Source organism: Limnohabitans sp. 2KL-3 (genome assembly GCF_001269405.1).
Lineage (GTDB): Bacteria > Pseudomonadota > Gammaproteobacteria > Burkholderiales > Burkholderiaceae_C > Limnohabitans_A.
Genome location: NZ_CXON01000002.1, coordinates 225,578 through 451,687 on the forward strand (window position 1 = coordinate 225,578; position 226,110 = coordinate 451,687).

The 226,110-nt window shown below is 58.3% G+C and carries 216 protein-coding genes, 4 tRNA genes, 1 other RNA gene, 3 pseudogenes and 1 CRISPR repeat array (2 of these 225 only partly in view); of the genes and pseudogenes, 85 read left to right on the forward strand and 139 right to left on the reverse strand.

What is annotated here, in order from left to right; all coding sequences use genetic code 11:
* On the reverse strand, positions 1-843 hold the 5' portion of the coding sequence (locus AMM41_RS03415) for a glutamate carboxypeptidase (protein ID WP_089953028.1). It extends 483 nt beyond the left edge of the window; the window shows 843 of its 1,326 coding nt (coding positions 1-843); it begins with the start codon at positions 841-843; its stop codon lies beyond the left edge, outside the window.
* Between the two features lie 171 nt (positions 844-1,014).
* On the opposite strand from AMM41_RS03415, the gene AMM41_RS03420 reads away from it, so the two are divergent.
* Positions 1,015-1,980: a Gfo/Idh/MocA family protein gene (locus AMM41_RS03420; RefSeq protein ID WP_089953031.1), complete on the forward strand. Its 966-nt coding sequence runs from the start codon at positions 1,015-1,017 to the stop codon at positions 1,978-1,980.
* Positions 1,981-2,054: 74 nt separating this feature from the next.
* On the opposite strand, the gene AMM41_RS03425 is transcribed toward AMM41_RS03420, so the two are convergent.
* Positions 2,055-3,020 (reverse strand): Bug family tripartite tricarboxylate transporter substrate binding protein, encoded by a 966-nt coding sequence (locus tag AMM41_RS03425; RefSeq protein ID WP_089953033.1) that lies wholly within the window; start codon positions 3,018-3,020, stop codon positions 2,055-2,057.
* 3 nt (positions 3,021-3,023) lie between these two features.
* On the reverse strand, positions 3,024-4,034 hold the full coding sequence (locus AMM41_RS03430) for a quinone oxidoreductase family protein (RefSeq protein WP_194944592.1): 1,011 nt from the start codon (positions 4,032-4,034) through the stop codon (positions 3,024-3,026).
* A 246-nt stretch (positions 4,035-4,280) separates the two neighbouring features.
* Between AMM41_RS03430 and AMM41_RS03435 the strand changes: the two genes are divergently transcribed.
* Both AMM41_RS03435 and AMM41_RS03440 read left to right on the forward strand, forming a co-directional pair.
* Positions 4,281-4,739: a (2Fe-2S)-binding protein gene (locus AMM41_RS03435; RefSeq protein ID WP_089953037.1), complete on the forward strand. Its 459-nt coding sequence runs from the start codon at positions 4,281-4,283 to the stop codon at positions 4,737-4,739.
* A gap of 10 nt (positions 4,740-4,749) precedes the next feature.
* Positions 4,750-6,978 carry a xanthine dehydrogenase family protein molybdopterin-binding subunit gene (locus AMM41_RS03440; protein WP_089953039.1) on the forward strand — a complete coding sequence of 743 codons (2,229 nt, stop codon included), beginning with the start codon at positions 4,750-4,752 and terminating at the stop codon, positions 6,976-6,978.
* A gap of 89 nt (positions 6,979-7,067) precedes the next feature.
* On the opposite strand, the gene AMM41_RS03445 is transcribed toward AMM41_RS03440, so the two are convergent.
* Positions 7,068-7,904, reverse strand: a complete 837-nt coding sequence (locus AMM41_RS03445; RefSeq protein ID WP_089953041.1) for an IclR family transcriptional regulator — start codon at positions 7,902-7,904, stop codon at positions 7,068-7,070.
* 325 nt (positions 7,905-8,229) lie between these two features.
* Between AMM41_RS03445 and AMM41_RS03450 the strand changes: the two genes are divergently transcribed.
* The gene (locus tag AMM41_RS03450) at positions 8,230-9,162 is read left to right on the forward strand and encodes a Bug family tripartite tricarboxylate transporter substrate binding protein (protein WP_228769094.1); all 933 of its coding nucleotides are present in this window, start codon (positions 8,230-8,232) and stop codon (positions 9,160-9,162) included.
* Between the two features lie 66 nt (positions 9,163-9,228).
* Positions 9,229-9,597, forward strand: a complete 369-nt coding sequence (locus AMM41_RS03455) for a hypothetical protein (RefSeq protein WP_089953043.1) — start codon at positions 9,229-9,231, stop codon at positions 9,595-9,597.
* Between the two features lie 23 nt (positions 9,598-9,620).
* On the opposite strand, the gene hemW is transcribed toward AMM41_RS03455, so the two are convergent.
* Genes hemW through rph form a run of 3 tightly spaced genes read right to left on the reverse strand, consistent with a single transcriptional unit; the run spans position 9,621 to position 12,236 of the window.
* Positions 9,621-10,823, reverse strand: a complete 1,203-nt coding sequence (hemW, locus tag AMM41_RS03460) for a radical SAM family heme chaperone HemW (RefSeq protein WP_089953648.1) — start codon at positions 10,821-10,823, stop codon at positions 9,621-9,623.
* Positions 10,824-10,849: 26 nt separating this feature from the next.
* Positions 10,850-11,464, reverse strand: a complete 615-nt coding sequence (gene rdgB, locus AMM41_RS03465) for an RdgB/HAM1 family non-canonical purine NTP pyrophosphatase (protein WP_089953045.1) — start codon at positions 11,462-11,464, stop codon at positions 10,850-10,852.
* A gap of 13 nt (positions 11,465-11,477) precedes the next feature.
* Positions 11,478-12,236, reverse strand: coding sequence for a ribonuclease PH (rph, locus tag AMM41_RS03470; protein WP_089953651.1), 759 nt, complete (start codon positions 12,234-12,236; stop codon positions 11,478-11,480).
* 176 nt (positions 12,237-12,412) lie between these two features.
* Between rph and AMM41_RS03475 the strand changes: the two genes are divergently transcribed.
* The 4 genes from AMM41_RS03475 to AMM41_RS03490 all read left to right on the forward strand — a co-directional run bounded on the left by AMM41_RS03475 (position 12,413) and on the right by AMM41_RS03490 (position 16,583).
* A complete protein-coding gene (locus AMM41_RS03475; RefSeq protein ID WP_089953047.1) occupies positions 12,413-13,315 on the forward strand; it encodes a YicC/YloC family endoribonuclease in 903 nt (300 codons plus the stop codon).
* Between the two features lie 11 nt (positions 13,316-13,326).
* Positions 13,327-13,947: a guanylate kinase gene (gene gmk / locus AMM41_RS03480; protein ID WP_089953049.1), complete on the forward strand. Its 621-nt coding sequence runs from the start codon at positions 13,327-13,329 to the stop codon at positions 13,945-13,947.
* A gap of 31 nt (positions 13,948-13,978) precedes the next feature.
* Positions 13,979-14,179 (forward strand): DNA-directed RNA polymerase subunit omega, encoded by a 201-nt coding sequence (rpoZ, locus tag AMM41_RS03485; protein ID WP_062402588.1) that lies wholly within the window; start codon positions 13,979-13,981, stop codon positions 14,177-14,179.
* 130 nt (positions 14,180-14,309) lie between these two features.
* A complete protein-coding gene (locus AMM41_RS03490) occupies positions 14,310-16,583 on the forward strand; it encodes a RelA/SpoT family protein (protein ID WP_089953655.1) in 2,274 nt (757 codons plus the stop codon).
* On the opposite strand, the gene greB is transcribed toward AMM41_RS03490, so the two are convergent.
* The 7 genes from greB to AMM41_RS03525 all read right to left on the reverse strand — a co-directional run bounded on the left by greB (position 16,570) and on the right by AMM41_RS03525 (position 22,584).
* Positions 16,570-17,148: a transcription elongation factor GreB gene (greB, locus tag AMM41_RS03495; protein ID WP_089953051.1), complete on the reverse strand. Its 579-nt coding sequence runs from the start codon at positions 17,146-17,148 to the stop codon at positions 16,570-16,572. The two genes, AMM41_RS03490 and greB, sit on opposite strands and share 14 nt — an antisense overlap.
* Before the next feature lie 116 nt (positions 17,149-17,264).
* A tRNA-Arg gene (locus AMM41_RS03500) sits at positions 17,265-17,341 on the reverse strand.
* A gap of 55 nt (positions 17,342-17,396) precedes the next feature.
* Positions 17,397-18,914 (reverse strand): ABC transporter substrate-binding protein, encoded by a 1,518-nt coding sequence (locus AMM41_RS03505; RefSeq protein WP_194944593.1) that lies wholly within the window; start codon positions 18,912-18,914, stop codon positions 17,397-17,399.
* Entirely contained in the window at positions 18,911-19,780 is an 870-nt protein-coding gene (locus AMM41_RS03510; RefSeq protein WP_089953053.1) for an ATP-binding cassette domain-containing protein, read from the reverse strand. Before AMM41_RS03510 ends, AMM41_RS03505 begins: the two co-directional genes overlap by 4 nt.
* Positions 19,777-20,781, reverse strand: a complete 1,005-nt coding sequence (locus AMM41_RS03515; protein ID WP_228769078.1) for an ABC transporter ATP-binding protein — start codon at positions 20,779-20,781, stop codon at positions 19,777-19,779. The genes AMM41_RS03510 and AMM41_RS03515 overlap by 4 nt, the downstream gene beginning before the upstream one ends.
* Before the next feature lie 2 nt (positions 20,782-20,783).
* On the reverse strand, positions 20,784-21,629 hold the full coding sequence (locus AMM41_RS03520) for an ABC transporter permease (RefSeq protein WP_089953055.1): 846 nt from the start codon (positions 21,627-21,629) through the stop codon (positions 20,784-20,786).
* Positions 21,619-22,584: an ABC transporter permease gene (locus tag AMM41_RS03525; protein WP_089953057.1), complete on the reverse strand. Its 966-nt coding sequence runs from the start codon at positions 22,582-22,584 to the stop codon at positions 21,619-21,621. Before AMM41_RS03525 ends, AMM41_RS03520 begins: the two co-directional genes overlap by 11 nt.
* 44 nt (positions 22,585-22,628) lie before the next feature.
* Between AMM41_RS03525 and AMM41_RS03530 the strand changes: the two genes are divergently transcribed.
* Positions 22,629-23,666, forward strand: coding sequence for a P1 family peptidase (locus AMM41_RS03530; protein WP_089953059.1), 1,038 nt, complete (start codon positions 22,629-22,631; stop codon positions 23,664-23,666).
* A 54-nt stretch (positions 23,667-23,720) separates the two neighbouring features.
* Here the strand turns inward: AMM41_RS03530 and AMM41_RS03535 are convergent, their stop codons facing one another.
* Positions 23,721-24,695, reverse strand: a complete 975-nt coding sequence (locus AMM41_RS03535; RefSeq protein ID WP_368664958.1) for a Bug family tripartite tricarboxylate transporter substrate binding protein — start codon at positions 24,693-24,695, stop codon at positions 23,721-23,723.
* 131 nt (positions 24,696-24,826) lie between these two features.
* On the opposite strand from AMM41_RS03535, the gene AMM41_RS03540 reads away from it, so the two are divergent.
* Positions 24,827-25,810, forward strand: coding sequence for an amidohydrolase family protein (locus tag AMM41_RS03540; RefSeq protein ID WP_089953061.1), 984 nt, complete (start codon positions 24,827-24,829; stop codon positions 25,808-25,810).
* A gap of 67 nt (positions 25,811-25,877) precedes the next feature.
* On the opposite strand, the gene AMM41_RS03545 is transcribed toward AMM41_RS03540, so the two are convergent.
* On the reverse strand, positions 25,878-26,978 hold the full coding sequence (locus AMM41_RS03545; RefSeq protein WP_089953063.1) for a TauD/TfdA family dioxygenase: 1,101 nt from the start codon (positions 26,976-26,978) through the stop codon (positions 25,878-25,880).
* Between the two features lie 114 nt (positions 26,979-27,092).
* Here AMM41_RS03545 and AMM41_RS03550 point away from each other — a divergent pair, with 114 nt between their 5' ends.
* A complete protein-coding gene (locus tag AMM41_RS03550; protein WP_089953065.1) occupies positions 27,093-27,980 on the forward strand; it encodes a LysR family transcriptional regulator in 888 nt (295 codons plus the stop codon).
* A 19-nt stretch (positions 27,981-27,999) separates the two neighbouring features.
* On the forward strand, positions 28,000-28,923 hold the full coding sequence (locus tag AMM41_RS03555) for a LysR family transcriptional regulator (protein ID WP_089953068.1): 924 nt from the start codon (positions 28,000-28,002) through the stop codon (positions 28,921-28,923).
* Here AMM41_RS03555 and ilvE read toward each other — a convergent pair.
* The 7 genes from ilvE to AMM41_RS03590 form a co-directional block, all read right to left on the reverse strand.
* Positions 28,910-29,821 carry a branched-chain-amino-acid transaminase gene (gene ilvE / locus AMM41_RS03560; RefSeq protein WP_158273188.1) on the reverse strand — a complete coding sequence of 304 codons (912 nt, stop codon included), beginning with the start codon at positions 29,819-29,821 and terminating at the stop codon, positions 28,910-28,912. The genes AMM41_RS03555 and ilvE overlap by 14 nt on opposite strands.
* Before the next feature lie 5 nt (positions 29,822-29,826).
* A complete protein-coding gene (locus AMM41_RS03565; protein ID WP_158273187.1) occupies positions 29,827-30,801 on the reverse strand; it encodes a Bug family tripartite tricarboxylate transporter substrate binding protein in 975 nt (324 codons plus the stop codon).
* 12 nt (positions 30,802-30,813) lie between these two features.
* Positions 30,814-31,419, reverse strand: coding sequence for an RraA family protein (locus AMM41_RS03570; protein WP_158273186.1), 606 nt, complete (start codon positions 31,417-31,419; stop codon positions 30,814-30,816).
* A 73-nt stretch (positions 31,420-31,492) separates the two neighbouring features.
* A complete protein-coding gene (locus AMM41_RS03575; RefSeq protein WP_089953077.1) occupies positions 31,493-33,115 on the reverse strand; it encodes a thiamine pyrophosphate-binding protein in 1,623 nt (540 codons plus the stop codon).
* Positions 33,116-33,126: 11 nt separating this feature from the next.
* The gene (locus tag AMM41_RS03580; protein ID WP_089953079.1) at positions 33,127-34,605 is read right to left on the reverse strand and encodes an aldehyde dehydrogenase; all 1,479 of its coding nucleotides are present in this window, start codon (positions 34,603-34,605) and stop codon (positions 33,127-33,129) included.
* Positions 34,606-34,615: 10 nt separating this feature from the next.
* A complete protein-coding gene (locus AMM41_RS03585; RefSeq protein WP_089953081.1) occupies positions 34,616-36,742 on the reverse strand; it encodes a hydantoinase/oxoprolinase family protein in 2,127 nt (708 codons plus the stop codon).
* Positions 36,739-38,418: a hydantoinase B/oxoprolinase family protein gene (locus tag AMM41_RS03590; protein WP_089953083.1), complete on the reverse strand. Its 1,680-nt coding sequence runs from the start codon at positions 38,416-38,418 to the stop codon at positions 36,739-36,741. The genes AMM41_RS03585 and AMM41_RS03590 overlap by 4 nt, the downstream gene beginning before the upstream one ends.
* 202 nt (positions 38,419-38,620) lie before the next feature.
* Here AMM41_RS03590 and AMM41_RS03595 point away from each other — a divergent pair, with 202 nt between their 5' ends.
* Entirely contained in the window at positions 38,621-39,580 is a 960-nt protein-coding gene (locus AMM41_RS03595) for a tripartite tricarboxylate transporter substrate binding protein (protein ID WP_108376898.1), read from the forward strand.
* Between the two features lie 158 nt (positions 39,581-39,738).
* On the opposite strand, the gene AMM41_RS03600 is transcribed toward AMM41_RS03595, so the two are convergent.
* The 5 genes from AMM41_RS03600 to hrcA form a co-directional block, all read right to left on the reverse strand.
* On the reverse strand, positions 39,739-40,263 hold the full coding sequence (locus tag AMM41_RS03600; protein WP_089953085.1) for a hypothetical protein: 525 nt from the start codon (positions 40,261-40,263) through the stop codon (positions 39,739-39,741).
* Positions 40,264-40,870: 607 nt separating this feature from the next.
* Positions 40,871-41,395, reverse strand: coding sequence for a hypothetical protein (locus AMM41_RS03610; protein WP_089953089.1), 525 nt, complete (start codon positions 41,393-41,395; stop codon positions 40,871-40,873).
* A gap of 379 nt (positions 41,396-41,774) precedes the next feature.
* Positions 41,775-42,191: a hypothetical protein gene (locus AMM41_RS21740; RefSeq protein ID WP_194944595.1), complete on the reverse strand. Its 417-nt coding sequence runs from the start codon at positions 42,189-42,191 to the stop codon at positions 41,775-41,777.
* Positions 42,192-42,303: 112 nt separating this feature from the next.
* Positions 42,304-42,380: transfer RNA gene (locus AMM41_RS03620), tRNA-Ile, on the reverse strand.
* A gap of 35 nt (positions 42,381-42,415) precedes the next feature.
* Complete coding sequence (hrcA, locus tag AMM41_RS03625) at positions 42,416-43,420, reverse strand: heat-inducible transcriptional repressor HrcA (protein ID WP_089953093.1); 1,005 nt, start codon at positions 43,418-43,420, stop codon at positions 42,416-42,418.
* 28 nt (positions 43,421-43,448) lie between these two features.
* On the opposite strand from hrcA, the gene AMM41_RS03630 reads away from it, so the two are divergent.
* Genes AMM41_RS03630 through rapZ form a run of 3 tightly spaced genes read left to right on the forward strand, consistent with a single transcriptional unit; the run spans position 43,449 to position 46,897 of the window.
* Positions 43,449-44,342 carry an NAD kinase gene (locus tag AMM41_RS03630; RefSeq protein WP_089953095.1) on the forward strand — a complete coding sequence of 298 codons (894 nt, stop codon included), beginning with the start codon at positions 43,449-43,451 and terminating at the stop codon, positions 44,340-44,342.
* Positions 44,343-44,345: 3 nt separating this feature from the next.
* The gene (gene recN, locus AMM41_RS03635) at positions 44,346-46,037 is read left to right on the forward strand and encodes a DNA repair protein RecN (protein WP_089953097.1); all 1,692 of its coding nucleotides are present in this window, start codon (positions 44,346-44,348) and stop codon (positions 46,035-46,037) included.
* Positions 46,034-46,897, forward strand: coding sequence for an RNase adapter RapZ (gene rapZ, locus AMM41_RS03640; RefSeq protein WP_089953099.1), 864 nt, complete (start codon positions 46,034-46,036; stop codon positions 46,895-46,897). Before recN ends, rapZ begins: the two co-directional genes overlap by 4 nt.
* 91 nt (positions 46,898-46,988) lie before the next feature.
* Here rapZ and mutY read toward each other — a convergent pair whose 3' ends face one another.
* Together mutY and mutM are read right to left on the reverse strand one after the other, a co-directional pair.
* Positions 46,989-48,029: an A/G-specific adenine glycosylase gene (mutY, locus tag AMM41_RS03645; protein WP_089953101.1), complete on the reverse strand. Its 1,041-nt coding sequence runs from the start codon at positions 48,027-48,029 to the stop codon at positions 46,989-46,991.
* Positions 48,014-48,829: a bifunctional DNA-formamidopyrimidine glycosylase/DNA-(apurinic or apyrimidinic site) lyase gene (mutM, locus tag AMM41_RS03650; RefSeq protein ID WP_089953103.1), complete on the reverse strand. Its 816-nt coding sequence runs from the start codon at positions 48,827-48,829 to the stop codon at positions 48,014-48,016. Before mutM ends, mutY begins: the two co-directional genes overlap by 16 nt.
* Before the next feature lie 70 nt (positions 48,830-48,899).
* On the opposite strand from mutM, the gene AMM41_RS03655 reads away from it, so the two are divergent.
* The 7 genes from AMM41_RS03655 (at position 48,900) to pth (ending at position 54,702) form a co-directional block, all read left to right on the forward strand.
* On the forward strand, positions 48,900-50,642 hold the full coding sequence (locus tag AMM41_RS03655) for a tetratricopeptide repeat protein (protein WP_194944596.1): 1,743 nt from the start codon (positions 48,900-48,902) through the stop codon (positions 50,640-50,642).
* On the forward strand, positions 50,639-51,193 hold the full coding sequence (locus AMM41_RS03660; RefSeq protein ID WP_228769079.1) for an outer membrane lipoprotein LolB: 555 nt from the start codon (positions 50,639-50,641) through the stop codon (positions 51,191-51,193). The genes AMM41_RS03655 and AMM41_RS03660 overlap by 4 nt, the downstream gene beginning before the upstream one ends.
* Positions 51,194-51,242: 49 nt before the next feature.
* On the forward strand, positions 51,243-52,088 hold the full coding sequence (gene ispE / locus AMM41_RS03665) for a 4-(cytidine 5'-diphospho)-2-C-methyl-D-erythritol kinase (RefSeq protein WP_089953108.1): 846 nt from the start codon (positions 51,243-51,245) through the stop codon (positions 52,086-52,088).
* 34 nt (positions 52,089-52,122) lie between these two features.
* Positions 52,123-52,199: transfer RNA gene (locus AMM41_RS03670), tRNA-Gln, on the forward strand.
* A 41-nt stretch (positions 52,200-52,240) separates the two neighbouring features.
* Entirely contained in the window at positions 52,241-53,218 is a 978-nt protein-coding gene (locus AMM41_RS03675; protein ID WP_194944597.1) for a ribose-phosphate pyrophosphokinase, read from the forward strand.
* A gap of 99 nt (positions 53,219-53,317) precedes the next feature.
* Positions 53,318-53,947: a 50S ribosomal protein L25/general stress protein Ctc gene (locus AMM41_RS03680; protein WP_089953111.1), complete on the forward strand. Its 630-nt coding sequence runs from the start codon at positions 53,318-53,320 to the stop codon at positions 53,945-53,947.
* Between the two features lie 119 nt (positions 53,948-54,066).
* On the forward strand, positions 54,067-54,702 hold the full coding sequence (gene pth, locus AMM41_RS03685; protein ID WP_089953113.1) for an aminoacyl-tRNA hydrolase: 636 nt from the start codon (positions 54,067-54,069) through the stop codon (positions 54,700-54,702).
* 15 nt (positions 54,703-54,717) lie between these two features.
* Here pth and AMM41_RS03690 read toward each other — a convergent pair whose 3' ends face one another.
* Positions 54,718-54,966 carry a YfhL family 4Fe-4S dicluster ferredoxin gene (locus AMM41_RS03690; protein WP_089953115.1) on the reverse strand — a complete coding sequence of 83 codons (249 nt, stop codon included), beginning with the start codon at positions 54,964-54,966 and terminating at the stop codon, positions 54,718-54,720.
* Between the two features lie 151 nt (positions 54,967-55,117).
* Between AMM41_RS03690 and AMM41_RS03695 the strand changes: the two genes are divergently transcribed.
* The 3 genes from AMM41_RS03695 to AMM41_RS03705 all read left to right on the forward strand — a co-directional run bounded on the left by AMM41_RS03695 (position 55,118) and on the right by AMM41_RS03705 (position 57,569).
* Entirely contained in the window at positions 55,118-55,972 is an 855-nt protein-coding gene (locus AMM41_RS03695) for a 3',5'-nucleoside bisphosphate phosphatase (protein WP_089953117.1), read from the forward strand.
* Complete coding sequence (locus AMM41_RS03700) at positions 55,969-56,868, forward strand: DMT family transporter (RefSeq protein WP_089953119.1); 900 nt, start codon at positions 55,969-55,971, stop codon at positions 56,866-56,868. Before AMM41_RS03695 ends, AMM41_RS03700 begins: the two co-directional genes overlap by 4 nt.
* Before the next feature lie 77 nt (positions 56,869-56,945).
* Positions 56,946-57,569, forward strand: a complete 624-nt coding sequence (locus AMM41_RS03705; RefSeq protein WP_089953122.1) for an L-threonylcarbamoyladenylate synthase — start codon at positions 56,946-56,948, stop codon at positions 57,567-57,569.
* 131 nt (positions 57,570-57,700) lie between these two features.
* On the opposite strand, the gene AMM41_RS03710 is transcribed toward AMM41_RS03705, so the two are convergent.
* The 3 genes from AMM41_RS03710 to AMM41_RS03720 all read right to left on the reverse strand — a co-directional run bounded on the left by AMM41_RS03710 (position 57,701) and on the right by AMM41_RS03720 (position 60,185).
* Positions 57,701-58,291, reverse strand: a complete 591-nt coding sequence (locus AMM41_RS03710; RefSeq protein ID WP_089953124.1) for a DUF3501 family protein — start codon at positions 58,289-58,291, stop codon at positions 57,701-57,703.
* Between the two features lie 11 nt (positions 58,292-58,302).
* Complete coding sequence (locus tag AMM41_RS03715) at positions 58,303-59,652, reverse strand: (Fe-S)-binding protein (RefSeq protein ID WP_089953126.1); 1,350 nt, start codon at positions 59,650-59,652, stop codon at positions 58,303-58,305.
* A 110-nt stretch (positions 59,653-59,762) separates the two neighbouring features.
* A complete protein-coding gene (locus AMM41_RS03720; RefSeq protein WP_089953128.1) occupies positions 59,763-60,185 on the reverse strand; it encodes a rubrerythrin family protein in 423 nt (140 codons plus the stop codon).
* Positions 60,186-60,520: 335 nt separating this feature from the next.
* On the opposite strand from AMM41_RS03720, the gene AMM41_RS03725 reads away from it, so the two are divergent.
* On the forward strand, positions 60,521-63,571 hold the full coding sequence (locus tag AMM41_RS03725) for a valine--tRNA ligase (protein WP_089953131.1): 3,051 nt from the start codon (positions 60,521-60,523) through the stop codon (positions 63,569-63,571).
* A 25-nt stretch (positions 63,572-63,596) separates the two neighbouring features.
* Entirely contained in the window at positions 63,597-64,475 is an 879-nt protein-coding gene (galU, locus tag AMM41_RS03730) for a UTP--glucose-1-phosphate uridylyltransferase GalU (protein ID WP_089953133.1), read from the forward strand.
* Between the two features lie 6 nt (positions 64,476-64,481).
* Here galU and AMM41_RS03735 read toward each other — a convergent pair whose 3' ends face one another.
* From AMM41_RS03735 to cysM, 3 genes are read right to left on the reverse strand one after another with little or no spacing between them, the layout of a single operon-like run.
* The gene (locus AMM41_RS03735) at positions 64,482-64,709 is read right to left on the reverse strand and encodes a sulfurtransferase TusA family protein (protein WP_194944608.1); all 228 of its coding nucleotides are present in this window, start codon (positions 64,707-64,709) and stop codon (positions 64,482-64,484) included.
* Positions 64,709-65,266: an NUDIX domain-containing protein gene (locus AMM41_RS03740; protein WP_089953137.1), complete on the reverse strand. Its 558-nt coding sequence runs from the start codon at positions 65,264-65,266 to the stop codon at positions 64,709-64,711. The genes AMM41_RS03735 and AMM41_RS03740 overlap by 1 nt, the downstream gene beginning before the upstream one ends.
* 28 nt (positions 65,267-65,294) lie before the next feature.
* Positions 65,295-66,197 (reverse strand): cysteine synthase CysM, encoded by a 903-nt coding sequence (gene cysM / locus AMM41_RS03745; protein ID WP_089953673.1) that lies wholly within the window; start codon positions 66,195-66,197, stop codon positions 65,295-65,297.
* A gap of 147 nt (positions 66,198-66,344) precedes the next feature.
* On the opposite strand from cysM, the gene AMM41_RS03750 reads away from it, so the two are divergent.
* Positions 66,345-66,429: transfer RNA gene (locus AMM41_RS03750), tRNA-Leu, on the forward strand.
* A 228-nt stretch (positions 66,430-66,657) separates the two neighbouring features.
* Here AMM41_RS03750 and AMM41_RS03755 read toward each other — a convergent pair.
* From AMM41_RS03755 to AMM41_RS03780, 6 genes are all read right to left on the reverse strand, one after another.
* On the reverse strand, positions 66,658-67,536 hold the full coding sequence (locus AMM41_RS03755; protein ID WP_089953139.1) for an alpha/beta fold hydrolase: 879 nt from the start codon (positions 67,534-67,536) through the stop codon (positions 66,658-66,660).
* Between the two features lie 167 nt (positions 67,537-67,703).
* Positions 67,704-68,468 (reverse strand): SDR family NAD(P)-dependent oxidoreductase, encoded by a 765-nt coding sequence (locus tag AMM41_RS03760; RefSeq protein WP_089953676.1) that lies wholly within the window; start codon positions 68,466-68,468, stop codon positions 67,704-67,706.
* A gap of 16 nt (positions 68,469-68,484) precedes the next feature.
* Positions 68,485-69,900, reverse strand: a complete 1,416-nt coding sequence (locus AMM41_RS03765) for a four-carbon acid sugar kinase family protein (protein WP_089953141.1) — start codon at positions 69,898-69,900, stop codon at positions 68,485-68,487.
* Positions 69,897-71,171 carry a ribulose-bisphosphate carboxylase large subunit family protein gene (locus AMM41_RS03770; protein ID WP_089953144.1) on the reverse strand — a complete coding sequence of 425 codons (1,275 nt, stop codon included), beginning with the start codon at positions 71,169-71,171 and terminating at the stop codon, positions 69,897-69,899. Before AMM41_RS03770 ends, AMM41_RS03765 begins: the two co-directional genes overlap by 4 nt.
* Before the next feature lie 178 nt (positions 71,172-71,349).
* Positions 71,350-71,751, reverse strand: a complete 402-nt coding sequence (locus AMM41_RS03775) for an RNA-binding S4 domain-containing protein (RefSeq protein ID WP_089953146.1) — start codon at positions 71,749-71,751, stop codon at positions 71,350-71,352.
* Positions 71,748-72,710, reverse strand: coding sequence for an SDR family oxidoreductase (locus AMM41_RS03780; protein ID WP_089953148.1), 963 nt, complete (start codon positions 72,708-72,710; stop codon positions 71,748-71,750). The genes AMM41_RS03775 and AMM41_RS03780 overlap by 4 nt, the downstream gene beginning before the upstream one ends.
* Before the next feature lie 47 nt (positions 72,711-72,757).
* On the opposite strand from AMM41_RS03780, the gene AMM41_RS03785 reads away from it, so the two are divergent.
* Entirely contained in the window at positions 72,758-73,798 is a 1,041-nt protein-coding gene (locus AMM41_RS03785) for a CDP-6-deoxy-delta-3,4-glucoseen reductase (RefSeq protein WP_089953150.1), read from the forward strand.
* A gap of 134 nt (positions 73,799-73,932) precedes the next feature.
* Here the strand turns inward: AMM41_RS03785 and AMM41_RS03790 are convergent, their stop codons facing one another.
* On the reverse strand, positions 73,933-75,411 hold the full coding sequence (locus AMM41_RS03790; RefSeq protein ID WP_228769080.1) for an IS5 family transposase: 1,479 nt from the start codon (positions 75,409-75,411) through the stop codon (positions 73,933-73,935).
* A 129-nt stretch (positions 75,412-75,540) separates the two neighbouring features.
* Here AMM41_RS03790 and AMM41_RS03795 point away from each other — a divergent pair, with 129 nt between their 5' ends.
* Entirely contained in the window at positions 75,541-76,503 is a 963-nt protein-coding gene (locus AMM41_RS03795) for a Bug family tripartite tricarboxylate transporter substrate binding protein (RefSeq protein WP_089953152.1), read from the forward strand.
* 64 nt (positions 76,504-76,567) lie between these two features.
* Here the strand turns inward: AMM41_RS03795 and AMM41_RS03800 are convergent, their stop codons facing one another.
* The 7 genes from AMM41_RS03800 to AMM41_RS03830 form a co-directional block, all read right to left on the reverse strand.
* Positions 76,568-77,284, reverse strand: a complete 717-nt coding sequence (locus AMM41_RS03800; RefSeq protein WP_089953155.1) for an ABC transporter ATP-binding protein — start codon at positions 77,282-77,284, stop codon at positions 76,568-76,570.
* Between the two features lies 1 nt (position 77,285).
* Positions 77,286-78,071 (reverse strand): ABC transporter ATP-binding protein, encoded by a 786-nt coding sequence (locus tag AMM41_RS03805; protein ID WP_228769081.1) that lies wholly within the window; start codon positions 78,069-78,071, stop codon positions 77,286-77,288.
* Between the two features lie 11 nt (positions 78,072-78,082).
* Positions 78,083-79,159: a branched-chain amino acid ABC transporter permease gene (locus AMM41_RS03810; RefSeq protein ID WP_089953159.1), complete on the reverse strand. Its 1,077-nt coding sequence runs from the start codon at positions 79,157-79,159 to the stop codon at positions 78,083-78,085.
* Between the two features lie 11 nt (positions 79,160-79,170).
* Positions 79,171-80,100, reverse strand: coding sequence for a branched-chain amino acid ABC transporter permease (locus AMM41_RS03815; protein ID WP_089953161.1), 930 nt, complete (start codon positions 80,098-80,100; stop codon positions 79,171-79,173).
* A 187-nt stretch (positions 80,101-80,287) separates the two neighbouring features.
* The gene (locus AMM41_RS03820) at positions 80,288-81,586 is read right to left on the reverse strand and encodes a replication-associated recombination protein A (protein ID WP_089953163.1); all 1,299 of its coding nucleotides are present in this window, start codon (positions 81,584-81,586) and stop codon (positions 80,288-80,290) included.
* 16 nt (positions 81,587-81,602) lie between these two features.
* On the reverse strand, positions 81,603-82,223 hold the full coding sequence (locus AMM41_RS03825) for an outer membrane lipoprotein periplasmic chaperone LolA (RefSeq protein ID WP_228769095.1): 621 nt from the start codon (positions 82,221-82,223) through the stop codon (positions 81,603-81,605).
* Positions 82,224-82,294: 71 nt separating this feature from the next.
* Positions 82,295-84,715 (reverse strand): DNA translocase FtsK, encoded by a 2,421-nt coding sequence (locus tag AMM41_RS03830; RefSeq protein WP_089953167.1) that lies wholly within the window; start codon positions 84,713-84,715, stop codon positions 82,295-82,297.
* A 162-nt stretch (positions 84,716-84,877) separates the two neighbouring features.
* Here AMM41_RS03830 and trxB point away from each other — a divergent pair, with 162 nt between their 5' ends.
* The 3 genes from trxB to rpmG all read left to right on the forward strand — a co-directional run bounded on the left by trxB (position 84,878) and on the right by rpmG (position 86,448).
* The gene (gene trxB / locus AMM41_RS03835; RefSeq protein WP_089953169.1) at positions 84,878-85,837 is read left to right on the forward strand and encodes a thioredoxin-disulfide reductase; all 960 of its coding nucleotides are present in this window, start codon (positions 84,878-84,880) and stop codon (positions 85,835-85,837) included.
* Between the two features lie 180 nt (positions 85,838-86,017).
* Positions 86,018-86,251: a 50S ribosomal protein L28 gene (gene rpmB, locus AMM41_RS03840; protein WP_026039317.1), complete on the forward strand. Its 234-nt coding sequence runs from the start codon at positions 86,018-86,020 to the stop codon at positions 86,249-86,251.
* A 26-nt stretch (positions 86,252-86,277) separates the two neighbouring features.
* Positions 86,278-86,448 (forward strand): 50S ribosomal protein L33, encoded by a 171-nt coding sequence (rpmG, locus tag AMM41_RS03845; protein ID WP_089953172.1) that lies wholly within the window; start codon positions 86,278-86,280, stop codon positions 86,446-86,448.
* Positions 86,449-86,753: 305 nt separating this feature from the next.
* Here rpmG and AMM41_RS03850 read toward each other — a convergent pair whose 3' ends face one another.
* Positions 86,754-87,965: a DesA family fatty acid desaturase gene (locus tag AMM41_RS03850; protein ID WP_089953174.1), complete on the reverse strand. Its 1,212-nt coding sequence runs from the start codon at positions 87,963-87,965 to the stop codon at positions 86,754-86,756.
* Positions 87,966-88,082: 117 nt separating this feature from the next.
* The gene (locus AMM41_RS03855; protein ID WP_089953176.1) at positions 88,083-89,381 is read right to left on the reverse strand and encodes an RsmB/NOP family class I SAM-dependent RNA methyltransferase; all 1,299 of its coding nucleotides are present in this window, start codon (positions 89,379-89,381) and stop codon (positions 88,083-88,085) included.
* A gap of 54 nt (positions 89,382-89,435) precedes the next feature.
* Here AMM41_RS03855 and AMM41_RS03860 point away from each other — a divergent pair, with 54 nt between their 5' ends.
* Together AMM41_RS03860 and AMM41_RS03865 are read left to right on the forward strand one after the other, a co-directional pair.
* Positions 89,436-89,672 (forward strand): DUF1653 domain-containing protein, encoded by a 237-nt coding sequence (locus tag AMM41_RS03860; protein ID WP_089953178.1) that lies wholly within the window; start codon positions 89,436-89,438, stop codon positions 89,670-89,672.
* A gap of 70 nt (positions 89,673-89,742) precedes the next feature.
* The gene (locus AMM41_RS03865) at positions 89,743-91,365 is read left to right on the forward strand and encodes a long-chain-fatty-acid--CoA ligase (RefSeq protein WP_089953678.1); all 1,623 of its coding nucleotides are present in this window, start codon (positions 89,743-89,745) and stop codon (positions 91,363-91,365) included.
* 660 nt (positions 91,366-92,025) lie between these two features.
* Here the strand turns inward: AMM41_RS03865 and AMM41_RS03870 are convergent.
* Together AMM41_RS03870 and AMM41_RS03875 are read right to left on the reverse strand one after the other, a co-directional pair.
* Entirely contained in the window at positions 92,026-93,156 is a 1,131-nt protein-coding gene (locus AMM41_RS03870) for an IS110 family RNA-guided transposase (protein WP_089953180.1), read from the reverse strand.
* Between the two features lie 243 nt (positions 93,157-93,399).
* Entirely contained in the window at positions 93,400-94,017 is a 618-nt protein-coding gene (locus AMM41_RS03875; protein WP_089953182.1) for a glutathione S-transferase family protein, read from the reverse strand.
* A gap of 222 nt (positions 94,018-94,239) precedes the next feature.
* Here AMM41_RS03875 and AMM41_RS03880 point away from each other — a divergent pair, with 222 nt between their 5' ends.
* Together AMM41_RS03880 and AMM41_RS03885 are read left to right on the forward strand one after the other, a co-directional pair.
* Complete coding sequence (locus tag AMM41_RS03880; protein WP_089953183.1) at positions 94,240-95,418, forward strand: acyl-CoA dehydrogenase family protein; 1,179 nt, start codon at positions 94,240-94,242, stop codon at positions 95,416-95,418.
* A gap of 238 nt (positions 95,419-95,656) precedes the next feature.
* Positions 95,657-96,706: a serine hydrolase domain-containing protein gene (locus AMM41_RS03885; protein WP_089953185.1), complete on the forward strand. Its 1,050-nt coding sequence runs from the start codon at positions 95,657-95,659 to the stop codon at positions 96,704-96,706.
* A gap of 14 nt (positions 96,707-96,720) precedes the next feature.
* Here the strand turns inward: AMM41_RS03885 and AMM41_RS03890 are convergent, their stop codons facing one another.
* From AMM41_RS03890 to AMM41_RS03960, 16 genes and pseudogenes are all read right to left on the reverse strand, one after another.
* On the reverse strand, positions 96,721-97,134 hold the full coding sequence (locus tag AMM41_RS03890) for a VOC family protein (RefSeq protein ID WP_089953187.1): 414 nt from the start codon (positions 97,132-97,134) through the stop codon (positions 96,721-96,723).
* Positions 97,135-97,252: 118 nt separating this feature from the next.
* Positions 97,253-101,012: direct repeats of the CRISPR family, unit length 28 nt; unit sequence TTTCTGAGCTGCCTATGCGGCAGTGAAC.
* Positions 101,013-101,141: 129 nt separating this feature from the next.
* The gene (gene cas6f, locus AMM41_RS03895; RefSeq protein WP_089953189.1) at positions 101,142-101,759 is read right to left on the reverse strand and encodes a type I-F CRISPR-associated endoribonuclease Cas6/Csy4; all 618 of its coding nucleotides are present in this window, start codon (positions 101,757-101,759) and stop codon (positions 101,142-101,144) included.
* Between the two features lie 5 nt (positions 101,760-101,764).
* Positions 101,765-102,835 carry a type I-F CRISPR-associated protein Csy3 gene (gene csy3 / locus AMM41_RS03900; protein ID WP_089953191.1) on the reverse strand — a complete coding sequence of 357 codons (1,071 nt, stop codon included), beginning with the start codon at positions 102,833-102,835 and terminating at the stop codon, positions 101,765-101,767.
* Between the two features lie 31 nt (positions 102,836-102,866).
* Complete coding sequence (csy2, locus tag AMM41_RS03905) at positions 102,867-103,925, reverse strand: type I-F CRISPR-associated protein Csy2 (protein WP_089953194.1); 1,059 nt, start codon at positions 103,923-103,925, stop codon at positions 102,867-102,869.
* Positions 103,922-105,259 (reverse strand): type I-F CRISPR-associated protein Csy1, encoded by a 1,338-nt coding sequence (gene csy1, locus AMM41_RS03910; RefSeq protein WP_089953196.1) that lies wholly within the window; start codon positions 105,257-105,259, stop codon positions 103,922-103,924. The genes csy2 and csy1 overlap by 4 nt, the downstream gene beginning before the upstream one ends.
* 479 nt (positions 105,260-105,738) lie before the next feature.
* A complete protein-coding gene (locus AMM41_RS03915) occupies positions 105,739-106,233 on the reverse strand; it encodes a PIN domain-containing protein (protein ID WP_089953198.1) in 495 nt (164 codons plus the stop codon).
* Positions 106,214-107,287 carry a helix-turn-helix domain-containing protein gene (locus tag AMM41_RS03920; protein WP_089953200.1) on the reverse strand — a complete coding sequence of 358 codons (1,074 nt, stop codon included), beginning with the start codon at positions 107,285-107,287 and terminating at the stop codon, positions 106,214-106,216. The genes AMM41_RS03915 and AMM41_RS03920 overlap by 20 nt, the downstream gene beginning before the upstream one ends.
* Positions 107,288-107,385: 98 nt before the next feature.
* A complete protein-coding gene (gene cas3f / locus AMM41_RS03925) occupies positions 107,386-110,631 on the reverse strand; it encodes a type I-F CRISPR-associated helicase Cas3f (RefSeq protein WP_194944598.1) in 3,246 nt (1,081 codons plus the stop codon).
* Complete coding sequence (locus AMM41_RS21745; RefSeq protein ID WP_194944610.1) at positions 110,537-110,836, reverse strand: HD domain-containing protein; 300 nt, start codon at positions 110,834-110,836, stop codon at positions 110,537-110,539. The genes cas3f and AMM41_RS21745 overlap by 95 nt, the downstream gene beginning before the upstream one ends.
* Positions 110,837-111,078: 242 nt before the next feature.
* A pseudogene (locus AMM41_RS03930) lies at positions 111,079-111,454 on the reverse strand (orotidine 5'-phosphate decarboxylase); the annotation flags it as partial.
* A gap of 22 nt (positions 111,455-111,476) precedes the next feature.
* Entirely contained in the window at positions 111,477-111,689 is a 213-nt protein-coding gene (locus tag AMM41_RS03935) for a hypothetical protein (RefSeq protein ID WP_089953206.1), read from the reverse strand.
* Positions 111,686-112,384, reverse strand: a complete 699-nt coding sequence (locus tag AMM41_RS03940; protein ID WP_089953208.1) for an Abi family protein — start codon at positions 112,382-112,384, stop codon at positions 111,686-111,688. The genes AMM41_RS03935 and AMM41_RS03940 overlap by 4 nt, the downstream gene beginning before the upstream one ends.
* Positions 112,385-112,522: 138 nt before the next feature.
* Positions 112,523-112,873: pseudogene (locus tag AMM41_RS03945) on the reverse strand (type I restriction-modification system subunit M N-terminal domain-containing protein); the annotation flags it as partial.
* 352 nt (positions 112,874-113,225) lie between these two features.
* On the reverse strand, positions 113,226-113,990 hold the full coding sequence (locus tag AMM41_RS03950; protein WP_194944599.1) for an enoyl-CoA hydratase/isomerase family protein: 765 nt from the start codon (positions 113,988-113,990) through the stop codon (positions 113,226-113,228).
* Positions 113,991-114,004: 14 nt separating this feature from the next.
* Positions 114,005-114,847, reverse strand: coding sequence for an orotidine-5'-phosphate decarboxylase (pyrF, locus tag AMM41_RS03955; RefSeq protein WP_194944600.1), 843 nt, complete (start codon positions 114,845-114,847; stop codon positions 114,005-114,007).
* 36 nt (positions 114,848-114,883) lie between these two features.
* A complete protein-coding gene (locus AMM41_RS03960; RefSeq protein WP_089953213.1) occupies positions 114,884-115,549 on the reverse strand; it encodes a GntR family transcriptional regulator in 666 nt (221 codons plus the stop codon).
* A 117-nt stretch (positions 115,550-115,666) separates the two neighbouring features.
* Here AMM41_RS03960 and AMM41_RS03965 point away from each other — a divergent pair, with 117 nt between their 5' ends.
* From AMM41_RS03965 to AMM41_RS04005, 9 genes and pseudogenes are all read left to right on the forward strand, one after another.
* Entirely contained in the window at positions 115,667-116,863 is a 1,197-nt protein-coding gene (locus tag AMM41_RS03965; protein ID WP_089953215.1) for a CaiB/BaiF CoA transferase family protein, read from the forward strand.
* Positions 116,860-117,636 (forward strand): enoyl-CoA hydratase, encoded by a 777-nt coding sequence (locus AMM41_RS03970; RefSeq protein ID WP_089953217.1) that lies wholly within the window; start codon positions 116,860-116,862, stop codon positions 117,634-117,636. Before AMM41_RS03965 ends, AMM41_RS03970 begins: the two co-directional genes overlap by 4 nt.
* A 34-nt stretch (positions 117,637-117,670) precedes the next feature.
* A complete protein-coding gene (locus AMM41_RS03975) occupies positions 117,671-118,648 on the forward strand; it encodes an ABC transporter substrate-binding protein (protein WP_089953682.1) in 978 nt (325 codons plus the stop codon).
* Positions 118,649-118,687: 39 nt separating this feature from the next.
* Positions 118,688-119,470, forward strand: a pseudogene (locus AMM41_RS03980) (ABC transporter permease); the annotation flags it as partial.
* 7 nt (positions 119,471-119,477) lie between these two features.
* Positions 119,478-120,227 carry an ABC transporter ATP-binding protein gene (locus tag AMM41_RS03985; RefSeq protein WP_089953221.1) on the forward strand — a complete coding sequence of 250 codons (750 nt, stop codon included), beginning with the start codon at positions 119,478-119,480 and terminating at the stop codon, positions 120,225-120,227.
* 1 nt (position 120,228) lies between these two features.
* The gene (locus AMM41_RS03990; protein WP_089953223.1) at positions 120,229-121,113 is read left to right on the forward strand and encodes a polysaccharide deacetylase family protein; all 885 of its coding nucleotides are present in this window, start codon (positions 120,229-120,231) and stop codon (positions 121,111-121,113) included.
* Between the two features lie 83 nt (positions 121,114-121,196).
* Complete coding sequence (locus tag AMM41_RS03995; protein ID WP_089953685.1) at positions 121,197-121,973, forward strand: short-chain dehydrogenase/reductase; 777 nt, start codon at positions 121,197-121,199, stop codon at positions 121,971-121,973.
* 34 nt (positions 121,974-122,007) lie between these two features.
* Positions 122,008-122,808: an enoyl-CoA hydratase/isomerase family protein gene (locus AMM41_RS04000; protein ID WP_228769083.1), complete on the forward strand. Its 801-nt coding sequence runs from the start codon at positions 122,008-122,010 to the stop codon at positions 122,806-122,808.
* Complete coding sequence (locus AMM41_RS04005; protein ID WP_089953227.1) at positions 122,808-124,187, forward strand: MmgE/PrpD family protein; 1,380 nt, start codon at positions 122,808-122,810, stop codon at positions 124,185-124,187. Before AMM41_RS04000 ends, AMM41_RS04005 begins: the two co-directional genes overlap by 1 nt.
* A 127-nt stretch (positions 124,188-124,314) precedes the next feature.
* Here AMM41_RS04005 and AMM41_RS04010 read toward each other — a convergent pair whose 3' ends face one another.
* The 23 genes from AMM41_RS04010 to dapF form a co-directional block, all read right to left on the reverse strand.
* Positions 124,315-125,634 carry an amidase gene (locus AMM41_RS04010; RefSeq protein ID WP_089953229.1) on the reverse strand — a complete coding sequence of 440 codons (1,320 nt, stop codon included), beginning with the start codon at positions 125,632-125,634 and terminating at the stop codon, positions 124,315-124,317.
* Positions 125,635-125,646: 12 nt separating this feature from the next.
* Positions 125,647-126,531 carry a DMT family transporter gene (locus tag AMM41_RS04015; RefSeq protein ID WP_089953688.1) on the reverse strand — a complete coding sequence of 295 codons (885 nt, stop codon included), beginning with the start codon at positions 126,529-126,531 and terminating at the stop codon, positions 125,647-125,649.
* A gap of 332 nt (positions 126,532-126,863) precedes the next feature.
* The gene (gene lpxC / locus AMM41_RS04025) at positions 126,864-127,787 is read right to left on the reverse strand and encodes a UDP-3-O-acyl-N-acetylglucosamine deacetylase (RefSeq protein ID WP_089953233.1); all 924 of its coding nucleotides are present in this window, start codon (positions 127,785-127,787) and stop codon (positions 126,864-126,866) included.
* Positions 127,788-127,976: 189 nt separating this feature from the next.
* Entirely contained in the window at positions 127,977-129,194 is a 1,218-nt protein-coding gene (gene ftsZ / locus AMM41_RS04030; RefSeq protein ID WP_089953235.1) for a cell division protein FtsZ, read from the reverse strand.
* A 130-nt stretch (positions 129,195-129,324) separates the two neighbouring features.
* A complete protein-coding gene (gene ftsA / locus AMM41_RS04035; RefSeq protein ID WP_089953237.1) occupies positions 129,325-130,554 on the reverse strand; it encodes a cell division protein FtsA in 1,230 nt (409 codons plus the stop codon).
* A 39-nt stretch (positions 130,555-130,593) separates the two neighbouring features.
* Positions 130,594-131,385: a cell division protein FtsQ/DivIB gene (locus tag AMM41_RS04040; protein ID WP_089953239.1), complete on the reverse strand. Its 792-nt coding sequence runs from the start codon at positions 131,383-131,385 to the stop codon at positions 130,594-130,596.
* The gene (locus tag AMM41_RS04045; protein WP_089953241.1) at positions 131,382-132,374 is read right to left on the reverse strand and encodes a D-alanine--D-alanine ligase; all 993 of its coding nucleotides are present in this window, start codon (positions 132,372-132,374) and stop codon (positions 131,382-131,384) included. Before AMM41_RS04045 ends, AMM41_RS04040 begins: the two co-directional genes overlap by 4 nt.
* Positions 132,371-133,801 (reverse strand): UDP-N-acetylmuramate--L-alanine ligase, encoded by a 1,431-nt coding sequence (murC, locus tag AMM41_RS04050; RefSeq protein ID WP_089953243.1) that lies wholly within the window; start codon positions 133,799-133,801, stop codon positions 132,371-132,373. Before murC ends, AMM41_RS04045 begins: the two co-directional genes overlap by 4 nt.
* Positions 133,798-134,868: an undecaprenyldiphospho-muramoylpentapeptide beta-N-acetylglucosaminyltransferase gene (gene murG, locus AMM41_RS04055; RefSeq protein WP_089953245.1), complete on the reverse strand. Its 1,071-nt coding sequence runs from the start codon at positions 134,866-134,868 to the stop codon at positions 133,798-133,800. Before murG ends, murC begins: the two co-directional genes overlap by 4 nt.
* Positions 134,865-136,160 carry a putative lipid II flippase FtsW gene (ftsW, locus tag AMM41_RS04060; RefSeq protein WP_228769084.1) on the reverse strand — a complete coding sequence of 432 codons (1,296 nt, stop codon included), beginning with the start codon at positions 136,158-136,160 and terminating at the stop codon, positions 134,865-134,867. Before ftsW ends, murG begins: the two co-directional genes overlap by 4 nt.
* The gene (gene murD, locus AMM41_RS04065) at positions 136,157-138,010 is read right to left on the reverse strand and encodes a UDP-N-acetylmuramoyl-L-alanine--D-glutamate ligase (protein ID WP_089953247.1); all 1,854 of its coding nucleotides are present in this window, start codon (positions 138,008-138,010) and stop codon (positions 136,157-136,159) included. The genes ftsW and murD overlap by 4 nt, the downstream gene beginning before the upstream one ends.
* A 3-nt stretch (positions 138,011-138,013) precedes the next feature.
* Positions 138,014-139,192: a phospho-N-acetylmuramoyl-pentapeptide-transferase gene (gene mraY, locus AMM41_RS04070; protein WP_089953694.1), complete on the reverse strand. Its 1,179-nt coding sequence runs from the start codon at positions 139,190-139,192 to the stop codon at positions 138,014-138,016.
* Positions 139,182-140,642: a UDP-N-acetylmuramoyl-tripeptide--D-alanyl-D-alanine ligase gene (gene murF / locus AMM41_RS04075; protein WP_228769085.1), complete on the reverse strand. Its 1,461-nt coding sequence runs from the start codon at positions 140,640-140,642 to the stop codon at positions 139,182-139,184. Before murF ends, mraY begins: the two co-directional genes overlap by 11 nt.
* Positions 140,643-140,659: 17 nt before the next feature.
* Positions 140,660-142,201 (reverse strand): UDP-N-acetylmuramoyl-L-alanyl-D-glutamate--2,6-diaminopimelate ligase, encoded by a 1,542-nt coding sequence (locus AMM41_RS04080; RefSeq protein WP_089953700.1) that lies wholly within the window; start codon positions 142,199-142,201, stop codon positions 140,660-140,662.
* Positions 142,201-143,943: a peptidoglycan D,D-transpeptidase FtsI family protein gene (locus AMM41_RS04085; RefSeq protein ID WP_089953249.1), complete on the reverse strand. Its 1,743-nt coding sequence runs from the start codon at positions 143,941-143,943 to the stop codon at positions 142,201-142,203. The genes AMM41_RS04080 and AMM41_RS04085 overlap by 1 nt, the downstream gene beginning before the upstream one ends.
* Entirely contained in the window at positions 143,940-144,242 is a 303-nt protein-coding gene (gene ftsL, locus AMM41_RS04090; RefSeq protein ID WP_089953252.1) for a cell division protein FtsL, read from the reverse strand. The genes AMM41_RS04085 and ftsL overlap by 4 nt, the downstream gene beginning before the upstream one ends.
* Positions 144,239-145,168 carry a 16S rRNA (cytosine(1402)-N(4))-methyltransferase RsmH gene (rsmH, locus tag AMM41_RS04095; RefSeq protein WP_089953254.1) on the reverse strand — a complete coding sequence of 310 codons (930 nt, stop codon included), beginning with the start codon at positions 145,166-145,168 and terminating at the stop codon, positions 144,239-144,241. The genes ftsL and rsmH overlap by 4 nt, the downstream gene beginning before the upstream one ends.
* 5 nt (positions 145,169-145,173) lie before the next feature.
* Positions 145,174-145,602, reverse strand: coding sequence for a division/cell wall cluster transcriptional repressor MraZ (mraZ, locus tag AMM41_RS04100; RefSeq protein ID WP_089953256.1), 429 nt, complete (start codon positions 145,600-145,602; stop codon positions 145,174-145,176).
* 345 nt (positions 145,603-145,947) lie between these two features.
* Positions 145,948-146,694 carry an RNA polymerase-binding protein DksA gene (gene dksA / locus AMM41_RS04105; RefSeq protein WP_228769097.1) on the reverse strand — a complete coding sequence of 249 codons (747 nt, stop codon included), beginning with the start codon at positions 146,692-146,694 and terminating at the stop codon, positions 145,948-145,950.
* 527 nt (positions 146,695-147,221) lie between these two features.
* On the reverse strand, positions 147,222-148,268 hold the full coding sequence (locus AMM41_RS04115; protein ID WP_089953262.1) for a CobW family GTP-binding protein: 1,047 nt from the start codon (positions 148,266-148,268) through the stop codon (positions 147,222-147,224).
* 140 nt (positions 148,269-148,408) lie between these two features.
* Complete coding sequence (locus tag AMM41_RS04120) at positions 148,409-149,365, reverse strand: tyrosine-type recombinase/integrase (protein ID WP_089953263.1); 957 nt, start codon at positions 149,363-149,365, stop codon at positions 148,409-148,411.
* Between the two features lie 132 nt (positions 149,366-149,497).
* Positions 149,498-150,184: a DUF484 family protein gene (locus tag AMM41_RS04125; RefSeq protein ID WP_089953265.1), complete on the reverse strand. Its 687-nt coding sequence runs from the start codon at positions 150,182-150,184 to the stop codon at positions 149,498-149,500.
* A gap of 16 nt (positions 150,185-150,200) precedes the next feature.
* Complete coding sequence (gene dapF, locus AMM41_RS04130; protein WP_089953267.1) at positions 150,201-151,070, reverse strand: diaminopimelate epimerase; 870 nt, start codon at positions 151,068-151,070, stop codon at positions 150,201-150,203.
* Positions 151,071-151,119: 49 nt separating this feature from the next.
* Here dapF and AMM41_RS04135 point away from each other — a divergent pair, with 49 nt between their 5' ends.
* From AMM41_RS04135 to AMM41_RS04145, 3 genes are all read left to right on the forward strand, one after another.
* Entirely contained in the window at positions 151,120-152,766 is a 1,647-nt protein-coding gene (locus AMM41_RS04135; protein ID WP_089953270.1) for an MBL fold metallo-hydrolase, read from the forward strand.
* A 28-nt stretch (positions 152,767-152,794) separates the two neighbouring features.
* Positions 152,795-153,490, forward strand: coding sequence for a S4 domain-containing protein (locus AMM41_RS04140; RefSeq protein WP_089953272.1), 696 nt, complete (start codon positions 152,795-152,797; stop codon positions 153,488-153,490).
* A gap of 167 nt (positions 153,491-153,657) precedes the next feature.
* Positions 153,658-154,179 carry an Rrf2 family transcriptional regulator gene (locus AMM41_RS04145; protein WP_089953274.1) on the forward strand — a complete coding sequence of 174 codons (522 nt, stop codon included), beginning with the start codon at positions 153,658-153,660 and terminating at the stop codon, positions 154,177-154,179.
* 61 nt (positions 154,180-154,240) lie between these two features.
* On the opposite strand, the gene rnpB is transcribed toward AMM41_RS04145, so the two are convergent.
* Positions 154,241-154,585, reverse strand: an RNA gene (gene rnpB, locus AMM41_RS04150) — RNase P RNA component class A.
* Between the two features lie 116 nt (positions 154,586-154,701).
* Here rnpB and cysK point away from each other — a divergent pair.
* Positions 154,702-155,619: a cysteine synthase A gene (gene cysK, locus AMM41_RS04155; protein ID WP_089953702.1), complete on the forward strand. Its 918-nt coding sequence runs from the start codon at positions 154,702-154,704 to the stop codon at positions 155,617-155,619.
* A gap of 19 nt (positions 155,620-155,638) precedes the next feature.
* Here the strand turns inward: cysK and eutC are convergent, their stop codons facing one another.
* From eutC to eat, 3 genes are read right to left on the reverse strand one after another with little or no spacing between them, the layout of a single operon-like run.
* Positions 155,639-156,460: an ethanolamine ammonia-lyase subunit EutC gene (gene eutC / locus AMM41_RS04160; RefSeq protein ID WP_089953276.1), complete on the reverse strand. Its 822-nt coding sequence runs from the start codon at positions 156,458-156,460 to the stop codon at positions 155,639-155,641.
* 8 nt (positions 156,461-156,468) lie between these two features.
* Positions 156,469-157,869 carry an ethanolamine ammonia-lyase subunit EutB gene (locus AMM41_RS04165; RefSeq protein ID WP_089953278.1) on the reverse strand — a complete coding sequence of 467 codons (1,401 nt, stop codon included), beginning with the start codon at positions 157,867-157,869 and terminating at the stop codon, positions 156,469-156,471.
* Positions 157,870-157,911: 42 nt separating this feature from the next.
* Positions 157,912-159,309, reverse strand: coding sequence for an ethanolamine permease (gene eat / locus AMM41_RS04170; protein WP_089953280.1), 1,398 nt, complete (start codon positions 159,307-159,309; stop codon positions 157,912-157,914).
* 333 nt (positions 159,310-159,642) lie between these two features.
* On the opposite strand from eat, the gene AMM41_RS04175 reads away from it, so the two are divergent.
* Complete coding sequence (locus tag AMM41_RS04175; RefSeq protein ID WP_089953282.1) at positions 159,643-161,448, forward strand: NAD(P)/FAD-dependent oxidoreductase; 1,806 nt, start codon at positions 159,643-159,645, stop codon at positions 161,446-161,448.
* A 61-nt stretch (positions 161,449-161,509) separates the two neighbouring features.
* On the opposite strand, the gene AMM41_RS04180 is transcribed toward AMM41_RS04175, so the two are convergent.
* Positions 161,510-162,154 carry a LuxR C-terminal-related transcriptional regulator gene (locus AMM41_RS04180; protein WP_089953284.1) on the reverse strand — a complete coding sequence of 215 codons (645 nt, stop codon included), beginning with the start codon at positions 162,152-162,154 and terminating at the stop codon, positions 161,510-161,512.
* Positions 162,155-162,289: 135 nt separating this feature from the next.
* Positions 162,290-162,925, reverse strand: a complete 636-nt coding sequence (locus AMM41_RS04185; RefSeq protein ID WP_089953285.1) for a response regulator transcription factor — start codon at positions 162,923-162,925, stop codon at positions 162,290-162,292.
* A 294-nt stretch (positions 162,926-163,219) separates the two neighbouring features.
* Between AMM41_RS04185 and AMM41_RS04190 the strand changes: the two genes are divergently transcribed.
* Positions 163,220-163,399: a hypothetical protein gene (locus AMM41_RS04190; protein WP_089953287.1), complete on the forward strand. Its 180-nt coding sequence runs from the start codon at positions 163,220-163,222 to the stop codon at positions 163,397-163,399.
* 38 nt (positions 163,400-163,437) lie between these two features.
* Entirely contained in the window at positions 163,438-163,734 is a 297-nt protein-coding gene (locus AMM41_RS04195; protein ID WP_089953290.1) for a VF530 family protein, read from the forward strand.
* Between the two features lie 17 nt (positions 163,735-163,751).
* Here the strand turns inward: AMM41_RS04195 and AMM41_RS04200 are convergent, their stop codons facing one another.
* Together AMM41_RS04200 and AMM41_RS04205 are read right to left on the reverse strand one after the other, a co-directional pair.
* Entirely contained in the window at positions 163,752-164,234 is a 483-nt protein-coding gene (locus tag AMM41_RS04200) for an SET domain-containing protein (protein WP_089953292.1), read from the reverse strand.
* The gene (locus AMM41_RS04205; RefSeq protein ID WP_089953705.1) at positions 164,231-164,932 is read right to left on the reverse strand and encodes a glutamine amidotransferase-related protein; all 702 of its coding nucleotides are present in this window, start codon (positions 164,930-164,932) and stop codon (positions 164,231-164,233) included. The genes AMM41_RS04200 and AMM41_RS04205 overlap by 4 nt, the downstream gene beginning before the upstream one ends.
* Positions 164,933-165,110: 178 nt before the next feature.
* On the opposite strand from AMM41_RS04205, the gene AMM41_RS04210 reads away from it, so the two are divergent.
* The gene (locus AMM41_RS04210; protein WP_089953293.1) at positions 165,111-166,616 is read left to right on the forward strand and encodes an amidase; all 1,506 of its coding nucleotides are present in this window, start codon (positions 165,111-165,113) and stop codon (positions 166,614-166,616) included.
* Here the strand turns inward: AMM41_RS04210 and glmS are convergent.
* Entirely contained in the window at positions 166,582-168,444 is a 1,863-nt protein-coding gene (gene glmS / locus AMM41_RS04215) for a glutamine--fructose-6-phosphate transaminase (isomerizing) (protein WP_089953295.1), read from the reverse strand. The genes AMM41_RS04210 and glmS overlap by 35 nt on opposite strands.
* A gap of 147 nt (positions 168,445-168,591) precedes the next feature.
* Here glmS and AMM41_RS04220 point away from each other — a divergent pair, with 147 nt between their 5' ends.
* Positions 168,592-169,086: an Lrp/AsnC family transcriptional regulator gene (locus tag AMM41_RS04220; protein WP_089953297.1), complete on the forward strand. Its 495-nt coding sequence runs from the start codon at positions 168,592-168,594 to the stop codon at positions 169,084-169,086.
* Between the two features lie 170 nt (positions 169,087-169,256).
* Here AMM41_RS04220 and AMM41_RS04225 read toward each other — a convergent pair whose 3' ends face one another.
* Positions 169,257-169,676 (reverse strand): putative toxin-antitoxin system toxin component, PIN family, encoded by a 420-nt coding sequence (locus tag AMM41_RS04225; protein ID WP_089953299.1) that lies wholly within the window; start codon positions 169,674-169,676, stop codon positions 169,257-169,259.
* Positions 169,663-169,914: a type II toxin-antitoxin system Phd/YefM family antitoxin gene (locus AMM41_RS04230; protein ID WP_089953301.1), complete on the reverse strand. Its 252-nt coding sequence runs from the start codon at positions 169,912-169,914 to the stop codon at positions 169,663-169,665. The genes AMM41_RS04225 and AMM41_RS04230 overlap by 14 nt, the downstream gene beginning before the upstream one ends.
* 145 nt (positions 169,915-170,059) lie before the next feature.
* Between AMM41_RS04230 and AMM41_RS04235 the strand changes: the two genes are divergently transcribed.
* Positions 170,060-170,872: an SDR family oxidoreductase gene (locus AMM41_RS04235; RefSeq protein WP_089953303.1), complete on the forward strand. Its 813-nt coding sequence runs from the start codon at positions 170,060-170,062 to the stop codon at positions 170,870-170,872.
* Positions 170,873-170,894: 22 nt separating this feature from the next.
* On the opposite strand, the gene glmU is transcribed toward AMM41_RS04235, so the two are convergent.
* Positions 170,895-172,304 carry a bifunctional UDP-N-acetylglucosamine diphosphorylase/glucosamine-1-phosphate N-acetyltransferase GlmU gene (gene glmU / locus AMM41_RS04240; protein WP_089953306.1) on the reverse strand — a complete coding sequence of 470 codons (1,410 nt, stop codon included), beginning with the start codon at positions 172,302-172,304 and terminating at the stop codon, positions 170,895-170,897.
* Positions 172,305-172,486: 182 nt separating this feature from the next.
* Here glmU and AMM41_RS04245 point away from each other — a divergent pair, with 182 nt between their 5' ends.
* Complete coding sequence (locus AMM41_RS04245) at positions 172,487-173,338, forward strand: DUF6279 family lipoprotein (RefSeq protein WP_089953707.1); 852 nt, start codon at positions 172,487-172,489, stop codon at positions 173,336-173,338.
* A gap of 192 nt (positions 173,339-173,530) precedes the next feature.
* On the opposite strand, the gene AMM41_RS04250 is transcribed toward AMM41_RS04245, so the two are convergent.
* From AMM41_RS04250 to AMM41_RS04260, 3 genes are all read right to left on the reverse strand, one after another.
* On the reverse strand, positions 173,531-174,532 hold the full coding sequence (locus tag AMM41_RS04250) for an MBL fold metallo-hydrolase (RefSeq protein ID WP_089953308.1): 1,002 nt from the start codon (positions 174,530-174,532) through the stop codon (positions 173,531-173,533).
* Positions 174,533-174,841: 309 nt separating this feature from the next.
* Positions 174,842-175,477 carry a TetR/AcrR family transcriptional regulator gene (locus tag AMM41_RS04255; protein ID WP_089953310.1) on the reverse strand — a complete coding sequence of 212 codons (636 nt, stop codon included), beginning with the start codon at positions 175,475-175,477 and terminating at the stop codon, positions 174,842-174,844.
* A gap of 11 nt (positions 175,478-175,488) precedes the next feature.
* On the reverse strand, positions 175,489-176,073 hold the full coding sequence (locus tag AMM41_RS04260; protein ID WP_089953312.1) for a 5-formyltetrahydrofolate cyclo-ligase: 585 nt from the start codon (positions 176,071-176,073) through the stop codon (positions 175,489-175,491).
* Between the two features lie 9 nt (positions 176,074-176,082).
* Here AMM41_RS04260 and AMM41_RS04265 point away from each other — a divergent pair, with 9 nt between their 5' ends.
* Both AMM41_RS04265 and AMM41_RS22355 read left to right on the forward strand, forming a co-directional pair.
* Complete coding sequence (locus AMM41_RS04265; protein ID WP_089953314.1) at positions 176,083-178,074, forward strand: lytic transglycosylase domain-containing protein; 1,992 nt, start codon at positions 176,083-176,085, stop codon at positions 178,072-178,074.
* 23 nt (positions 178,075-178,097) lie between these two features.
* Positions 178,098-178,229 carry a hypothetical protein gene (locus AMM41_RS22355; protein WP_255350432.1) on the forward strand — a complete coding sequence of 44 codons (132 nt, stop codon included), beginning with the start codon at positions 178,098-178,100 and terminating at the stop codon, positions 178,227-178,229.
* A 172-nt stretch (positions 178,230-178,401) separates the two neighbouring features.
* On the opposite strand, the gene AMM41_RS04270 is transcribed toward AMM41_RS22355, so the two are convergent.
* Together AMM41_RS04270 and AMM41_RS04275 are read right to left on the reverse strand one after the other, a co-directional pair.
* Positions 178,402-178,704 (reverse strand): polyhydroxyalkanoic acid system family protein, encoded by a 303-nt coding sequence (locus AMM41_RS04270; RefSeq protein WP_089953316.1) that lies wholly within the window; start codon positions 178,702-178,704, stop codon positions 178,402-178,404.
* A gap of 27 nt (positions 178,705-178,731) precedes the next feature.
* Positions 178,732-180,816 carry a molybdopterin-containing oxidoreductase family protein gene (locus AMM41_RS04275; RefSeq protein ID WP_089953318.1) on the reverse strand — a complete coding sequence of 695 codons (2,085 nt, stop codon included), beginning with the start codon at positions 180,814-180,816 and terminating at the stop codon, positions 178,732-178,734.
* A gap of 476 nt (positions 180,817-181,292) precedes the next feature.
* On the opposite strand from AMM41_RS04275, the gene AMM41_RS04280 reads away from it, so the two are divergent.
* The 5 genes from AMM41_RS04280 (at position 181,293) to AMM41_RS04300 (ending at position 186,669) form a co-directional block, all read left to right on the forward strand.
* Positions 181,293-182,504: a M20 aminoacylase family protein gene (locus AMM41_RS04280; protein WP_089953320.1), complete on the forward strand. Its 1,212-nt coding sequence runs from the start codon at positions 181,293-181,295 to the stop codon at positions 182,502-182,504.
* Positions 182,505-182,517: 13 nt separating this feature from the next.
* Positions 182,518-183,603, forward strand: a complete 1,086-nt coding sequence (locus tag AMM41_RS04285; protein ID WP_089953322.1) for a M14 family metallopeptidase — start codon at positions 182,518-182,520, stop codon at positions 183,601-183,603.
* Positions 183,600-184,559, forward strand: coding sequence for a complex I NDUFA9 subunit family protein (locus AMM41_RS04290; protein WP_089953324.1), 960 nt, complete (start codon positions 183,600-183,602; stop codon positions 184,557-184,559). The genes AMM41_RS04285 and AMM41_RS04290 overlap by 4 nt, the downstream gene beginning before the upstream one ends.
* Positions 184,560-184,720: 161 nt before the next feature.
* Positions 184,721-185,404 (forward strand): glutathione S-transferase family protein, encoded by a 684-nt coding sequence (locus AMM41_RS04295; RefSeq protein WP_089953326.1) that lies wholly within the window; start codon positions 184,721-184,723, stop codon positions 185,402-185,404.
* Between the two features lie 14 nt (positions 185,405-185,418).
* The gene (locus AMM41_RS04300) at positions 185,419-186,669 is read left to right on the forward strand and encodes a multifunctional CCA addition/repair protein (RefSeq protein ID WP_089953328.1); all 1,251 of its coding nucleotides are present in this window, start codon (positions 185,419-185,421) and stop codon (positions 186,667-186,669) included.
* A gap of 93 nt (positions 186,670-186,762) precedes the next feature.
* On the opposite strand, the gene trxC is transcribed toward AMM41_RS04300, so the two are convergent.
* The 5 genes from trxC to AMM41_RS04325 form a co-directional block, all read right to left on the reverse strand.
* Positions 186,763-187,209, reverse strand: coding sequence for a thioredoxin TrxC (gene trxC / locus AMM41_RS04305; protein WP_089953331.1), 447 nt, complete (start codon positions 187,207-187,209; stop codon positions 186,763-186,765).
* 95 nt (positions 187,210-187,304) lie between these two features.
* Positions 187,305-187,565, reverse strand: a complete 261-nt coding sequence (infA, locus tag AMM41_RS04310) for a translation initiation factor IF-1 (RefSeq protein WP_019426546.1) — start codon at positions 187,563-187,565, stop codon at positions 187,305-187,307.
* Between the two features lie 14 nt (positions 187,566-187,579).
* The gene (locus AMM41_RS04315; protein ID WP_228769086.1) at positions 187,580-187,795 is read right to left on the reverse strand and encodes a hypothetical protein; all 216 of its coding nucleotides are present in this window, start codon (positions 187,793-187,795) and stop codon (positions 187,580-187,582) included.
* 381 nt (positions 187,796-188,176) lie between these two features.
* Complete coding sequence (locus AMM41_RS04320; RefSeq protein ID WP_089953335.1) at positions 188,177-188,371, reverse strand: DUF2905 domain-containing protein; 195 nt, start codon at positions 188,369-188,371, stop codon at positions 188,177-188,179.
* Between the two features lie 19 nt (positions 188,372-188,390).
* Positions 188,391-189,416, reverse strand: coding sequence for a class I SAM-dependent methyltransferase (locus tag AMM41_RS04325; RefSeq protein ID WP_089953709.1), 1,026 nt, complete (start codon positions 189,414-189,416; stop codon positions 188,391-188,393).
* A 185-nt stretch (positions 189,417-189,601) separates the two neighbouring features.
* On the opposite strand from AMM41_RS04325, the gene AMM41_RS04330 reads away from it, so the two are divergent.
* From AMM41_RS04330 to AMM41_RS04355, 6 genes are read left to right on the forward strand one after another with little or no spacing between them, the layout of a single operon-like run.
* The gene (locus AMM41_RS04330) at positions 189,602-190,387 is read left to right on the forward strand and encodes an SDR family oxidoreductase (RefSeq protein WP_089953338.1); all 786 of its coding nucleotides are present in this window, start codon (positions 189,602-189,604) and stop codon (positions 190,385-190,387) included.
* A complete protein-coding gene (locus AMM41_RS04335) occupies positions 190,384-190,779 on the forward strand; it encodes a dihydroneopterin aldolase (protein WP_089953340.1) in 396 nt (131 codons plus the stop codon). The genes AMM41_RS04330 and AMM41_RS04335 overlap by 4 nt, the downstream gene beginning before the upstream one ends.
* Complete coding sequence (locus AMM41_RS04340; RefSeq protein ID WP_089953342.1) at positions 190,776-191,147, forward strand: dihydroneopterin aldolase; 372 nt, start codon at positions 190,776-190,778, stop codon at positions 191,145-191,147. Before AMM41_RS04335 ends, AMM41_RS04340 begins: the two co-directional genes overlap by 4 nt.
* A 5-nt stretch (positions 191,148-191,152) precedes the next feature.
* A complete protein-coding gene (ttcA, locus tag AMM41_RS04345; RefSeq protein ID WP_089953344.1) occupies positions 191,153-192,091 on the forward strand; it encodes a tRNA 2-thiocytidine(32) synthetase TtcA in 939 nt (312 codons plus the stop codon).
* 17 nt (positions 192,092-192,108) lie between these two features.
* The gene (locus AMM41_RS04350; protein WP_089953347.1) at positions 192,109-192,741 is read left to right on the forward strand and encodes a DUF4136 domain-containing protein; all 633 of its coding nucleotides are present in this window, start codon (positions 192,109-192,111) and stop codon (positions 192,739-192,741) included.
* A gap of 12 nt (positions 192,742-192,753) precedes the next feature.
* Entirely contained in the window at positions 192,754-193,398 is a 645-nt protein-coding gene (locus AMM41_RS04355; RefSeq protein WP_089953350.1) for a histidine phosphatase family protein, read from the forward strand.
* 9 nt (positions 193,399-193,407) lie between these two features.
* On the opposite strand, the gene ruvB is transcribed toward AMM41_RS04355, so the two are convergent.
* Genes ruvB through ruvA form a run of 4 tightly spaced genes read right to left on the reverse strand, consistent with a single transcriptional unit; the run spans position 193,408 to position 195,709 of the window.
* Complete coding sequence (gene ruvB / locus AMM41_RS04360) at positions 193,408-194,454, reverse strand: Holliday junction branch migration DNA helicase RuvB (RefSeq protein ID WP_089953353.1); 1,047 nt, start codon at positions 194,452-194,454, stop codon at positions 193,408-193,410.
* Positions 194,451-194,816: a type II toxin-antitoxin system PemK/MazF family toxin gene (locus AMM41_RS04365; protein ID WP_089953356.1), complete on the reverse strand. Its 366-nt coding sequence runs from the start codon at positions 194,814-194,816 to the stop codon at positions 194,451-194,453. Before AMM41_RS04365 ends, ruvB begins: the two co-directional genes overlap by 4 nt.
* Positions 194,813-195,085, reverse strand: coding sequence for an AbrB/MazE/SpoVT family DNA-binding domain-containing protein (locus AMM41_RS04370; RefSeq protein WP_089953359.1), 273 nt, complete (start codon positions 195,083-195,085; stop codon positions 194,813-194,815). Before AMM41_RS04370 ends, AMM41_RS04365 begins: the two co-directional genes overlap by 4 nt.
* A 48-nt stretch (positions 195,086-195,133) precedes the next feature.
* On the reverse strand, positions 195,134-195,709 hold the full coding sequence (gene ruvA / locus AMM41_RS04375) for a Holliday junction branch migration protein RuvA (RefSeq protein WP_089953363.1): 576 nt from the start codon (positions 195,707-195,709) through the stop codon (positions 195,134-195,136).
* A 93-nt stretch (positions 195,710-195,802) separates the two neighbouring features.
* On the opposite strand from ruvA, the gene AMM41_RS04380 reads away from it, so the two are divergent.
* Together AMM41_RS04380 and ybeY are read left to right on the forward strand one after the other, a co-directional pair.
* Entirely contained in the window at positions 195,803-196,783 is a 981-nt protein-coding gene (locus tag AMM41_RS04380) for a PhoH family protein (RefSeq protein WP_089953712.1), read from the forward strand.
* A 21-nt stretch (positions 196,784-196,804) separates the two neighbouring features.
* Positions 196,805-197,260, forward strand: coding sequence for an rRNA maturation RNase YbeY (ybeY, locus tag AMM41_RS04385; RefSeq protein ID WP_089953366.1), 456 nt, complete (start codon positions 196,805-196,807; stop codon positions 197,258-197,260).
* A gap of 577 nt (positions 197,261-197,837) precedes the next feature.
* Here ybeY and dbpA read toward each other — a convergent pair.
* The 4 genes from dbpA to tyrS all read right to left on the reverse strand — a co-directional run bounded on the left by dbpA (position 197,838) and on the right by tyrS (position 202,063).
* Positions 197,838-199,247, reverse strand: coding sequence for an ATP-dependent RNA helicase DbpA (dbpA, locus tag AMM41_RS04390; RefSeq protein ID WP_089953369.1), 1,410 nt, complete (start codon positions 199,245-199,247; stop codon positions 197,838-197,840).
* Between the two features lie 167 nt (positions 199,248-199,414).
* Positions 199,415-199,858: a D-aminoacyl-tRNA deacylase gene (gene dtd / locus AMM41_RS04395; RefSeq protein ID WP_089953372.1), complete on the reverse strand. Its 444-nt coding sequence runs from the start codon at positions 199,856-199,858 to the stop codon at positions 199,415-199,417.
* Positions 199,855-200,781 carry a cation diffusion facilitator family transporter gene (locus AMM41_RS04400; protein WP_089953375.1) on the reverse strand — a complete coding sequence of 309 codons (927 nt, stop codon included), beginning with the start codon at positions 200,779-200,781 and terminating at the stop codon, positions 199,855-199,857. The genes dtd and AMM41_RS04400 overlap by 4 nt, the downstream gene beginning before the upstream one ends.
* A 49-nt stretch (positions 200,782-200,830) precedes the next feature.
* A complete protein-coding gene (gene tyrS / locus AMM41_RS04405; protein WP_089953378.1) occupies positions 200,831-202,063 on the reverse strand; it encodes a tyrosine--tRNA ligase in 1,233 nt (410 codons plus the stop codon).
* Positions 202,064-202,288: 225 nt separating this feature from the next.
* Here tyrS and AMM41_RS04410 point away from each other — a divergent pair, with 225 nt between their 5' ends.
* The gene (locus AMM41_RS04410) at positions 202,289-203,671 is read left to right on the forward strand and encodes a peptidoglycan DD-metalloendopeptidase family protein (protein WP_368664960.1); all 1,383 of its coding nucleotides are present in this window, start codon (positions 202,289-202,291) and stop codon (positions 203,669-203,671) included.
* Between the two features lie 75 nt (positions 203,672-203,746).
* Positions 203,747-204,883: an anhydro-N-acetylmuramic acid kinase gene (locus tag AMM41_RS04415; RefSeq protein WP_089953380.1), complete on the forward strand. Its 1,137-nt coding sequence runs from the start codon at positions 203,747-203,749 to the stop codon at positions 204,881-204,883.
* A gap of 33 nt (positions 204,884-204,916) precedes the next feature.
* On the opposite strand, the gene erpA is transcribed toward AMM41_RS04415, so the two are convergent.
* The 3 genes from erpA to rplM all read right to left on the reverse strand — a co-directional run bounded on the left by erpA (position 204,917) and on the right by rplM (position 206,286).
* On the reverse strand, positions 204,917-205,282 hold the full coding sequence (gene erpA / locus AMM41_RS04420) for an iron-sulfur cluster insertion protein ErpA (protein WP_062402414.1): 366 nt from the start codon (positions 205,280-205,282) through the stop codon (positions 204,917-204,919).
* A gap of 168 nt (positions 205,283-205,450) precedes the next feature.
* On the reverse strand, positions 205,451-205,843 hold the full coding sequence (gene rpsI, locus AMM41_RS04425) for a 30S ribosomal protein S9 (protein WP_053172304.1): 393 nt from the start codon (positions 205,841-205,843) through the stop codon (positions 205,451-205,453).
* Positions 205,844-205,854: 11 nt separating this feature from the next.
* Complete coding sequence (rplM, locus tag AMM41_RS04430) at positions 205,855-206,286, reverse strand: 50S ribosomal protein L13 (protein ID WP_089953382.1); 432 nt, start codon at positions 206,284-206,286, stop codon at positions 205,855-205,857.
* A gap of 197 nt (positions 206,287-206,483) precedes the next feature.
* Between rplM and AMM41_RS04435 the strand changes: the two genes are divergently transcribed.
* The 6 genes from AMM41_RS04435 (at position 206,484) to AMM41_RS04460 (ending at position 211,394) form a co-directional block, all read left to right on the forward strand.
* A complete protein-coding gene (locus AMM41_RS04435; RefSeq protein ID WP_089953385.1) occupies positions 206,484-207,371 on the forward strand; it encodes a 23S rRNA (adenine(2030)-N(6))-methyltransferase RlmJ in 888 nt (295 codons plus the stop codon).
* A gap of 158 nt (positions 207,372-207,529) precedes the next feature.
* Positions 207,530-208,561 carry a 1,2-phenylacetyl-CoA epoxidase subunit PaaA gene (paaA, locus tag AMM41_RS04440; RefSeq protein ID WP_089953388.1) on the forward strand — a complete coding sequence of 344 codons (1,032 nt, stop codon included), beginning with the start codon at positions 207,530-207,532 and terminating at the stop codon, positions 208,559-208,561.
* Entirely contained in the window at positions 208,558-208,854 is a 297-nt protein-coding gene (paaB, locus tag AMM41_RS04445) for a 1,2-phenylacetyl-CoA epoxidase subunit PaaB (RefSeq protein ID WP_089953390.1), read from the forward strand. Before paaA ends, paaB begins: the two co-directional genes overlap by 4 nt.
* 52 nt (positions 208,855-208,906) lie before the next feature.
* Complete coding sequence (gene paaC, locus AMM41_RS04450) at positions 208,907-209,719, forward strand: 1,2-phenylacetyl-CoA epoxidase subunit PaaC (protein ID WP_089953393.1); 813 nt, start codon at positions 208,907-208,909, stop codon at positions 209,717-209,719.
* A 10-nt stretch (positions 209,720-209,729) separates the two neighbouring features.
* Positions 209,730-210,266 (forward strand): 1,2-phenylacetyl-CoA epoxidase subunit PaaD, encoded by a 537-nt coding sequence (paaD, locus tag AMM41_RS04455; RefSeq protein WP_089953396.1) that lies wholly within the window; start codon positions 209,730-209,732, stop codon positions 210,264-210,266.
* 24 nt (positions 210,267-210,290) lie between these two features.
* Complete coding sequence (locus tag AMM41_RS04460; RefSeq protein WP_089953398.1) at positions 210,291-211,394, forward strand: 2Fe-2S iron-sulfur cluster-binding protein; 1,104 nt, start codon at positions 210,291-210,293, stop codon at positions 211,392-211,394.
* A gap of 190 nt (positions 211,395-211,584) precedes the next feature.
* On the opposite strand, the gene AMM41_RS04465 is transcribed toward AMM41_RS04460, so the two are convergent.
* Positions 211,585-213,429 (reverse strand): ABCB family ABC transporter ATP-binding protein/permease, encoded by a 1,845-nt coding sequence (locus AMM41_RS04465; protein ID WP_089953401.1) that lies wholly within the window; start codon positions 213,427-213,429, stop codon positions 211,585-211,587.
* A 40-nt stretch (positions 213,430-213,469) separates the two neighbouring features.
* On the opposite strand from AMM41_RS04465, the gene AMM41_RS04470 reads away from it, so the two are divergent.
* Complete coding sequence (locus tag AMM41_RS04470; RefSeq protein WP_089953404.1) at positions 213,470-213,880, forward strand: acyl-CoA thioesterase; 411 nt, start codon at positions 213,470-213,472, stop codon at positions 213,878-213,880.
* Positions 213,881-213,893: 13 nt separating this feature from the next.
* Here the strand turns inward: AMM41_RS04470 and AMM41_RS04475 are convergent, their stop codons facing one another.
* The 10 genes from AMM41_RS04475 to pilM form a co-directional block, all read right to left on the reverse strand.
* Entirely contained in the window at positions 213,894-214,376 is a 483-nt protein-coding gene (locus AMM41_RS04475; RefSeq protein WP_089953407.1) for a thioesterase family protein, read from the reverse strand.
* 190 nt (positions 214,377-214,566) lie between these two features.
* Positions 214,567-215,331 carry an enoyl-CoA hydratase gene (locus AMM41_RS04480; protein WP_089953410.1) on the reverse strand — a complete coding sequence of 255 codons (765 nt, stop codon included), beginning with the start codon at positions 215,329-215,331 and terminating at the stop codon, positions 214,567-214,569.
* Between the two features lie 36 nt (positions 215,332-215,367).
* Entirely contained in the window at positions 215,368-215,811 is a 444-nt protein-coding gene (locus AMM41_RS04485; RefSeq protein WP_089953412.1) for a DUF2147 domain-containing protein, read from the reverse strand.
* A gap of 26 nt (positions 215,812-215,837) precedes the next feature.
* A complete protein-coding gene (locus tag AMM41_RS04490; protein ID WP_089953415.1) occupies positions 215,838-217,649 on the reverse strand; it encodes an acyl-CoA dehydrogenase C-terminal domain-containing protein in 1,812 nt (603 codons plus the stop codon).
* Between the two features lie 44 nt (positions 217,650-217,693).
* Positions 217,694-218,392: a TetR/AcrR family transcriptional regulator gene (locus AMM41_RS04495; RefSeq protein ID WP_089953418.1), complete on the reverse strand. Its 699-nt coding sequence runs from the start codon at positions 218,390-218,392 to the stop codon at positions 217,694-217,696.
* Positions 218,393-218,541: 149 nt separating this feature from the next.
* Positions 218,542-219,084: a shikimate kinase gene (locus AMM41_RS04500; protein ID WP_089953421.1), complete on the reverse strand. Its 543-nt coding sequence runs from the start codon at positions 219,082-219,084 to the stop codon at positions 218,542-218,544.
* Positions 219,085-219,211: 127 nt separating this feature from the next.
* Entirely contained in the window at positions 219,212-220,630 is a 1,419-nt protein-coding gene (locus AMM41_RS04505; RefSeq protein ID WP_228769087.1) for a type IV pilus secretin PilQ, read from the reverse strand.
* Positions 220,627-221,658, reverse strand: coding sequence for a hypothetical protein (locus AMM41_RS04510; protein ID WP_228769088.1), 1,032 nt, complete (start codon positions 221,656-221,658; stop codon positions 220,627-220,629). Before AMM41_RS04510 ends, AMM41_RS04505 begins: the two co-directional genes overlap by 4 nt.
* Positions 221,655-222,293: a hypothetical protein gene (locus tag AMM41_RS04515; RefSeq protein ID WP_089953427.1), complete on the reverse strand. Its 639-nt coding sequence runs from the start codon at positions 222,291-222,293 to the stop codon at positions 221,655-221,657. Before AMM41_RS04515 ends, AMM41_RS04510 begins: the two co-directional genes overlap by 4 nt.
* A complete protein-coding gene (gene pilM, locus AMM41_RS04520) occupies positions 222,293-223,036 on the reverse strand; it encodes a pilus assembly protein PilM (protein ID WP_089953429.1) in 744 nt (247 codons plus the stop codon). The genes AMM41_RS04515 and pilM overlap by 1 nt, the downstream gene beginning before the upstream one ends.
* Before the next feature lie 323 nt (positions 223,037-223,359).
* Between pilM and AMM41_RS04525 the strand changes: the two genes are divergently transcribed.
* On the forward strand, positions 223,360-225,612 hold the full coding sequence (locus AMM41_RS04525; RefSeq protein ID WP_228769099.1) for a penicillin-binding protein 1A: 2,253 nt from the start codon (positions 223,360-223,362) through the stop codon (positions 225,610-225,612).
* A 72-nt stretch (positions 225,613-225,684) separates the two neighbouring features.
* Here AMM41_RS04525 and cyaY read toward each other — a convergent pair whose 3' ends face one another.
* Positions 225,685-226,014 (reverse strand): iron donor protein CyaY, encoded by a 330-nt coding sequence (cyaY, locus tag AMM41_RS04530; protein WP_089953434.1) that lies wholly within the window; start codon positions 226,012-226,014, stop codon positions 225,685-225,687.
* Positions 226,015-226,053: 39 nt separating this feature from the next.
* Here cyaY and AMM41_RS04535 point away from each other — a divergent pair, with 39 nt between their 5' ends.
* Positions 226,054-226,110, forward strand: the 5' end (the start) of a protein-coding gene (locus AMM41_RS04535; protein ID WP_228769089.1) for an LPS translocon maturation chaperone LptM. It continues 168 nt past the right edge of the window; 57 of the gene's 225 nt are visible here — the first part of the coding sequence; it begins with the start codon at positions 226,054-226,056; the stop codon falls past the right edge of the window.

Sequence of the window (226,110 nt, forward strand, 5' to 3'; positions counted from 1 at the left end):
TCCCTTGGACGGGTCACCAAAGTTGCGGGTCTTGAGCATCTGGTGCGCCAATTCGTAGACTGCGTTGCGCCCGCCTTCGGGGTTGGCGCCAGCATGAGAGGCTTTGCCGGTGACTTTCATCTCCACAATGGCAATGCTGCTGGTGGCCAGTCGAACCATGTCTTTGTCCACGCCACCGCCTTCAAAGGACATCACCGCATCGTATTCCTCGCCCAACCGGACCAGCAAGGCGCTGGAGCCTGCCGAGCCCACTTCTTCGTCGCCGTTGATGGCCACAGCGAGTTCTGCGTAATCGTCAAAACCCAAATCCTGCAGCATTTGCACAGTGTGCAAAATCAAGGCCACGCCCCCTTTGTCGTCTGAAATCGCCAAGCCATAAGCCCGGTTGCCATCGATGCGAAAGGGCTGTTTAGCCACCATGCCCTTCAAATAAACCGTGTCCATGTGGGCGATCAACAGCACTTTCTTTTGGCCCTTGCCTTTTTTGGTGCCCATCACCACCGAACCGAGCTTGGCGCCTTTGAGTTGGGGGTGAAAGTCTGGGGCCTGCGTGGGAATGGTTTTGACCTCCATGCCCAGTTGCTGCAAGCGTTGCCCAATCAACTGGCTGATTTTTTCAAGGCCTTCCAGATCCCGGCTCCCCGACTCGATGGAAACCAAAGTTTTGAGGGTGTCCAGCAAGGCGGGTGTTTGAGATTGGGCCATCGTTTGAACACGGGCCTTGGCAGGATCGCTTGGGGACTGAGCCCAAGCTGGTGTGAATGCTGCTGCGCAGCAGCTGGCAGCCAACAGCAGCCGGGTCGCTTGACGGTTGGAACAACGAACCCAATTCGAAAGCAACATGACGTTTTCCTCAGTGATGAATGGATGGGGTCATTTAACGACTTTGACTGAAGCCAGTCAGCAGCATTCGCGACAGCACAAGCACGCGTGGGGCTGCTCAGCAGGGGGCATTGCAAAGGCGACACGCGTGTGCGGCAGCCTTGCTAAGCTTGCAACCCACAGGAGAAAAACATGACACACAAAATGGCCATCATCGGACTGGGCATCATGGGCCGGCGCATGCTGGAAAACACTTTGCTGCATCCCGCCTTTGAGGTGTGCGGGGTTTGGGACCCCTCGCCTGCATCTGTGGCCAAAACGCGGGAGATGGCACCTGAGGTGCCCGTTGCAGCCCATGCGCAAGCCGCCATGGCCGGGGCCGATGTGGTGTACCTGGCCTGCCCGCCAGGCCCGCGCAAAACCTACGCCTTGCAAGCCGCTGCGGCTGGGCAAGGCGTGTTCATGGAAAAACCCCTGGGCACTGACAACGCGCAAAGCCGTGATTTGGTCACTCAACTGCGCCAAGCGCGTTTGCCCGGCGTGGTCAACTTCACCCAGGCGGCGTCGCGGGGTTTCGAAGAACTGCAACGTGCCATGGACGCTGGAGAAACGGGTGAACTGCTGGGCATTGACATCGTGGTGAACTACCCGGCCTGGCCCCGTGCTTGGCAAAAAGACGCCGACTGGCTGCGCCTGCGCGAGGAAGGTGGTTACACCCGCGAAGTGACCTCACATTTCTTGTTTTTGGCCGGGCGCTTTTTGGGCCCACTGACTTTGCAGCAGGCTTTGCCGCGTTACCCGCAAGACCCCACCTTGTGCGAGTTGGACATGCTGGCACGCTTGACCACGGCCGATGGCAAGCCCGTCACGGTCATGGCCACCACGGGTGGCCAGCAACCCGACCGTCAAGAAGTCACGGTGCGCGGCAGCCGCATGAACCACCAATTCAGGGAGTTTTACCAACTGTGGCGCTCAAACGGCGGCCCCTGGGAGGAGGCCTTGGACTGGCGCACCGAAGACCCGCGCACCAGCGCTTTGCAGCGTCAGTTGAGTGAGGTGGATTTGTGGCTGCGCGGCCAGCCGCACAAACTGGCCACGGCCGAAGAAGCCTTGGCAGTCCAGGAGTTGGTGGAAGCCATGCTGGCAGGTAAGTCCTGATTTCCACTTCCAAGGTGCACCTGACCTGACCCGCCGCTGTGCCGCTGTCGCGGCCTGCGAACAGCTCAGGGCCCTCAGTCGGCTTTGATGTTGGCGCTTCTGACGGTTTTGCCCCACAACTCAAAATCGGATTTGATCCGTTCTGTGGTTTGCTGGGGCGTCATGGGCATAGGGTCGTAGCCTTCGCGTTTGATGGCGGCGATCACTTCCGGGTCTTTCAAGACGCTGGCCATGGCAGGGACCCATTTGTCCATCACTTCCTTGGGCAGACCGGCCGGCCCAACAATGCCAAACCAAATGCTGGCATCAAAGCCTGGAAATCCGGCTTCGGCCATGGTGGGCACATCGGGGAACATGGAACTGCGTTTGCTGGAGGAATCGGCCAAGGCCCGCAGTTTGCCGGCCTGAATGTGAGAAGCTGCTGAGCCCAACGAAGAAAACAACACCGGCACATGCCCCCCGAGCAATTCGGTGATGGCAGGGCTTCCGCCTTTGTAGGGAATGTGGCCAATGTCCAGCTTGGCGGCGGCCTTGAATTGCTCACCCGCCAGATGCCCCACACCGCCCACCCCTGAGGTGCCATAACTCCAGTTTTTGGGGTCTTTTTTGGCCAATTCCACCAAGGACTTCATGTCCGTTGCTTTGGATGTGGGCAGGACCACCACCACCACACCCCCACCCCCCACCATCGAGATGGGCGTAAAGCTGCTCAAGGGGTCGTAGCCGAGTTTGCGCATGTGCGGCAAGATCGTCATGGGGCCTGAGTCTGTGATGTGAAAGGTATAGCCATCGGCAGGCGCTTTGGCGGTTATTTCTGCGGCCAACGCTGCCCCGGCACCTGGCTTGTAATCCATCACAAAAGGCTGTTTGAACATGCGTGACAACCGATCGGTGATGGGGCGCACCAATTTGTCAGCCGCACCACCTGGCGCATAGCCCACCACCATGCGAATGGGCTTGTCCGGGTACTCTGCGCTGGCTGGCGAGACCAGTGCGGCCAAGCCAAAGGTGGCGGTCAAAAGGGTTTTGATCATGTGCATGGTTTACTCCTGTGGGTTCATGAGGGCGTCTGGAATCAGAACGATGGCCCCTTGCGTGGTTCGGCTCTCCAGCAACCGGTGTGCCTCACTGGCCTGACTCAGGGGCAGCAAGGTGTCAATGTCCAAGCGAATCGTGGGGTCGCCCAAGATGCCGAAGGCCTCCACGCTCATGGCGAGCATGTCAGCGCGGTTGGCGATGTACGTGCGCAAAGTGGGGCGGCATACCCACAGCGATTGGCTGTGCAGGTCTTGCAAGGCAAAACCCTCAACTTGCCCGGACGCGGTGCCAAAGTTGACCACCAGCCCCTTGGGCTCCAAGCACTTCAGGGAGCCGTCAAAAGTGTCTTTTCCGACCGAGTCAAACACCACGCTCACGCCCTGTCCCTGCGTGATGCGTTTGACCTCGGAGACAAAGTCCTCGCTGCGGTAATTGATGGCGAAATCTGCCCCCAGCGCCAAGGCGGTCTGGACCTTGGTTTCGCTGCCTGCAGTGGCCAACACCACCAAGCCCAAGCGTTTGGCCCACTGGACCAAAATTTGCCCCACCCCACCGGCAGCGGCATGCACCAGCACGCGGGTGCCGGGCTCGAGTTGGCGCATTTGCTTGAGCAGGTACTGACAAGTGAGGGCCCGCACCAAACCGGCCGCCACACGCACATCGTCCACATCGGGCGGCACAGGGATCAGCCGCTCGGCCGACACCGCCACATGGGTGCTGTAGCTGCCCACGCCTGCGTTGGTGTAGGTGACCTTTTGTCCCAAATGCAGCTCATGGACCTGCGATCCCAACGCCACGATTTCGCCCACGGCATTGATGCCAGGCACAAAGGGAGGCTGCGGGTTGTGTGAATGGGCCTGCCCCGCCCGCAAGTAAATATCGACAAAGTTCACGCCAATGGCCGTGTGAACCAAAACCACCTGATGCGGTGCTGGCACAGGAACCTCGATCGAACGACTTTGCAGAACTTCAGGCCCACCGATGGCGGTGACCTGTATTTCAAACGGAGATGCCATCTTGCTTTCCAGAAAAGAAGCCATTGCACACGGGCTGGACAAGCCCCACGGCCCATGCACAACAGACGCTGCAGTATCTTCAGACCCGCCCACAAAACTGTCGCCTAGCGGACTTTCTTCGGGATATCACGAAGGCACAAGGATGGACCAATCCTCATAATGAATTGGATCGCAGCGACCTTGGTGCGTTCAATGCGAGGCAGGGCATGTCCGGTTGCGTGCCTTTCAAAACAATGGAGACAAAACATGGCTCAAATGAATTTGAAGGTCAATGGCAAAGGCCGCTCGGTCGACGCCGATCAGGACATCCCTCTGCTTTACGCCCTGCGCGATCAATTGGGACTCAATGGCCCCAAATTTGGTTGTGGCAAGGGTCAATGCGGGGCGTGCACGGTCTTGGTCAACGGGCAAGCCACCCGCTCTTGCATCACACCCGCTGCCAGTGTGCAGGGCAAAGCCGTGATCACCTTGGAAGGCTTGGGCAGCACAGCCAAACCCGGCAAATTGCAACAAGCGTTCATCGACACCCAAGCCGTGCAATGTGGCTATTGCATCAACGGCATGATCATGACGGCCACCGCCTTGCTGGCCAAAAACAAAAATCCGAGCGACCAACAAATCCAAGAAGCCCTGGCCGGCAACCTTTGCCGCTGCGGCACCCATCAACGCATTGTGGCCGCCGTCAAACGCGCCATCACCGCCTGAGGAGAGCACGATGAGCAACTTCAATCGACGTCAATTTTTGGGTGCTGCTGGCGCTGGGGTCTTGGCCGTAGGCTTTTCTTTGACGGGTACAGCCCAAGCGGCCAATGGTCTGGCCCCGACCAAGAGCGTGGCCACAGATGCACTGGACTCGTGGCTGACCATTGACAAAAACAACCGCATTACCCTTTACGTGGGCAAAGTGGATTTGGGCACGGGCACCAAAACGGCACTCAGCCAAATTGCCGCAGACGAGCTGGATGTGGGCTTTGGCCGCATTGACATGGTCATGGGCGACACGGGCACCACACCTGACCAATGGCTCACGGGCGCAGCCATCACCATTTCACAAGGCGGCAGCGAGTTGCGCATTGCTGCGGCCAACGCAAGACAAGCCTTGCTTCAACGCGCAGCCAAAAATTGGGGTGTGCCAGTAACTGAATTGATCGTCAACGATGGGGTGATCGCACACGAGGCCAGTCGCAAAACCGCCACTTACGGGAGCCTCATTGGGTCAGGATTTGAAATCAAGATCGACCCCAAGATTGCCGTTAAAAAACACACCGACTACAAACTCGTGGGTCAGTCGGTGCCGCGCGTGGACATTCCAGCCAAAGTCACTGGCGAGCACCTCTATGTGCACGACCTGCGGCTTCCGGGCATGCTGCATGCCCGGGTCATTCGACCCACCCAAATCGGGGCATCACTGCAAGGGGTCGATGATTCACAGGCCAAAAAGATCAAGGGTTTTGTGCAAACCGTGCGTCAAGGCAACTTTTTGGCGGTTGTGGCCAAAACCGAGTGGGCAGCGATCAAGGCCTCAGATGCCTTGAAGGCCCAATGGAGTTCCGGTGCAGACTTGCCTGCCAAAGCCACTATTTTTGAAGCCTGGCGCAAAATGCCTGTGGCCAAGGAAGAGGCCACACAAAAAGTGGGCGACGTGTCCCAAGTCTTGGGCAGCGCAGCCCGCAGCGTCAAAGCCACCTACAACTTTGCGGTACAAACGCATGCCTCCATCGGGCCATCGTGTGCGGTGGCCGATTTCAAAAATGGACAACTGGTGTGCTGGTCGGCCTCTCAGGCCACACACTCCATGCAGCATGAGTTGTCGGTCATCACGGGCTTGCCCAAAACCGCCATCCGGTTGGTGTATCTGGACGGTTCAGGCTGCTATGGCCGCAATGGCCATGAAGATGCAACCGCGGACGCGGCCCTGATTGCCATGAAACTTGGCAAACCTGTGCGCGTGCAGTGGACGCGTCAGGATGAAACGGCCTTGGCACCCAAAAGCCCACCACGTTCGATGGATCTGGAAGCCAGTCTGGATGCGCAGGGCAAGATCACCGGTTGGAAAGGCGATTTTTTCATCGCCTTGAATCACATTGCCGCATTCAAACCACTGGATTTTCCATTGCTGGCCGCCAGCGACACAGGCATTCCTCGCCCCGGTAACTGGGTGGGGTTCTTGTTCCAGAATGCCGGAGCGCCTTATGTGGTGCCTAACATCTTGGTCACCACCAAGCACGTTGCCCAGACTTTTTTGCGTTCTTCGCATTTGCGCAGTCCTGGCCGTATCGAGAACAGTTTTGCCAACGAATCCTTCATGGACGAATTGGCCGCAGCAGCGGGTGCCGATGCCGCCGAGTTCCGTCTGGCCCACCTGAACGATGCACGCGCCAGCGCTGTCATTCAAGCGGCGCTCAAGGCGTCCAATTGGACAAAGCGACCCTCAGCCAGCCAAGTGACTGCAGGCAACATCGCACGCGGTCGGGGCATTTCATATGTGCGCTACAACAATGCCATCACTTATGTGGCCACGGTCGCAGAGGTGGAGGTCAATCGAAGCACAGGCCAAATCCAGGTCACCAAGGTTTTTGTGGCCCACGATTGTGGGCAAATCATCAACCCCGATGGTGTACTGAACCAGGTAGAAGGTGGTGTCATCCAAACCATCAGCCGAACCCTCATGGAGGAAGTGCAATGGCATGGCAGCACCATTGACAGTGTGGATTGGGCCAGCTACCCCATATTGCGATTCCCCGAAACCCCAACGGTTCAAACGGTGTTGATCAATCAACCAGGTCTGCCCGCCTGGGGTGCGGGCGAACAGACCCCCACCACGGTCCCCGCTGCCATCGCCAATGCGGTGTTTGACGCGACCGGGGTGCGCTTGCGCACCATTCCCTTCACGCCAGAATCCGTTTTGACGGCCCTGAAAGGGGCGGGAGCCAAAACCGCATAAAAGGCATCACCACCGTCAAGCGCCATGTTCGACAGGCCCGGGTCAATGACATTGTCCGGGCCTGTGGCTTGGCGTTGGGGTGAGGGTCTTCAATCGCCGATTTTTTCTGCCCATGCCGCCTTGACGTCGTGCACCAGATGGCTCAGCAGTGCTGCGTACGCATCCATCTGACGGATCTCCGAGTCAGGCGATTCGATGTGATAGCTGATGTGGATGGCGTAAGTTCTGCCGCTGGGTGACTGAATGGGCGAAGCGACCGAGCCCATGCCCGGCTGCCATTGGGTGTAACAAAAGCCGCTCAGCTCGAATTGCTGGAGGGCTTGCTGCAGCTGCTCTTGCGTTTTTGGCCAATCCTTGCCCTGCGCAGATTGCATTTTTTCAAGCAAGCATTGGCGTTGCAAGGCAGGCATGCCCGCCAGATAGGCGCGACCCAAGGAGGTGACGGCGATCGGAATCCGACTGCCGGCCGCTTGGTGCCTGAAAACGCCTTGTCGACTGAATCGAACGGTTTCCACATAGACCATCTCCAGCTGGTCTGCCGTGGCCAGGCTCACATTGACTTTCCGGCTCTGAGCCAACTCGCGCATCAAAGGAAGCGCCACGTCCAGTTCAGGCTCTGTGGACCTGAACGACAAAGCCAGACTCAAACTGGCCACACTCAAACGGTAGGCGTTTTGCTGACGATCAAACTCGAGAAACCCACTGTCCACCAAGGAGCGGCAGAGCCGACTCACTGTGGGCCGCACCAGCCCCGTTCGCTCGGCAATGTCAGCATTGGTCAGTGAATCCACACCATGCCGGAAGGTGCGCAAAATTCTCAGCCCCCGCTCCAGAGATTGGCTGCCCGGCGTTGTTCTCACAAACACCCCGGTCTGGCGTGTTTGTCGACGGCTCGAAGAAGGACCGGCGGTCTGTTTGCTGCTCATAATTTCGAATAGCGAAATTATTGTATTGTGCGGTGTTGTTTTCACAGAGATACTGATTTTGGAATTAATTTTGAAAAATAATCAGTTGGGAAATTGAACGCAGTGCGCCGAGCAGGTCATGCTTTTATTGATGCGACTGTTCGTTCGCTGACTTTGGCGCGAAGAACGGGACAATTTGCGACAACATTGGAGTTGTTTGTTTTATCTGGCTTCAAGCCAGCCAAGCGACCCGCCTAGCCCCTGTTCAACCACACTGACCCCGTTTTCAACCATGCACACCATGCCACGCCACTTGATCCTTTCCACCTGCTGCGCCATTGCGGCCATGCTGACGCCCTTGACTCAGGCCACCGCGCAGGAGTTCCCACCTAAAAAGACCATCAGCATGGTCGTGGGTTTTGTGCCGGGCGGCGCAGCCGACACAGGCGCTCGGATCATTGCCAAAAAACTGGGTGAAAACCTGGGCGTCGCCGTCACCGTGGAAAACAAAGCCGGTGCAGGCGGCAACATCGCCCACCAGTACACCGCCACCGGCCCATCCGATGGCAGTGTGCTCTTGTTGGGTTCTGTGGGTCCGCTGACCATTGCACCCCACATGATGAAGCTCCCCTACGATCCGGTGAAAGATTTGGCCCCGCTGACCATGGCCGTGAACTTTCCCAACGTGTTGGTGGTGCACCCCGGCACGGGCATCAAGACGTTTGCCGAATTCATTGCGGCCGCCAAAAAGAACCCCGGCAAACTCGATTTTGCGTCCACCGGCCCAGGCTCCGCATCTCATTTGGCGGGCGAATTGCTCAACGACATGGCCAAACTCGACACCTTGCATGTCCCCTACAAAGGCGGCGCAGCTGCACTGCAGGACTTGCTGGGTGGCCGTGTGGCAGCCTGGTATGCCACCATGGCCACAGCAGCACCTCACATCGAGGCGGGCAAGATCATTCCCCTGGCCAGCACAGGCACACAACGCCTGGGTGCATTACCGCACATCCCCACGATTGCGGAATCGGGCTATCCAGGATTCAATGCCACCAACTGGTACGCCTTCGTGGCCTCATCCAAAGTGCCCAAACCGGTTTTAGATCGATGGAACACCGAATTGGTCAAAGTATTGACAGCATCAGACGTGGTAGAACAACTCAACAAACATGGTTTAACCCCCATGCCAGGCTCGCGCGATGAGCTGGCGCGTTACATGGTCAGTGAAACAGCCACCTGGGGTCGCATCATCCGAGAAAGAAAAATCACGTCACCTTGAACACCATGGATGCCATGTTGTCAAAAGCAACGTGGCATATGATTAATTCGTTAAAATCGAAAAATTATGGAAAAAACCAATAGCCCGTTCGCTGCAGCTTATTTGCGCTTCCTGAAGCTCACCAAAGCCATTCAGGTGCTTCCTGTCGGATTGGAGATGGACGCCAACGAAGAGGCTTTGTTACAAGCGGTGGTGCTGAGGTGGTACGAAAAAAACCCCATGACCGTGCGCGAGGCCATTGCCTTGGAAGATTTGGGCTCTCCGGCCACTCTGCACAAACGCATCACCCGCCTGCGCGACAAAGAAATGCTCATGGCACAAAGCCAAGAGGGTGACCGACGCGCCAAGTTCCTGATTCCGTCTGAGCGCACGCTGGAATACTTCAACACATTGGGCCAGTCCATGCAGCAGGCCCACCAAACACTTTCCCTGTGAATGCACAAGGAAATCTTCAGGTTTCAGACACTTTCAGCCAAAAACAGCGCCTGTAAGTCACTTAAGAAGTCAAACCCCCTGTCTGTCGGCCAGACCCGGTGCAGGTCTCTGCCAATCAAGCCTTTTTGCTCGGCCTCCAGCAACCCTTTTTGAAGGCTGTTGAGCGCCAAACCCGTGCGGTCCACATAATCGGCCAGCGCAAACCCACCCCGTAAACGCAGCGCATTGAGCATGAATTCAAAAGGCAGTTCTTGGCGAGGCACTTCCTTGCTTTGTGTCACAGGCTCGCCCTTCATGGCTTGGAGCATGTACAAAGCGGGCTCGCGGTAACGCACTTGGCGCAACACACGGTGCGCAAAACTGAGCTTGCTGTGCGCTCCCGCGCCAATGCCCAAATAATCACCAAATTGCCAATAGTTGAGGTTGTGTGAGCACCTGTGTCCAGGCTTGGCGTAAGCCGACACCTCGTAACGCTCCAGACCCGCCTGTGCCGTCAACTCAGTGATCCGGTCCATCATCTCGTAGGCCTGATCGTCTTCGGGCAAGGAAGGCGGAAACTTGGCAAACACGGTGTTGGGCTCGATCGTCAGGTGATAAATCGAGATGTGCGGTGGCACAAAGGCCAAGGCGGTTTGGATGTCTTGTGTCAGGCCTTGCAGGGTTTGGCCTGGCAAGGCGTACATCAAGTCCAAGTTGAAGGTGTCAAACACCTGAGCGGCTTCCGTCACGGCGGCCAAGGCTTGGTCGCGGTCATGCACCCGACCCAGCGCTTTCAAATGCGCATTGTCAAAACTCTGCACGCCAATGGACAAACGGGTGATACCCGCTTGGCGGAAGGCCTTAAAGCGGTCTTTCTCAAAAGTGCCGGGGTTGGCCTCCATGGTGATTTCGGCGTCAGGTGCCAAGCGCACGCGGGCGCGGATGCCGCCCACCAAACGGTCTATCGCTTCAGGTGAAAACAGGCTGGGTGTGCCACCACCCAAAAACACGGTCTGGATGCTGCGGCCCCAGATCAAGGGCAAGCTGGCCTCGAGATCGGCGAACAGTGCATCGATGTAGGCGTCTTGCGTGGATGGTGCATCGGCTCCAGCACGCAACTCGTGCGAGTTGAAATCGCAGTAAGGACACTTTTTGATGCACCAAGGCAGGTGAACATACAGCGACAAGGGCGGCAGGCTGCTGAGCTGCAACACGCCTGGGCGCATGGCGTGCACCGGGTCCAACATGGGGTTCATGGAAGGCTCAAAAAGGGTTATGCAGCCGGGGCATCCATCCAGCGCTCACGCATCAGTGCCAGCATGGCTTGTGCGGCGCGACCTCGGTGGCTGTGGGCGTTTTTGACTTCGGCGGGCAGCTCGGCAAAGGTCTTGCCAAACTCGGGCAAAAACATGACCGGATCAAAGCCAAAACCGTTGCTGCCTCGCCGCTCGGGCGTGATCTGCACCACCACCCGCCCCACCGCGATCAGGGGTTCGGGGTCGTCTGCGCTGCGCAAGGCCACCAAGGTGCTCACCATGGCCGCACGGCGTTGGCTGATGCCCTGCATTTGTTCCAGCAAAGCGCTCACGTTGGTGTCGTCGCCCTTGGGGTAACCAAAGCGGGTGGCGTAGTAGGCCGTGTCCACGCCAGGCTGTCCGCCAAAGGCATCCACACACAGGCCTGCGTCGTCCGCCAAAGCAGGCAGACCACTGAGTTGTGCGGCGTGCCGGGCTTTGGCCAAGGCGTTTTCAACGAATGTCTTGAAGGGCTCTGCGGCTTCAGGGATGTTCAGCTCGGACTGGCGCACCAGCGTCATGTTCAAAGGCGCAAACAAAGTCTGCAGCTCGGCCAGTTTGCCCGCGTTGTTGGAGGCCAGAACGATTTTCATGAAGGGATGGTGCTCAAGCGCTGAAAGTCAAGGTTTGGGGTTCGTCGTGCGCCTGCTTTTGCAGTTGCACCAGCTGGGCAATGCCTTTTTCGGCCAGCGCCAGCATGCGGTCCATCTCCACGCGGGTAAAAGCCACGCCCTCGGCCGTGCCCTGCACTTCCACAAAGTGACCCGCGCCGGTCATGACCACGTTCATGTCGGTGTCGCAGGCCGAGTCTTCGGGGTAATCCAAGTCCAGCAAGGCAGTGCCGTTTTTCAGGCCCACCGAGATGGCGGCCACACGGTCGATGATGGGCGACTCGCTCAGTTTGCCCGTGGCCATGAGCCAGTTGACGGCGTCTTGCGCCGCCACAAAAGCGCCCGTGATGCTGGCCGTACGCGTGCCACCGTCGGCCTGCAAGACATCACAATCGAGGTGGATGGTGCGTTCGCCCAGCTTTTTCAGGTCAAACACGGCCCGCAGCGAGCGGCCAATCAGGCGCTGGATCTCTTGCGTGCGGCCGCTTTGTTTGCCACGAGCGGCTTCGCGGTCGCCCCGTGTGTGGGTGGCGCGGGGCAGCATGCCGTATTCGGCCGTGACCCACCCTTCACCACTGCCTTTTTTGTGGCCCGGCACCTTTTCTTCGACCGAGGCCGTGCACAACACGCGGGTCTGACCGAACTCGATCAGGACCGAGCCTTCGGCGTGCACGGTATAACCGCGGGTGATGCGCACAGGGCGCAATGCGTCGCTGGCGCGACCGGTACGGACGTAAGAAATTGTGGTGTTCATGCTGGTGCTGAAATGGTGCTGCCCTTTGCGCTCGGCCAAGTGCGAGCGGGTCAGGCCAAAGAGTTTGAGATAATGCCTCGTTTCATGCACAGCTGTTAGGCTGGGCATTTGCAGCGCTGGATGGTCAGTGTGGCCAAGCGCTGTCACAAGGAACTTGATCGATGTCAGTTTACAGTATGACCGGGTATGCCAGCGTGCAGTACAGCCCAGGGCCCGCAGACGGTGAGACCCCCGCTCCAATGGGTCCTACAGCGAGACTTGGTATGGAAATCCGCTCCGTCAACAGCCGTTTTTTGGACTTGAGTTTTCGCCTGCCCGAGGAATTGCGCCAACTGGAACCCGGCCTGCGCGAGTTGATCACACGGCACATCAAACGTGGCAAAGTCGAAGTCCGTGCCAGCCAGGATGCCGGTGACGCGGCTACCCTTCAAGCCCCCAACCACCAGGCTTTGCAAAAAATCGCGGCCTTGCAAGACAAAATTCAAGACTGGATGCCAGGAGCCCGCGCTTTGAGTGTGGCCGATGTGCTGCGCATGACCGCAGGCAGCTCGGGCCAGCCAGCCCCTGACGACGCCGCCTGGATGAAGCTGGCATCCCAAGCCCTGGACGCCCTGCGCGAAGCCCGCGCCCGTGAAGGAGCCCGTCTGACAGAGATGCTGACAGGCCACATTGCGCAGCTGCGCAGCCTGGCCGAACAAGCGGTGCCGCTCGTGCCTCAACTGGTCGAGCAACAACGCCTTCGCTTTTTGGAGCGATGGAAGGACGCCATGGCTTTGGCCGATGGCAGCCTCCTGCCCGAGGCCGCACAAGACCGTGCCCTCACCGAAGCAACCTCTTTTGCCATCCGCATTGATGTGGCCGAAGAGCTCACCCGCCTGCGCTCGCACCTGGATGAACTCTCCCGCCTGCTGACCCAAGGCGGCGACATTGGCAAGCGTCTGGACTTTTTGATCCAGGAGCTGCACCGCGAAGCCAACACGCTGGGCTCGAAATCGGCCGTGCTCGAGATGACCCGCATCTCGGTGGATATGAAGGTGCTGATCGAGCAAATGCGCGAACAAGTCCAGAACATCGAATAAAGAGCCTCAGCATGGATTACCCCGGAAACCTGTTTGTCGTAGCCGCTCCCAGCGGAGCAGGAAAATCGAGCTTGGTCAAGGCCTTGATGGAGCTGGACTCACGCGTACAACCCACCGTGTCACACACCACCCGCGCTCCCCGGGGCCAGGAAAAGCATGGCCGTGAATACTTTTTTGCCTCAGCGCAAGAGTTTGACGCCATGGTGCTGGGCGACGCCTTTGTTGAATGGGCCCATGTGCACGGCCAGCGCTATGGCACCTCCAAAAAGATGATCGAAGACCGCATGGCCCAAGGTGCCGATGTGGTTTTGGAAATTGATTACCAAGGCGCCCTGCAGATCAAAAAGATGTACGCCAACGCGGTGCTGATCTTCATCTTGCCGCCCAGCTGGGAAGAGCTGCGCTCACGCCTGGAGCGTCGCGGCGAAGACACAGCCGACATCATCGAGCTGCGCCTGCAAAATGCTGCCATTGAGATGGCACAGGCTCCAGAATTTGACTTCGTTATAATCAATGAAGTATTTGATCGTGCCCTGTTTGACCTCAAAGCGGTTGTTCACGCTCAGCGGCTCAAATACCACGTTCAGCGCCGCGCCCTGCCTGACACTTTTCAGGCACTCAAAATGGCTTGAATCCCGCACAGCAATTCTCAAGGAACACATCATGGCCCGCATCACCGTTGAAGACTGCCTGGAACAGATCCCGAACCGCTTTCAGTTGGTTCTGGCTGCCACCTACCGCGCCCGCATGCTGAGCCAAGGCCACACCCCCCGCATTGAAAGCAAAAACAAACCTGGCGTGACCGCACTGCGCGAGATCGCCGCTGGCAAAGTGGGCATTGAGATGCTCAAGCGCGTGTCCTGAACACCTTTCTCGACCGTTCGCCTTGCTTGCGCAAGGCCATCGCTCAAACAAAAGCCCCTTTTGGGGCTTTTTTTACGCCCATTCAACTTGCCCCACAAAGTGGGGCAAAAGCTTGCGTTACATTGAGGCCATGAGTCCCGCTTCGATTCCCTCCACTTCCAACAGCCACAGCCGCCCCAAGGCTGTGGCACCGGCTGCGGCCAACGCGGCAGCAGCCAGCTTTGCCTTGCTCGAAGCGGAGCTGGGGTATTTGAACGATGCCGACACCGACATGGTGCGCCGGGCCTACAAGTTTGCCGATGAGGCCCACTTGGGCCAAATGCGCAAAAGCGGCGAGCCCTACATCACCCATCCCATTGCCGTGGCCGTTTTGTGCACCGAATGGAAATTGGACGCACAAGCCTTGGCAGCGGCCTTGCTGCACGACGCGATGGAAGACTGCGGCGTCACCAAGGTGGCGCTGATCGAGCGTTTTGGCTCTCCGGTGGCCGAGTTGGTCGATGGTCTGACCAAGTTGGAGAAACTGGAGTTCAACACCCGAGAAGAAAATCAGGCCGAATCGTTTCGCAAAATGTTGCTGGCCATGGCCCGCGATGTGCGTGTCATCCTCATCAAGTTGGCCGACCGCACCCACAACATGCGCACCATGTCGGACATGCCGCGCAGCAAATGGGGCCGCATTGCTTCTGAAACACTGGAAATTTACGCCCCCATCGCTCACCGTTTGGGCCTGAATCAAATCTACCGCGAACTGCAAGATCTGGCCTTCAAGCACTTGCTGCCCTGGCGGTATGCCGTGCTGACGAAAGCCGTCTCACGCGCCCGCAATCGTCGCCGCGACCTGATCCAAAAAGTACAGGCGGACGTCGAAGCTGTCTTTGCGCAGGCCAAAATGAGCGTTCGCATCAGTGGACGGGAAAAAACGCTTTACTCCATCTACAAGAAGATGGACGAAAAACACCTGAGTTTTGCCCAAGTCACCGACATTTATGGTTTTCGGGTGATCGTTCCTTCGGTCGTCGATTGCTACACCGCACTGGGATGGCTCCACCAAATTTACAAGCCCGTGCCGGGCAAGTTCAAAGACCACATTGCGATCGCCAAAGTCAACGGCTACCAGTCATTGCACACCACGCTGGTGGGACCCTCGGGTGTGAACGTCGAGTTTCAAATGCGCACCGAGGCCATGAACTTGGTGGCCGAGTCAGGTGTGGCCGCCCATTGGCTTTATAAAGAACATGAATCGGCCAGCGCCCAGTCGGCCCGACTGGGCACGCAGTGGCTGCAGTCTCTGCTGGACATCCAGACCGAAACGCGCGATGCCGCCGAATTTTGGGACCACGTCAAAGTGGACTTGTTCCCTGACGCCGTCTACGTGTTCACGCCCAAAAGCCAGATCATGGCATTGCCCAGGGGTGCCACGGTGGTGGACTTTGCCTACGCCATCCACAGCCGCGTGGGTGACCATGCCATGGCCGCACGCATCAATGGCGAGCAAGTCCCCTTGCGCACCGAACTCAAAAATGGCGATGTGATTGAAGTGATCACGGCTCCCGTGTCCGCCCCCAACCCCGCATGGCTGGGCTTTGTGCGCACCGGCCGCGCACGCTCCAAAATTCGCCACCACCTCAAAACCATGGCGCAAACCGAGTCGGTCGAGTTGGGCGAAAAATTGCTGGCGCAGGCTTTGCGGGCTGAAGGCATCGACCAACTGCCCAGCGATGCCCCAGTCAATCAAGGCCTGTGGGAAAAATTGCTCCGATTCACCGGCAACCGCAACCAAGCCGATTTGCTGATGGACATTGGATTGGGCAAACGCATCGCCACCATTGTGGCCAAACGCTTGACGGCTTTGTTGTCTGAAAACGGTCAAAAACCCGATGCACTCTTAATGACACGCGAACGGTTTACCGCGCACGAGTCCATCTCACAAGGCGCCATTACCCTGGATGGCAGTGAAAACGCGTCGGTGGTGTATTCGCGCTGCTGCCGCCCCTTGCCCGGCGATGAGATCGTGGGTTATTTGGGCCGTGGCGAAGGCTTAGCGGTGCACACCCGAGACTGTGCAACAGCCCGAAAACTCGAACACAAGGACAGCGAGCGCTTCATTGGTGTGGAGTGGTCAGATGAAATCAAGCGCAATTTTGAAACGACCATCCATGTCACAGTGGTCAACGGCAAAGGGGTTTTGGCCCGAGTGGCTGGGGCACTGGCCAGTGCCGAGACCGACATCGTGCACGTCGACATGGGTCAGGAAACGCCCCAAGACACGGCCGAGTTGAAGTTTGTGGTGGCGGTACGCGACACAAGCCATTTGGAGCAAGTGCTGCGCCACCTCAAACGCACATCATCGGTCATCAAGGCCGATCGTCAAACCAACAAAGGCCTCATCAACCCTTCATAGGGTCAGACCTTTCAAGCGGTTTCGGATAGCTGACCTGCAACACCTCAATGTCCAGCACACCTGAAGGTGTGACGAGCTTGAGTTCGTCTCCTTCGCGTGACTTGAGCAAGGTGCGTGCAATGGGTGACACCCAGCTGACCTGCCCTTGCAAGCTGTCGGCTTCGTCGATGCCCAATATCGTCACCGTGCGCTCTGCGCCCAAGACCTCGGCATAAGTCACTGTGGCCCCAAAGAACACCTGATCACTCCCGTGATGCACAGCCGGGTCCACCACTTCGGCTTTCTCCAGACGTTGGGTCAAAAATCGAATTCGCCGATCGATTTCGCGCAAGCGCTTTTTGCCATACAAGTAGTCGCCATTTTCAGACCGATCACCATTGCTGGCCGCCCAATGCACGATCTCGACCACTTGGGGTCTCTCGTCATCGATCAGGGTGAACAGCTCTGCCCTCAAACGGGCATAACCTGCGGGTGTCATGTAATTGCGTGCACCCAAGGGCAATGCGGGTAAACCCAATTCTTCGTCATCGCCACCATCGGTCTCTTTGGTGAAAGCTTTGCTCATGGAATGGACTTGGGGGCAAAAGAAAAACGGGAATGCCAGAACACAGCGCGTGTTTGGACTTTGATGTTTTGCAAATAGAAAAAGCCCACAACTTTCGTTGTGGGCTTTCTAATTTTTGGTGCGGCTGGCAGGAATCGAACCCACGACCCCTTGGTTCGTAGCCAAGTACTCTATCCAGCTGAGCTACAGCCGCATCATGCATTGAATTATAGCAAGCTTTTCAGGCCACTTTGAGCTTGGCCAGGAATTTATTGCCAAGAAACTGCAGACATGTCATTGGCAAAAATGGGCGAGCTGGACCACAAGCCTTTGAGGCCCTTGCGGTAGACCGCTGTGTTGGTGGCGTTGAACAGGAACACGTTGACCGCATCTTTGGCGATCATGCGCTGCATGTCACCAAACAGCTGGGTGCGTTCTTTGGCCGCTGTGGTGGCCGCGTGTTTGGCTGCCAAGTCACGGAAAGCCTTGCTGTCGTAACCCCAGTAATACTGCGGGTTGGCATAAGCCATGTAATCCAGAGGTTCGACGTGGTTGATCACCGTCAGGTCAAAGTTGCCCTTGAAGGTGCCACCCAACCACTGCGCCCATTCCACGTTTTCGATTTTGGCCACAATGCCCACCTTGGCCAGCTGCGCGGCCAAAATCTCGCCGCCCTTGCGGGCATAAGGCGGTGGGGGCAAGGTCAGGGTCACGTTCAGTGGTGTTTGCACGCCAGCTTCCTTGAGCAGGGCCTTGGCTTTTTCGGGGTCGTAAGCGTAGGTATTGCTCAACTCCACGTAGCCCGCATCGGTGGGGGCCATGTGGCTGCCAATGGGTTTGGCCAGGCCTTCAAACACGCCGTCGATGAACGCTTTTTTGTCGACCGCGTGCGACAAGGCGCGGCGCACACGCACATCGTCAAACGGCTTTTTGCGGTTGTTGATGGTCATGATGCCTTTGCCGGCCGTGCTGCCCATCTCAACCATGAACCGTTTGTCGGCCTGAAACTGTTTCAGGCTTTGGGGTGACTGAAAACGCGGCATGCCGTCGATGTCACCCGCCAACAAGGCGGCCACTTGGGCGGCAGAATCGTTGATGAAGCGGAAAGTGACCTTCTTCACCTTGATGGCGTTGGCATCGCGAAAGCCATCCCACTTGGACAAAGTGACTGCCGTGCCTTTGGCCCAGCTGTCAAGCTTGTAGGGGCCTGTGCCCACAGGTTTGGTGGCGGCGTTGGCTGCGCTGTCCGGGTGCAAGATGACGGCGGTGTTCTCGCCCATGCGGAACAAGAAATTACCGTCCGGGTTGGTCAGCACCAACACCACGGTGTGCGCATCGGGTGTGGAAATGTGGGTGATGTTGTTGAACACCGCGCCTTTGGCTTTGTTGGTGCTCTTGGCGTCTTTGGCACGCTCGAAGCTGAACTTGACGACAGCCGAGTCGAATGGCGCACCATCAGAAAACTTCACACCCTTGCGCAGCTTGAAGGTGTAGGCCTTGCCGTCGGCGTCCATTTTCCAGCTCTCGGCGAGCAGTGGGCTGATGCTGCCGTCCACATTGATTTTGGTGAGGCCCTCCAAGATGTTGTAGTGCACCACTTCACCGATGGCCGCAGCTGGGGCCATGGTTGGGTCGAGGCTGGTGGGCTCCAGGATCATGCCGAGCGTGACGGTGTCTTTGCGCGACTGGGCTTGCGCTTGTAAAGGGGCAGCCACCAAGCTGGTGACCAACACGGCCGCCGAGCTCAAAGCGAGGGTGCGGCGGGTCAGGGAAGAACTGTTTTTCATGGGGTCTCCTGCATCAAAAAAGAAGGGGGCTGGCCTGGCACAGCGGCCAACAAAGCCCGAGTGTAAGGGTGCTCGGCTTGCTGAAAAATTTGGTTTGCAGAGCCATGTTCGACCACACGACCCGACTGCAACACCAACACATCGTCGCACATCAGGTTGACCACCGCCAGATCGTGACTCACGAACAAATAACTCAGTCCGTAGCGGTCTTGCAGGTCCATCATCAGGTTCAGCACCTGCGCCTGCACCGACACATCGAGCGCACTGACCGGCTCGTCCGCCACGATCAGGGCGGGGCGGGTGATCAAGGCGCGGGCAATGGCAATGCGCTGGCGTTGCCCGCCCGAAAATTCGTGCGGGTATTTGTCGAGGTCCGCCGTCCTGAGGCCGACTTCGTTCAGAGCCTCAGCGGCGCGGTCGCGCAGCTCGGCTTTACTGTCGGCCCGTTTGTGCCACTCGGATCGGCCGCCCGAAACATGTTGCAAGTTACGTATCTGCTCGGTCACGATGGCCAGCACTTTTTGGCGCGGGTCCAGAGAGCCATACGGGTCCTGAAACACCATCTGAAAACCGCTGCGCAACTGGCGCAAAGCTGGGCCACGAGTCTGGTGCACGTCTACGCCCTTGAACAAGACCTGCCCCTCGGTGGGTGTGTCCAGCGCCATGACCAAACGTGCCAGCGTGGACTTGCCAGAGCCCGACTCGCCCACAATGCCCAAACTTTTCCCCGGCTGCAGCGTGAAGCTCACGTCAGACAAAGCCTGCAAAGCGCCTGCGGGTTGAAAAAAACCCGTGCGGGGCAAGGCAAAACGCCGCCCCAATTGTTTCACTTCCAGCAGCGGCGCAGAAATAGCGTTCTCGCTCATGGCAGCCTCCAGCGCGGGCAACTGACCACATGCGGCGTTTCGCCTGCGCCGTCATTGCCAATGGTTTGCGCCGGAGGTGGCGTCTGGCGGCAATCCTCCACCGCCAAACTGCAGCGATCAGCAAACGCACACCCCGCCGGAAAATCCATCAGCTCGGGCACGCTGCCGGGGATGGTGGTCAAACGTGTGCCGCGTGCCAAGCCCAAACGCGGCCGCGCCGCAAACAGGCCCCGCGTGTAAGGGTGTGCCCGGTGCGCAAACAACTCGGGTGTGGCCGCACTCTCGACCACCGCCCCGCCATACATCACCATCACACGGTCCACCTGGTCCTGCATCAGGCCCAGGTCGTGGCTGATCAAGAGCAAGCCCATGCCGTCTTCGCGCACCAGTTGTTGGATGAGCGCCAACACCTCTTTTTGCACTGTCACATCGAGCGCGGTGGTGGGTTCATCGGCAATCAACAGGTCAGGGCTGCAGGCCAGCGCGATCGAGATCATCACGCGCTGGCGTTGCCCGCCCGACAGCTCGTGCGGATAGGCATCGAGCCGCTCTCGCGCCCGGGGCAGCTGCACGCGTTCGAGCAGTTGCAGGGCGCGGGCTTTGGCATCGCTGGCGCTCATGTGTTGGTGCAGGCGCAAGGGCTCAGCGATCTGCTTCCAAATCGGGTGCAAGGGGTTGAGCGCCGTCATCGGCTCTTGGAAGATCATGGCCATCCGGGCACCGCGCAGCTGGCACAGCTGCGGCTCGGGCAGGCCCACCAGCTCTTGGCCTTGGAGCGCAATTGAGCCGCTCACGCGGGCGCGTTCAGGCAACAGGCCCATCAGGGCCAAAGCGGTCAGCGATTTGCCGCTGCCGCTCTCACCAATCAGCCCCACCGTCTGGCCCCGCTCCATGTTCCAAGACACGCCGCGCAGAGCCTGCGCCCAGCCCCGGGCCGTGGGCAGGCTCACGCGCAAATCATCCACTTGCAGCAACGGCATGGCGTTTGATCGATCGCTCATGTTCACCTTTGCCGTGCAAGCCGGGGGTCGAGCACATCGCGCAAACCATCACCCAGCAAGTTCAGCCCCAGCACCGCCAGCGCAATGGCTGCGCCCGGGTACACCGCCAGCATGGGGGCTTGAAACATCTGGGACTGCGCTTCATTGAGCATGCGGCCCCAGCTGGGCTGCGGCGGCTGGGTGCCCAGGCCCAAATAAGACAAAGCCGCCTCGGCCAGGATGGCGATCGCGAACTGGATGGTGGCTTGCACGATCAGCACGCTGGCGATGTTGGGCAGCACATGCGTGAGTGTGATGGCCAGCGGGCCTTGGCCTGCGGCACGGGCTGCCAAGGTGTAGTCCCGCGCCCAGACCGCGTTGGCCGCGCCCCGTGAAATGCGCGCAAACACCGGGATGTTGAAAATGCCAATGGCCACGATGCTCACCACCAGGCCCGGCCCGTAAATCGCCGTGAGCATGATGGCCGACAACAAAGCCGGAAAGGCGAAGGTGAAGTCTGAGGCCCGCATGATGACCTCCTCCACCCCACCACGCCGCGCCGAAGCCAGCAAGCCCAAAGGAACACCCACACCTAACCCAATGCCCACCGCGATGAAGCCCACCAACAAGGAGTTCTGGCTGCCCACCAAAAGCAAAGAACCGATGTCGCGCCCCAAGCTGTCGGTGCCCAGCCAATGCGCGGCGCTGGGCGAAGCCAGTTTGTTGGGGATGTCGATGTCACCCACCGAGTAAGGCGACCAAAACAAAGACAGTACCGCGCACAGCACCATCAGCAGCACCATGCCACCCCCCGCCACAAAACTCGGGTGGAGCAAGGCGCGTCGCCAAAAGATGTTGTTATCCCGCATAGCCCGCCTTCAATCGCGGATCGATCCACGCATACAGCACATCGATGCAAAAGTTGATGAGAATGACCAGCGCCGACAGCAACATGACAACATCGCGCACCACGATCAAATCGCGGTTGGCAATGGCCTGAAAAATCAGCCTCCCAATGCCAGGCAGCACAAACACGTTTTCAATCACGATGGCGCTGGTGATCAGGTTGCCAAACTGCAAGCCCATCACCGTGAGCACCGGGATCATGGCGTTGCGCAGCACATGACCCCACAGCACCTGGCGGCGCGACAGGCCTTTGGCCCGCGCGGTGCGCACAAAGTCTTCGCGCAAAGTGTCAAGCACGGCCGAGCGGGTCACCCGCGTCAAGATAGCCGTTTGCACCGCTGCCAGCGCCATCGCGGGCAAGAGCAAGGCTCTGATGCCCTCGCCCACCCCCCCGCCATCGTCCTCGGACCAGCCCGGAAAACCGCCTGCACTCACCCACTCCAGGTGCACCGCAAACAGCAAGATCAACAAAATGGCCAGCCAGAAATTGGGCAGCGCCAGACCCAGCTGGCTGAGCGTCATCACGCCCACATCGCCCGCCTTGTTTTGCTGTGAAGCGGCGTAAATCCCCAGCGCCAGCGCCAGCACCACGGTCAGGCCCATGGCCATGACGGCCAGCGGCAGCGTCACTTGCATGCGCTCGGCCATCAGCTGCGCTGTCGGTGTGTCATAAGAGATGCTCAGGCCCGTCTGCCCCTGCAGCATGCCGCCCATCCAGTTCAAGTAACGGGTGGCCGCGGGCTGGTTCAGGCCCAATTTTTCTTCCATCGCGGCGATCGACTCGGGCGTGGCCGTCTCGCCCAAAATGACCTGCGCGGCATTGCCGGGCAGCAACTCCAGCACGGCAAACACCACGACCGATGTGGCCAGCAGGGTCAGCACAAAGCTCAGCAGCCGTTTCAAAACAAACAGGGGCACGCGCTATCCTTGGGGTCAGTGAGCAACGATGAACGGGGTTTTCGATGACATCTCAAACGATTGTAAACAGCGAGCAAGGCTCCATAGTGGATGTGCCAGGCCTTCAGGTCGGTCACTTCACGCTGAGCGAACGTCTGACGGGCTGCTCGGTGGTCTTGGCCCCCGGTGGTGCCGTGGGCGCGGTGGATGTGCGTGGCGCCGCCCCAGGCACCCGCGAAACCGATTTGCTGGACCCGGCCAACCTGGTCGACAAAGTGCATGCCGTGGTGCTGAGCGGCGGCAGCGCCTTTGGCCTGGATGCCGCCACGGGCGTGGTGCGCTGGCTTGATGAGCAGGGCATCGGTTTTGAAACCGGCTATGGCCGAGTGCCCATCGTGCCTGCGGCCGTGTTGTTTGACTTGCCGGTGGTGCGACCGGGCGACGACCCCAAGGTCAGGCCCGGCGCAAAGGCTGGTTATCTGGCCTGCAAGGCGGCATCGACGGCCACACCCGCTGCAGGCAATGTCGGCGCAGGCGCGGGTGCCTGCGTGGGCAAACTGTTTGGCCTGGACCGCTGCATGAAAGGCGGCATCGGCAACGCCAGTGTGCGCGTAGGGCCTTGGGTGGTGGGTGCATTGGTCGCCTGCAACGCGGTGGGCGATGTGATCGACCCGAACACAGGCCAGGTGCTGGCCGGTGCCCGCACGGCCGATGGAAAAAACTTGCTGGACACCCAACGCGCCTTGCTGCAAGGCGAGCGCGGCAAGCGCCCCCTGCCCGGCACCAACACCACCATTGGCGTGGTCGCCACCAACGCGACACTCACCAAAGCCCAGGCCAAACGCCTGGCCATGAGCGCCCACGATGGCCTAGCCCGCAGCATCCGCCCCGCCCACACCACCCTGGACGGCGACACCCTGTTTGCCTTGGCCACAGGCACCGAAGCCGGTCCGGTGGATTTGATGCTGCTCACCGTGATGGCGGCCGAGGCCACGGCGCTGGCCACTGTGGACGCGATCACAAAAGCGCTGACTGTGAACACCACCTCAGGCTGTATTCCTGCTGAAAATCAATTCAACGAGGAACACAGACCTTCGGCGTGAAGTGCCCCTCAAACCCCTTGATGAGCACTGAGGACCGCCGCAGCACCCTCGTTCTCACTGCTCAACGGTATAGCCCGAGGCCTTGATGGGCGCATCCCAGCGCTTGTAGTGGACGGCTTGCGTTTCACCCAAGGCTTGAGACCCCGCGTAGTTGGGTGTGAGTCCAAATCCACGGATACGGTTCTGGATTTCCGGTTGACTCAAAGCCTGCGCAACGGCATCGCTGATTTTTTGCGTGCGATCGGCCGTCATGTTGGCAGGGCCATACAGTCCGAAGTAGGCATCAGCGACCACATTGATACCGACCTCCTTGAGAGTCGGCACATCAGGCAGGGCCGCGGAGCGTGTCTCACCTGTCACCGCCAGAATTTTGACCTTGCCCGACTTGTGGTGCTCAATCGTTTCGGAAGCGGTGTCCACCATCAGCGGAATCTGCCCACCGATCAAATCCTGGGCTGCAGGGGCCCCGCCTTTGTAGGCAACATGGGTGATGGGCGTCGACGTGGCCTGCGCCAACAACTGGCCCGCAAAATGCGGCACAGTGCCCGCACCAGAGGTCGCGTAATTGGCCTTGCCTGGGTTGGCCTTCATCCAGGCCAGCACCGATTTGATGTCACCTGCCGGTGCGCCTGGCCCCGCAGTGACCGCAAAGTCAAATGTGGTCACCCTGGCCACGGGCGTGAAGTCTTTCACCGGGTCATAACCCAAGTTTTTATACAACCAAGGCAAGATGACCAAGCCACCGCTGGGGGCCAAAATCAATGTATTGCCATCGGGTGCTGCACGCTTGACCTCGCCCAATGCAATGCGGCCAGCAGCACCAGGCTTGTTCTCCACAATCACATTTTGATCAAGTGTCGTTCGCATCCGCTCAGCCAACAGACGTGCCACCACATCCGCCGAGCCACCAGGTGGAAAGCCGACCAAAATCTTGACCGTGGCTTTGTCCTGCGCCTGAGCTGTACCCATAAGGGCCCATGAGCCCAGCGTTGTGGCCAGAAGCAATACTTTGAACATTTTTCGTTTCATCATCAATCCTTTGGAGGTGAACATGGGCGACAAGGTTAAATGACCAGTTTGTCAATAATTTAGATTCTTGGAATTAGGGTTTTCATCGTACCGAAAACCTGTTTCAAGTAATTTTCAAGGAGTGTCTCGGTATGCCCGTCATTGATGTCCACACCCACATGTTCACGCCCAAATGGCTCGAACTGCTCAAAAGAGAAGGCGGTATGTACAACATACAAACTCGCCCTGATGGCCAGCAAGAAGTGTTCCGGGGCAACACGCCTGTCGTTATTCCTCAAAAGGGTCATTTTGATTACGACATGCGCATTCAACAAATGAACGCGGCGGGCATTGACATCTCCATCGTCTCCTTGACGTGCCCCAATGTTTATTGGGGAGACGAGGACATCAGTTGCCGTGCAGCGCGTGAATCCAATGACACCATGACCCAGGCGCAAACCACCTACCCAGATCGCATTCGCTGGTTCACCTCATTGCCTTGGGAATACCCACAAAGAGCCATCGAAGAGTTGCAGCGAACCTGCGACAACGGGGCCTCGGGGGTGATGGTGCTGGCCAATATCTCCGGTCGCAGCCTGACAGATCCCATGTTTGCGCCCATCTGGGCAGAAATTGACAAAAGAGCCTTGCCGGTTCTTGTACACCCCACGGATCCACCCGGCGTGGACATGATGGACATGACCAAGTTCGATCTGAGCTGGTCCGTTGGTTTCATGTTCGACACCACCTTGGCGATCACTCGCATGATTTTTGAAGGGTTTTTCGATCAATACCCGCACTTGAAAATCATCGCATCGCACGGCGGCGGAACCTTGCCATATTTGATCGGCCGATTTGAAAAGGGCAATGAAGTTGAAATTCCTCAACGCCGACAGATGAAGAAGAACCCAGCCGATTACCTGCGTCACATTTACTACGACTGCATCACCTACAACCCGGGTGCACTGCAGTACCTGATTTCTGTTGCGGGTCCTGACCATGTGATGTTTGGTACCGACTGGCCCCACCAAGTGCACGACATCAAAGGAGCCTTTGCCAACACACAACAGCTGCCGCCAGAACAGCGCGAAGCGATCCGAGGCGGTAACGCGCTGAAAGTGTTCAATATTCGCTGAATGCCTCCAGCGTCCCATGTGTCTTGAGTGATGAAACTCCAGACACCTGGGCTTGCCACCAGGCTCGTCACATCGAGTGGAACGTCATACCCAGCCGTTTGGCCTGTCTGGCCTCGTAAGCCAGAAACTCGTCGGTGATGTTGCTGCCGCGAACCCCGCCTCTGACTGAGCCCGCCTTGATGTCACCAAAATACTCTTTCCAGAGCGGCGGCAATCTCTGACCCTGAGGCAGACTCAACCACAGGCGCAACAAATGCCGCTTGAGTTCAGGTTCTTCGTGGTCTTCAAAGTTGGTGCGCGAATGAATCACCACGTAGTTGTTGAGCAGCTGCAAATCACCACGGTCAAGCTGCATCGAATAACAAAATCGTGGATCGGTCAACAAAATGTCGAGCAAATCCAGCAAGGCGATCTGCTCCTCTGTTAACCGAGGCACCTCTGGAAAATCGCGCTGCGCAGCCGTGACATTTTTTCGATTGGCACGCAAAGAGAAGAATTCAGGATCGTCACCCAAAATGGGACATTTGTAAAAAGGCGGCTGTTTGGGATCGTTGGCACCTTGGTAGCTGTAATAAAAGGGCTGCTGCATCACGGCAATCAAGTCTGGACGCAGGCGCTTGATTTCATCGACCACCGCGATGGAACTGGTCACCATGCTGGTCCCACCCGTTTTGGCCGTTTGTAAACACAGCAAGGCCACCACGTCACATGAGTCGACATGGAAATCCAAGCCCGCATTGGTGTTGTAGCCCCGGCCATTTTTGACCTTGTAGCTACCCCCTTCATCGCGCACATCGTTCATGACCTGACTGGCTTGGTTCTGAGTCCTGGCCACCCCCACGTTCAGGCCAATGCCCCAATGGACCAGTCGAGCATCCTCGACAGACCAACGATGAACAGGAAAGCCCTTGATCAAGCACATGCCGAAATCTTTTTGTGTGACATCGAATGCCCGTTCAATGGCCTCTTTGGCTGCCCCAGAAAGCGGAAAGTCATCTGAAGTCATCTGCAGCCAGTCTTTACCCGTTTTTTTGGCATGGGCCAAGGCACTCTCAAAACCTTCAATCGCATCAGAACTCAGCCAATGAATCCATGAGGAATCATGGCGCAGCTCCTGTGCCACCCAAGCCCTGGGGACAGGGTGAACTGAAATAGGGGTGAGATGCATGTCGTGGTCTCCTGGCAATCCAAACTCTGTCGAAAAGTTTCGACACAGCAAATCATAAAAACTTTCTTCATCAGTAAATGACACATTTTGTTGAATGCTACTTAAAATATTTTGATGAAGTTTTCTTTCTTTGAAACACTCGAAGCCGTCCTGAGAACTGGCAGCTTGAGTCGTGCCGCAGACGAAATGAACCTCACACCGAGTGCTGTCAGCATGCAAATGAAGCAGGTGGAAGTCTTTTTCGGGCAACCGCTTTTTGATCGCTCAGGCTTGCAGGTGAAACCCATGCCTTTTGCGCACGAAGTGGCCAGTGTCATGCAACTGCCGATGCAACAAATTGAGCAGCTTCGCCGTCGCAAATCCATTCAAATCGAAGGCTCGATTCGATTGGGTGTCATTGAAAGCATGCAGGCCAGTTTGTTGCCTGGCGTTATTCATCACCTGTTGAAGAAACACCCTGCACTGCAATTGAAACCGGCCAGAGGGCGTGCCGTTGAACTCATCGCTGCCGTCAAAGCCAATGAACTGGATGCTGCGATCGTGGTTCAGCCCGTCAAAGGTGGGTCACAGCGCCTGCATTGGCAGCACCTGTTCAAAAACGAATTGGTGGTCATTGCCCCGCCTTCTGCCAAGGCCGCCAAGATACACCAGCTGTTTTGCGATTACCCTTGGATTCGCTTTGATGCATCCACCAGCACTGGGAAATTGGCCGCACAATGGATCGGCCAGAACATGCCCCAAGCTCAAAAAAGCATGGATTTACCCTCCGTCCATGCGGTGCTGTCCATGGTCAATGCGGGGTTGGGGGTGTCGATGGTGCCGTCGATTGACCCCCGCATGATGATCGCCTATCCTGTGAAGGTTTACCCTATAGGCAGGGGGGCGCCAGCATTGAATGTTGTTTTACTCACAAAAAAGAACGAGCCCAACACCCGGACGATGGATGCTTTGTTTGATGCCATCCAATCGGTCGCATCCAACCTGCCTGTGACTGCCCATTGAACAGCGCCCCAAGGATTTCATGCACTACGACTTGACAGATTTGCGTCTTTTTTTCCATGTCGGGGAACAGTTGAATCTGACACGGGCAGCTGAAAAATGTTATTTGTCTGTTCCTTCCGCCAGCTTGCGGATCAAGCAACTTGAAGAAAGTTTCCAAACACCTTTGATGTTGCGGCAAGCCAAAGGGCTGCAATTGACACAGGCAGGTGAGGCCATGGCCAATCACGCCAGACTTGTCCTGCAACAATTGGAGGTCATGCATGCCGATCTGAGACCTTACGCCTTGGGCGTCAAGGGGCGGATCAGGCTTCAAGCCAACAGCACCGCCACCAACACTTTTTTGGCGAAGGCTTTGTCTGCTTTCCTGAATGACAATCCTGACATCGACATTGATCTGGAAGAGCTGCCTTCACGCGACATCATTTCCTCGGTCGCCAAGGGGGCCGCCGATTTAGGCATCGTGGCAGGCTCTGTTGATGCAGACAAAATTGATGTGGTCCCGCTTTATGCCGATGAGTTGGTGGTCATCTGTCATTCAGGCGCAGCCATTGCCCATCAACTTTCGGTGAAATTGTCCGACATCCTGGACGATTACCGTTTTGTTGGCCTCAACCAATTCAACTCCATTCAGTCCTTTTTGGATCGCAAAGCCCAGAGCATTGGCAAGCGGGTAAATTTGAGAATCCAAGTGGGAAATTACGAAAATGTCTGTCAAATGGCTGCTGTTGGCGTGGGCATTGCCATTGTCCCTCGGGCCATTGCGCTGAGCCATGCGAAATCAAGTGGCTTGCACATGATCCCTTTGGAAGATCCTTGGGCAAGACGTCAAATCAGTTTGGTCAAACAGCAGCAACGCATGTTGCCCAAATTCAGTGAAGATTTGATTCACCATTTGAGGTTGGCCGCCAGTCAAGCGCCAACCTCTGCCATCAAACCGGCGTGAGCCACCCGTGGCGGTCGGGCGTCAAACCCCTGACGGTTTCGAAATAGATTTTTTGCATGCTTCGGGTCTGCACGCCGATCGTGCCATCACCGACCGGCAAACGATCGATCTGAACAATCGGAATGATTTCCTGGCCCGTCCCACATAAAAATGCTTCATCCGCAAAGTACAACTCGCTGCGGTCTATCTCGCGTTCGACTACGGCCCGCCCCGTGGATTCTTGGTACAAGGTGATGACGGTATCCCTTGTGATGCTTTCCAAGATATTGCTACCGATGTGGGGCGTGATCAGCTTTCCATCACGCACCATGAAAAAACAAGCAATCGGTGCTTCAGACACTTTGCCAGAGGGCGTCAACATCAATGCGCCGTCATAGCCATCGGCTTTGGCTTGCAGCTGGGTCAATCTGGCGTTGTGATAATTGGCCGTTGCCTTCACTCGAGGTGGACTGGCGTTGTCAGCCAATCGACTCCATGAGCTGACACCCAGACTCATGCCCGTATCGGCAAATTTAGGCCGCTCTCGTGGAGAGGCCGCAGCGGTGTAACCCACTGGCCCAGTCTGGGCCATCAATCCCAGTGCCTCGATGTACACCAGCAGTCGAATGTAGACATCGTCATCGGGTTCGTTGGCACGAATCAGAGCCGACAGCTCCTGCCTCATTTTTTCCGGATCGAAAACATGGTCAAACCGCATGACCTTCATGCCGGCCTGCAAGCGTTTCAAATGCTCAGCCAAGCGAAATATCTTGAACTCACCCGTGTCCGGATTTCGATAGGCACGAAGCCCCTCAAACAAAGCGGTCGCGTAAGTCATGCCCAATGTCATGGGATGGACTTTGGCCTGCGCATAGGGCATCAATTGGCCATTTTGCAAAATGATGTTGGCTTGCCACATGACCATCAATCCTTCTTGAGACCAATTTCAGGTATCAATCGGCCCATCTGTCGGTACACACCCGTCACGGATGCCGTGAATTCGGCATGACCTTGATAAGCCGTCGTTCCCTTGAGCTTGTTCACCAAGTCTGCAAATCCAGGGGTTTTGACCATGTCAGCCGCAGCGGCATTCCACTCTTTGATCACATCGGCAGACAGACCTGCTGGTCCAGCAACGCCGTAAAAGATCGGCACTGAAATCGGGAAATTCAACTCTTTGTAGGTGGGCACGCGTGGGTATTCAGGGATTTTGTCGGGTCCGCTCTCGGCCAAAAGACGAATCGTTCCAGCAGCTGCGTGCGGCGGGAATTCAGCTGCAACCAGTGCCTGAATCTGACCACCCAGCAAACCGTTCATGGCATCGGCACCGCCTTTGTAGGGCACATAAGTGGCTTGAATACCTGCGGCGCGGAATGCGGCTTGTGTCGAGATGTGTGTGCCCCCATTCGTTGCGGCTGTTGACCAGAACAATTTGTTGGGGTTGGCTTTGGCCCAAGACATCATCTCTTCAATGGTCTTGTGGGGCGAATCCGATTTGACAAAAAGTGGTTGTGCACTGACCAAGGTCTGAAACAGGTAGGTGAAGTCCTTGGCGGGGTCATAACTCACGGTTTGAAAATAAGGAGCCACTGTGAATGGACTGGTGGTTGCCAATGCCACGGTGTATCCATCAGGCTTTGCCCTGGCCAACAGGCCCGCCGCGATCGTGGCACCCGCTCCTGGTTTGTTGTCGACCACAACCGGCACTTTCCATCGCTCCTTGAGAAAATCAGCAATCCATCGCGATGAAATGTCACCGCCACCACCAGGAGCAAAGCCCACAATGATCGTGACCGGTCTGGACGGAAATTTATCTGGCGCTTGCGCTTGGGCTTGCGCTGTGCTGAATGCCCAGAGTGATGCAAGGAACATCACTGTTTTGGAAATCGAAATTGACATGCTGGTCTCCATTTATTGATTGACAGACAAAACAAGTCCTGCACGCTCAATGGCATCGTCTAGCCATGCAGGCGAAATGAACCCTTGCGATATGGACGCGATTCGCAAACTCTCCTTGTCCATTTTCTTGACGACTTCTTGGGCAACACGGGCGATCGATGAAAAGGGAACGACCACGACACCATCGTCGTCCCCCACGATCAAATCACCAGGATGCACCGTCACGCCGGCACAGTCCATGGTCATTTGAAGCCAAGCTGGCCCATCTTTTCGGCACTGCTGCGCATAAATGCACGCTGCAAAAACTGGCCATGACTCGGCACGTAACTTTTCCGCATCACGAACAGCGCCGTTCAGGACCATGCCAGCAAGCCCTTTGTGCATGGCAGCCATTGCCATGATTTCACCCACCGGTGCGCCCAAAGCACCGCCCGATTGCTCAGCCACGATCACATCACCAGGCCGAGCCTCTCGAACCGCCACATGCATCCCGAGATTGTCTGATGGCGGCAATTTCAAAGTGTAAGCCGCCCCAAGCAGACGCATACCGGGTCGCAAAGGTCGAACCGATGCATTCATGACATGGCCAGGCCCTAAAACATCACTGATGGTGGCCACAGGCAAATGGCGATAAGCCGCCACGAGGTCCATGGAGGGGCGCTCGAAATCAGGTCCAATCGTCAACATGTCTTCAGCCTCTCATGGCTTTGAGTTGATGCGAATAACCCGATGAATCAATCTGCACATCAATCAAACACGGCCCATTGGCATCAAGAGCCGTCTTCAGCGCTTGCGTATATTCAATTTCATTGTGAACCGAGAAACCCAAACCGCCCAAAGCTTGCATGGCACCCGCAAAGTCATGCCTGCCCCAGCGCACGCCCCGTGTCGGCAATTGTCGACTTTGCTGTTTGATGTCAATGAGCGACAGTGCACTGTCGTTGAAAACAACCACCACGATTTTGGCTTGTGTCTCGACAGCCGTACACAATTCACCCATGCACATCATCAGCCCGCCATCACCCGTGAAACACATCACCGCTTGTGTTGGATCGTCCAAAGCACAGGCGATCGCTGCTGGCAATGCGAAGGCCATAGAAGCCAACCCATTGGATATGAGCGCATCACCAGGCCGGGTGCTGGGAAAAAAAGCGGTCGCTGAAAACATGTGAGCGCCTGCATCGACCGACATGCGAGGCAGAATTTTTTTGTCGGCACACGCCCGCGCAGCCAATTGAACCACTCGGTCAGGTGCCACCCCAAACTTCACTGGGGGATAGGCCAGTTTCTCTTGCACTTCGGTTCGAATGTCCGACCATTGCGAGGGTTGCCAGCCAGATTGGTAATCCAGGAGTGCGGCATTCAATTGACCCAGGATGGCATCCAGAGATCCGGTCACTCTGGCATCAGCTTGCACATAGTGCACAAGGTGCTCCACCGAGGCAATCTCGCAAACGGCTTTGCCGTAGCGCCAGGGCTGCAAGATCATTTCGACCGGGTCCAATCCCACCAGCACCATCAGGTCTGACTGCGCAATACATTCCGCCTCTTGGAGTCCACCCGTAAAAACACCCACGACCTGCGGGTCCTCATCCGATACAACACCCTTGGCCTTGTAAGTCGGCAAGACTGGGCAGGCCAGCAGTTGGGCCAATTGTCTGACTTGCTGTGCGCTCTGTCGGGCTTCCAATCCAACAATCAAGACAGGTCTTTGGGCTTGACCCAAAAGTTGCTTGACCGCAGAAAAATTCTCTGGTGAAAAAGCATCGGGTTCTGAGGGCTTGGTCTTGACCATTAACGCAGGCACCAAGCGTTTGGCCGCTTCACTCGTCAACTCAATGTGCACCGGTCCAAACGGTGCAGATGCAGCCAGCGCCAACATGGCGTTGATCTCGGCCACAGGATCAGTTCCTTCGAGCCGACTGAAGCCTTTGACCACAGGAGCCAACATGTCCTTTTGATTGAACACTTGGTGGGTGATGTAGCTCAGTTGCTTGGGTGTGAAACCATCGCTAATCACAAGAACCGGTGCACGGTCGAGTGATGCGTAGGCCACACCGTTTGCACCGTTCGCAACACCCGGCCCTTTGGTCATGATGGCCACACCGGGTATGCCGGTGGTCTCGGCCATGGCACCCGCCATCATGACTGCTGCATTTTCCGACTTCGTCAATACAAAATCGATGCCCAACTGGGCGGCGGCTTCGATCACATCCAAAGAGGAGCCGCCACCGGGCAAGCCGAAAATTCGTTGAACACCTGCCTCGCTGAGCGCTCGTGCCAAGGCTTGGGCTGTTGTGATGGTGTTTTCCATGTCAAAGCCCTTTATCGCCTGATGTACGGATTGGCGGCAGGCCCGCCGGTGTAAATCCAAACGCTCTTGACTTGCAAGTAATCATGAATCGCATCCAAGCCGTTTTCTCGCCCCATTCCGGAAGACTTGAAACCACCGAAGGGTGAGGTGTAACTTGTCGAACGGTATGTGTTGACCCAGACGGTCCCCGCCACCAGCCTGTTGGACATGTCAACGGCTCGGCGCAAATTTTCAGTCCACACACCTGCTGCCAAGCCATACTGGGTGCCATTGGCAATGCGAACAGCATCGTCATCGTCCTTGAATTTGATGACACTCAGTACGGGGCCGAACACCTCCTCCTGCGCAATGCGCATGTTGGGCGTCACGTTCACAAAAATGGTGGGTTGCACAAAGAATCCTTTGGCACCTTCAGGCCCCTGAGCAACCGCCCCGCCCATCACGCAATGCGCTCCTTCATTTTTGGCAATCTCGATGTAATCGAGCACCTTGCGGTACTGCTGCTCGGTGGTGATGGGACCGAGTTGTGTATCTGCCGACATGGGGTCGCCAAATCGCGCGGTGCTGGCCAATGCCACCAACTTTTCAACAAAAACATCATGGATCGATTCGTGGACCAGCAAGCGAGAGCCTGCAATGCAGGTTTGACCGCTGGCTGCAAAGATGCCCGAAATCGCCCCTGACAGGGCGTCCTCGATCCGGGCGTCCTCAAAAACAATGTTGGCCGACTTGCCGCCCAGCTCCAAGGTCACATGTTTGAAGTCCGCTGCTGCAGCCACATTGACACGTCGACCACCTGACTCCCCCCCCGTGAAGGCCACTTTGCGCACCAAGGGATGGGTGACCAAGGCCTCGCCCACATCCGCCCCCAAACCGGTGACCACATTGATCAGCCCTGCAGGCAAGCCCGCCTGGGCTGCCAAAGCCGCAAACTCCAGCGTGGAAGCAGAGGTGTATTCGGAGGGCTTGATCACCACCGCATTGCCTGCGGCCAATGCAGGCGCAACCTTCCATGCCAACAACAGCAAAGGTGAATTCCAGGGCGTGATGCAGGCCGTCACGCCGATGGGTTCGTAACGCGTGAAATTGAGCACATTCGGTTTATCAATGGGCGGCACTGTCCCCTGTACCTTGTCTGCCAGACCGCCAAAATAGCGAAACCACTCGACCAAATACTTACACTGGTTGCTCATTTCAGCGTAAAGCTTTCCGTTGTCACGCACCTCAATTTCAGCCAGCCGTGGCGCATGCTCCAGCAGCACATCGGCAAAGCGCACCAAGGCCTGACCGCGCTGAGAGGGTGTCATGCGCGACCAGGTACCCTGGCGCATGGCCCGCTCGGCCGCTTGAACGGCTTGGTCAACGTCTTGCTGATTTCCAAGAGGAATTTCAGCCCATTTTTCACCCGAATAAGGGTTGACTGAATCCAGCCAACGCCCGGAAAAGGGATTGACCCACTCCCCGTCAATGAACATCGAATAACGTTTCATTTACCAGCTTTCAAGAAGACTGAAGGGGAAGGTCAATGCGCAAGTTCAAATGCGCATCAACAGTGACACGGGCCATTTGGGGAATAACCACCGTTGATTCGCGCTCTTCAATGATGGCAGGGCCTTCCAAAACAGCGCCAACAGCCAGCAAATGACGGGCATACACAGGTGTGGTCACGAATTCTTTTCTCACGACACAAAAGACGGGGCGGTGCCCTTTGAGTGCATGGGCAGCTTGGTGTAAGGCCGTCTCATCCAGCGAATCTGCCACTTGCAGCAAATCGGGGGAAGGCCCCTGCACAACCACACGCCATGACACCACTTCGGCGGGCGTGTCTTTTTCGGTACGGCCATACAAGTGCTGGTAACACTCAGAAAAACCGTGCGCCATTCTGGTCACCAAACTACCCAGTGGCGAGGCCATGTCCACGGGCACCTCTACTTCATATCCTTGACCCACATAGCGCATGGCTGCACTGACCTTGACACGACACTGGTCCGATGTCAGGCCAGAGTGCGCCATCATCGCCATGCCCTTCTTGTGCAAACCGTCCACCAACTCTTTGACTTTGTCTGCATCGAGTAGCGTCAAGGTTGAGATCTGTGCCTGGACAAACTGGAATGACATGGGCGATGCCAAAAATCCAAAGGCCGATGCCACACCAGCACCTCGTGGAATGAGAACGTGCCGCATGTCCAGTTTCATGGCCACATGACAAGCGTGTACAGGACCAGCACCACCGATGGGCACCATGGCGTAATGGGACGCTTTGAGTCCCTTTTCCAGAGCATGGATGCTGGCCGCCTGGGCCATGGCTTCATTGACGGTTTCATGGATGCCAAATGCCGCATCAACGATGGCCAATGACAATGGCTGCGCGATCTGAGTGTCGATCGCTCGGCTCGCTGCAGTCAGATCCAAGGGCATGTCGCCACCCAAAAATGACCCCGCATCCAAATACCCCAGTACCAGGTCAGCGTCTGTGACCGTCGGATCTTGTCCACCCTGCCCATAACAGGCAGGACCGGGAACGGCACTTGAACTGTCAGGACCGACCTGGATCAAGCCCAATTGATTGACCCGGGAAATACTGCCGCCGCCTGAGCCAATCTCAATCATGTCGATCGCCGGCACCTTCAGAGGTATGCCACTGCCTTTGCGAAAACGCTGCAAGCGAGCGACTTCAAAATCGTTGATGACCTGAGACTCAGAGCCATTGATCAGACACGCTTTAGCGGTCGTACCCCCCATGTCAAAACACAGAACATCTTTCAAGCCAGCCATTTTTCCAATCAATGACGTGGCCTGCACGCCGCCGGCAGGACCCGATTGCACCAGTCGAATCGGATAGGCCATGGCCGTCGTGTAATGGACCGTTCCACCGTCCGATTGCATGAGGTACAAGTCCTTCTGAATACCCATGCTTTTGAGACCCTGGATCAGACCAGAGATGTATTTTTCAAACAGGGGCTGCACATACGCATTGCACACTGCCGTTGCTGTCCGCTCATACTCGCCAATTTCAGGCATGACTTCGCTGGAGATGCAAATGGTCACGTCGGGCAGCAGCGCCTGCAATATTTCCTTGGCCTTCAATTCATGGGCATCGTGCCGGAAGGCATGCAGAAAACAAATCGCGACCGCCTGGGCACCGGCCTCCCGGATTTGCCGTGCAATGGGCTCAAGCGCAGCTTCGTCCAGTGGCACCACCACGGCGCCATCAAATGCGACCCGTTCATTGACCTCGAAGCGAAGTGATCGCGGCACCAAAGGCTCGACTGGCGTTAAAAATAAATCATAGATGTCGTAGCGCCATTCACGCGCAATTTGAAGAACATCCCGAAACCCCTGTGTGGTGACCAATGCGGTCACCACACCTTTTCGTTCGATCAATGCATTGGCGACCAGCGTGGTGCCATGAATGATGTTCTCCACTTGCTCGGGTAAGACGCCGTTGTTTTTCGTGATCAGGGCAACCCCGGTCAGCACCCCTTCAGAGGGGTCATGCGGTGTGGTCAATACCTTTTCGTTAACCAAGAGACCTTGCGAGTCAATCATGACCAAGTCGGTGAATGTTCCCCCAATGTCCACCCCAATACGGAAGGGGCCCTTCATGACCTTCGGTTCACTGCTCATGACAATTTGCCTTTGTTTGCAATCAGCATTTGTTTGATTTCGGACTCAGACAAACCATAATCTTGCTGCGCGCTTGCAACTGAAACTACGCCATCGATCAAATCTCTTTGGACCGCAGAACGCTCACGCAGATGAGCGGGTGACATACCACCCCCACCAGGGGTTTCAAAAGTCACGACCTGCCCCTCTTGCATGCTGATGACCGATTTAGCGGGAATTTTCACACCGTCCAATAAATCAAGCCCCGCTGCCCCATCGAGTCCACCCAGAAAGCCCCGAGGCGGATGCTTGACCCGCTCATGACGAATCATGAAGGCCAAAGGCTCAGGCGACAGCGATTTGAAAGAAATCCGCTGCCCCAGTCCACCTCTGTGCAGACCTGCCCCTCCGCTGTCTACGAGCAAACTCTTTTCAGTCACCAGCATGGGCGTCTGATTTTCAAATTGCTCTATCGGGCTGTTGGCGACATTGGTCGGAAAGCTCAAACAAGCAGGACCATCGCTGTTGGCTCTGGCACCGTAACCACCGCTCATGAAAAACATTTTCACAAACTTACGCTTGGATCGATCGACCCCTTTGAAATAGACATTCCAAATCGGTGAGCCACTGTCCGCAATGATTTTGTTGGGCATCATTTTGGAGAGCGCTCCAAAAATGACAAAGGGCAAATAGTGCCCAGAAAGATGCCGACCCCAGACGGGCGCCGGCCGTGTTGGATTCACCAAACAGCCCTCCGGTGCCAAGATGGTCAAGGGACGCAGTCCACCATCGTTGTTGGGGGATGAGGGATCAAATGCACACTTGACGGCATAGGCACTGTAAGCAAAAGTGAAATTCATCACAGAGTTGATCGGCTTATCGATTTGTGCATCCGTGCCTGAATAATCGATCACCAACTCGGAGCCTTTTTTCCGAACATTGCAACAAATCAACAATGATTTTTCAAACCCATCTGCCATGACCTGGTCATCGAACTCCCCATCGGGCATGGATTCCAGCATTCTTCGCATGCTGTTTTCTGAACGCAACAAGATCTGATCTGTCACCGCCGCCAAATCGTCGATTTTTTCTTGCTGCAGCAAGGCCAACAATTTGATTTGAGCCAACTCGTAAGCGGCAAACTGCGCACGGATGTCACCCAGGGTTTCCAAAGGCTCACGCAAGTTTTCTTTGATGAAAGAAACCACATCCGAATTTTCTTCACCCCGTCTGCAAATTTTGAGAACAGGAATGCACAAGCCCTCCTCATAGGCGTCTTTGGCAAAAGGATTGGGGGCACCACCAATGTCAACCGTATGGAAGGTTGAGCCCACAAATGCCACCAACTCCACACCGCGAAAAATTGGCCGAACCATGGTGATGTCGTTCAGATGTCCAGTACCCAACCATGGGTCATTGGAAATCAAGACATCACCAGGCTCCAGCGTGTGTTTGGGATAGCGCTCCAGCATGGCGGCCAGAGTTCGTGGCATGGTTCCTAAAAATGAGGGAATAGAACGGGATGATTGCGCAAACACCCTGCCGTTGGCATCCATCAATGAACAGGCCAAGTCCCAGTTTTCACGAACGACCACTGAAAACGAAGTGCGAACAAAGGTTTGAGCGACCTCATCCATCAGCCCCGTCAAACGTTGCCAAACAATTCCAAGTTGCAGTGCGCTGATGCTTTTTCCCATGGATCACCCAATCAATTGCTTTTTTGATTGTGACCAACCACCTGAACCTGGACCATTGGGCAATCACAAAGTCTCATTTAGCGACAGGCTAAAGTCGTCCTCTGTCCCATAAGGGTCAACACCCATGTTCAAACCCTTGCCGACTGGCTCACTCTCTACCTACACTGGCGGCTAAATTTACACACCACGAGACAGTCATTTTATGAATCGCTTCTGGGCAATTTTGTTGGGGCTTTTGGCATTTTCTGCCCATGCCCAAGATGCGAGCTACCCCAATAAACCCATCCGTTTGATCGTAGGCTACGCGCCCGGTGGTGCCACCGATATCGTGGCCAGAAGCATTGCTATCAAGCTTCAGGAAACGCTCGGACAAGCTGTGATTGTTGAAAATCGTGCGGGGGCAGGCAGCAACATTGCCTCGGAATTTGTAGCGCGCAGCACGCCCGATGGCTACACCTTGCTGTTGGGCACCATCGCCAACGCCACCAACATGACCGCCTACAAAAATCTCGGTTATGACACCATGCGGGACTTCATCCACATCACCCAGACCATGACTGCCCCTTCGGTTTTGGCATTGCACCCCTCAGTACCAGCTAAAAACCTGCGCGAGTTTGTGGCCCTGGCAAAGCAAAACCCAGGAAAAATGGCTTTCTCATCCAGTGGGAGCGGCGGATCGCCACACTTGGCAGGCGAACTTCTCAAACTTCGCGCCAACATTGATTTGATCCATGTCCCTTACAAAGGGGCAGCGCCTGCGATGTCTGATTTGCTGGGCGGACAGGTTCAAATGAGCTTTCAAACCGCCTTATCAGCCATTCCCCATCTCAAAAGTGGAAAGCTCAATGTGATCGCGGTGGCCAGCAAAAAACGCATGGGCACTTTGCCCCATGTTCCCACCATGGCAGAGGCTGGAATTGCGGACTTTGAGGTCTCCAGTTGGAATGGTCTGTTTGCCCCCGCCAAAACCCCTGCGCACATCGTCAATGCCTTGTACAACGCCACCATCAAGGCCATCAATACGCAAGACATCAAAGACAAAATGGAGGCACAAGGCGCCGAACCCGTTGGCAGCAGCCCCGAAGATTTCAAAGCCTTTGTGAAGGCCGAAATTGACAAATGGGAGCAGGTGATCATCAAGTCCGGGGCCAAGATGGACTGAATCGACTTTCAGATCCATCGCTCCAAGATGTGGAGAACCTGCATTCAAGAGGCCGAATCAACTGTTCATAAAGCGGCTTGGATTCAAGACCTGATAAGAGGTGTTGCACTACACTTTTTATCCGCCCAGTGTTGAAATTTCTACTCGAATCCACTATTTCATTCTTTCTTGCCAAATGGCAAAAAGATGTTCATTCTGTCTTTTTTTTCTGGTATTTTAGATAAGTTTTTAACACTGAAAAAGAGCAACAACAAGATAAATATACGCAACAACAATATAGCAGTCAACAAAGTAGTTGGCGTACCAATTTGACCATTGTACACAGTAAAAAAGTCAAAGATAAAGTTCACTGACGATATCAAAAATATACAGAAAATTACAATACTGATATACCAGTTGTTGAGATACGCATAGGTTGCTATTGCTGTCACCAAAATTATGAACCAGCCTCTGAAATAAAGAAAATTAGTTAACCTTGCAATTTCCAAAGGCTCATTGGAGAGTCTTGATGCAATTTCATTTGGGGTAAACAACAAGTTGAATGCATAAATAAATGCAATTGAAACTATGAGCCAAAAACGCAAAGGGTAAAACTTGTCAATTTGCTGATTCGCTGTTTCTCCCCAGCCCTCAATTAAAGCATTTAGCTCTTGAGCACTCACAAGTGGTTTATTTTCTTTCATATGTCTGCTACTTTTTATTTTTAATACTTAAATTTAAGCAATGAGAAGAATCAGCAAAAACGACGAATTCAAAGCTGGAGTGTAGCACTTCACCCTTGAGTTTCAATCAATGATCGTGGTGTATTCAGAGGAAGCTCCCTGCAAATAGACAGCGATGATCGTCCGCCCAAGCCTTTGTGCAGGCGGTTGTTGAACTCATCTGCAATCGCATCCAGCTCGCCTTGGCTGTCAACCTAGAAGGCAACGTCCGTGGGATGAAGCCATTCATTTGCTCGGTTGAGATCATTTCCCTCGGGCTTATGTTTTAAAAAGTACACAGTAAATCCTGTGCGCTCGTTCCATTCTTTGTGCATCGCCATTGCCCGGGCTTGGGTATTGATAGGATTTTCGGACGCTGCAGCAAAGCAACGTAAGTAGGCTTGTCAGAGTAACCCAGCAGCATATCGGACGAAATGGCGGACTTGATCTCCAGCAGGCTCACCTGCATCAGGAACCGACTCGTGCGCACCACAAGTGCGCATTCGACACTGCCATTGGTCTCACACTTGTTCAAGTCCCCTTATTTGTGGTCTGCGAATTTTTTGAAACTCATTCCGAGTATGTACATCTAAATTTCACGTCTAAACGGTAATAGAACATCAAATCGACTGCCTTTTTCCGGTATCCGCGACGCATTTTTAACACCTAAGAACAAAAACCACAATAGCGTTATGCGACCGAGTAAAATAAGCGTAAAGTCTGGTGTGATATTTTGCAATCTTGAAGGATAGACCATGAACAAATCAGATATAAAATTCATTGCCGCCAATATAAATATGATAAAAAAGTTAATTGCAACATATTTACCCGTTCGATAAGCATTGAATCCAATCATCAAAAAAATCAACATAAACCATCCTCTAAAATACATATATCTTTTAATATAAGTAGCTTCAGAATTATTATGTAAAGCTTGAAAAATATTATCTGTAAAAAAAAGCAAGCTAAAAGAGGCAATAGCACCCAAGGTGATTAATAAAACAATTCGAATTGGAAAAAATTTATCAACCATCGCGGGGCTCGATGAATAACCCCATCCTCCAATCAGTGCATCTAACTCCTGTGCGGAAATAAGCGGTTTGGTTTTGTTCATTTTCCAAATTTTAAGACAAAACTGCAATTCCAGTCAACCTGCCTATCATCATTGATGCTAGAAAATTATATGTTAACATTAACTATTAATATTAAATTATGTTTAATTTATATTTATAAAAATATTTATATAGATATATAAATACTATTTTTAATTTTAGTTATTGACCAATGTAATGCCACGGATTGACCGCTTCAAGGCTCTGTTCAAACTTGGTCGTTGAAAGCCTTCACAGAAACGGAAAAACTTGCAGGACGTCAGCTGAGTGAATGTTGTTTCAAACAACGCCTCGTCAATGCACACGTAGCATGCGTGTGTCTGCTTCATCTCGTCAACTGCCTCGTCCTTGGCCTTGAGCTTCGATGATTTGTATTGCCATTCACAAAAATCCGCAGGTAACGGGCGCCTCTGTCCATGTGGCATTCCAAGTTTCATCAGCAAATGGGCCTCTATGCCCATTGATTCTGTACCGCACCACGTATCTTTCAGCAGGCGTTCTGTGTGCTAAACCCAGCCGCTGGCGGTATCTGGCTTCGTCATACCTATCCCAGGCAGCAGCCATGGCGTTTTCCAAACTGGCACGGCGTGTTGAGAATCTGTGCCACTTGCCGTCTGCCAACTTGAAGCGGCATTGGTCAAGCAGACTGCGTGTGCGGCGATACAGCACCAACTCACCGTCTCGCAGCAGCAGGACGCTGGGCGATGCTGCTGTCAGTGCGTCAATGGTGCGTTGCTTGCTGGTTTTGACGGCGGCTGCGTCAGTTGCCAGCGGTGCGTCAGTGTGGCGTTCAGTCATAGAACACAGCCCCGCAGCGTGGAACTACTGTACTGGCAGCGTGTGCCAACTTGGAACCGCCCAATAAAAAAGTCACTTTGTAGCGTTGTACAAAGTGACTTGAAGAATTAAATGGTAGGGCGTCACGGACTTGAACCGTGGACCAAAGGATTATGAGTCCTCTGCTCTAACCAACTGAGCTAACGCCCCCACCGAAGCCGTGATTGTAGTGGCCTGGCGGGCGTTTATTTGGACTGGCTCAGCGCATTGCTGACCAAGCGCGAAGTGATGTTGACGATCTGGATCATGCGGTCATAGGGCATGCGGGTCGGGCCGATCACGCCCAAGGTGCCCACCACTTGGCCATCCACCTCATAAGGCGAGCTGACCACCGACAGCTCTTGCATGGGCACGATCTGACTTTCACCGCCAATGTAAATGCGCACGCCCTCGGCCTGGCTGGACACGTCCAGCAAACGCATCAACTGGGTTTTTTGTTCAAAAAGCTCGAAAGCACGGCGCAAATGCCCCATGTCACTGGAAAAGTCACTGACCGACAGCAAGTTGCGCTCGCCGGCAATCACCACCTCGTTCTGGTCTTCGGCCAAAGCCTCGCTGCTGACCTGAACGGCCGCTTGCATCAGCGTGGCGATTTCGCTTTGCAGGCTCACAAGCTCTTGCTGCACCCGGCTGCGCACCTGCTCAATGGCCATGCCAGCGTAATGGCTGTTCAAAAAATTAGAAGTTTCAATCAGCTGGCTTTGGGAGTAATCGGTCTCGGTGAACAGGATTCGGTTTTGCACATCGCCCTCGGGCGAGACAATGATGACCAGCAAACGCCGCTCGGACAGGCGTAAAAATTCAATGTGCCGAAACACCGAAGGCCTGCGGGGGGTCATGACCACGCCCACAAAATGCGACAAATTGGAGAGCAAATTGGCCGCACTGGCGATCACTTTTTGCGGCTGATCCGGGGTGAGCGCAGGCGTATCCAAGCCGTCGCGTTGCACCGTGAGCATGGTGTCCACAAACAAACGATAGCCACGACTGGTGGGGATGCGCCCTGCCGAGGTGTGCGGGCTGGCGATCAGGCCCAGCTCTTCGAGATCGGACATCACATTGCGGATGGTGGCGGGCGACAGGTCCAGGCCAGAGGCTTTGGAGAGCGTGCGCGAGCCCACGGGTTGGCCGTCCGCAATATAGCGTTCAACCAGCGCTTTGAGCAATAACTTGGCACGATCATCTAGCATAGACACATTTTAATGATGTAATTTGCAGATGAAATCCAAGTTCCGTCATGTTGCACTTTTTGGTAAGTACCACACCACCGCCCACGGTGGGGCACTGGAGAGTTCTCGCCGGGCTTTGGACGACGTGGCCCAGTTTCTGACGCGGCAAGGCTGTGACGTGGTGCTGGATCAAGAAACCGCTTTGCACACCGGATTGAACCAACACCCCATGCTCGACATGGCTGCCATTGGCCAGCAGTGTGATCTGGGGCTCGTGGTTGGGGGTGACGGCACCATGCTGGGCATTGGTCGGCAAATGGCCCGATTCAATCTGCCTTTGATGGGCATCAACCAAGGTCGACTGGGTTTCATCACCGATATCCCGCTACAAAGTTACCAAGATGTGTTGTTGCCGATGCTGCAAGGCCACTATCAAACCGAAGACCGCAGCCTGCTGCAAGCCCATGTGATGCGTGACCAACGCAGCGTGTTCAGCGCTTTGGCCATGAACGACGTGGTGGTCAACCGGGGTGGCACCTCGGGCATGGTGGAGTTGCGGGTCGAGGTCGATGGCCGTTTTGTGTCCAACCAACGCGCCGACGGCCTGATCATCGCCACCCCCACAGGCTCCACCGCCTATTCCTTGTCGGTGGGCGGGCCTTTGATGCACCCTGGCATTGGTGGGTGGGTCATGGCACCCATTGCACCTCACACCTTGTCCAACCGGCCGATCGTTCTGCCCGAGTCGTCTGAAATCAGCATCGAAATCGTGGCCGGGCGATACGTCAGCGCCAATTTCGACATGCAGTCATTGGCCGATCTGATTTTGGGTGATCGGATTGTGGTCAAGCGCTCTGAGCACACGGTGCGCTTTTTGCATCCCGCAGGTTGGAACTACTTTGACACCCTGCGTAAGAAAATGCATTGGAATGGAGGCGACTGAGACATGGCACTGACGCACATCACCTTGCGCGACTTTGTGATCGTGCAATCCCTTGAATTGGACCTGGCCAGTGGTTTCAGCGTTTTGACGGGTGAAACCGGTGCCGGCAAATCCATCTTGATTGACGCACTGCAGCTGGCCTTGGGTGCTCGCGCCGAATCTGGCGTGGTCCGTGAAGGTGCAAGCCGCTGTGAAGTTTGCGCCGAATTCGACCCCACCCCCGCCATCCAGTCTTGGCTGGAGGAGGCTGGTTTTGAAACGAATGTATCTTTGTTGTTGCGCCGCACAGTCGACACCTCGGGCAAAAGCCGCGCCTGGGTCAATGGCAGCCCTGCCACCGCAACACAGCTGCGCGAACTGGGCGAGCAACTGTTGGACATCCACGGGCAACACGCCTGGCAAAGCCTGACTCGCCCCGATGCGGTGCGGGGCTTGCTGGATGCGTATGCGGGCATTGACACCCGCCCCCTGAAAACCACTTGGCACACTTGGCGACAAGCCCAGCAAACTCTGACCGATGCGCAACAAGCTCAAAGCACCCTGACCCGTGAGCGCGAACGACTGGCTTGGCAAATCGGTGAACTGGAAAAACTCAATCCCCAAGTGGATGAATGGCAGGAGCTGAGCACCCAGCATGGCCGACTGGCCAACGCTCAAGCCCTGCTGGATGGGGCCAATTTGGGCACTGTCTTGCTCGAAGGTGAAGAAAACGACGGCGAAGGTGGCGCACTCAGGCAGCTGTCGCGTGCCATCCAGGCCTTGCAATCGCTTGGCCCCGTCGAGCCTGAGTTCAGCGCTCTGGCCGATGTCCTGGCTTCAGCTCTGGCACAAGCCGAAGACGTGGCCCATAGCCTGCATGCGTATTTGCGTAAAACCGATCTGGACCCCGAACAATTGGCCAAACTCGATGAGCGAATGGGCCTTTGGTTATCCTTGGCCAGGCGTTACAAAAAAACACCTGACGAACTGCCACTGTCACTGCAGGCTTGGCGTCAAGAGTTGGCTCAACTCGATGCTGCTGCCGACTTGCAAAGTCTGCAAAAAGCCGCAATGGCTGCACAAAACGCCTGCACCCAAGCGGCCAAAGCGGTCTCGCGTCAGCGTCAACAAGCGGCCAAACCACTGGCTCAGGCGGTCAGCAGTGCGATGCAGCAACTGGGCATGCAGGGGGGGCGATTTGAGGTGCAATTGCTACCCTTGGAGACACTCGCGCAGCACGGCATGGAAGAGGTCAGTTTTCTCGTTGCCGGGCACGAAGGCAGCACGCCAAGACCTGTGGGCAAAGTGGCCTCGGGTGGAGAACTCTCACGCATTGCACTGGCCATCGCAGTGACCACCAGCGAACTGGGCGAAGCAGGTACCTTGATTTTTGACGAAGTGGACTCTGGTGTGGGCGGTGCCGTGGCCGAAACCGTGGGCCGCTTGATGAAGCAATTGGGCCAACACCGTCAGGTGCTGGCGGTCACCCACCTGCCCCAAGTAGCCGCCTGCGCTGACCACCATCTGTTGGTCAGTAAAGCCGCCGCCAAGGGCCAAGTCAGCAGCCAAGTGCGAGGCGTCAGCGGCGATGAGCGCGTGAGCGAAATCGCTCGCATGTTGGGCGGAGAAAAGTTATCGGCGACCACCTTGGCACATGCCCGTGAAATGCTCGGCAACCCCACCAAAATCATGGGCCGCAAGGCCGCTCAACGCTGAACATGGACATCATCCTCATCACCGGCATGTCCGGCTCAGGCAAATCGGTGGCGCTGCACGCACTCGAAGACGCGGGCTATTACTGCGTCGACAACCTGCCACCCGAATTGTTGATCCCCTTTGTCAAGCTCGAACAACAACAAAAGGAACAACGACTGGCCATTGCGATTGACGTGCGCAGCGCCAACTCCTTGCACCTCTTGCCCGAGCAAATGGCCTTGTTGCGCGACATGGGCATGACTGTGAAGTCGGTCTTCCTGGACGCCTCATCGGACACCTTGCAGCGGCGTTATTCGGAAACACGCCGCAAGCACCCTTTGTCAGGAGGCGACAAACCTCAAAACGACAAAGCACTGGTGGAAACCATCGGATTCGAACGCGAACTCTTGTCTGACCTGCGAGAGCGTGCCCACGTCATCGACACCAGTTTGCTGCGCTCGGCTCAACTTCAGACCTACATCAAAACGCTGGTCAGCGCCCCATCGGCGCAGCTGACTCTGGTGTTTGAATCCTTTGCTTTCAAACGCGGCATTCCCACCGACGCCGACTATGTGTTTGACGTGCGCATGCTGCCCAACCCTCACTATGAAAGTGCCCTCAAGCCCCTGACGGGACGTGACGAGCCTGTTCAGGCTTACCTGCGTCAGTCGGAAGAATTTGTTCAAATGCAATTGCAAATCGAGGGGTTTTTAAAACACTGGATTCCGGCGATCGAGCGTGACCATCGCAGTTACGTGACGGTGGCCATCGGCTGCACAGGAGGGCAACACCGCTCGGTGTTCATGGTGGAGCAACTGGTGCAAAACTTCGGCACACGGTGGCTCACCCTCAAACGACACCGAGAGCTGGACGCGCTCTGACTCAACTCATTTGCACATCCCTATTGCGGCTCACCTGAGGAGCGGGTTGCCACAAATACAGGCCAGGCACAGGTCGCCGACATGCCATGGGTCAATCCATCAGCAAGGTTCGAATCGGCGCTGGCAAACCCATCGCGGGCCAGGCATGGGCATCCACCCACAGTCCGGCACAAGCCGGGTTGGATGCCGCAGACCCAAGCATGCGCACCGGGTGCAAATGCAAATCGCGGTGGGTCAACACATGCTTCCAGGGTGTTCTGTAATCAAGCTGCGTGCCTTGCGCCCAGGCGGCCAACAAATCCGTTTCCGAGTCGAACACCGGCAAGCTGAACAAACCGGCCCAAATACCGGTGTCCGGGCGCTTTTGCAGCCACACCTGCCCTTGCTCATTAACAGCCCAAAGTAACCACAGCGTGGCACTGCTGCGTTTGAGTTTGCGGGTTTTGACGGGATAGGCCAGCGGCTCGCCACGGGCTTTGGCTTGGCACACAGCGTGCACAGGGCAGGATTCGCACTGAACCTTGCGCGGCAAACACACGGTGGCCCCCAAATCCATCAGGGCCTGGGTGTAACGCGGCATGTCGGCAGCTTGGGTGGGCAACAAGTCTTGCGCCAGCGCCCAAAGGGTTTTTTCGTTCTTGGCCACAGCCAAATCATCGCCGTAACCCAGCACACGGGTCAGCACGCGTTTGACATTGCCATCCAAAATGGCCACACGTTCTTGAAAGCAAAACGCCGCAATCGCTGCCGCTGTGGATCGGCCAATGCCGGGCAGGGTTTGCAGATCGTCGGCGCGGCGCGGAAATGACCCGCCAAAACGCCCCATCACCTCTTGGGCGCATTTGTGCAAGTTGCGGGCACGGCTGTAATAACCCAGGCCACTCCACAGAGCCAGCACATCGTCTTGCGGCGCGGCTGCCAACGCAGCCACGTCCGGAAAACGCACCAAGAAACGCGAAAAATAATCCAACACCGTGCTCACCTGCGTTTGCTGCAACATGATTTCGGATAACCAAACGCGGTAAGGGTCTTGGGTGTTTTGCCAGGGCAGGCTTTGCCGCCCGTGCAGTCGCTGCCACGCCACCATGCGGCGGGCAAAATCTTCAGGCAAAGTTGTCACGGTTTCTGGCATGTTGGGCAATAAAAGGTGGTGCGCTGGCCTTGCAGCATGGACTTGATGGGTGCAGCACAGCGTCGGCAAGGTTCGCCCGCCCGGCCATAAACAGCGGCTTCCAACTGAAAGTAGCCGGTGCGGCCTTCGGCGCTCACAAAATCCTTGAGTGAACTGCCGCCTTGCTCCAGCGCTCGGTTCAGCACTTGGACAATGGCGGCGTGCAAGCGGGCCACACGCGGTTTAGACAAACGCGCGGCCTTGGTCGTAGGGCGAATGCCCGCCATGAACAAAGCTTCAGAAGCGTAAATATTGCCCACACCCACCACCACATCACCCGCCAACAAGACCTGTTTGATGGCCGACTGACGTTTTTTAAGGGCCAGCGCAAAAGCGATTACATCAAACTGGGCACTCAAGGGCTCGACACCCAGACGTCCCAGCAATTTCTGCGCTTGAGGTGAGTCTTCAGACGGGGCCCAGACCACTGCACCAAAGCGGCGCGGGTCGTGCAAACGCAACACCCCCCGATCGGTCACCAAGTCCATGTGGTCGTGCACGCCGGGCTCGGGCTGCGCAGGCGCAAAGTTAAGGCTACCGGACATGCCCAAATGCAGCAGCAACAAGCCTTGGTCCAAATCAAGCAAGAGATATTTACCGCGTCGGCGCACCCCCACAACCTGTCTTCCCACCAAGTGAAGCGCAGGCACACCCAAGGGCCAGCGCAGTGGCTTGCCCATGTGCAGGGCCAAGATTCGGGCTGAAGCAATGCGATCGACAAAACTGCGACGGGTGACTTCTACTTCGGGGAGTTCAGGCATAGGCTGGGGGGCAAAAAGGGGCTTGTTTGACGCTGCTCAAGCCAGCGGCTTGCTCGATTATGATGAAGCCATGAAATTCTGGTTTCGACTCGCCGTCATCTCCTCTTGCGTTTTGAGCGCATGGGCACAACCGGCCACACCCGCCGCACCACCCGCAACCCCCGCGGCCGAAAACCCCGCGCAAAAATCAGCCCTTGATGCTGTTTTGTTTTACCAATTGCTGCTGGGTGAATTGAATGTGCGCAGCGGCTCGCCAGGCAGTGGTTTTTCTCTGATTCTGGATGCGGCACGCAAAACCAACGACCCCCGGCTGTTTCAGCGAGCCGTCGATCTGGCTTTGCAGTCGCGATCAGGCGATGCAGCCCTTCAAGCCGCACAGGCATGGAAAAAAGCGATCCCCCAAGCCACCGAAGCCAACCGCTATGTGTTGCAAATTTTGCTCGCCTTGAACAAAGTTGACGAAGCGGGACAGGCCTTGACCGACTCCATCCGAGAACTGCCCGAAGTCGAACAAAGCATGGCCATTGCGTCTGTGCCCCGGGTTTTTTCCAGGGTGCAAGACAAACAAATGGCGGCAGACACTGTTGAAAAAGCCTTGGCTTTTGCCTTGAAACAAAGCAGCACCGCAGCCACGACATGGACCACCATTGGCCGCATGCGGCGCGATTCAGGTCAACTCCCTTTGGCCATAGAAGCAGCACGCCAAGGCCACGCCGCAGATGCCAAGGCCTCTGCGCCCCTGATTTTGGCGCTCAGCCTGGCCAATTCAACCCCTGCCGAAATGTCGCCATTTTTGGCACAGGCCATGCAAGGCGACGTTCAGCCGCCATTAAGACTTGGATACGTCAGGCACCTGATCGGTCAGGCCCAACAAGCACAAGCCTTGCATGAGCTCAAGCGCCTGAATGCAGAACACCCCACCTTTTCAGAAGCCTGGCTGGTACACGGTTTGATGCTCCAAGAAAACAGCCAATGGTCCGAAGCCGAAAAAAAACTGCGCCAATACGTTCAATTGGTCCAAAGCAGTCAAGACAAGGATGAACAAGCCAGATTGTCCGAGGCCTTGATGGCCTTGGCACAAATAGCCCAGCGCTTGGGTCAATTGAACCAAGCAGCGCAGTGGCTGAGTCAAGTTCCTGCCGCGGCCGACCCCATCAAACTGGCCAGCCGTCAGGCCGACTTGCTCAGCCAACAAGGCCGCAGCGAGGAAGCACGCCAAGTATTGGCCCAAATCAAAACCACCAACACCGAACAAGCCATTCGCAAAGCCCTTGTTCAGTCGGTTTGGCTGCGTGACAACAAACGGTTTGATGAAGCTTACACCGTCGTTAAACAAGCCATGAATGCCAACGCCCCCAACAGCGAACTGCTGTCCGAGCTGGCCATGGTGACTGAAAAGCTCAAGCGCTTTGACGAAATGGAAAGCCTGCTGCGCGAGCTGATGCAGCTCAAACCACAAGACCCCCATGCCTTCAACGCCCTGGGCTATTCCTTGGCCGACCGCAACGTTCGACTCGACGAAGCCCGGCAATTGATCATGAAAGCCCTGAAGCTCTCTCCCAACGACGCCTATATTCAAGACAGTCTGGGCTGGGTGGCTTTTCGCCAAGGCCAGTTGAGCGAAGCTCGGGACATTTTGCAGGCCGCCTACAAAGCCCGCCCTGATGCCGAGATTGCGGCCCATCTGGGCGAAGTCCTTTGGAGCATGGGTCAACAAAAAGAAGCTCAAGCCATTTGGCGCGAAGGCCTTTTGCTCAAAGCCGACAACGAAACACTGGTTGAAACCCTCAAACGCTTTGATTTCAAGCCATGATGAACAAGGCAACTTGGCCAGCGGTGGGCACACAACTTGTTTCTGGTCGAAACAGGCCAAGCTGGCAGCTGGAGCGAGGTACATGGGCTGCAACGCTGGTCTTGGCCCTGTTGGCCACGGGCTGCTCGACCCCTCGCTTGAGCGCACCAGACGCCAACGCTTACTGGTCAGGACGCTTGGCCATTGAAGTTCTCAAAGAGCCCCCCGAAACCTTAAGCGCCAGTTTTGAATTGCAGGGCTCGGCCCAAACAGGTGAAATTGTTTTGCTCAGCCCCATCGGAACCACCTTGGCCTTGCTCAAATGGTCCGCACAGGGTGCGCAACTGATACAAGGACAGCAGCAAACTCAAAGCAACAATCTGCAAAGCCTAGGGGCTCGATTAACAGGGACCGAGTTGCCCATTGCGGCCTTGTTTGAATGGCTTGCAGGTCGTCCGGCTGAGGCACCGGGCTGGCAAGTGGATTTATCAGGACACGCTCAAGGCAAAATCACGGCTGTGCGCCAACAGCCCGTCCCAGGGGCTTTGCTGCGCATCGCCTTGGACCGCTGAGCACAAACCATCATCATCCGAGCACACCCAGCATGGTGATAATCCATTCATGAAATCGCTCTACGATGTGCCCGCCCCGGCCAAACTGAACCTTTTTTTGCACATCACAGGCCGCCGACCTGATGGCTACCACTTGCTGCAATCGGTTTTCATGCTCATCGACTGGTGCGACACCTTGCATTTTGAAAAGCGGCCTGGCGGCGGCATCAGTCGTGAGGATCTCACGATGGCACTGCCAGACAATGACCTGATCACCCGCGCTGCGCATTTGCTGCAAAACCACACCGGATGCACCGATGGGGTTCACATCGCCGTTGAAAAACAAATTCCTGCGCAAGCGGGCATGGGCGGTGGATCTTCCGACGCTGCCTCTTGCCTGTTGGCCTTGAACCGCTTGTGGAAACTCAAGCTGAATCTGTCCGAACTTGAGCAACTGGGCCTGAAACTGGGTGCCGATGTGCCATTTTTTTTGCGAGGTCGCAACGCTTGGGTCGAGGGGATTGGAGAAAAAATCACCCCCATCGATTTGCCTGCAGCCCACTTTTGGGTCATCAAGCCCCCAACTGGTCTTGAAACTTCTCAAATATTTGCGCATCCAGATCTTAAACGTGACACAAACACTGCTACAATTTCGGTCTTCGCTGCACAGACATATGACTTCGGTCACAATGATTTGCAAGCCGTTGCACAAAACTTGTGCCCCGGTATCGGTCAGGCAATTCTCTTGCTCAACGATCACGGATTACAAGCTAGAATGACGGGTTCCGGAAGCGCAGTGTTTGCCCTTTGCAAGGACAACACCAAGAAAGTGACAGTACCTGATCATTTTCTCAGCCGGTTTTGCAGCAATATGGAAGTTCATCCTTTATCAGGTTGGGCATCCAGCGAAAGTTGATCGGTTGATCGCTGTTCCAGCGGTTAACCCGTGTAGGGGAGTCGCCAAGTTGGTTAAGGCACCGGATTTTGATTCCGGCATTCGAAGGTTCGAGTCCTTCTTCCCCTGCCAAATACGTTCATTCGTACAGGCCCTTTTTTCTGATCGCTGGAATGCACATGCAGCCTGCCCCGCTCCCCCCTGAATTCATGCTGTTCACCGGTAATGCCAATCCCGTTTTGGCTGCCGAAATCGCCAAGCACTTGGGTACGCAACTTGGCGCTGTTGATGTAGGACGTTTCTCCGATGGTGAAGTCACTGTCGAACTCAAGCAAAACGTTCGGGCACGCGAAGTGTTTGTGGTTCAGTCCACCTGTGCACCCACCAATGAAAACCTGATGGAATTGCTGATCATGGTCGACGCGCTCAAACGTGCATCGGCTGGACGCATCAGCGCTGTCATTCCTTACTTTGGTTACGCCCGGCAAGACCGTCGTCCACGCTCGACGCGCGTGCCGATTTCGGCCAAAGTGGTGGCGAACATGCTGCAAGCCGTTGGTGTTGACAGCGTTTTGACCATGGACTTGCACGCCGACCAAATCCAAGGCTTCTTTGACATCCCGGTTGACAACATTTACGCGTCCCCAGTTTTGCTGGGCGATTTGCGCCAGCAAAACTACGACGATCTGATTGTTGTATCACCCGACGTCGGTGGCGTGGTCCGTGCCCGCGCTCTGGCCAAACAACTCGGTTGTGATTTGGCCATCATCGACAAGCGTCGCCCCAAAGCCAATGTCAGCGAAGTGATGCACGTCATTGGCGAGATCGATGGACGCAACTGTGTGATCATGGACGACATGATTGACACGGCGGGCACTTTGGTCAAAGCCGCAGAAGTGCTCAAAGAGCGTGGCGCAAAAAAAGTCTACGCTTACTGCACTCACCCCATTTTTTCGGGCCCAGCCATCGACCGCATCGCCAAAGGCGAAGCCCTCGACGAGGTTGTGGTCACCAACACCATCCCCTTGTCGGCACAAGCGGCTGCGTGTTCCAAGATTCGCCAACTCTCCGTGGCACCATTGATCGCTGAAACGATCAACCGCATTGCCCACGGTGAATCGGTGATGAGCCTGTTTTCTGATCACGCCTGATCGGTCACAGGCCCACAGTCGCCAGCCGTCTTCCAAGACTGGCTGGCTTTTTTGAGTCAGGGTCGCACTGGTCGCGGTGGACCCTAGAAGGAGAAATGTATGAAATTTGTCGCTTTTGAGCGCTCCAAGCAGGGCACGGGTGCGAGCCGCCGTCTCCGCAACGCCGGTCGCACACCTGGCATCGTTTATGGTTCCACAACGGCTCCTCAGCTGATTGAACTGGACCACAATGCTTTGTGGCACGCCTTGAAAAAAGAAGCGTTTCACGCCTCCATCCTGGACATGGAGTTCAATGGTGAGTCCAGCAAAGTCTTGCTGCGTGACTACCAAATGCACCCCTACAAGCAATTGGTTCAACACATCGACTTCCAACGCGTCGATGCCAACACCACTTTGCACATGAAAGTGCCATTGCACTACAGCGGTGAAGAAGAGTCAGAAGCCGTCAAGACTGACAAGTGCACGATCAACCACGTGGTGACCGAAATCGAAGTGGCTTGCTTGCCTGCCAACTTGCCTGAATTCATCGCCGTGGACCTCAAAGGTCTGACCAAAGGCGTGTCACTGCATTTGAACGACATCACTTTGCCAACAGGTTGCAAGCCTGTGACCCATGGCAAAAAGAACCCCGTCATTGTGACGGCCGTCGCACCTGTTGAAGAAATTGTGGTCGCACCTGTGGCCGCTGCTCCTGCAGCTGCCAAGGGCAAAGGCAAAGGCAAGAAGTAATCTTCGTGTCTAAGGGCTCTCCAGCCTGCTTTGAAAGGCCCGCGCAAGCGGGCCTTTTGCTTGGCACCGGTGCTGTTGATCCGACCCCATGAATGCTTCACCAAGGACAATGAACCCCCATGATCAAACTCTTCGTTGGCCTGGGTAACCCGGGTAGTGAATACGACGACACCCGCCACAACGCCGGATTCTGGTGGATTGACGCCGTGGCCCGAGAGCTCAAGGTCTCACTGGTGCCTGAGCGCAGCTACCACGGTCTGGTGGCTCGCACCACCGTCAACGGTCAAAACGTGTGGCTGCTCGAACCCCAGACCTTCATGAACCTGTCGGGCAAGTCGGTCAGCGCACTGGCTCGGTTCTTCAAAATTCAGCCACAAGAAATTTTGGTCGCGCACGACGAACTCGACATCGTACCGGGCGAGGCCAAGCTCAAGCTGGGTGGCAGCCATGCGGGGCACAACGGTCTGCGCGACATCCATGCGCAGTTGGGCACCGCCGATTACTGGCGCCTGCGCATTGGCGTGGGCCACCCGGGCGACAAGGCCGAAGTGGTCAGCTGGGTTTTAAAGAAGCCCATGCTTGAACACCGCAAAGCCATCGACGACAGCATCCACCGCTCTGTAGCAGCTTTGCCGCTGCTCTTGTCGGGTGACATGGAAAAGGCCATGGTGCGCATCCACACCAGCAAGCCACCACGCCCCAAACCGCCCCGGCCGGTCAAAGCGCCTGCGCCAGACGTACCCACCGCAGAATGAGGCGGGCTGCCCGGCTCACTGCCCCTGCAGCCTGCGGTATTTGGCCCAAAGCGATTCAGGGTTTTCGATGTGCTGGGGGTTGACGGGAATGCAGGCCACAGGGCAAACCTGCACACACTGAGGCTCGTCAAAATGGCCCACGCACTCGGTGCACTTGGACGGGTCGATTTCGTAAATTTCTTCACCCAGATAGATCGCCTGGTTCGGGCACTCGGGTTCACACACATCGCAGTTGATGCATTCGTCGGTGATCATCAGTGCCATGGCTGGGGCTCCGCAAAAGTCTGCATCGTGGTCATGCCTGGATTATCGGCCACAGGCATCAGCCCGAAGGACTGCAGGGCTGTTGTCTGCTCCAAAGCTTGGGCAAGACAAGACCCCACAACACGCCCTGGCCCAGCGACATGCGCCTAAAATGGACCGCATGATGAACGCCGACTTGCACTGCCACTCCGTTATTTCTGACGGCACCCTCACCCCCGAAGCCCTGGCCGAACGTGCCAAAGCCAACGGCGTGGAACTGTGGGCGCTGACCGACCATGACGAAGTGGGCGGGCAAGACCGCGCCCTGGCCGCAGCCCGTGCGCAGGGACTGCCCTACCTGACCGGCACCGAGATTTCGGTCACCTTTGCCCACCAGACGGTGCACATCGTGGGCCTGGGCTTTGACCCGCACGACAGCGCCTTGGTGGCTGGATTGCGCCGCACCCGGGGCGGGCGCAGTGAACGCGCACAGGAAATGTCAGACGGCCTTGCCAAAGTGGGCATCAAAAACGCCTACGAAGGCGCCCTGCACTACGTCGGCAACCCCGAGCTGATTTCGCGCACCCACTTTGCCCGCCACCTGGTCGAAACGGGCGTGTGCAGCGACACCTCGGAGGTGTTTCGCAAATACCTGACCGAAGGCAAACCCGGCTACGTGCCCCACCGCTGGGCACGCTTGCAAGAAGCGGTGCAATGGATCACCGAAGCGGGTGGTATCGCCGTCATTGCCCACCCGGCCCGTTATGGCTTCACGCCCAACGAAGAGTACGCGCTGTTCAGTGAATTCAAGGCCCACGGCGGGCGCGGTGTGGAGGTCATCACTGGCAGCCATTCTTCACCCGAAGCGGTGCGCTACGCCGAAACTGCGCTGGAATTCGATCTGGCCGCCTCGCGTGGCAGTGACTTTCACAGCCCTGAAGAAAGCCGCATCGACCTGGGCACCCTGCCTTTGCTGCCTGGTCAACTGACCCCGGTTTGGGACCTGCTGGCCAACCGCATTCAGTGACCCCCACGCTCAGACTCGCCAGCCTTCAGGGCATCGGATTTGCCGTTTTGGCGACGGCCTGCTTTGCCACTCTGGACACCACCACCCGTCACGTCAGCGCGGGCCTGTCGGTGCTGGTGGCACTGTGGTTCCGGTACGCCATCCAGGCCGTCATCACCACGGCCGCAGTCTGGCCAGGCCGCGGCCGTCGCATTTTGCAGACACAGCACCCGCGTTTTCAGCTTGCTCGCGGCATGCTCTTGTTTGCTTGCAGCATCCTGGCTTTTTTAAGCCTCAAATACATGCCCGTGGGAGAGTTCACGGCCATCTCACTGCTGGCACCCCTGGTCATCACCTTGCTGGCAGCCTGGCTACTGAAAGAAAAAATCCGACCTCTGCGCTGGCTGCTGGTGCTGGGGGGATTTGTCGGCACCCTGATCATCATCCGTCCCGGCAGCCAACACCTTGATTGGACCGTGCTCTTGCTGCTGATGCTGGTGGGAACCAACTCCGGCTTTCAACTTCTGACCAGCAAGATGGCCAAGACCGAAGACCCGATCACCACCCATTTCTACACCGGCTGGATCGGCACCGCCATGGCCTCACTGCTGCTGCCTTTTGTCTGGGAAATGCCTGCAGACTGGACAGTCTGGTTGCAATTACTGCTGATGGGGGTGTTGGCCTCGATTGGACATTTTTTGCTGATCCTGGCCTACGGCCGCACTCCAGCTGCCACCTTGACGCCCTATTTATACACCCAGATCGGCTTTGCCGTGCTGGGCGGCTGGGTGGTGTTCAACCATTTGCCCGACCCATGGACCTTTGCTGGCATGGGTTTGGTCGCCCTGTGCGGCGCATTAGGCGCCTGGCTCACTGTGCGGGAAAGCCGCATCGCCGTTCAAGCTGCGCAAACTTGAGTCTGCCCTCTTTTCAAAGCTGACGGCGCCCTCAAGTAAAGTCCACCATCATCACCGGCAATCTACTGCCCACAGCCATGGCCCAGTTTTTCACTGTTCACCCCGAGAACCCGCAAGCACGCTTGCTCAAACAAGCCGTGCAACTGCTCAAGCAAGGCAATGTGCTGGCGGTGCCCACCGATTCCAGCTACGCCCTGGTCTGCCACCTGGACGACAAGAACGCCGCCGACCAGTTGCGCCGCATCCGCGCTGTGGACGACAAGCACCACCTGACGCTGCTGTGCCGCGACTTGAGCGAGCTGGCCAACTACGCCCGGGTGGACAACCGGCAGTTTCGCGCCATCAAGCAGGCCACGCCCGGGCCCTTCACCTTCATTCTGGAAGCCACCAAGGAAGTGCCGCGCCGCTTGAGCCATCCCCAGCGCAAAACCATTGGCCTGCGCGTGCCCGAGCACAAAGTGCTGCAAGAACTGCTGGCCCTGCATGGCGCACCGCTGTTGGCCGCCACCTTGATCATGCCGGGAGAAGATGCCCCCCTGAATGACCCGCAAGACATTCGCGAGCGACTGGAGCACCAAGTGGGCGCGGTCATTGATGCAGGCGCCTGCTCGCTCGAGCCCACCACGGTGATCGACATGAGCGGCGATGAACCCACCCTGGTGCGCCACGGTCAAGGTGATCCTGCGCTGCTGGGCCTTTAAAACACAACACGGTGTAGACCATGGCCTGGCGCTCTGCCCGGTCAAAAACGACCACCAGCTGCCCCAATAGAAAACCCCTGCAACAGCACCAAGGGCCGCAGCAGGGGTCAGGCAGGAAAAACGCAAACGGCTTACTTCAGATCGCCCGCCAGGCTGGCCAAGGTATCTGCAGCGATTTCAATGTGTGACGGGTAATGCGTGTGGTCGCAGCCCATCTTGACGCCAGCGCCAGCCTTCACGGCCGCGCACATGTCGGGCTTGAGTTCAAAACGCACAAAGTGCACCGCTGAGGTTTTTTCTTCGGTCTCACGGTCCAGGTCTTCGTCGGCAATCGCATACACACGGCCATGGCCTTCGACCTCGACAAACATCCTGTCTTCCACGCCGATCAGCTTGGCCAGTTCGCGCTTGCGCTCGTTGATGTCGGTGTACTCGATCATCATGGTGGCTTTCCAGTTGCTGCCGTCGGGCACCAGCGGGGCATAAGCCTCGATCTCTTGCAAGATGCCCTCTTCTTCGAAGACTTTTTCGATGCGCAGCATCTCCTGGATCTGATAGCGGATGGTGGTTTCGCTCTCAAACTGCATGTTGATGTGCTCGCCCAACTGCACGCTGCGCAGCTTGCGGTGGGCGATGACATCGGGTTTGTGGACCTTGCGCCACTTGGTGTAAGCCTCCAAAGACATCAAGGTCTCGGGTGTGATTTTTCCAGTCAGTTGCATGGCAGTGTTCCTTATTTGAGACCGTAGGCTTTGCGCACCAGGGTCAAGGGGTGGTTCAGTTCGGGGGCGCCCAAGCCGTTGACCTCAAAGCCTTGGGCAATGTGGTGGCCGCCCAGCGGGCAGTCAGAGCTGATGAAGTCGGGCTTGGAGCCGTCTTTCATGGTGGCCATGGCCTTGAACACGGGTTTGCCGATTTTCATGGCCATGTCGTGTGAGCCTTTTTTCACGCCATAGGTTCCGGCGTGGCCCGAGCAGCGCTCGATGGTGTTGATCTCGGTGTCCGGGATCATCTTGAGCATTTCTTCGGTCTTTTTGCCAATGTTTTGCACCCGGCCGTGGCATGGGATCTGGTAGCTCACATTGCCCAATTTTTGCGGGAATTCGGTCTTGAGCAAGCCGTCGCGCTTGCGGGCCATGAAGTATTCAAACGGGTCCCACATCGCGTCTTTGACCAACTGGGTGTCGGCGCAATCGGGGAACATCAGAGGGATTTCCTGCTTGAACATCAAGGCGCAGCTGGGCACGGCCGCCATGATGGCGTAACCATCTTTGGCGTATTTGGCCAGCACCGGAATGTTGGCTTCTTTGGACTGCTGGACCGATTCAAGATCACCCAATTCGAGCTTGGGCATGCCGCAGCACTTTTCTTTCTCGACCAGCACATAGGGAATGGCGTTGTGGTCCAGGATCTTCAGCAGGTCATGGCCGATGCCAGGCTCGTTGTAGTTGATGTAGCAGGTGGAGTAGATCGCCACTTTGCCATGTGTTTTCTCGCCATCCACCACTTTGGACGCCTTGGCATCCGGGGCGCTGGAGCGGAATTTTTTCGTGGCCAAAGAGGGCAGCCAGGCGTTTTTGTCGACACCTGCCACACTTTCCATGACGCTGCGGGCCGCTTCGGTTTTGTTGATGGCATTGATGGCTTGCACCACGATCGGGATGCCTGCAAACGAGCCATGTGTGTCGGTGGAGGCCAGAAACTTTTCAGCCGCGCCCACTTCGCCTTTTTTGAACTTGATGGCCTTGGCACGCAGCATGGTGTGCGGGAAGTCTAGGTTCCACTCGTGAGGTGGGGTGTAGGGGCATTTGGTCATGTAGCACAGGTCGCACATGAAGCACTGGTCGACCACTTTCCAGTAATCCTTCTTGTCCACACCATCGACTTCCATGGTGCTGCTCTCGTCCACCAGGTCGAACAAGGTGGGGAAAGAGCCACACAAGCTCACGCAGCGGCGGCAGCCGTGGCAGATGTCAAAAATGCGCTCCAACTCGTCGAAGCACTTTTCCTCGTTGTAAAAATCCGGACCCTCCCAGCCAAGGGCATGTCGTGTGGGGGCTTCGAGGTTGCCTTCTTTGGCCATGTTGTGCTCCTGTGAGATTTTTATGGGGTTTTTCTGAAGGTTCTGCGTTCAGAGCCCTGAGAAAAACCCGCTGCGCCTTGCGGTGCAGCGGGCTGAGGGAACAAGGGGAATCAATCCACCAGTTCGTTCAAAGCTTTCTGGTAACGGTTGGCGTGTGAACGCTCAGCCTTGGCCAGGGTCTCGAACCAGTCGGCGACTTCGTCAAAACCTTCTTCGCGAGCAGTCTTGGCCATGCCAGGGTACATGTCGGTGTACTCGTGGGTTTCGCCAGCCACAGCCGAAGCCAGGTTGTCACGTGTCGAGCCAATGGGCATGCCGGTTGCTGGGTCGCCGGATTGCTCCAGGAATTCCAGGTGACCGTGGGCGTGACCTGTTTCACCTTCGGCGGTGGAACGGAACAGGGCTGCCACATCGTTCTGACCTTCAACGTCAGCTTTGTTCGCGAAGTACAAATAGCGACGGTTGGCCTGGGATTCGCCAGCAAAGGCGTCCTTCAGGCATTGTTCCGTGCGCGAGCCTTTGAGTGCTGCCATGGATATCTCCTTGTGGGTTTTAGGTGCATTGCCCTGGCAGAATCGCCAGAGAACCCTCAGGTTAAACCTAAACTGATCAGTCTCCCAATTGATTGATCCAATGGCACAAATTTAGATTGCCTATTGCCTTGGCGATTTGATAAACATCATGCTCATTGAAACGACTTGGCACCCATTCGCCCTCATCGGCAGATAAAAAACACAAAACAAGGTGGAGCAAAGGCCATTCCAAAGCGTCAAGGTCTTTGATAGGCCTCGTTAAAATAAGCAATTTGGGATGCACCTGTCCCACACGGCATCGGTTGCGTTGCCGTTTCTTTTGGAAAATCCGCCCCATGAGCAACGCCCCCGCCACAGTGGCCCACCAGCCCGGCCTTGAAAGCCTGTCCAAATCCTTCGAACCCGCTGCACTGGAAGCCCATTGGGGCCCCGAATGGGAAAAACGCGGCTACGGAGTGGCCGGTTTCCGGGGCACCCAAGCCCCCAAAAAAGGCGCTCCAGCGTTTGCCATCCAGCTGCCCCCGCCCAACGTGACCGGTACGCTGCACATGGGCCACGCCTTCAACCAGACCATCATGGACTCGTTGACCCGCTACCACCGCATGCTGGGCCACAACACCGCCTGGATTCCGGGCACCGACCACGCGGGCATCGCCACCCAGATCGTGGTGGAGCGCCAGCTGCAGGCCAAAGGCATCAGCCGCCACGACATGGGCCCCACGCCCGCCGAAGCCCGCAAGAACTTTGTGAGCAAGGTCTGGGAGTGGAAAGAAGAGTCCGGCAGCACCATCACCAGCCAAATGCGCCGCATGGGCGACAGCGTGGACTGGAGCCGCGAATACTTCACGATGGACCCCAAGCTGTCCAAAACCGTGACCGAAACCTTTGTGCAGCTGTACGAGCAAGGCCTGATCTACCGTGGCAAACGTCTGGTCAACTGGGACCCAGTGTTGCAAAGCGCCGTGTCTGACCTGGAAGTGGAAAGCGCCGAAGAAGACGGCTCGATGTGGCACATCCGTTATGACTTGGCCGATGGCAGTGGTTCATTGACCGTGGCCACCACCCGCCCCGAAACCCTGCTGGGCGACGTGGCCGTGATGGTGCACCCCGAAGACGAGCGCTACAGCGCCCTGATCGGCAAGCAAGTGAACCTGCCTTTGTGCGGCCGCACCATCCCGGTGATCGCCGACGACTATGTGGACAAAGCCTTTGGCACGGGCGTCGTCAAGGTCACACCCGCGCACGACACCAACGACTACCAAGTCGGCCAGCGCCACAAGCTGGAAATGATCTGCGTGTTGAACCTCGACGCGACCATCAACAACAACGCCCCCGAAAAATACCGAGGCCTGGACCGCTTCGTGGCCCGCAAGGCCGTGGTGGCAGACCTCGAAGCCGCTGGTGCTTTGGTGGAAGTGAAGAAGCACAAACTCATGGTGCCCCGCTGCGCCCGCACCGGCCAGGTGATCGAGCCCATGCTGACCGACCAGTGGTTCGTGGCCATGAACCAGGTGGGCCAAGGCGACGCCACCGGTAAGAGCATCGCCCAAAAAGCCATTGACGCCGTGCAATCCGGCCAAGTGAGCTTTGTGCCCGAGAACTGGGTCAACACCTACAACCAGTGGATGAACAACATCCAGGACTGGTGCATCTCGCGCCAGCTGTGGTGGGGCCACCAGATCCCCGCTTGGTACGACGAAGACGGCAAGGTGTACGTGGCCCGCGACGAAGCCGAAGCGCAAGCCCAAGCCCCGGGCAAAACGCTCAAGCGTGATGAAGACGTGTTGGACACCTGGTACTCCAGCGCCTTGGTGCCCTTCAGCACCATGGGATGGCCCAACAACGAGACAAGCACCAAGAACGCAGCTGGCGAGCGTGCCGGGCTCGGACGCAGCGACATTGCGAGCGAAGCGAGTGGGAGCAAGGCCGAGCCCGGCACGCTCGCCAGCGGAACCGAAGGCCACACCAGCGACTACGACCTCTACCTCCCCAGCAGCGTGCTGGTGACCGGCTACGACATCATCTTCTTCTGGGTCGCCCGGATGATCATGATGACCACGCACTTCACCGGCAAAGTGCCCTTCAAACACGTCTACATCCACGGCCTGGTGCTCGATGCCCAAGGCAAGAAGATGAGCAAGTCCGAAGGCAACGTGCTCGACCCGGTTGACCTGATCGACGGCATCACCTTGGAGCCATTGCTCGACAAACGCACCCAGGGCCTGCGCAAGCCCGAGACCGCCCCCAAGGTGCGCAAGCAAACCGAAAAAGAATTCCCGGACGGTATCCCCGCCTACGGTGCCGACGCGCTGCGCTTCACCTTTGCAGCGCTGGCCAGCTTGGGCCGCAGCATCAACTTTGACAGCAAGCGCTGCGAGGGGTACCGCAACTTCTGCAACAAGCTGTGGAACGCCACCCGCTTTGTGCTGATGAACTGCGAAGGCCAGGACTGTGGCCTGAAAGAACACACCAAAGCCGAATGCGCTGCGCCCGGCATCGATGCCAATGGCCAAGCCACCGCAGCAGGCCCTGTGCACGGCTATCTGACCTTCAGCCAGGCCGACCGCTGGATCAGCTCGCAACTGCAGCGGGTTGAGGCCGATGTGGCCAAAGGCTTTGCCGAGTACCGCCTCGACAACGTGGCCAACACGATTTACGACTTTGTCTGGAACGAGTTCTGCGACTGGTACCTTGAAATCGCCAAGGTGCAAATCAACACCGGTGACGACGCGCAAAAACGCGCCACGCGCCGCACCCTGATCCGCACGCTCGAAACCATCATGCGCCTGGCGCACCCCATCATCCCCTTCATCACCGAAGAACTCTGGCAAAAAGTGTCGGTGGTGGCGGGCCGTCCGGGCGAGTCGGTCAGCATCGCGGCCTACCCCGTGAGCCAGCCCGAACGCATCGACACAGCCGCCGAAGCCCATGTGGCCAAGCTCAAAACATTGGTGGATGCTTGCCGCAACCTGCGCGGCGAGATGAACGTCTCGCCCTCGACCCGCATGCCCCTGTATGTGCTGGGTGACACCGACTTCATGCACAGCGTGGCACCGGTGCTGCAGTCATTGGCGAAACTGAGCGAAGTCAAAGTCTTTGACACCGAAGCAGAATGGATCGCTGCAGCACAAGCCGCCCCCGTGGCCGTGGTGGGCGAGGCACGTTTGTGTTTGTTCATCGAAGTCGATGCCGCTGCAGAAAAAATCCGTCTGACCAAAGAGGCCACTCGCTTGGAAGGTGAAATCACCAAGGCCAACGCCAAGCTCGGTAACGAAGCCTTTGTGGCCAAGGCACCACAAGCCGTCCTCGACGAAACCAGAAAGCGCGTGGCCGACTTCGGGGCCACACTCGACAAAATTCGCCAACAACTGCAACGCTTGGGCTGATCGCCTGCACACCAAGGACACCCCCATGAGCCACAACGTCATCCGCAAAGCCGTGTTCCCCGTCGCAGGTCTGGGCACGCGCTTTTTGCCCGCGACCAAAGCCGCACCCAAAGAGATGCTGCCCGTGGTCGACAAGCCGCTGATCCAGTACGCGGTCGAGGAAGCCTATGCGGCGGGAGTGCGTCACATGATCTTTGTCACGGGCCGAAGCAAGCGCGCCATTGAAGACCACTTTGACACGGCCTATGAGCTGGAGACAGAACTCGAAGCCGCCCACAAGGACGAGTTGCTGGCTCTGGTGCGCTCGGTGCAACCCGACGACATGGTGTGCGCCTACGTGCGCCAAAACCGCATGCTGGGTTTGGGCCACGCGGTGCTGTGCGCCGAGCCGTTGGTGGGCAACGAGCCTTTTGCCGTGCTGCTGGCCGATGACCTGATGGTCAACCAGGGGCCGTCCATCTTGTCCCAAATGGTGGACGCTTACACCAAGCAAGGCCGCTCGGTGCTGGCGGTGCAACAAGTGCCGCTCGACCAAGTCAAGCGCTACGGCATCGTGGCCGGTGAGTCGGCTGGCAAACAACTGATCCGCGTCGAGCAAATTGTGGAAAAGCCCAGTCCGGACAAAGCCCCTTCGCGCATGGGTGTGGCGGGTCGCTACATCCTGACGCCAGGCATTTTTGACGAGATCCGCAACCAGCCCACCGGCGTGGGCGGCGAAATCCAGCTCACCGATGCCATTGCACGCCTGATGCAACGTGAGGCGGTCTATGCCTTCCAATACCAAGGCAAACGCTACGATTGCGGCAGCAAAGAAGGTTTTCTGGAAGCCACGGTGGAGCTGGCTTTGCAACACCCCCAGGTGGGTGCGTCGTTCCGCGAATACCTCAAAAGCCTGAGTCTCTGATTGCGTTCAGCGGCGTTTGAGCGCAAACACAAACGCCGTTTCGGTCTTTTCCTGCAGCAATAAATCATTGCCCGTTTGTCGCGCAAAGGCCTCAAAGTCGCGCCAGGCACCCGGGTCGGTGGCGATTACTTTGAGCACCTGACCGCTGCTCATCTCATTCAAAGCCTTTTTGGCTTTCAAAATGGGCAAGGGGCAGTTCAGGCCGCTGGTGTCTATTTCTTTGTCGATGTGCATCATGAGCCCTGATTTTGTTCTTGGCTTTGCGCGGCACGCTCTTCCCACGTCATGAATTTCGGCTCGATGCCGATGGTGCGCAGCCAGTCGCCCAAAGCGTAGCCGGTGCCTGCGGGCCAGCAAATAAGATCCTTGAAATCAAACATCTTGTATTCGGCCAACTCAGGCGACAAACGCACCTCGCCTTCGGCCACCGCATGGTAGGCAATGATGACCTGGTTCATGCGCTGAAAGTCGTACACGCCAATCAACTTGAGGGCTGACACCTTCAGGTTGGTTTCTTCGGCAATCTCGCGGGTGATGCCTTCTTCGGGTGTTTCGCCCGCTTCCATGAAGCCGGTGATCAGCGCAAAGCGCCGGCCAGGCCAGGCGGCATTGCGGGCAAGCAAAATCTGATCGCCCACTTGCACAATGCCTGCCAGCACTGGCGTGGGGTTGTTCCAGTGGGTGAAATCGCAGGCGGTGCAACGCAGGCGCATCGTTTCGCCCCCGTCTTCCATTTGCGAGAGCCAAGCCAAAGGACTGGCACACATCGGACAAAAACGGTATTCAGCCATGGTTCAAGCCTTGTCAAAGTTCAGCCGTTCAGGCCGGGAATACGCCTGTGGAGAGATAACGGTCACCGCGATCGCAGACGATGAAGACGATGGTGGCGTTTTGCGCCGTCTTGGCCACTTGCTGGGCCACCCAGCAAGCACCCGCTGCGGAGATGCCCGCAAAAATGCCTTCGCTGCGTGCCATCTGGCGGCAGGTCTCTTCGGCATCGTTTTGGCTCACGTAAATCAGCTCATCCACATGGCTGGGGTCGTAAATTTTGGGCAAGTACTCTTGTGGCCACTTGCGGATGCCCGGAATGCGCGAGCCTTCGCTGGGCTGTGCGCCAATGATGCGGATGGCCGGGTTCTTTTCTTTCAGATAGCGCGAGACGCCCGTGATGGTGCCCGTGGTGCCCATGGCGCTGACAAAGTGAGTGACCTTGCCGCCGGTCTGCTCCCAGATCTCGGGACCGGTGGTTTCGTAATGGATGCGCGGGTTATCGGCATTGGCAAACTGGTCCAGGATGCGGCCCTTGCCTTGCGCCGCCATGTTGTCGGCCAAGTCGCGTGCGTACTCCATGCCGCCGCTCTTGGGGGTCAGGATCAACTCGGCCCCAAACGCTTTCATGGTCTGGGCGCGTTCAATCGACAGGTCCTCGGGCATGATCAAAATCATGCGATAACCCTTGATGGCCGCGGCCATGGCCAAAGCAATGCCGGTGTTGCCCGAGGTCGCCTCGATCAAGGTATCACCCGGTTTGATCTCGCCTCGCTCTTCGGCACGACGGATCATCGACAAAGCCGGCCGATCCTTGACAGAACCTGCCGGGTTGTTGCCTTCTAGCTTGCCCAAAATGACATTGCCACGCGCCACCGTATCGGCAGCCCCCAAGCGCTGCAAAGCCACCAAAGGTGTTTTGCCAATTGCGTCTTCAATGGTTGAATAAATCATGTTCGTACTTTGCCATAACTTGACCACCCGCATTTGATGCGGTGACTTTGAACAAGACACTTGCGTGACGATGGATTTGCATTTTTTCAACATGGCTTTCAAAAAGCGCCCCATGTTGTGTCATAATTCAGGTCTTCACAAATACCAGCCCGGGTGGTGAAATTGGTAGACTCAGGGGACTCAAAATCCCCCGCCGCAAGGCGTGCCGGTTCGAGTCCGGCCCCGGGCACCAACTCTGGAAACTCAGCATCCATGCGGGTTCCAAGCGAATCAAGGCCAACTCTAACGGGTTGGCCTTTTTTCTTGTCTGACGCCTTTCGGGGGCGGTAGCTTCATTCTCGATACCTCGGACATCCAGACTGCTGATCACTTGCGTGACATTTTGGGCTTTGGACTGACAGGTCGCCGAAAGGGCCCCCTTCTGCAGCGCGGCAGAAAAAAGCGTTCCCAGTTTTACAACTCAAACTGCCAAGAATTTGATCAACTCGGAAGCGACCTGCTCTGGATCTTCGCGCTGTGGAAAATGCCCAATCCCGGGCATCAGTTTGCGCTCGTAGCGATTGAGGAAATATTGGGATTGCCCCATGAAAGACGCGGGTAAATTGACGCCATCTGCATCGCCATGCAATATCAGCGTGGGCACATCCAATGGCGTGATGATGCTCAAGGCCTGCTCTTCGGCCGCATAACAAACATCTCCCGGGGCATGGCCCCAACGGTGTTGATAGGAGTGCAGCGTGACCTCCGGCCAATCGTCATTGGCAAATGCTTGGGCTGTGGTTTCGAACTCTTCGGGCGTGAACCATCCAGAAGGTGCCCAAGTTTCCCACATGATTTTGGCGAAAGCATTGCGGTTTTCGCGCACAGCACGTTGGCCCCGCGGTGTCGCCATGTACCAGTGATACCAGTATTGACGCGCCTGCTCCAGTGACAAGTCTTGTGATGGCAAATTGGTGCCATAGGCCACAGAAAGCAACACCAGGTGGCTGGCCACGCCAGGCTGCAAGGCACAGGCATTGCCCGCAGCGCGTGCCCCCCAGTCGTGGCCCACCAAGGCAGGTTTGTGCAATCGCAGCTGAGCTATCAGCTCCAGCAGGTCACGCCCCAGGACAGACAGTTGCCCGCTGCGCGGCGTGTCATCGCTCAAAAAACGAGTTGGCGAAAACCCACGCAATGCAGGAACAATGACCCGCCAGCCTTGAAGGGCCAACACCGGTGCCACTTGGGCCCAAGTTCGCGGGCTGTCAGGCCAGCCATGCAACAAAACGACCGTGCGAGCCGCATGGGGGTTCCATTCTTCATACCCGATGCGCAAAACAGAGGTGTCAACAAATTTCATGGCTTGCTCCCTAGTGAAGATGCTCATGCTTGGCGAGTCGGCTCCACTGGCGCAAGCATGCTGGAATAAACGGTTCTGTTGGGCGATGGCGTTCAGATCTGTGAGGTTCATCGGGTGCCATCGATGCGCCATCCGGGTTTGCTCGAGCGCAATGGAAGTCGCTGCTTCTAAATACTGGGCGCACCTGCGGACAAGAAACCGCCATCCACCGGCATCACGATTCCGGAAATATAGGAGGCACCTTCTGATACGAGGAATGACACGGCGTGAGCAATTTCAGATGTCGTCCCATAACGCTTCATGGGTATCGCGCTGGCGTACTCTGAGCGAAACTTATCCGTGTGAAGAACCCGGGTCATTGGCGTATCCACAGGGCCAGGCGCAAGGGCATTGGCCGTGATGCCGTGATCGGCAAGCTCTACCGCCATCTGACGCGTCAAGGCGATGACCGCGCCCTTGGACGTACCGTAGGCAGTACGCCCCTTGCCCACAGCCCGCATCCCCGCAACAGAAGCGATGTTGACGATGCGGCCCCACTTGTTTTGACTCATCAACCGTGCGGCGTGCTGGCTACACAACAAGGTTCCTGTGACGTTCACGTTCATGGTCGCGATGAAGTGATCCAGTGGAAAGTCCATGAACGGGAACACCTTTGCGATCCCCGCGCAGTTCACGAGAACGTCGCATCTTCCGTGCTTTTCAGCGATGGATGCAAACCCTTGTGCTATAGACTCGGCTCGCCCGACGTCCATCTGCAGCGCCTGCGCGGTATACCCCTCACCGGTCAACTGGCCGGCCAGGTCGCTTGCGGCTTTGACATCGAGGTCTGCGATGACCACACTGAAACCAGACATGGCCAATTGTCGGCAAACCTCTGAGCCGATGCCCATGGCCCCACCCGTGACCACAGCAACGCGTTGTTTCGATTCCATTGCATGTTCTCCCGTGTTACGTTGGCGCGCCTTGTGGCGTTCCCCGAAGCGCCCGGACAAAGTAGGACGCGTCCCCCATCTGCCCCCCCTTCAGAGCCATTTGCAGGCCTTTCAGGTGGGGTTTATTTGAAATCACTCTGCACAAGGGCGCACCAGGGGACAGACGGGCTTGTATCTCGATCGCATCTGGTGCGAGAACACTGGTGATTTGACTTGATGTATCGCCTCCGGACAAGATCAAGCGTTGCACCACGCTTGCGAGCAAGATGTTCTGAACGATGGCACCGAGCCGAGCGCCCAAAAGTCGACCACCGCCGTACCTGGCTTGTTCACGGCTTTCTCCGCGAGCCATCAGTGACTCGATCAGCAAGCTGATACGAGGATCTTCTGGCCCCCGTGCCGTGTGCAAGATGACGCTTTTTCCTTGGGCGAGCAACGCAACGGTGGTTTCAACGAGGGCAGCTGCCGCCTGCTCCCAACGCTCACCATCCACCAAGGCACATGCGTCGATCGCAACCGCTGCAAACCCCTCGGCGATGGCCGTGTCTATCTGCTTGGCGCTCAGTGCCGACGCGCTGCCAGAGATGGCAAGAACCTGCTGAACGGCCGGGAAAGATTCGAAGTGACGACTCTTGTCTGAGAAAGCGCCTTGTTCGGCCCACCACTGTGTGAGGGCATATTCAACACCCGACGAGCCCACCACAAAGACGGGTCGATGGTCTTGATGGTGTGAAAGCAGCAGGCCACCGACCTCGGTCAGGTCAGCATTTTCCGCCGAATCGATCAACAGCGCAGTCTTGACGTTCTGTCTCGAAGCCGCGTATTGAGCCTGCAGTGCCTCACGGCCCAGCGCGAACTTGGGCAGTGTGAATTTGCCAATCGGCATCGAAGTCTGACGGCCAAGGTGGACGACCAGGTCGGCCTCGTCCATCGGCGTGACTGGATGCACACTCATGATCGGATGGCGATCGATGCGATAGGTGAGTCCATCCGTGCCAGATCGTGCAAACAAGTTGCCAAAAACACAGTAGCGGGACAGTGCCGGCGTGCCGGCAACGATGGGGATCAGTTCAGGGCCAAAAGTTTTTTGCGCAAGGTCCATCGCACGGCCGATGCTCCCGACCGATGGGGAGCTGTCGAAGGTCGAACAGACTTTGTAATGAACGATGTGTGAACCAAGGGATGCCAGCGCTTCAAAAATAGCCGGAAGTTTTTGCGCCATCTCGACGGGAGACATGCCTCGGCTGTCCCCTGCGACCCCGATGGCGTCATAGCCGCCGAGGGACTCCAAAAGCGCTGGCGTGGGCGGGCTCAGAAAAAGGGCGCATTTGAGCCCGGCAAAGGCCAGAACTTCGAGCGCGTCGGTCGACCCTGTGAAATCGTCACCGTAAAAGGCGAGCCGCAGTGGGGCGGCGTGAGCATTTGAACTCATGGCTGCAAAGCGCTGAACTGCGCCAGCGCCCTTTGCAATGAAGGATGAGTTTGGGCATAGCTTTCGAGGCTCACCCCGGAGATGGCGGCCTCCCATCCCTCGCGCATGCTCGCCACACCGGCGGCGATACCCTCCGGATGGCCGATGATCCCGCCCCCCGCCAAGTGCATCAAATCTGTAGATCCAAGCTTTTGGTAGAGATCGGGGGCCTGCCCGGCCCATTGGCCCGACGAAAAAACCGGCATCACCGGCTGGATACCCGCAAAGTCTGCATGACAGGACAATGCTGACGAAATGACCGAATCATCCGGTTCCCAAAATTTGCTTCGTATCCCGTTGACATGCATTTGGTCGATACCCACCAAGCGCCAAATCTTCTGGTAAGCCGCAAACGAAAATCCGAGCAGAGGATGCCGCGTGAAGGCTCCCCAGCCATTCCGATGGGCATGAATGGGCAGCTGTGCGTGCCGTCGCAAATGCTCAACGGCCGCAAAGCCCATCCAGTTCACACTGACCATCACACAGGTTCCACCCGCTGCGAGCACGGCGTCGTGTCGCCGGAGCATCTCGTCGATGCTGCCGGAGATGTTGATCGCATACATCGGCTTTCGACCCATGCGATCGGCATGCTTCAGGATCACGGGCATGACGGCTTTGAGACGCTCATCAAATGGCGCATAAGGCGGGTCGGCCATCAACTCGTCGTCCTTGATAAAGTCGATGTCTGCTGCACAAAGTGAATCGACGAGGTCTGCCGTTTGCTGAGGCGACAGACCGATGCTGGGCTTGATGATCGTGCCGATGATGGGTCGGCCGTGCACACCCGCCATCGTGCGCGTACCTTGGATGCCAAACTGGGGGCCGGAAAAACGCTTCGCGTAGTCCGCCGGCATATCGATGTCCAGCAGGCGAAGACCCGTGACCTCGCCCAACTCAAAGAGATTTCCTGCGACGGTCGCCAGCAGCGTGGAAATGTTGGCACCGACGTTGTCAATGGGAAAAGCAATCTCGATTTCGGCACGGTTGAAACTCTGGTGTCCACCCCGTCGGTGCACGAGAGCACTGTGCAGCGACGGTTGCGCAACAGATTCCAGCGCATCGATGCGTGTCACCCTTGCACGAGATCGTTGCTTGAGTTCATCCGTTTCACCTGGCAAAGCCATGAACGTTCCACTGGATTGCTCGCCTGCGATGGTGTCTGCGACTCGCTCAATGGGCATTGAGCTTTCGACAAAGTAGCGGGCGGTGAATTCAGAACGTTGTGTGAACATGTCGGGGAGCTCGCTCGATGATTTCAAAGTTCGTGTGCATGCAGGACGCGCAGCTTGGGAGTCTTGAGTGGTCCCGCACGTTCACCGGGCCCATTTCCCACACCTTGCCTTGATGCATCCATGCCGCATCCGGGGTGTTCTTCGGGAAGTTTTGCAATCCAATGCTGAGGGCCTGCCATCAATCAATCCCCGCACTCCATCGGTCGTTCCAATTGCGCTCGATTTGCCGGCGGTCGCGTTTGGTGGGACGGCCTTGTTCGATGCTGAGTGCAGGCTCGCGGGCAAGGCGGTGTTGCTCGGCGGCTTTTTGGCGGGCCGCGATGCTTTCCGGGGTTTCTATGTACAGCAGCTGCGCCACAGGTGCCGGGCCACGCACACCGCTCAAGGCCTGCACCACGACCGTTCGCTCGACAGCGCCTTGCCGCAGGCACACCGTATCGCCAGGTTTGACTTCTTTGGACGCCTTGGCATCCTGCCCATTGACCTGCACGCGGTTTTTGCCGATTTCATCGCTGGCCAAGCTGCGGGTCTTGTAAAAGCGTGCCGCCCACAACCATTTGTCGATGCGCAGGGCGTTCATGACGCCCCCGAAAACAAAGCGCCCTGGGGGCTCAAGCCGTCACGCACATGCGGGTAGTGCAGCTTCAGACGCAGCTCCCGCTTCATCCGGGTGTTGTCCAGACGGCGCGACTCGTTCATGAAGCTCAGCAACATCAAGGGCAGCGCGTTGTTGGCGTCGTTGCGCGATATGCGAGGCGGTTTAGGCAAGCCATACAGACCTGCCGCCAAATCAAAGTATTCGCCCATCTTCAGATCGGTGTCGTCGGTGACATTGACCACACGCTGAGGCTTGCCACGCCACAAGGCAGCGGCACAGGCGCGGGCCAGATCGTTGGCGTGGATGTGGTTGGTGTACACATCTTCCTTGGCCACCAACACGGGCGTGCCCCTGAGCAAGCGCTCACGCGGGGTGCCACCTTCACGGTCAAGCGCGTAAATGCCAGGAATGCGCAACACACTCACGCGCACGCCGCTGCGCCCCAAAAACCGCATCAGGTTTTCGGCATCGACCCGGCGCTGGGCGCGGGGGGTGTGGGGGTTCACCGTCCGGGTTTCGTCCACCTGCTGCCCCCCGCAGTCGCCATAAACACCCGTGGTAGAACCATAAACCAAGGCTTGGGGCGGTGTGCGCAAGCGCAGGGCTCGCACCAAGGCCAGGCTGCGCGGATCGCGGTCGTTCGCACCTTGGCGGTCAGAAGGCGGCGGTGCCAGGTGGATCACCCGATGCGCGATGCCCGCCAAACGCTTCAAACTGGCCGCATCGTCCAGATTGCCCTTCAAAGGGGTGATGCCGCAGGCCCGAAGCAGCCGTACGCGCTCGGGCGATGAGGTCAGTGCCATCAGGCGTACACGCGGGGTGAGCGGCGCACCCAATTGGCCCGCTGTGCGCAGGCCCACGTCACCACAGCCCACGATCAAAACACGTTGGCGGCGAAAGCGGGCAGGCCGTGCGCCCAAGGGGGTTTGGTTTGAAGGCAAAATCAGGGGTTCCGGGTCATATTCACACCCTCTAGGATACCGAAAAGATGAGCTTTCAAATTTCCGTGCAGCCCAGCGGCCGCAGCTTCAGCGCAGACGACAACGAAACCCTGCTTGCCGCGGGCATTCGCCAAGGCATTGGCCTGCCTTATGGCTGCAAAGACGGCGCTTGTGGCTCCTGCAAATGCAAAAAAATCTCGGGCACCGTGGTGCATGGCCCCCACCAAGCCAAAGCCCTGAGTGACGAGGAAGAAGCCCAAGGCCTGGTGCTGACCTGCTGCGCCACCGCCCAAAGCGATGTGGTGCTCGAATCCAAACAAGTCACGGCTGAAGGCGGCCTGCCCGTCAAAAAGATGCCGGTGCGCGTGGTCAGCCTGGAGAAAAAGTCACACGACGTGATCGTGCTGAAACTGCAACTGCCCGCCAACGACGTGATGAAGTTTCACGCGGGCCAGTACATCGAGTTTTTGTTGCGTGACGGTTCGCGCCGCAGCTACAGCATGGCCAACGCCCCACACACCCTCGAAGTGGCACCCCCGACGGTGGAGCTGCACATCCGCCACATGCCGGGCGGCAAGTTTACCGACCCGGTGTTCACCACCATGAAGGAAAAAGACATCCTGCGTGCCGAAGGCCCGTACGGGAGTTTTTACCTGCGCGAAGACAGCAACAAGCCGATCGTGCTGTTGGCCTCGGGCACGGGCTTTGCGCCCATCAAGGCGCTGATCGAGCACATGCAGCACCGGGGCATCACCCGCACCGCCACGCTGTACTGGGGTGGCCGCCGCCCTTCTGACCTGTACATGGCCGACTGGGTGGAAGCCCGCTTGGCCGAAATGCCCAACCTGAAATATGTGCCCGTGATCTCGAACGCCGAAGCCGAAGACCAGTGGACTGGCCACACCGGCTTTGTGCACCAGGCCGTGTTGCAGGACTTCCCCGATCTGTCGGGCCACCAGGTTTATGCCTGCGGAGCTCCCATCGTGGTGGACTCGGCCAAACGCGACTATGTGGCGCTCGGCCATTTGCCCGAAGAAGAGTTTTACGCCGATTCGTTCACGTCTGAGGCCGACAAGGCCAAGGGCTGAGCTCTTGACTCCGATACCGCTCCCTGTAAGTCGGAGCTTTAACTCCGACACTTTGGGTTTCTGCCGAGGTTCACGTCGGAGCTGAAGCCGCCGACCAAGTAAAAAGGACTTAGTCGTCCCTGAAAAATTCACTTTCAGACCAGCGTCAAGTTCATTGATCCGGACTTGACCGAGGGACCCATAAAAAACTGCCGCAATCGGTGGCCCAACGCCCCCAAACTGGTGGACAAAAGCAGGCGCAAAAAAAGGCTGATGCCCTTTTTTACGATCATGCGCAGCAGCCACCGAATGTTGTAACCGGCTGCGCACAGCACCGCGTGCAAACTGTCGCCCAGTGACCCTTTCATGTGGCACCGGTTCATTCGGTGATCTGCTTTCAAGTGTCCAATGATGGGCTCGATGGCTTGTCGGCGCTTGAGATCTTTTTTGTCTTCATCCGTCAGACTTTTGAATTTGCCCCGGTGCTTGATGTCAATGTCTGGGTTGGCTTTGTCCACCCCCCGGTAGCCCAGGTCAACGATCGCCTTGTTCGGCTTGGTGTCCAGTGCTTGCATGAGGATGCTGACTTGTTCCACTTGCTCGCTGAGCGTGTGTCCGTCGTACGGATTGCCTGGGAAGGCTCTGGCACCCACGATCAAAGTGCCTTGGAGTGTGGTGGCAATGCCCACCTTCACACCAAATTCATACGGGTTGCGGCTCTTGCCTTTGGAGATGCACTCCACTTCCGGGGCGTGCCAGCTGTACAGCTTGGGTTGTTTGTCTTGCGCCTTTTTGCTGCGCGACTGGGCGATCAGCCTTTTGGCTTTGTCGATGCTCACTCCCAAAGCGTCTTGAACGGCTTGGCTCAAGGTCGTCATCTTGCGTGCGATCTCGCGGTGCAATCGGCCCACGATGGTGGCTTGGCGTTTGATGGCCTTGCGCATGCGTTTGAACTGACGGGCATGGGCGTAGCGCCCAGCCTTGTATCCCAGCAGTTGTCCCTCTTTGACGTAGGTTTGCTTGAGCTCGATCCCTTGGGCCTTGGCCGCTTCGACCAATTTGACGCGAGCGGTCTCCAACAACTTGCTGTCGGTGGGATGAGCGATGGCTTTCTCTTGAACAGTGGAGTCGACAATGATTTGACTGAGTTCTTTCTTGGCAATCAGTTTCAATGTCACGGCCACCTCTACCGTGCGGGCCAGGAGTTCCTCGACGCCTTCTTCGCCCAGCAGCTTGCGGAACTTGACCAGTTGGGTCGGGTCGCAAGGCCAGCGGTGTTCAAAGTATTCGTTGCCAGAAAAGTACTGCCAAGTGGGCGTCTCGCCCCAGCGCTGGATGACGTCTTCATCGCTTTCGTTGAAGGCGTGTTTGAGGTACAGCAGGGCGACCATGAGGCGGGTGGGCAAGCGGGGGCGACCGGCTTTGGAGACGCCAGCACCGGCAATCACTTCGGTTGCGCCAAACAAGTCCGAATCTTCGATCTTCTTGCCAGCGCGCACTTGGCGGGCAAAGAGGTGGGCCAGAGAAGCTTCGATTTCTTGCCAAGGCATGCGGTTGGCCAAAACGGCCAATGGATGACGCAGGTCGATCATTTGATCGAGGCGGTTGCGAAAGAAATCGGCGGTGATGGACATATGGGCCTCAAGAACTCCCAGAAAACAGGCTCAATTGAATATCAATGTGGGAGTTTTGAGAATTGGGAATGACCCTGAAAGCCAGCATTCATGCGGGTCCCAGGGGTTTCTCAGGGGCGACGACTTACCATGCAACGCCGTGATTTTTGCCTGAGTGCCATCGCCGCCAGTGTGGCCGCCCCTGCATGGGCACAAGCCAAACCCATCCGCATCATCGTGCCCTATGCACCGGGCGGTCCGATTGACGTTACGGCACGGGCCTTGGCAGAGCGGGTGAAAGACAGCCTGGGCACCGTGATCATCGAGAACCGTCCCGGCGCGGGTGGCAACCTGGGCGCTGATTTGGTGGCCAAAGCTGCGCCCGATGGCCTGACGATCGGCATCGCAGCCACGGCCACACACGCCATCAACCCCTGGCTGTTTGCCAAGATGCCCTACGACGCGAGCCGCGACTTTGCGCCCATCACGCAAATGCTGCGTGTGCCCAACGTGCTGGTGATGAACGCCGAGACCGCGCAGCGCCTGAAAATCAACACCTTGGCCGATTTGGTGGCTTATGCCAAAGCCAACCCCGCCAAGTTGAACTTTGGCTCAGGTGGCAACGGCAGCGCCGGTCACCTTGCGGGTGAAATGTTCAAGCGAGCAGCGGGCATTTTTGCGGTGCACATTCCCTACAACGGCGGCAACCCCGCACAGCTGGCTTTGTTGTCGGGCCAAGTCGACTTCAACTTCGACAACCTGGCCACGGCAGCGGCCAACATCAAGTCCGGACGACTCAAAGCCCTGGCCGTGACCACAGGACAGCGCAGCAGCGCCCTGCCCGACATTCCAAGCATGAGCGAAACGCTCAAGGATTTTGAAATCGACACCTGGTGGGGGCTGGTCGCACCTGCGGCCACACCCCGCGATGTGGTGGATCGGCTGAACAAGGCTTTTGTCGCAGCGCTGCAAACCCCTGAGACCAAAACCCGTTTCGGCCAACTGCTGGCAGAGCCCGTAGGCAACACACCAGAACAGTTTGGCGCCTTCATGAAGAAGGAGCTGACACGCTACGAAAGCGTGGTCAAGGCCAGCGGCGCACGGGTGGATTGAGAGCGCTCTGACCCAGAATGCAAAAAGCCCGGCATGCCGGGCTTTTTGCTGATCTGAGCGCGGCTCACTCACCCAGATAGGCTGCACGCACTTTGGGGTCTTCGAGCATGTCCTTGCCTACACCGGTCATGGTGATGAGGCCTGAGTCCATCACGTAACCCCGGTCGGCAATCGCCAGCGCACGGCTGGCGTTTTGCTCCACCAGCAGCACCGTGACGCCCTGGGCGTACACATCTCGCACCACTTCAAAGATCTTGTCGACCATGATGGGCGACAAACCCATGGACGGCTCATCGAGCAAGAGAACCTTGGGGCGGCTCATCAGGGCGCGGCCCATGGCGAGCATCTGCTGCTCACCACCGGACATGGTTCCCGCCAACTGGTCCTTGCGCTCGCGCAGACGCGGGAAGATGGTGAACATCTTTTCGATGTCATCGGCAATGCCTGCGGTGTCCGAACGGATGTAAGCGCCCATTTGCAGGTTTTCGGTGATGGTCATGCGGGTGAACACGCCACGGCCTTCCGGCACCATGGCCAGGCCTTGCTTGACCAAATCCCAAGGGCCTTGGCCCTGGATGCTTTTGCCCAAGTACTCGATGTCGCCTGCTTGCAAAGGCAAGGTGCCGGTGATCGCTTTCATGGTGGTGGTTTTGCCCGCACCGTTGGAGCCAATCAGCGAGACCAGCTCGCCTTCGCGCACTTCAAGGCTGACGCCCTTGACCGCCTGAATGCCGCCGTAGCCGACTTGCAGGTCTTTGACTTTCAAAAAAACATTGGCCATCTCAGTGCCCTCCCGTGCCCAGATAGGCCTCAATCACTTTTTCATTCTTCTGCACATCGGCAGGCGTGCCTTCGGCAATTTGCTTGCCGTAGTCGAGCACCGTGACGCGGTCACACAGGCCCATGACCAGCTTCACGTCGTGCTCGATCAGCAAGATGGTGCGGTTGTCTTTGCGGATCTGGTCGATCAACTCGCGCAGCTGCACTTTCTCGGTCGCGTTCATGCCAGCTGCAGGTTCATCCAGGGCAATGAGCTGGGGATCAGTCGCCAAAGCGCGGGCGATTTCCAGGCGACGCTGGTCGCCATAAGACAGCGTTCGGGCCTTGAAGTCAGCGTATTTGCCGATACCGACATAGTCGAGCAACTCTTGTGCACGCTGGGCAATCGCAGCTTCTTCCGCCTTGAAACTGGGGGTGCGGAAAATCGCACCCAGCAAGCCCGAATGGGTTCGCACATGGCGGCCGACCATCACGTTTTCGAGGGCTGTCATTTCGGCAAACAAACGAATGTTCTGGAACGTGCGGGCAATGCCCGCCTTGGCCACTTCGTGCACTGCGGTGGGTTGGTAAGGCTTGCCCGCCAACTCAAAAGTGCCGCTGTCTGGTGTGTACAGGCCCGTGATCACGTTGAAAAAGGTGGTCTTGCCTGCGCCGTTGGGGCCAATCAGGCCATACACCTGGCCGCGTTGAATGGTCATGCCCACATCGGTGAGGGCTTGCAGTCCGCCAAATCGCTTGGAAATGCCCGAGACGTTGAGGACGGTGTCTTTGTTGGCTGTTGGATTCATGTTCTGCTCCTTCATTTCGTCTTGAGCGATTTGCCATGCTCAGGCGAAGGCCACAGCCCGCGAGGACGCATCAACATGATCACGATCATGGCCAGCGCCACCAACAATTGACGCATGATGGAGGCATCCAAACGGCCACCCGTCATCTCTTGCAAAGGACCTGCCACGTAACGCAAGACTTCGGGCAAAGCCGACAACAAAATAGCGCCCAAAATCACACCAGGCAAATAACCCAGGCCGCCCAGCACCACCATGGCCACGATCATCACCGACTCCATCAGACTGAAGGACTCGGGCGAAATAAAGCCCTGGAAGCCCGCAAACATGGCACCCGAGACACCACCAAAGGTTGCGCCCATGCCAAAAGCCAGCAGCTTGAGGTTGCGGGTATTCAAGCCCATGGCTTTGGCGGCGATTTCGTCTTCACGGATCGCCATCCAGGCACGGCCAATGCGGGACACCTCCAAGCGGTGCGAGATCAAAATCGTGACCAGCACCAAGCTCAGGAACAAGTAGTAATAGAGCGAGACCGAAGCGATCTCGAAATCACCAATCATCAGCTTTTTACCCAGGTTCAGACCAAAAATCGAAATCGGGTCGATTTGGTCCAGGCCCTTGGGTCCGTTGGTGATGTTGACCGGGTGATCCAGGTTGTTCATGAACACACGGATGATTTCACCAAAGCCCAAGGTCACGATGGCCAGATAATCGCCTCGCAGCTTGAGCGTGGGTGCACCCAGCAACATGCCAAAGATACCCGCCAAGGCCGCGCCCACGGGCACGATCAGCCAAATGGGCATGTGCATGCCGTTCGGATAGGCAGCGGCGATCCATGCAAAAGTATTGGTCAAATGCGGCGATGAAAGCAGGCCGTACATGTAGGCCCCCACCGCAAAAAAGGCCACATAACCCAGGTCCAGCAGACCGGCATAGCCCACCACAATGTTCAAGCCAATGGCCAGCAAAATATAAAGCAAGGCCATGTCGGCAATGCGCACCCAGGCGTTGCCGAAGATTTGAAGGACCAGGGGCAAGGCGATGAGCGCTGCACCGATCAAGATGTATTGAAGTGTTTTGTTGTTTTTCATGCTCACCTCCATCAAGCGCGATCGGCCACACGTTCACCCATGAGGCCCGAGGGTCGCAGGGTCAACACGATGATCAAGACAATGAACGCAAAAATATCGGTGTAGTGGCTGCCCAGCACACCCCCCGTGAGGTAACCGATGTAGCCGGAACCAATGGCTTCGATCAGGCCCAACAATATGCCGCCAATCACCGCGCCGGACAAGTTGCCAATGCCGCCAAACACCGCTGCGGTGAAGGCTTTGAGGCCTGGCAAGAAACCCATGGCATGTTGTGCCGTACCGTAATTGGAGGCGTACATCACACCCGCAATCGCTGCCAAGATGGCGCCAATCACAAACGTGGCAGAAATCACCATGTCGGGCTTGACGCCCATCAAAGCGGCTACACGAGGGTTCTCAGAAGTGGCCCGCATGGCGCGACCCAAGCGGGTGTAATTGACCAACCACATCAACACAGCCAGGGACACGGCTGTGACGCCCAAAATCATGATCTGAGTCGGCGTGATCACCACACCCCCCATGTTGATGGGCGTGCTCGACAGCAAAGTAGGGTAAGCCTTGTAATTGGGCTTCCAGATGATCATGGCCAAGGTCTGCAGCAAGATGCTCATGCCAATGGCGGTGATCAAGGGGGCCAATTTAGGACTGTTGCGCAGGGGTCGGTAAGCGATTTTTTCAATCGTGAAATTCAGGACCACAGCGACCACGCAGGCGATCAAGGTCGCCAAAATCAAAATGACCCAACCTGGTGCGCCGGGCATGGCACCTTGCATCATGCCAATGGCTGACCAACTCGTCAGAGCGCCCACCATCAGCACCTCGCCGTGCGCAAAATTGATCAAGTTGATGATGCCGTACACCATGGTGTAGCCCAAGGCCACCAAGGCGTACATGCTGCCCATGACCAGGCCGTTGATGACCTGCTGGAAGAAGACGTCCATAAATTTCTCCGTGTTTTAACCCGCGCTTAACGGGTTGTAGCTTCGGTTGTTGTTCTTGCATCAAGAATCACCTTTTGGGTGATCCATGACAACTAGCAAAAACCCCGCCAGATCATTGCAACCTTTGGCGGGGTGGCGGGATTGTAGTGAAAGAAAGTATCCCGTCAGTCTTCAAACCGGTCAGGACTTACCCTGTGGCTGCGTTTTTCTTTCGCAGTTCTTCCAGTTTGTCTGCGATTTTGATTTCCAAGCCTCGCCGTACAGGTCTGTAAAAGCCTGGATCAGGCATGCCCTCGGGCAAATACCGCTCGCCTGCTGCAAAACCATCTTCCTCGTCATGGGCATAACGGTAGCCTTTGCCGTAATCCAGGTTTTTCATCAACTGGGTCGGCGCATTGCGCAGGTGCATGGGCACCGGGCGAGTGCCGTCTTTTTTAACCCATGCCTTGGCCTCTTTGAAGGCTTTGTAAGCAGCGTTCGACTTGGGTGCAACAGCCAAATAAATCACGCATTGGGCCAAGGTCAGCTCGCCTTCCGGACTGCCCAAACGCTCATAAACATCGGCAGCATCCAGTGCCATGCGCAGCGCACGCGGGTCGGCCAGGCCAATGTCTTCACTGGCCATGCGAATCAGGCGGCGGGCCATGTAACGGGGGTCGGTACCGCCATCGAGCATGCGCACGAACCAATACAGCGCAGCATCCGGGTCTGAGCCTCGCACCGATTTGTGCAAGGCACTGATGGTGTCGTAAAACTGTTCACCGCCTTTGTCATAACGGCGCATGCGCTCACCGAGCACCCGCATCAACCAAGCGTCGGTCACCGGATCGATGGCCTCTTGTTTGGCTGCCATGGCCAAGGTTTCCAAGGTGTTGAGCAAGCGACGCGCATCGCCATCGGCATAGGCCAACAATCGGGCCAGCGCAGCGGGCTCGATCACAGGGATTGCATGAATGGCCTGTGCTCTGACCACAATGTGGCTCAGGTCGTCTTCGGTCAGCGGTTGCAACACATACACCGCTGCCCGAGACAGCAAGGCCGAGTTGACTTCAAAAGACGGGTTTTCGGTGGTCGCGCCAATGAACGTGAACAAGCCACTCTCAACATGCGGCAAAAAAGCGTCTTGCTGGCTTTTGTTGAAACGGTGCACCTCGTCCACAAACATGATGGTGCGTTGCGGGTGCAAGCCCGTTCGGGCGGCTTCGGCCTTCTCTACAGCTTCACGAATGTCTTTGATGCCCCCCAAGACCGCGCTGATGCTCAAAAATTGAGCATCAAACGCATCCGCCATCAAGCGGGCGATGGTGGTTTTGCCCACCCCAGGCGGCCCCCACAAAATGCAGCTGTGCGGCTGACCCGACTCAAAGGCCAAACGCAAGGCCATGCCCTCGCCCAGCAAATGCTGCTGCCCGATGACTTCACCCAGATGGCGTGGACGCAAACGCTCGGCCAACGGGGCATGGGTTCCCGAGTGAAACGCGGTCATGGTCACCACACCCAGATCAAGGCCGTATGACGGCAGCCCCAGCTGGAGCCTTGAAGACAAAGGTGCCGGGAGGCAGCGAGGGATTGGACTCGAAGGCCGCAAAGCTCAACACCGAGCGCTGCCCCAAACTGTCTTGCACATCCAGCATCGCCAGCTCAGGCCCGTTGACGGCCGCACGCAAGCCCACCATCACCGAGCGGATTTGCCCATCAGGCGATTGAGGCGTAGCCCGAACCCACTGCAAGCCATCCCGATCGGGTTCGGGCGAGAACTGAAAGTCTTTTTTCAGAGCCTGCAAATCCGACGCTGAAGTCAGCAAGGCCGCCGGAGTCGAGCCCAAAACTTGCGCCTGCGGGCGAGCTGTCACCTGGTTCAAGTCCACGTCATGCAACCACAATGTCTGGCCATCGGCCACCAAAGTTTGAACAAAAGGTTTGCGGTAATCAAATCGGAACTGGCCAGGCCGCTGAAATTCGAAGCTGCCACTGGAGGTTTTGGTTCGCGGCGCTTGACCGGCCCGACTGGGTGAGGTCACCACTTGAGTGAACTGAGCACGCCCGCTTCGGGTTTGTTTCATGAACTGGGCCAGCAAGTCCACACCATCGGCATGGGCCGTCACATTGCAGGTCAAGACCATCGCGGTCAAGGAAACCTTGGCCCCTAATGCCAACACAGCGCGACGCTGCCAAAAATTGTTTTTCATCGGTCTCATTCTGCCCGTGCGGGCACCAGAATTTCACGCTGTCCGCTGCCGCTCATGGCGCTGACCAATCCTGCTTTTTCCATGTCTTCTACCAAACGGGCCGCACGGTTGTAGCCTATTTTGAGATGACGCTGAACCAGCGAAATGCTGGCCTTTCGGTTTTTCAAGACCACTTCCACGGCTTGGTCGTACATCGGGTCTTTTTCGGCGTTATCACCCTCGCCCAGCATGCCCCCATCATCGTCTGTGGTGCCGCCTTCAAGCACACCTTCAATGTAGTCGGGCTCACCTTGGCTCTTCAAGTAACTGACCACGCGGTGCACCTCTTCGTCACTCACAAAAGCGCCGTGCACCCGAATCGGAAAGCCAGTCCCCGAAGGCATGTAGAGCATGTCGCCCATGCCCAGCAAGGCTTCCGCCCCCATTTGGTCCAGGATGGTTCGGCTATCGATCTTGCTGGACACCTGAAAGGCAATGCGCGTCGGAATGTTGGCTTTGATCAAACCAGTGATCACATCCACGCTGGGCCGTTGAGTGGCCAAAATCAAGTGAATGCCTGCCGCACGGGCCTTCTGAGCGAGCCGGGCAATCAACTCTTCAATCTTCTTGCCCACCACCATCATCAAATCGGCCAGCTCGTCAATGACCACGACGATGTGCGGCAAGCGCTTGAGCGGCTCGGGATCGTCCGGCGTCAGGCTGAAAGGGTTGTAAATGAACTCCTCGCGGGCGGTGGCTTCGTCGATCTTTTGGTTGTAACCCGCCAAGTTGCGCACACCCATCTTGCTCATCAACTTGTAACGCTTTTCCATTTCGGCCACGCACCAGTTGAGGCCGTGCGCGGCTTGGCGCATGTCGGTGACCACGGGAGCCAGCAAGTGAGGGATGCCTTCGTAGACCGACATCTCCAGCATCTTGGGGTCGATCATCAAAAGGCGCACATCGCGAGCTTCGGCCTTGTAAAGCAAGGACAAAATCATGGCGTTGATACCGACCGACTTGCCCGAACCGGTGGTGCCCGCCACCAGCACATGCGGCATCTTGGCCAGATCGGCCACCACCGGGTTGCCAATGATGTCCTTGCCCAGGCCCATGGTCAGCATGGACTTGGCTTCGTTGTAGACCTGTGAGCCCAAAATCTCACTCAACTTGATCGACTGGCGCTTGGCGTTGGGCAACTCCAGCGCCATGAAGTTCTTGCCCGGAATGGTCTCGATCACCCGGATCGACACCAAACTGAGAGAACGCGCCAAATCTTTGGCCAAATTCACCACCTGCGAGCCTTTAACGCCAGTGGCGGGCTCGATTTCATAGCGCGTGATCACCGGGCCAGGCGCTGCGGCCACGACACGAACCTCCACACCAAAGTCCTTGAGTTTCTTCTCAATCAGGCGGCTGGTCATCTCCAAAGTTTCATGGGACACCGTTTCTTGCCGAATCGACAAACTGTCGAGCAAAGCAACTTGCGGCAACTTGCTGTCCGGCAAGTCATTAAAGAGCGGTTTCTGACGCTCTTTCACCACCCGCTCACTGCGCGGGACCTCCACCACTGCAGGCTCGATGACCCGAGGTGCTCGCGAAGCAGCGGGAGCTGGTTCAGACAAAGAAGGCAAATCTGCCGGGGCACTCGAAACAAGCCCTGCAGGCACGTCTGCATCCCATCGCGGCTCAATGGCCAAAGGAGACAGCGCCTGTTCCCTTTCTCGCAAAGCCTGCTGCCCTAAAGCCAGATCCTCTTGCAATTCGCGCTTGACATGACGCGACTGAACCAATCCATCCAGCCAACGCCCAATGCCCTCAGCCAACTGTCCCCATGAAAAACGAAAAACCAAGGCAGCACCGAGCAAGGCCAGGACAATGCACACCAAAGCTGAGCCGGTAAAACCCAGCCAAGTGACGCTCAAATGCCCCACCAAGTAACCCAAAACTCCCCCACTGTGCCCAGGCAAATGGGCTTCAAACCGGTGCAGTCGCGACCATTCAATGGCCGTGCTGGACAACATGAGAATCAACAAACCTGCCCAGAAAACCAGCGCACTGCTGCGCCAATTCTTCAACTGCGAAGCCTTGGCTTGGGCCTGCACGGCAGCCCCACCCCGAATCCACCGAGCCAATGCCATCAACCAGATTTTCAAACCTGCGGCAACACACCACCACACCGAAAAACCCAACAAAAAGTAGGCCACGTCAGCCACCCATGCCCCGGCCCCGGCCAACCAGTTTTTAGCCACAACTGTTTGTCCCGATGTGGACCATGCAGGATCATGAGGGTGGTAACTCCACAGCGACAAACCCAACATCAACAAAAACAGTGCCCCAAAAATCAAAGAGATTTCCTGAGCAAAACGAATCCACCAGCTTCTTGAATCTGGAAGCTGGTTGGCCGATGCCGCATCGGCTTTTAAATGATTCAGTGAATAAGTCATATCAGATGCCTTAAGCTTACCCGATCACAAAAAGGCAGAGCACCCGCCTTACAACAGGTCAAACCTTGTCTCACGATGGTTTTGGAGGTTTCTTACAATGCCGTTCAAGACGCCGTCAGGCCCCTTTGTCATTCAACCGCTGCGCTCACCAGATTGCCGAACATGTCCACACCCACCCAACACGCCCAAGTTCTAATTCTCGGCTCCGGCCCTGCTGGTTACACCGCGGCCTTGTATGCCGCCCGAGCCAACCTCAAGCCCCTGCTGATCACCGGCATGGCCCAAGGCGGCCAACTGATGACCACCACCGAGGTCGACAACTGGCCTGCAGACGTCAACGGCGTGCAGGGCCCCGAGTTGATGCAACGCTTTCAGGAGCATGCCGAGCGTTTCAACACCCAGATCGTGTTTGACCACATTCACACCGTCAAGCTTGAACAGCGCCCCTTCACCTTGATCGGCGACAGCGGCACCTACACCTGCGACAGCCTGATCATTGCGACGGGCGCTTCTGCCAAATACCTGGGCCTGCCTTCCGAAACCGCCTTCATGGGCCGTGGCGTGAGCGGCTGCGCCACTTGCGACGGTTTCTTTTACCGCGAGCAACTGTGCTGCGTCGTCGGTGGCGGCAACACCGCCGTCGAAGAAGCCCTCTACTTGTCCAACATTGCCAGCAAGGTGTATTTGATCCACCGCCGCGACAAATTCAAGGCCGAGCCCATCTTGGTGGATAAACTGATGGAAAAAGTCGCTGCAGGCAAGATCGTGCTCCAAACCTTCCAGACGCTGGACGAAGTGCTGGGTGATGCCTCCGGCGTGACCGGTGTGCGCCTGAAAAGCACCGTAGATGGAAGCCTGCAAGACATTGAACTCAAAGGCTGCTTCATCGCCATTGGCCACTCGCCCAACACCGACATCTTCCAGGGCCAACTGGAACTGGAAAACGGCTACATCGTGACCCAAGGCGGATTGAAAGGTTTTGCCACCCAAACATCGGTTCCTGGCGTGTTCGCCGCAGGCGATGTTCAAGACCACGTTTACCGCCAAGCCATCACCAGTGCAGGCACAGGGTGCATGGCCGCGCTGGATGCCCAGCGCTTCTTGGAACAGAACCACAGCTAATTTCTGGTTATAATTCAAGGCTTTGCTGGATCTGCCCCGACTTTTCGACGGGGATCACAGAAACAGCGATCTGGGATACCGCCACCCATCTTGGCGAGGTGAGGCTGGAGCGCCAAGCCCCATGCAAGTCTGCATGAGGCACATCGGCACCGGCTGTTTTAAAAGTATCGGAGTGTCCTCATGGCACGCGTTTGCGACGTAACGGGCAAAGGCCCAATGACGGGAAACAACGTTTCCCACGCCAACAACAAAACCAAGCGCCGGTTCCTGCCGAACTTGCAATACCGTCGTTTCTGGGTTGAAACAGAAAACCGTTGGGTGCGTCTGCGCGTTTCCAGCGCTGCTCTGCGCCTGATCGACAAAAACGGCATCGATGCCGTGCTCGCAGACCTGCGCGCACGCGGTCAAGCCTAAACCCAGAACATTAGGAGTCATACACCATGGCAACCAAAGGCGGACGCGAAAAAATCAAGCTGCAATCCACAGCTGGCACTGGTCACTTCTACACGACCAGCAAAAACAAGAAAACAATGCCCGAGAAAATGTCGATCATGAAGTTCGACCCCAAAGCTCGCAAGCACGTTGAGTACAAGGAAATCAAGCTGAAGTGATTCGGCCTGAGCTTTGCAACAAAAAACCCGCCTTTGGCGGGTTTTTTGTTGCCTGATTCAATCCCCATCAAGTTGCAGCCAAAGCCTTCCCTGTCGCAACTCAAACCATCGAACGGTCAATAGACCCAGTTCATCGTCCGTTAGCGGCATACGGATCTGGCCGGTTGATGTTGACATCTACGCTTTCGTGCAGGAGCGGTGCCTTCGCCGCGATGTAGCACCCCGCCGCGAAAACGACACCCACCCTCACTGAGGTGCAGAAAAAAAGGGCCCGAAGGCCCTGTGCGAGTCGCGTCTGAAAATGATCAGGCCGCTTGACGCACCGCACGCAACTTGACGGAAAAGTCGCGCAATGCAGAAATACCACTTTCTTCGGCGCGTCGGCACCAAGCTTGGAGGTCCGCCGCCAACTGCTCACGCGAGTGAGAAGTGTTGAGCCAAATTTGACTCAATTCTTCACGCATTTGCACCATTTTGTCGAGAACTGGACTGGCAGCACGGGCCAACTTGAGCTGTGCTTGGGCCGCTGCGGGCACCTTGGCGGCGTCACGGTGCAACCATCGCTTGGCGGTTTGCAAAGCGTCTGCATCCAGTTTGAGCTTGCCTGCCTCTTCTTGCATGACGGCGCGGACATTGCGTGCATAACCTGCCATGACTTCGTAGCGGTTGGCAATCAAGGCTTCCAAAGTCTTCTCATCAGCCACAGGGCGAATGTCGCCATAAGCCAAACGCGGAGGTGTTTTCTTGACGGTGGCCATGCCCATGGTTTCAAGAATTCGGATGTACAACCAACCAATGTCAAACTCGTAGGGCTTGACCGACAACTTGGCCGATGTCGGGTAAGTGTGGTGATTGTTGTGCAATTCTTCACCACCAATCAGGATGCCCCAAGGAGAAATATTGGTGCTGGCGTCATGCGCCTCGAAGTTGCGGTAACCCCAGTAATGAGCAGCGCCATTGATGATGCCAGCGGCTGTGATGGGGATCCAGGCCATTTGCACCGCCCAAACGGTCAAACCCAAGAAACCAAACAGGGCCACGTCGATGATCAACATCAAGGCAACACCCTGCCACGAGAAACGGGTGTACAAGTTGCGCTCGATCCAATCATCGGGTGTGCCATGACCAAAACGCTTGATGGTTTCCAAGTTTTTGGATTCTTTGCGATACAGCTCGGCACCGGTCAAGAGCACAGTTTTGATGCCGTGCACATGTGGGCTGTGAGGGTCTTCTGCCTGCTCGCACTTGGCGTGGTGCTTGCGGTGAATCGCAGCCCACTCCTTGGTGACCTGGCCCGTGGTGAGCCACAACCAGAAACGGAAAAAGTGCGAAGGAATCGCATGCAGGTCCAAGGCACGGTGGGCCTGGTGACGGTGCAGAAAAATGGTGACGCTGGCAATCGTGATGTGGGTCAGCCCCAAGGTGATCAACACCATCTGCCACCACGAAAAATCAAACAAGCCATGACCCATCCAATGAATCACAGAATCCAAAAAGGCCCAATCAGGCAACAACATGAGTTTGTCTTTCTACTGACGCCTGATTTCAGGCAATTTGGTCATTTTAAGTTTATTGAACTCAAAAGAACAGAAGTTTCGACCGAAGCCGATCGAAGGTGTGACAGGATCAAAAATTCACTTTCTGACCCAAGCTGCAGCAAAAAACCCATCCGTGGCATGGCGATGGGGCCACAGCCTCAGGAATGTGCCGGGTGGCGAGGCATCGGGGTGGGCATCGCCCGATGGGGCCGGTGAGCACAGGCTGGCTGCGTGGGGCACTTTGAGCCTGTCGAGCTCTTGCGCCACGTTCAAGGGGACAAAGTCCGGGTTGGCGGCGCTGAAGGCTTGCGCGATCAGTTCGTTTTCTTCGGGCAACACGCTGCAGGTGGCATACACCAAACGGCCGCCCGACTTGACCATGCGCGAAGCGCTTTGCAGGATGGCTTGCTGCTTTTCGGTCAATTCTTGAACAGCTTGGGGCTTTTGTCGCCATTTCAAGTCGGGGTTGCGGCGCAAAGTGCCCAAGCCTGAGCAAGGTGCGTCGACCAACACGCGGTCAATCTTGCCCGACAGGCGCTTGACGCGCTCATCGCGCTCGTGCGCAATGGCCGCCGGGTGCACATTCGACAAGCCACTGCGGGCCATGCGGGGTTTGAGGGCATCGAGGCGGTGGCCGGACACGTCAAAAGCATACAAACGACCGGTGCTGCGCATGGCCGCGCCCAGCGCCAGCGTTTTGCCGCCCGCGCCCGCGCAAAAGTCCACCACCATCTCGCCCCGGTGGGCGTCCACCAGCAAGGCCAGCAGCTGCGAGCCTTCATCCTGCACTTCAATCGCGCCCCGGGTGAAGGCGTCGGTCTTTTGCAAAGCGGGTTTGCCTTGCAGGCGCAGGCCCCAAGGCGAGTAAGGCGTGGGCTCAGAGGCAATACCCGCTTGCGCCAGCTCTTTCTGGATGTCGCTGCGTTTGGCTTGCAGCATGTTCACGCGCAGGTCCAGCGTGCCGGGTTGCTGCAAATGCTCAGCCAAGTCCCAAAAATCTTCACCCAATTGGGCTTGCAGGGCTTGTGCCATCCATTCGGGCAGGTTGTGGCGGTGTGGGGCCATCAGGGCGTCGGCCGGAATCGCGTCGCAGGTGGCCAGCCATTTTTTCTCTGTGTCGTTCAGGGCTGAGGCCAGAAAATCGCGTGGGCCAAAAAAGCCCAAAATGGCCAGCTTGCGCTCTTTGGGGCCAGAGCCCGAACGGGCCAGCTGCTCAAACAGCAGCTTTTTGCGCAACACCGCAAAAGCGGTTTCGGCCAAGGTCGCGCGTTCGCGGGGGCCCAAGGAGCGGTGTTCGCGAAAATAGCGCGACACGACAGCGTCGGCAGGATGTTCAAATTGGAGGACCAGCCTGACCAGATCGGCACAGGCGTCTAAAAGGGCTTTTGGATGCATAGGGGTGTATTGTCCCATTCCTGCCCGGCCCGCAACGCTCTCAACAGGAAACTCATGTCCGAAACTCTGCCCCCGCTCATCGAAACCCCCAAAGGCTTGTACCGCCATTACAAAGGTGGTCAATACCGCGTGCTGGGCACCGTGCGCCACAGCGAAGACTTGCAAGCCATGACCCTGTACCAGGCCCTTTATGGCGAACAAGGCCTGTGGGTGAGGCCCGCCGCCATGTTCACAGAAGTGGGTGAATTCAATGGACAGGTACAGCCTCGATTCGTGCGAATCGGTGACTGAAACAAGCCGAACTTCGTGGCCTTTTTGGGCCGACAATCAAGTTTCAACACTTCAACCTATGGACCCCCACATGCCCCAATCCGGTCTCATGATGAATCGCCCCTTGCTCATTTCGGGCATTCTTGAACATGGCGCTGCCCAATTTGGCGAGCAAGACATCGTCTCGCGCGAGACGCACGGCCCGCTGCACCGCTACACCTATGCCGATGCGGCCCAACGCGCTCGTCAACTGGCCCATGCCCTAGCGCAAATGGGCCTGAAAGCGGGCAGCGCGGTCGGCTCCATCGCCTGGAACAACCACCGCCACCTCGAAGCGTATTACGCCGTCTCGGGCAGTGGCATGGTCATGCACACCTGCAACCCGCGTCTGCACCCGCAGCAGCTGATTTATGTGATCAACCATGCCGAAGACGAAGTGGTGTTGTTTGACGCCACCTTCGCGCCGCTGGTCAAGGGCATTGCCGCGCATTGCCCTCAGGTTCGCGCCTGGGTGTGCCTGGCCGACGCGGCTAACACACCCGCCATTGAGGGCGTGGCCCCTGTGCTCAATTACGAAGACCTGATTGCGCCACAACCCACAACCTTTGCCTGGCCCGAGCTGGACGATCAAACAGGCGCTGCACTTTGCTACACCTCAGGCACCACCGGCAACCCCAAAGGAGTGCTGTACACGCACCGTGCCATCGTGTTGAACGCCACCACCGGCTGCATGCCCGATGTGCTGGGTCTGTCCACGCAGGAAACCATCTTGCCCGTGGTGCCCATGTTCCACATCAACGCCTGGTGCATCCCTTACGCCGCGTTGGTGGCGGGCACCAAGCTGGTCTTGCCCGGCCCCAAGCTCGACGGGGCCAGCTTGTACGAGCTGATGGACACCGAGCAAGTCACCATCAGCGCGGGTGTGCCCACCATCTGGATGGGCCTGATCCAGCACGTCGAACAAAACAACTTGCGCTTTGCCCACATGAAACGTACCTGCGTGGGCGGCTCGGCCATGCCCATGGCGCTGATCGCCAAGTTCATGGACACCTATGGTGTGGAAGTGCGCCACGGCTGGGGCATGACCGAGACCACCGCCGTGGCCACCATGAGCAACTTGACCCGCGCTGACCGCCTGCGCCCCGCTGCCGAGCAGCACGCCATTGTGGCCAAGCAAGGCAAAACCGTCTCGGGCATCGAGATCAAGATCGTCGATGACCACGGCAACACCCTGCCCCGCGACGGCACCTCGCAAGGCGAGCTGATGGTGCGTGGCCAATGGATCGTGGAGCGCTATTTCAAGGCCGAAAAAACCGCGTTGGTCGATGGCTGGTTCCCCACGGGCGACATCGCCACCATCGACGCGCACGGCACCATGCAAATCCGCGACCGCACCAAGGACGTGATCAAGACCGGAGGCGAGTGGATCAGCTCGATTGACCTGGAAAACGCCGCCATCGGTCACCCCGCTGTGGCCATGGCCGCCGTCATTGGCGTCAAGCACCCCAAGTGGGACGAACGCCCCCTGCTGTTCATCGTGCGCAAGCCGGGCCAAAGCGTCGAGAAACAAGAGATCCTGGACTTTTTGGCCACCCAAGTGGCCAAGTGGTGGGTGCCCGACGATGTGGTCTTCCTCGAATCCCTGCCCGTGGGCGGCACCGGCAAGGTTCAAAAGAACGACCTGCGCAAGGACTACGGCGGCGTTTTCAGTTAAGTGAGCAGTTGAGTGAACAGTTGACAGGATGCCCGATCGGCATCCCCTGCTCCATCTGAAAAATGCCATGTGGTTCTCCCTTGTGGGAGCCCCGCCCTCGGGGCGATGGGTGGTGGTCTGCGAGGCCCTATCGCGGCGGGGGCGCCGCTCCCACAAAAAAAGTTCATGCAAACGCCATGTGGTTCTCCCTTTGTGGGAGACCCGCCCTCGGGGCGATAGATGGTGGTCTGCAAGGCTCTATCGCGGCGGGGACGCCGCTCCTACAAAAAAAGTTCATGCAAACGCCATGTGGTTCTCCTTTGTGGGAGCCCCGCCCTCGGGGCGATGGGTGGTGGTCTGCGCGGCTTTATCGCGGCGGGGACGCCGCTCCTGGTATGGATTGACCTGTCAATAGGTGTCGGTTGTTTTACAGCTGTCTCTCTGTTTCTTTTGTCTTCTCGGTCAGTGACTGTGGATCAGGGACTACGAGGCTGATTGGGCGACGGTAGATCAATCTGGTATTCGTGGGTTGGTTACCACATGCCTTGTCTTCGGTCGCGCAGCTGCCCATCTCTACAGTCGTGGGTCATCTCCCCCTTGCGAGTGAGCGCCACATAGGAGCGTCTGGGGTTCTGCAGTTCTGCCTGCGCAGTCCCTGAACCACAATCACCGACCTCTTGTTCATGCCGTTGCCCGGCTACCGTGCACCCGGCCACTGGCCTCGCACGCAATCGCCCAGACAAAGCCCACCATCTCGCGGGCCACCGCCGTGCACACTTTTTGTTTGAGCTTGCCCGACGTCAGCAGTTTTTGGTACCGCCCGCACAGTCTCTTTTGCCCCTCCCACGCAATGGCCTGCACCCGCTCGCTGGTCTTTTCTGCCCGCATCTCTATCGTGCGGCTCTTGCGTGCCGGGAATCGGTAGTTCCAGGCCGCCTCGATCAGCACCCGCCTGACGTGCCCGTTGCCCGTCTTGGTGATCGCGCCTTGCTGCCTTTTGCCGCCGCTGCTGTATTCGCTGGGCACCAGCCCCAAATACGACATCAGCTGCTTGGGGTTGTCAAAGCGCGTGATGTCCCCCAGCTCGGCCAACAACGTCACCGCCGTGATCGTGTTCACCCCCCTCATGGCCAACAGGCTGTTCAACACTGGCTCCAGGCTCCAGCCGCGCACGGCCAGCAAGATTTGCTTTTCCATGCCCAACACGCGCCGACTGGCCTCCTTGAGCGCCTCCACGTACTCTTGCATCACGATGTGCTGCGTGGGCGTCTCAAACGTGAGCGTCTCCATCCAGCGCCAGTACGCCACGGTCCACTTGCTTTTGCCGGTGAAGACCTTGCCGTTGCGCAGCAAAAACGCTCCCAAGCGTTGGCGTGCCTTGGTCTCGGTTTGTTTGAAATCTTCGCGTGCCCGGCTCAGATCTCGGATGCCCTCTTGCTCTTTGTCGGGTACCCACACGGCCGTCAAGCTGCCATCGGCGTGCAACTTGGCCAAGCTCATGGCGTCACGCCTGTCGGTTTTGATGCGCACGCCTGGCATCTTCGGGATCAAGGAAGGGGCCACCACGTCACAGGAGTGGCCCTGCCGGGTGAGCTGATGGTAGACCTCATAACCACATGGCCCCGCTTCGTAGCAAAAGTTCAGCACCTCGCCATCGGGGCTCAGTTGTTTGAGCAACTTGGTGATGGCCGCTGGGGTGTTGGGGATTTCTCCAAAGTAACTCGGTTTCGTGCGAAGACCGCGCACGACGGCAACGGCGATGGTGTCTTTGTGAACATCAAGGCCGACGTAAATATCGATAAACTGTTTCATGACCTGCCTCCTGAGTTGTGGCACTGAGTTGATAAAGGTTTCACACCCATTAACTTAACCCACGTTTGTCAGGTGGGCAGGTCATCCATCATGTCTACAAAAAAAGTTCATGCAAACGCCATGTGGTTCTCCTTTGTGGGAGCCCCGCCCTCGGGGCGATGGGTAGTGGTCTGCGCGGCTTTATCGCGGCGGGGACGCCGCTCCCACTGGTCAGGGCTCAGGCCAGCGCCACCCGGCCGTTGGTCAAACTCTGGCGCTGGGCCGCTCATTCATGCGGTCGCGCCAGGCCTGCAAGGCTGGCATGCCTTCGTCACCAGGCACAAATTTCATCAAGCCCCGCGCAAACTCCAAGGCGCAAAACGCGGTGATGTCGGCGATGGTGAAACGCTCGCCCGCGATAAATTGCTGGGTTTGCAGCCGCTGGTCAAAACCCCGCGCGACATCGCGCACTTTTTCGGCCTGCGACCGGCCGAACTCCGGAAACTGGGGTTTTTCTAAAGCCGCCAAGCCGGGGTGACTGTGGCGGATCGCGTTGGCAATGCCGCCCAGCAAATACAACTCCACCTGCCGATCAGCCATCTCGATGAAGCCACGCTCATCCCCCTCGCCCATCAGATTGGGCTCGGGGAAGCGGCCTTCGAGCAAGGTGCAAATCGCACGGGTTTCAGTGATCACGCGGCTGTCGTCCAACTCCAGCGCGGGCACTTTGGCCAGCGGGCTTTTGGCCAGGTATTGGGGCGTGCGGTGCTCGCCGCCATTCAGGTCCATGTTGACCATCTCGATGCCAGTGATGTTTTTTTCGACCAAAAACATCAGCACCCGGCGAGGGCTGGGAGCGCGGTGGGCGGTGTAAAGCTTCATGTGGTTTCCTTTTTTGAATGGGGTTATGGCACCGTCCCCATGTCATCTCTTGCAGACTAGCACCCACCTGCCATTGGACATGCCACGCAGATGACAAGTCGCCTGAGGATCCCAACGAAGACACCCGGGCGACACCAAGTCACAGGCCGGACAGGACAAGACCAAGACAACCCTTCCAATTCCCACAAATGACCCTGTTCCACGATCTGAGAAAACGCGACCATGAACTTTGACATCCCACCGGACATTGCAGCCCTGCGCGATCGCACGCGGCAGTTCATTGCCGAACAGGTGATCCCCTTGGAAGGTGACCCGCGCCACGGACCACACGGCCCGTCAGAAGACTTGCGCCAAGAACTGATTGGCCGCGCACGCGCTGCGGGCTTGCTCACGCCACATGCCTCGGTTGACATGGGCGGGTTGGGCCTGAGCCACATCGCCAAAGCGGTGGTGTTTGAAGAAGCCGGTTACTCCAACCTGGGGCCCACCGCGCTCAACATCCACGCCCCCGACGAAGGCAACATCCACCTCATGGAAGAAGTGGCCACCCCCGAGCAAAAAGAGCGCTGGCTGCGCCCACAGGTGGCGGGTCACACGCGCTCGTGCTTTGCCATGACCGAGCCCGACCCCGGCGCTGGGGCCGACCCCTCCATGCTCAAAACCACCGCCGTGCGCGACGGTGACGACTACCTGATCAATGGCGTCAAGTGGTTCATCACTGGCGCTGAGGGTGCCCATTACGCCATCATCATGGCCCGCATGGAAGATGGCACCGCCACCATGTTCTTGACCGACATGGACCAGCCCGGCATACAACTTGAGCGCAGCATGGACGCCATGGACAACTGCTTTACTGGTGGCCACGGCGTGCTGCGCTTTGACAACTTGCGTGTGCCCGCCACCGATGTGCTCGGTGCCGTAGGCCAGGGCTTTCGCTATGCCCAAGTGCGGCTGGCACCGGCCCGCCTGACGCACTGCATGCGCTGGCTGGGCCAGGCACGGCGGGCACACGACATCGCGCTCGACTACGCCAGCCGTCGCCACGCCTTTGGCAAACCTCTGGCTGAACACGAAGGCGTGGGCTTCATGCTGGCCGACAACGACATCGACTTGCAAACCGCCCGCCTGCACATTTGGCACACCGCCTGGCTTCTCGACCAGGGCCAAAAAGGCGGCTACGAATCGAGCCGCGCCAAAGTGGCTTGCTCAGAAGCCGAATGGCGCGTGGTGGACCGCTGCGTACAAATTTTGGGCGGTCAGGGCATGACCGCCGAAACCCCGGTGATGCGCATTTTCATGGACATGCGCGCTTTCCGGGTCTACGACGGCCCCAGCGAAGTGCACCGCTGGAGCATGGCCCGCAAGCTGGTTTACAAAGCGCAGCAAGCGACCCAAGGGTGAAGGCTGACCTGTTGATCTGGCTCTGTGAAGTTTGAAGTGCAAGGCTTGTCTTGGCCCAGCGATCAGTCATGCTGGCAGTGTGGGAGCCCCGCCCTTGTGGCGATGGGTGGTGGTCTGCGAGACGCCATCGCTGCGAGGGTGCCGCTCCCACAAAAAAAGCGTTCATGCAAACACCATCGGGCCTGATCCATCACCATCAACGCGTTAGAGATGACGAACCAACAAAGCAATCTTGATCATGAACCCCTCACTGATATCAACCCTTGAATTCATCCAGTCGTGCGAAACACCCTGGTCGCGTGACAACTCGGCACCTTGGGGCATTCATGAAGCCGACCCACCGCCTTACAACCGTTTGTATGGCCCAGTCCATGGGCGTGGGCCGGTGTCTGGGGTTTTGTTTCACCAACACCAGTTGCTGGCCCAATGGGGCGAGCCCCACAAGGCCGACCTGACTTTCAGTGTGGCCAAAACGTACTTGGCCTTGCTGGCCGGCCTGGCATTTGACCAAGGGCTGATCAAAAACGTTCACACCCCTGTTGCCGAGCAATGTCCCGGCATTGGCTTCGACGGTGATCGGCTGTCGCGCATCACCTGGCACCATTTGCTGCAGCAAACCAGCGAATGGGAAGGCACTTGCTTGGGTATTCCTGAACAAGTTGACCGGTACCGCTGGCTGGAATACCAAGCCGGACAAGCCGACGGCAAAAAAGGCGATGCCCGGCCACTGGGTGAACCCGGCTCCCGGTTTGAATACAACGACGTGCGCATCAACCAACTGTCATTGGCCTTGTTAAACGTGTTCAAGCGCCCACTGCCCGAGGTGTTTGAAGAATTTTTCCGACAACCCCTGGGCTGCTCGGACGCGTTTCAATGGGTGGGCTACGAGCAAGGCTGGACCGAGGTCAATGGCCAACGCATGATGTCGGTGCCAGGCGGCAGTCACTGGGGCGGCGGTGTGTCCATCTCGGCCATGGACCAAGCGCTGATTGGCCTGATGCTCATGGGGCAAGGCCAGTTCAAGGGCCAACAAATTTTGTCCAAGCAATGGATGCAGATGATGCAGCAGCCTTGCGACATCGCGCCCTATTACGGCTACCTGATTTGGCTCAACAAAGACGGTGCCTTGTTCAAGGATGCGCCCCGCACGTCCTGGTTTGCCATTGGCGCGGGTTCATCCATCACCTGGGTCGATCCCGTGCTGGAATTGGTGTGCATCATGCGCTGGATTGACAGTACAAAAACAAACGACTGCATCGCCCGGGTGATGCAGTCGTTGAAACCCTGAAAAGGCGCTAAGGCTTACTTGGCAAAAAGACTTTCGGGGTTTGCAAACGCCTTGAACTCCACCGCATTGCCGCAAGGGTCCAAAAAGAACATGGTGGCCTGTTCACCCACTTGGCCCTTGAAGCGAATGTGCGGCTCAATGACAAATGAAGTGCCCGCTTTTTTGAGCTTGTCTGCCATGGCTTCCCACTGGCCCATCTCCATGACCAAACCAAAGTGCCGCACAGGCACGTTGTCGCCATCGACCGCGCTGGTGTTGTGGTGACCAGCCTCGGAAGGACTCAAGTGGGCAACGATTTGGTGACCATAAAAATTGAAGTCAATCCAGTGCTCACTGGAGCGGCCTTCGGGGCAACCCAAAAGGTCACCATAAAACGCTCTGGCCTTGGCCAAAGAAGTGACGGGGAAAGCCAAATGGAAAGGTTGCATGGTGTGCTCTGCCTGAAATCAAAAAGACAATTTTGCACCAAACACCGGGGGGAGCGGGGGCATTTACGTGACAGTCCGGAGACAGGGCTGGGGGTCTGGGCGCATGCTTTAGGAGCATTTTTTGAGCGGCCTGTTCGGTAGTGAACGGCGACATCGGCGAAAGCCGGTGGAGCGAGACTTTCTGAACTGCCTATGCGGCAGTGAACTCTGCCGCGTGGACCTGCACTTTCACATAAGATTTCTGAGCTACCTATGCGGCAGTGAACGTGGTCACCACGCTGGGCCTGTTCAACTTGTCTTTCTGAGCTGCCTATGCGGCAGTGAACAAGAACGCCTGGCCAACACCATGGCCGAAGCATTTCTGAGCTGCCTATGCGGCAGTGAACGCCGCCTCAAGGTCCAGCTTGCGTTCTTCGATTTTCTGAGCTGCCTATGCGGCAGTGAACGCTCAACAATCCCTTTTCAGCGCTGCCAACTTTTTCTGAGCTACCTATGCGGCAGTGAACGGGCTTGTTCACGCTGCACCACCTTCCAGATTTTTCTGAGCTGCCTATGCGGCAGTGAACCCGGACGGCTTTAGAAACATCGTCAAGCGTCTTTTCTGAGCTGCCTATGCGGCAGTGAACCGAAGAAAACGCAAAAGAGTGCGATGGACTTGTTTTCTGAGCTGACTATGCGGCAGTGAACATGAAGCTGCAAAGATGCTTCATGTTGATCTTTTTCTGAGCTGCCTATGCGGCAGTGAACGGTGTAACCGCGCAGCACAAGCAAGAAATATTTTTCTGAGCTGCCTATGCGGCAGTGAACAAATCGGCGGCAACGAAGGCGCTTTGCTGCATTTTCTGAGCTGCCTATGCGGCAGTGAACTCTGGCCCACCGGCTGCGCTGGTGTGAGTGCATTTCTGAGCTGCCTATGCGGCAGTGAACTTTGTGAAAACCGGCGATGCAGAGCCGGTTGATTTCTGAGCTGCCTATGCGGCAGTGAACCTGTTTCTCGTATTCAGCGCGCCCTTTCCGCCTTTCTGAGCTGCCTATGCGGCAGTGAACTTCACAGTCCATTTGTCGGACTGTGTAAAGCTTTTCTGAGCTGCCTATGCGGCAGTGAACCTGAGTACGAACAGACATGGCGCGAGCGCGTTTTTTTCTGAGCTGCCTATGCGGCAGTGAACCGTCAAGTTGGTTTTATCTCTCTATTGTTGACTTTCTGAGCTGCCTATGCGGCAGTGAACCCAACTTCACCCAGTACTACTTTGGCGGTTTTTTTCTGAGCTGCCTATGCGGCAGTGAACGACCCACTCGAGCAACAAGCCCTCGGCTGGCTTTTCTGAGCTGCCTATGCGGCAGTGAACTTGGTTGAAATGTTGTTTGTGGATCAGGCTCCGTTTCTGAGCTGCCTATGCGGCAGTGAACAGCCACCAAGCGCGGATTTTTCCAGTCTTCTTTTTCTGAGCTGCCTATGCGGCAGTGAACGAAAACAGTAATTGAAATGGCGCGTGAGGTTTTTTCTGAGCTGCCTATGCGGCAGTGAACATCTGGTACACGGCAATGGCGGCCGCAATGTAGTTTCTGAGCTGCCTATGCGGCAGTGAACGGTCGTTTTGCACACTGGTGACGGGCATGGATTTTTCTGAGCTGCCTATGCGGCAGTGAACTGCGTTCCGGTGCCGGAATCACCTCCCTTTCGTTTCTGAGCTGCCTATGCGGCAGTGAACGTTGAAAGATTCGACAATGCCAGTGCTTTCGATTTTCTGAGCTGCCTATGCGGCAGTGAACCCTGATCGACGTTAACGACCCCGATCAACCATTTTTCTGAGCTGCCTATGCGGCAGTGAACAAGCTGTAACTTTGACTTTCATGATTTCTCCTTTTTCTGAGCTGCCTATGCGGCAGTGAACTTTGCGATTACCTGAAGACGACCATTTCTTCGTTTCTGAGCTGCCTATGCGGCAGTGAACGGATTTCCAATGAGCTTTCAAGCGATGACATGTTTCTGAGCTGCCTATGCGGCAGTGAACTGTATGAACGGCCAGCACAGCGCACATGGGTTTTTCTGAGCTGCCTATGCGGCAGTGAACTCAGTGCAAGCGACGAAGGCAGGGTGCTTGTTTTTCTGAGCTGCCTAGGCGGCAGTGAACCTTGTGATGCTCCCGCCACGACCGTCATTTGCTTTCTGAGCTGCCTATGCGGCAGTGAACTAATCCAGCATTCACCCTCTACGGCTGAAGCTTTTCTGAGCTGCCTATGCGGCAGTGAACGAACAAGCTGATAAGGCAAAGGCTGAAGCAAATTTCTGAGCTGCCTATGCGGCAGTGAACGCCGCGCCAATGACAGTGTGGCTTCACTGCCTGTTTCTGAGCTGCCTATGCGGCAGTGAACGCTTACATGCAAGTGGACATCAAGGCCTTGGTTTTCTGAGCTGCCTATGCGGCAGTGAACCTCAGGCAGGCGGGGTGTCATGCGGTGCCGGTTTTCTGAGCTGCCTATGCGGCAGTGAACTGGGTAACGCCAAGCAGTTCAGCCAATTCTTTTTTCTGAGCTGCCTATGCGGCAGTGAACGGTGCGCGACGATCTGCGTCGAGGTGCATTGTTTTCTGAGCTGCCTATGCGGCAGTGAACCGAACGATCACCAGTGCGCCCGGATTTGCCCTTTTCTGAGCTGCCTATGCGGCAGTGAACTACCCACTGCGACTGGAAACACGGCAAACAAATTTCTGAGCTGCCTATGCGGCAGTGAACGTCCAGCGTGCCTGACCCGGCGGTCTTGCGCCTTTCTGAGCTGCCTATGCGGCAGTGAACGGGTGGATGACGATGGCGTCGGCGTTCATGTATTTCTGAGCTGCCTATGCGGCAGTGAACCAATCAGCATGTGAGTTCTCCTTTGATCTTCATTTCTGAGCTGCCTATGCGGCAGTGAACTAAATGGACAGGAGCTTGTGCCGAATATGAACTTTCTGAGCTGCCTATGCGGCAGTGAACATGACTTGTGCGAGTGCATCACGGGGATCAGCTTTCTGAGCTGCCTATGCGGCAGTGAACTTGGTGCCCGATTGACGCAGGCGATTTTCAGTTTTCTGAGCTGCCTATGCGGCAGTGAACAGCGAATCAAGGCGTTCGATCAAAACCACAATTTTCTGAGCTGCCTATGCGGCAGTGAACATGTACTTGAGCTGTTGGTAGATCTGGCTGTTTTTCTGAGCTGCCTATGCGGCAGTGAACTGTTTAACTCGGTCGTAGAGACTAGAGACGATTTTCTGAGCTGCCTATGCGGCAGTGAACAGATTCCGCAATGACACTCAACCCATTCAAATTTTCTGAGCTGCCTATGCGGCAGTGAACCTGTGATGGCCTCGGCTTGGAAGATCGTTTCATTTCTGAGCTGCCTATGCGGCAGTGAACATGGCAGGCCGGTGAAGATGGCTTGTGTGAGTCTTTCTGAGCTGCCTATGCGGCAGTGAACAGCAATGGATAGCGGTGATAAGGCAACCAACAATTTCTGAGCTGCCTATGCGGCAGTGAACTTCCATCATCGTGACCTTCATTCCGCGCATTCCTTTCTGAGCTGCCTATGCGGCAGTGAACCATAGCAAGGGCGGTGCGGATGATCTTCGCAATTTCTGAGCTGCCTATGCGGCAGTGAACCAATGACGGTTTGAGTTGTGCCGGGCGAGTATTTTCTGAGCTGCCTATGCGGCAGTGAACTGGCCAGTCTTGGAATGAGTACAACGCATACTTTTCTGAGCTGCCTATGCGGCAGTGAACGGCATCTACCTTCTTGCCAAACCATTTGAATTTTCTGAGCTGCCTATGCGGCAGTGAACTCGGTAATCAGCGACTGGATGTAGCGCCTGGTTTTCTGAGCTGCCTATGCGGCAGTGAACAGCACTCAATTATCCCCAACCCATTGTCAGGCCTAAGGTTTTAGATAAAAAATGGTTCAGCACCCAAATTTTCGACCCCACTGTAAGTCCTTGATTTATATGGACTTGCAGCGGGGCCGAAAAAAAGGGTCAGAACCAAGGCACTGTGGTCTGCGGGCTCAAACCATACGCACCAAACTCGCCTGGCACCGCTGTGGTCTGTTCCGGACCCAAGCGAATGAACAGCCGAAAAGTTTGACCCGTGCTTTGGCTGCGCAGGGTCAAAAAGGGCAAGTTCAGCATTTCTGCAGCGCTGTCGGGGATGCGCTCCTGTGCTTGCGCTGCCGTCAGGCCATGCCTACGCATTTGGCGTCGGCGCAAGCGCTCGGGGCTGCTTTTGGCTTGCACACGACTGACCACGCGATGCAGGGCATTGGTAGGCACCGCCAACACAGCGCCACACGCCACATGGTCGCGCATGCCGGTCAGCCAATCTGTGGTCAGCAGTGTGTGCAGCGACAAACCGGTGCCGTGCAAGCGCAGCACCTGGCCCAACACATAGCGTGGGTGCGCACCGGTGCGGGATGCACGCGTAGGTGTAGGTGCAGATGCGGCATCACCCACGTCCATTTGCGGAAAGCTCACCCCAATGTTTGGGTGTGCGCCTGCCGCTAGCGCTTTGTGCAGCTTGGTGAACAGCGCTGCCATGAGCATGGCGGGTGCAAATTCAGCATCGGGCTGGAGTCGAATGTCGACGTAATGGTCCATGGCGCTCAGTCCTTGCCCGATTCACCAAACACGCCACCGCGAATCAGGTTGGCCATGACGTAGTGCTGCTGCTCCACGGCAGGCACTTGGTCTTTGATGACCCAGCCATCGAGCAAGGTGTAGAAGTCTTGCTTTTCTTTGGGCTGGCGATAGGCCTTGCCCTGCGAGGTGACCGAACCGTAGGGCTCGACAGCAATCGGACCCAAGCCACCCTCTTCTGGATACCAAGTGTCCACCGTGCGAATGGCGTTGCCGAGTTTTTGCGAGTGGATGGCGGCAGCGCCTTCTTGCTTGGCGGTTTTGCCCACCACATAGAGGGTCTTGCTTTTCTGCCCAGCGGTGCTAGAGCCTTTGTCCAAGATCAATTCTTGCGAAGGGAACACCTCTTGCCCAGCGCCCACGCGGGCAAAGGCAGTCACTTCAAGCAACGCATATTGCTGGCCCGACAAGCCTTGCTCAATCACCTTGGCCAATGCGGCCACGTCGTTGGTGCTGGCCGCTGGGGCGTCAAAGTTGCGCATCGAAAAGTCAAGCGCGTTGAACGTCCAGGTGTTGACAGCTTGCCCATCTTGCAGATGGCGCACTTGCACTTCGACCATTTCTGCGCCGACGCGGTTGCGCCACAAAAAGCGGCCATTGGCCAGGTTGCTGGCATAGCGCTGGGCCAGTGTGGCAAAGCCTGCGCTGCTGGCGTAGCTGTCCACCACGGTTTTGAGTTTTTGTTGGTAGGCCGCGCTGTTGCAGGCCGATGGCACCCCAGCGCCGCCCAACACGCGCACTGTAAAGCGGGCTTGCAAGGTGTCGGCCTCGGGTGGAAGGGTCGCAACGTCGACGGTTTGCAGGTTGGGCTTTTCAATCTCAGCGTCGAGTTTGGCCGGGTCCATGTCTTTGGTTTTGAGGCGGTTGGAGATCGTGCCGCGCACCGACTTTTCGCGCACAAGCACTGCGGGCCAAACTTTGGCGTTGCTGCGGTCGGCCCACAGGCCCGATGAAAAGACGGCGTCAGACGGGTCGAGCTTGCGCTCGAAAGCCAGAACGGATGCGGTTTTGAGATCAGATGTATTTTTGGTAGCCATGATGAAAATTCCTTGAATGTGATTGATCCGTTTAAACAGGGGTTGACGTCGGCGTTAGGCTGGTCACAGCGGCGCCGTTGTGCGTGACATACAAACCCGCCTCGGGCTGGGCGTGGTGTCGCCAGAGCAGGTCATGCAGGTTTTTGATGCGGTGCGGCCCGACCCATTCGCCCAGCGACAGCACGCTTTCGACAAAACGAAACGGCGTGTCGTTGTCGCGGGCGTTTTTGACCTCGCCCGGGGCATAGAGCGGCGAGATGGCGGCATAGCCCACGGGCAAAGGCACCAGCCAGCCGGGCTTGCGGCGCGAAACGGTCCAGTCTTTAGAACCCACGGCTGATGCATTGACGGTTTCAACATCGGCAGCGTCACCACCCTCGCTTGCGGCTCGTTCTGCATCGCTTGTGTCTGAAGTTGGCGGCGTGTAATGCAAAGCGCACAAGTCCAACAAGGCGTCCAAAGCCGTGGCCTCGGCACGCTCTTTTTGCATGGCGTTCACATGATCGGCCAGCAACTGGGCGCGGCTGACCAACACAAAGCCGGGGGCCAAGTGACGGCGCAGTTGCGCAAAGGCACTGGTTTGCCCTTCACGGTTGGTGGGCCAGTCGATCCACTGCGCTGGGTGCTTGCCACGCTGCGGGTTGTGCAAGATGCTGCCGCCCGCCAGACGCATGCCTTCGGCCTGGTGCAAGACCTTGGCTGCCAGTGCTTTGCATTGCTCCTCATTCAAGGGGCAGTCATCACCCGACACAGTGATGAGCAAGCTCACCTCCATGTGCGTGCGCCCTTCTTCGACGATGGCTTGCGTGTTGCCGTCTTTGTCCAAAGGGTTTCGCGTCAGGTTGAACACTTGCGTGTAACGTCCCGGTGGCTGAAAGGTTTGCGGCTCAAACTGGTGGCAAGCAATGCCCACGCTGCCAAACCGCAAATCCAACCCTTGACTGTTCAATCGGCGCTGGAGAGCGTGCGCAAAACCCGTGAAAGCGCTGGGTGGCGGAAAACCCCAGGTCAATGGGCTGCTGATGGCGTTGGCGTTTTGCACACGCAAGCGCGGCAACAACAAGACCGCTTCAAAGCGTTCGGGCTTCATGGCAGCACCTCCAAAAACGTGTGTTTCCATTCGACAAAATCGGCATCACCCATGCGGATTTTGTCGGTGCTGAGGGTGGCATTGAGCCAGCGGGCAAAGTCCTCGGCCACTTTGTCGCGCCATTCGGTGGCCTCGGGTGCCGCGAATGCGCCTTCGGCAGCGCTCATGGCTACAGCCTGCGTTTCATGGGCTGCTTGCGCGGCTTCAAGCGCATCGCCATCGAGCCATTGCTTTTGCGACCAAGACAGTTTGCAAGCGGGGTCGGCGCTCCAGCCGCCGTTCAGGCATTGCAGCTCGGTGGCCATGTCAAGCACGCGGTCGATGATGGCTTGCACCAACTCGGCTCGCTTATCGCGGATGTGCACGTTGTTGCCCACAGCGGCCACGCTTTCCAAAAATGGCCTGAGCGCCTTGGCAATCAGGTACACCGTGCGGTCACGCCCAATAACACCTCGCTTGTCAAACACCGAAGTCACACGTAGCGGCGGCTGAGTGCCTTGGTCTTTCCAGACCGGGGGTACGCTGGCCAGCAAGTAATTGGCTCCACCGCGCTCACTATTGAGCTGGCTGATGTTTTGTGGCTTGCTGCCCCCCATGTTGCGCACCGCCATGCCGGGGTAATCGCAATAGCCGTGCTCATGCGGTTCCTTGGCGCGACGCGATGCTCGGGCAGCTTTGGCCGCATCCGAAAAACGCGCTTCTTGCAAATGGGTGTGCACACCATGAACCAATGCGGTGGGAAACAGCGGGGCCAACAGGTGGTAGCCGTCATCGGGCAGTGGAAAGTAAAGCTGCTTGGCCAGGGTGTGACTGGCCGCACCGCCCTTGCCATCCACAATGCCAGCAAAGGCTTGCGCCCATTGCGTGGCTTCTTGTGCATCGCTGCTCAAAGCTTGCAGCGTGGCGCCATCTTTGCGGGACAGCCGTGCCAACAAGCCTTGACCGTTGTGCTGAAGTTTCAAGAACTTGAAAACATCCAGTGCAGCGGCGTTACCGACCACATCGTCTGCGCGTTGACCTTGCAAAGTGTGTGTGCCGATCACGTTGGCATCTGTGCAAACAGGCTGGTCCACATACAGATTGGTGCCGCGTGCATCGGGGTGAATGGGTTTGAGCGTGTGGCTGGCCAGCTGAATCTGCGGCACCCGCTTGGCCGCATCGGCCAACCAGGTTTCACGCACATGGGCTTGCTGCAAGCTCAATCGCTGCGCCTGCACCTCGTCGTCATCGCCTTTGAGCTTTTCCAGCTTGAGCTGGAATCGCTCTTGAATGAACCCATCCACCAAGCCGCGCAAAGCTGCGACGTCTTGGGGATCGGGAGGGGAGTCCGTCATAAATATCCTATTTCACATTTTTGGAGATAAGGCGCCTTAGCACCCGCCAAAATCAAGATCGACTAAACTCACCCCTCGGTGTAACGCCGAAGGGTGGTTTAGCAGGGCGCAAGCCCATCAACCGACTAATAAAGTCCAGCGATTGCTAGTCACACTTCACTCCTTTCCTCTGCGACTTAACCCGCAGTTGGTTTGCCCAAGCTTCCCGGCACAAGGCATCAGTTATTCCGTTCGATCTTGTCCAGCAAGATCGGTTAAATTTAAACCAGTTAACTTTCAGCTTTTTTTACTGTTTAAAAAATTTACAAGCGTATCTTAGCACTCATTTCAAGCGTGCGTCAATTACGCGTCAGGATTAGTTTGCGTACGCGATAATCAAAGCCTGTTGTGAAACAGCTTAGAAAAGTTAGCCTTCAGCTTTTCGTTTACTGCCGCATAGGCAGCAACTGTGTTTGTGCATAGTTACCAGTGAAACAACCTCAGGTACAACTATCCTGCTTGTTCAATAACATGCTCTGCGCCAGCTCCCAAGGCAGTCGCCTGCCTTGTTCTTGCATGGCCTTATAGGCAACACGGGCCACGGTGGCGGTGATGCATTGCTTGCGCACCATCTCGGTCACCAGCCAGATCGTGCCTTTGACTTCCACCCGTTCTGTTTCGGCCGCACTGCGCAAAGCCGCATCGCCCGTGAGCAAAGGGCATTTCTCTTGTTCTGCCAAGGCCAATGCAAACAAGTCGTTGCGGCTGGGGCGCTTGTATTTTTGGCTCAGGGCCTGCACGCGAGCCACGCCTTCGGCAGGCAGGCTTTTCACAATCAAGCCCATGTCACGCCAATGGGCATGGTGCTCGGCCAGTTCTTCAAAATAAAGCACGTCAGGCACCGCAAATTGGTAACCCAAGCTGAACATGGGGGCCAGCAGGCCACCCACTTCCACATCGATCAGGATGTTGGCGTCACTGATGAACGCCAGCATGGGCTTGCTCCACGGTGGCGTCCATTTGACGGATGCGGTGGAACTGGGTGAGCTGCATGTTGAGCAGCTCGGCCGCTTTGGATTCGCCGATGTAGTCTTCGGCCAGCGCGTGAAAGACCAGTTGCTCAAAGTGGTGGGCTTTCTCGGCGGGGTAGGCAGGGCCAGGTTCGGTCAAGTGCCAGCCTTTGGCTTTGAAGAGGTCGGCCTGGGTTTGGCGGTATGCGGCGCTGACAATGCCCAGATCGCGTGCCCGGTAAAGAATGCCGCCCATGGACAGACCATATTCGGCCTTGAGCAGCGCCAGCTCTTGCAACTCAATGGCGTTACGGTGCGTGCCCAGCTCTTGCAAAACAGCGCGCCGGGGGAACAGGAATGCACCGGCAAAGCGGTTGCACACCAGCTCGGCATCCAGTGACGCACCGATTCGCTCGGCCAGCAGCAAGTGCGCCAGCTCGTGCGCGAGCGTGAAGCGCTGACGGTCACCTGGCCAATGCCGCCCCACCACCACCACAGGCACTCCAGCGGCATGCGCCGCCAGTCCGTCAAAGTGTTTGTCACCATCGTCTTCGGTGATGAAGACGCGAATGCCCTGGTTTTCCAGGGTGCCGATCAGGTCAGGAATGGGGTTCATGCCCAGCTGCCACGCGTTGCGCACTTGCTCTGCAACCGCTTCGATGTGCGCCATGTCGGTGACCGTGGGCAAGTCAAGCGGAATGGCAAACGCTTTGGGGGGCTGCGGAAAGAGGCCTTCCAATTCCATGCGCCGCTCAATCTGGTCGATCACGGCATGGGTGATGGCGTTCAGACGCTTTTTGGGCAAGGCGCTGTGTTTGCGGTATTCCAGCCCGTCGAGCACCACGGTTTGAGGCCGAAAGAAGTAGGCCACGCGAACATTCAGGGCCTGCGACAGCTTGAGCAGCATGTCGCTGGGCGGTGTGGTTTCACCGTCTTCGTATTTTTTGATGGCAGCGTGCGAGACGCCTACGCGTTCGGCCAATTCTCGCAAAGACAATCCGGTGGCTTTACGGGCCTGTTGGAGTCGGTTGTGGAGCATGGTGGGCTTTCTTGGGGTGAACTGGGGCTTGGCGCAGTGGGTTTACATTCTATGAATATTTTTTATATTTTGTAAACCCGCAAGACCTTTTTTGCAGCTCACTCTTGGGCTCTTCGACGAAATCCCAGCATGCGGTGCCATGCCCAGACTTGGGTGCCCTCGCCCTTGGGCAACCCCAAAGCCCCAAACCGCTTGGCCAATAACGCAATGCCCTGAGATTTGGTTTCTGCCAACTCGGTCAATTCAGTCATGTAAGGGCGCACGGCCCAAGCGCTGATGGCAGGGTTTTCGGGAAGGGCCAAAGGCGCAAACAAGTTGTCGTGGTTTTGTTTGCGCTGCTCGTCATCCAGCGTGCAAAACTCAAAGCCGTCTTCGTCTTCGATGGGCAACAAAACAAATTCCACGCGGCCTTGCGGGTCGTGCCTGAAGGGTTTGCTGCGTTGCTCCACCCCGGTCAGGTGGCTCAAGGTTTGCCACCAGCGGCGCACGGTCAACTCTTCATCTTCGCCATCGTCTGACTGGTCTGCGGCAGCAAGCGTTTCCATCACGCCGCCCAGGCGGGCGTGCTCCAGATCGGTCAAGCGCTGATCAGCTTGAAGGGGTCTGTGCTGGGTGATTCGGGATGTGGCGTCCAACTGTTGCCATTCTGGGTCGCGCAGCAGGTCGTTGAGCGCGTGAGCCGCCAACGGATGGCCTGCAGTTTCAAAGCCAGGTCGTGTGAAGGCGGCACCGCCCGGGTTTTCCAAGGCCTTGAGGTTGTGCGACAACAGAGCGATATTGGGCACTTGCACAGTACCACTGCGGTGGCGGCGCACGCGGCCAGCCAGCTGGATGATGCTGCGCATGGACGAGGGCTCGACCACGGCCCAGTCGTAGTCATGGTCGCGCCCGACTTCGGCCACAGCGGTGGCCAGCACCACAAACAGATGATCGGCTTCGGGGTGGGCATCAATGGCTGCGCGGATGGCAGGCTTGCGCAATTGGGCCATTGGGTCTTTGTCTTGACCATGACGTTGCAGCGCTTGGTCGATGGTGTGCTCCAGGCCCGAGCGCACCAAGAGCGGATGGCGCGAGTGGTACACGCACAAATGGATGCGCACACCCTCGGGCATGGGCATGTCGTGCAAGGCCATGGCCACGTCAATCAGCGGGTCGATGTTGGCCATGCGGACCAAGCCAAAGCTAACGCGCTTGCCGCTGGGCTGTCCTGGGGTGGTTTGATCAACCGTGTGGTTTTGCAGGAGGCGGTGCAAGTCCAAAGCGGCTTTCAAAATCACTTGGGCGTATTCCCGGCGAATCTGTGGCGTGGTGGTGGCCTGGATGTTCACCGGCACGATGTGCGCTTGTCGGCGTTGATCGGTGCGGTGTTGTACCGCCAGGTGTGCAACGCGCTTTTGCACAAAGTCACTATGGCTTTGCAAGTAGCTGTTTTCGTCGGCATGTTCACTGTGGGCGGCACCGTTTTCATCAAACCAAGCGCAGCAGACCGAAGCGTCCAGTCCCGGTTGGCCCCGGTTTTTTTGAAAACTTTGCCGTCCCGCCAGATAGGCGGCAAACAAGCCTTGTATCAAGGCGGGTGGCAACGTTGCAGAGGACAGCAACACACGACTGCCCAGCAAACCCGCCCAATGCACCAGGCGCGTCAGGGCATACAGATCTTCGATGCCAAAGTCATCGGGCTCGTCCAGCACCAAGTCAGACGTGAGCAAACGCAGCATGGGCACGATGTGGTGCCCGCCGCGTGTGGCTTCGCACGCGGGCATGAGGTGGTCAACCGTGCAGACCAACACGGGCGCATGCAGAAGTTGTTGCGCGGCTTGTTTTTGTGGATCGTTGCCACCCAGGTATTCGCTCAAAGGGCCAGGATGGATCGTGTTCTCATATTGCACATGGGTGTTACTGGGCAGCAAGTCATGGGCCGATTCGCTGCCTGCACTTTCCAAGGTGTTTTCTGCTGCATTGGCTGCCGCACTTTGCTTTTTGTTGTGCTCGTGCAGTGCGCGCACGGCACCACCACCCACCATCACAGCCAATTCGTCAGAGCCCAAGCCCATGCGCTCACGCAAGGCATCGCCAGTTTGCAGGGTGAGGGTGCGCAAGCCGAGCGCCACTGTGAAGCGTGCACCTTTTTGCGGGTGCGCCAAGGCGTACATGATGCGGGCATTGGCGAGGGTTTTGCCACAACCTGTCGAAGCCATGTTGACACCGAAGAAGCCTTGTTTTTCGCTACTGCCTTGCAAGGCAGTAGCCAAGTCGAAGGCTTTGTCTTGCCAGGCAAATCGGGCACTTCCACTGCGTTGCTTGAAGGCACGGTGATTGTGAATGCGCGGCAAGCTGGCATCGAGTTGGGGCAGGCTGCGGGCGATGCTGTGCGCGCCCTTTTCAACACCAATCAAGTGTTCGTCCAGGCGCTGCTTTAGGGGACTGCCCTCTTTCTTGCGGTCGGTGTTGGCGTAAGCCTTATCGTAAGTGGCATCGCCCAGCTTGCGGTCACCTTCGATGCTGGAAAAATGGTGATCGGCCAGGATGAGCGTGAGACGCGCCATGTGCATGGCATACGGGTTGTCTTTGAACCATTTATTGTCTTTGTTCATCAGACTGGATCGCTCCAGCATGCGCTGAGCCAGGGTCGCAGCGCGTTTGCGCCATGCAGCGCTGTGGTGAGGCAATTTGGCGTTGAAAGTCCAACAGCCTGCCAAGATTTTTTGATGATTCTTGGGGTCTTCGTCATCACCGGCTTGGATGCGGCTACCGCACCAGTTGGCCCCCAAGGCCGACCACACGCGCTGAAGCTGCCGATCGGTCGCAGTAGCAAGCAACGGTAAGCGATGGTGGCTCACGATCAGCCAGCCAATCGCTTGTGCCAATGGACTCATGCTTTCCAGCGGTGGTGTAGGGCTGGCGTCCATGCCGTCTTTGACCAAGCTGGCAAACCAAAGCGGGTTCACTTCTCCCGCGCCATCGGCCAATCGCTGCAACCACACAGCATCTGCGTCTTGCCCCACAAAGGCTTGGAATAAACGCAGCGACACCCATTCGTGCCGATAAGGGTCGGCCAATTTGCCTTGGCCTCTGAGCTTGTTCTGAAACGTGTCATTGGCCTTGCCGAAGTCATGGAACAGCGCTGCCATGGCCGCCAGCAAGCGGATGTCGTGGGCGGTGTGCCAATCGTTTTCGTCGTTTTGTCGCAAGATATTCCGTTCGGTCATGTTGGTGGGTGTAGCCCCGCTGGCGTTGAACTGTTTGGCATCACCGACGACCCAGAGCAATTCGCTGTGGTTTTGTCCGCGTATCCAGTGGCAAGCCACGGCGGTGTTTTTGCGGGCGGTTTTGCGAAGCAACATGCGCAAGGTGTCCAAGCCCTGCTGGGTGATGGGCGTTTGCCAAGTGCGGTCGGCCTGCTGCCCGTGTTAGCGCTCGCCGTAATGAATCGACCCTTGCAATGGCACAAAAGCAAGCCGACACGTCCAGCATATGCGCCGTCAACGGGTGACTTTTCCCTTGCTGATTCAGTTTTCCCCAAGCATCTATTTGATTCATCATTGACATCAAGAATAGATACTTTTAGGCGCATATAGCGAGCCTGAAAAATTATTTTTTACAGTATGTCAGGGGGAGACCGTACGAAACACTGTCGCGTGACAACCAAACAGGTGTACTTTTTGGCACGCAGCGTTCGTCAACCCTGCTGGTCAGCCTTGCGTTTTTTTCTGGCTGCAGGCACCCTTTGGGTGATGGCTTGGGGGCGTGTGCCACGCCCATCGCCCACAGGGGTGGGCTCCTACAAAAATCTAGCCCTTGGCCGCTTCCAGCATGTCCCTTGTCTGCATAGCAACCTTGCGCGCCGCAGCTTCAAAGTCGTCGCCACTCAATGCTTACAGCACCGCACGCGATGAGTTGACGATGATGGCCCCTGCGCTGGATACGTCGACATTCGCAAGCCAGCTGGCAGTTCAGGTTCCAAGGGCCTTGGGCCAGTTGGGCAATGTGTTCGTACACACGGGGCTGACCGTCAACCGAGGCCAGGCGCTGGTTTTGCAGGTCGTCACCGCCGGGGTTGGAGGTACGGCAGAGCAAAAATGCGCCTTTGCCTTCGTACTTCAAATAAGGGGCCACCGAGTCCCAGCCCATGAAGGGCGAGAGGGTCCCGGCGTCGGCACCGTATCGGGCAAGTCGGGAAGGTCAAAACTCATACCCCCTCCCCCAACTTCAAAAACACCGCATATTCACTCATCACATCCACGGCAATGGTCTTGCCCGCTTGCAAGGCGGCCAGGTGTTCGGGTGTCAGGGTGAAGCGTTCGCCGCCCCAGCGCCTGCCAAAGGGGGTTTCGTTGCCATCGGCATCAAAGGGCTGATCGACGATAAGCACGTTGGTTGGTTTGTCATGGCTGTGGTTCATGGTGTTTTAGGCTCCCACACTGCACGGTTTAGAAAGGGTGTCAGGCCTGCGGCCCTCACAGATTGAAAACGATCCATTGCGGCAGTCACTCTTTGCAGTTCAGGGCTGATCCACCCGATGACGTTGAGAATCAATTGGTGTTGGGCGTCCAAGTCACGCCAATGCACGATGCGCTCGTGGTGAAAGACGCGGTTGCGCAAACCCCGAATTTGCTCCAAGTCGTTTTTGCGATCTTTGCGTTTGTGCAGGCTTTTGGGTAAATGCGGAAAAACAGCCTTGATGCCCCTGGGCAAAAACGGCGTGTGCTGTTCGTAGTGCGCTTCAAAAAGGCTTGTCCAAAATCCGAATTGCAACTCAGACACCACGCGCCCGGCAGTGAGAGGTTTGTTCATTTTTTGAATTTTGGTTTTGACTTTTCTCACCTCATCTTGCGCCCACAGGGTGAGACCAAAAGAGGGTGCCTCATACCAGTCTTCTCGTCCCATTAACTGGGTTAAATGATGATGAATGGCATTGCGCAGTGCGATTTCACAGCTTTGCAGTGCTGGGTAGAAGCTCTCGCACAAGGCCATGTTGAGCATGTAACGAGCCAGTGTGATCTTGGGGTCAATGTGCCCGTCATGGCGCATGGCATAAGCCAGCAATCGCTCGGAAGAAATATGCGTTTCGACTTGCTGGATAAAGGAGTGAGGCATGTCGCGTTTGGTTTAACGTAGAATTAAACGGTAAGCCTCGGAACTCCCTCTCCCGCTCCTCGCGGCGGTGACTGGAGCCGAGGTTTCTTTTTTGTTGGGTTCAGAACGCATACCCCAGCCCCCCCAGTTTCTTCCGAATATCAGGGTCAAGGCGTCGTCAATGCGCTTGCCAATGTCGGGCTGGGGCGCGGCAGCACGCAATGCGTCCCAGCGGGCACCTTCGGGCACCCAAAACACGTTTTCGCTGGTGTAGTAGTCGCGGTCTTCCAGCTCGGCGGCAATGTCTTCGTCAGCCGCGTCGCCGTAAAACAGCTCATCGGCCGGGTCGCGCAGGCGCAGCGTCAGCTCGGCCTGGCGGGCCACAAAGGCGTCGGAGATGTATTTGACGAAGATGAGGCCGAGCACCAAGTGCTTGTATTCGGCGGCGTCCATGTTGGCGCGCAGTTTGTCGGCCGATGCCCAGAGGGTCTTTTTGATGTCGTCGAGCATTGATGAGCGCTTGTGATTTGTGATGAATGTCATCCAAAAGTGACTACCTATTGACTCTCAAATGAGGTTCTGTTGCCACCAACGGCAATTTGACCATGCGCGGAGCAAACCGGCCACCCGGGCTGTCATAAAAATTTGAAGTGGTTTTGTGGGCTTGGCTCCACCTTCGTACTGCAAGCCAGCGTACCCCTCTTCCATGTTGGCGCTAAACGCCGGTGGCAAGCGAGAACACTGGTGCACGTCCACCGGCATGGGCAAGTTGCATGGATCACAGAGGGGGCTTTGACTTCTTCAAAATGGCACAGCCCCGGATCGCGAAAAGCCGACCTTAAGCCTTGCAGATCAGGCTGCTTCAACGCAAAGCCTGATCCCGCGCTGCGCGTGACTCGGGGCTGGATGCGGCCAGCGCGATCTGGTCGTGTGCCATGTACGAAGTAGCATGGTTCAGAGCTGTAGCGGCGGCGTTGACCGACTCTTTGCTCATGCGCACGGTGGCGGCGGGTTGTGCCAAGGTTTGCGCGGCCAGGGCTTGTGCGCGGGTCAGCGCTTGGCCTGTCTCGCTGACATGGTCCACCAAGCCCATGGTCAGCGCTTCAGGTGCAGCGATGCGTTCGCACAAGATGGTCAAACGTTTGGCTTTGGCCGGGCCCAGCAGGTTGACCAAACGGGGGATGGTGCCCCAGGTGAGCGGAATGCCCAGGGCGATTTCGGGCAAGGACACAAAGGCGTCTTGCGCCAGCACACGCCAGTCGCAGGCCAAGGACAGCGCCAGCCCGCCGCCCACCGCATAACCCTCGATGGCGGCGATGGTGATCTGTGGCATTTCTTCCCAGGCCTTGCACATGCGAAAACCCGTGCCCGCAATGTCGCGCCGCTGCACCGTGGACAAGCTGTCGTCGGCCCAGGCTTGCGCGTCGTTCAAATCGGCACCCGCCGAAAAGCACCGCGCATCGCCCGTGAGGATGACCACGTCGATGTCCGTGCGATCGCTCAGGGCCCGCGCCAAGACGGTGATCTCGCGCATCAGGGCGCGAGACAGGGCATGCCGAACTTGGGGCCGGTTCAAATGGACTTCGACCAGGCGGCCTTGTTCTTTGACGATCAGGTGTTCGTACACGCGGGTTTCCTTTATCAGCCCTTGGCCGCTTCCAGCATGTCCCGCGTCTGCATCGCCACTTTGCGCGCCGCAGCTTCAAAGTCGTCACCACTCGATGCATACAAGACCGCACGCGATGAGTTGACGATGATGGCCCCTGCGCTGGAGCCGTCGGCATTCGCACGCCAGCCGGCCTTGACGGTGGCCACGGCGTCGCCGCCTTGTGCGCCCACACCGGGAATCAACAGGGGCACGGTGGGGGCGATTTCGCGCACACGTTCAATCTCAGCGGGGTAGGTCGCGCCCACCACCAGGCCCAGTTGGCCGTTCAGGTTCCAGGGGCCTTGGGCCAGTTGGGCAATGTGTTCGTACACACGGGGCTGACCATCTACCGAGGCCAGGCGCTGGTTTTGCAGGTCGTCACCACCGGGGTTGGAGGTGCGGCACAGCAAAAATGCGCCTTTGCCTTCGTACTTCAGATAAGGGGCCACCGAGTCCCAGCCCATGAAGGGCGAGAGGGTGACGGCGTCGGCCCCATAACGCTCGAAAGCTTCTTTGGCGTATTGCTCAGCGGTGCTGCCAATGTCGCCGCGCTTGGCATCCAAAATGATGGGCACATGCGGGGCCACCCGGCGCATGTGTTCCATCAGGCGTTCGAGCTGGCCTTCGGCGCGGTGCGCGGCAAAGTAGGCAATTTGGGGTTTGAAGCTGCTGACCAGGTCGGCCGTGGCGTCGACGATGCGGGCGCAAAAGTCGTAGATTTTGTTGGCGTCGCCTTTGTAGGCGGCGGGGAATTTGGTGGGTTCGGGGTCCAGGCCCACACAAAGCATGGAGCCGTTTTGGCGCTCAGCGGAGCGCAGCATGTCAAGGAAGGTCATGGCCGGATTTTAAGGCCCCCCCATGAACCGGCGTCGTCACGCCGACGCCAGCAAGTCAGTGGGCAAATTGAGGATGAAGTCGTTCAGACTTTTGGCGTCGCGCCCGGGGCGCATGTGGTCGCGCATGGACAAGACGGCCGCATCGGCGTCGCGCACGCGCAGGGCTTGCACGATCAGTTCGTGTTGGTCATAAGAGGCCTGCAAGCGGCCCAGGGCACCAAAGGCGTGGCGTCGGTAAACGCCCGTGCGAAAGCGGATGCGCAAGACTTCTTGACGCAAAAAGGGGTTGCGGGTGCCTTGGTAAATGAGTTCATGAAACTGCAGGTTGAGCTTTTGCCAGCCTTGCAGGTCTTCGGCCACGGCCACCAGGCGGCTTTGCGCGTGCAGCGCCAGCAGGCTTTGCAGGTCTTCTTCGCTCATGCGTTCGCAGGCCAGGCGCACGGCCACGGCTTCCAGCTCGGCCAGCAGTTCCCACAGGCTGAGCAGTTGCTGCAGGTTCATCTTGGCCACGGTGCTGCCGCCCCGGGGCATGTTGCTCACCCAGCCCTGGGCTTGCAATTGGATCAAGGCCTCGCGGATCGGCGTTTTGGACACCCCAAACTGCTCGGCCAAGGCCAATTCGTCAATGCTGTCGCCGGGCAGCAAATCGCCCTTGGAAATGGCTTCTTCCAGGTGCAAACGGATTTGGTCGCTGACTTTCATGGGGCTCTTCTAAGGGCAAACACGTATATTTTGTCATATTGCTTTAGATACAGATATCGACTATAAATATATTTATGAATGGTGACTTTGTTTTTAAAGTCTTCCAACACACCCTTTATGCCCAAAATTCAAGCCTCTCTCGCGCTATCCCGTTTCAAGGTCATCGACCTGTCCCGTGTCCGTGCCGGCCCCAATTGCGTGCGCATATTGACCGACTTTGGTGCAGACGTGGTGCGTGTGGAGCCCCCCGAGGGCGTGGACCCGAACGAGGCCATGTTCGCCGCCAACCGCAAGGGGGGGGACTTTCAAAACATCAACCGCAACAAGCGCTCGATGACGCTGAACCTCAAGAAAGAGGGGGCGATGGACATCCTCAAGCGGATGATTGCCGAGGCGGATGTGGTGGTGGAAAACTGGCGACCCGACGTGAAGGACCGCCTGGGCCTGGATTACGAGTCGCTCAAGGCCATCAACCCGCGCATCATCCTGGCCAGCATTTCTGGTTTTGGGCAAGACGGTCCTTACGCGTGGCGACCCGGGTTTGACCAGATCATTCAGGGCATGGGCGGGCTGATGAGCGTGACGGGCGAGCCCGAGCATGGACCGATCCGTTCGGGCCTGGCGGTGGCCGATTTGAGCGCGGGTCTGTACTGCGCCATTGGCATTTTGGTGGCGCTGATCGAGCGCGAAACGTCTGGGCAGGGTCAGTGGGTGCACAGCTCTTTGCTGCATTCCCAAATTGCCATGATGGATTTCCAAATGGCCCGCTACCTGAACGACAACGATGTGCCGGTGCAGGTGGGCAACAACCACCCCACCAGCTCACCCATGGGCTTGTTTGAGGCCAGCGATGGCTGCTTCAACCTGGGCGCATCGGGCGAAGGCAACTGGAAGCGCTTTTGCGAAGTGGTGCAAAAACCCGAGTGGTTCCAGGACCCGGAGTTTGTGACCGAGCCATTGCGTGTCAAAAACAGAGAGCGCCTGAACCGGCTGATTGCCGAAGAGTTTCCCAAGAAAACCGTGCACCAGTGGGTCTCGCTGCTCAACCAAGCGGGTGTGCCGGCAGGCCCGGTTTACACCGTGCCCCAGGTGTTTGAGGACGAGCAGGTCAAGCACTTGCAGGTGACCGCCACGCTGCCCACGCAGTTTGGCAAGGACATGCATTTCATCACCCAGCCGGTGGTGCTGAGCCGCACACCTTCCAAGGTGGTGGCCCCGGCACCGGGTTGGGGCGAACACACCGACGAGGTGCTGGCCGATCTGGGTTTTTCGGCCACGGACATTGAAGGCTTTCATGGCCGGGGGGTGGTATGAGCCAGGGCCGCATCGATCTGAGTGTGCAAGGCCATGTGGCGCAGGTCACGATCGATGACGTGGCCAAACACAATGCCATGAGCTTGGGCATGTGGACGGCCTTGTTGGCCGCCTTTGAAGAGATTGACCGCCGCACCGAGGTGAGGGTGTGTGTGTTGCGCGGTGCAGGCGAAAAATCATTTGTGTCGGGGGCCAACATCAGCGAGTTCGAGACCCAGCGCAACTCAGCAGCCTCGGTCGCGCATTACAACGACATGGTGATGCGCACGCAAAAGGCGATTTTTTGCTGCCGCGTGCCGGTGATCGCCGCCATCAGCGGCATTTGTTATGGCGGCGGGCTGGGCTTGGCCCTGAGCTGTGACCTGCGTTATGCCGCACCCCATTCGCGTTTTCGCATGCCTGCGGCCCGCATGGGCTTGGGCTATGACAGCGAGAACATGAAAAGCATCCTGAACAACCTGGGGCCACAGGCCACGGCCGAAGCTTTCTACACCGCCCGGGTGTACGACGCCGCCAGCGCCCAGGCCATGGGCATGGTCCTTGCTGTGGTTGAGGATGTGTTTGCGCACTGCACCGCCTTGGCCCAAGAGATTGCCGCCAATGCCCCCTTGACCATTCAAGCAGCCAAAAAAACGCTGGTGGCACTGGCAGAAGATGAAGAAGACATGACGTCAGTGGAAACCGCCATCGACGACTGCTTCAAAAGCAAGGACTATGTGGAAGGCCGACTGGCTTTTGCACAAAAGCGGCCCCCTCAGTTCACCGGCCAATGAGCCCATTTCTTTCCACCTCACCAGGAGCATTCAGATGAAACTTTTGACTTCCCTCGTTGGCTTTGCGCTGTCAGTCTCGACCGGCATGGCCTTGGCCTTGGGCCCAGCGCCAGCGCCTCTCAAAGACAAAGCCACCCTCACGGTCGGCTATGTCAAAGTGGGCCACCTCTCGCCCATGCTCTTGGTCGAAGAAGAGCTCAAGAAAATGAACATCGAGGTCAAGCGTGCCGAGTTCGTGCGTTACGCCGATGCCCGCACCGCCTTGTTGTCCAACTCGGTCGACGTATCGGCCGTGGGCGCGGGTGACCTGGCCATCGTGGCCGGGCAAGGCAGCAAAAACCTGATCGGCCTGACCGGTGTGGGCAGCTCGCCCAAGTACCTGGTGGTGCGCAAAGGTGCCAAGATCGACGACTGGGGCGACATCAAGGGCAAGAAAATTGCCATTGCCCCCGGCTCGGCCGTCTGGTTCCAGTGGGCCATGACCTTGATCGAGAAGAACATCCCTTACAACTCGTTCACGCCTGTGAACGTGCAAGGTGGCGGCACAGCCTTTGTGCAGGCCATGAAGCGCGGCGACATCGACGCCATGGTGCTGTGGGAGCCCTTTGAGTCCCAGGCTGTGGCTGAAGGCGATGCTTACTTCTCGCAAAAGCTGGAATACAGCCAGTCTCGCGCTGTGGGTGCCGAGTTGGGCATGCTGGCCGCCTCTGGCGAAGCCATGACGCAAAAGAAGGAACTGGTGCGCCGTTTCCTGTGGGCTTACCTCAAGGCCGAAGAAACCCTGAGCAAAAACAAGGATGTGTTTGCCGATGCCTATTCCAAGTACACCGGCCTGCCCCTGAACGTGACCAAAGAGTCGGCCAAGATCATCCAGCTCGGTGGCGTGCTGAACAAAGACCAAGTCTCTCGCTTGGCTGAAGCCGCCTTCAAGCAAGGCATTGTGCAAAAAGACGTGACCAAGGAAGCCGCCGCCCTGTACGACGACTCCATGGTTGTTGAACTCAAGAAGTAAGCAGGCAGCACCTCCATGGCAAACGCTTCTCTCGATACCCTTCGTCGGACAGTGCTTGGCATGTTGGTGCCAGCCCTGGTTTTGCTCGTCTGGCAGGTGGCAGGCAGCCGGCCCGACATGGCCGGCATCCTGCCCACCCCCATGCTGGTCCTGGAAGGCTGGCACGGCTGGATTTTTGGCTCGCCAGGCCTGGGCCTGAACCCGTACCTGGGCTCTTGGGTCTCCAACGTCCAGTACTCTTCGATGCGGGTGGCCCAGGGTTTTGTTCTGGCGGCCCTGATTGGCGTGCCCTTGGGCTTGCTGATTGGCTGGAGCCGTCTGGTTCAACAACTGTTTGACCCGCTGATCCAGAGCCTGCGCCCCATCCCGATCACGGCTTGGTTGCCGTTTTCAATTGCCTTGTTCGGCATTCGGGACATGGGGGCCATCTTTCTGATTTTTCTGGGCGGCTTTTACGCGATTGTGGTCAACACCACCCAAGGCGCTCGCGATGTCGAGCGCAACTTGGTGCGGGCCGCGCTCATGATGGGCGCGAGCCGCAAGCAACTGCTGTACCGCGTGGTGCTGCCAGCAGCCATGCCCTCCATCTTCACCGGCTTGCGCATTGGTCTGGGCATCTCATGGACGGCCGTGATCGTCTCAGAGATGGTGGCCGTCAAGTCGGGGCTCGGCTATGTGCTGTGGGACGCCTATTACGTGGGGCGCATGGACATCGTGCTGGCCGACATGGTGTCGATTGGCATCATGGGTTTTTTAAGTGACCGCCTGATCGTTTTCATTGAAAGCAAGGTTTTGGTCTGGCGCATGCTGCAAAGCCATTGAAACAACTATGTCCCACATTTCCATCGACAAGCTCTACAAGACCTACCCGGGTGCGACACCTGTCAAGGCGCTGGAAGACATCAATTTGCAAGTGGCTCCCGGTGAGCTGGTGGCACTGCTCGGGCCATCGGGCTGCGGCAAATCCACTTTGCTCAATCTGATCGCCGGATTCGAGCAACCCAGCCAGGGCCAGCTCTTGGTCGACGGCCAAGGTGTGCGTGCACCCGGCCCGGATCGGGGCGTGGTCTTTCAAGAGGCCGCTTTGTTCCCGTGGCTCACCGTTTGGGAAAACGTGATTTTCGGCCCCAAGGTGCAGGGCATGGCCCGCAGCGAATACGAAGACCGCGCCCATGAAATGATCAAGATCGTGGGCCTGAGTGATTTCAAAAACCATCTGCCCGTGCAGTTGTCGGGTGGCATGCGCCAGCGTGTGGGCATTGCCCGCATCCTGACGCTGGGCTCACGCGTGTTGCTCATGGACGAGCCCTTTGGCGCGCTGGATGCACAAACCCGTTTGACCATGCAAGAGTTGCTGCTCACGGTGTGGCAAAAGCTCAAGCCCACCATCATCTTTGTCACACACGACATCGACGAGGCGATCTTTTTGGCCAGCACGATTTACGTGATGTCAGCCCGCCCGGGCCGCATCCAGACCAAAATCACCGTGCCGCTGGCGCGTCCACGCACTGTGGCCGACACGGCCAGCGAGACCTTTGCCGCACTCAAACTCGACATCCTCAACCTCATTCGACACTGACATGGCCAACCCCCGCATTCCCTACCGCTTCTCCAACGATGGTCCGGCCCTCAAGGCCGCGCCTGAGGGAGCCATCATGGTGCACTTGGTGGTGAACGTGGAGCATTGGCAGTTCGAGTCGAGCATGCCGCGCACCATCATCACTCCGCCGCACGGCAAAGAAACAGTGCCCGATGTGCCCAACTTCAGCTGGGCCGACTACGGCATGCGGGCGGGTCTGCCGCGTTTGCTGCGGGCCATCCAAGAGCGGGGCTTGCCCGCCTCCACCAGCTTCAACGCCGGGGTCATCAACGCTTACCCTCATGCAGCGCAAGCCATGCACGACGCTGGTTGGGAGTTCATTGGCCACGGGGTACACCAGAAAAGCCTGAACCACAACCAAGGCGAGTCCGAAGAATCGTTGATCGCGATGAGCCTGGACATGATCGAGCGCTTCACGGGCCAGCGCCCCCGAGGCTGGTTGAGCCCTGGTTTGCGCGAAACGCACGACACTCCCGAGTTGCTGAAAAAACAGGGCGTGGACTATGTGTTTGACTGGGTGGTGGACGATGTGCCCAGCTGGATGCAAACACGCAACGGCCCCTTGCTGGCCCTGCCCTACAACCTGGAAATCAACGACTCGATTGTCTACGCCATCGAAAAACACACCAGCGATGAAATGTACGAGCGCCTGGCACGCACGCTGGCCTTGTTTGAGCGCGAGGCCGCCACGCACCCCCGCGTGCTGGCCATCGGCCTGCACCCGCACCTGATTGGCGTGCCCCACCGCTTTGCCAGTTTTGAGCGCATGCTGGACTTGCTGATGAAGTCACCCCAGGTGTGCTTCAAGACCGGCGGGCAGATTGCCGACTGGTACACCGCCCAGGTGCCTGCGCCCAACGCCTGATGGGAATGCGCAACCCCCAAGCGCTGTTTTGATTTTGAAACCCGGGCAAGCCCAGTGACTTGCCCCCTTTGCAGGCCTTTTGCATGAACCTCGAACTCGACCAAAAACAAGTCATCGTCACCGGTGGCTCCAAAGGCATCGGTCTGGCCATTGCGCTGAACTTTGCGCGTGAAGGTGCCAAGCCCGTGCTGGTCTCGCGCCAACGCAGCAACCTGGACGCCGCTTTGGCCGCCTTTGCCCAAGAGGGTTTGCCTGCACCCGAGATCGCGGAGATTGATTTGTCACAACCCGGCTCGGACCGCGCTTTGTTCAACTTGTTTCCGGCTGCAGATATTCTGGTCAACAACGCCGGCGCGATTCCGGGCGGCAGCATCCACGACATCCCCGAAGACACTTGGCGTGCGTCGTGGGAGCTCAAGCTGTTCAGCTACATCAACCTCACCCGGCTGTATCTGGGGGCCATGGAGTCACGCGGAAGTGGTGTGATTTGCAACATCATCGGCATGGCCGGGGCGGCACCGCGCTACGAATACATCTGCGGCTCGGCGGCCAATGGGGCGCTGATCTCGTTCACCCAGGGCATTGGCGCGGGCAGCGTGCGCAAGGGCGTGCGGGTGTTCGGCATCAACCCTTCGCCCACCCGCAGCGACCGCATCGAAGGCGTGCTCAAACAACAAGCGGCCAGCAAACTGGGCGACGCCTCGCGCTGGCTGGAGATGACCCAAAAGTTGCCTTTTGGCCGTTTGGCCGAACCCGATGAAATCGCCCGACTGGCGGTGCTGTGTGCCTCACCGGTTTGCGGCTACCTAAGCGGCACCGTTTTGCATGTCGATGGTGGGCAGCAGTACGCGCCCAATTGACCCCCCAAATGGCTCCCCGCGAAGCCCCATGACCATGAACCTCTCAGCCCCCCACGACACCTTGTTGTTGCAACGCCCTGCAGAGGGCGTGCTGCAAGTGAGCCTGAACCGCCCCGATGTGGGCAACGCCATCAACACCCGCATGGGCCAGGAACTGCTGGACCTTTGGTTGCAACTGAGCAACGATGCGCAAGGCGTGCGCTGCGTTGTGCTGACCGGTGCGGGGTCCCGCATTTTTTGCGCGGGCGGCGACCTGAAAGAGCGCAAAGGCATGACGCGTGCGCAATGGACGCAGCAACACGAGGTGTTTGAACGCATGTCCTGGGCTTTGGTGGATTTGCCCTTGCCGGTGATAGCGGCCATCAATGGTCATGCCTACGGCGGGGGCCTGGAAATGGCCTTATGTTGCGACTTCATGTACGCCAGCGACAACGCCCGCTTTGCCCTGCCCGAGGTGACCCTGGGCATCATGCCCGGTATGGGAGGCACACAAAACCTGCCCCGCGCCATCGGTGAGCGCCGCGCCAAAGAACTGATGCTGACCGGGCAGGCCTTCACCGCCGATAAGGCACTGGAGTGGGGTTTGGTCAATCAAACCCTGCCCGCCGATCAAGTGCTTGACCAAGCCCTGCGCACGGCACAGACCTTGGCCCGCAACGCCCCTTTGTCCGTACGCCAAGTCAAAAAGTCCATCCGCTACGGTGGACAAATGGAACTGCGCACGGCTTACCGGTTTGAGGTGGAGGCCTACAACCAGTTGGTGGACACCGAAGACCGGCACGAGGGTGTGCTGGCCTTCAACGAAAAAAGACCTCCTGTTTTCAAGGGCCGCTGATGGTCAGCCCCAGCCCCACGCCTTGGAGCGCATGGCTGGTGCAAGCTTTGAGCAAACCCGTGGGCGAGCACGACCGTCAACGCGCTGCCTTGCACCTGATCGACTGGATGGGCTGCGCGCATTTGGGGCAAAGCACCGAACTGGGTGAGGTGTTGCATCGCTGGGCACTCAAGCAAGCGTGCGGCCCCATTTGGGTTTGTGGCCACCGTGGCTTGATGGCCGCCGAGGCGGCCCGCTGGAACGGCACTTTGGGCAGCTGCCACGAAATGGACGATGTGCACCGCGAAGCCGTGGTGCACCCGGGCGACACGGTCGTGCCTGCCGTGTTGGCCATGGCACAACGTGAAAACGCCAGTCCACAGGCCCTGCTTGATGCGCTGGTGGTGGGCTATGAAGCTGGCATTTTGCTGGGCCTGCTCAGTGGCCCCAGCCATTACGCGCACTGGTACAGCACCGCCACAACCGGTGTGTTTGCCAGCGCCATGGCCTGCGCCCGCTTGCTGGGCCTGGACGCCACGACCACACAACACGCTTTGGCCCTGGCGGGCATGCAATCGGCCGGTGTCTGGCAGTGCCGCCTGGAGCCGGGCTTGGCCAAACAAATGGCCACCGGGCACAGCGCACAAGCCGGCTTGGTGGCGGCCGACATGGCGGCGGCGGGCATGACCGGTCCTTTGTCCATTTTGGAAGGTCCTTTGGGTTGGCTGCAGGCCACGGGCGGGCCACTGGACGCCGGGCGTGCCGCGTCTTTGTTGCAAGGGGCACACAAGGCACCTTGGCGTTTGCACGAGGTCAGCTTCAAGCCCTGGCCCGCTTGTCGGCATGTGCACCCGGCCATTGAATGCGCCCTGAAGCTGCACGCACAAGGTCTTTCGGCTGAACGCATCGAACATTTGCACCTCGAAACCTATGCCGTGGCCTTGTCGTTTGCGGACCAAGCTGCGCCCCAAACGCCTTTACAAGGCAAGTTCAGCCTCCAGCATGGCGTGGCCTGGGCCTTGTGCCATGGCGGTTTTGGTTTGGAAGCGACACAAGCCCATGCCCTGAGCGAGCCCACCTGCACCCGCTTGCGCGAACGTGTGGAACTGAGTTGCGGCGCGGAGCAAAACCAGGCTTACCCGCAAAGGTTTGGTGCCAAGCTACACGCACGCTTGACCGACGGTCAAATCTGGGTGAGCGAAGTCAGCAGCGTGCTGGGCGACCCCGAAAACCCCTTGCGCCCGGAGCAGGTCACCGACAAAGCCCGCACCTTGCTGTTGGCCAGTGGATGGTGCTCCGATACGGCCCAAGCCTTGGTGGATCAAGTTTGGGCATTGCCCCAAAGCAGCTCCATGGATGCGCTGTGGGCCTTTTTGCAGATCCGCTCAACCCCCCATTGATCCTGGTGGACTTGTGCAAAACGCTGGGGACCCTGCGATCACCCGGACATGGCGCTGTAGGCACTTGCCCTGCAAGTCATCCAGCCATGCAAAGCGAATGCACATGCGCGTTTTTTGACGCGATTTCTCAGGCCCAAAAACTGTCCATGGCGCAAGCCAGAGACAACAACTTTTCGTCTTGTCCCGGAGCGGCCAGCCATTGGCATGACACAGGCAAGCCGTCTGTCGGGCAAGGAAAGGACAAGGCCGGAGCCCCCAGGATGTTGGCCAGGCACGCCCAGTCGGCCTGGCTGGCTGGTGCGGCTTCGGTGTGGGCGAAGCTGGTGTGCGGTGTGGTGGGCAAGAGCAGGATATCCACATCAGCCCACAAATCACCGGCCTGCGCCCGCATGCCCAAAATGGCAGACCGACTGGTGGCCCGTTTTTCAGGGCTCAGTCGGGCACCGTAGTTGAGCATTTTTTGCAAGCCAGGGCTCAGGCCCGTCAGATCAGGACCCAATGCCTCCATCCAGTACTCGGCCCCTTCCCACTCGCTCATCAACAAGGCGTGCAAGCGGCTGGCAGCGGGCACCCAATCGGGCCACTGCAGCGTGCGCAATTGCGCACCCCGGGCTTGCAAACGCGCTTGTGTGTTCTGCCACGCCTGATGGACAGCTGCGTCCATTTCGACTTCTGAGGCTTGCGGCAAGATGCCCACGCGCAAGCCCTGCCAAATGTTGGTGCTTGTCTCGGGTGCCCGGCTCAGTCCCAACAGGCGAGCGGCCGCCTCGGCCAAGTCACGCCCGGTTCTGGCCAGCGGGCCGGCCACATCGAGTGTGGGGCTCAAAGGAACGATGCCTTGCATGTTCAGGCGCTGACGCGTGGGAATCAAGCCAAACACACCACAATAAGCGGCGGGAATGCGCACCGAGCCCATGGTGTCGGTGCCCATGGCCAGTGGGCACAAATGATCGGCCACAGCGGCTGCAGAGCCCCCACTGGAGCCGCCCGGTGTGTAGCCCTCACGCTGCGGGTTGATGCAACGGCCATACACGGGGTTGTCGGTGGTGGCCCCCAAAGCGGCTTCGTGCATGTTGAGCTTGCCCAACAAGACCATGCCCGCATCACGCAACTTGACGTACACCGGCGCGTCTTGCTGCGGCCAGCGCTGTGCATAGGCCGCCGTGCCTGCCGTGCAAGGCATACCGACCACATCGATGTTGTCCTTCAAGGCCAAAGGCACCCCATCGAGTGGCCCCAGCGGCAGGCCCTTGGCCCAACGCTGGGCACTGGCTTGGGCTTGTTGCAAAGCCAGCTCGGTGCACACATGGACAAAGGCGTGCAGCCTCGGGTTGCGCTGCGCGATGCGTGCAAAATGTGCTTGTGTCACCGCCACCGGGTCGGTCTGGCCCAAGGCATAGGCTTGGTGCAAGTCAGCAGCGCTCAAAAGGGTCAGGTCGGTGTGCATGGTGTTCACGACTCAAGGCTGGGGCGTGCGGCTGGGCCACAACACAGAGGCAATGGCCACCACAATCAACACAATGGCCGCCCAGTCCTGCCAGTGCAAGACCTCGTTTAAAAAATAAGCCCCGCTGAAAACCCCCAGTACCGGGATGAACATCACACTCAGTGTGGAGGCCAAGGGCGGCAAGTTTCTGGCCAATGACAACCATGCAGCTTGGGCAAACACAAACACCCCAAACGCGTTGTACACCACCGAGACCCAGGTCACAGACGGGGGAGGTCCCCAGGCGTCACGCTCAAAAAGAAAAGCCAAAAAACTCATCAACAAAGTGCTCATGCAGGTCATCCAGAACACGATGGTCAGAGTAGGTACCTGAATGCGGGTGTGCCGAATTTGTTGCGTGCCCAAACCCCAAAAAGCTGCGGCCACCAGACCCAGGGCCACACCCAACGGTTTGCCCGCGATGGTGCTGAACTCATGCCACATCAAAAGCATGACGCCCAGCAAGGCCGCCGCCAAGCCCAACCAACCGCGCCACTTGAGCACCGCGCCGTAGGCGGCCACGCCAATCAGGGCCGAAAAAATCGGCATGGTGTAACCCAAGATGGCCGCCCGCCCACTCGACAGATTTTGCACGGCCAAAATGATGAGCACATGCCAAATGAGCATGTTGGTCGCAGCCAAGATGAACAGCTCTCGCCAGTCAGATTGCGGGATCTTGAAGGGAATTTTTTTGACGTACAGCACCAGCGCCAAAAACGGCAAGCCCATCCACATGCTCAAACTGCGAAACGAGAGCGGTGGAAAATAGCTCACCCCCAGTTTGAGCATGGGCCAGTTGAAGCCCCAGACCAGCGTCAATGTGACGAGCAATGTGATTTGTTGTCGGCTGAGGGTCATGCAGACCATGTTATCCCAAGGCCTCTTTGCCTCCTGATTCACCCGTGACAGGGGCCATGGCGTGCCTATTGATCCGGCCCGATGAAGTTTGCATGAACGCTTTCTTTGTGGGAGCGGCGCCCTCGCCGCGATAGTGCCTCGTAGACCACCACCCATCGCCCCGAGGGCGGGGCTCCCACAAATCCCCCATCGTTGATCACTGTCCCCAAGGCAAGCCTTCCACTTCAAACTTCTCAGGGCCGGATCAATAGGTGGTGCGCGTGCCATCGCCCTCAGGGTGGGCTCCTACAAAATCAATACACACATGGCCGTCAAAACCATGGGCCAGAGCCTTACCAAGCAGGCTGCAAAGCGGCAAAACCTTTGGGTGCTTGACTGGCTCTGTCAAACGTCACGATCTCATAGGCGTCGGGTTGGGCCAGCAGTGCTCGCAGCAGCTGGTTGTTCATGGCGTGGCCCGAGCGAAAGGCGCTGTAGGCGGCCAGCAGGGGTTTGCCCACGATGTACAGGTCGCCCATGGCGTCGAGGATTTTGTGCTTCACAAACTCGTCGTCGTAACGCAGGCCGTCGGCGTTCAGCACCTTGTAGTCGTCCATGACGATGGCGTTGTCCAAGCCTCCGCCAAGCGCCAGGCCATTGGCACGCATCATTTCCACGTCTTTGGTAAAGCCAAAGGTGCGGGCCCGGGCAATGTCACGCGAATACACGCCCTCGGACATGTCGAACACCACCTGCTGCCCGGTCGAGTCAACAGCAGGGTGGCGAAAGTCGATTTCGAAGCTGAGTTTGTAGCCGTGAAAGGGTTCGAGCTTGGCCCACTTGATGTTGTTGCCCTCGCCTTCGCTGACCTGCACGGTTTTGAGCACGCGCAAAAAGCGCTTGGGCGCGTTTTGCTCGACGATGCCCGCGCTTTGCAGCAAAAACACAAACGACGAGGCCGATCCGTCCAAAATGGGCACCTCTTCGGCGGTGATGTCGACATACAAGTTGTCAATGCCCAAGCCTGCGCAGGCCGACATGAGGTGCTCCACCGTGAACACCTTGGCTTGCCCGACCGAGATGGTGGAGGCCAGACGGGTGTCGGTCACCGACTCGGCCCTCACAGGAATGTCCACCGGCTCAGGCAAGTCCACACGCCTGAACACGATGCCTGTGTCGGGTGCGGCTGGCCGCAGCGTCAATTCGACACGTTGGCCACTGTGCAAACCCACGCCAACGGCCTGGGTGAGGGTTTTGAGGGTGCGTTGAGCAAGCATGAAAGCATTTTAATTCGCTGACATAGACGTTGTGCTGACAGGGTTTGCCTTGCGCCCCGAGGCTGGCCCAACTTCCATTCTCACAAGAGTCATGCCATGCTGTCCGCCCTGACCCAAGCACAGAAAAAAGGGCCGAGCGGTCACGACCGTCAGCCCTTGAAGGATGGCAATGAAGGGGCGGTGCGCTGTTCAATCGGCTTGTTTGCGCAAGAACGCCGGAATTTCAATGTCGTCCATACCGGCATTGACCATGCCATCCACGCGGGCTGCGGCGGTGGTGCGGCTGTTGCGCCACACGGCAGGTGTGCTCATGCCACTGCCACTGCCTGTGCTGGCGGGGGCTCGCATGGTGGGCACCACCACATCCTGAACACCTCGCGCGAAAACAGTCGTGTCGGCACCGTTGCCCGTATGAATCACTTCAAGGATCGGACGTGCCGCAGCTTTGCGTGACAAACCGGTCGCGACCACGGTCACACGGATGTCATTGCCCAAGCTTTCGTCGTAGGCCGTGCCATAAATCACATGGGCGTCTTCGGAGGCACAGGCACGAATGGTGTTCATGGCCTGCTTGGATTCGGCCAACTTCAAGGAGCCTTTGGCGGCGCTGATCAGCACCAAAACACCTCGAGCACCTTTGAGGTCGACACCTTCAAGCAGGGGGCAAGCCACAGCTTGCTCGGCGGCAATGCGTGCACGGTCGGGGCCGCTGGCGGCTGCTGTGCCCATCATGGCCTTGCCGGGTTCGCCCATCACGGTGCGCACGTCTTCGAAGTCGACGTTCACATGGCCCGGGACATTGATGATTTCAGCAATGCCGCCCACCGCATTTTTGAGCACGTCGTTGGCGTGAGCGAAGGCTTCGTCCTGCGTCATGTCATCGCCACCGGGCAATTCGAGCAGTTTCTCGTTGAGCACCACGATCAATGAGTCAACGCAGGCTTCCAGTTCGAGCATGCCTTGGTCGGCATTGCTCATGCGGCGGTTGCCTTCAAAATCGAAGGGCTTGGTCACCACACCCACAGTCAAAATGCCCATTTCTTTGGCAATTCGGGCAATCACAGGGGCAGCACCGGTGCCGGTGCCTCCGCCCATGCCGGCCGTGATGAACAACATGTGCGCACCTTCAATGGCGCTGCGAATATCGGCCTCAGCAGCCAAGGCGGCTTCACGGCCTTTGTCTGGCTTGCTGCCTGCACCCAGACCCGTTTGTCCCAATTGAATGAATCGATGCGCCGCACTGCGGGCCAAGGCTTGTGCATCGGTGTTGGCGCAGATGAATTCAACGCCTTGAACCTGACGCTCAATCATGTGTTCAACAGCGTTGCCGCCACCTCCGCCAACCCCGATCACTTTGATCTGGGTGCCTTGGTTGAACTCTTCGGTTTGGATCATTTCAATGGTCATGGTGATATCCTAAATCTGAATTTCTGAAGTTGTCTGGATCGGTGAAAAAATTTTTGCCAGAAGTCAATGTCTTCACTGCTGTCTGTGTTGGGTGGGCTGGGTCGGGCCAGGAATTTTTTGTTCCATTCCATCAAAAGTTCCCCACAATAAAGTCTTTGAAACGACCAAAAGCATTGTTCACTGAACTCTTCTTTTGTGTCACCTTGTAGCCACGCAAGCGAGCAAGGCGTGCCTCTTCGAGCAGGCCCATCACCGTAGCCGCCCGGGGTTGACTGACCATGTCGGCCAAGCCGCCCGAATACTTGGGCAAGCCACGGCGGACAGGTTTAAGAAAAATGTCTTCACCCAACTCAACCATGCCCGGCATGACCGCACTGCCGCCTGTCAGCACAATGCCGGAGGACAGCACTTCTTCATAACCCGACTCCCGGATGACCTGATGCACCAAAGAGAAGATCTCTTCAATGCGCGGCTCAATCACACCAGCCAGGGCTTGTTTGCTCAGCATACGGGGGCCCCGATCACCCAAACCAGGCACTTCGACTTGGGCTTGCGGATCGGCCAACAACTGCTTGGCGTAGCCGCTTTCTACCTTGATGTCTTCAGCGTCTTTTGTGGGGGTACGCAAGGCCATGGCGATGTCGCTGGTGATCAAGTCACCCGCAATGGGAATCACGGCCGTGTGGCGAATCGAGCCATTTGAAAAAATGGCTACATCTGTGGTGCCTGCACCAATGTCCACACACACCACACCGAGTTCGCGCTCATCTTCAGACAACACGGCCAAACTCGACGACTGGGGGTTGAGCAACAGCTGATCCACCTCCAGGCCACAGCGTCGCACACATTTGATGATGTTTTCAGCAGCGCTTTGTGCCCCCGTGACAATGTGCACCTTCGCCTCCAGGCGCATGCCGCTCATGCCTATGGGTTCTTTGACTTCTTGGCCATCGATCACAAATTCTTGTGGTGCCACGAGGAGCAAACGTTGATCAGAGGAGATGTTGATGGCTCGCGCAGTTTCCATGACGCGAGCGACATCGGCCTGAGTCACTTCTTTGTCCTTGATGGCCACCATGCCACTGGAGTTCAAGCCACGGATGTGACTGCCCGTGATGCCGCAATTGACATGCACAATTTTGCAGTCGACCATCAGCTCAGCCTCTTTCAAGGCTTGTTGGATGCTTTGCACGGTGGCATCGATGTTCACAACCACCCCACGCTTGAGTCCATTGCCAGGTGCAATGCCCAAGCCAGCAATTTTCAATGAACCATCTGGCAACACTTCGGCCACCACAGCCATGACCTTGGATGTGCCAATGTCCAAGCCGATCACCAAGTCTTTGTACTCTTTTGCCATTTCAACCACCGTTTCCGTTGTGTTTGCGAACCTGATTGCTCATGGTTTCTTATTGTTGATGTCTGTTTCCAAGGTACTGACGCCTCTCAAACGCAGCGCATAACCATCCTTGTGACGCAAATCTGCCCCAGCCAATGCCGTGACAGTTCGGTCATAACGAGATGTCACTTGGGACAAGGTTTTGAAGAAAAGATTCAACCTTGCCACCAACTCCTTCTCCGTACCCCGACCCAGCTCAATGAAAGCCCCGTACTGGGTCAAAACCCGCCAGCCGCCCCTGGGCGTCAGTTCCAGCTGGTCAATTTCCATATCCACTGCTGCGAACTGCGGACGCAAGACATTGAACATGCGTGCGACTGTCATCGATTGAGCGTCCGGTCCCTTCAGTCGAGGCAATTTGTCGACATCCAGGTCCTCAATATTGGCCTCGAACACTTGCCCTTGTTCATTGAGCAAAGTGCTGGTCCCCTCTTCACCCCACAATGCCAAGGCATGGTGCTCTTGCAAAACGGTGCGCAATCGATTTGGGAAATCCCGGTGTACCACCGCCACACGCACCCAAGGGACGGACTGAAAAATGTCCCGTGTTTCATCCAAGTTGATGGTGAAGAAATTCCCTTTCAGTTGCGGCATGACATGGTTCTGCAAGGTCACCGCGTTGTTGCGCGAAACCTCTCCATGAACCGCAATGGCTTGTATCGCAAACATCGGATGCCTGAGCAACCACCACAACCCACTGCCCAACAAAAGGCTCAGCACCACGACCAGCAACAACGCTGAAGCCATGTTCATGAGCCGGATGTCGATGGGCATGGGGGCCGTTTTTTTCATGCCACCCTCTCCTGAGCATCCATGGCCGCATTGGCCAGCAATTGACAGCACAGCGCCTGATAGTCCAGTCCCACAGCTTGCGCCGACATGGGCACCAAAGAATGGCTGGTCATGCCCGGTGAGGTGTTGATTTCCAGCAAATAAGGTTGGCGTGTGCTGGCATCGATCATGACGTCGATGCGGCCCCAGCCTCTGCAACCCAAGACCTGGTAAGCCTTGATCACCAACGCTTCAATCTGGGCTTCTTCCTCAGCAGGCAATCCACTGGGCACAAGATATTGGGTGTCGTCCGTGAAATATTTGTTCTGATAATCGTAATCACCATCAGGTGCCACGATGCGAATCACAGGCAGAGCACGGGCGTTGCGACCTTCGCCCAACACAGGACAAGTGACCTCATCTCCCACGATGCACTGTTCGCAAAGGATGTCTTTGTCGCATGCGGCCGCGGCCAACAAGGCCGCCCGCACTTGGTCAACATGACTGACTTTGCTCACCCCGATGGATGAACCTTCACGCGCCGGTTTGACAATCATGGGCAAACCCAGCTTGGCCACCAAATCTGCCCCCGATGTGAGGTGAACATCGGCTTTGTTCACCAAGACGTAACGCGGCGTGGGCAAGCCCTCGGCCAGCCAGACACGTTTGGTCATGACTTTGTCCATGGCCATGCTGGAGGACATCACGCCTGAGCCGGTATAGGGAATGCCCATCAATTCCAGCGCCCCTTGCACCGTGCCATCTTCACCGTGGCGTCCATGCAGGGCAATAAAACAGCGGTCAAAACCCTCGCGCTTGAGCTCACTCAAATCGCGTTCGGCAGGATCAAACGGCAGAGCATTGACACCAGCGCTCTGCAAAGCGTTCAACACGCCTTGACCCGACATCAATGAAATTTCGCGTTCGGCCGAATTCCCGCCCATCAACACGGCCACTTTGCCCATGTTCAGCGCAGACACATCACCCACTTGCAAGACATGGTCCGTCATGACTTCTCCTTTTTGGACGCGCTGCAAGACGCCCACTCGACCACTTGAGCCGGGACTGCACCAATAGAGCCAGCCCCCATGCAAATGAGCACATCGCCGGGGCGCGCATTGTCCATGACCGCCTGGGGCATGTCGGTGACTTGGTCCACAAAGACGGGTTCGACCTTTCCTGCCACACGCAGTGCCCTGGCCAATGAGCGACCATCGGCCGCCACGATGGGTGCTTCTCCAGCGGCGTACACCTCACAAAGCAAGACGCTGTCGCAACCGTGGCCAATCACTTTGACAAAATCTTCAAAGCAGTCGCGGGTGCGGCTGTATCGGTGGGGCTGGAAGGCCAACACCAACCTGCGACCAGGAAAGGCCCCGCGTGCGGCCGCCAGGGTGGCTGCCATCTCGACAGGGTGATGACCATAATCGTCAATCACGATGAAGTGACCTTGGCCATCGGCCGTGGGCACCTCGCCGTAACGCTGAAAGCGCCGACCCACCCCTTTGAATTGCGTCAATGCACGCTGCACCGCAGCATCATCCACACCCAATTCCACAGCCACCGAAATAGCGGCCAAGGCATTGAGCACGTTGTGCTCACCGGGCAAATTCAGCACGATGGGCAGATCCGGCAAAGTGATGCCGTTTTGCCGCTTGACTGTGAAATGCATCTGGCCGTTTTCGGCCCTCACGTCCACAGCCCGCACTTGCGCACCGGCTTGCAAACCGTATGTGGTCACCGGCCGAGCAATTTGGTCAACAATGGATCGCACGCCTGGATCGTCACTGCAAACAATCGCTGTCCCATAAAAAGGCATGCGGTGCAAGAACTCAACAAAGGCCCCCTTCAAGCGGGCCAGATCGTGGCCGTACGTCTCCATATGGTCAGCGTCAATGTTGGTCACCACCGCCATGACCGGCAGCAGGTTCAAAAATGAGGCATCCGACTCATCGGCTTCCACCACAATGTAGTCACCCGTGCCCAATTTAGCGTTGGTGCCTGCACTGTTGAGGCGCCCGCCAATGACATAAGTGGGGTCCAAGCCTGCCTCGGCCAAGACACTGGCCACCAAGCTGGTGGTGGTGGTTTTGCCGTGTGTACCTGCGATGGCCACCCCTTGCTTCATGCGCATCAATTCGGCCAACATGACTGCACGGGGCACGATGGGCACATGCCGTGCCTTGGCGGCCAATACTTCCGGGTTGTCAGACTTGACAGCCGTCGAGGTGACCACGGCGTCGGCATCGCTCACGTTTTCGGGCGCATGTCCGACATGGGTTTGAATACCCAAACCAGCCAAGCGCCGCAAGGACGCACTGTCGGCCAGATCTGAGCCAGAAATTTGGTAGCCAAGATTGAACAGCACTTCGGCGATGCCGCTCATGCCCGAGCCGCCCAAGCCAATGAAATGAATTTTACGGATGGCGTGTTTCATGCTGCCAACTCCTCACAAGCCATCACAACCTCTCTTGTTGCATTTGTTTTTCTATGGACCCAGGCACTTTCAGCCACATCCTGCAATTGGTCCCGATCCAGAGCTTTCAACCGTTCTGCCAAACTTTCAGCGGTCAATTCAGATTGCGGGATCAACCAACCACCGCCCGATGCCACCAAAAATTGGGCATTGGTGGTTTGATGGTCATCCACCGCAAATGGAAAAGGCACAAACATGGCCGCCACACCTACAGCCGACAATTCGGTCACGGTGCTGGCACCCGCACGGCAGATCACCAAATCGGCCTGAGCAAAGGCTGTGGCCGTGTCGTCAATGAAGGGGGTTAATTCAGCCTGCACACCCGCCGCCTGGTAATTGGCTCGCAAGGCTTCAATTTGTTTGGCACCGCTTTGGTGGACCACTTGTGGACGGCTTTCTGGTGGCAACAAGGCCAAAGCCTTGGGCACCATGTCATTCAAGGCTTTGGCCCCCAAACTGCCCCCCACGACCAGCAAGCGCAAGGGACCTGTGCGGGCGGCGTAGCGTTCAGCGGGCGATGCCTGCTCGGTAAAGGCTCGACGCAGGGGATTTCCCACCCACTGCCCCGTTTTGAAAACACCCGGAAAAGCCGTGAACACCCGATCAGCCAGTTGCGCCAAGACCTTGTTGGCCATGCCCGCCACCGAATTTTGCTCATGCAAAATCAACGGTTTGCCCCACAAGCTGGCCATCATCCCGCCAGGAAATGTGATGTAGCCCCCCAAACCCAACACCACATCGGGTTGGACACGTCGAATCACCTGCACGCTTTGCCAAAATGCCCGCAACAAACGCCAAGGCAAGACCATCAGTGTCTGCAAACCTTTGCCGCGCACGCCCGCAAAATCCACCGATTCGAAAGCAAAACCTCGAGCAGGCACCAAATCGTGCTCCATGCTGTTGGGGGCGCCCAACCAATGCACACGCCAGCCCGCGTCTCGCAGTGCCTGGGCCACGGCCAATCCCGGGAAAATGTGCCCCCCTGTGCCCCCGGCCATGACCAAGGCTGTTTTCGTCTTGGTGTTCATGGTCGCCCTCCACGCATCATTTTTTTGTTTTCAATGTCAATGCGCAAAACGATGGCAATCGCAATCAGATTCATCATGATGGCGGACCCGCCATAGCTCATCAGTGGCAAAGTCAGCCCCTTGGTGGGCAAAGCGCCCAGGTTCACGCCCATGTTGATGAAGGCCTGAAATCCAATCCAGATACCGACCCCTTGCGCCACCAAACCTGAAAACACTTTTTCCAGCGCAATCGCCTGACGCCCAATCACCATGATTCGCCGACTGAGCCACAAGAACAAAAAGATGACCAAGGACACACCGATCAATCCAAACTCTTCACCAATCACAGCCAATAAAAAGTCCGTGTGCGCCTCGGGCAACCAATGCAATTTCTCGACACTCCCGCCCAAACCAACACCCCAAATTTCGCCTCGGCCGATGGCAATCAAGGAGTGCGACAACTGGTAACCTTTGCTCAAAGCATGTTCGGCACTGAAGGGGTCCAGGTAGGCAAAAATTCGCTCTCGACGCCATGGAGACACCGCAATCATGATCACAAAGGCAGAGACCAAAACAGTAAAGATCAGAAAGAACATGCGGGCATTGACGCCACCCAGAAACAAGATGCCCATGGCAATGATGGCGATCACCATGAAAGCCCCCATGTCAGGCTCGGCCAGCAAAAACACCCCAGCCAAAGCCACTGCCGTGCCCATGGGCCATACGGCACGAATAAAGTCTTCCTTCACATCCATTTTGCGGACCATGTAGTCAGCGGCATAGATGATGGTGGCCAACTTCGCCAGCTCCGAGGGCTGGAAATTGATCACGCCAAAGGAAATCCAACGCCTGGCACCATTGACCCCTTTGCCAATAAACGGAATCAACACCAAGGCCAGCAAGAGCAAAGACAGCACAAACAAGGGCTTGGCGACTTTCTCCCAGTTTTGCATGGGCACTTGGAAGGCCAACAAGGCCATGACACAACCGGCCACCATCGAGATGGCATGCCGCACCAAAAAGTGGGTGTGTGTATAACGAGAAAATTTGGGGTTATCCGGCATGGCAATCGATGCCGAATACACCATGACCATGCCCCACATCAGCAAGGCCACCACAACCCCGACCAAGACTTTGTCCACGCCCTGCAAACTGGCTGCTGTGCTGGAGGGTGGGCGGGCAAATTCGTAGCCACCCAAATTGACCGGCAACGCTTGGGCATGGACGGCTCCACCCACAGCACCGCCAAAAACCGCCCCCCAACGTGCCAACGTGGTTTGCATGCGCTGGGCCAAGTTCAAGGTTTCGCTCACAGGCCGCCCTCCATGGACACGCCAGCATCTTGAGCCAAAGCCGCCACAGCTTGGCAAAACACTTCAGCCCGGTGTCCATAGTTGTCGAACATGTCAAAACTGGCGCAGGCGGGCGACATCAGTACAGCATCACCCGAATGTGCCAGGCCAGCCGCTTGCCTCACTGCATCGTGCATGTCCTGCGCATCGCTCAATGGAACACCTGTGCCCAGCAAGGCCTCACGAATGACGGGCGCATCCCGTCCAATCAGAATCACACCCCGGACATACCTTGCGACGGGCGCGGCCAGAGGTGAAAAATCCTGACCCTTGCCCTCCCCCCCCATGATCACCACCACCCTTCGCTCGGCACCCAGGCCTTGCAAAGCGGCGACCGTGGCTCCCACATTGGTGCCCTTGCTGTCATCAAAGTACTCAACGTCGTGGACGATGGCCACCGGCTCTACTCGGTGCGGTTCACCCCGATACTCACGCAGTCCATACAGCATGGGTCCCAAAGCACACCCTGCACTGGACGCCAAGGCCAACGCCGCCAAGGCGTTGACGGCGTTGTGCCGCCCCCGAATGCGCAAGGCATCGGCCGGCATCAAGCGCTGAAAGTGCAACTCTTCGGCTTCGTCTTTGCGGCGGCGACGCGTTTCATCGGCCTCCAGCGCACGAACCAACCAAGTCATGCCATGGGTCACTTCAATGCCGAAGTCTCCCGGCCTTTGAGGCATGTCTGCACCAAAGGTCAAGCAGGCACGCTCCATGGGTTTTTGCAATTTGACCTTGATGGGCGCTGGACGCATGTCCATGACTTGCAAATCATCGCGATTGAGCACCATCAAAGCCTGCTTACCAAAAATTCTGGCTTTGGCTTGGCCATAGGCGGCCATGCTGCCATGCCAGTCCAAATGGTCTTGCGAGAGGTTCAAAACGGTGGCAGCAGTGGGTTCAAAGCCCTCGCTGCTGTCGAGTTGAAAGCTCGACAACTCCAGCACCCAGACTTGCGGCAATGCTTGGGCCATGGGGTGCACCAGCACAGGTGCCATGACCGCAGCTTGGGGGACCGTCAACTCTTCGTCCTCGATCTGGGTGGCGTCTTCCACTTCGCTGGCCTGGGCTTGGGCTGAATTTTCTTCGTTGTCAGTGGCTTGCGCGTCCAAGGGCATGGCACTGTCCAACACCGCAGGGGCCTCGTTGTGCTCTGTGCTGGGTTCGACTGCAGCTTGCAGTGGAATCGCTATCTGTTCTGTGTGCGAAAGCGATGCATCGTCTGCGTTGCTGACCTCGGCATCACGGCTGACCACTTCAGGCTCTGTTTGCTCCAAAACCTCATCCTGCGCCAGCTGGGCCTTGGCTTGGGCCATGGCCTGAGTCAAGGTGTCGAGCAATGTGGGGCCAATGTTGCCTGCCACTTTCACCGTTTTGCCTGCACGCGCAACCAACTGCCCGGTCAACGATGTCACTGTGGTTTTGCCGTTGGTGCCGGTGATGGCCAACACCTGGGGTGCGTAGCCAAATCGGGTTTTCAAGTCTTGCAAGCCTGCTGCAAACAGGCTCAGCTCACCGCCTTGCCACAAGCCCATGGCTTTGGCCGCATCCAGCACCGGGGCCACCACCTCCGGGCTCAGGCCGGGGCTTCGAAAGACAGCTCGCACCGAAGTGCCTTCGACCAATCCCGCGGCAAAAGGCCCTGGAACAAAACGCACATCAGGCCATTCGGCTTGCAAAGCCAGCAACTGGGGTGGCGTGTCACGGGTATCGGCCACGGTGACACTGGCCCCGGCATGCGCGCACCAACGGGCCATTGCCAGGCCCGAAGCACCCAAACCAAGAATCAGAACGTGTTGACCCTGAAGCTGCATGGCTTACCTCAGCTTCAGGGTTGACAAACCCACCAGGCACAGCAGCATGGTGATGATCCAGAACCGCACCACCACCTGCGTTTCTTTCCAGCCGCTTTTTTCGAAATGGTGGTGCAAAGGGGCCATTTTCAGAATGCGTCGACCTTGGCCGTATTTCTTTTTGGTGTATTTGAACCAAGCCACTTGGGCCATGACCGACAAAGCTTCGACCACAAAAATACCGCCCATGATGGCCAGCACGATTTCCTGTCGCACGATGACCGCGATGGTGCCCAACGCAGCCCCCAAGGCCAAAGCCCCCACATCACCCATGAAAACCTGCGCTGGATGCGTGTTGAACCACAAGAACGCCAAACCGGCACCCGCCATGGCTGCGCAAAATATCATCAACTCGCCCGAACCTGGGATGTGTGGCAAAAACAGGTATTTGGAATAAACCGAGCTGCCCGTCACATAAGCAAACACACCCAAAGCGGAACCAACCATCACCACAGGCATGATCGCCAAACCATCCAAGCCATCGGTGAGGTTGACCGCGTTGCTGGCGCCCACAATGACCAAATAGGTCATGACCACAAAGCCCAACACGCCCAAGGGGTAGTTGATTTCTTTGAAAAACGGCACCTGCAGACCGGCCTTGGGCGGCAAGTTCACATCAAAGCCCGACAAAACCCATTTGCCAAACAAATCCAACACACGCATGTTGGACACTTCTGAAATGCTGAACACCAAATACAGCGCCGCCAGCAAGCCCACCACCGATTGCCAGAAGTACTTTTCACGCGAGCGCATGCCCTCAGGATCTTTGTTGACGACCTTGCGCCAGTCATCCACCCAACCAATGGCACCAAAACCCAGGGTGACAATCAACACAATCCAGACAAATCGGTTGGACAGGTCAAACCACAACAAGGTGGAAACTGCAATGGACAACAGAATCAGCACCCCCCCCATGGTGGGCGTGCCACTTTTGGACAGGTGAGACTCCATGCCATAGCCTCGGATAGGCTGGCCAATTTTGAGAGATGTCAGGCGACGAATCACCCACGGCCCTGCGGCCAAACCAATCAACAAGGCGGTCATCGCGGCCATCACGGCACGGAAGGTGATGTATTGAAAAACGCGCAAAAAGCCCCACTCGGGTGACAAACTTTGCAACCATTGGGCCAAACTAAGCAGCATGGGCCTCCCCTTTTTGATCGTGATGTGCTGTGCGCTGGTCATCGCCCCGTGACAGAAGGGCTTGAACCACGCGCTCCATCTTCATGAAGCGCGAGCCTTTGACCAGAACACTTTGAAATTGATGCATGTTGTGCAACACAAGGGCCAACAACTGGTCCATGCTGGCGCAATGATGGGCCGCTCCAAATGCGCGAGCGGCATGCTCGGACAAGTCGCCCAAGGTGTAAAAAACTTCGATGCCGCGCTCGGCTGCATAGCGGCCGACTTCGGCATGAAACTCGGCCCCCTGATCACCCACTTCACCCATGTCACCCAATACCAACAAACGGGGTGCGGGCAACTCGGCCAGCACATCAATGGCTGCACGCACAGAGTCAGGGTTGGCGTTGTAGGTGTCATCCACCAAGGTGATGCTGCCCAATGGGCTTGGCACAACCCATGCCCGTGAACGGCCTTTCACGGGCTCAAATGCTTGCAAACCTTGCACCACAGTGGCCAACGGCACGCCCGCTGCCAGTGCGCATGCACTTGCAGCCAATGCATTTTTGACGTTATGACGGCCTGCAATGTGCAGCAAAACAGGGGCCGTCCCCTGAGGCGTGACCAACGCGAATTGCCAAGCATCGGATTGCCAAACCACGTCATCAGCACAGACATCCGCCCGTGAATGGGCAACTTGAGCGGTTGGGATGCCACCCGTTGGCATGGCAAAGGTGCGTTGGGCACGCGCACCCGACAGCGCTTGCCACACGGGCGTGAAGGTTTCGTCTGCAGGGTAAATGGCCACACCACTGGAAGGCAAGGCATGCAACACCGCACCATTTTCGTGGGCCACAGCTTCGACGGTGCCCATGAACTCTTGGTGTTCACGTTGTGCGTTGTTGACCAAAGCCACGTTGGCTTGGGCCAAACGAGCCAAATAGGCAATCTCGCCCGGATGGTTCATGCCCAATTCGACCACGGCAACGGTGTGGTGGGCGCGCAGATTGAGCAAGGTCAGTGGCACGCCAATGTCATTGTTCAGGTTGCCCTGAGTGGACAAGGCCTGTTCACCTGCGTGCTCGCGCAAGATGGACGCAATCATTTGAGTGACGGTGGTTTTGCCATTGCTGCCCGTCACCGCAATCAGGGGCAGATTGAACTGCGAGCGCCAGCCTTGAGCCAGTTCACCCAAGGCGATGCGGGCGTCAGGGACAATCAAAGCGGGCAAGCCATGATGGATGGCCAAATCTTGACCCGAGGGTTCACACACCACGCCCACGGCTCCTTGCGCTTTGGCTTGGCCGATGAACTGATGGCCATCAAAGCGCTCACCTCTCAGGGCCACAAACAAATCACCCGATTGCAAACTGCGGCTGTCGGTGTGCACGCGATCGGCCAGCACGGACGTCAAACCCACACCCTGTGCATGGCTGAGCCAGAGCAAGGCTTGGTTGAGATTCAACTTCATGGGGGTGTGATGCGCCATCATTGCACCCCCCCATCAAGGCATGCAAAGCGCAGTTTCAATGCCGACACAACTTGCGACTCGTCTGAATAGGAATGGAAAACACCCATGATTTCTTGCGTGGTCTCGTGGCCTTTGCCGGCCACCAACACCACATCTTTGACATCGACCAAAGCAAGCACCTCACTCACAGCCCTCGCACGGTCAAGTTGAACGCGCACGAGATCTGGCCGAATCAGACCGGCGATCATGTCATTCACAATGGCCTCGGGTGATTCAGAACGAGGGTTGTCGCTGGTGAGCATCAGTTGATCGGCAGCGGCCTGTGCAGCAGCAGCCATTTGTGGCCGTTTGCTCGCATCACGGTCGCCACCACAACCCAAAACACACCACAGCTGCCCCCCTCTGGCCGAGGCCACAGAGCGCAAAGCAAGCAAAGCATGTGACACCGCATCAGGGGTGTGGGCGTAGTCAATCACCACCATGGGAAGCTGTTGCTGATCACCGATGGCGGGATCCAAGGACGGATCCAAGGTCACCGCTTGCATGCGTCCTGGCACCGAAGTCAGGTGGCGACAGGCTTGTACGGCTTGCGCCAAGCCAATGCCCAATGCCCTCATGGCACCCAGAACGCCCAACAAGTTGTCGATGTTGTAGTCGCCCAGCAAACCCGTGTGCAAGGTCTGAACTTCATGACCCTCATGCACTTCAAAGGCGATACCTTGTGGGTGAGGCAATGCCACCGCTTGCAAACGTGCGGGGCCACGGCGTGAACAGGTCCAGACAGACAAATCCGTGTTTTCCAGTTGACGCGCCAATGCAGCACCTTGTGCATCATCCATGTTGATGACAGCCGAATGCAGGCCCGGCCAAGCAAACAAGGCGGCTTTGGCCGCCCAATAATGGGACATGTCCCCGTGGTAGTCGAGGTGGTCTTGGGTGAAATTGGTGAAAACCGCAACACCCATGCGGGTGCCGTCGAGTCGATGCTCGGCCAAACCAATCGAGGACGCCTCGATGGCGCAATGGCGCACACCGTCATCAACAAACGCACGGAACTGGCGCTGCAGCAGCACCGGGTCAGGGGTGGTCATGCCGGTGCTGTGCAAATACGGCAATTGACCCACGCCCAAAGTTCCCACCAAACCACAGGTTTGCTGCAACACCGGTGATGACAGCGCCTGTGCCAACCACCGAGCCGTCGAAGTCTTGCCATTGGTACCCGTGACGGCCAGCACACTCAGCGCTTGACTGGGGTGTTGGTAATAGGCATCGGCCACCCAACCCGTCTGGGCTTTCAGACCTGGCATGACAGCCAAGGCCGAATGCCATTCAGGCGACACAGCCTCAAGCCAAGGCTCATGGTCCTGGGCCTCCATCAAACACGCGCTCGCGCCTTGTTGCAAGGCTTGCATCAAATACCTGCGCCCATCGGTGGCAGCGCCTGGCCAAGCAATGAATGCATCGCCAGGCCCAACCATGCGGCTATCGGTGCGCAAAATACCGCTCACTCGGCTGCTCAACCATTGAGCGGCCTCGGTTGCTGTGTGCAAGGTGTGAATCAAAATGACTCCTCCACCGACTTGGCCACAATTTGTGGTTTCACGGCAATATCGGGTTGCACCCCCATCAAGCGCAAGGTTTGTTGAACTGTCTGACTGAACACCGGAGCGGCCACATCACCGCCGTAATAACGACCATTGCTGGGTTCATCGATCATCACGGCCACAATGATCCGGGGAGCCTCAATGGGCGCCATGCCGACAAAAAACCCCCGGTACTTTTTGCCTGCGTACCCTTTGCCCTCTTGCTTGTGAGCGGTGCCGGTTTTGCCCCCCACGGAATAACCCATGGTTTGTGCTTTTTGGGCCGTTCCGCCTGGGCCTGCAGCCATTTGCAGCATCTTGCGCATGGCCTTGGCGTTTTGAACGCTGAGCACCCGCTCACCGTGAACCTGCCCATCGGTCTTGAGCAAGGTAGCAGGCACCACTTCACCATCTCGCGCGAACACGGTGTAGGCACGGGCCACTTGAAACAAGCTGCCGGATATGCCGTACCCATAGCTCATGGTCGCCTGCTCAATCGGACGCCATGATTTGTAGGGCCGCAAACGCCCACTCACCACACCAGGAAAGGGCAGCTGGGGTTTTTGACCAAAACCCACTTGTGCAAACATTTCCCACATTTCTCGCGGCTGCAACTGCATGGCCATTTTGACAGTGCCCACGTTGCTGGATTTCTGAATGACCTCGTTGACGGAAAGCAATCCGTGCGGGTGGGCATCCGAAATGGTGGACCCGGTGATGTTGATCCGACCGGGTGCAGTCTGAATCATGGTTTCAGGTTTGACCAAACCTTTTTCAAGGGCCAAAGCCACTGCAAACGGTTTCATGGTCGAGCCCGGCTCAAAGGTGTCGGTTAAAGCCCGGTTACGCAACTGCTCCCCGCCCAGATTGCCCCGCTTGTCTGGCGAGTAACTGGGGTAATTGGCCAAAGCCAGGATTTCGCCCGTTTGGGCATCCAGCACCACCACACTGCCCGCTTTGGCTTTGTGCTCCAGCACCGCTTCACGCAATTTTTGATAAGCATAAAACTGGACTTTGCTGTCAATGCTCAGTTGCAGGTCTTGACCATCTTCGGGGGGCACCGTTTCACCCACGGCTTCCACCACGCGGCCCAATCTGTCCTTGATCACGCGACGCGAACCCGACTTGCCAGACAGCTGCTTTTGGAACACCAGCTCCACGCCCTCTTGGCCTTGGTCTTCCACATTGGTAAATCCCACAATGTGTGCTGCCGCCTCACCCTCAGGGTAGAGCCGCTTGTATTCCTTGATGTCGTAAACACCTTTGATGCCGAGCGCCAAAATTTCTTTGACCACAGGCTCATCGAGCTGGCGACGCAACCACACAAACGTCTTTTCGTCGTCATGCAACTTCTTGTCCAACTCGGCAGGCGTCATCTCCAGCAGTTTGGCCAATCGGCGCAACTTGACCGGGTCTGCCCGATCTATGTCTTCGGGATTGGCCCAGATGCTGGGGGCGGGCACGCTGGATGCCAGCAACACACCATTGCGATCGAGGATGCGCCCCCGATTGGCAGCCAAACTGAGTGTTCGCGCAAAACGCACCTCACCTTGGCGTATAAAAAAATCATTTTCAATGACCTGCACATGAGCAGCCCGCCCCACCAGACCTGTGAAGCCCAAAGCCATGGCCGCCACAATCAGTTTGCTGCGCCAAACGGGTGTTTTGCTGGCCAGCAAAGGACTGGACGACAGCTGCACGCTGCGACCACGGCTCATGGGCGACCCCCCTGCGCAGTGGGAGCTGGGCCCTGCCCCCCCATCATGACGTACTGGGTGATGGCGGGTGAGGCCGTGCGCATTTGCAACTGCTGCCGTGCAATTTGCTCCACACGCAAGGGCGTGGCTTGTGCTCGTTGTTCGACCTGCAAACGGTCATGTTCAACTGCAAAGCGCTTGGCTTCCTTGCGTGCCATCTCCAAGGCCATGAACAGACGTCGGGACTCGTAATGGCTGTGCACCAAATACAACGCACTGGCCACCGTGGCGATCAACAAGAAAAGGCTCAGGCGAGTCATGCAGGCACCTCGGTCCGCTCGGCCATGCGCATGATGGCACTGCGGGAGCGGGGATTGGCTTTCACCTCATCGTCGCTGGGGCGAATCCGCCCGCAGGTCTTCAAACGCATCTTCACAGGCTCAGCAAACGGCACACGCCGATCCACCACTTCCTTGGAATGCTTGGCCATGAACTGTTTGACGATCCGATCTTCCAGCGAATGGAAACTGATGACCACCAAACGCCCACCGGGTGCGAGCACATGAATGCTGGCCGCTAGCGCTTGTTCGAGCTCTTCAAGCTCTGCGTTGATGAAAATCCGAAAAGCCTGAAATGTCCGCGTTGCAGGGTTCTGGCCCGGCTCGCGGGTTTTGACCGTGTCAGCCACGAGCTGGGCCAAATCGGCGGTGGTTGAAATTGGGCCCCGCTCTTGTCGGCGAGCCACAAGCGCCTTTGCAATCTGAAAAGCAAACCGTTCTTCGCCATAGTCACGTATCACCTCCGTGATTTGATCCACCGTGGCTGTTGCCAGCCATTCGGCCACACTTTCCCCGCGCGTGGTGTCCATGCGCATGTCCAGCGGGCCATCGAAACGAAAAGAAAAACCCCTCTCGGGGCTGTCGATCTGGGGGGAGCTGATGCCCAAGTCCATCAGCACGCCATCGACACTGCCAGGCGGCAAGTCCCCCAAATGAGAAAAACCTTCATGGCGGATGGAAAACCGCTCATCGTTGATTCGCTCAGCCTCTGCAATGGCCTCCAAGTCTTTATCGAAGGCTTGAAGCCGCCCTTGACTGGCGAGCTTGGACAAGATCAAACGGGAATGGCCGCCTCGCCCAAAAGTGGCATCGACGTAAGAGCCTTGCACGCCTGCGGAGGCCTCCAGCAATTCGCTGACAGCCTCGTTCAAAAGGACGGTGGTGTGGGTAAGTAAGGTGTTGGTCATGGTGGTCAGAAAGAAAAGTCCTTGAACACCTCGGGCATTTCACCCTGCATGGCCTGCGCCTCTTGTGCCTCGTACGTGGTTTTATCCCACAGCTCAAAGTGATGACCCATACCCAAAAGCATGCTGTCCCGGCTAATCCCAGCAGCCTGGCGCAACTCGGGGGAGATCAGCACACGTCCAGTGCCATCCATCTCGACATCCATGGCATTGCCCAAAAAAATCCGCTTCCACCATTGCGCAGACATGGGCAATTGGGCAATGCGTTCGCGAAACTTCTCCCACTCGGGTCTGGGAAACAACATCAAGCAACCATGGGGGTGCTTGGTGATGGTCAATTGGCCTTGCGCAGTGGCGCTCAAGACGTCACGGTGCCGGGTCGGCACAGACAACCGCCCTTTGGCATCCAGACTCAGCGATGAAGCCCCTTGAAACACTGCAAAGACCCTTTTTTCAGTCACAAACGGCAACGTCGGGCACTTTTACCCACTTAATTGCACTTTTTTGCACTGTATCAGGAAACCGCCGATTCCGGAATGGTATAGATCGATTTTTTTCAATGAAATCAACAGCTTAGCCGCGATTTTAAAACCATGAAGTTGATAAATTTCTTTGTAAATTAGAGACTTAGCAGAGTCACTGAAAGTAACCTCTCAACTAATAAAAAATCAAAAAACACAAGTCAAAAAGGTTTTTAAGTTCTTGGCAAAAATACAACTTATGAATCTTTAAATGTAAAAAAACCCCTAGAAGGGGTTTTTGGTTTTAAGCTGGAAAACAACTTAATCGCCAAACATTTTTTGCTTGAGCTCTCGCCGCTGTTGAGCCTCTAGCGACAAAGTGGCCGTTGGCCTGGCCAACAAGCGCCCCACGCCAATGGATTCTCCGGTTTCGTCGCAAAAACCGTAATCTCCGGCATCGATGCGGACAATGGATTGCTCGATTTTTTTGAGCAACTTGCGCTCGCGATCCCGGGTGCGCAGCTCAAGGGCATGCTCTTCTTCAATGGTGGCACGGTCTGCAGGATCGGGCACCACCACAGTGTCTTCTCGCAAATGCTCGGTGGTTTGCCCAGCACTGTTGAGGATGTCTTGTTTGAGACGCGTCAACTTGAGTCTGAAAAACGCCATCTGCGTGTCGTTCATGTACTCATCGTCCGACATGGCCAGAATTTCGGCATCGGTCAACTCCTCAGCCTTCTTTGTTTTCCAGTTGTTGGCCAGTTTGGGGTCTTTCTTGACAGGCACATAAGTGACCGCGGGTGCAGGTGACGATGTGCTGGGCAAAAAGCTCGATTTGGCAGCTGTTGAGGCCACGGCGGGTGGCAAAGAAGGCACAGTGATTTGTGCCAAACGTGCAGAAGGCCGGGTGGCGCGTACCAATTGATCGGGGGCGGCCACGGCGGCTGCTTCCACAGCTTCCGAGGATGTGTTGGTGGTTTCCACTGATGAGACGTTCATAGATTTCGCTGGAGATGCTGCTGCAACTTCTTTTTTGGCAGACGTTGCTTTGACGGTCTTGGCCGTCACAGGGGGAGTCGCTGGGGTTGGAGAAACCGGCTGCTGGGCAGCAGGACTTGCTGCCTTGACTTTGACCGGCACGGTTTTCTTGGCCGCCGTCACAGGAGGTGTGGACGCAGGTGGGGCCGCGGCATTGGCGTTAGCCTTTTGGGCAGACGCCACTTTCTTGGCAGGTGTTTTGGGGGAGTCGGACTGAGAGACCTGCACATTCGGAGCAGATTCTTTGCCCTTGGCTTGAGCCTTTGTCGCCGCCTTCTCTGCCGATGGATCGGTTTTTGTTGATTTCGAGGTCTTCACGTCTTGTCTCCTAGCCGTGTAAAAAGGCATTTTGATCACGACGTACCAAGAGGCAAGTCGTGAACAAATCATGTTCTCCCAAACCCTTGTTATAGACCTTGTGGGGCTTAGCAACGCCGCCAAAAGGCAGTGCCGTAGGCGGGCGATTGTAGCGACAAGAAGCTAAGAAATATGACAGGTCACGGATTAATGGCAAGTTCGTGCAAAAAGCCCGACCAGGCAAACAATCCTCGATCCCCTTACACCAAAGATTGCTCCAGGCCCTGCAACAAAATATCTTTGGGTAAATCGATGCCAATGAACACCATTTTGCTCATTTTCACCTCACCCTCAGCCCACATTGGGCCCAGATCGCTGCCCATGAGCTGGTGCACACCCTGAAAAATGACTTTGCGTTCAGTACCACGCATGTTGAGCACACCTTTGTAACGCAGCATGCGTGGCCCATAAATGTTGACAATGGCACCCAGAAAGTCTTCGAGCTTGGCCGGATCAAATGCGCGTTCCGACCTGAACACAAAACTCTTCACATCGTCATCGTGATGATGGTGGTGTCCGTGACCCTGGCTGTGTTCGTGGTCATGTGAAGGGTGATCACAGTGCTCAGTGTGTACATGGTCATGACCGTCTTCGCTGAGAAAATCAGGGTCGATGTCCAGCTTGGCGTTCAGATTGAAGCCTTTGAGGTCAAACACTTCCTTCAAGGCCACTTCGCCAAAGTGAACCACTTTTTGCGGCGCACGCGGGTTCATGTGTTTGAGGCGGTGCTGCAAGGCATCCAACTCTTGGGGGGACACCAAGTCAGCCTTGCTGATGAAAATCTGGTCGGCAAAACCCACCTGTCGGCGAGCTTCCTGGCGGTCATTGAGTTGCTGGGCCGCATGCTTGGCATCGACCAGCGTCAGAATCGAATCCAATAAAAAAGTCTCTGCAATCTCATCGTCCATGAAAAACGTCTGTGCCACTGGGCCTGGGTCGGCCAAACCTGTGGTCTCGATGACGATGCGCTCAAAGCTGAGCAAACCTTTGCGGCGCTTGGCGGCCAACAGTTGCAGCGTGGCACGCAGGTCTTCCCGAATGGTGCAGCAAATGCAACCGTTGCTCATCTGAATGATTTGCTCTTCGGTCTCGGACACCAGGATGTCGTTGTCGATGTTTTCTTCACCAAACTCGTTTTCGATGACGGCAATCTTCTGGCCGTGGGCTTCGGTGAGCACACGCTTGAGCAGCGTCGTTTTGCCCGAGCCCAAAAAGCCAGTCAGGATGGTCGCAGGAATCAAGGCCATGAAATGCTCCACAAAAAAGTCAACAACAAGAGTTGGGGAGTGTAGCGACCATTACAAGGCGAATGCGCGCCAGGGGACTTGCACTGACCTGCGCATGCGGACTCGCTCAAATGGCTCCTTGAAGCCGTCCATTCAGGGCTCTATTGGCGTTTGGCCCGGGGATGCGCCGCATCGTAGACTTGGGCCAAGTGTTGAAAATCCAACCGTGTATACACCTGCGTGCTGCTGATGCTGGCGTGACCCAAAAGTTCTTGCACAGCACGCAGATCACCGCTGGACTGCAATAAATGGCTGGCAAACGAGTGGCGCAGCATGTGCGGATGCACCGGCGTGGACAAACCCGCCAACTGGCTGCGTCGCTTGAGGCGCTGCTCGACCGAGCGGACAGTCAAACGCGTGCCATGTCGCCCCGGAAAAAGTGCCAGTGCTGTGGACGAGGCGCCTGGCGTGGGCTGCATCAACATCCCAGGAACCTGATTGCGCAAAGGCAACCAATGCGCCAAGGCTTGCAAAGCTGCCTGCCCCAGAGGCACGCTGCGGCGCTTGCCCCCTTTGCCGTGCACTTGAACCTCTGCTTGGGGCACATCGATCCAGCCGCGTCCAGCGCGAGCCGCCTCGGTGCTGGGCACAACGTCCAAACCCGTCAACTCAGACACACGCAAACCACTGCCATACAGCAGCTCCACCATGGCCGCATCGCGCGCTTCAAGCCAGGGATCGTCATCGTGTTCCAAGTGCTCGGCCAGTTGCACGGCTTCATCGACCCCCAGAGCTTTGGGCAAAGGCTTGCCCCCCCGGGGTGCACGCACATCCACCACTGGGTTATGGGTCATCAGACCCTCCCGTCCCAACCAAACGTAAAAACCACGCCAAGCGGACAAAATGAGTGCCAGGCCCCGCCCACTGCGACCAGCGCTGTGCATGTGCGCCACCCAGCGGCGGACATGCCCAGTCTGCACCTGCAGCAAAGTCAGCTTTGCCGCTTGGGCCAAGTCGAGCAAACGCATCAGGTCCAGACGGTACAAGGTGCAGGTGCGTTCGGCCAGACGTTTTTCAAAACGCACATGCTCCAGATAGCGCGTTACCAAGGGATCCATCAAGGGGCCAGCGCTGTGCACCTCTAAATCGCTCACCCCCGGCCTTGCCACCCATGGCAAAGATACGTCCCCCACCTGACACGGCGTGTCGGGCTCAAGCGCTTGGGGCACAGGTTTGACCACAAAAAATTCTCAGGTTTTGCTTCGCAACATGGACAAAGCGGCACCGGCCAGCTCAGCCAAGCGCTCCAGCAAATCGGTGCCCATCTGGCTGTTGAAGCGCTGCGGATCGGGCGAGGCCAAGACCAGCAAACCAAATGAGGCCTGTCCAGGAGCCGATCGCAAGGCCAGCAGTGCCAACGAAGCTGCCTGTGCCGGCTCGGCCAGCCACTGCACGGCTTCAAAACCGGTGTTGGGGCCTAAATAAGGACTGTCCAGGGAAGAGGCCAAATCTTGTGTGGCATCCGTCACACCTTGGGCAAAATCCGACCGCGCATGGGTCGCATCCAATGACCACAAGCGCAAAGCCACTTGGGGAACCTGAAACAACTCACGGATATTGTCCACGGTCGATTCGGCCAGCTGCTCTGGTGGCGTGACGAGCAACTCACATGACCAGCGGTGCAACTTGTCAGTCAACACCATGTTTTCGTTGCTGTGACGGATCATGTCCATGATCCGATGCTCCAAGACCTTGATCTTGTCACGCAGCATCTGCGCCTGGCGTTCTTGCAGGCTCACGGCACGGTGGCTTTGCGGGTGCGTCAGTTGCACAGCAGCGAGCAAAGAAGCATGTCGCTCAAAAAAGTCTGGCGTGTTGACCAGGTAGTTGGCGATGTCGTCCTCGGTGATCGGGCTCATGGGCTCGGGCTTGTTCATGTCTTATTCCAGATACTCAAAGGGTGTCAGGCACGTCGATGCTGCCCTCAAAAACAGAGGTGGCCGGGCCGGTCATCAGCACCGGGCTGTCAGCCTGCCCAGCCCACTCGATGGTGAGCACCCCGCCGTGGGTCTGCACATCGACACGGCTGTCCAGCCAGCCTTGGCGAATGCCGGCCACCACGGCCGCACAAGCGCCGGTGCCGCAGGCCAGGGTCTCGCCCGCGCCGCGCTCAAACACCCGCAGCTTGATCTGGCTGCGCGAGACGATCTGCATGAAGCCCGCGTTCACGCGGTTGGGGAAAGCCTGGTGGTTTTCAATCAAGGGGCCTTGGGCCAGCACCGGGAAAGTGTCCACGTTGTCCACGCGCTGCACGGCGTGCGGGTTGCCCATGGACACCACGCCAACGCGTGCGATGCCCAAATCCCCCAATGCCAAATCGAACACCGGCCAGCCATTGACCTGGTCACTGATGAGGCCGATCGGGTTGAAGGGCACGCGCTCCCATTCGAAAACCGGCGCACCCATGTCCACCGTCACGCGGCCATCGGGGTTCATGCGCAGCTCAATCTCGCCTTGCTGCACTTTCACGCGCACGGTGCTTTTATCGGTCAGGCCTTTGTCGCGCACATAACGCACAAAGCAACGGGCCCCGTTGCCGCAGTGCTCCACCTCGCCGCCGTCGGCGTTGTGGATCACGTATTCAAAATCCAGCCCGGGTGCGGGTGAAGGCCGCACGGTCAGAATTTGGTCGGCCCCCACGCCAAAGTGGCGGTCGGCCAGAAAGCGGTATTGGGCCGTGGTGAGGCCCAGGCGGCCTTGCGTCTCGTCGAGCACGACAAAATCGTTGCCGGCCCCTTGCATCTTGGTAAAGCGGATGTGCATGGCCGCGATTATCGCCCGGGGACGGGGCATCAGCCCCTGATAATGGGGCATGGCACGCACATCCCAACTCCTCTACCCCCAACGCGAACCCGCCCCTTTGCGCCCCGCAGCGACCGTGCTGCTTTTGCGCGACGGCCCCGGCGGGCTCGAAGTCCTGATGACCCGCCGCTCCATGACGGCCAGCTTCGCGCCCGGTGCCTATGTGTTCCCGGGCGGGGGCATTGACGCGGCCGACGCCCAAGCGCACAGCCTGGCCACGCGCCGAGACAAACAAAGCGACTTGCACCTGACGCAAGCGATTGCCGCCATCCGCGAAAGCTTTGAAGAGCTGGGCATCTTGTTCGCCCGCCATGCCGATGGACGCTGGGCAGACAACAAGGACATCGCGCAGATCAACCGCAAAGCCCCCTTTGCCGCCCAATGCCAGTCCCAAGGCCTGACACTGGCCGCCGACCAGGTGTTCGTGCTGGCCCACTGGATCACCGACCGCGACCTGCCACGCCGCTTTGACGTGCCCTTTTTGGTGGCCCGCATGCCCGAAGGCCAGACGCCGGTGGCCGACGAGTCCGAGCAGTTCGAGCCGGTCTGGGTGCGCCCGGTCGATGCGCTGACGCGCCACGAAGCGGGTCAGTTTTTCATCATCTTCCCGACCATCCGCACACTGGATCGTCTGAAAGCCTTTGCCTCAGTCGACGCGGTGCTGCAAGCCTGCGCCGTCAACGACGAGCCGCTGTGGACCAGCTGCCCCCGCGCCGGTTGGCTGGCGGGCAACGAAGCACGTTACATGGAGCATGAAGCCCCCTTTGGCGAGCTGGCCCTGGTCACGCCCGACGGGCAAATCCACCACCACCTGGACTGGCAGACCGACCAGCCGGTGCCCCTGCTGCAAAACGTGCAGCGCCTCACCGCCCCCAACCCCGGCGTGATGACCGGCCCGGGCACCAACAGTTATCTGGTGGGCGATCCGAACACCGGCTACATCGCCATCGACCCCGGCCCGGCCGACGACGAGCACCTTCAGCGCCTGTGGCGTGCCGCAGGCGGGCAGATCAAAGCCATTGTCTGCACCCACTCACACCCGGACCACTCCCCCGGCGCAGCCCCCTTGCAGTCGCTGTGCACCCACAAGCCACCCATCTTGGGCCTGGCCTCCAAGCCCACGGCCCGCGCCAACAGCCGCTTCACCCCCGAGCGCGAGCTGGCCGATGGCGAAAAACTGGTGCTGCAAGGCATCGGCGTCCAAGGCGAGATCACCCACACCCTGCGCGTGGTGCACACGCCCGGTCACGCGGCCAACCACCTGTGCCTGGTGCTGGAAGAAGACGGCCTGCTGTTTTCGGGTGACCATGTGCTCAACGGCAGCACCACCGTGATCGACCCGCCCGACGGCCACATGGGCGACTATTTGGACTCACTGGACAAGCTGGCTGCGGCCTGCGAGGCTGGGGGCATCGAATTCATCTTGCCCGCGCACGGCCATGTGCTGGGTTTTGCCCACCAGGCCATCACGCACCTGAAGGCCCACCGCTTGAAGCGCGAGGCCAAAATCGCCGCCGCCATGCAGGCGCTGCCCCAAGGCAGCCTGCAAGAGTGGGTGGAAAAAGCCTACGACGACGTGCCACCCCGCCTGTGGCCCGTGGCGGCCCGTTCGCTGCAAGCGCATGTGGACCACATCCGCGAACAAGCCCTGTCTTGATTCGCTTTGAGCATTTTTGAAAGCATTGATGATTTCCTCTGAAGAAGGCATCCGCCTGGCCAAACGCGTGGCCGCCGAGCAAAACTGTTCGCGCCGCGAAGCCGAAGCCCTGATCGTGGCCGGCGGCGTGCAAGTGGCGGGCAAAGTGGTCACCGACCCGGCCCGGCGCGTGCGGGCCGAGCAGGCTGTTCAGGTCAACCGTTTGGTCTCCATGGCGGCGCTGGCCCCCATGACCCTGGTGCTGTTCAAACCCGCGCACCGGGTGGCCAACCTGGCCTGGCTGCAAGACACCGTGGGCCTCAAAGCCTCCCAGCCCGGCATTTGGGGGCCTGAGCGCTTGTCCAAAATGCAAATGCCCCTGCCTCTGGCCAAACCGGCCAGCGGGCTGTGCATCTTCACGGACGACGTGGCTGTGCTGCGCCACCTGGAAGACCGCCGCAGTCCCATGGAACAAGAATGGATGGCCACCGTGGGCGGCGAAGTGCCAGAGGGCCTGATCAAGGCCCTGAACGGCCCGGGCATCCGCGCCAGCATCAACCGCCAAACCGAGCAACTCACGGTGCTGCGCATCGCGGGCAAGGACATCGACGGGCTGGACCTGGGGCGCTGGCTGGACGAGCAATGCCCTTTGCAGGACCTGCGCCGCCAGCGGGTAGGGCGCTTGGGTGTGGCACCGCTTGAAGTGGGTCAGTGGCGACAACTCGAAGGCTATGAACGCTTCTGATGGATTTCCGACAAAAACGCACAGGATTTACCCTTGAAAAGAAACGGGCAATCCCCATTTGTGTCAAGAGTCTGAGAAAATTACCATTCAGTCACATTAGCGAAGATCGCAAACCGTGACCGGGTCAATGCCCATGAGGGCTTGTCCAACGTACTAAGGAGCACACCATGCGTTTGAGCACTAAGAGCCGATTTGCCGTCACCGCGATGATCGACGTTGCACTGCGCGAAGACCGCGGCCCTGTTTCCCTGGCCGCCATCAGCGTGCGCCACCAAATTTCGCTGTCCTACCTGGAACAGTTGTTCAGCAAACTGCGCCAACAAGGCTTGGTCGAAAGCACCCGCGGCCCAGGCGGCGGCTACTCGCTGTCGCGCAACGCCGAAAAAATCACCATGGCCGACATCGTGGGCGCAGTCGATGCGCCCTCTGACGAAGAAGTGGCCGCTGAAGGCGGCTGGATGAACAGTGACCTGTGGGCCAGCCTGAATGAAAAAATGCTGACCCACCTGCAGTCCATCAGCTTGCGCCAATTGGTGGCGGAGCAACGCACCAAAGGCGTGACAGTGGAGCCAGCACCGGCACCATCGGTCAAACGCGGCGTGTTTGCCAAGCCCAAAAGTACCCTGAAAATCACCGCGCCCAACTCGGTCTTTGCTCTGGCGGGCAGTTTGATGCCGTCTCGCGGCTGATGGGCTCTTGGCCTCCCACAAAAAAACCCGCTTCGGCGGGTTTTTTTGTGGTCTGAAAAAAGTGTGAAGCTCGCCGATAAGCCGGATTCTGTGCACGGGGTTTCCCCCATGTGACCACCATTACTCTGGGCCGCCGGTCACCCGGACGGCTCGATGCTACCTACCCGCACACTCCGGGGGCCCCGTCAACGTGTGCCTACTTGGTATTGCTGCGCGTAGAGATTGCCCGTTTCACCCGAACTGAATCGGCTCGTCTCTGTTGCTCTGATCCTCACCTTAGGGCCTGCCACTGGCGTGGCCGACTTGTCGGTGGACAGCCGTTAGCTGCTACGCTGCCCTGTGCAGTCCGGACGTTCCTCCAGTGCTCTGTTTCCAGAATTGCACCAGCGGTGGTCTGGCGAGCTTCACCCCTCGATTATCAGTCCTGTCCGTGCAGGAATAACGATATGACCCAATTGTCGAAGCTGTTTTCTAACTTTGCATCAAAATACCCAGACAACGATCCCCACACAAAGACCCACCATGACATTTGACAACGTTCTGCAAACCATCGGTAACACGCCCCACATCCGCATCAACAAGCTGTTCGGCAACAGCCACAAGGTGTATGTGAAGAACGAGCGTGCCAATCCGGGCGGCTCCATCAAGGACCGGATTGCATTGGCCATGATCGAAGACGCAGAGCGCAGCGGCGTGCTCCAGCCCGGCGCAACCATCATTGAGCCCACCTCGGGCAACACCGGTGTTGGCTTGGCGCTGGTTGCAGCCGTCAAAGGCTACAAGCTGATTTTGGTCATGCCTGACAGCATGTCCATTGAGCGCCGCCGCCTGATGCTGGCCTATGGTGCCAGCTTTGACCTGACCCCTCGCGAAAAAGGCATGAAGGGTGCCATCGCCCGCGCCGAAGAGCTCAAGGCCCAGACCCCTGGCGCCTGGATTCCCCAGCAGTTTGAAAACCCCAGCAACATCGATGTGCATGTGCGCACCACGGCCCTCGAAATCGCCAACGACTTTCCCGGCGGCGTCGACTACATCATCACCGGGGTGGGAACTGGCGGACACCTGAGCGGTGTGGCACAGGTGCTCAAAGCCCAATGGCCGCAGCTGAAAGTATTTGCCGTGGAGCCCTCTGCGTCACCCGTGATCAGCGGTGGCTCACCCTCCCCACACCCCATTCAGGGCATTGGCGCAGGCTTTATCCCCAAAAACCTGAAAACAGATTTGCTGGATGGCGTGATTCAAGTCGAAGCCGAAGCAGCACGCGAGTACGGCCGCCGCAGCGCACGCGAGGAAGGCTTGTTGGTGGGTATCTCCAGCGGCGCCACGTTGGCTGCCATTGCCCAGAAGCTGCCTGAAATTCCAGCAGGCAGCACCGTCTTGGGCTTCAACTACGACACCGGCGAGCGCTACCTCTCCGTCGAAGGCTATTTGCCCGCTTGAGGCGCGCTGCGGCCGCGGCTTACCTCAACAAGAAGTTGCCATGGCCTGCGTTCAGGGCAGAGGCCGCTGAGGCTGTTTCGTCTTTCAGCGCCACCCCGGACAGCTGGCGCTGTCGCGCCTGAGCCAGCAAAAAGTGCAGTTTGTGGGCGGCTTCCTCATACGACAGCCCAGCAGGTCGCACATTCGAGATGCAATTGCGGCTCGCATCCGTGAGCCCCACACGAGGCATCCACGTCAGGTACAGACCCATGCTGTCCGGCGAGCTCAATCCGGGGCGCTCCCCGATCAACACCACCACGGTTTTGGCGCCCAGCGCCTGCCCGATTTCATCACCGATGGCGACACGGGCTTGGCGCACCACGCACAAGGGCGCGACCTGCCAACGCTCCCCCGCCATGCGCTGATGCAAAGCAGCAAGGAACGGCGCAGCGTTTTGCTCAATGGCCCAAGCCGACAGCCCGTCGGCGATCACCAATGCGAGGTCAAACGGTCGCGCCTCCAAGGTGCCTTCAGAAGGCGCCAACAGCTCACGCGACGCCATGTCCAGCCGACGCCCCAGATCGGGACGCTGCAAGTATTGGTTGCGATCAGAAGCCGCGCTGTGCAGTTGAAGCACCGCACCCGGCAGACCAGGCCACGCAGCGCTGAGCTGCTCTGACAAGGCAGGGCCATTCAAGTCGCGGTGCACGGCATCTCGGGCCTGAGCGTGGGCGAATTGAAATGCAAGGTGCGCATTTGTAGGCAAGCTCACGCCTGAACGCCCCAAGGCGATGCGGGCATCGGTGAATTGGCGCAACGCCACCCACGGGTTGGCGGTGACGGGCAAGGGTTTGTCAGACATGCACCACCTCAGGCCAAGGGCAACAAAGCTTGCGCGAACGCGGCTGGCATTCCAGGCGGCAGCACCAAGTCGGCACCTTGACCTTGGAAAATATTCATGCGCTGCAGCCAAGCCTCGAACTCTGGTGCGGGCCGCAAGCCCAACACCTTGCGGGCATACAGGGCGTCGTGGAAAGACGTCGTCTGATAGTTCAGCATGATGTCATCCGAGCCGGGAACACCCATCACGAAGTTGCAACCCGCCGCCCCCAGCAAGGTGAGCAACACATCCATATCGTTTTGGTCGGCCTCTGCGTGGTTGGTGTAACAAACATCGCAGCCCATGGGCAAACCCAGCAGCTTGGCGCAAAAGTGGTCCTCCAACCCGGCGCGGATGATCTGCTTGCCATCAAACAAATACTCAGGGCCGATGAAGCCCACCACCGTGTTCACCAACAAGGGCTTGAAAGCGCGTGCCACGGCATAGGCGCGTGTCTCGCAGGTTTGCTGGTCCATGCCTTGGTGGGCGTTGGCAGACAGTGCGCTGCCCTGCCCGGTTTCGAAATACATCACGTTGTCACCCACCACCCCCCGGTTCAGCGAGAGGGCCGCGCTGCGGGCCTCGGCCAAAAGCGCCAGGTTCAAACCAAAGCTGCGGTTGGTGGCCTCGGTACCACCGATGGACTGGAACACCAGATCCACAGGCGCACCACGCTCAATGGCCTGGATGGTGTTGGTCACATGGGTGAGCACGCAGCTCTGGGTGGGGATCTCGTAGTGCGCAATGACATCCGCCATCATGTGCACCAACTTCATCACTTGCGCCACGTTGTCGGTGGCGGGGTTGATGCCAATGACGGCATCCCCGCTGCCGTACAGCAAACCATCCAACAAGCTGGCGGCGATACCCGTGGCATCGTCCGTGGGGTGATTGGGCTGCAAGCGCGTCGCCATGCGGCCAGACAAGCCGATGGTGTTGCGAAATGCAGTGATCACTTGGCATTTCTTGGCCACCAAAATCAAATCCTGGTTGCGCATGAGCTTGCTCACAGCCGCTGCCATCTCGGGCGTGATGCCCGGGGCCAAACCGCCCAGCGCCTCGGTGTCTGCCGCATCGCTGAGCAGCCAGTTGCGAAAGTCGCCCACCGTGAGGTGACTCACCGCCGCAAATGCTTCAACACTGTGGGTGTCCAGAATGAGGCGGGTCACTTCGTCCGCCTCATAGGGCACCAAAGCCTCTGTCAAGAAGGTGCGCAAGGGCAATTTCGCCAAGGCCATCTGGGCGGCAACCCGCTCTTGCGCAGTGTGTGCAGCAACCCCGGCCAACACATCTCCTGAGCGCATGGGCGTCGCCTTGGCCATGAGGTCTTTGAGGTCCCGAAAACCATAGACATGGCTTGCGACGGTGTGCTGGTAGGGGTGTCTTGGCACGTCAGTGAATGGGTCAAGTGGCAGGTCACAAAAAACCAGGGTTTAGTGGGCTGTGGGGACGCTCACGCTCTTGGGCATGGCGTCCGCACGTTGTTGTTTGGTCATCTTAAAGTAACCATAGCCCAAGACCATAAAGCCCAGAAACACACCAAAGATCAAAGGGTTGTAAAAGATCATGGTGGCCATGCAGACCAGCGCACAGAACAGCGCAAACGCTGGAAAGAAGGGGTAGAACGGCGCACGGAAAGGGCGGACCATGGAGGGTTCTGACTGGCGCAGTTTAAAAAGGCTGAGCATGCTCAAGATGTACATCAGGATGGCACCGAACACCGACATGGTGACAATGTTTGCGGTCAGGGACTGGCCACCGATGGTGATGAAAGAATCGCTGTAAATGGCCACAATGCCAACGAAGCCGCCGGCCAGTATGGCTCGGTGCGGGGTCTTGAAGCGGGGATGCACCTTGGCAAAGTAAGAAGGCAAGAATGCCTCGCGGGACAAGGCGTAGATCTGGCGCGAATAGCCCATGATGATGCCGTGGAACGACGCCACCAGACCGAACAGGCCCAGCCACACCAAAATGTGCAGCCAGCCGCTGTTTTCACCCACGATGAATTTCATGGCCTGGGGCAAGGGGTCGTAGATGTTGGAAAGTTGGGTCCAGTCGCCGGTACCACCTGCAAACACCATCACACCCACAGCCAAGAACACCAGGGTCAGGATGCCGGTGATGTAGGCGATCGGTATGGAGCGCTTGGGGTCTTTGGCTTCTTCTGCGGCCATGGCAACGCCCTCTATCGCCAGGAAAAACCAGATGGCAAACGGAATGGCAGCAAACATGCCGGGAACTGCGGCCCAGCTGAAGTCGTCCTGGCCAGACCACCCGCCCTTGGTGAAGTTGGCCATGGAAAAGCCGGGAGACACCACGCCCATGAACACCAGCAACTCAAGGACGGCAATGACGGTGATGAACAACTCGAAAGTGGCAGCAATCTGAACACCGACGATGTTGAGCGTCATGAACACCAGATAGGCACCCAGTGCTGCCAACTTGGGGTCCAGCGAGGGGAACTGCACGTTCAGATAAGCCCCCATTGCCAAGGCAATGGCAGGCGGGGCGAACACAAACTCCACAAGCGTGGCCGCACCGGCCAAATAGCCGCCGGTGGGGCCGAAGGCACGCTTGGCATAGGCGAAAGGACCACCGGCATGGGGAATGGCCGTGCTCAGCTCGGTAAAACTGAAGATGAAGGTGGTGTACATCGCCGCAATGAACAGGGTGGTGACCAGAAATCCCAAGGTGCCAGCTGATGCCCAACCGTAACTCCAGCCGAAGTATTCGCCAGAAATGACCAGCCCGACGGCGATGCCCCACAGCTGCAAGGTGCCTAGCACCGGCTTGAGCGCATGGGCACCCGATTTGGCTTGTGAACTTGACATGTGGTTTCTCCAGCATGGGTGAAGACAGTGCACCTGCGCACTGCGGTATGGGGGTTGCGGGCGGTGAATGCAGGCGCTCGCTTGGAAAGCTGTCTACCAAATCGGCAAATCTGCATTGAGCAGCTTCACAGTGAAATTGCATTGTTCTGCATTTTGCACACCTTGATGACCCGCCCATGAATACGTCGACAACCGTGACCCACGGACCACAGGGACCACAGGGACCACAGGGACCGCAAACGCTTCGGCTACAGCCCGTCCAAGACCCGGCAGCACGCACCACGCTGAAGCAGCACGTAAAATCGCGGCCTTGCTTGATAACCACGAGCCGCCATGATCCGCATCACCGAACTCAAACTCCCCCTGTCTGCCCTGCCCGTCGAAGTGCGCCGCGCCAGCGACGCACCTTCTGAAACCGAAGCCGACCGAGCCCCCGTGGCCCACCCAATGGAAGCGCTGAGGCGAATGTGCGCACAGGCACTGGGCATTGACACCACGGCCATCGCGGGCCTGCATGTGTTCAAGCGAAGCTTCGATGCCCGCAAGGCCGAGTTGCTGGCGGTTTACATCGTTGACCTTGAGCTGGCAGATGCCTCGCTGGAAACCGGGATATTGAGTCGCCATGCAGGCCACCCGCACATCGGCCCCACACCCGACATGGCCTACCGCATGGTGACCCAAGCCCCGGCCGGTTTGCAAGAGCGCCCGGTTGTGGTGGGTTTCGGCCCCTGTGGCATTTTTGCTGCCTTGGTGCTGGCGCAAATGGGCTTCAAACCCATCGTGCTGGAACGCGGCAAACCCGTGCGTGAACGCACCAAAGACACCTGGGGCCTGTGGCGCAAAAAAACACTCAACCCCGAAAGCAATGTGCAGTTTGGCGAAGGCGGCGCAGGCACCTTTTCAGACGGTAAGCTCTACAGCCAGATCAAGGACCCGCGCCATCTGGGCCGCAAGGTGATGGATGAATTCGTCAAGGCCGGTGCGCCTGCCGACATCTTGTACGCCGCACACCCCCACATTGGCACCTTCAAACTGGTCAAGGTGGTCGAACACATCCGCGAGCAAATCATCGCTCTGGGCGGTGAAATCCGTTTTGAACAACGCGTCAGCGATGTGCTGCTCTCGCCCGCAGAGGACGGTCATCAGCTCACGGGCTTGCAGGTGCTGGACGCCAAAACCGGCCAAAGCTACACCTTGCCCACGCGCCACGCGGTGCTGGCCCTGGGCCACAGCTCGCGTGACACCTTTGTCATGTTGCACCGCCGAGGCGTGGCCATGCAGGCCAAGGCGTTTTCGATTGGTGTGCGCATCGAACACCCCCAAAGCGTGATTGACCAAGCCCGTTGGGGACGTCACGCAGGCCACCCCCTGCTGGGCGCGGCCGACTACAAACTGGTGCACCACGCCCAAAACGGCCGCGCTGTTTACAGCTTTTGCATGTGCCCCGGCGGCACCGTGGTGGCGGCCACCAGTGAACCGGGTCGCGTGGTCACCAACGGCATGAGCCAGTACTCGCGCAACGAACGCAATGCCAACGCGGGCATGGTGGTGGGCATCGATCCGCCCGACTACCCCCTGGACACCGCCGCCTGGCAAGCCGCCTTTGGCGACATCGACGGGGCACAACTGGCACTGGAGGCCCAGGCTTGGGCCACCCAGCCCACACCCCAAGCACACCCGCTGGCTGGCATCGCACTGCAACGCCAGCTGGAAACCCGCGCCTTTGAAGTGGGCGGTGGCAACTACGAAGCGCCCGGTCAGCTGGTGGGCGACTTTTTGGCACAGCGCCCCTCCACCACTTGGGGCAGCGTGCAACCGTCTTACAAACCCGGTGTGAAGCTGGTTGATTTGGCCGATGTGTTGCCCGACTACGCCGTGACCGCCATGCGTGAAGCGCTGCCGGCGTTTGGTCGAAAGATCAAAGGCTATGACATGGCCGACGCCGTGATGACCGGGGTGGAAACACGCACCTCCTCGCCATTGCGCATACCACGGGGTGACGATTTTCAAAGCCTGAACACCCGGGGCATTTACCCCGCAGGCGAGGGTGCCAGTTATGCCGGCGGCATCTTGTCAGCAGGCGTGGATGGCATCAAAGTGGCCGAAGCCCTGGCCACCCACATCCTGGCCGGGGCCTGAGCGGGCACGGCAGCCTGCCCCTTGGCTGGTGGCCATGGGCCGACACGCCCAAATTTGCGGGTCACACCGACACCATCAAATTGCGAATGGCATAGCGCGTCAGGTCGGCCACTTTGTGCAAACCCACCTTGCGCATGATGTTGCGGCGATGCACCTCGACGGTGCTGGGAGCAATGAGCAAATTGCGGGCAATTTCCTTGGACGAGTAGCCGTCCGCGATCAAACGCAAGACCTGCTCTTCACGTCCACCCAATTGTTTGCGAGCCGTGCCATCACCCGCTTTGGACTTGCGCACACACGCCACCATCTCGGTGGCAGCGGCCTGACACAAATACACCCGCCCGGCAGCGGCCGCACGAATGGCCGACATCAACTCGTCCATGCTGCTGGTGGTGGACACATAGCCCTTGGCCCCCGCATCGAGAATTTCCAAAATCGAGTTGCGGTCTGAATCTCCCGAAAACGCCACCATGTTCTTGACGGGCAAATGCAAGGACAGTCGGTGCATCAAGTTCAAATCTTGATGGCCATTGGCATGCATGCCAATCAAAATCACATCCGGTTCAACCTCGCTGCACAACACCTGCGTTCGCTCATCGGTGTCTGCCATGCCCACCAAATTCATGTCATGGTGCGTTCGCAGCACTGCTGCAATCCCCTCCGAGACGACTTTGTGCCTTGATGACAATAAAACGCGAATGGTCATGGTTAAATCCTTCGAACAGTGAGCAAAAGTCATGCAAACACGGCCTTGCTGAGGCTGCGGGGCAACCCAAAGTTGCGCCATGCTGATACTCACTTTATGCGCTCTACTGGTTTTCATTTGTTCGATGAAACACATTTACATCAAACCTTTGTCCTGCATGAGCCGCTGCAAAGACATGCGCCCCGGACAATTGAGCTTTTGGTAAATGTGGTGCAGGTGCAGCTTGGCCGTTCCCTCGCTGATGAACAACTTGCTGGCGATTTTTTTATTGGGCCAGCCTTCCGTCACCATGCGGGCCACGGTCAATTCGCGGGGCGTCAAGGTGGTCGGGGTTTGAAGCTTGGCTTTTTGTTGTTCCAACAACAAGGACATGGCTTTCATGGACAGTTCACGGTCTAACCACTTTTGACCTTGGTACACCGCCTTGATGCACACCGTCAAAATTTGCTTGGATTTGTCTTTTGAAACCAGGCCGGGCACCCCCATGTCGATGACCCGCATGACCTCTCCAATGCTCGCACCCGTGAACACCACCGGATGCGTGGACGATTCAAGCGCATTCAACTCTTCGATCAAGGCAATGCCGCTTCTTTTGGACAAGGACAAATCCATCACCAAAATGGCGGGCTTGAATTGGTGCACCGCGCGCAAAGCATCGTCACCGTTGCTCACGCAGGCTTTGACGGAAAAATCAGGCGAAGCGTTGAACGCATCGGACAAGCCATCGAGCATGACCGGGTGTGGGTCGGCCAAAACCAAATCAATGCACATGTGCGTGTCCTTTGAGGTGCAAAACCAAGCGATCACATCTCATCCAAAACGGTTCAGACATGCGCTGTTTTCTAGCTATACACCTTATCGCCCAACGGTATTCGATTGAATTCCCTGAAACGGTGAGTCCCTACTTTCAAACCAGTAAGGCGCCCGCCTTGCCCCACATCAACGCACACCCAATGACTTGGCCAAGCCCATGCCCCATCGCTGCCTGTGTGCGCAAGCCCACCAACAAGCCTGGCTGTGGCGCTTAAATTGTGTGGCCAAGCATTTCACTCGCGCCAGAACACCATGAAAAACCTGACACCACATCACCACACCCCCTTGCCGACACCCCAAGCCAAGGCCAGACCCAAGCCCCTGACCCCTTTGGAAAATTTGGCGCTCACGCGTGCACTCATGGCCCAGGGCTTGCGCGAGCCGGTCAGCTTGATGCTGTTGAAACGTTTGTGGAACCTGTCCAAGGCTTGAGCCCCCGTTTTGGCGTCGTTTTGCGCGGACAATAAGCCATGCACGACGATGAAACGCCCCCTGACAAGCTGCCCGCACCGGCTCCCCAAAGCACGCAAGTGCGCAACCCCCTGCACGGTTTGACCCTGGAAACCCTTGTGAACCGCTTGGCCGACCATTACGGCTGGGATGACTTGGGCAAGCGCATCCCGATTCGCTGCTTCACGCACGATCCCAGCGTCGGATCGAGCTTGAAGTTTCTGCGTAAAACCCCTTGGGCACGCGAGAAAGTGGAAAGTCTTTACCTGTTCATGCTGCGCGACCAAAAGCGCCAAGATCGACAGTACCCCTTGTAAGCAGTGATCCGCAGACCTCAAGCGGTCAAACTGGAGGCCAGCAGCGTGCCCCTGCATTTTTTGGCACCACAAAAGCACGGGTAAGCCGCTTTGAGTTCATCGGTCAAAGGTTCATCGCTGACCAGTCCGTAATCAAAACTCAGCTCTTCACCCCGAAAAATCGGCCTTCGGGCCTTGATGAAAATTCGGCCCTTGACCTGATCCGGCACGCAATTGGGCTGGCAGGAATGGTTGATCCATCGCGAATCGTTGCCACCATGCAAGCCGTCAATCACCCGCCGATCATCGATGTGGAAATAAAAGGTGTGGTGCGGATCATTCGGGTCGTGCGGGTGACGCCGCAAAGCTTCTTGCAGATCAATGATTTCACCCACGTATTCCACAATGGTCTCGCCCGGTGCAAACGTGTCCAAGGCAAAAACACCCAGCCCATGGACTTCCGAGCGCCGCGTCTCGAAGCGCGGCTGGCGCACACCACGCGCGGCCACCGTGCCTCTCATGCAGCCCCCATGAAGGTCAACATCAGACGGGCCATGCGCGGACCATCGTGTGCACCCGGCAAGTTGGCCAATGTCGCTTGATACAGGGCCTCGCCATGTGCCTGGCGTCGCTTGCCGAGCAAAAAAGCGCTGTATTCCGGCTCGAATTCAGGGTGAGCTTGTATGCACAACACCTGCTGCCCGATGGCGTAAGCGGCTATGGGGCAATGGGCGTTGCTGGCCAGCAAGCGCGCGCCCGGTGGCAAGGCCAGCACCTGATCTTGGTGACTGGCCAGCAAACTCACCTGCTCAGGCAGGTCACTGAAAAGACCGGGTTCGTGCCATGTGTAGGTGGTGCGGCCCAGGCCCCAGCCTTGCGCTGCACGCCCCACCGGAGCCCCCAGGCAATGCGCCACCAGCTGGTGCCCAAAACACACCCCGATGAGCTTTTTTTGTTGCGCCAACAAGTCGGTCACACAGTCCTGCAAATCCAACACCCAAGGCTCAGACGAAAACGCATCGGCGCGGCTGCCCGTCAACAACACGGCCTCGTAGGGTGCAAAAGAAGCTGGGTATTGGCCATGCCGCGCACTGAACACGTCCACCTCCCCCTCAAAGCCCACGCCGCGCAACAAGCGTTCAAACATGGCGGCATAACTGCCCCAAATGGGGGCGGCGGCGGGGTCCAACACATCGTCGTCCAAGATGCACAGTTTCATGGCGGGGTTCATTTCTTCACTTGGAAAGCCAGGAGCGCAACGCTGCAAGCGGCATGTTTGGGGGTGGCAGGAATTTTCTCACGAAGTTTTTAAGCCACCGCGACAGCCCAGCCGGATTGAGTCTGCTTTAATTTACCTGAACAAGGGCAATGCCAACAGCGCACAAAGGTGAATCCATATGCCATGCATCATGAACTGGGAAGAATGGGCCCAACACGACGCGGTCGGCCTGGCCGAGCGTGTCCAGCGTGGCGAGCTGACCCCTACCGAGCTGGCCAGCCAAACGGCCGAAGCCATTGCACGGGTCAACCCACAGCTGAGCGCCGTGGTCGAGGTGTTTGAAGACTTGGTGACCGAGCCGACCCGAGACGGCATGAACCCCCACGGCCCTTTCGCAGGCGTGCCCTACCTGATGAAAGACTTGGGGCCCACGCTCAAAGGCCGATTGCAAGAAATGGGCTCACGCTTGATGCGTGGCAACCGGGCCACGGCTGACAGCTACCTGGCCGGGCGCATCAAGCAGGCCGGGCTCAACGTGATCGGCCGCACCACCACGCCTGAGTTTGGCGTGTGCAGCTCGGCCGAAAACCCGGCCGTGTACGTGACACGCAACCCCTGGAATTTGGCCTACACCACCTGCGGCTCGTCGGCGGGCACGGCCGCTGCAGTGGCGGCGGGCGTGCTGCCCTTGTCACATGCCACCGACGGCGGCGGCTCGATCCGCATCCCGGCCGGCTTCAACGGCAACATTGGCCTCAAGGCCTCGCGCGGCGTGTTCTCGATCGCACCCGCTGCCTCCGACCTCACAGGCCTGGTGTCCACCCAGGGCTGCCACAGCCGCACTGTGCGCGACACCGCGGCCTTTGTGGACCATTGCCGTGGCGGCGCACCCGGCGAGTTCATGCCCTACTGGTCGCCCACCGAGCCCTACAGCACACTCATCGAGCGCGACCCGGGGCGACTGCGCATCGCCTTGTCGCACGAGTGGGGCCACTACCGCGCCGTGCCCCACTTTGTGGCTGAACTCGAACGCGTGGGCCGCTTCTTGGAGAGTCTGGGCCATCACGTTGAATGGGCACTGCCCCAAGTGGACCTGGAAGCCGCGTTTGCCGCGCAGACCACCTGCTACATCAGCAACTTTGCGCAGACCATCACCAACCTGATCAAGCCCTTGGGGCTGGAGCGCCCCCCGGCCGATTTGGTGGAGCCGATCAACATCAAAATCTGGGAAGAAGGCCTCAAAACCAGCTACGCCGAACGTGCCCGCATGCAGGCCGTGTTCAACACCACCTCGCGCGGCTTTGGCGAGTTTTTTGAGCATTGGGACATCATCCTCACCCCCATCACCGCGCTGCCCACGCCACTGCTGGGCACCACCGAATACCTGACGATCAGCGACAACCCCTCGGTGTACGACTGGTTTGAAAACCTCTGGCAAAACTTCGCCTACACCCCACTGTCCAACCTGTGCGGCATCCCCGGCATCTCACTGCCCATGGCCTCACAAGACAATGGCCTGCCTCTGGGCATCCAGGCTCAAGCCGCCCAAGCCAAAGACGGTTTGCTGCTGCAACTGGCTGCGCAGATTGAGCGGGCGCTGGGGGGAAAGTGGAACGATGGGCGGCGGCCGGGGGTGCATGTGGCACAGATCACTCCACAGTCACCGACTTCGCCAAATTCCTAGGCTTGTCCACATCCGTCCCCCGAGCGCACGCGGTGTGATACGACAGCAGCTGCAAGGGCACCACATGCAAGATCGGTGACAACACACCGTAATGTTCAGGCATGCGAATCACGTTCACACCTTCACTGCTTTCGATCTTCGTGTCACCGTCGGCCAGCACATAGAGCACACCGCCGCGGGCACGCACTTCCTGCATATTGCTTTTCAGCTTTTCGAGCAACTGGTCGTTGGGGGCCACGGTCACCACCGGCATGGCGCTGGTCACCAGGGCCAGCGGGCCGTGTTTGAGTTCGCCTGCGGCATAGGCTTCGGCGTGGATGTAGGTGATTTCTTTGAGCTTGAGCGCACCTTCGAGTGCAATGGGGTAATGCGTGCCCCGGCCCAAGAACAACGCGTTTTCCTTGCTGGCAAATTCTTCGGCCCAGCTGATGATTTGCGGCTCCAGCGCCAGCACAGCTTGCAGTGCGGCAGGCAGGTGGCGCATGGCCTTGATGTGCCCGGCTTCTTCTTCGTCGCTCAGGCGGCCTTTGGTCTGTGCCAGCGCCAGCGTGAGCAAGAACAAGCCTGCCAGCTGCGTAGTGAAGGCCTTGGTCGATGCCACGCCGATCTCGGCCCCGGCGCGGGTCACATAAGCGTGTTTGCATTCACGCACCATGGCGCTGGTGGACACGTTGCAGATGGTGAGCGTGTGCGTCATGCCCAGGCTCTGCGCGTGGCGCAGTGCGGCCAGGGTGTCGGCGGTCTCGCCGCTTTGGGTGATGGTGACGATCAGCGTGTTGGGGTTGGGCACCGATTCGCGGTAGCGGTATTCGCTGGCGATCTCCACCTGGCAGGGCACTTTGGCAATCGCTTCGATCCAATACTTGGCCACACAGCCGCTGTAATAGCTGGTGCCGCAAGCCAATATCAACACGTTGTCGATGGCCTTGAAGGTGCTGTACGCGCCGTCGCCAAACAGCTCGGGCGTGATGCCTTCCACGCCTTCGAGCGTGTCGGCAATCGCACGCGGCTGCTCGAAGATTTCTTTTTGCATGTAGTGACGGTAAGGGCCCAGCTCGGCCGCGCCACTGTGCGCGTGCACGGTCTTCAACACGCGGGTCACGGCTTTGTGGTCGCGGTCCACCACCCAGTATTTGCCCAACTGGATGTCGACCACGTCGCCTTCTTCGAGGTACACGATCTGGTCAGTCACGCCAGCCAACGCCATCGCGTCGCTGGCCAAAAAGGTTTCGCCCTGGCCCACGCCCAAAATCAGCGGAGAACCTGCGCGAGCACCGATGACCCGCTGCGGTTCGTCTTTGTGGAACACGGCAATCGCGTACGCGCCATGCAGCTGGCGGATGGCGGTTTTGACGGCTTCAAAAATGTCGCCGTCGTAAACGCTGTCCACCAAATGGGCGATGACTTCGGTGTCGGTCTGGCTGCTGAAGACATAGCCCTTGGCCTGCAAGGCGGCACGCAATTCTTCGTGGTTTTCGATGATGCCGTTGTGCACCAGCGCGACCTTGCCGGGTTTGGCGTCCGCCGCGCCCGTGCCATGGCTGAAATGCGGGTGCGCGTTGTGCACAGCGGGTGCGCCGTGTGTGGCCCAGCGGGTGTGGGCAATGCCGGTGCCGCCTTCGATGTGGTCGGCGGTGACCTGGTCCATGAGTTCGGCTACGCGCGAGGTGCTGCGGGCGCGCTGCAAGCCGCCCGTGCCGCCGTTCAGGCTGGCTGCGTGCACGGCCACGCCGCACGAGTCATAGCCCCGGTATTCGAGCCGTTGCAGGCCTTGCACGAGGATGGGAACGATGTTGCGGGAAGAAACGGCGCCGACGATGCCACACATGTTGAAGCTCCTGAATGAGGTGTTTGGATCAAACTGGGGCGATATTAGGCTTTAACAAAAGAAATTTCAGTTCAATATTGACTATTAATTTGACTTTAATTTCACCCCAATTTACAGTTGAAACAATATTCAATTAACTGCACATAAATGGAACAAAATTTACTCGATGCCATCGACCTGCAACTGCTGGACGCCCTGCAGCGTGATGCCAGCATCAGCAATGTGGCACTGGCCGAGCGGGTGAACGTGTCGCCCCCCACTTGCCTGCGCCGGGTCAAGCGGCTGACCGATGGTGGCTGGATCGAGCGTCAGGTGGCGGTGCTGAGCACCGACAAACTGGCCGCCAGCTTGGGCCACGGCCTGAACGCCTTGGTCGAGGTGTCGCTGGACCGCCAAGGCAGCGAACACCTGGACGCCTTTGAAGCCCGCGCTTTGGCACACGACGCCGTGCAGCAGTGCTGGCGCGTGTCGCCCGGCCCCGACTTCATGTTGGTGGTGCAGGCCCGCGACATGCCGCACTACCTGGCGATCAGCCAAACCCTGTTCACCCAAGACGCCAATGTGCGCAACGTGAAAGCTTTTTTTGCGACCAAGCGGGCCAAGTTCACGACGACGTGGCCGGTATTCCCGATCGCTCATTGATCCGATTCGGTGAAGTTGGCATGAACACTTATTTGTAGGAGCAGCGCCCTCGCCGCGACAACCTTCGCAGACCACCACCCATCGCCCCGAGGGCGGGGCTCCCACACAGATTGCATGGCTGACCACTAAGCCCAAGACAGGCCTTTCATTGCAAACTTCACAGGGCCGGATCAATCGTTGGCCAAGAGATCCAGCGCTTGGTGAACAGATACGATGCGCAGCCCCAGCACCTCAGGTGCTTCCAGCAAGTCCTTGTCGCCGCTGATCAAGCAGTGCGCCTGCGCTTTCAGTGCGGCTTCAATGAAATGGTCGTCATCGCGATCACGGCAATACTGCCCAGGCTCTCCTGACTCCACCCAAATCGCACAGGCGCTGAAGTCGCGCAACAAACGCTCGCGGTCTTCCAAAGAGATGTAACGGTCAAATTTGGGTCGGTACATCCGCGTGCGCAGCTCATCAAACGTGGCTTGAGAAAACACCAGCCGGTGCCGTGCCAATGCCGACTGCACCAGCTTGGCGGGTGCGCCTTGCGAAGAGAGCGCGGCGCTGATGAGGATGTTGGTGTCAATGACCAGCTTAAGACTCGTCACGCAGCAAATCTTCCAGCAGCTCAGAGGTCAAGCCCGCATGCTCAGCCTTGGTGGCCGTGTCCACCAAGGTGTGCTGCAGGCGGTTGGCGTAAAACTCACGCATGGCTTCGTAGTCGTGCGCGGAGACCATGACGCCGACCACACGATCACGGCGCATGACGCGCACGGGTTCACGTTGCGCCAGATCGATGAAATGGCCGAACTGGGTTTTGGCTTCGTTGGCAGTGAGGGTTTGCATGGCATGTAATATAGCACTAAACGAACGAATCGTTCGATTGGGTCGAAATCTTACAGTTGCCCCCCTGAGCACACAGGTGTGAAAGAATCCCCGGTCAAGCCGGGCGAGCGCATCTTCGGCAAGCCCACCAAAAGGAGAATACAACATGCAAGTGATCATCATCACGGGCGCATCGGAAGGCATTGGGGCTGAAATGGCCACCCAGTTGGCCCAAACAAAAGGCGCTGCCGTGGCGTTGGTGCTGGCGGCCCGCCAGGCGGCCAAGCTCGAAGCGGTGGCTGCCGCCTGCCGTCCGCATGGGGCGCAAGTGCTGTGCGTGCCGACCGATGTCAGCGTGCGCGCAGACTGCGAAGCCCTGATCGCCCGGACCCTGCAGCAGTTTGGCCGGATCGACACGCTCATCAACAACGCCGGGGTGTCAGCACACGCCTTGCTGCAAGAGGTGCAGGCCGAGCACCTGGACTGGTACGAAGAGCTCATGCGTGTGAACCTGTGGGGCACTATCTGGTGCACCCATGCCGCGCTGCCGCACCTCAAAGCCTCACGCGGCCGCATCGTGGCGGTCTCGTCGCTGGCGGGTTTGGTGGGTGTGCCCGGTCGCACGGCTTACTGCACCAGCAAATTTGCGATGAATGGCTTCATGGAAGCGCTGCGCACCGAATTGCAGGCCGATGGGGTGTCGGTGACGGTGGCCTACCCCGGGGTGGTGGACACCGACATCCGCCGCCGAGGCTTCAATGCGCTGGGCCAGCCTGCAGGCTCCAGCGGCCTGAGCGAAGACAAGGCCATGCTCGTTGACGTGTGCGTGCGCAAGATCTTGCAAGGTACCGAGCGACGCCAGCGCGATGTGCTCATGAGCCCGACCGGGTATGTCAGCCGCTGGCTCAAGCTGATCGCCCCGAGTTGGGTGGATCGCATGGCTTGGGCGGCCCTGAAAAAGTCCGACACACAGCACTGAACAGGCTATTGAACAAGCCCGATCAGGCTTTGGGCTGCTTCTTGGGCCGCGCCCAGTTCGCGATGCTGACCTGCTTGCCGCGCGCCACGCTCAAGGCCCCAGGCTCGGTGCTTTTGGTGATGGTCGATCCGCCGCCCACGGTGCCCCCCGCGCCAATCGTCACGGGCGCCACCAGCACGCAGTTGCTGCCAATGTGCACATCGGCCTCGATCACCGTGCGGTGCTTGTTGGCACCGTCGTAGTTGGCAGTGATGCTGCCTGCGCCGTAGTTGACCCGCTCACCCACAGTGGCGTCGCCCAAATAGGCCAGATGGTTGGCTTTGGCGCCCTTGGCAAGGGTGGAATTTTTAACTTCGACAAAGTTGCCAATGTGCACTTCGGCGGCCAGCTGCGCACCGGGGCGCAGGCGGGCAAACGGGCCAATCAAGGCCCCCTCGCCCACCGTCACGCCCAGCTTTTCGCCGTCGATGTGGGTGAAGGGGTGAATCACGGCACCGGCCTCAATCACGCAATTGGCCAGCACGCAGTTGGCGCCGATCTGCACACCTTCGCCCAAAGACACCTGGCCTTCAAAAATGCAATTCACGTCAATCTCGACGTCTTTCGCGCAGACCAGCTGCCCACGCAGGTCAAAGCGGGCCGGGTCTTTCAGGCGCACGCCTTGCTCCATCAGGCGCTGGGCCTGGCGCAGCTGGTGGGCACGTTCGAGCTCGGCCAGTTGCACCGGGCTGTTGATGCCCGCCACCTGCAGCGGGTCGGCAATCTTGTGCGCCACCACCGGCAAACCGTCGGCCACCGCCAGCTTGACGACATCGGTCAAGTAGTACTCACCTTGCGCGTTCTGGTTGTCGATGCGGCCTAACCAGCCTTTGAGCAAATGGGCGGGCACGGCCATGATGCCGCTGTACACCTCTTGAATCTGGCGCTGCGCCTCGGTCGCGTCTTTGTGCTCGACGATGGCCTGCACCTGAGTGCCCTCACGCACGATGCGGCCGTAGCCCGTCGGATCGGCAAAGTCGATGGTCAGCAGGGCCAGCTGCTTGCCGCCGCACTGCTCAATCAGCGCTTGCAAGGTGTCTGCCTGCGTCAAGGGCACATCGCCCGACAAAACCACCACCACGCCATCGTCGGCCAGCGCAGGCACGGCCTGCTGCACAGCGTGACCGGTGCCCAGCTGGGGTTCCTGGCGCACACACTGCACCGCCATGGCCTGGCCCGGTGCCAGCAACAGGGGCTCAACCTGGTCAGCACCGTGCCCGGTGACGACCACGGCCGAGCGGGCGTTCAGCTGCGCAGCGGTGTTCAACACATGCTGCACCAGCGGCACACCCGCCAAGCGTTGCAGTACTTTGGGCAGGCGGCTTTTCATGCGGGTGCCTTTGCCAGCCGCCATCACGACGACATCAATGGGGAGCTGGGATAGAGGGGTCATGACTGGGTCTACTTTCTCATTTGGCCACCGCTGGATGACGGTATTGATATTCATATCAATTATCGCTTTTGGCTGTCAGACATATGATGTCGGCCAACCAAGGCACATCAAAAATGTTCATTTCAATATTTGGGATTTCGGGCTTACCTGGCTTATGGGGCCGCCAAGTTCGACAGGGCCCGATGATTCGATGGTGGGCGCTGTGGCTGGCGCTGCCTTTTTTGCAGGGTTGCAGTGCCATCAAATTGGGTTACCAACAACTGCCCACTTTGTCCTATTGGTGGCTGGACAGCGCCCTTTCTTTCAATGACGCCCAGTCCGATCGGGCCAAAGAAGCTTTGGCGAATGTTTACCGCTGGCACCGTGGACAAGAGTTGGCCACTTACAGCGACTTGCTCCAACGCGTGGGCGAGTTGAGCCAGAACAACCTGCAAGCCAGCCAGGTGTGCAGCGTTTGGAGCGACGTGCAGGGTCTGATGGACCGAAGCATGCGTGTGGCGGTGGCACAAGCGGCCCCGGTGGTGCAGATGCTGGGGCCACGCCAATTGAGCCACTTGGCGCGGCATTTGGACAAGAAAAACGAAGACTGGGACAAGGAGTGGCTGCAAGGCAATGCCAGCGAGCGACTGGAGCGCCGGGTTGACAGGACCTTGGAGCGCTACCGCTCTTTTTATGGTGATCTCAACCCGACTCAAATCGCTTTGGTCAAAACTCAAGTCAGCCAGTCGGCTTGGACACCAGAGTGGGGACGCCAGGAAAGGCTGCGGCGTGAGCAAGATTTGCTGTCCGTCTTGCGGCAGTCTTCGCTGGGCAAAACCACTGCGGCCCAAACAGAAACCAACTTGTTGGCCGTTTGGCAAAGAGCATGGACCCCTGCACAAGAGTCGGACCGTGCCATGGCAGCGCAGATGGCCAAGCAGGCCTGCGACAACTTGGCCCAGCTGCACAACACCACCAACGCAGAGCAACGTCAAAGGGCTGCCCGCAGGATGCGGGCTTATGAGCAGGATCTGCGGGACTTGCTCAAGCCTTGAGCGCTGAAAGCGGTTGCAAACCGCTTTGATTGATCTGGCCCTGTGAAGTTTGAATTGAAAGATCCGTGTGGGAGCCCCGCCCTCGGGACGATGTTTGGTGGTCTGTGAGACTCTATCGCGACGAGGGCGTCGCTCCTACAAAAAAGCGTCGATGCGAACATCATCGGGCCGGATGCAGAGCGTGGGGCGTCTTCAGCTTTGCAGCGCCTTCCACATCTCCATGTCGCGCTCGGCCGTCCAGATGCGGGGGTTCTTGATGCCACTGGCTTCGTCGTAAGCGCGGGTCACGTCAAACGGCAGGCAGTGCTCGTAAATGAACACATGGCCAAAGACCGGGTCCATGCTTTTGCGGGTGTGGGCCATGGCCGCTTTGAGGTCCATGTTTTCCGCCACGGCTTCTTTGCCCGCCTGGAACAAAGTTGTGACCCAGCGCTGGGTGTAGTCCAGCGCCTTGTTCACGTTGTCATTGCCCTTCATGGCTTCGCCGCGACCGGGCACGATGAACTCCGCCTTCAAATCACGCAGGGCTTCGAGCGTAGCGGGCCACTCTTCAAGCTGCGCGTCGCCCGTGTAGACACCAGCTTCGTACTCGACCAGATCACCCGAGAACAGCACTTTTTCTTCTTCCACCCAAGCGATGGTGTCGCCACGGGTGTGGCCGGGGCCCGGATGCCAGATCTGTACCACCACGCCGCCCAAGTTGATGCTGAGCTTGCCGGGCACCTCACCTTTTGTGGGGTTGCCGCCGCCGACCACCATGGTGGGCCAGGTCAGGCCGGGAATGCTGTCAGCACCCCGGAACAAGCGCGGGAAGCGCTCCATCTCGCTTTTCATGTCTTGTGCGCCGCGCTCTTTGATCAGGTCCAAAGTGCCTTCGCTGGCAATGATCTCGGTCGCACCTTCGGCGGCGTAGGCGTAAGCGCCCAACACGCGCACCGCGTGGTAGTGGGTCAGCAGCACGTATTTGATGGGCAAGTCGCTGACGGTGCGGATCTTTTTGATCAGGTCTTGCGCCATGGCGGGCGTGGCGGTGGCGTCGCTGACCATGATGAAACGGTCACCGATGATCACGCCCGAATTGGGGTCACCCTCGGCGGTGTAGGCCCAGCAGTGCTCGCTGAGTTGCTCAAAGGTGATCTTCTTCTCGGTCAAATCGGCCTGGCTGGCGAAGGCTTTGGTGGGAGCGCTGGACATGGAAATTTCTCCGGTCAATGAATGGGACGAATTTTACCTAAACGAAATGCGTTACGGATTGTTGAATTTTTGCAAGCCAAGAAGGTGGGATCGGCAGGAGCGCTTCGTTGGCCAATTTCTCTGTGCATCGGTGGCATCAGGTCCAACAGGGTGGGCTTCGGCAAAAGTCCATGTCGGGGCTGAAGCCGCCGACCTGCGAAAACCTGTTACCTGTAGGTCGGTTGCTTCAGCTCCGACGTTGCTGGCTTCGGCGCAGGTTCCTGTCGGGGCTGAAGCCGCCGACCTACAAAACACCGCAGATCCTGTCTTTCACACGCCACCCAAACCCTTTTCCAACATGCCAATGACCTCGTCGGCGAAGGCCGCATAGCTGATGGGGCCACCGGGGCGCAGCCAGGTGAAGGTCCAGTTGATCATGCCCAGCAGCATCATGGTCAGGGCGGTCTGGTTGGTCGGGGTCAGGCGCTCGGGATAAGCACGCTTCAAAAATCGGGTCATGGCGGCCACGATGTCACGCTGACGATTGAGGATCAGTTCACGCGGAGATAAACCGTTGGCGGGCAAGGCCAGGTCGGGCACGTCACTCAAAAATTGCGTGTCGTTGAGCAGTGCCGCATGCCGGGTGGCCGAGGTTTCATATTCCCGCAAAAAGGCTCGCACCAACTCGTGCAGCGCTGCCCGATCGTTCAGGTCTTTGCGCTGGGCGGTGGCTTGGGTTTGCGCAATCAGCGCCAGCAGCCGCTGGGTGTGGCGGTCCAGCAGGTCAAACAAAATGGCCTCTTTGCTCTCGTAATAGTGGTACAGCCGGGCTTTGGACGTGCCACACGCGGTGGCGATCTCATTCATGCTGGCCGCAGGGTAACTGCGCTGTGCAAAGCATTGCGCTGCGATGTCCAGGATCGCGTCGCGTTTGATGTCGTGGGTTGCGGATTTGGGTCTTGCCATATTGCTTCAGTTCAAACCGGCCAGACCACGCCGTTGTCGTTCAGGATCGCGTCCAGCGGCTCGTCGTGGTCTTCGGGCTCCAGATCGTCCAAAAACCCGTGGGTGTAACCCAAACCCACCGTAAAAGGCTTGGGCTGCAAAGTGGCCAGGGTGCGGTCGTAAAAGCCGCCGCCATAGCCCAAGCGGTAGCCACCAATGCCGTAGCCCACGCAGGGCACAAACAGCAAGGTGGGCACGATGACTTCGGTGTCCTTGGGTTTGGGGATGCCGTAGGCGTCTTCTTCCATGGGGCAGCCGGGGTACCAGGTGTGAAACGTCAGGGTTTTGTGCTGCTTGTTGACCACCGGCAGACCAATGCGGCGGCGCTGGGGTTCGCCATGCAGTTCGCCGTCTTCTTTCCAGCGGTGCAGCGCGGGCAGCGGGTCAAACTCGCCTTTGATGGGCCAATAAGCGCCAATCACGGTGTCTGGGCGGTCAAACAGCCAGATGCGCATGACGCGCTGCAAGGCCTCGGCCCGCGCCAAGCGGTCCGGCAGATTCAACCGTTCTTCAATCAAGGCCTTTCGCAAGGCTTTCTTGGCTTGTGCTTTGTCCATAATCAACCCATGCCTTATTCAATCAAGCGACTGATACCGATTCTGACACTGCTGAGTGCACTGACCCTGACAGGTCTGGCCAGTTTTGCTGCGCAAGCGCAAAACAAGGGCGATGAGCTGATGCTGGAAATGCACCAGGCTTCGCGCAAAAACGACAAAGTCCGCTTGGCCGCGCTGCTGCCACAGGTGCGGGGCCATGTGCTGGAGCCGCTGGCCGCCTATTGGGAACTGCGCGCACGGCTGGACACGGCACCCCACTCCGAAATTCGCGGTTTTCTGGATGCCTATGCGGGCAGCTACTACGAAGACCGACTGCGCAACGACTGGCTGCTGCAGCTGGGCAAACGCCGCGACTGGGCCACCTTCACCGCCGAATACCCACACTTTCGCATGCGCGATGACCGCGAGGTGCGCTGCTATGCGCTGGCCACCGAGGCCATGAACAGCAAGGCCCATGTGGCCGACGAAGCCAAACGCCTGTGGTACGCCCTGCGCGAGGCCGACGATGGCTGCACTTATGTGGCCGACCATTTGCATTCAGGCAAACAAATCAACGGCTTGGACTTGTGGCGCAAGGCGCGCTTGGCCATGGACGCCAACCGCCCCAGACCCGCCAAAGACGCGGTGGACATCGAAGCCCCACGCTTGTCCGAGCAAGTGACCCTGATCCACGCCGACCCGGCCAAGTACCTGGACAAACGCATCATCGCCATCACCCGAAATCGCAAGGAACTGGCGGTTTTGGCCCTGATCCGCCTGGCCGCCAGCAACCCGGACGAGGCCGCAGCGCGACTGGACAAGCACTGGGACCTGATGCTCAGTGCCGAAGAGCGCCACTGGACCTGGGGCGTGATTGGCAAGCAAGCGGCCCAAAAACTGCAGGACAACGCCGCCAGCTACTTTGCCAAAGTGCAAAAAGACAGTGATTTGAACGACGATCTGCTCGGCTGGAAGGTGCGCGCCGCCCTGCGCCAGGGTCAGTGGCGGCAAGTGCTGAGCGCCACACAAGCCATGAGCGCCGAATCACAAAAAGACCCCACCTGGGTGTATTGGCGCGCCCGTGCCCTGCTGGCCACCGCGCAAGACACCAGCCAGCGCCAGGAAGCCCAACACCTGCTGCGCAGCATCGCCAGTGTGCGGGGCTTTTACGAACAACTGGCCCTGGAAGACCTGGGTCAGCCCATCACCTTGCCCGAGCGCCCTGCCCCCCTCACGCCCCAGGAAAAGGCCACCGCCTTGACCAACCCTGGCCTGCAACGCGCTCTGTACGCCATCAGCATGGGCCTGCGTGCCGAAGGCAACCGCGAATGGAACTACAGCACCAACTTGCACACCCCGGGCGGCATGAACGACCGCGAACTGCTGGCAGCGGCCGATTTGGCCTGCCAGCGTCAGGTGTGGGACCGCTGCATCAACACCAGCGACCGGACCAAAGACCTCATCGACGTTGAGCAGCGCTTTCCGCTGCCCCTGCGCGACATCGTGGTGCGCCGGGCCGAGCAGATCAAACTGGACCCGGCCTATGTCTATGGCCTGATCCGGCAAGAAAGCCGCTTCATCATGGACGCCCGATCGCATGTGGGGGCCTCGGGCCTGATGCAGGTTATGCCCGCCACCGCCAAATGGACCGCCAAAAAAATCGGCCTGAGCAGTTTCACCCCTGACCAGATCACCGACCGCGAGGTGAATGTGGCCATCGGCACGGGTTACCTCAAGCTCGTGCTGGACGACTTTGAAGGCTCCATGCCCATGGCGGCTGCCGCCTACAACGCAGGCCCCGGCCGTCCACGCAACTGGCGCAATGGCCCGGTGCTCGAAGCGGCCATCTGGGCCGAGAACATCCCTTTCCATGAGACGCGTGATTACGTGAAAAAAGTGCTGTCCAACACCACCAACTACGCGGCCATCCTGACGCGCCAGCCGCAATCCCTGAAAAGCCGCTTGGGTCAAGTCGGCCCGAGAAACACCGTCATCACCGAGGCCAGCAAAGATTTACCCTGATGATCCAGCCCGATGATGTTTGCATGAACACTTTTTTGTGGGAGCAGCGCCCTCGCCGCGATCAAGTCTCGCAGACCACCACCCATCGCCCCGAGGGCGGGGCTCCCACAGGGATTGGCGTGCTGATCGCCAAGCCTTTTGATCCAGCCCGATGATGTTTGCATGAACGCTTTTTTGTGGGAGCGGTGCCCTCGCCGAGATCAAGCCTCGCAGACCACCACCCATCGCCCCGAGGGCGGGGCTCCCACAGGGATTGGGGTTCTCAGGCAAAGCTGTTCACTTCAAACTTTACAAAGCCGGATCAATCGTCAGAGGCCTCCTGCATGTTCAGGCCTGCGGCGACGGCCCCAGCAACTCGTCCAGATTGGACGTGATTTTCTCTTCGATCTTGCCGCTGTAAGCGCCCAGCAAAAAGCCCAGTTTCAACTGCAGGTCAAAACGTGTGTCGGTCACGACCAACTCACCGCTCACGCCACTGCGTGCAAAGCGCATGCGGTCTTCGGATTCGCCGGGCACTGACTCACAGGCCATGCCCCACTCCTGCTCGGCCTGTTCGCGCCAGCGTTCGGCCACGGCGCGTGCCCCGGCCAGTCCCAAGGTGTGTGTTCGTTCGATGTTCAGTTCGGGCATGGTGTTTGAATGGGGTTTTTTGAAGGGTCAGGCTGTGGCCGCTGAATGGACAGTCGGCTTGAAGGCGGTATCGGTGGCAACCTCCACCAGGCAGTCGTAAAACACGGGCGCACGGCCCAAGTCGGTCAGGTGCTGGCTGGTCAGCTCGTTCACGTTGGTGCCGTTCAGCCCCAGCTTGCGCCACCAAATGCCCAGGCCATTGACCACGCCGGGCCGCGCACGCTGGTTCACACGCGCCTTGCAGTGGTAAGTGCCCCGGTCGTTGAACACCCGCACCACCGCGCCATCGGCAATGCCACGGGCTGCAGCGTCTTGCGGGTGCATCTCCAGAACCGGCTCGGCCTCGATGTCGCGCAGGCTTTGCACGTTGACAAAGGTCGAATTGAGGAAGTTACGCGCAGGCGGCGAAATCATGGCCAGCGGGTAGCGCCCACCGGGCGTGGCCAACTCGTAATTGGGCAAGTGGTCGGGCAAGCCATCCAGTCCCTGATCGGCCAAGCGCTGGCTGAAAAACTCGCACTTGCCCGAAGGCGATGGAAAGCTGCCCTGGGCAAAGGGCGCGTCGGGCACGGGCAAAGAGGCAAAGCCGTGCGCCAACAACTGCTCAAAGTCTTTCTCGTCGCCAATGGCGCTGCGGCACAGGCTTTCGTCGCTTTCAGCAAAACAGGGGGCGTCAAAACCCATACGCGCGGCCAGCGCCCGGAAGATGTCGGTGTTGGTGCGTGCACCGCCCACGGGCGCAATCGCCGGGCGGTTGAGCAGCACGTCGGTGTGGCCGTAGCTGGTGTGGATGTCCCAGTGCTCCAGCTGCGTGGTGGCCGGCAGAATGAAGTCGGCGTAGTCGGCCGTGTCGGTCTGAAAATGCTCCAGCACCACGGTGAACAGGTCTTCGCGGCCAAAGCCTTGCACCACTTTGCCCGACTCAGGTGCAATCGCCACCGGGTTGCTGTTGTAGACGATCAAGGCTTCGATTTGCGGGCCGAATGTGGGCGATGCCGGGCGAAGCAAGTCGTCGCCAATGGTGCTCATGTTGATGGTGCGTGGACGCCGCTCGCCCAGCAAGTCGGGCCGCTGCAAAGCCGCCCGGCGCACCGGAAAGTGCCCCGAGCTGCTGAGCAAGACCCCGCCCGCCCGGTGCCGCCACGCGCCCGTGAGCGCCGGCAGGCAAGCGATGGCACGCACCGCATTGCCGCCCCCGCGCACGCGCTGCATGCCGTAGTTCAACCGAATGGCGGCGGGTTGGGTCGTGCCCCAGTCGCGGGCCAGTTGCCGGATTTGTTCAACCGGTACGCCGCACACCTCGGCCGCCCGCTCGGGTGTCCATTGCAAAGCGCGGGCCTTCAAAGCGTCCCAGCCCAGGGTATAGCGGTCGATGTAGTCTTGGTCGAGCCAGCCGTGCACGATCAGCTCATGCATGAGGGCCAGCGCCAGCGCGGCATCGGTGCCGGGGCGCAAGGCGATGTGTTCGTGGCATTTTTCGGCCGTCTCGCTGCGGCGGGGGTCGATGCACACCAGCTTCGCGCCGCTGCGCTTGGCCTCTTGAGCGATGCGCCAAAAGTGCAGGTTGCTGCCAATCGAGTTGCTGCCCCAGATGACGATCAGCTTGGATTCGGCAAAAAACTCAACCTTCATGCCCACCTTGTTGCCCAGGGTCTGGGTCAGCGCTTCGGCCCCGGCCGAGGCACAAATTGTGCGGTCCAGCAGCGACGCGCCCAGTTGGTGGAAAAACCGCGCCGCGATCGACTCGCTTTGCACCAGGCCCATGGTGCCCGCATAGCTGTAAGGCAAGATGGCTTGCGGGTCGCGGGCAGCAATTGTTTTCAGGCGTGTCGCGATGTCGTCCAGGGCTTCATCCCAACTCACGGGCTCAAACTGGCCCGAGCCTTTGGGGCCGACACGTTTGAGCGGCTGCAAAAGACGCTCGGGGTGGTAAGTGCGTTCGGTGTAGCGTGCCACCTTGGTGCACAGCACGCCGTCGGTCAGGGCGTGGGCCGGGTTGCCCTGCACCTTGGTCGCACGGCCGTTTTCTACCGTGGTCAACAAGGCGCAGGTATCGGGGCAATCATGCGGACAAGCGCCGCGCACGGTGATGGGGGTGTCGGTGGTGGTCATGTGGCTAAGCTGAAGCTGGGAACCAGATTGTCGGGTATCCGCTATGGCTTTGCCGGGGCTGAAGCCACCGACCTGCAAAAGACCTTCCCCCCGTAGGTCGGTAGCTTCAGCTCCGACATTCTTCGCTTCGGCTAAGGCCCATGTCGGGGCTGAAGCCACCGACCTACAAAAGACTCTCCCCCGCAGGTCGGTAGCTTCAGCTCCAACCTTCTTCGCTTCGGCCAAGGCCCCATGTCGTGGCTGAAGCCGCCGACCTGCAAAAAACTCTCCCCCCGCAGGTCGGTAGCTTCAGCGCCGACATTCTTCGCTTCGGCCAAGGCCCCATGTCGGGGCTGAAGCCGCCGACCTACAAATACTGTGTCCCCTGTAGCCACCACTTCGCAAGCGAAGGATCACGGGAAAACCCTGATACCCGATGTCCCCCAAGCGCACAGGGGTGATGGCGTGGCTCAGGAAGTCCCGCTAGACTGTTCAGCATGAAAATCATCGACTCCATCCTCACCGACGCGGCCAGCATTGCGGCCATTCGCAAAGACATCCACGCTCACCCCGAGTTGTGCTTTCAGGAGGTGCGCACCGCCGACGTGGTGGCGCAGCAGCTGACGGACTGGGGCATCCCGATCCACCGCGGCATGGGCACCACCGGGGTGGTGGGCATCGTGCACGGGCGTGACGGCGGCGCTTGCGGTCGCGGCATTGGCCTGCGCGCTGACATCGACGCCCTGCCCATGCAGGAGTTCAACACCTTTGCCCACGCCAGCAAACACCAAGGCAAGATGCACGCCTGCGGCCACGACGGCCACACCGCCATGCTGCTGGCAGCGGCCAAGCATTTTTCCAAGCACCGCGACTTTGACGGCACGGTGTACCTGATCTTCCAACCCGCCGAAGAAGGCGGCGGCGGTGCCCGCGAGATGATCAAGGACGGCTTGTTTGACAAGTTCCCCATGCAGGCCGTGTTTGGCATGCACAACTGGCCGGGTGCCCCGGTGGGCACTTTCGCCGTGAGCGCCGGCCCCGTGATGGCGTCGAGCAACGAGTTCAAGATCACCATCCGCGGCAAGGGCAGCCACGCTGCGCTGCCGCACAACGGTATCGACCCGGTGCCAATTGCCTGCCAAATGGTGCAGGGCTTTCAGACCATCATCACACGCAACAAAAAGCCGGTGGACGCGGGTGTGATCTCGGTCACCATGATCCACGCGGGCGAAGCCACCAACGTGGTGCCCGATTCGTGCGAGCTGCAGGGCACCGTGCGTACCTTCAGCATTGAAGTGCTCGACCTGATCGAAAAGCGCATGAAGCAGGTGGCCGAATCGATCTGCACCGCCTTTGACGCGCAATGCGAATTCGACTTCCACCGCAATTACCCACCCACCATCAACAGCCCTGCCGAAGCCGAGTTTGCCCGTCAGGTCATGAACGGCATCGTGGGGGCCGAGCATGTGGTCAACCAAGAGCCCACCATGGGCGCAGAAGACTTCTCGTACATGTTGCAGGCCAAACCCGGCGCCTATGTGTTCATCAGCAATGGCGATGGCGCACACCGCGAAATGGGCCACGGCGGCGGCCCCTGCACGCTGCACAACCCTAGCTACGACTTCAACGACGACCTGATCCCGCTGGGCGGCACCTATTGGGTGGAATTGGCCACACAGTGGCTGGCCAATCCGACACAAACCGCTTGAAAAGAAAACCTGCATGACAGATATCCAAACCGGCTTTTCCAAAAGCTACGCCGAAGCCCGCCAGAAGTTTTTGAACGCTGCAAAGTCTGCGGGCTTGAGCGTTGACGCCAACATCCACCCTTTGAAGGGCCGTGACGGCGAAGAGCTGGCCATGGACGTGGTGTTGGACGGTGCACCCGACGCCCAGCAGCTGCTGATCGTCAGCAGCGCATGCCATGGCGTGGAGGGCTATTGCGGCTCGGGTGTGCAAATCCATGCCCTGCAAAACACCGCCTGGCGCGACGCGTGCAAGGCCAGCGGCGTGGCCGTGCTTTACATCCACGCCCTCAACCCGCACGGGTTTTCGCATGTTCGCCGCGTGACCCACGAAAACGTGGACATCAACCGCAACTTTCAGGATTTCACGAAACCCCTGCCTGCCAACGACGCTTACCAGGAAATTCACCCGCTGCTGCTGCCCGAAGTCTGGCCTCCGGATGCCGCCAATGCGGCAGCCACTGCCCAGTACATTGCCGAGCGGGGCATGAAAGCCTTCCAGGCCGCTGTCTCGAAAGGCCAACACGACTTTCCTGACGGTCTGTTTTTTGGCGGCCAAGCCCCCACTTGGAGCAACCTCACGGTGCGCCAAGTGCTGCAAAAGTACGGCCAGCGCTGCCAAAAAATGGCCTGGATCGACCTGCACACGGGTCTTGGGCCCAGCGGTGTGGGCGAGCGCATTTTTGCCTGCGCCGACGACGCAGCGGCCTACACCCGCGCCAAAGCCTGGTGGGGCCAGGGCATCACCTCCATTTACGACGGCTCGTCGACCTCGGCTTTCCTCACAGGCCTGATGTGGATGTCGGCCTACCAAGAGTGCCCGCAAGCCGAATACACCGGCATTGCCATGGAATACGGCACACAAACGCAAGACCTGGTCATTGGCGCACTGCGTGGCGACCACTGGTTGCACCTGCACCCCGAAGCCCCCGATGCCCTGCGCCAGCAAATCAAGCAGGCGCTGATGGACGCGTTTTACGTCGACACCGACGAGTGGCGCACCCAAATCGTTGACCAAGCCATGGACGCCATGCAGCAGGCGATCACGGGTTTGAGCGAATGAGCAAACCCCGCGTTCTGGTGCTGGGTGGCAGCGGTTTTGTGGGTCGGCAGGTCTGCGAACAACTGGCGCGTCTGGGCAATGACATCACCGTACCCACGCGACGTGCCCTCCATGCCGCCTGCGTGCAAAGCTTACCGGGCCTGACGGTGATAGAAGCTTCGGTGCACAGCGAGGCCGATCTGGCCCGCCTCATGCCCGGCCATGATGCGGTGGTCAATTTGGTGGCTGTGCTCCATGGTGATGAAGCACGTTTTGAGCAGGTGCATGTTGACTTGCCGGCCAAGATCGCTCGCGCCATGAAAGACGCCCATGTGCAGCGATTGGTCCATGTCAGTGCGCTGGGTGCCCATGAGCATGGGCCCTCGATGTACCAACGAAGCAAGGCCAAGGGTGAAGCGGTGTTGCGTCATGCCAAGCTTGACCTGACGATCTTGCGACCCAGCGTGATCTTTGGTGCCGAAGACAAGTTCCTCAACCTGTTTGCCGACCTGCAAGCCTTGGTGCCCTTCATGCCTTTGGCAGGCAGCCAGACCCGTTTTCAACCCGTTTGGGTGGGTGATGTGGCTCGCGCCGTGGTGACTTGCCTGCAAAAGCCCGAAACCATTGGCCAAACCTATGAGTTGTGCGGCCCCGATGTGCTGACCTTGGGTGAACTGGTTCAGCGTGCAGGGCAGTGGGCTGGTGTGAACCACGGCCGAGGTCGCCCGATCTTGGCCTTGCCGCATTGGGTGGGCTGGTTGCAGGCTGCGGCCATGGAACTGGCTCCGGGCGAACCGCTGATGAGTCGGGACAACCTGGCTTCGATGAAGGTGGACAACGTGGCCACAGGTGAGCTGCCTGGCCTGACGGCGCTGGGCATCAGTGCCGCGTCGGCTGAGGGCGTGGCATCGGCTTATCTGGGCCATCGCGGTCCTCGCAGCCGCCTCAACCACTGGCGCGAACACGCGGGACGCTGAAGCCAGGTCAGCCAAGATCTCGGTCTTTGCTGACGCACTCAAGCCTGTCAGCACACCTGTCGCGCAACACCCGCCCCCGTGTGCCTGCAAGGCTGGCACTTGCAACAGGTCATGAGCCCAGCCTCCGCTAACATGTCGGGCTTGATTCACGGGAGAAAACAATGATCCAGCTCTACATTGCCAACAAAAACTATTCATCGTGGTCCATGCGCCCCTGGGTGCTGCTGCGCCAGGCGGGCATCGACTTTGAAGAGGTCTTTGTCCGCTTTGACAGCTTCGCGCCCGACTCGCAGTTTAAGGCCGCGCTCAAAGACGTCAACCCCGTGGGCAAGGTGCCCGTGTTGGTGCACGATGGCCTGGCTGTGTGGGACACCTTGGCCATTGCCGAATACGTGGCCGAGCAATTTCCTGAAAAACAGCTCTGGCCACAAGACCGCGCCGCCCGGGCACGGGCGCGCAGCATCTGCGCCGAAATGCACAGCGGCTTTGTGGGCTTGCGCAGCGCCTGCCCCATGAACATCGAGGCGCATCTGCCCGAGATCGGGGCTTTGGCGCTGCGCGACAAGCCCGCTGTGCGTGCCGATTTAAACCGTATTTGCGGCCTCTGGAGTGGCCTGTTGCAAGAACACGGCGGCCCCATGCTGTTTGGCCAATTTTCTGTGGCCGACGCCTACTTTGCCCCGGTGGTCATGCGCCTGAAAACCTACGCCCTGCCGGTGCCGGCCGATGTGGCCGCCTACATGGCGCGCGTGTGCGCCCTGCCCGGCGTCAAAGTCTGGATCGATGAGGCGCTGGCCGAGCAGGATTTCATCGACTTCGAAGAGCCTTTCCGGCTTTCTCGCTGAAGGCAGACACGGACATGCAGGTTTTTGTCGTTGGCGGTGCGGTGCGTGATGCCTTGATGGGTGAACGCGTGAACGACCGCGACTGGGTGGTGGTGGGCAGCACGCCCGAAGCCATGACCGCGCAGGGCTTTTTGCCCGTGGGCAAGGACTTTCCGGTTTTTTTGCACCCGCAAACCCGCGAGGAATACGCCCTCGCCCGCACCGAACGCAAAACCGCGCGGGGCTACAAAGGCTTTGCGGTGCAGGCCGCGCCCGACGTCACGCTCGAAGAAGACCTGGCCCGGCGCGACCTCACGGTCAATGCCGTGGCCGTGCCCGAGGCACTGGCGCACCAGCCGCCCAGCACTTGGGTGGGTCACCTCGTTGATCCTTACGGAGGTCAGCGCGACCTGCAGACCAAAGTGCTGCGCCATGTCACACACGCCTTTGCCGAAGACCCGGTGCGCATCCTGCGGCTGGCACGCTTTGCGGCGCGTTTTGCCGACTTTTCTGTGGCGGGCGACACCCTGGCTTTGATGCGTCAGATGGTCGAAGACGGCGAAGTCGATCACCTGGTGCCCGAGCGCGTCTGGCAGGAGCTGACCAAAGGCATGATGAGCGCCCAACCCTCGCGCATGTTCGAAGTGCTGCGATCCTGTGGCGCTCTGAAGGTGTTGCTGCCTGAGCTGGACCGCCTGTGGGGTGTTCCCCAGCGGGCCGAACACCACCCCGAGATCGACACGGGCGTGCACATGATGCTGGTGATGGACATGGCCGCCCGTCTGAACACGCCGCTGTCGGTGCGTGTGGCCTGCCTGATGCACGACCTGGGCAAAGGCACCACACCTGCCGACGTGCTGCCGCGCCACATTGGCCACGAAGGGCGCAGCGTCAAATTGCTGCAAAAGGTGTGTGAGCGCCTGCGCGTGCCGACCGAGGGCAAAGAACTGGCCGAAGTGGTGGCGCGTGAACACGGCAACATCCACCGCAGCGCCGAACTGGGGCCAGAAGCCTTGATGCGTTTGCTCGACCGTTGTGACGCCATTCGCCAAGCCGAGCGCTTTGCACGGGTGCTGCAAGCCTGCGAATGCGATGCGCGGGGACGGCTGGGGTTTGAAGAGGTGGCTTACCCACAGGCCGAGCGCTTGCTCAAAGCCCAGCAGGCCGCGCTGTCGGTCGAAACCGCACCCATCGCGCAGGCAGCGGCCGCACAAGGCCTCAAAGGTCCGCAAATCGGCGAGCAAATCTCCAAAGCCCGCGTCAAAGCGGTCGCAGCTTCTTTGTAGGAGCCCACCCCGTGGGCGATGGGCTTGAAGGGCGTGTCTCGGGCCAATCGCACACGAGGGGAGGCTCCTACACCAAGATGCGTTTTGATCCCCTCACAAATGCGAACGCGTCCAGTCGGCGATGTCTTGCGCCGTGCGGAAAGCGCCAGCCTGACGGGCGACTTCCTTGCCGCCAACAAACAATGCGAGTGTGGGGATGCTGCGGATGTTGAAACGGGCGGCAATGGCCTGCGCTTCTTCGGTGTTGAGTTTGGCCACCCGCACTTGGGGCTCCAAGAGGCCAGCGGCCTGCTCATAAGCCGGGGCCATCATCCGGCATGGTCCGCACCAAGGGGCCCAAAAATCGACCAGCACCGGCACATGGCTTCGGCCGATGTGCTTGTCAAAGTTGGCCGCGTCCAGTGCCAGCGGATGGCCGTTAAAAAGCGCTTGGTGGCACTGCCCGCAATCAGGTGCGTGCTGCAGATCAGCCTCACGCACGCGGTTGGTGGTGTGGCAATGCGGACAAACAATGTGCAAGGCTTTGGCTGAATCGGTCATGGAATCCCCTGTATTTCAAAAACACTTGGGGGCCATGCTGCACGATTCAAGGCCTCACCGCCCTGATTCAGGTCAAGGCGAAGCGCCGGACAAGCTCAGCGTGCAGGTGGACGGCGCGGTGCCATGGGGGCACGACCCGCCAAGTGACGGAAGCTGATGCGGCCTTTGCTCAGGTCATAAGGCGAAAGCTCGAGGGTCACACGGTCGCCCGCCAAAATGCGGATGTGGTTCTTGCGCATCTTGCCAGCCGAATAAGCAATCAGTTGGTGGCCGTTGTCCAAGGTCACGCGAAAACGGGTGTCGGGCAACACCTCGTTGACCACGCCCATCAGTTCAATCAGTTCTTCTTTAGCCATTTAAAACGTCTTTCTCAAAGCAGGATCGGTTTTGTCGTCTGGCGCTCTACCCACAACTTGCCTTCATCGAGGGCGTATTGGCTGGCAGCGGCAGGGGTTGCAAATTCGGGCACAAACCGCATCACGCGGTCGGTGCTGGCGCTGCCACGGCCACTGGCCACGGACACTTGCGCGCCAAATGCGCCATTGGGCAAAGCCCTGGAGCACGGCTGAATTCGGAATTTTCCCATGGAGATGGGTTGGTGTGAACAATATGAAAGAGTCATGTATTTTAACGAAGGGGGTCGAACCGCTTTTTTCGGCCCTCTTGGGGGCTGTGCAGCGGCACGGGTCTTGGCATGTCCTGCTGCCAAAAAAGCGCCCCCATACGCAGACCGCAAGGCCTGCCCAACAACAGCACCGTGCAGAGGTGCGTCAAAAAGGAAGCAAAAAATCGTCTGGGCCCAGCTCTTAAAAAGCATGGCGGGCGATGAGCACAGTGGAGGACAAGACTGGCATCCCTCTGCCGGGATGCGCTATCGGCTCGGTAAGAGCGAGATGGGCATAAGTCGCCAATGGCGTGTCGCACTGTAACACGTTCATGCTTGAGGTGCTTTTGCCAGATTGGCCGCTCAAACCCAGCGTGCGATGCCTGCAGCCACCATGCTCAGCAGCAAAGTGCTGGCAATAGGAAGAAAAAACTCTCGCCCGAATAGACGAAAGCGGAAATCGCCTGGCAAACGGCCAAATCCCAACTTTTGCAGCCAAGGCTGCAAACCGCTGAACACAATGAGCACCAGCAACACCACAATCAACCAACGCAACATACCGTTCCTTCGAAGACGTTTACAGGCGGTGCGAGCGGTCGCCACGGGCAAAGCCTTGGGCGGACACATCAGCGGAGGTGGAAAAACCGATCACTTTGAACAACTCGCCCATTTCGTGCTCATTGACCAGGCGCTGCGCCTGGCTGCGTTCGGCCAAACTGGCGTTTGCCATGCGCTCGGCCAAACCCAGGTTCAGCAAAAACCAGGCTTGGCTGGTGTAGCCCAACACATTCAGCCCGGCATTTTGCGCCGCCAAGGCCACCCCGGTGAAGTTGACATGGGCGGTGATGTCTTTTTGGCCCACCGCCACCAAGGGGTTGTCGTCGGCTTGGTGCAGCTGGTGGCACATGACGGTGCCCATGTGGCGCTGCGGGTGAAAGTATTCGGCCTCAGGAAAACCGTAATCCAAAAAGAACGCCGCCCCGCCGCGTCCGACCAGCAGCCGCTCGGCCAGGCTGGTGGTGAAGGCCTCGGCTTGGGGGTGGATTTCGGTCAGGTAATCGTGCTCGCCTTCGATCTCGAGGGGCGGACGCAAGTCGGTGATGCGATCTTGCCAAGCGAATTCTTCTCCAGCGCTGACCACCCCGCGCTCGTGCCAGACGCCTTGCGTGCGCTGCAGCAGCTGCACCGGCATGGCGTCCAGCACCTCATTGCCCACCACCACGCCCTCGATGGCACCGGGCCAGGCATCCAGCCAACGCACTTTGTTGGCATGTTTGAGCAAAGTGTCGGCCTGCCGAGTGCGCAAAGTGCCCGACAAATCGATGATGGTGTAGCGGCTGACGGCGTCACCCAAACTGTCCAACAACTGCAGGGCCAGAGCCCCGGTGCCTGCGCCAAACTCCCAGACTTCGTCCGTGCCTGTGGCGGCCAGCGCCTCGTTCACCTGCACCGCCAGGGTCTGGCCAAACAAGGGCGACATGCCCGGCGCGGTCACAAAATCGCTGCCCGAGGACGGCATGGCACCAAATTTCTGCAAGACATTGGTGTAATAACCCAGCCCTGGCTCGTACAGAGCCATGGCCATGAAACGGTCAAAACCCATCCAGCCACCCGCTTGCGCGATGACTTGGTGGATGCGCAGAGTCAGCTCAGGGGGAAGTGGGTAAGCGTCGGTCACGCTGCGATTATCCTTTGTCTGCCTTTCACAGACACGCTATCCCCCTGCCCACGCAGTCGGCAGGGCCATCGCCGATAATTGTCCCTTTTAACCTTCGCAGCGGCATCTTCTTGAAACACGTTCTGATCACTGGCGGCGCACTGCGTCTGGGCGCGACTTTGTGCCGGGCATTCGCGCAAGCGGGCTGGCAGGTGTGGTGCCACTACCAGCGCTCTGCTGATGCGGCCTTGGCGCTGCAAAACACACTGCAAACCGAATTTGAGACCCAAGGTGCCACCGTCCGCTTGGTGCAAGCCGACCTGTCACAAAGCGTTGAGGTCGAGCGCATGATGGCGCACATCATGCAGACCACCGGGCCGCTCGATTGTTTGGTGAACAATGCCTCACTCTTCGAGCCGGACGAGGGCAAGCAAATGGACCTGCCCGGCGCGCGCCAGCAACTCGAAGTGAATTTGATCGCACCCATGCTGCTGGCCTCGCTGATGGCCCAGCAGGCCGCGCCCAAGGCCACGCCCGGCCAGCGCAGCGTGGTCCACATCCTGGACCAAAAGGTGTTCAACCTGAACCCGGACTATTTTTCGTACACCGTCTCCAAACTGGCGCTGGAGCGTGCTGTGGCCTTACAGGCGCAAGCCTTGGCCCCCTTGCGCGTATGCGGGGTGGCCCCGGGCCTGATGTTTTTGAGCGGCCCACAAACCCAAGAGAACTTTGACCGCAACAGCCGCGTGAACCTGCTGCGCGAGCCGATCGATCCGGCGCAGGTGGCTGCCACTTGCGTTTTTCTGGCGCAAAACCCCTGCATCACGGGCACCACGGTGTGTGTGGACAACGGCCAACACCTGGTGCCTCTGGCGCGCGACGTGATGTTTTTGGGTGAACCGAAAGACCCTGCATGAGCGAGCTGATGACCGATTTGGCGCTGAATTGCCGCCGCCTGTTTTTGCGAAACCACACGGTGGACGTGCGCATTGGTGCGCACGACTTTGAAAAGCTCGGCCCCCAGCGCATCGTCTTCAATGTGGAACTGTTCGTGCCCTACAGCGCATCCACTCCCACACAAGACGACCTGGCCGAGGTGGTGGACTACGACTTCATCCGCGAGGTGATTGCGCGCCGGGTGGCCCAAGGTCACATCGTGTTGCAAGAGACTTTGTGCGATGACCTGATGCGCGAGCTGATCGCGCACCCGCAGGTGCAAGCGGTGCGCCTGTCCAGCTGTAAACCCGATGTGTACCCGGACTGCGAAGCGGTTGGGGTTGAAATCTTTCAAATCAAAAGCCCGACATGAAAACCCCTGCCGGACACCAAACCCTGGAGTTGACCGGTTTGCGCTTTGACGCCAACCTGGGCATCCTAGAACACGAAAAAACCGACCCGCAACCGATTCAGGTCGATGCCGAGCTGAACCTGGGCACGCAGCCGCTGCTGCCCAGCGACGACGACATTCACTCGGTGCTGGATTACCGCAAAGTGCGCAAGATCATCATCGACGAATGCACCGCCGAGCACATCAACCTGCTCGAAACCATGATCGGCAAACTCTCGAACCGCCTGATGCAGTTGCCCGGCGTGTTGGGCGTGCGCGTCAAGATTGCCAAACTTGAAATTTTTGAAGACTGCGAAGTGGCCATTCGCATGGAAACCGGACAGTGGTGAACCTCATGAACACAGATACAGAAGCAGACAACGCCTGGGTACAAGCACAAGCCGAATCAGAGGCTGCCAAAGCGATCAAGATCGAACGCGAAACCCACAAACTCGAAAAACGCCTGTGCCGCCAAATGGGCCAAGCCATCAGTGACTTCAACCTGATCGAAGCGGGCGACCGCATCATGGTCTGCATGTCGGGCGGCAAAGACAGCTACGGCATGCTGGACATCCTGCTCAAGATGAAGGCTCGCGCCCCGGTGGACTTCGAGCTGGTGGCGGTCAACCTGGACCAAAAGCAGCCGGGGTTTCCGGACCACATCCTGCCCGCTTACCTCAAAGAGCTGGGCGTGGAGTACCACATCGAGACGCAAGACACCTACTCGATCGTGAAAGACAAAATCCCTGAAGGCAAGACCATGTGCAGCCTGTGCTCGCGTCTGCGTCGGGGCATTTTGTACCGCGTAGCACGGGAGCTCAAGTGCAACAAGCTCGCGCTCGGCCACCACCGCGACGACATGCTGCAGACCTTCTTTTTGAACATGTTCTTTGGCGGCAAGCTCAAAGGCATGCCCCCAAAACTGGTCAGTGACAACGGCGAGTTCATGGTGATCCGCCCACTGGCCTATGTGGCCGAGACCGACCTGATCCGTTGGGCAGAGCACCGACAGTTCCCCATCATTCCGTGCACCCTGTGTGGCAGCCAGGAAAACCTGCAGCGCCTGCAAGTGGGCAACATGCTGCGCGAGTGGCAAAAGAAGCACCCTGGCCGGATTGAAAACATGTTTGCGGCGCTGCAAAATGTGGTGCCTTCGCACTTGATGGACGCCAAGCTGTACGGCTTCAAGGACCTGAAAATCACCGGCATTGCCGACGATGCAGGCGACAAGGCCTTTGACGAAGAAGAGTTCAAGGAAGCGTCCTTGCCCGGCATTCAGGTCATCTCGATGTGATCCTCAGGAGTCCACCCATGCTCAAAGATACCCCGCAGATCATTCGGCTCGTTCAAGTGTTTCTGGCCACACTGGCTTTGACGCTTTTAAGCGGCTGCGCATCCATGCGCTTGGTGGACAGCGATGTGGTCTCTGTGGCGGCGGTGCCGCCCGGCATGAGTTTGCAAGGGGCCAAATACCGCTTCGAGCGCCTGCCTTCGCAAGCCAACAACCCCGAAGCGGGTCTGGCCGAGCAACAGGCCCAAGCCGCCATGACAGCCGTGGGTTTGGTGCGTGACGATGCCGGTGCCAGCCTGAGTGTGATGGTGGGCTTCAATGGCACCCAGTACCCAGCCGACCCGTGGGGCCGCCCCATCACCGGGCCAGGCTGGATTCCCCAGGGCAGCATCAGCATCGGATCGGGGTTCGGATCGCACATCGGATTGGGCATGGGCATGCGCTTTCCGCCGCCCACGCATTACCGACGCGAGGTCAGCCTGATCATGCGCGACCTCAAATCGGGCCAGGTGGTGTACGAAACCCGCGCCAGCCACGCGGGCCCCTGGAGCGACAGCGTGCCGATTTTTGCCACCTTGTTTCAAGCTGCACTGGCCAATTTCCCCAACCCGCCTGCTGGCCCACGTCGGGTCAACATTGAGCTGCCGCGCTGAAGCCAACACGACATGGAACCGACCCGCATTCTGGCCATCCGCCACGGAGAAACCGCCTGGAACGTCGACACCCGACTGCAAGGCCATCTGGACATCCCTCTGAACGACGTGGGTCTGCGCCAGGCGCAACACTTGGCCCAGGCATTGGTGCAGCGTGACGCCATGGATGCGATTTACGCCAGTGACTTGTCTCGCGCCCACACCACAGCCTTGGCCATTGCGCAGGCCACGGGTCAAACCGTGACCACGCACCCCGGGCTGCGCGAACGACACTTTGGTGCCTTTCAAGGTCGGACTTTTGCCGAGATTGAAGTCGAGTTGCCCGATCACGCTTGGCACTGGCGCAAACGAACGCCCGACTGGGTACCGCCTGAGGGTGGCGAATCGTTGGAAATGTTGCGCGAGCGCATTGTGGGTACAGTCAGCGAACTGGCCGCACGGCACCCCGGTCAGCAAATCGTGATGGTGGCCCACGGGGGGGTGCTGGACATTCTGTACCGCGCGGCCACCCGATTGGATTTACAAGCCCCTCGCACTTGGCAACTGACCAACACCGCCGTCAACCGGCTGTTGTGGACACCGCAGGGCTTGTCCTTGGTGGGCTGGGGCGACACCTCGCACCTGGATGCGCTGGGCCAAGACGAAACGAGCGCCTGAGCGGCTACATCATTGCCCAAACGACTTGGGCGGCGTGACGCCCAAATGCTTGAAAGCCGCCAGCGTGGCGATGCGCCCACGCGGGGTGCGCTGCAAATAGCCTTGCTGAATCAAATACGGCTCGATCACATCCTCGATGGTGTCGCGCTCTTCGCCGATGCTGGCGGCGATGTTGTCCAGCCCGACCGGGCCTCCGTCAAAACGGTGGATCACCGCTTCCAGCAGTTTGCGGTCCATCAGGTCAAAGCCTTCGGGATCCACGTCCAGCATGACCAAGGCTTTTTGCGCGATGCCTTTGTGGATGGTGCCGTCGCCCTTGACATCGGCATAGTCGCGCACCCGGCGCAGCAGGCGGTTGGCAATGCGCGGCGTGCCGCGTGAGCGTCGGGCGATCTCGAAAGAGCCTTCAGCGTCGATCGGTGCCTTGAGCAGGCCGCTGCTGCGGGTCACGATGCGGGTCAGCTCTTCGGGCGTGTAGAACTCCAGGCGGGACACGATGCCAAAGCGGTCGCGCAGCGGGTTCGTCAGCATGCCCGCCCTCGTGGTCGCGCCCACCAGCGTGAAAGGCTGCAAATCGAGCTTGATGGACCGCGCCGCAGGACCCTCGCCGATCATGATGTCGATCTGGTAGTCCTCGAGCGCGGGGTACAAAATCTCTTCGACCACCGGCGAGAGGCGGTGGATCTCGTCGATGAAGAGCACATCGTTGCGCTCCAGATTGGTGAGCAGCGCCGCCAAATCCTTGGGTTTTTCCAGCACCGGGCCGCTGGTCTGACGCAGGTTCACACCCAACTCGGCGGCAATGATGTGGCTGAGCGTGGTCTTGCCCAGACCGGGCGGGCCAAACAGCAGCACATGGTCCAGCGGCTCTTCGCGCATCTTGGCCGCGCTGATGAAAATCTCCAGCTGCTCACGCACCTTCACCTGCCCAACGTATTCGTCGAGCAGCTTGGGGCGCAGGGCACGTTCAATGGCCTCTTCGTGGTGCGACACGGGGGCCGCAGAAATGACCCGGGGTTCGGGCTGGGGGGCAAAGTCGTCGGTGCGGATGCTCATGGGGTGACCAACTCGATGATGTCGTTGAGCTCAAGACGAGCGGTTTGAAAAATGGCGTCGCTGACCCGCTTCCAGGGGTGCGGTGTCGCGCCGCGCTGGCGCCAATCAAAGCTCTTGGGCTGGTTGCAAATGATGTAACTGGGTTGTTTGGCCGTTTTGCTGTTGTCAATCGCAAACGGGTTGGTCGCGTTGTAGGCTGCCGTGGACATGGGAAAGCCAATCACGATGGAGGTCCTGTCGTTGAAGGCTTTGGGCGACAGCACCAACATCGGGTGCATGTCGCGCATTTCGCGGCCCAACTGAAGGTTGAAGTTGATCCAGATGATGTCTTGCCGGTCGGGCACCCAAACGGCCCGGCTCACTTGACGCCCTCGGTGCCAGCACCGAACTCCACGCCTTGAGGTGCATCGGGCATCACTTCGCCACCATGTATTTGAGGGTCAAAGGCGGCGAGCTTGTCTTGCAGGCTTGGGCGCTGGGGCACGGCGCGCAACTCCAAACAGCCCTTGGCCACCACCGTGGCCTGCAAAGGCGTGCCAGGGGTGATGCCCAGCGACTGCATCAATTCCCGACTGAGCCGAATGCCATGGCTGTTGCCCCAGGCGGAAATGGTCAATGCGGTGGTTTTCATGTCTTCAGTATATCCAGTGGATATCCAAATACAAGGCGACCCCAATGCTTATTTGTTCAAGGCCTTGAGCGCCAGCTTGATGCCCTCGCTCACCCCCACGTCCACGGGCAGGCTCTTGAGGGCCGCAGCGGCTTCTTTGTCGCTGTAGCCCAGCGCCAGCAAGGCTTGCTGGATGTCGTTTTGCGCGTCGGGGGTGTGCACGGCAAACAAGCCGCCCAAGTCGCCACCCAATTTGCCTTTGAGTTCAAGCAGCAAACGTTCGGCGGTTTTCTTGCCGATGCCGGGCACTTTGACCAAACGCCCGACTTCTTGCGTGGTGATGGCTTGCGACAGATCGGTCACGCTCATGCCCGACAACACGCTCAGGGCCGTGCGGGGGCCGACACCGGAAATTTTGATCAGCTGGCGGAAGGCTTCCCGCTCGCTCAGGGTGCCAAAGCCATACAGGATTTGCGCGTCCTCGCGGACCACAAAGTGCGTGACCAAGGTGACTTTTTCGCCCGTGGCCGGCAAGTTGTAGAAGGTGCTCATGGGCACATTCACCTCATAGCCCACGCCATGGCAGTCCACCACCACCTCGGGTGGGTTTTTGTCGCTCAGGATGCCGGTGAGTTTGCCAATCATGGGGGGTGACGCCTTAAATGCCTGTGATGGGGGAAAATGCGCTTTCGCCCGGACCATCCGGGCCACAAACCGCGCACAGCAAGGATTATCAACTTGATCGTCAGACACACCTTCACCCCGCACAACAACACCCGCCTGTCGCACCTGTGCGGCCCCATGGACGCGCACTTGCGCACCATCGAGGCGGGCTTGCAGGTGAGCATTGCCCACCGACACGAGCAGTTCAAGGTGGACGGCCCCAAAGCAGTGGCCATGCGGGCCATGGAGATATTGCAGGCGATCTACGAACGCGCAGACCGCCCGATTGCGCCCGACATGGTGCAGCTCATGCTGGTGGGTGACAGCGGGGGCGAAGAGGCCGACCTGCCCGCCTTGCAAACCCGCCGCGCCGACCTGAAGGCCCGCACCCCGGTGCAGGCGGCCTATCTGGAGAGTATCGCCAGCCACGACATCACCTTCGGCATCGGCCCGGCGGGCACCGGCAAGACCTATCTGGCCGTGGCTTGCGCGGTGGACGCGCTGGAGCGCAGCAGCGTGCAACGCATTGTGCTCACGCGCCCGGCCGTCGAAGCGGGCGAACGGCTGGGCTTCTTGCCCGGCGACCTGTCACAAAAAGTGGACCCGTATTTGCGCCCACTGTACGACGCGCTGTACGACCTGATGGGCTACGACAAGGTCCAAAAGGCCTTTGAGCGCAACGCCATCGAGATCGCGCCGCTGGCCTTCATGCGCGGGCGCACGCTGAACAACGCCTTTGTGATCCTGGACGAGGCACAAAACACCAGCACCGAACAGATGAAGATGTTTTTGACCCGCATCGGCTTTGGCGCCAAAGCCGTGGTCACGGGCGATGTGAGCCAGATCGACTTGCCCAAAGGCCAACTGAGCGGGCTGATCGATGCCGAACGGGTCTTGAAGCGCGTCAAGGGCATTGCTTTCACGCGCTTTTCAAGTGCCGACGTCGTGCGTCACCCATTGGTGGCCCGCATCGTGGATGCCTACGACGCGCAAGGAAGCGCTGCCATGCGAGCGGGCGTCACCACACGCCGCAAGCCCTTGCCCACCGACGATTGAACTCCGAATTCCAACATCCCCATGGCCCTCCAAAAACTCCAGCTTTCCCTGCAATTTGGCGACATTCCTGATGCAGCCCGCCACCGCGCCGCCCTGCCCCGCCATGCAGTGGCCCGTGCCATTCGCCACGCCCTGACCGATGACGCTGAAATCACGGTGCGCATCGTGGGCGAAGATGAAGGCCGCGAACTGAACAAGAGCTATCGCAAAAAAGACTACGCCACCAATGTGCTGACCTTTGATTACGAACAGGAACCGGTGGTGATGGCCGATTTGGTGCTGTGCGCCCCGGTGGTGGCGCGTGAGGCCAAAGAACAAGGCAAGACGCTGGCAGCGCATTACGCACATTTGCTGGTGCACGGCACTTTGCACGCGCAAGGCTGGGACCATGAGACCAGCGCCGCCGACGCCGAAGAGATGGAGGCCTATGAGGTGGCCATTTTGGCGGGGTTGGGGTTGAAGAACCCTTACCTTTGAGTTCGTTTTTTCTGGTTGTTGCGGTGAGGTCTCGAACGGTTTGCGCTGGGTAGGCTCGCCTCGATGGGTTTGAGCAAGAGAGGCCTCGAATGGGGTGGGGCCGGGTTCCTCATGCCGGGGTACCGAAAATCGTCACCCGGCCCCACCCCATTCGAGGCCGAGGTGCGGTTTTAAAACCCGCTGTTCTCTGAGTCATGCCAAACCTGAGGCAATGGTTTGAACCAAAAACCGCCCTTTAACAGCCCATCTCTCGCCTATTGATCCGGCCCTGTGACCTTTGAAGTGCAAGGCTTGCCTTGGGGACAGTGATCAGCGATGGTGGCATTGTGGGAGCCCCGCCCTCGGGGCGATGGGTGGTGGTCCGCGAGGCTCGATCGCGGCGAGGGCGCCGCTCCCACAAAAAAAGCGTTCATGCAAACTTCACAGGGCCGGATCAATGACTGACCACTCAGGTGTGTGAGGGGATGCGGCGGGTGACGATTTTCGGTACCCCGGTATGAGGAACCCGCCGCATCCCCTCACACACCGTCCCAGCGAAAGGCACACACCGTCCAAGCAACAGGCGAAAGGCAAAACGTCAGAGCAACCGAACCTTCACGCTCTTGCCCTTGATCTTGCCGTGCGACAACTGAGCTTCCACCTTCTTGGCCAAATCCGCCTGCACCGCCACATAAGTCGAAAACTCGTTCACATTGATCTTGCCCACCTGCTCGCGGGTCAAACCACACTCGCCCGCCAGCGCGCCCATCACGTCGCCTGCGCGAATCTTTTCTTTGCGCCCACCCACGATTTGCAGCGTGCGCATGGGCGGCTTCAACAAACCACCCGCAGCGGGCACCACATCGGCCAAAGGGGCCCAAGTCGACTCGCGGCCCTGCATGACCTCGATCTTGCCGATCGCACCCATCTCGTCCATGCTGGCCAGCGTCAGCGCCAAGCCCTCGGCATCGCCCCGGCCCGTGCGGCCAATGCGGTGGATGTGGATTTCCGGGTCGGGCGTCACGTCCACGTTGATCACGGCTTCAAGCCCTTCCACGTCCAACCCGCGTGAGGCCACATCGGTGGCCACCAACACCGAACAACTGCGGTTGGCAAACTGCACCAGCACCTGATCACGTTCGCGTTGCTCCAGCTCGCCAAACAGCGCCAGCGCGCTGTAGCCCTGGGCTTGAAGCACCGCCACCAGATCGCGGCACTGCTGCTTGGTGTTGCAAAAGGCCAGCGTGCGCTCGGGGCGGAAATGCGCCAGAAGTTTCGACACAGCGTCCAGGCGTTGGCTTTCGCTCACTTCGTAAAACACCTGGCGAATCTTGTGCGCACTGTGCTGCGCCTCCACTTTCACGGTCTGCGGTGAGCGCATGAACTGCGCCGCCAGCTTGGCGATGCCCTCGGGGTAGGTGGCCGAAAACAACAGGGTCTGACGGTCTTTGGCGCACTGGCGCATCACTTTGGCGATGTCGTCAAAAAAGCCCATGTCCAGCATGCGGTCGGCTTCGTCCAGCACCATCGTGTTCACACCCGCCAAACTCAGCGAGCCGCGCTCCAGGTGGTCCAGGATGCGTCCGGGCGTGCCCACCACCACATCGGCACCGTGCTCCAGGCTCACGGTCTGACCACGCAAGGCCACGCCTCCGCACAGGGTGACGACTTTCACGTTCTGCCGAGCGCGGGCTAGGCGGCGGATTTCTTGCGTGACCTGGTCGGCCAACTCGCGGGTGGGGCACAAAATCACAGCCTGGATGGTCGCGCTGGGCGAGCCCGCCGTTTGCAGGCACTCGATCAGGGGCAGGCCAAAAGCAGCGGTTTTGCCACTGCCCGTGCTGGCTTGGGCGATCAGGTCTTGGCCTGCGAGCGTCAAAGGCAAGCTGGCCGCCTGGATGGGCGTCATCTGGGTGTAGCCCAGTTGTTCGAGGTTTTGAAGGGTGGCAGGGGCCAGCGCAAGCTGGTCAAAGCGAACGTTTGTCGCGTTTTGGATTTTGGCAGTCATGCACCGATTATCGGTGGCGGTGATGCTGGTTGCTCGGCGACATGCTTGTCCACAGCCTGGTCGGTGGCTTCAGCCACACTGCGGATCTGTACCGAAGCGGTCATTGTCGGAGCTGAAGCTCCGACCTACACGACGGGTCGCAGGTTGACACACCGACCTGGATAAACTCAAGCGCTCATGCGCATCGGAATGGTGATCGGCCCGTCATTGACCAGCGACACCTTCATGTCGGCCGCAAACTGACCCGTCTGCACCACCGGGTGCGCGGCTCGGGCCTGCGCCACAAAATGCGCATACAGGCGCCGACCGTCCTCGGGCGCCGCCGCCTGCGTGAAGCTCGGGCGGTTGCCCCCCGCCACATCGGCGGCCAGGGTGAACTGGCTGACCACCAGCAAACCTCCACCCACGTCCTGCACGCTCCGGTTCATCTTGCCCGCCTCGTCGCTGAAGATGCGCAGCTTGAGCATTTTGGCCAGCATCTTGTCGGCCACCGCCTCGGTGTCGCCTTTTTCGGCGCACAGCAGCACCAGCAAGCCCGCGTCAATCTGGCCAATCACCGCCCCCTCCACACGCACACTGGCTTCACTCACCCTTTGCAACACCGCGATCATTTCAAGTCCCTCGCATCGTCAAAGTGCGCTTCCACATCGCTGGGCAAAAGCTGGATGGTGGCCCGCAAGCCGGGCACTTCGCTCATCAGTGCCTGCTCCACGCTGGCGCGCAAAGCAGCGGCTCGTCCCAGCGTCCAGCTGGCGGGCATGTGCATGTGCACGTCCACAAAACGGCGCTGCCCAGCCTTGCGGGTGTTCAGGTGGTCAAAACGGATGATCTCGGTCTCGCCGCGCTGGTGTGCAAAGCCGTCGAGTACGCGCCGTACATCGGCCAGCACTTCAGGCTCCAGCGCTTCGTCCATGAGGCCCTGCGAAGACCGCCAAACCAGGCTCCAGCCTTCTTTCAGAATGTTCAGGGCCACGCCGATGGCAACCACGGCATCCAGCCACAGCCAGCCTGTGGCGCTGACCAGGGCAATGCCTACCACCACCCCGGCCGAAGTCCAGACGTCGGTCACCAAGTGCCGAGCATCGGCTTCAAGCGCCAGCGAGCGGTGCTGCCGGGCTGCGCGAAACATGAGCCAGGCCAGAAAACCGTTCAGGGCCGAGCTGCCCACCGACAAGGCCAGGCCCCAGCCCACCTGCTCAATCGGCTGGGGATCGAACAAGCGATGAGCCGCCACCCAAATGATGCCCAAGGCGGCCACCAAGATCAGAATGCCTTCAAAACCCGAAGAGAAATACTCGGCCTTGTGGTGACCGTAGGGATGGTCGTCGTCGGCAGGGCGCGCCGCAATCGTCACCATCATCAAGCCGAACACCGCACTGGCCAAATTGACCAGCGACTCCATCGCGTCCGACAGCAAACCGACCGAGTCGGTCAACCACCAAGCCCCGGTTTTCATGGCAATGGTGACCAGCGCCACCACCACCGAAGCCCACAGCATGCGGGTCGGCGTCATCCACGCGTCAAATCTTTTCATGGGCTGAGCATACCCCCGCTGGATGAGCTGTCCGTGCGCCAGCCCCCAGTCAAGACAGCGTGACCTTGGCAAACTTGCGCTTGCCCACTTGCACCACGTAAGTGCCCGCTTCGAGTTTCAGACCCTTGTCGCTGACCACGCTGGAGTCCACACGCACACCGCCGCCGTCGACCAAGCGTCCGGCTTCGGTGGTCGACGGGGCCAGGCCCGCTGACTTGAGCAAAGCCCCAATGCCCATGGGCGCGCCTGACAGACTGAGCTCGGGGATGTCGTCGGGCACGCCCCCCTTGCTGCGGTTGATGAAATCCTGCTCGGCCGCATCGGCCGCAACTGCGCTGTGGAATCGGGCGGTGATTTCCTTGGCCAGCATGACCTTGGCATCCTTGGGGTTGCGCCCGTCTTCGACTTCTTTTTTCAGCGCCTCGATCTCGGCCATCGACTTGAACGACAGCAGGGTGTACCAGCGCCACATCAAGGTGTCTGAAATGCTCAGCACCTTGGCGAACATGGTGTTGGGCTCTTCGCTGATGCCGATGTAGTTGTTCTTGGACTTGGACATCTTGTCCACACCGTCCAGGCCTTCGAGCAGCGGCATGGTCAAGATGCACTGCGGCTCCTGGCCATACTCGGCCTGCAGGTGGCGGCCCATCAGCAGGTTGAACTTCTGGTCTGTACCGCCCAACTCCAGGTCACTTTTGAGCGCGACCGAGTCGTAACCCTGCATCAGCGGGTACAGGAACTCGTGCACCGAAATCGGGGTGCCGGCCTTGAAGCGGTCGTGGAAATCGTTGCGCTCCATCATGCGCGCCACGGTGTACTTGGCCGCCAGCTGAATCATGCCCATGGAGCCCAAGGGCAGACTCCACTCACTGTTGTAGCGAATTTCTGTTTTGGACGGGTCCAGCACCAAACTGGCTTGTTTGTAGTACGTCTCGGCATTGAGCTTGATTTGCTCGGGCGTGAGCGGCGGGCGGGTGCTGTTGCGGCCCGATGGGTCACCAATCAAGCTGGTGAAGTCACCAATTAAAAAGATGACCTGATGCCCCAAATCCTGAAGTTGCCGCATCTTGTTGAGCACCACGGTGTGACCGATGTGGATGTCCGGTGCCGTGGGATCCAAACCCAACTTGATGCGCAAGGGAACGCCGGTAGCTTCCGATTTGGCGAGCTTTTGCGACCAGTCCTCTTTGGGAATCAACTCTTCGCAGCCCCTCAAAGTGACTCCTAAAGCATTCACCACCGAATCAGTTAACGGGAATTTTGTAACAAGCGCTTGATTCATAAGGGTTTTTTCTGGCGTCAAAAAGCGGTGGCCCACTACAATGGGCCATCGTCAAAGTCGCTTATTTTAGAGGCGGCCATTGTCCGCCCTTTTACCAGCCCATCTTTGTTATTCACGGTGGCTGCCAACATCGCAAAATTGATGTCCTTTTTAATTGCTCTTCAGTCTCGGCTGACCTCATTGCTCGTTGCTTTTTTGTTTGTTTGCACTGCTTTTTTGGGTGCTGTGCTTTTGGCTGTGCAACGCTTGCTCGATTGGGTCGATGGTCAACACCCGTTTTTGACAGGTGCTTTTGATGCCTTAAGACGTGGGATCACCCGATACCCCAAAACACTGATGGCCAGCTTGGCTTCCTTGCTTATTGCTGGTGGCGGAGGTGCATTTGCAGTCGCCAACTTGGGGCCAGACATTTCAGATCTGCCAGTGGTCAACATCACCACGCCTGTTGACATTGCCCACATTCAGGCACAAGCCGCATCGCTTGATCTGGTAGATCTCCAACTGACCCGCACCGACACCACACGCTCCGCCGACACCCCTGAAAACTTGCTTCGCCGTCTGGGTTTGGTGGACCCTGAAACAGCTGCTTTTTTGCGTAAAAACCCGCTGGCGAAACTTGCACTACAACAAGCCGGTCGTTCTGTTTCAGCGGAGGTCAACAGCGATCAACAATTGCGCAGCTTGCGCGTTCGCTGGCTGAAGAACGAAAACGACACGTTTTTTCAACGTTTGGTCATCAAGCGCACCCCTCAAGGTCTCGAGGCCGCTTTAGAAGCGTCTCCCATGAACACCAGTCTGCGCATGACCGGTGGCACTGTGGCTCGCTCCTTGTACGACGCTGCCGATGAAGCGCGACTGCCCGATCCAGTGATCAACCAATTGACACAAATTTTCTCGAACCAAATCGACTTTCACCGAACATTGCGCAAAGGCGCACGTTTTTCAGTCGTTTATGAAGTTCTGGAAGCCGATGGTGAGCCATTGCGAACAGGGCGCGTGCTCAGTGCAGAGTTCACCAACGACAACCAGCAATTTGAAGCGGTCTGGTTTCAGGAGCCCGGTCAAAAAGGAAGTTACTACGACATGGAGGGCAAAAGCCTGAGCCGCGCGTATTTGGCTGCACCTTTGGCTTTTTCCAGAAAAACCAGCGGCTTTAGCATGCGTCTGCACCCCATTTTTCAGACCATGCGTGCACACCAAGGTGTGGATTACGCAGCGCCCACAGGCACACCTGCCCAATCCGTTGGTGATGGCGTTGTGGCATTTGCCGGCGTTCAGGGCGGGTACGGCAATATGGTGATTGTGAATCACGGTGGCAACCATTCGACCGTTTACGCTCACCTCAGCCGCATACAGGTCAAAAAAGGCCAAACGGTACAAAAGGGTCAAGTGGTGGGTGCCGTGGGCTCGACAGGCTGGTCCACGGGTCCACATCTGCACTTTGAATTCCGAGTTAACGGTGTTCACGTTGACCCTCAAAAGATCATTCAAATGGCACAAAGCACGCCCATCGGCCCAGCTGAAAAACCCCGCTTTAACACCTTGGTCGCCCAGGCGCGAATGCAGCTACAGGCTGCCGCTCAAATGCGCGAAAGCAATATCCAGTAAAAGGGCCGCAAGGCCCTTTTTTGATGCACCACCACGAACGCCCGTTCTTGCACAATCTCAGCTCTTATTTTCCAAATGATCCCAGCCATTTTCATGGGCATGATGTCCGGTACATCTTTGGACGGTGTGGATGGTGTAGCAGCCCAGATTGAGCCATCGGGTCAACTGCGTGTGCTGGCCCATTCTTTTGTGCCATTTGCGCCTGCTTTCCGAGACCTCTTGATGCAACTCAATGAAAGCGGTCCTGATGAGCTTCACCGAGCTGCGCTCGCAGGCAATGGTATTTCGCGCCATTACGCTCAAGTGGCCCATGATTTGCTCGCCCAGACACAACTCACACCCAGTGACGTCACAGCTTTGGGTGCACACGGACAAACTGTGCGCCACAGACCTCTCGAGTTCGATGGTGATCCGGCAATGCAACAAGCCGCGGTGGGCTACACCATTCAGCTGATCAACCCTTCTTTGCTCGCCGAACTCACGGGCATGGACGTGGTCTGCGATTTTCGCAACCGGGATCTTTCAGCGGGTGGTCAAGGAGCCCCCTTGGTTCCAGCTTTTCACCACGGTGTTTTTGGACAAAGTGACACCACTGTCGCTGTGCTCAACATCGGCGGCATTGCCAACTTGAGTGTGCTTCATCCTGATGGGTCTGTTCTCGGCTGGGACTGTGGACCGGGAAATGCACTCATGGATTACTGGTGTTCCATCCACACAGGCGCATCCTTTGACCACAAGGGTGCTTGGTCGGCCACGGGAATTGTTAACCCTGATTTGTTGGCCACCTTGATGGCTGAACCCTTTTTGCAACGCTTGCCCCCGAAAAGCACAGGTCGAGACCTGTTCAACCCGGCTTGGTTGAAAACACGCTTGCCCATCGACGGCTACAGGGCTCAGGACATTCAAGCCACCTTGACCGAATTCACGGCCATGGCCTGTGCCCATGACATTCAGCATCAGGCTCCTTTGGCCCGAGAGCTGATTGTGTGTGGCGGCGGGGCTTTGAACGAGCAACTCATGCGCCGTTTGGCCCATCATCTGCCGGGTCTTCAGGTGACCAACAGCCAAGTTCGGGGCTTACCCCCTTTGCAAGTGGAAGCTGCCGCTTTTGCTTGGCTCGCGTTCAAAACGGTACGGCGCGAAACTTCCAGCTTACCAAGTGTTACGGGCGCCCGAGGCGCCCGTGTCTTGGGGGCCATTTACCCCCGTTGATGCAGGGCCAGCCCAGCTGGCCCAGTCTGAAAATCAGGTTGAGAAAGAAGAACCGCAGCCGCAAGTCGATGTGGCGTTAGGGTTCTTGATCACGAACTGAGCACCCTGCAGGTCTTCTTTGTAATCGATCTCGGCACCAATCAGGTACTGGTAGCTCATGGCGTCGATCAGCAGAGACACGCCATTTTTGCTCATGGTCGTGTCGTCTTCGTTGGTGATTTCATCGAAGGTGAAGCCATACTGGAAGCCTGAGCAGCCGCCACCTTGGACAAACACGCGCAGCTTCAAATCAGGATTGCCCTCTTCGGCGATCAGGTCGGCCACCTTGGCGGCCGCGCTGTCGGTGAAGACAATCGGTTCGGGCATTTCGGTCTGGATATTTTCAGCAAGAGCGCTCATGGGGTTTCTCCGGTTCAATGCCAAATAGTATAGCGCGCTGGTCGGGAATTACCGCTCTGCCAATCCAGTAACGCTACTGGGCTCATGGGCTTTTCCAATCTCAAGCGGCCAAACAAAAAGCCGCTGCGGCGAACCGGAGCGGCTTTTTGGCCAAACAGGCAAAGCGGATTAACGCTTCGAGAACTGCTTGCGGCGACGAGCGGAGTGCAAGCCGACCTTTTTACGTTCGACTTCACGGGCATCGCGAGTGACAAAACCAGCTTGGCTCAGCATAGGCTTGAGCGAAGCGTCGTAGTCAATCAGGGCGCGGGTGATGCCGTGGCGCGATGCGCCGGCTTGACCGGATTCGCCACCGCCGTGCACGTTGATCATGATGTCGAAAGTTTCGGCATGGTTGGTCAACATGAGGGGTTGCTTGGCGATCATGATCGAAGTCTCGCGGCCGAAGTAGGCTTGGATGTCCTTGCCGTTGACCGTGATCTTGCCAGTGCCTTTTTTCAGAAACACGCGGGCGACGCTGGATTTGCGACGGCCTGTGCCATTGTTCCATTCACCAATCATCTCAAGGCTCCTTAGATGTCCAGCACTTTAGGCTGTTGGGCGGTGTGTGGATGCTCTGCGCCGCCATACACCTTGAGTTTCTTGATCATGGCGTAGCCGAGTGGGCCCTTGGGCAGCATGCCCTTGACAGCCTTCTCGAGTGCGCGGCCAGGGTGCTTGGCTTGCATGTCGCGGAAGTTGGTTGCAGTGATACCGCCGGGATAGCCCGAGTGACGGTAATACACTTTGTCGATGGTCTTGGTGCCCGTCACTTTGAGCTGGGCAGCATTGATGATGACGATGAAGTCACCGGTGTCGACGTGAGGTGTGTAAATGGCCTTGTGTTTGCCGCGCAAACGGAGAGCAACTTCGCTGGCTACTCGTCCGAGGACCTTGTCGGTCGCGTCAATCACAAACCACTCGTGCACGACCTCAGCGGGTTTGGCGCTGAAAGTAGTTGTCATGAGTTTTCTCTTTGAAGAAAGGTTTGTCGGGCCCTTTTCCACGGTCGGTGTTCCTCTGTTGGGAACCTCTTAGGTGGGAGATTGCTTGGACCTTTTCAGGTCTGGGCGTCTTCGCCGCGGGGCCACAAAATCGCTGCGAAGCCTTCTATTATACGAAAAATCAAGGACTTGCGGGCGTTATTGGTTACCATCGACGCATGTTCAGTTACCGACACGCTTTCCACGCGGGCAACCATGCCGATGTGCTCAAACACATCACCTTGCTCGCCACCATGCGCCACCTCATGCAAAAAGAGGCCGGCATCACCCTCATTGACACCCACGCCGGGGCCGGTTTGTACCGCCTGGACGGTGATTATTCGCAAAAAGGGGCAGAAGCCGAGGACGGCCTCTTCAAACTGCTGGCCGCCGCAGAAAAGCTCGACGCCCTGCCCGAGCCCATACAGGACTATCTGGAACAGATCGCCAGCTTCAACCCCAACGGGCAAGCCAAAATTTACCCCGGCTCGCCCTTTTTGATGCAACGGCTGATGCGCCACGCATCGCGCGACCGCTTGCGCCTGTTCGAATTGCACCCCACCGACAGCAAAGCCCTGATGTCCAACATCGCCCAGCTCGAAGCCGGACGCACGGTCACGGTGAGCCGCGAAGACGGCTTTGAGGCCCTCAAAAAGCTGCTGCCCCCACCGCCATCGGCCACAGGCTCCAAGCGCGCGATGGTGCTGATCGACCCGAGCTACGAGATCAAGTCGGATTACAGCAAGGTCGCCAGTGTCATTCAGGAATACCTCAAGCGCTTTTCCACAGGCACTTACCTGGTCTGGTACCCGATCATTCCGCGCCCAGAGGCGCACGACCTGCCCAAACGCCTGCGCACTTTGGCAAATCAATCGCAAAAGCCCTGGCTCAATGCCACGTTAGCGATTGGTCGGGGGCCAGGCGATGAGGGCGGCCTGGTGGCCAGTGGCATGTTCGTCATCAACCCGCCCTTCACCCTCAAAGACCAGATCCGCAAGGCTTTGGATGTGGTCGGCCCTGCCTTGGCGCGTGGGTCTGGCAAAAATTGGGCGGTGGAGTCGTCTTGAGCGTTCAGCGTGACGTGTGCTGAGTTCAGTGCTCAACGCAAAAATAAGTGCAAACCCTGATGATGAAGGATTCAAATTAACCGACCGAACGGTCGGTTAATTGGTATACTGGCATCCGCGCCTCGATCATCCCATCCTGTTTGGCGCGGGAGAAGCCCATGTACACGCAATCTTTCAGCGTCCCGGACTCATCCGAGGAAGCCAAATCAACCGGCCTGAAGGCCGTCCCCAAAGCCCTGAGCGCTCAAGACGCAGCCCTGCAAGCCGCCTTTGACGCCCGCATCGACGCCGATGGCCGCATCGAGCCCCGCGAGTGGATGCCCGAGGCCTACCGCAAGACCCTGGTGCGCCAAATCAGCCAGCACGCCCACAGCGAAATCGTCGGCATGCTGCCCGAAGGCAACTGGATCAGCCGCGCCCCCAGCTTGAAGCGCAAAGCCATCCTGATCGCCAAAGTGCAAGACGAAGGCGGTCACGGCCTGTACCTGTACAGCGCTGCCGAGACCCTGGGCACCAGCCGTGACCAAATGCTCGACGCCCTGCACACCGGCAAGGCCAAATACAGCTCCATCTTCAACTACCCCACGCTCAACTGGGCCGATGTGGGCGTGGTCGGCTGGCTGGTTGATGGCGCGGCCATCATGAACCAGGTGCCTCTGTGCCGCTGCTCTTATGGCCCTTATGCCCGCGCCATGGTGCGCGTGTGCAAAGAAGAAAGCTTCCACCAGCGCCAAGGCTACGAAGCCCTCTTGGTCATGATGCAAGGCACGGCTGAGCAAAAAGCCATGGTGCAGGACGCCGTGAACCGCTGGTGGTGGAAATGCCTGGCCATGTTCGGGCCGCCCGACGCCGACAGCCCCAACAGTGCGCAGGGCATGCGCTGGGGCATCAAGCGCATCAGCAACGACGACTTGCGCCAAAAATTTGTCGACGCCACCGTGCCGCAAGCCAAAGTGTTGGGCGTGACCCTGCCCGACCCAGATTTGAAGTGGAACGAAGCCCGCCAAGCGCACGACTACGGCCAGATCGACTGGGATGAATTTTGGGCCACCGTCAACGGCAACGGCCCCTGCAACAAAGAGCGCCTGGGTGCTCGCGTCAAGGCCTGGAACGACGGCGCCTGGGTGCGCGAAGCGGCCCTGGCCCACGCCAAGAAACAACAGCAACGTCAGATGAAGGAAGCAGCATGAGCACCGCCGCATTGAAAGAATGGCCTCTGTGGGAGGTTTTCGTCCGCTCCAAGCAAGGCCTGGAACACAAGCATTGCGGCAGCCTGCACGCATCCGATTCAGAGCACGCTTTGCAAATGGCGCGTGATGTCTACACCCGCCGCCAAGAAGGCGTGAGCATCTGGGTGGTGCCCTCGGCCAATATTTCGGCGAGCGAGCCCAATGACAAGCCCGAATTCTTCGATCCGGCCAGCGACAAGGTCTACCGCCACCCCACTTTCTACGCGATTCCAGAAGAAGTCGGCCACATGTAAAGCCGTTCGACGCTCAGCGTTCAGCGTTCAGCGTCACGCACCCAACACCCTTATGAACACGCCCAACTCCCCAACGGCCGCGCTCAACGCGCCGGTCGATTACCTCCTGCACCTGGCCGACAACGCGCTGATCCTCGGACAGCGCAACGCCGAATGGTGTGGCCACGGCCCCATCCTCGAAGAAGACATCGCGCTGTCCAACAACAGCCTGGACCTGGTGGGCCAAGCCCGCATGCTTTACCAGCACGCGGCCGAGCTGCAAGGCGGCGGCGCCACCGAAGACACGCTGGCGTATTTCCGCGACGTGCCCGACTTCAAGAACTACACCTTGTGCGAATTGCCGCACATGCCCTTGATGTCGGCCACGGCCCAAGGCGACCGCGATTTCGCCATGACCATGGCGCGCAATTTTTTGTACAGCAGCCTGATGGTGCTGGTCTGGGACCAGCTGCAAAACTCCAAAGACACACAACTGGCCGCGATTGCCGCCAAGTCACTCAAGGAAGTGCGTTACCACCTGCGCCATTCACGCGACTGGCTGGTGCGTCTGGGCGACGGCACTGACGAGTCCCATGCCAAAGCGCAAATGGCCCTCGACCAGCTGATGCCCTACACCCAGGAGTTTTGGGCCAGCAGCCCGCATGAAGCCGCCGCGCTGGCCAACGGCACGGGCATCGACATGGCCGCCTTGCAAAACGACTGGAACCAAATCGTGGACCAGGCCCTGCAAGAGGCCACCCTGAAGCGCCCGGCCGATGGCGGTTTTGTGCCCACAGGCAAACAAGGCCTCCATTCCGAGCACCTGGGTTTTGTGTTGGCCGAAATGCAAAGCCTGGCCCGCGCCCATCCTCAAGCCACCTGGTAAGCCCCAAGCCATGTTGACCCTCACTTCTCAGCCCAGCACCGCCGATGTGGCCCGCGCCTGGGCCCTGCTCGACGCCTTGACCGACCCGGAAATTCCGGTGGTCACTTTGCGCGAGCTGGGCATCTTGCGCGATGTGCGTGCAGGGGATGCCGGGCTGGACGTGGTCATCACGCCCACCTACAGCGGCTGCCCGGCCATGGGCCAGATCGAGGACGATGTGAAAGCCCTGTTGCAGGCCCACGGCCTGCAAGGCAGGGTGGTCACGCAACTGGCTCCGGCCTGGACCACCGACTGGATGAGCGACGCCGCCAAAGACAAACTGCGCGCCTATGGCATCGCCCCGCCGCACGCCTGCAGCAGCGCGGGTTCGGGCACGGCCAACGTGGTGCAGTTTGCAGCCCGTGGGGCCAAGCCCGAGGTGGTGAACTGCCCGCAATGCGGCTCGGCCAACACCACCGAAACCTCCCATTTCGGCTCGACCGCCTGCAAGGCCCTTTACCGGTGCCTGGCTTGCATGGAGCCCTTCGATTACTTCAAACCTTACTGAGCGGCCTTGCCGCCCTGAAGCACCATGTCCGCACCCCGATTTCATGACCTCCCGATCGCACGCATTTCACCCGAAGCGGCTGGTGCCGTGGCGATCACGCTGAACGTGCCGGCCGATCTGCGCAGCAGCTTCGACTTCCAGCCGGGCCAGTTTCTGACCTTGCGTGCGGACATCAACGGCGCGGATGTGCGCCGCAGTTACTCCATCAGCTCGGCCCGCAGCCAGCTGCAAAAGAACGGCGTGCTCGAAGTGGGCATTCGCCCCGTGGAAGGCGGCGTGTTCTCCAACTGGGCCGCCACCCAACTCCAGGCAGGCGACACCTTGCGCGTGATGCCGCCCGATGGCCGCTTTGTGGTGCAACGGCCCCGCGCCATTCACCGCGTGGGCTTTGCGGCTGGCTCGGGCATCACGCCCATCCTGTCGATCCTCGCCAGCACCCTGGAAGACCAACCCGAGAGCAAGTTCACCCTGGTCTATGGCAACCGCCGCATGGACAGTGTGATGTTCAACGAAGCGCTGCAAGACCTCAAGGACCGCTATCCCTCGCGTCTGACCTTGATCCATGTGCTCTCGCGCCAGGCACAAGAAGTGCCCTTGCTGGAAGGGCGCATCGACGCGGCCAAGGTGCAGGCCATCATCGACGCCTTCTTGCCCGTGGGCAGCATGGACGAGGTGTTTGTGTGCGGACCCGAGGCCATGATCGAAGCCACCGAGCAGGCGCTGCTGACCGCAGGCGTGAAAGCCGAACGCATCCGCACCGAACGCTTCAGCTCACCCACGCTCGATGCACTGACCCCAGAGCAACGCAGCCAGGCCGTGCTGGGCCACCCCGCCACCCGTGAACAAGGCGAAGTGCAACTCACCGTGGTGCTGGACGGCAAGCCCTACAACATGCCGATGAACCGCAACGAGAAGATCCTGGACATCGCCTTGTCGCTGGGCCTGGACCTGCCCTATTCGTGCAAAGCCGGGGTGTGCTGCACCTGCCGCTGCAAGGTCATGGAAGGCACGACCGAGATGGAGAAGAACTTCACCCTCGAAAAGCCCGAAGTCGAACAAGGCTTCATCCTTTCTTGCCAAGCCCGCCCCACCAGCGAACGCGTGGTGATCAGTTTCGACGAGCGCTGAAATCCGCGCAGCACGCCCGCCATGGTCGCTGCGCAAAACGATGCTTGTCGGACCTGAAGGCCCTGCGAAACCATCCCTCGTAGGTCCGGCCTTTAGGGTCGCACGGCCATCTTTTCGCGCAGCGACATTTTCAAGAGGTGGTGGTGCACAACGTCGGACCTGAAGGTCCGACCTACAGGAGAACCCGGGTTCACTCGCCCGACTGCTGCATCGCCCACATGCTGGCGTAGCGGCCTTGTTGGGCCAGCAGCTCGGCATGGTTGCCGCGCTCAATGATCTGGCCCGCATCCATCACCAAAATCTCGTGTGCATCGACCACGGTGGACAGGCGGTGGGCGATCACCAGGGTGGTCTTGTTTTGTGCCACATTGGCCAGCTCGGATTGGATCGCACGTTCATTGGCTGAGTCCAGTGCAGACGTGGCCTCGTCAAAAACCAAAATCGGCGGGTCTTTGAGCAAAGTGCGGGCAATCGCCACACGCTGCTTTTCGCCACCCGACAATTTCAGCCCCCGCTCGCCCACCGAAGTTTGGTAACCCTTGGGGGTAGAGGCGATGAAGTCGTGGATGCGGGCAGAACGCGCCGCACCCTCGATCTCGGCCTGACTCGCCCCCGGGCGGCCATAGGCGATGTTGTAAGCCACGCTGTCGTTGAACAGCACCGTGTCTTGCGGCACGATGCCCAAGGCTTGGCGCACACTGTTTTGGGTGACCTGCCGGATGTCCTGCCCGGCAATGCGAATGAAGCCTTGCTGCACGTCGTAAAAGCGGAACATCAAACGCGCGAGCGTGGACTTGCCCGAACCCGAAGGCCCGACTACTGCCACCGTTTTGCCAGCCGGGATGGTGAAGCTGATGTCTTTCAGGATCGGGCGGTCGCTTTCGTAGGCAAAAGACACGCGGTCAAACACCACATCGGGCGCACCCTGCAAAGCCAGCGCAGGCGCAGCGGGCGCATCGGCCACTTCGCGCTCACGGTCCATCAGCACAAACATCTTGTCCAGATCGGTCAGGCTTTGTTTGATCTCGCGGTACAGCACACCCAAAAAGTTGAGCGGGATGTAGAGCTGGATCATGAAGGCGTTGATCATGACCAGGTCACCCAAGGTCATGCGCCCGGCCACCACCCCTTCAGTGGCCCGCCAAAGCATGGCCACCAGGGCCGAGGCGATGATGAGCTGCTGACCGGTGTTGAGCACCGACAAAGAGGTTTGTGCCTTCAAGCGCGACAGGCGCAGGCGCTCCAGGCTTTCGTCGTAACGACCCGCCTCAAAGCGCTCGTTGCCAAAGTACTTGACGGTTTCGTAGTTCAGGAGCGAGTCGATGGCGCGGGTGTGCGCGGCCGAGTCGAACTCGTTGGCCTGCTTGCGAAACTGCGTGCGCCACTCGGTCACGCGCACGGTGAAGAAAATATAAAACGCCAAGGCTGCCAAGGTGATGCCCGCGAACCAGGCGTCAAACTTGACCGCCAAAATGGTCAGCACCAAGCCCACCTCGATCAGCGTGGGGATGATGCTGTACAGCGAATACGAAATCAACGACTCGATGCCGCGCACGCCCCGCTCGATGTCGCGTGTCATGCCTCCGGTCTGCCTGGCCAAATGAAAACGCAGGCTTAAAGCGTGCAGATGCTCAAAAGTCTGCAGGGCAATGCTGCGCGAAGCGCCTTGTGTGGCCTTGGCAAACACCAGCTCGCGCAATTCGGTGAATGCGGATGTCAGCAAGCGCAAAGCGCCGTACCCCACCAACAAGGCCACCGGTACCACCAAGACCGCTTGAGGGTCACCGGGCTTGAGGCTCATGGCGTCCACCAGCTCCTTGAGCAGCAGGGGCACGCTCACATTGGCCAGCTTGGCGCACACCATGAGGCTGAGCGCAATGACCACGCGCCATTTGTATTGCCACAAATAGGGCAAAAGGCGCGACAAGGTTTTCCAGTCGCCCCCGGCAGGCTGCTGAGTGGCCTTGCCGGAAGCTGAGCCGGTCTGGGGTGAATGGGGGGAAGCAGAGGCGGCAGGTTCGCCGTGGTGGCGCATAAAGGACAATCCAGTTCAACGATAACCACCGATTGTGCCCATGTCTGAACCCCAACGCCCCAACACCGTGTCTTTGCCCACCGACCAAGAGCTGGTGCTCAAGGTCATCCCCATGCCCGCCGACTGCAACGCGAGCGGCGATATTTTTGGCGGCTGGGTCATGGCGCAGGTCGACTTGGCCGGAGCCGTGTTGCCCGCGCGGCGTGTACGCGGGCGCATGGTCACCGTGGCGGTGAACGAGTTCATCTTCAAACAGGCCGTCAAGGTGGGCGACATCCTGTCGTTTTTCTCACGCATCGTGCGCGTGGGCCGCACCTCGGTCACCGTCAAGGTGGAGGTGTTTGCCGAACGCTTTCAGTTGCAGGGCCAGTACATCAAGGTCACCGAAGCGAACCTAACCTATGTGGCAGTGGACGACCAAGGCAAACCCAGGCCCGTGCCTGCGGAGTGAATCGCCCGAGAGCTCAGGACACGATGTAAGCTGCAGCGCCTGTGGACATCAAGGTGCCGTCGGGCCCACAAAACTCCATGCGCGATGAACCCACCCGCGAGCCCACACGCAAGGCGTTGGCGGTGATGATGAAGTGCTCGCCAATGCCAGGGCGCAGGTAGTCCACCCGCAAGTCGATGGTGCCCAGCTTGGCAAAGCGCTCGAGGCGTTTGGCGGGCGGCTCGTCCATGTGTTTGGCGGCCAGTGCGGCCATGACAGCCGCACTGCCAATGGCGTCGAGCACCGCGCTGATGACGCCGCCATGGATGCGGTTGTAGGCAAAGTGCCCGACCAACTCAGGCCGCATCTCGATACGGGCCTCCACGCCCTCTGGCGTGACCTTGACGAGCTTCAAGCCCAAGGTTTTGTTGAAGACGATTTTTTCTTCGTAGATCTGGCGAAAACCTTCGATGTACTCAGGTTCCAGAACGACAAGGGAGCTTGGGCGATGGGTCATCTGTTGATTTTATCGATGCCCACATCAGCGACTACGGGCTGTATTTGTAGGTCGGTGGCTTCAGCCCCGACATGAGGCCTACGCCGAAGCTACACATGTCGGACCTGAAGGTGCCGACCTACGGAGAGATGCATGTCGGTGATTGAGAACCCCGACAGTTGCATGCAAGCCGCCCTTTGAAAATCAGTTCTTACAGCTTCGAAAAATCAGGCTTGCGCTTTTCCATGAACGCGCCAAACGCCTCCTTGGCGGCGGGCTCGCGCAGCATGCGGCCAAAGCTTTGGCCTTCTTCGTCCATCTTTTGCAGCACGGCTTGCTGATCCCCACCCTTCATCAAGCGCTTGGTGGCGATAAGTGACGTGAGCGGCTTGGCGGCCAACTTCCGGGCCTGCGCCTGCGCGTAGCCGTTGACTTCGGTGGGTGGCACCACGCGGTTGACCAAGCCAACTTCTTGCGCGGCTTCGGCAAAAAAGGGCTCGCCCATGAGCAGGGCTTCGGCGGCGCGGTGGTAACCGAACATGCGCGGGGCCAGCAGGCTGGACGCCGCCTCAGGGCACAGACCCAAGTTGACAAAAGGCATGGAGAACGCCGCGTTGTCACCGGCATAGACCAGGTCGCAATGGAACAGCATGGTGGTGCCAATGCCCACCGCAGGCCCGGCCACAGCGGCGAGCAGTGGCTTTTCGAAAGTGGCGATGCCGCGCAAAAAGCGGAACACGGGCGACTCTTGTGTGCTGGGCGGCTGGTTCAAAAAGTCGCCAATGTCGTTGCCCGCACTGAAGATGCTCTCGTGGCCCTGAAACACCACGACCCGAACGGCGGGATCGGCCGCAGCCTGGGCCACAGCGTCGGCCATGGCCGCGTACATGGACGAGGTGATGGAGTTCTTTTTGTCCAAGCGGTTGAAGGTGATGGTCATCACCCCCGCGTCGGTGTGGGTCAGGATGTCAGACATGCGGGTCCTTGAGATGTGTCGTAGGGGTAAGAAGGCTTACTGAACCCGAATCCAGGTTTGTGTGCGACCCAAAATCGGGGCGCCGATGAAACCTCGGACTTCGAGTTTTTTGCCGCCGTCGATGGGGGTCAAACGCAGGCTGTAGTTTTTGCCGTTCTCGGGATCCAAGATTTTCCCACCCTCCCACACCGCTTTGCCGTCACTTTGTTGACCGCCCCGGATGATCTCCATGCCGATTTTGGGCTTGTCTTTGCGGTCGTCGGTGCACAAATTGCAGTTCGGCTCGGTGTTGGGGTTGTTTTGCAGCGACCTTTCGACCACGCCCGACAAGCCCCCTGCTGCGTTTTGGCTGATGCGAATTTCGGCTTTGGGCTGCTTGCTCTCGTCGTCGATGCTGCGCCACAGGCCCACCGGGCTCATTTGGGCGTGGGCGGCCAGGCTCAGCAAGCCCAAGCTCAAGGTCAATGCGCTTTTGATCATGGGGTTCTCCCTTTTTGAAAGTGGGCTCAGGCCAGCGCGGCGTCGGTGTCCATCAACACATCGCTGCCCGCGCGGATGCGGCGCATCAGTGTCGAGGTTTCGGGCATCAGGCGGGTGAAGTAAAACCGCGCGGTCTGCAATTTGGCCTGGTAGAACGGATCGGGCCGCTGCGCCTCTTCTTCGGCTTCGGCCAGTTTGGCCAGCGCGATCTGCGCCGAGCGGGCCCAGAAGTAACCCAACACCAGGTGGCCCACCACGCGTAAATAGTCCACCGCAGCAGCACCCACTTCGTCGGCATTGCTCATGGCTTTCATGCCGACTTCGCCGGTGAGTTGCGTGAGCTTTTGGCCCAGGTCGGCCAGCGGCTTGATGAACTCGCCCATGGCTTCGTTGGCCATTTCGGCCTTGACCAGTTGCTCCACCAATTTGCCGAACTTCTTGAGTGTGGCACCCTGGTTGCCCAGCACTTTGCGACCCAGCAAGTCGAGCGACTGGATGGTGTTGGTGCCTTCGTAGATCATGTTGATGCGGGCGTCGCGCACAAACTGCTCCATGCCCCACTCCTTGATGTAGCCGTGGCCGCCAAACACCTGCTGGCAGGCCGATGTGGCTTCCCAAGCGTTGTCGGTGGTGAAGGCTTTCACGATGGGTGTGAGCAGGGCCACGACTTCGGCGGCCTCGGCACGCACGGCCTCATCGGGGTGGTTGATCTCTTTGTCCAGCAGCAAAGCGCAGTAGCAGGCCAGGGCACGGCCACCTTCGGCATAGGCCTTGGCGGTCATGAGCATGCGGCGGACATCGGGGTGCACGATGATCGGGTCGGCAGGTTTGCCGGGGGCTTTGACGCCGGTGAGCGAGCGCATTTGCACGCGGTCTTTGGCATAGGCCAGCGCGTTTTGGTAAGCCACTTCGGTCAGACCCAGCGACTGGTTACCCACACCCAGACGGGCGGCGTTCATCATCACGAACATCGCGGCCAGGCCCTTGTTCGGTTGGCCCACCAGGGTGCCCACCGCGCCGTCCAAAACCATTTGGCAAGTGGCATTGCCGTGGATGCCCATCTTGTGCTCCAGGCCACCACAGTAAATGCCATTGCGCTCTCCCATGCTGCCGTCGGCGGCCACATTGAACTTGGGCACGATGAACAGGCTGATGCCTTTGCTGCCGGGGGGCGCATCGGGCAGGCGGGCCAGCACCAGGTGCACGATGTTGGGGGCCAAGTCGTGTTCGCCTGCGCTGATGAAAATCTTTTGACCGCTCAGCTTGTAGGTGCCATCGGCCTGTGGCTCGGCCTTGGTGCGCAACATCCCCAGATCGGTGCCGCAATGCGGCTCGGTCAGGCACATGGTGCCGGTCCACTCGCCGCTGGTCAGCTTGGGCAAATACAGGGCTTTTTGCTCGGGTGTGCCGTGCGCGTGCAGGCACTCGTAGGCGCCGTGGCTCAAGCCTGGGTACATGGTCCAAGCCTGGTTGGACGAGTTGAGCATCTCGTAAAAGCACTGGTTGACCACAAAGGGCAAGCCCTGGCCGCCGAAGTCGGGATCGCAGCTCAGCGATGGCCAACCACCGGCCACGTATTGCTCATAAGCTGCCTTGAAACCATCGGGGGCTTTGACCTCGTGTGTGTCGCGGTTGAGCTGGCAGCCCTGGGTGTCGCCCGAAATATTCAGAGGAAAGACCACTTCGGCTGCGAATTTGCCGCCTTCTTCGAGCACCGCGTTGATGGTGTCGGCGTCGGTGTCGGCGTGCTTGGGCAAGGCCTTGAGTTCAGCGCTCACGTTGAGCAATTCGTGCAAGACAAACTGCATGTCGCGCAGGGGGGGGTTGTAGACGGGCATGGGTATTCCTGATTGAAAAGGGTGAAGTGTCTAAACAGTCAAACTCAAGGCTTGACCACAAGGTCTTGGGGATCTGATGCCGCCTGCGCGTTGCTCGCATAGCGGTCCAAAATGTGCAGAAAACCACGTCGCGCTCTCTCTGATGCGCTGGGATCACGCAAAAAACGAGCCTCGTAATGCAAGGCCAATATCAGGCCGTGGATTTCAAAAGCGATTTGATGGGCATCGGACGCTCGGCTGAGCTGCCCCTCAATTTGTGCCAGCTCCACAGCCCGGCGCAAGGCGGTTTGCCACGTGGCCACCGAACGGGCCAAGGCATCGCGCACGGGCCCAGTGCGGTCGTCAAACTCCACGGCTCCACTGATGTAAATGCAACCCGAATCGATTTCAGCCGAGGTCTGAACCATCCAATTGTCAAAAAGCGCCTGCAACCGCGGCACACCACGGGGCTGCTGCATGGCCGCGTAAAACACTTCGGCCTCAAAACGGTCGTGGTATTCGCGAATCACCGAAATTTGCAGCTCTTCACGCGAGCCAAAATGCGCAAACACACCCGATTTGCTCATGCCTGTGACTTCGGCCACGGCACCAATGGACAATCCTTCCAGGCCAATTTGAGAGGCCAAACCCAAAGCGGCATCAATGATCACGGTCTTGGTTTGCTGGCCCTTGATCAGCACGCGGCGGCCCGTTTCTGCACTGGGCGCAGGGGTGGTTTTGCGGGGGTGTTTGGGGTCGGTCATGGGGCATAAAAAGAACGATCGTTCTATTTTGCACCATTTTTCAAAACCGTCCCCCACATCAGGTTTCACCCAAGGTCAATGGGGGGACGTCCAAAGCCGGACCCCAAATGCCTGACCCACTTCAAAAGTCTGACATCCGTCGCTCTGAGTCAGGCTTGAGGGTCCAGACCAGAGGCAGGCAAATGCCCAGCCAACTCCAACTGCATGATGATCATGTTGACCAGTGTGGCCACCGAGGGGCGTCCAGTCTCCAGGACAAAATGCGCCGTTTCTCGGTAAAGCGGGTCGCGGGCTTCAAACAGCGCCCTCAGGCGGCTCAACGGGTCATCGACTTGCAACAAGGGCCGCCCTGTATCGTGGCGCACACGCCGGTAGACATCTTCAGGTGTGGACCGCAAATAGATCACATGACCCCGCGCATGCAAATGGCGGCGATTGGTTTCGCGCAACACCGCACCGCCTCCGGTTGCGATCACACCCTGATGAGACAGCGTCAAATCATCGATCACTTGTTGCTCGACATCGCGAAAACTGTCCTCGCCCTGGTGTTCGAAATACTCCCGAATTGAACACCCCAGTCGGTGCTCAATCACATGGTCGGAATCGACGAAGGGCACGCCCAGTCGACGTGACAGATGCCGACCGATGGTGGTTTTACCCGAGCCCGGAAGGCCCACAAAGATGATGCTCAATGAAATCTCGCACAGGATAGTCAGGGCTGACCAAGGGTCTCCAGCCAGCGCCTCTTGAATAAACCTGAAGTGTATTCCAACGATTGCCCACACTGAGACGCCTGAACGTCTGTGCGGAATGTGCGACTCAAGGTGGGGTCAGCGCCGGGTCATCGGCCATGACCCGAGGCGTCAAGAAAATCAGCAACTCGCTTTTGCGCTGTGCCTGATCTCGGTTCTTGAACAACCAACCCAAGCCGGGCACATCGCCCAAACCGGGCACTTTGGACTCATTGTTGCGGTCTGTTTCTTCGTAAATGCCCCCCAGCACCACGGTACCGCCATCTTCTACACGCACCTGAGTTTTGACGTGCTTGGTGTTGATCGCATACCCAGCGGGCGTGATTTGCCCCACACTGTCTCGGTTGACATCGACATCCAGCACCACAGACCCGTCTGGGGTGATTTGCGGCGTGACCTCGAGCTTCAAATTGGCCTTGCGAAAGGTGATCGATGTGGCACCACTGGCCGAAGCCGTTTGGTAGGGCAATTCGGTGCCCTGCTCGATCAGAGCCTTGGTTTGATCGGCCGTCACCACCCTGGGGCGCGAGACCACCTTGCCACGACCATCGGCTTCCAAAGCTGAAATTTCCACATTAATGAAACGGTCTGCCGCAGCGTTAAAAAGTGACACGGCAAAATTGGCGGGCGTATTCAGGGTCTGCCCAGCCGACCCGGCCGGAAAATTCACCTGATTCCCGGTCACCACCCCCGCCCCGGTGGCCGAGTTGGTGGCCCCCAGGGCCAAGGTGTTGCTGCGGTTGTTCACGCGCAAAGGCACCGCCAGACCGGCACCCAACCTGATGCCCAATGACTGACCAAACTGGTCATCCGCCTCGACAATTCGGGCCTCGATCAGGACTTGCCTGACCGGCACATCCAACTGCGCCAGCAGCGTTTGCACATCGGCCAAACGGGCGGGCAAATCAGACACAAACAACTGATTGGTGCGAGGCTCCGACAAGACGCTGCCCCGACTGCTGAGCCAACGCCCCCCACTGCCGCCCGGTGCAAGTCCCCCTCCTTGCAAACGCTGGGCCACCTCGCTAGCGCGGGCATATTGCAAACGCACGGTCATCAATTGAAGGGGGCTGACGGCCTCCAGGGCGGCTTGTGCTTCGAGTTGTTTTTTCTCGCGCAAGGCCCATTCTTCTTGCGGTGCGACCCACAGCACTCGGCCCTCTTGCCGCGAAGCCAGACCCTTGGACTGCAGCACAATTTGCAAGGCTTGAGGCCAGGGGACTTCGGTCAAGCGCACGGTCACTTGGCCACTGACGCTGTCGGTGGCAATCAAATTCAGGCCTGTGAAATCGGCAAACACCTGGAGCAAGGTCTTGATGTCGATGTTCTGAAAATTCAAACTGATCGTTTGCATTGGGGACGCCACACCGCCGGAAGACGCTGATCGCTCAGCATCGGGTCTGACTTCCGCCCCCCAAGCCCCCATCGTCCCCACCGTGCACAAAAAAATGGCAGACACCGTCAAACGCTGAACCATCTGTTTCATTTGAAGGCCTTATCAAAAGTCAACACCCTGACGGGTTCCAGACCTGCACGCAAGCTCACCGCCTGATCGCCAATGGCCACCAAGCGGTGACCCTCCTGGCTCACGCGATGCCCCACCTGAGCGCTGACCCAATGCGGCCCGAACGCCAATATCGCGTGGACGGTCTGCGGCCCATGCCATACGCCCAACAATCGCACCCCTGCCATGGGCCAGTGCTTGGGATCAGGCGAATCCACCGCTGCGGTTTGTGGCGCTGCCAATGCACCGTCGAGTCCTGCAGGCGCAAGCGCCATGACCATCTCAGAACCCGCGGGCGCACCATGAAAAAACAGGGCCGGTCCCTGAGTGCTCACCGTGTTGGATACGGTTTGTCCTCGCCATGCCTTGTCCCCATCCTGGTCTGCACGCAACCAAACACGCAAGAGCACGTCGATGTCGACCCACGGCGCATGGGCTTGTGGGGTGATGCGCAAACGCTCCATCGTCCACACGGGCATGCCTTCACTCAAGGCGGTCCAGGCACGTCCCCAATCGTCAAAGCGCCCCCTCAAACGCAAGGCCACGGCCTGACTGGGCAAGGGCGCGGCCACTTTGTCACTCACAGGTTGCAGGGACAACAGCTCCAAACGGTGGCGCTCAAAGCTTTGTTGCAAAGCAGGCCAAAGCAGTGACCGCGACGACACGCCCGGCAAATGGGACAAGCTCTGTGACAGCGCCTGGGCCGCCTCCCCCTTTGCCGAGTCTGACGCTCCAGGCAAGTCACGAGGCTGCGTCGCCACCTGAACACGCAAATCGGCCAACACACCCTGGGCTTGCCAGAGTTCTTCCAAAGTTTCGGCCTGCCAAAGCCCCATCACCAACAGCACCGCAAAAAAAGCCGTACAGGCATACACCCACCGCCGGTAGATCCGCCGAGCTTGTCTTTGCAGCCAACTGGGGCCCTCAGATCGCCAAAGTTGCCAAAGCCCTGTCCATGACTGAGACCGGATACTTTGCAATGAGCTGGAATGCTGCGCCATGGCCCTCATGGCGAAGCCTTTTCAGAGGAGCCTGAGGGCGAAGCAGCACCGGGTTTTTCATACCGGGCCCCCAGCCCCAGCCCATCGGCGTGCCAGACAAACTCCACGGCAGCCGAACGGTCGGGCAGCACTGGACTCGGGTTGGAGCCAAGGCCATCGGCGACAAACTGGGCCCGGGTCAAGCTCAAGACCCAAGGCAAGTCTTGCGACAGACGCTCTCTGGATTGGTTCATGCTGTTGAGGTCTTTGGCTCGGCCCTGCAACTCCAGACGATCGGAGGTCAACTGCAAACTCAACAATTGCAATCCACCCTGGGCAGCCTCTTGTTGCAAGGCGCGATTCAAGGCCTCCCAAGCCTTGTGCTGCTTTGCCACCTGTTGCAAGTGCTGCAACTGCAGTTGCCCTTGGCCTTGCTGAAGTTTCGATTGATTGGCCGCTTGCTGTTGCAGTTTTTGTGCGCTGACGTGGGCATTGAGGCGCTGCTGCTCTTGCTGCAAAAACAGCCTGTATGGATCACTCCAATGCAGCAGCAAAAAGCCCACCAAGCTCCCTGTTGCAACGCCCGCAGCCAAGGTCCATCGCCGATGAAATCGTCTGCGTTGCCGGTCCAAACCGGGGTAATTGAGCAAATTCAAGGCGGCCATTACAACCACACCCTCAAGGCCAAACCCGCCGCCATCAGTCGCGCCCCTGCCTCTGTTTTCATGGCTTGATGCAGTCCTGGTTCGGCCATCAAATCCAGCGGGTGCCCTTGCATCTGTGCCGCCAACTCTTTGACGGATTGCACGCGAAATTGCCAATCTTGTGTGGACTGGGTCAACACACTGCCCATGCCGCCTTGCAAAGCGGCAACCGCCCTTTGTGCGGCCAACACGGCAGGCTCGACACTCTCGAGCTGCCACCCGGCCGCTCGTGTGCAAATTTTGTAGTCGTCTATTTGCGTTTGCGTGCAGCCCACCCAATGGACTCGCTGGACAGCATCGTGGGTTTGGATTTCAGGATAAAAATCAAAATGGACTTCATCGGCGGGCTTGCCCAGCAATTGCGAGACCTCCAACTGCACTTCGGTGGCCCATTCGTCGGCGGCCAGATGAGCGGGTAGCTCCAACACCCCTGAAACACACTGCTCACTCGACAGCGCCATGCTCACCCGGTGCTGTTGTCGCCCACGCAGTGCTCCGGCTTCACGCAAACACTTGCCCAAACCCGGCCAGACAGTCTCTTCTTGCGAGGGAGACCATTGAATACTGGTGTGAACACTGATCAACTCAGGCGTGAGCAAGTTCAAACCCACCAAGCTCCAAGACGGGCCATGGCTGGCCAAACCCCAAGCCTGCCTTACGGGTCTCACCGACATCCCTCGCCAAAACATGGACCAGGCTTGCATGAATTTCCTCGGCTCAAAGCCTCAAAAGTTGCGTCAATGAAGCTTTTGTAACATGAATCACAAGTTCAAGCTTGTTTTTTTAAAATAAAAGTACGCACAAATCAAACAACCCATCCACACCTGGGACCAGAGATTTTTATAATGCGCTCAGTTCGGCAACCCGCTGGGCAAGCCTCCAATCTTTCATGCCCACCACCGACTCACACCAGCCCTCCTCCACCAAGGCCGGCCCAAACAAAGGCTCCAAGAGCCTGTTTGCTTGGCTCGCTCAATTGGCCATTTGGGTTGCCACCCTGGCCGCAGCGGCGTTGTTTTGCTTGCTGATGGTCGTGGGGGTGGCCATGGTGGTGGCCTACCCTAATTTGCCGGACATTTCCGATCTGGCCGAATACAAACCCAAGTTGCCGCTTCGCGTGCTGACCGCGGACGGTCAGCTGATTGGCGAATTTGGCGAAGAACGCCGCAACCTGACCCCCATCAAGGACATACCCCGCGTCATGAAAGACGCCGTTTTGGCCATTGAAGACAGCCGGTTTTATGAGCACGGGGGCGTGGACTATCTGGGCATTTTGCGAGCGGGCATCGCCAACATTGGACGCGCCAAAAGTCAGGGCGCATCCACCATCACGATGCAGGTCGCACGCAACGTGTACCTGTCATCCGAAAAAACCTTCACCCGCAAAATTTACGAAATTTTGCTGACCTACAAACTCGAACACCTGCTGAGCAAAGACCAAATTCTGGAAATCTACATGAACCAGATTTTCCTGGGCCATCGGGCCTATGGATTTGCGTCCGCCAGCGAAACTTATTTCGGCAAGCCCCTCAAGGACATCACCATTGCCGAAGCGGCCATGCTGGCAGGTTTGCCCAAAGCGCCCTCTGCACTCAACCCGATCAACAACCCCAAACGCGCACGCTCTCGGCAGCTCTACATCATTGAGCGCATGGAAGAAAACGGCTTCATCACGGCTTCGCAAGCCTTGCGAGCCAAAGCCGAGCCCCTGAAATTGCGGTCCTCGGGTGACAAGAAAATTTTGCACGCCGAACATGTGGCAGAAACCGTGCGTCAAATGGTTTTTGCCCAATACGGACAAGACACCTACACCCGGGGCTTGAACGTTTACACCACCATCCAATCGGGTGAGCAAATGGCCGCCTACAGGGCCCTGCGCCAAGGCCTCATGGACTTTGAGCGACGTCAAATCTACCGGGGCCCGGAAAAATTCATCGACCTGCCCAGCGACCCTAAAAAGGCCGAAGAGGCCATCGACGATGTTTTGGACGACCATCCAGACAACGGTGACGTCATGTCTGCGGTGGTGCTGGAAGCGTCGGCCAAAAAAGTGGTGGTCATCCGCCAAAACGGTGAACAGATCACCATCACGGGCGATGGACTCAAACCCGTTCAATCGGGTTTGGCCGACAAAGCTCCGGCGGCCAAACAAATCCGCAAAGGTGCGGTCATCCGCATTGTGCAAATGGCCAAAGGGGGCTGGGAGATCACGCAGCTGCCTGAAGTCGAAGGCGCTTTTGTGGCCGTGACCCCACAAAACGGCTCCATTCGGGCGCTGGTGGGTGGCTTTGACTTCACCAAAAACAAGTTCAACCACGTCACCCAAGCTTGGCGTCAACCGGGCTCCAGTTTCAAGCCCTTCATTTACTCTGCAGCCCTCGAAAAAGGGTTCACGCCAGCCACGGTTGTCAACGATGCGCCCTTGTTTTTTGATGGTGGCGTCACCGGTGGCCAACCTTGGGAGCCCAAAAACTACGACGGCACCTTTGACGGCCCCATGAGCTTGCGCAAAGGCTTGGCCAAGTCCAAAAACATGGTGTCCATCCGTGTGCTGCAATCAGTGGGTGCACGCAACGCCCAAGAATGGGTCAGTCGTTTTGGTTTTGATGCCGAAAAGCACCCCCCCTACCTCACCATGGCACTGGGTGCCGGCTCGGTCACCGTGATGCAAATGGCCACGGGTTACGCTGTGTTTGCCAATGGCGGTTACCGTGTACAACCGCACCTGATCACCCGCATCACCGATTACAAAGACCGTATTTTGGTGGACAGCCCACCACAAGCCATCACGCCTGACACGCCCCACGCCATCTCGTCACGCAACGCTTACGTGATGACCAGTTTGCTGCAGGAAGTTACCCGTTCAGGAACGGCGGCCAAAGCACAAGCCACCCTCCATCGCAGCGACATTTACGGCAAAACAGGCACAACCAACGATGCCATGGACGCGTGGTTTGCGGGCTACCATCCACAATTGGCTGCTGTGGTCTGGATTGGGTACGACACCCCCAGAAAGCTGGGCGACCGTGAAACCGGTGGTGGATTAAGTCTGCCTGTGTGGATCAATTTCATGGAGACAGCCCTGCGCACTTTGCCTCAAGCTGAACCCATGGCTCCCGAGGGCCTGGTGAACATCGGCGGCGAATGGCTTTACGATGAATACGCACGGGGTGGCGGCGTCAACGCATTGGGCACCAACACGGAATCGACCCCCAAAACACCGGCATCCTTGCCACCCGCTGAAGAAAGAAACCGGATTCTCGACCTCTTCAGAAACTGACCCCAGGCCACGGCAAGCCGTCAGGCCTGCCATGGCCCGACATCGGACACCGCCAAAGGGCTTAGACAGCCCTCAAGCGGCAAATCTCAAAGGCAGCCCCGCTTGCTCACTGGCGTAGCGTGACAAGCTGTCCCAAAACTCCCCTTGACCCTTGGTGTCCATCCACTGAGCGCCATCAAAGCGGTAATGAAAACCACCGCAACGCGCGGCCAACCACACCTCATGCAGCGGCTTTTGCAGGTTTACCACGATCTGGCTGCGGTTTGGAAAAGTGAGGGTGACCATGCCGCCCACGCGCTGGTTGTCCACATCGGCATCCGTGTCGTCGTTCAGCCGATCGCAAGATTGCTCTATGCCACTCAAAAGGCGCTCGGCTTGGTCCATGAATTCAAGGTCGGTCATTACAATCGCAGGATGTTGAAGGTAATGAAGATTCTAGTCATGCTGCATGTCCTTGTTGGCGGTGCGGCTGTGCTGAGCGCCTGCGGGCAAAAAGGC

What these genes read in the sequence shown, in the direction of transcription:
- paaD (WP_089953396.1), top strand. Translation starts at nt 209,730, where the DNA reads ATGTTGACCCTCACTTCTCAGCCCAGCACCGCCGATGTGGCCCGCGCC.
- galU (WP_089953133.1), top strand. Translation starts at nt 63,597, where the DNA reads ATGAGCCACAACGTCATCCGCAAAGCCGTGTTCCCCGTCGCAGGTCTG.
- AMM41_RS04320 (WP_089953335.1), bottom strand. Translation starts at nt 188,371, where the DNA reads ATGTTGCGTTGGTTGATTGTGGTGTTGCTGGTGCTCATTGTGTTCAGC.
- AMM41_RS04295 (WP_089953326.1), top strand. Translation starts at nt 184,721, where the DNA reads ATGATCCAGCTCTACATTGCCAACAAAAACTATTCATCGTGGTCCATG.
- AMM41_RS04285 (WP_089953322.1), top strand. Translation starts at nt 182,518, where the DNA reads ATGACAGATATCCAAACCGGCTTTTCCAAAAGCTACGCCGAAGCCCGC.
- AMM41_RS03765 (WP_089953141.1), bottom strand. Translation starts at nt 69,900, where the DNA reads ATGAGTTCAAATGCTCACGCCGCCCCACTGCGGCTCGCCTTTTACGGT.
- rpsI (WP_053172304.1), bottom strand. Translation starts at nt 205,843, where the DNA reads ATGATTGGTGAATGGAACAATGGCACAGGCCGTCGCAAATCCAGCGTC.
- AMM41_RS03680 (WP_089953111.1), top strand. Translation starts at nt 53,318, where the DNA reads ATGAAATTTGTCGCTTTTGAGCGCTCCAAGCAGGGCACGGGTGCGAGC.
- AMM41_RS03595 (WP_108376898.1), top strand. Translation starts at nt 38,621, where the DNA reads ATGAATCGCTTCTGGGCAATTTTGTTGGGGCTTTTGGCATTTTCTGCC.
- AMM41_RS03575 (WP_089953077.1), bottom strand. Translation starts at nt 33,115, where the DNA reads ATGGAAAACACCATCACAACAGCCCAAGCCTTGGCACGAGCGCTCAGC.
- AMM41_RS03590 (WP_089953083.1), bottom strand. Translation starts at nt 38,418, where the DNA reads ATGGGAAAAAGCATCAGCGCACTGCAACTTGGAATTGTTTGGCAACGT.
- ftsZ (WP_089953235.1), bottom strand. Translation starts at nt 129,194, where the DNA reads ATGACCATTGAAATGATCCAAACCGAAGAGTTCAACCAAGGCACCCAG.
- AMM41_RS04525 (WP_228769099.1), top strand. Translation starts at nt 223,360, where the DNA reads ATGGTCGTGGGGGTGGCCATGGTGGTGGCCTACCCTAATTTGCCGGAC.
- ilvE (WP_158273188.1), bottom strand. Translation starts at nt 29,821, where the DNA reads ATGTGGCAAGCCAACATCATTTTGCAAAATGGCCAATTGATGCCCTAT.
- AMM41_RS04220 (WP_089953297.1), top strand. Translation starts at nt 168,592, where the DNA reads ATGGAACAAAATTTACTCGATGCCATCGACCTGCAACTGCTGGACGCC.
- AMM41_RS03915 (WP_089953198.1), bottom strand. Translation starts at nt 106,233, where the DNA reads ATGCTGGCGTTCATCAGTGACGCCAACATCCTGATCGATGTGGAAGTG.
- infA (WP_019426546.1), bottom strand. Translation starts at nt 187,565, where the DNA reads ATGGCTAAAGAAGAACTGATTGAACTGATGGGCGTGGTCAACGAGGTG.
- AMM41_RS04045 (WP_089953241.1), bottom strand. Translation starts at nt 132,374, where the DNA reads ATGACGGACCATGTCTTGCAAGTGGGTGATGTGTCTGCGCTGAACATG.
- pth (WP_089953113.1), top strand. Translation starts at nt 54,067, where the DNA reads ATGATCAAACTCTTCGTTGGCCTGGGTAACCCGGGTAGTGAATACGAC.
- rpmB (WP_026039317.1), top strand. Translation starts at nt 86,018, where the DNA reads ATGGCACGCGTTTGCGACGTAACGGGCAAAGGCCCAATGACGGGAAAC.
- csy1 (WP_089953196.1), bottom strand. Translation starts at nt 105,259, where the DNA reads ATGACGGACTCCCCTCCCGATCCCCAAGACGTCGCAGCTTTGCGCGGC.
- trxC (WP_089953331.1), bottom strand. Translation starts at nt 187,209, where the DNA reads ATGACCGATTCAGCCAAAGCCTTGCACATTGTTTGTCCGCATTGCCAC.
- AMM41_RS04340 (WP_089953342.1), top strand. Translation starts at nt 190,776, where the DNA reads ATGAAAACCCCTGCCGGACACCAAACCCTGGAGTTGACCGGTTTGCGC.
- AMM41_RS03865 (WP_089953678.1), top strand. Translation starts at nt 89,743, where the DNA reads ATGCCCCAATCCGGTCTCATGATGAATCGCCCCTTGCTCATTTCGGGC.
- AMM41_RS03610 (WP_089953089.1), bottom strand. Translation starts at nt 41,395, where the DNA reads ATGAACAAAACCAAACCGCTTATTTCCGCACAGGAGTTAGATGCACTG.
- rph (WP_089953651.1), bottom strand. Translation starts at nt 12,236, where the DNA reads ATGAACACCACAATTTCTTACGTCCGTACCGGTCGCGCCAGCGACGCA.
- rdgB (WP_089953045.1), bottom strand. Translation starts at nt 11,464, where the DNA reads ATGAAAATCGTTCTGGCCTCCAACAACGCGGGCAAACTGGCCGAGCTG.
- AMM41_RS03475 (WP_089953047.1), top strand. Translation starts at nt 12,413, where the DNA reads ATGACCGGGTATGCCAGCGTGCAGTACAGCCCAGGGCCCGCAGACGGT.
- csy3 (WP_089953191.1), bottom strand. Translation starts at nt 102,835, where the DNA reads ATGGCTACCAAAAATACATCTGATCTCAAAACCGCATCCGTTCTGGCT.
- rsmH (WP_089953254.1), bottom strand. Translation starts at nt 145,168, where the DNA reads ATGACCAACACCTTACTTACCCACACCACCGTCCTTTTGAACGAGGCT.
- AMM41_RS03890 (WP_089953187.1), bottom strand. Translation starts at nt 97,134, where the DNA reads ATGCAACCTTTCCATTTGGCTTTCCCCGTCACTTCTTTGGCCAAGGCC.
- AMM41_RS04195 (WP_089953290.1), top strand. Translation starts at nt 163,438, where the DNA reads ATGCACGACGATGAAACGCCCCCTGACAAGCTGCCCGCACCGGCTCCC.
- AMM41_RS03990 (WP_089953223.1), top strand. Translation starts at nt 120,229, where the DNA reads ATGGCCAACCCCCGCATTCCCTACCGCTTCTCCAACGATGGTCCGGCC.
- AMM41_RS03505 (WP_194944593.1), bottom strand. Translation starts at nt 18,914, where the DNA reads ATGAAAAACAGTTCTTCCCTGACCCGCCGCACCCTCGCTTTGAGCTCG.
- AMM41_RS03940 (WP_089953208.1), bottom strand. Translation starts at nt 112,384, where the DNA reads ATGCCTCACTCCTTTATCCAGCAAGTCGAAACGCATATTTCTTCCGAG.
- AMM41_RS04210 (WP_089953293.1), top strand. Translation starts at nt 165,111, where the DNA reads ATGCCATGCATCATGAACTGGGAAGAATGGGCCCAACACGACGCGGTC.
- greB (WP_089953051.1), bottom strand. Translation starts at nt 17,148, where the DNA reads ATGAGCAAAGCTTTCACCAAAGAGACCGATGGTGGCGATGACGAAGAA.
- glmS (WP_089953295.1), bottom strand. Translation starts at nt 168,444, where the DNA reads ATGTGTGGCATCGTCGGCGCCGTTTCTTCCCGCAACATCGTTCCCATC.
- AMM41_RS03970 (WP_089953217.1), top strand. Translation starts at nt 116,860, where the DNA reads ATGAGCCAGGGCCGCATCGATCTGAGTGTGCAAGGCCATGTGGCGCAG.
- rplM (WP_089953382.1), bottom strand. Translation starts at nt 206,286, where the DNA reads ATGACAACTACTTTCAGCGCCAAACCCGCTGAGGTCGTGCACGAGTGG.
- AMM41_RS21740 (WP_194944595.1), bottom strand. Translation starts at nt 42,191, where the DNA reads ATGACTGAACGCCACACTGACGCACCGCTGGCAACTGACGCAGCCGCC.
- AMM41_RS04250 (WP_089953308.1), bottom strand. Translation starts at nt 174,532, where the DNA reads ATGTCCAGCGCTCCCACCAAAGCCTTCGCCAGCCAGGCCGATTTGACC.
- rpoZ (WP_062402588.1), top strand. Translation starts at nt 13,979, where the DNA reads ATGGCCCGCATCACCGTTGAAGACTGCCTGGAACAGATCCCGAACCGC.
- AMM41_RS21745 (WP_194944610.1), bottom strand. Translation starts at nt 110,836, where the DNA reads ATGTCAATGATGAATCAAATAGATGCTTGGGGAAAACTGAATCAGCAA.
- AMM41_RS03830 (WP_089953167.1), bottom strand. Translation starts at nt 84,715, where the DNA reads ATGACTTATTCACTGAATCATTTAAAAGCCGATGCGGCATCGGCCAAC.
- AMM41_RS03725 (WP_089953131.1), top strand. Translation starts at nt 60,521, where the DNA reads ATGAGCAACGCCCCCGCCACAGTGGCCCACCAGCCCGGCCTTGAAAGC.
- pyrF (WP_194944600.1), bottom strand. Translation starts at nt 114,847, where the DNA reads ATGACCTTCCTTGACATGCTGCGCTCCGCTGAGCGCCAAAACGGCTCC.
- ruvA (WP_089953363.1), bottom strand. Translation starts at nt 195,709, where the DNA reads ATGATTGGCAAACTCACCGGCATCCTGAGCGACAAAAACCCACCCGAG.
- AMM41_RS03880 (WP_089953183.1), top strand. Translation starts at nt 94,240, where the DNA reads ATGAACTTTGACATCCCACCGGACATTGCAGCCCTGCGCGATCGCACG.
- AMM41_RS03770 (WP_089953144.1), bottom strand. Translation starts at nt 71,171, where the DNA reads ATGTTCACACAACGTTCTGAATTCACCGCCCGCTACTTTGTCGAAAGC.
- AMM41_RS03420 (WP_089953031.1), top strand. Translation starts at nt 1,015, where the DNA reads ATGACACACAAAATGGCCATCATCGGACTGGGCATCATGGGCCGGCGC.
- AMM41_RS04115 (WP_089953262.1), bottom strand. Translation starts at nt 148,268, where the DNA reads ATGGCCTTGATTCCTGCGACCATCCTGACTGGCTTTTTGGGCTCGGGC.
- AMM41_RS03860 (WP_089953178.1), top strand. Translation starts at nt 89,436, where the DNA reads ATGTCCGAAACTCTGCCCCCGCTCATCGAAACCCCCAAAGGCTTGTAC.
- AMM41_RS03530 (WP_089953059.1), top strand. Translation starts at nt 22,629, where the DNA reads ATGACATCTCAAACGATTGTAAACAGCGAGCAAGGCTCCATAGTGGAT.
- AMM41_RS03975 (WP_089953682.1), top strand. Translation starts at nt 117,671, where the DNA reads ATGAAACTTTTGACTTCCCTCGTTGGCTTTGCGCTGTCAGTCTCGACC.
- ftsL (WP_089953252.1), bottom strand. Translation starts at nt 144,242, where the DNA reads ATGACTCGCCTGAGCCTTTTCTTGTTGATCGCCACGGTGGCCAGTGCG.
- AMM41_RS04510 (WP_228769088.1), bottom strand. Translation starts at nt 221,658, where the DNA reads ATGAGGGCCATGGCGCAGCATTCCAGCTCATTGCAAAGTATCCGGTCT.
- AMM41_RS03885 (WP_089953185.1), top strand. Translation starts at nt 95,657, where the DNA reads ATGAACCCCTCACTGATATCAACCCTTGAATTCATCCAGTCGTGCGAA.
- AMM41_RS03675 (WP_194944597.1), top strand. Translation starts at nt 52,241, where the DNA reads ATGCACATGCAGCCTGCCCCGCTCCCCCCTGAATTCATGCTGTTCACC.
- AMM41_RS03555 (WP_089953068.1), top strand. Translation starts at nt 28,000, where the DNA reads ATGCACTACGACTTGACAGATTTGCGTCTTTTTTTCCATGTCGGGGAA.
- AMM41_RS04490 (WP_089953415.1), bottom strand. Translation starts at nt 217,649, where the DNA reads ATGCCCGTCTACAACCCCCCCCTGCGCGACATGCAGTTTGTCTTGCAC.
- cas6f (WP_089953189.1), bottom strand. Translation starts at nt 101,759, where the DNA reads ATGGACCATTACGTCGACATTCGACTCCAGCCCGATGCTGAATTTGCA.
- glmU (WP_089953306.1), bottom strand. Translation starts at nt 172,304, where the DNA reads ATGACCCCTCTATCCCAGCTCCCCATTGATGTCGTCGTGATGGCGGCT.
- AMM41_RS03535 (WP_368664958.1), bottom strand. Translation starts at nt 24,695, where the DNA reads ATGAAACGAAAAATGTTCAAAGTATTGCTTCTGGCCACAACGCTGGGC.
- cyaY (WP_089953434.1), bottom strand. Translation starts at nt 226,014, where the DNA reads ATGACCGACCTTGAATTCATGGACCAAGCCGAGCGCCTTTTGAGTGGC.
- AMM41_RS04010 (WP_089953229.1), bottom strand. Translation starts at nt 125,634, where the DNA reads ATGCACACCGACCTGACCCTTTTGAGCGCTGCTGACTTGCACCAAGCC.
- gmk (WP_089953049.1), top strand. Translation starts at nt 13,327, where the DNA reads ATGGATTACCCCGGAAACCTGTTTGTCGTAGCCGCTCCCAGCGGAGCA.
- AMM41_RS03430 (WP_194944592.1), bottom strand. Translation starts at nt 4,034, where the DNA reads ATGGCATCTCCGTTTGAAATACAGGTCACCGCCATCGGTGGGCCTGAA.
- AMM41_RS04315 (WP_228769086.1), bottom strand. Translation starts at nt 187,795, where the DNA reads ATGGGAAAATTCCGAATTCAGCCGTGCTCCAGGGCTTTGCCCAATGGC.
- AMM41_RS03425 (WP_089953033.1), bottom strand. Translation starts at nt 3,020, where the DNA reads ATGCACATGATCAAAACCCTTTTGACCGCCACCTTTGGCTTGGCCGCA.
- AMM41_RS04180 (WP_089953284.1), bottom strand. Translation starts at nt 162,154, where the DNA reads ATGACCATTCGCGTTTTATTGTCATCAAGGCACAAAGTCGTCTCGGAG.
- AMM41_RS04335 (WP_089953340.1), top strand. Translation starts at nt 190,384, where the DNA reads ATGAGCGAGCTGATGACCGATTTGGCGCTGAATTGCCGCCGCCTGTTT.
- cas3f (WP_194944598.1), bottom strand. Translation starts at nt 110,631, where the DNA reads ATGTTGCTTCGCAAAACCGCCCGCAAAAACACCGCCGTGGCTTGCCAC.
- mraY (WP_089953694.1), bottom strand. Translation starts at nt 139,192, where the DNA reads ATGCTGCTTAGTTTGGCCCAATGGTTGCAAAGTTTGTCACCCGAGTGG.
- AMM41_RS04245 (WP_089953707.1), top strand. Translation starts at nt 172,487, where the DNA reads ATGATTCGATGGTGGGCGCTGTGGCTGGCGCTGCCTTTTTTGCAGGGT.
- mutY (WP_089953101.1), bottom strand. Translation starts at nt 48,029, where the DNA reads ATGCCAGAAACCGTGACAACTTTGCCTGAAGATTTTGCCCGCCGCATG.
- eat (WP_089953280.1), bottom strand. Translation starts at nt 159,309, where the DNA reads ATGTCAAGTTCACAAGCCAAATCGGGTGCCCATGCGCTCAAGCCGGTG.
- cysM (WP_089953673.1), bottom strand. Translation starts at nt 66,197, where the DNA reads ATGATTTATTCAACCATTGAAGACGCAATTGGCAAAACACCTTTGGTG.
- ispE (WP_089953108.1), top strand. Translation starts at nt 51,243, where the DNA reads ATGAAATCGCTCTACGATGTGCCCGCCCCGGCCAAACTGAACCTTTTT.
- AMM41_RS03550 (WP_089953065.1), top strand. Translation starts at nt 27,093, where the DNA reads ATGAAGTTTTCTTTCTTTGAAACACTCGAAGCCGTCCTGAGAACTGGC.
- AMM41_RS03810 (WP_089953159.1), bottom strand. Translation starts at nt 79,159, where the DNA reads ATGAAAAACAACAAAACACTTCAATACATCTTGATCGGTGCAGCGCTC.
- paaB (WP_089953390.1), top strand. Translation starts at nt 208,558, where the DNA reads ATGAGCACCGCCGCATTGAAAGAATGGCCTCTGTGGGAGGTTTTCGTC.
- AMM41_RS04485 (WP_089953412.1), bottom strand. Translation starts at nt 215,811, where the DNA reads ATGATCAAAAGCGCATTGACCTTGAGCTTGGGCTTGCTGAGCCTGGCC.
- AMM41_RS03985 (WP_089953221.1), top strand. Translation starts at nt 119,478, where the DNA reads ATGTCCCACATTTCCATCGACAAGCTCTACAAGACCTACCCGGGTGCG.
- AMM41_RS03960 (WP_089953213.1), bottom strand. Translation starts at nt 115,549, where the DNA reads ATGAAAGTCAGCGACCAAATCCGTTTGCACCTGGAAGAAGCCATTTCC.
- AMM41_RS03710 (WP_089953124.1), bottom strand. Translation starts at nt 58,291, where the DNA reads ATGCAACTGACTGGAAAAATCACACCCGAGACCTTGATGTCTTTGGAG.
- AMM41_RS03755 (WP_089953139.1), bottom strand. Translation starts at nt 67,536, where the DNA reads ATGAAATTTGTTGACACCTCTGTTTTGCGCATCGGGTATGAAGAATGG.
- csy2 (WP_089953194.1), bottom strand. Translation starts at nt 103,925, where the DNA reads ATGAAGCCCGAACGCTTTGAAGCGGTCTTGTTGTTGCCGCGCTTGCGT.
- AMM41_RS03820 (WP_089953163.1), bottom strand. Translation starts at nt 81,586, where the DNA reads ATGACCGCGTTTCACTCGGGAACCCATGCCCCGTTGGCCGAGCGTTTG.
- AMM41_RS03855 (WP_089953176.1), bottom strand. Translation starts at nt 89,381, where the DNA reads ATGCATCCAAAAGCCCTTTTAGACGCCTGTGCCGATCTGGTCAGGCTG.
- AMM41_RS04470 (WP_089953404.1), top strand. Translation starts at nt 213,470, where the DNA reads ATGTCTGAACCCCAACGCCCCAACACCGTGTCTTTGCCCACCGACCAA.
- AMM41_RS04015 (WP_089953688.1), bottom strand. Translation starts at nt 126,531, where the DNA reads ATGACCCTCAGCCGACAACAAATCACATTGCTCGTCACATTGACGCTG.
- AMM41_RS03740 (WP_089953137.1), bottom strand. Translation starts at nt 65,266, where the DNA reads ATGGCTGAATACCGTTTTTGTCCGATGTGTGCCAGTCCTTTGGCTTGG.
- AMM41_RS04120 (WP_089953263.1), bottom strand. Translation starts at nt 149,365, where the DNA reads ATGGATCCCTTGGTAACGCGCTATCTGGAGCATGTGCGTTTTGAAAAA.
- AMM41_RS03815 (WP_089953161.1), bottom strand. Translation starts at nt 80,100, where the DNA reads ATGGACGTCTTCTTCCAGCAGGTCATCAACGGCCTGGTCATGGGCAGC.
- AMM41_RS04000 (WP_228769083.1), top strand. Translation starts at nt 122,008, where the DNA reads ATGAACCTCTCAGCCCCCCACGACACCTTGTTGTTGCAACGCCCTGCA.
- AMM41_RS04515 (WP_089953427.1), bottom strand. Translation starts at nt 222,293, where the DNA reads ATGGCCGCCTTGAATTTGCTCAATTACCCCGGTTTGGACCGGCAACGC.
- AMM41_RS03720 (WP_089953128.1), bottom strand. Translation starts at nt 60,185, where the DNA reads ATGGCAGCACTCAAAGGCTCGCGCACGGAACAATGCCTGAAGGACGCC.
- AMM41_RS03545 (WP_089953063.1), bottom strand. Translation starts at nt 26,978, where the DNA reads ATGCATCTCACCCCTATTTCAGTTCACCCTGTCCCCAGGGCTTGGGTG.
- AMM41_RS04265 (WP_089953314.1), top strand. Translation starts at nt 176,083, where the DNA reads ATGCCTTATTCAATCAAGCGACTGATACCGATTCTGACACTGCTGAGT.
- AMM41_RS03585 (WP_089953081.1), bottom strand. Translation starts at nt 36,742, where the DNA reads ATGAGCAGTGAACCGAAGGTCATGAAGGGCCCCTTCCGTATTGGGGTG.
- AMM41_RS04325 (WP_089953709.1), bottom strand. Translation starts at nt 189,416, where the DNA reads ATGGGTTTTGACCGTTTCATGGCCATGGCTCTGTACGAGCCAGGGCTG.
- murF (WP_228769085.1), bottom strand. Translation starts at nt 140,642, where the DNA reads ATGAAGTTGAATCTCAACCAAGCCTTGCTCTGGCTCAGCCATGCACAG.
- AMM41_RS04465 (WP_089953401.1), bottom strand. Translation starts at nt 213,429, where the DNA reads ATGCGCCACCACGGCGAACCTGCCGCCTCTGCTTCCCCCCATTCACCC.
- dtd (WP_089953372.1), bottom strand. Translation starts at nt 199,858, where the DNA reads ATGATCGCGGTGTTGCAAAGGGTGAGTGAAGCCAGTGTGCGTGTGGAG.
- AMM41_RS04085 (WP_089953249.1), bottom strand. Translation starts at nt 143,943, where the DNA reads ATGAGCCGTGGTCGCAGCGTGCAGCTGTCGTCCAGTCCTTTGCTGGCC.
- AMM41_RS04460 (WP_089953398.1), top strand. Translation starts at nt 210,291, where the DNA reads ATGTCCGCACCCCGATTTCATGACCTCCCGATCGCACGCATTTCACCC.
- AMM41_RS03995 (WP_089953685.1), top strand. Translation starts at nt 121,197, where the DNA reads ATGAACCTCGAACTCGACCAAAAACAAGTCATCGTCACCGGTGGCTCC.
- AMM41_RS04190 (WP_089953287.1), top strand. Translation starts at nt 163,220, where the DNA reads ATGAAAAACCTGACACCACATCACCACACCCCCTTGCCGACACCCCAA.
- AMM41_RS04350 (WP_089953347.1), top strand. Translation starts at nt 192,109, where the DNA reads ATGCTCAAAGATACCCCGCAGATCATTCGGCTCGTTCAAGTGTTTCTG.
- AMM41_RS03790 (WP_228769080.1), bottom strand. Translation starts at nt 75,411, where the DNA reads ATGTCCATCACCGCCGATTTCTTTCGCAACCGCCTCGATCAAATGATC.
- AMM41_RS03580 (WP_089953079.1), bottom strand. Translation starts at nt 34,605, where the DNA reads ATGAAACGTTATTCGATGTTCATTGACGGGGAGTGGGTCAATCCCTTT.
- ftsA (WP_089953237.1), bottom strand. Translation starts at nt 130,554, where the DNA reads ATGGCAAAAGAGTACAAAGACTTGGTGATCGGCTTGGACATTGGCACA.
- AMM41_RS03600 (WP_089953085.1), bottom strand. Translation starts at nt 40,263, where the DNA reads ATGAAAGAAAATAAACCACTTGTGAGTGCTCAAGAGCTAAATGCTTTA.
- AMM41_RS04400 (WP_089953375.1), bottom strand. Translation starts at nt 200,781, where the DNA reads ATGAAAAGATTTGACGCGTGGATGACGCCGACCCGCATGCTGTGGGCT.
- AMM41_RS03705 (WP_089953122.1), top strand. Translation starts at nt 56,946, where the DNA reads ATGGCCCAGTTTTTCACTGTTCACCCCGAGAACCCGCAAGCACGCTTG.
- AMM41_RS04125 (WP_089953265.1), bottom strand. Translation starts at nt 150,184, where the DNA reads ATGAACAAGCCCGAGCCCATGAGCCCGATCACCGAGGACGACATCGCC.
- paaC (WP_089953393.1), top strand. Translation starts at nt 208,907, where the DNA reads ATGAACACGCCCAACTCCCCAACGGCCGCGCTCAACGCGCCGGTCGAT.
- AMM41_RS03715 (WP_089953126.1), bottom strand. Translation starts at nt 59,652, where the DNA reads ATGGCCAAAGAAGGCAACCTCGAAGCCCCCACACGACATGCCCTTGGC.
- AMM41_RS04005 (WP_089953227.1), top strand. Translation starts at nt 122,808, where the DNA reads ATGGTCAGCCCCAGCCCCACGCCTTGGAGCGCATGGCTGGTGCAAGCT.
- AMM41_RS04260 (WP_089953312.1), bottom strand. Translation starts at nt 176,073, where the DNA reads ATGGACAAAGCACAAGCCAAGAAAGCCTTGCGAAAGGCCTTGATTGAA.
- ybeY (WP_089953366.1), top strand. Translation starts at nt 196,805, where the DNA reads ATGGCCCTCCAAAAACTCCAGCTTTCCCTGCAATTTGGCGACATTCCT.
- AMM41_RS03735 (WP_194944608.1), bottom strand. Translation starts at nt 64,709, where the DNA reads ATGCACATCGACAAAGAAATAGACACCAGCGGCCTGAACTGCCCCTTG.
- AMM41_RS03800 (WP_089953155.1), bottom strand. Translation starts at nt 77,284, where the DNA reads ATGGCCAATGTTTTTTTGAAAGTCAAAGACCTGCAAGTCGGCTACGGC.
- AMM41_RS03875 (WP_089953182.1), bottom strand. Translation starts at nt 94,017, where the DNA reads ATGAAGCTTTACACCGCCCACCGCGCTCCCAGCCCTCGCCGGGTGCTG.
- cysK (WP_089953702.1), top strand. Translation starts at nt 154,702, where the DNA reads ATGACATTTGACAACGTTCTGCAAACCATCGGTAACACGCCCCACATC.
- AMM41_RS03965 (WP_089953215.1), top strand. Translation starts at nt 115,667, where the DNA reads ATGCCCAAAATTCAAGCCTCTCTCGCGCTATCCCGTTTCAAGGTCATC.
- AMM41_RS03515 (WP_228769078.1), bottom strand. Translation starts at nt 20,781, where the DNA reads ATGAGCGATCGATCAAACGCCATGCCGTTGCTGCAAGTGGATGATTTG.
- AMM41_RS03825 (WP_228769095.1), bottom strand. Translation starts at nt 82,223, where the DNA reads ATGGTCTTGACCTGCAATGTGACGGCCCATGCCGATGGTGTGGACTTG.
- trxB (WP_089953169.1), top strand. Translation starts at nt 84,878, where the DNA reads ATGTCCACACCCACCCAACACGCCCAAGTTCTAATTCTCGGCTCCGGC.
- AMM41_RS03540 (WP_089953061.1), top strand. Translation starts at nt 24,827, where the DNA reads ATGCCCGTCATTGATGTCCACACCCACATGTTCACGCCCAAATGGCTC.
- eutC (WP_089953276.1), bottom strand. Translation starts at nt 156,460, where the DNA reads ATGTCTGACAAACCCTTGCCCGTCACCGCCAACCCGTGGGTGGCGTTG.
- AMM41_RS03695 (WP_089953117.1), top strand. Translation starts at nt 55,118, where the DNA reads ATGGACCGCATGATGAACGCCGACTTGCACTGCCACTCCGTTATTTCT.
- AMM41_RS03490 (WP_089953655.1), top strand. Translation starts at nt 14,310, where the DNA reads ATGAGTCCCGCTTCGATTCCCTCCACTTCCAACAGCCACAGCCGCCCC.
- AMM41_RS04415 (WP_089953380.1), top strand. Translation starts at nt 203,747, where the DNA reads ATGATCCCAGCCATTTTCATGGGCATGATGTCCGGTACATCTTTGGAC.
- AMM41_RS04200 (WP_089953292.1), bottom strand. Translation starts at nt 164,234, where the DNA reads ATGAGAGGCACGGTGGCCGCGCGTGGTGTGCGCCAGCCGCGCTTCGAG.
- murG (WP_089953245.1), bottom strand. Translation starts at nt 134,868, where the DNA reads ATGAACACCAAGACGAAAACAGCCTTGGTCATGGCCGGGGGCACAGGG.
- AMM41_RS03445 (WP_089953041.1), bottom strand. Translation starts at nt 7,904, where the DNA reads ATGAGCAGCAAACAGACCGCCGGTCCTTCTTCGAGCCGTCGACAAACA.
- AMM41_RS03510 (WP_089953053.1), bottom strand. Translation starts at nt 19,780, where the DNA reads ATGAGCGAGAACGCTATTTCTGCGCCGCTGCTGGAAGTGAAACAATTG.
- AMM41_RS04505 (WP_228769087.1), bottom strand. Translation starts at nt 220,630, where the DNA reads ATGAAACAGATGGTTCAGCGTTTGACGGTGTCTGCCATTTTTTTGTGC.
- AMM41_RS04355 (WP_089953350.1), top strand. Translation starts at nt 192,754, where the DNA reads ATGGAACCGACCCGCATTCTGGCCATCCGCCACGGAGAAACCGCCTGG.
- AMM41_RS04140 (WP_089953272.1), top strand. Translation starts at nt 152,795, where the DNA reads ATGATTTCCTCTGAAGAAGGCATCCGCCTGGCCAAACGCGTGGCCGCC.
- AMM41_RS03870 (WP_089953180.1), bottom strand. Translation starts at nt 93,156, where the DNA reads ATGAAACAGTTTATCGATATTTACGTCGGCCTTGATGTTCACAAAGAC.
- ttcA (WP_089953344.1), top strand. Translation starts at nt 191,153, where the DNA reads ATGAACACAGATACAGAAGCAGACAACGCCTGGGTACAAGCACAAGCC.
- AMM41_RS03520 (WP_089953055.1), bottom strand. Translation starts at nt 21,629, where the DNA reads ATGCGGGATAACAACATCTTTTGGCGACGCGCCTTGCTCCACCCGAGT.
- erpA (WP_062402414.1), bottom strand. Translation starts at nt 205,282, where the DNA reads ATGAGCGCTCTTGCTGAAAATATCCAGACCGAAATGCCCGAACCGATT.
- tyrS (WP_089953378.1), bottom strand. Translation starts at nt 202,063, where the DNA reads ATGAATCAAGCGCTTGTTACAAAATTCCCGTTAACTGATTCGGTGGTG.
- AMM41_RS03785 (WP_089953150.1), top strand. Translation starts at nt 72,758, where the DNA reads ATGAGCTTTCAAATTTCCGTGCAGCCCAGCGGCCGCAGCTTCAGCGCA.
- AMM41_RS04435 (WP_089953385.1), top strand. Translation starts at nt 206,484, where the DNA reads ATGTTCAGTTACCGACACGCTTTCCACGCGGGCAACCATGCCGATGTG.
- AMM41_RS04480 (WP_089953410.1), bottom strand. Translation starts at nt 215,331, where the DNA reads ATGTCTGACATCCTGACCCACACCGACGCGGGGGTGATGACCATCACC.
- hemW (WP_089953648.1), bottom strand. Translation starts at nt 10,823, where the DNA reads ATGTTGGACCCGGTGCACGCCATGCGCCCAGGCGTGTTGCAGCTCAGC.
- mutM (WP_089953103.1), bottom strand. Translation starts at nt 48,829, where the DNA reads ATGCCTGAACTCCCCGAAGTAGAAGTCACCCGTCGCAGTTTTGTCGAT.
- AMM41_RS04205 (WP_089953705.1), bottom strand. Translation starts at nt 164,932, where the DNA reads ATGAAACTGTGCATCTTGGACGACGATGTGTTGGACCCCGCCGCCGCC.
- AMM41_RS04255 (WP_089953310.1), bottom strand. Translation starts at nt 175,477, where the DNA reads ATGGCAAGACCCAAATCCGCAACCCACGACATCAAACGCGACGCGATC.
- AMM41_RS04135 (WP_089953270.1), top strand. Translation starts at nt 151,120, where the DNA reads ATGGCACGCACATCCCAACTCCTCTACCCCCAACGCGAACCCGCCCCT.
- AMM41_RS03440 (WP_089953039.1), top strand. Translation starts at nt 4,750, where the DNA reads ATGAGCAACTTCAATCGACGTCAATTTTTGGGTGCTGCTGGCGCTGGG.
- recN (WP_089953097.1), top strand. Translation starts at nt 44,346, where the DNA reads ATGGCACTGACGCACATCACCTTGCGCGACTTTGTGATCGTGCAATCC.
- AMM41_RS04175 (WP_089953282.1), top strand. Translation starts at nt 159,643, where the DNA reads ATGATCCGCATCACCGAACTCAAACTCCCCCTGTCTGCCCTGCCCGTC.
- AMM41_RS03850 (WP_089953174.1), bottom strand. Translation starts at nt 87,965, where the DNA reads ATGTTGTTGCCTGATTGGGCCTTTTTGGATTCTGTGATTCATTGGATG.
- AMM41_RS04300 (WP_089953328.1), top strand. Translation starts at nt 185,419, where the DNA reads ATGCAGGTTTTTGTCGTTGGCGGTGCGGTGCGTGATGCCTTGATGGGT.
- paaA (WP_089953388.1), top strand. Translation starts at nt 207,530, where the DNA reads ATGTACACGCAATCTTTCAGCGTCCCGGACTCATCCGAGGAAGCCAAA.
- AMM41_RS04275 (WP_089953318.1), bottom strand. Translation starts at nt 180,816, where the DNA reads ATGACCACCACCGACACCCCCATCACCGTGCGCGGCGCTTGTCCGCAT.
- murD (WP_089953247.1), bottom strand. Translation starts at nt 138,010, where the DNA reads ATGCAGCTTCAGGGTCAACACGTTCTGATTCTTGGTTTGGGTGCTTCG.
- ruvB (WP_089953353.1), bottom strand. Translation starts at nt 194,454, where the DNA reads ATGAGCATCCGCACCGACGACTTTGCCCCCCAGCCCGAACCCCGGGTC.
- AMM41_RS03690 (WP_089953115.1), bottom strand. Translation starts at nt 54,966, where the DNA reads ATGGCACTGATGATCACCGACGAATGCATCAACTGCGATGTGTGTGAA.
- AMM41_RS03455 (WP_089953043.1), top strand. Translation starts at nt 9,229, where the DNA reads ATGGAAAAAACCAATAGCCCGTTCGCTGCAGCTTATTTGCGCTTCCTG.
- AMM41_RS04230 (WP_089953301.1), bottom strand. Translation starts at nt 169,914, where the DNA reads ATGCAAACCCTCACTGCCAACGAAGCCAAAACCCAGTTCGGCCATTTC.
- AMM41_RS03760 (WP_089953676.1), bottom strand. Translation starts at nt 68,468, where the DNA reads ATGGAATCGAAACAACGCGTTGCTGTGGTCACGGGTGGGGCCATGGGC.
- AMM41_RS03920 (WP_089953200.1), bottom strand. Translation starts at nt 107,287, where the DNA reads ATGCTCCACAACCGACTCCAACAGGCCCGTAAAGCCACCGGATTGTCT.
- AMM41_RS04370 (WP_089953359.1), bottom strand. Translation starts at nt 195,085, where the DNA reads ATGAAAACCACCGCATTGACCATTTCCGCCTGGGGCAACAGCCATGGC.
- pilM (WP_089953429.1), bottom strand. Translation starts at nt 223,036, where the DNA reads ATGCAAGCCTGGTCCATGTTTTGGCGAGGGATGTCGGTGAGACCCGTA.
- AMM41_RS04495 (WP_089953418.1), bottom strand. Translation starts at nt 218,392, where the DNA reads ATGACCGACCCCAAACACCCCCGCAAAACCACCCCTGCGCCCAGTGCA.
- AMM41_RS03450 (WP_228769094.1), top strand. Translation starts at nt 8,230, where the DNA reads ATGCTGACGCCCTTGACTCAGGCCACCGCGCAGGAGTTCCCACCTAAA.
- AMM41_RS03630 (WP_089953095.1), top strand. Translation starts at nt 43,449, where the DNA reads ATGAAATCCAAGTTCCGTCATGTTGCACTTTTTGGTAAGTACCACACC.
- lpxC (WP_089953233.1), bottom strand. Translation starts at nt 127,787, where the DNA reads ATGCTTGCTCAACGCACCCTCAAAACCCTCACCCAGGCCGTTGGCGTG.
- AMM41_RS03935 (WP_089953206.1), bottom strand. Translation starts at nt 111,689, where the DNA reads ATGAACCACAGCCATGACAAACCAACCAACGTGCTTATCGTCGATCAG.
- AMM41_RS03435 (WP_089953037.1), top strand. Translation starts at nt 4,281, where the DNA reads ATGGCTCAAATGAATTTGAAGGTCAATGGCAAAGGCCGCTCGGTCGAC.
- AMM41_RS04185 (WP_089953285.1), bottom strand. Translation starts at nt 162,925, where the DNA reads ATGTGCATTGATTTGGTTTTGGCCGACCCACACCCGGTCATGCTCGAT.
- AMM41_RS04270 (WP_089953316.1), bottom strand. Translation starts at nt 178,704, where the DNA reads ATGCCCGAACTGAACATCGAACGAACACACACCTTGGGACTGGCCGGG.
- dapF (WP_089953267.1), bottom strand. Translation starts at nt 151,070, where the DNA reads ATGCACATCCGCTTTACCAAGATGCAAGGGGCCGGCAACGATTTTGTC.
- AMM41_RS04290 (WP_089953324.1), top strand. Translation starts at nt 183,600, where the DNA reads ATGAGCAAACCCCGCGTTCTGGTGCTGGGTGGCAGCGGTTTTGTGGGT.
- AMM41_RS04235 (WP_089953303.1), top strand. Translation starts at nt 170,060, where the DNA reads ATGCAAGTGATCATCATCACGGGCGCATCGGAAGGCATTGGGGCTGAA.
- AMM41_RS04280 (WP_089953320.1), top strand. Translation starts at nt 181,293, where the DNA reads ATGAAAATCATCGACTCCATCCTCACCGACGCGGCCAGCATTGCGGCC.
- AMM41_RS03775 (WP_089953146.1), bottom strand. Translation starts at nt 71,751, where the DNA reads ATGAACGCCCTGCGCATCGACAAATGGTTGTGGGCGGCACGCTTTTAC.
- AMM41_RS03795 (WP_089953152.1), top strand. Translation starts at nt 75,541, where the DNA reads ATGCAACGCCGTGATTTTTGCCTGAGTGCCATCGCCGCCAGTGTGGCC.
- AMM41_RS22355 (WP_255350432.1), top strand. Translation starts at nt 178,098, where the DNA reads ATGAACACTTTTTTGTGGGAGCAGCGCCCTCGCCGCGATCAAGTCTCG.
- hrcA (WP_089953093.1), bottom strand. Translation starts at nt 43,420, where the DNA reads ATGCTAGATGATCGTGCCAAGTTATTGCTCAAAGCGCTGGTTGAACGC.
- AMM41_RS04145 (WP_089953274.1), top strand. Translation starts at nt 153,658, where the DNA reads ATGCGTTTGAGCACTAAGAGCCGATTTGCCGTCACCGCGATGATCGAC.
- dbpA (WP_089953369.1), bottom strand. Translation starts at nt 199,247, where the DNA reads ATGACTGCCAAAATCCAAAACGCGACAAACGTTCGCTTTGACCAGCTT.
- AMM41_RS04475 (WP_089953407.1), bottom strand. Translation starts at nt 214,376, where the DNA reads ATGACCCATCGCCCAAGCTCCCTTGTCGTTCTGGAACCTGAGTACATC.
- AMM41_RS03660 (WP_228769079.1), top strand. Translation starts at nt 50,639, where the DNA reads ATGATGAACAAGGCAACTTGGCCAGCGGTGGGCACACAACTTGTTTCT.
- murC (WP_089953243.1), bottom strand. Translation starts at nt 133,801, where the DNA reads ATGAAACACGCCATCCGTAAAATTCATTTCATTGGCTTGGGCGGCTCG.
- AMM41_RS03805 (WP_228769081.1), bottom strand. Translation starts at nt 78,071, where the DNA reads ATGAATCCAACAGCCAACAAAGACACCGTCCTCAACGTCTCGGGCATT.
- AMM41_RS03565 (WP_158273187.1), bottom strand. Translation starts at nt 30,801, where the DNA reads ATGTCAATTTCGATTTCCAAAACAGTGATGTTCCTTGCATCACTCTGG.
- rpmG (WP_089953172.1), top strand. Translation starts at nt 86,278, where the DNA reads ATGGCAACCAAAGGCGGACGCGAAAAAATCAAGCTGCAATCCACAGCT.
- AMM41_RS03655 (WP_194944596.1), top strand. Translation starts at nt 48,900, where the DNA reads ATGAAATTCTGGTTTCGACTCGCCGTCATCTCCTCTTGCGTTTTGAGC.
- AMM41_RS04040 (WP_089953239.1), bottom strand. Translation starts at nt 131,385, where the DNA reads ATGAAAAAAACGGCCCCCATGCCCATCGACATCCGGCTCATGAACATG.